We start from the raw sequence: 176,324 nt of genomic DNA on the forward strand, positions 1-176,324 counted from the left end.
TGCGCTTGGCAGCGTATCGATCTAACGGGTGAAAGTCCCTAACACGCCGAAGTGGCGGAAGTGTATAGCTGACAGGTAGTGCATGTCTGTGAAGAAATGTGCGGAGGTCCTGAAGGCAAACCTCGGAACAGACGACTAACCACCATGTTGGCTGACAGGATCGGATGACCTTGCAAAGGATGGGGAAGTCCAGTGCCACAAGAGGATTCTGTAAGTTATGAGGACTGGATTCGAGGGAAAGATAGATGACGTGACCCAAGGAGATCTCATCATTTCCATGAGTAGTGGTAACTCCTAAACAAGTCCGTGATGGGCAAGTTGGGATTATGAGTGGTGAGAAGTCAGAGCAGGGGATATTAGTGAATAAGCTCGTCGGAAAAGTCGTAATGACGAGTGACTTAGCACCGAGTTGTTAAGGCGAACCCTTACCCAAAAGGAAGGGATTTGATGCGAAGCCCGTCTGCCCATGGAAGAAAAGCTATTCAATTTAAGAAGCCGTCATGTGCCAAGTAGAAGCCAGTAAGGTGGAGCCGAAGAACTGGGGTCGAATAGAAAGTAGACCGCTTGGGGCGGAGTACTTTTTGGGGAACTCGGAAAATGCCATGTGCTAGTCGTCCGAGGGAGACAAAGGGAAGGATACGAACATGAACGAGAGATTAAATCAGAAGAATTTTCGTGAGGGAGTGGAGAATTCACAAAAGAGGAAATGGTACAGCCTTATGGATAAAATATGGGCTATATCTAACATGGAGGAAGCTTTCAAAGAGGTGAAACGCAATCTTGGTTCGGCTGGAATAGATGGAGTTTCTATTACTAATTTTGAATTTGGTGTGAAGGACAATGTACAAGTGCTTCAACGTGAAGTAAAAGAAAAGACCTATAAACCGAGACCGGTTAAGCGTGTGTTTATTCCCAAATCGGATGGAACACAAAGACCTTTAGGTATACCTACCGTGAGAGACCGTGTTGTTCAAGCGGCAGTAAGGCGCATCATAGAACCAATCTTCGAAGATAAGTTTCTGGACTGTAGCTTTGGGTTTAGACCTAATAGAAGTGCACATATGGCATTGGAGAAAATTCATAAGGATTTAATGGATGGATACGTATATGTCATTGATGCGGATTTAAAGGCATACTTTGATACAATTCCACAAGATAAACTAATCATGGGGCTACGTGAAGAAGTGGTAGATGGAAGTGTTGTTTGCCTCATTAAGAGTTTCTTACAAGCAGGGGTGATGGATGGAGGTAGCTTCTACCTTAATGAGAAAGGAACTCCACAAGGAGGAGTAATAAGTCCATTATTAGCAAATATCTACCTACATCCCCTTGATGAACTCATGACGAAACGAGGACATCGAATCACAAGGTACGCAGACGATTTCGTTATCTGTTGTAAATCACGAAAAGGGGCGGAGAGAGTTCTTAAATCGGTTACACGCTTTCTAGATGAAGAACTCGGATTAGTTGTACACCCAGAAAAGACAAAGATTGTAAACAACCTACAAGAACCATTCGTATTTCTAGGTTACGAATTCAAAAGGGGCTACTGGGTATCTCCATCCCCTAAAGCACTGAAGAAATTCAAAGCTAAGATTAAGTCTATAACGAAGCGAAATCAGACAGTAAATGTAGAGCAACTAACCAAAGACAAGCTCAACCCTTATATAAGAGGATGGGGAAACTATTTTAGTCATTTTTATGGGAAGACCATCTTTATTTTACTGGATACATGGATACGTAGAAGACTAAGGGCAGTCCAATTGAGAAGTTGGAGGAAAATCAAGAAACTGCATAGGCAATTGAGGAAGAGGGGGTGGAAAGGGGAACTCCCAGGTCTACGTATGTGTAGTTGGAGAAGCTCCCTTTCCACCCCAGTCCATACTGCACTACCTAATGAGTGGTTTGAAGAAATCGGTCTTATTTCTCTAGTGAAACTTACAATGAACATCATCCCCAAGAGGGATAATCATGGAGGAGCCGTATGCGATGACCCGCACGTACGGATCTGTGAGAGGCGCATGAGTAACTCATGCGCCTACTCTATTTTCACCTTTGAAAGTTGTTCTAGATAAAGGTAGGTGCTACTTTTTCTTCATATGGTAGGTGCTACCGTAAAAAAAGTTTGTTAGATTTACTAACTTTATTATGATAGTGAGTTAGAATTTCATAGAAATAATTGTAGAGATTTTTGAGGGTTATACACTATCTTTGCAATTATTTGTATGAATACGTCATTTATGCTCGAACTTTTTAGAAAATTTGAATATATTACATTATTGACAAAAATTAGTTAGTTTATATAAGATAACTTGGTAATCTAGAAATTTTTAGGAGGTGAAGGTTTTATTATAGAAAGGATATAGTAGAAGAGAGGGGAAAGGATTGAGTATGAGTAGAAAATATTTTGCTAGTTTATTAGTATTATTGCTTTTATTGTCGAACTTTTCGTTTGTAACAGCTGGAGCAGCACAAGGAAATTCCAACTTAGAAAAAGTGAGAGCACTAAGTCAACAACAGGAAGTGAGCTCACTTACAGAAGCTGATTCAAGCTTTGATGACACAGACATTGTTCGTGTCATTGTGGAACTAAGTGGTGAAACTCCTTTAGAATATGCAACAAAAAAAGACATGCTTTACAAGGAATTGTCTGAAGTTGAAAAAGTGACGTTAGAAACAAAGGTAGAAAAGGAACAAGATAGTGTAAAACAATTGATATCTACTGAAGATGTTAACTTTGATTACAAGTTTACCTTTACAACAAGCTTCAATGGTTTTAGTGGAGACGTTCCATTTGGTGATATTTCAAAACTTGAAAGTATCCCAGGAGTATCCTATGTGTATCTTGCGAATGAGTATAACCGTCCTGTTACTGAACCGAATATGGATCAAAGTCACACCTTTATTCAGTCAGCAAAGACATGGGCTGACGGTCAATTTCAAGGTGAGGGAATGGTTGTAGCAGTTCTTGACACAGGGGTAGATCCAGACCATCAGGATTTCAATATTACTGAAGGTGTTGAGGTCGCGCTAACAGAAGAAATAGTAAATAATCTACTAGACAAGCATGATTTAAATGGTCAGTATTTTAATGAGAAAGTTCCATTCGGATATAACTATTTTGATTTAAATAATGAGGTGTTAGATTTAGGTCCACATGCATCTCACCATGGAATGCACGTTTCTGGTACAGTAGCGGCAAATGGAGTACTTAAGGGAGTTGCTCCAGAAGCTCAAATACTAGGAATGAAAGTTTTTTCTAATGACCCAGAGTATCCTTCTACAACATCAGATATCTATTTAATGGCAATTGATGATTCTATTAAGTTAGGTGCTGATGTACTAAATATGAGTTTAGGATCAACAGCATCATTTTATGATCCAGAAAGTGCTGAAGATGTTGCTATTACAAGAGCAGTTGATAATGGTATCGTTGTATCCGTTTCTGCTGGTAATTCAGGACATATTGGGCGCAGTTATGCGAATCCACTCTTCCAGAATCCAGATATTGGTGTAGTAGGAGCACCAGGACTTAATTACGATACAATTCAAGTAGCAGCAAGTGGAAATGTTGCAATAAAATATGAACATGAAATCACACTAGACGGGCTTGGCGATTTTTCCGCTGTTGGTTATGGAATGGACAGTTGGAAAGAATTAGATGGCTTTGAACTAGTAGATCTGGGTGAAAAATTAGGAGGTAGTCTTGCAGATTACGAAGGTTTAGATGTGGAAGGGAAAGTTGTAGTTGTACCACGTGGAGGTTTTCCTTTCATTGAGAAGAATGAAGTTGCTAAAGCAGCGGGTGCAGCAGGGATAATTGTTCGGAACCACGATCCTTCAGCTTTTTTCTTTGATGATCAAGGTGGATGGAGATTAATTCCTTTTATGAAAATTCAGCATGCAGATGGTTTAGCTTTACAAGAAGCGATTGCAGATGGATATACAACATTAAATATTGAAGAATTAGTTTCAATTGAAGGACCACAGATGGGACGTATGACGGACTTCACTTCTTGGGGAACGACACCAAGTTTAGAACTGAAGCCTGAAATTACAGCGCCAGGAGGAAGTATTTATTCTACTATGCAGGGAGATACTTATGGAGTTATGAGTGGAACATCTATGTCTGCTCCGCATGTAGCTGGTGGTACGGCATTAGTGCAACAATACTTAAAAACGGACGAGAGATTTGAAGGTTACTCAGCTTCAGAGCGTACTCGTTTAGCCAAAACATTAGCAATGAATACGGCATATGTCATCGAAGACTTAAATGGACAACCGTTTTCCCCAAGACGCCAAGGTGCTGGGATGATGCAAACATACTACGCCGTGACAACGCCAGTATATGTAACTTCTAAAGATACAGGTGAAGCAAAAGTGGAGCTTTACGATTTTACAGATACCTCCATAAGCTTTACGCTAGAGGCTACTAGTTTGATAGACGAAGAGGTAACGTATAATGTTGACACTTCTGTATTAACAGACTCGTTCCGAGAAGTAGTTGTTGGGCCGTTACGTAATGCTCTTATTGCAGGTGACTTAATTGGTGCAATGGTTGTTGCACCTGAAACAATAACAGTACCAGCGAATGGTTCTGTAGAGTTCATAGTGGAAATCGATTTTTCAGAGGCGAAAATCCCTGGCTATACTGCTGATGGAGAAGTAACTTCAATGGAGTTAATGGAAGATATTTTTGTTGAAGGATTTGTTACCCTTTCTTCAGAAACAGCTCCTGAATTATCAGTTCCTTATTTAGGTTTTTACGGGAAATGGGATCGTCCATCTTTCCTTGATGGTTTAAGTATTCTTGATCAAGATCGTTATTACTATGCTCATCGGGATGCTGATGGTGAGAATGATGTAGTTAACGAAAGAGGGCAATTTTTACCAGCTCCATTTACTGCTGAAGATGGAAGCAAATTCTATGGAATAAATCCATATTACGAGGACAGCGTATTAACTGGTATTAATCCAATCCCAGCATTTTTACGAAATACGCGTGAAGTTCAATATAATGTTTTAGATGCAGATCAAAAGTTGCTGCGCCGTATTTTACTTCAACAAAATGTACGTAAAAACTTTGGTGCAAATCAATTTAATTTTGTAGCTGATCGTGCATGGGATGGAAAAGTAAGAGGAGAGCTAGTCGCTGACGGAAAATACTATTATGAAATAAAAGGAAAAGTCGATGCTCCAGGAGCAGAATTCCAATCGATAAAAATTCCAGTAATGGTTGATACAACTGCTCCAGAGGTGAATATTGAAGACTACGATTCTGAATCCAACACAGTAACATTTTCTGCTGTTGATGAAGGAGTAGGAGTGAGACAAATCTTTTTATTTGTAAATGATAACGAACCTATTGCGATAGAACCTGGGGAAACAAGCTATACATTGGAAGAACCATTGGGTGAGCAATCTGTTATCGAAGTATTCGCTGTTGATAAAGTAAACAATATTGGATTCGATGTTATATCGGTAGATGATACAGAAGTGCCATTAATTTTCTTGACGTCTCCTACTGCGTTTGGAGCATATAACACATTTGAAGTGGTTGTTGCAGGATATGTTACAGATGGTACTGTTGTGAAATCTATGTTTGTAAACGGCGAAGAAGTAGCATTAATGTATGATAGGGAAAACAATAATTACCTCTTCGAAACGACATTACTATTTGAAGAAGAAGGAATGCAAGAAATCACGTTGTCTGCATTTGATATCGCAGGAAACGAGTTTTCTATTGCTAGAAGAGTATATATTGACGTGACGAAACCAACTATTAGCGTAGAGTTACCTGAAACGGTGGATAATGATGTGGAAGAAATTGAAGCCTCTATCTTATTAGAGGATAATTTCCATTACTTATCATTTTACATTAATGATAGTCATGAATATCTCCTCTCAGCAACAAACGTAGCTGGTGGTTTATTGGATGGAGTTTCAAAAACCTATGAAACCACATTGTCATTAGAAGAAGGCATGAATACGTTTGAGTTCCGTTTAGTGGACTATGCCGATAATGTAACAGAGAAAACAGTAGAAATTTATCGCATACCTGCTAGTGAGACGGAGGAGCCAACTAACCCTGCACCACCACCGGTATCACCACCACCTGGGCCAACTCCAGAACCACCACCAGTGGATGAAAAAGCACCAGTGGTTGTTCCAATCTCGGAAAGTGATATTAGTGGGCAATTAAACTCAGAAACGAACGAGATAGTAGTGGATATTGGTAAAAATGCCGATGGTAAGAAGGTTGTTCAAGCAGAAGTTGAACCAACTTTATTAAAGAAAATAGCAGAAAGTGATAAATCGCTCATGATTCAGGCGGAACAAACTTCCTTATCAATTCCTGCCAAAGTATTATTGCAAATGGAAGAAAAGGCAGGCTCTAAAAAGGTATACATTTCTGTAGAAACTTTAACAGATGTTCATGTTCCAACTGGGCAAAAACTTCTATCACCAGCATATGATTATTCTATTTTTGTTAAGGAACTTGATGGTGCTAAAACAAAACTATCAAAATTCGTTCATCCTATCACAGTGGAAGTAACAGTTGATCCAAATAAGGCAGCGGACAAACAGAAAGTATCAGCATTTTATCTCAATGATAATGTATGGGATTATGTTGGTGGGAAATTTGAAGATAAAAAGTTCGTGTTCAAAACAAAACACTTTTCTACCTTTGCTATTTTTGAATTAAACAAAACGTTTAGGGATATTTCTTCACATTGGGCCAAGGATGAAGTAGAAGTAATGGCTTCTAGGACGATAATTAAAGGTACTTCAGAAGAGTTATTTGATCCTAATGCGAACATTACTAGAGCTCAATTTGCAGCTTTACTAACACGTGCGCTTGGATTAGAGAAAACTTCTTATAAAGGAACATTCTCCGATGTTGGGGGAAATGCATGGTACGCACTTGAAGTAGAGGCAGCCCAACAAGCAGGAATTGTAGAAGGGTATTCAAATAAGTTTTCTCCTAATGCAAACATTACGAGGGAAGAAATGGCTGTTATGATTTTAAGAGCGTATGAATACTATTATGAAGAAAGTGTTGCTGTTTCAGGACAAGTAGCATTTACAGATAAGAGTGCAATTTCTTCATGGGCTCTTGAAGCAGTAGAAGCAGCTAATGAGTTAGAAATTGTAAAAGGTAGAACACCTACTACTTTTGCACCAAAAGATAATGCAACGAGAGCAGAGGCAGCTGTGATGCTTTACCGTTTATATTTTAGGTAGCAAGAGCAGCTACGATGTGCTAAAGCACAACGAGGAAGCAGCGGGGACGGTTCTCGCTGCTTCTTTCGTTTGGCGAAATGAATAAAGGTAGGTGCTACATTTTTTCTTTTTGGTAGGTGCTACATTTTATCCATTTGGTAGGTGATACCTTTAAATTTTTGGGATGGGGGATGTGTGGAGTTGACTCTTTTTCGGTTATTTTGCTTGTCATTTTGTGTGTCGGTAGTCTTTATCATAGGCTGTTCTAGTGAAGATGAGGTTATGGAAGATTTAAACGCTACTGATGAACTGGTTATAGAGGAGTCGGAGTCAGAGCAAGTGGAAGAAAGCAATGCTGAACCATTGCATCTTTTGGCGTATGCGGAGGAAGTGGACTTTCAACTACATACACCAGATACGAGTGCGTTTGATGTCCATACTATTGTAAAAGTGGAAGGAACAGTAAACAAAATAAAGGAACTAACAAGAAGTGAATTGTGGATCATTGTAAAATTTGAAAATAGAATAGAAGATTTGAAGACAAATGAGTTTCATTATTATGTTCCTGTGGAGAGTAATGGGTCCTTTGTTACTGATCTACAACTACATCATGGCTCTGGAGAATATGATGTTTTCATAAGAGTTCCTAGTATTGATCCTGAGGAAGATAATCTTTATTATGAAGTTGCAAAATTTAAAGTCACCAATCTAGATGAAGATATACAAAGAGAGGTTGAATACACACTCAGAGGGTTAAAAGAGGGTGTCGTTTTATCAGAAATCGTACGTGGTTTTAGTGAAGCAAAGGAAACTATCACAATCGAAGGTACGGTTCCAGACAATTATCAGGCAAAGGTAGTAATGGTAAATGTTCAAAAGGATAGAGAGTCTCAACACATTTCGTTGCCAATAGAAGAAGGGCGGTTTTCTGGTGAGGTACCATTATATTTTGGAGAAGGTATTCATTATATTATGGTACAGACACATGACAGTGAAGAAAACTACTACTATGATGCAGCAAGTTTTTATGTAGATAATACCTCCGCTAGGGATTTTGTTGAGGTGGAGCTATATCGAGAATTTTTAACAAATGAAATGGAGTTCTTTGAGCCAAACTTGTTTGTAGCTAAGCAGCTTAGTGACATTACTTATCGTGTTGAAGGAGAAATTGATCCTCAAATGCCAGGTGCAGAGGAAATGTCTCATGTGATTGTAACTATGAAAAAGACGGATGAAAAGGATGCAGATGTGTTATACATTATTCCTGTTGAAAACTATCGTTTTGCAGGAGATGTTTATTTCCGATTTGGACCTGGGAACTATGATGTTACGATGAATTTATTAGATACCGATAGAGAAGGTCCTTCTGTATTTTATTATAGAGGAATAAAAAAATTTACACATCATGTTCAAGATATAGAGGATAAAAGAAGCTTGTTACCATCGCGTGGTATTGAATCGGATCATCCCCAAATAATAAACAAAGCGAATGAACTAACAAAAGGTATTTCTGGTGAACGTGAAAAAGCCTTAGCCATATATGAATTTGTTTCAAAACACGTCTCCTATGATGTGCAAAAATGGGATGAACTTATCTTTGATATTTCAGACAGTGCTCTACTGACTCTTGAGTCTGGAAAAGGAGTTTGTCAGGACTACGCTTATCTAGCCATTGCTTTATTTAGAGCCATTGGAATGGAAGCCAATTATATTGAAGGCTATGCTGGTGGTCGACATGCATGGGTGGAGGTAAAGGTAGATGGAGAATGGCTAGTGATGGATCCTACATGGGGTGCGGGATATGTAGATAAGGGAGAATTCGTACCAGATTATCGAGAAGATTATTTTGATCCAGAGGCTGCGTTTTTTGAAGAGACACACAGAAGAAATGGCATAGTTTACTAATAAGCGGTAGCATCTACCATTTGGAGGTAGGTGCTACCACTGATACTATTCGAAACGATAAAGGATGACGTTTATGAAAAAGTATTGCTCTATCAAATCTACCACTCTTTTTTTCTAACTAATAATCGTACTGTTTTTAGTAGTTAGTGGATGTAGTAAAAATGAGGAAGAGGTAACGGATATAGGCTCAGAAGAAGATCTTGAGCATGAGGAAAATGACTTAGATAACAACGAAGAAAATGAGAAAGAAGAAGAAGAAACGCTGCCAGAGACAGGTGGCGGGGAAGATGATGCCCAGGCAAAAGTAAATATCTTTGAAAATATCTTGCCAGTACCTGAAACGTTAGAGGAAGTTGTAGCTTATCCAACGGGTGCTATCTCTGGACAACGATTTCGTGATGACCCGGAGCGGTTTCTTCCTCTTTTAGATGAATTACCGGTATTGGGTGAATCTGCAACGGAGGAAGAATTTGAGACATTTTTCAAAAAGTTTCTGTTATTAGTGGCAGGGGACTATCCAGGCCCAGAAAATGTTTTACGTGATTCTAAGATAAGTGCTTTCGGAGATGAAGAGATAGAGGATGAGCGGTTTCATTTTCGTAATCAGTTAAATGTGCAGATTATTTTAGATGTAAGCGGAAGTATGGCGGCCTACATTGACGGAAAGCAGATGATGGATATTGCGAAAGACTCTATTCGAGAAGTGACGTTTTCTCTGCCTGAAGGTACGAATGTAGGATTGCGTGTATATGGTCATAAAGGGGACAGCACAAGGGATAGTAGAGAACTCTCTTGTTCAAGTAGTGAATTAGTTTATGATATCAAACCATTAGTTCAACAAGAGTTTAACAGTGTTTTAGACCAATTTCGTCCAACTGGCTGGACTCCATTAGCTCTTTCCATAGAAGAAGCTGTAAAGGACTTTGAAGGATTGTCCAGTGAAGAGAACACGAATATTATTTATCTGTTAAGTGATGGGATTGAAACATGTGACGGTGATCCAGTTTCGGCTGCCAAAGCAGCTGCTGATTCGGAGATCCGACCGATAATTAATGTGATTGGATTTAATTTGGATCCACAACGTCAGAAGGAATTGAGAGAAATTGCAGAAGCAGCAGACGGTAGCTATAGTGATGCGATGAATGAAGAACAACTTTTAAATGAGCTCCGTACTATTCAAATAATGGCAGAACGATGGGATGAATGGAAACGGGATGCTATCAGTGATGCTACTACTACTTTGCGTCATCATCGGATGGTAGATATTCCACACTATATGAGCATTTGGTATGACAATATTTTTGCTGAACGTGCTAACTTCTTGTCCATACGACGATATCTCCTTGATGAAGGGAAAATCACTCGTGAGGCAGCAAATTATCTTAGTGATAGAGCGGAAGAGCGTATTAGTCTGTTACGAAGTTTGAGAAAGGGATTAAGGGCTGAGTTACGTGACGAAGCGGAACGGATTTACGATGAGGGTATTGGCGAGATTGAAGAGGAGTATAACGAGGGAGATGAATGATGAGGTAATTCCGCAAGCGTATTTTACGTCTTGCGGTACCTCTTGCAGTGAGTAGTATCGTCATTGAAGTTGGAGGTGAGTTATTCATTGAATTATAGGCAAAGGAAGAGTTTTTTTCGAAGAATCTGTGCTTTTTGCTGTTCTAATCATTAGCTTTCATATTTTGCCAGAGATTGCTCTAGAGATGACCCAAGGGAACCCCATTCATTACACCTGGATCCCCAATGACCCCTGGAAATCCGATGACCCCTTGGAATGGAACAAGTGGGCGAATTACCCTTCAACTAGATTGCCATACGACTTTATAATAAGGATTTCACAGTAAGTGGAAGAACATACGGTAATAATACCTGGGAAACGCGCCGATTAAACGTATATCGTGGTGATGTGACTACTAGGGGAGGACGATTTGCGAATATGCCTGACTCTCTCCGTCAACATGTAGACACAAGGTATGCTGATGGGAGCGCGTTAAATCAGCAATTCAATTTCCTAAATAGCAACAATATATCAGCGATGATAGGTGACCGACAATGGAGAAATCCATTAAATATGGATTGGATGAAAAGCAGTGTGCGTGGAGGTGGACTAGTAGGTCTTGTTTTAATTTCTCTAAGTAATATCTATGATTATTCACCATGGGGAAACAACTCGAATATAGGGTATGTTAGTACAGATTTTACTACCGCTATTTTAACTGACCTAACTTTGGGGGCAACGACCACTGCTATTACAGGAGTAACAGTTGTAAAGAATGCAGGAAATGCGATTTCGAATGGCTAGAGTAATATGACAAGCAAAGTCTCAAGCCTTTTTGGTTCCTAGTGGCGTGGTAATATATCCTTAAAACTAACAGCAGGTGATATTTATGATAAAACAACACAATGTATATTGGATTCAAATACTTCCATTATTGCTTGGTGGTAGTGCTTTACTGTTTTCAGAATGGGATACCCTTTTGGCATCCATCTATTTGACTATAAATGGATTATTATTCCTATTGACGATCTACAGTTATATGACATACCGGCATAATGATCCTAGGTGGTATGCGCTTATCTTGGTTGTAAATGGAAATGCTGCAGCATTTTTCACTTTCATGTCATCATGGCGACTCTTAGGAGAAACTCTCTTAGTCGGAGGAATCTACTTTTTCATTTATATTGTCAGTCTCATTATTGTCCACGTTCATAATGAAAAAGTGGCAAATGCCATTTTCGGTTTATCAAAAAAAGGAAAGTGGTTTCTTTGGATCACGTTAGGTGCCTTATGTATTTCTCCTAGTACTTATGCAGGTGCAAGAGCATTAAGTGGTATAGGAGGTAGTATTGTTAGTATTATCTATTCTATTTCATTTTTTGCCATAGCAATATTCTTTATTGCGGTGTTTCACTCTCTGACTGTCAAAATGAGAAAACCAAACTGGAGAGTTCAAGGGGATACCAAAGATATTGATCTGGAAGATTAAGAAGGAAGCAGTGAGAACCGACCCCACTGCTTCCCACTGCTTCCAAATCTGTTTGATTAGCGTGCTTCTAATACACTTATTATGTCGTCATCATCCATATCCCAAGCATGATCAATTGCTCTGTATCCATCAAAATCTTCTATGTCGGGATTCGCTCCAGCATCTAATAGAAACGTAACTAACTCTGCATCACCATTTACTACTGCATTCATTAATGGTGTCCAGCCATAATTGTCTTGAATATTTACATCTGCACCTGCACTGATAAGAACTTGAGCTACCTCTATATTTACTGCGTAATGAAGAGGTGTTTCACCGAAATACTCATCTTGCTCATTAACATCTGCGCCTTCTAAAAGGAGAAGTTCCACTTGTTGAGTATCGCCTTCCAATGCGGCTTCCTGTAAAGGAGTTAATTCAGGCAACAAGCTGTCTTCCCAATTTTCTATTTGATTCGCAACCTCATTACTGACGTATATGATTGTTCCAACAGATACCCCTATAGAAATGAATGTAACAAGGATGACTCCCAATACAGCAGCTTTACTGTGCAGCTTCAACTGTACCGTCGTTTCTTTTTGGGTAAATTCTTCAATGAAATACATTCGTTTTGATAATGGTGGATGAGTGGACAATAATTCCGTTAATATTACCATTATCCCTTTTTTCCTGTTGTATTGCTCTAAGTACTCTTTTTTATTTACTCTTTTGAAAAGGTATTTCCCTGTAGCTAAAACCATCAACGCGTTGATTCCTGCATCTGGTTTTTGTGTATGATGAACGGCCATGCGATCGCACGTTACTTCGCAAGCTCTTGAATAGGCTTCTCCTAAAAATGGAATCCATAATGCTGGAAAAATGAATAAGCTTTTTGCGACATGGTTTCTTTCCACATGAGCTAGCTCGTGTGCAAGGATAAATTCCACTTCATCAAGAGACCCAAACTCTACTAATTCAACGATATCTGAATAGAGAACCACAATGTTTTTCCCGAATAATCCAAATATTCTTGAAGCAAAAGCATTAAGGATACCGCCGGATTGAAGGATATACACCTCTGGTACGTTTGCAATTCCCATGTTCGATGCTATCTTCTTCGTTTTTTCATATAAGTCAGGAAATTGATTCTCGGTTAATTCGACTCCATTTAATCGAACATGTGTCATAGAAATACTATGAGAGATTAGTGTAAGAAACGCGATAAAAGCAAGAAACAAAATACCTACCACCGATACTGCTAAAACAATAACAATAGTAATTGAAAAAAATAGTGCTACGGCAAATAATAGGTTTTCTCTTTGATGGACAAGCTCTTTGTTCATTCTTTCTTTTCCTCTTTCTAAGGCAAATAGTAACATAGAACTAGTTACTATTTCCTAACTATTATAATTGACTAAGAGAATTATAGACCAATTAATGATAAAAGAGAATATATATTTTTCTAGGATTCTCGCCCTTCTGGTAAAAATCAACACTGTCCTTTAACATAGCCTTTTATAAAATTCAGTAGATCCTCTAATTGGACTTACTCAATTTAGACCTATAGATATGTTAGTAATTGTCATTGACAGAAGCACATCCATCTCGTAAGATGAATTTATACATTTGAATAGTTCTCCTAAAGGGGAGTAGCTTTTACAACAAAGTCGTCATTTCGGAGTTTTCATGCTCTCGGTTTTGTTGGCAACGAACGTTGTTAGCAAGACCTTTACCGGATTATGGTAAAGGTCTTTTGTGTTTAAACCTTTACCTTTGTAGGTAAAGGTTTTTTTTGCTAAGCGAAATGATCAAATAAGCGACCTCTGTATAACATTTTTGTGTCATGGAAAGAAGTCCAGCTTGAGCGCCTATTTGCTCCTTGGTAAACTTGTTCGCAAAGCTGTATAGAAGTTTATTCAGGCAGTTCTTCGCTCAAGGATAAAAGTAAAAGAAATTCTATTTGGTTTGGTAAATCACCATAATCGATAAATATATTACTTGTTGTCATTACTTAATAGTGTTAAACGATAAGCTAGTATTTTAGACAAATAGAGGGGAAGGAGTAATACCAGATGAAAACATACAATGAACTGGCTCAAAGTGTAACCTTTATTAAGGTTGGTTCAAGCATTATCTTAAAAGGGAGTAATCCTCTATTGGATTGTGTTGGTAAAGGAAGAAGTGCTTACGCTTTTAGAATTAAGAGTACTAATAAAGTTTTAAAAGTGTTCTTTCCTCCTTTTTCTCATCTTGCAGAAGAAGAAGCGGAAATCTATATCAAATTGCAAGGGATATCTTATTATTCTCGCTTGCATGATTATGGGGATAATTATCTAGTAGTGGATTATATTGAAGGAAAAACATTGTTCCAGTGTTTAGTACAAGGAGTATCAGTAAAGAAGGAGTACTTACTTGAAGCTGATAAAGCTTTGAAGCTAGCTAAACAGAGAGGATTAAATCCCTCTGATATACACTTGCGGAACATATTTATTACGAAAAATGGAACGATTAAAATTATTGATGTGGCTCGATACAGGCAAACGAAACATTGTTCACAATGGGAAGATATCAAATTAGCACTGGAAAAATATTATCTCCAACAAGGTGTACCTGTCAAAGTACCAACCGTATTTCTAAATGTTATAGCCTGTTTATATAAGAAAAACTATTTAAGGCGATACGTTACAAAGTTACCATCGAATGCAAGAAATAAAAAACAAATAGTGTAGTATTTCATTTTTCTACAGAAATGAAAGGTGATTTCAGTGGGCAGGTTTATCAAAAGGTTCTTATTTATATTCAAGTTTTGGAAGTTCATTCCGTTCTTAAAGGATTATTTTGTATCAAGAAACGTTCCACTTCGTCAAAAGATTATTGGGATTGTATTAATTTTGGGTTATATTTTCATTCCTTTTGATATCATTCCGGATTATATTCCTATAGTAGGAATTATGGATGACGCATTGATCGTCTCATTTATATTAGAGCGGATTGTTAAAATGGCACCCAAAAACCTTAAAGAGAAATATGACTTCGTCGACAAAAAGTAAGGTTATTAGGGTTTCTGGTCATGACACGAGTTACGGAAGTATAATATCATTCTTTAAGTAGACATTTGGAGGGGGAACCGTAGAAGTAGGGTTCTCCTCTTTTTTTATGGCTATGTTAAAGGACGATGTTGAAATTTGTGCTATGTTGATTTTTACGGAATATGCGAGACTCCTGGGGGATAACGAGCGAGGCGAGACCAAACAGGGAGGCGGAGCCAGGATGGAGAATTGAGGCCGTTGTCCACAGGACGTGGGCAGGCACTTATAGACCGTAATGGGAGGAGGCTTGCAGTTTTTTGCCCAAGGAAAGCGAGCAACCTGTAGTGAAAATCAACATCAATGTTTAACAGAGTTTTTTTATAAAAAGAAAAACCGTACGAAACGACAATTTTCGACAGAGTCAACATGTAAATTGTGATTTATCTTTTGGATTTTGTAGATAGGCTGAAAAGTAAAAGTAATATTGGTATCGGGGTGTTTCTTCTTCTTAATACACTGCTCGTTATGTGGTTATTTCAGAATGTAGTTATGGGTCTTATTATCTATCTTATTTCGTTAACGATTGCTTTGTCTCCAATTGGTGAATGGATTTTAAGGTTACAAACTGGATGTAAGCCGTTAGTTCGTAAAGACCACCTGGCACGATTAATGCCTTTATTTGAAGAGGTGCATGCGAAGGCCAAAGAACTAGATCCGTCTATACCAGATGATGTGAAATTGTTTATTTCCAATGATAAGGAGCCAAATGCCTTTGCTACTGGTAGGAAAACAATTTGTTTAACGAAGGGATTCCTAGAGTATGATGATGAACAGATTAAAGCTACGTTGGCTCATGAATTTGGACATTTATCAAATAAGGACACAGATTTAATCCTTGTTGTTACTGTTGGAAATTTAATTGTATCAGTTTTGTTCATTCTTTATCGATTCTTCTTTTTAGTAATCGCAGGATTTGTAGGTGGTGCAACTAGAGGACTAGGAGGAATTTTGGTAGCCATATTTGTTGATCTTATTCTCGTTGGTATGATGTGGCTTTGGACGAAGTTAGGTACCGCTTTAGTTATGCATTCTAGTAGACAGAATGAATTTAATGCGGATGCTTTTGCTTATCATTCAGGATATGGTCCTGCACTAATTGGGGTATTAGATAGTTTTCATGAACATGAAGTACATACGAAAGGTTTATGGGCAAATTTAGTTTCTTCCCATCCAGATTCCGATTTACGAATTGCTAAACTACAAGAATTAATGGAAGAATCATCTGATAAGGTAGAAAGTCTATAATTGATTCGAAATGGCATTCCGTTAAGCTCTTCAAAACGGGGTGCCATTAACTATGTTAAGGGCGTTATGGCAAGGATAAAAAACATATAAGTTAGTAAGAATTTGTTGGAAATTTGTCATATTATATGTGAAAATAGTCTTATGTCTTTCGATATATGAAATGAAATTATCATTAGGGGCATGTAATAGGATAATAGTTGTAGAACGACCCTATGAAATTATTAGTGATTAGAAACAATAGGAGGATTTTTTGAATGGGCTATGATATTTTTTTAAGTCATAGGGGACCTGATAAAGACTTTGTGAAACAACTGGCTGCTTTCCTAGAACCAGAGATAAAATGTTGGTATGCTCCCCGAAATATTTTAGAAAGCGATAATTATTCATCGGAAGTGTTATCTGGTATAGAAGGCTCCAACGTATTTCTAGTTTATCTAACGAAGGAGTTTGAAACAGACCCAGATAATTTCGTAACCAACGAGGTTTTTCATGCGCGTAAGTCTAAAAAAAGGATTATACCTATTTTAAAAGGAAGAACGAGTTATCCTAGAGTTTTAGAAATGCACTTAAATGCGACTCAATGGTTTCATTTTGATGATTATGAAACAGAGGAAGAAGCATTACAACAGTTAAGAAGTATTGTCCAGCTACTACTGAATGATAAAGACAATAGTATGGATGCAGATACATTTTTACGTCATACAAATAAAAGAGTGTTACATAAACCCAATGGTTTTTTGCAGGTAGGTGAAAAAGCATTGGACAAATATAAACATGTTTTTACACCGTCTCAAGATGTAAAGGAAATTTCTCCTGCTGATCGCGTTCTTCTTATGTACGGAGAAAACCAAGTTGGGAAAACAACACACGCGGTGAATCTTTTCTTGAAACAGGATAAGTCCACTATTTTTGAAGGATTATCCTTGGAGGCTTTCCAATCCTTATTGAACGAACCATTGCATGAAAATGCCGGATATATAGTAGAGATTTCATCTTCTGAATTGAAAAAGGTTCTAACGGAAAATGTCTCAGAAATCCTGAAGGAACGACTAGGAAAAGCAAGCGCTAGCCTCGTTATTTGTACAGATGCCCCAGTGACCTATTTGAATTGTATGGAGATAGATTTGCCTTCTAATAAAGGGGATTTTATCTTAAATCATGTGAACTGGAATTTAAGAGAGCAAGGAATGCATGCAGTATCATCAGAATTCATGAAGAACATGGAAACGGAAGTCAACGTCGATGAAATGGAGGATATAGAAACGTTAACGGCTATTATTAAGCTAATTATTAGCCATCTAAAGGAACAACAATCATTCGATGAGATGGTAGAATCCATTCGATTTTTGAAAACAAATAAAGCACAATTACCCTTTGATCTGCAGCATAGTAACATAGATGATCTTTTGTATAACTTAGCCCTTTCCTTTCATCACGGGAAAAGGTATGCCACGATTGTTGATACCTATCAACAATTGGTGGATGAGTACAACAACCATTTCCCTACTCAACAAATAAGCTTTCATATGCGATCCTTAACAAAGTTGAAGACCGATTTCCATTTAAAAGTAGTAAAAGAGGAGTCGGGAAATCATCTAGGTTTATATCATGATGATCATATTTATTATAAGCATGACTTTATTGCAGAAAATATATGGCCGATGGTTTGGTTGGAGTACCCATATTTACAGGAGTATTTATCTTCGTTTTTGATAAAACAAATAACGAATAAAAGTGCATACTCCATCCGTAATGTAGAAGAGGTTATTTTATCGTTGATAGATGCTCATTTTGAGATAGGGATCGACAAATTGATCTATCCGATGGCCAAGTCTGTCCATTTTGCAGAAAATCAAATGGCAAAGCAAATCTTAGTTTCCTTGTACGAACAAACGAAATATCAAATAAAAATACACCGCCTGTTAAAAAATTGGATATATACGAGAAATAATAAGCTTGAACGAACAGCTTTATTAACCCTTCAATCGAATATCAGTATCGAAAACTTCAAAGATACGTTAGAATGGTTGCTTGATTTATTTCGGAACCATCCAACTCAAACGTTATATATCACTTTTTCTTATTTGAGCAAATATATCTACTTGAATGAGGAGTTTGAAAAGTTATATTATCGGACGTTAGCTCATCAGTTGAAGGTTTGGGAAGATAACGAGGTATATGCTGAGTATGTAAGGTTGATAGGAAAGCTATTTACCAATCATGCTACGATGTTTTATAGAAGTAAATCTCCTTTTGTTGAGAAGTTTCTAGCTCATATTTTAATAGAATTAGCGAACAGGGAAGATGCTTCTTATGCAGGGCGGCTATTAGGTCGATATTATGATGAAATCTCTGAAGATCAAGAAAAGCGAGAAAAGTACAAAGGGTTATTACGTAATCTAAGAGATAAGTTAGAAAAAAGTGAATTTGAAAATCTAGTAAATATGATGAAGAAGGGGGCTTAACCATGTCATTAGTTTATAGTGAAGTGGAAGTGAAAAAGAAGCCGTGGTTTTCCGCTGGAGATCCAGAGCCACAGCTAAGGGTAGGGGAATTATTTATTTATATGACAAAGGATGGGGAATACATTCCCGTGGAAGCGGAGAAGACTCCCGTTTCTAATGCATTTATTAAGAGTCGTAAAATTTGTCGTAGGATTAAAATGAATGCTGGTCCGTTTCATTATTCACATGGTGATGAATATGTTACAAGAAACCATCGGGAGCAATTGCGTGTGGAAGTCACATTAAAGTTGGAAATTGTTGACCCAGTAAAACTTTATCATGCAAATATCAAGGATATTACCTCTTATCTACATAATCGAATTCCTTCCTTTATCTCTAGTATTATTGTTACTTATGATATGGATGAAATTAGTGTAGTTCAACAAAAATTCAGCGATGTGGAAGTATTTCCGCAGCTGATTAGTGATGTAAGAAATTGTGGTTTACGGGTAGCGGAGTATAATGCTCGTATCTCCAAGGATCAGGTAGCAAAACAGATTGATCAAAAATACCGCACTGCAGCAGGTGACCTTGATATCGAGGCGATGCAAGAAATGACTCGCATTAAAATAAAGCATGATGGTAGTACCATGGATAAGACGTATGCAGCTTCCTCTAAACTAGAACTAATTCGGTACTTTAATGAAATGCTAGAAGAATTGCAGAGCCCAACCATAGTTTTAGAGTTAATCGAAGAGGAAGAAAATAAAGAATTAATGAAGAGAGTATGGAAAGAAAAAGGGATTTATTTAGAAGAGGGACAAGAAAAAGCAACGAAACGAAGTAGTGATATTGAAGACTTGATGGAAGAAATAGACCGTTAATCATGAAGGAGAGACATACATTTGGATGAGTTGCTATTTTTACGCATTATAGACGGAGTAAAGATGTATGGTATACAAGTAATTGGGATTATATTAATCATTATCCTTTCCAAATACTTTATCCAAATATTCTTGTGGGTCGTTAGTATTGTGGTATCTATTTTACTAGCTATTATTAAAATCATCTTTTCTATTATATTATTTATCTTACATTTAATGCCGGCCGTTTTACAGGAGAAATTAAATAAACTCATCTATAAAACAGAAGCAGGCATTCGTGGAATGGAAATCAGGAACGGGAGAATTAAAGAGTGGTTTGCGGGTGCACCGAGAGCATATGAGAAAATTCATCGTAATATCTTGAAAGTAATTCAAGGAGCCTTTAAGATTTTCTTGATCGTTTGTGTGGTCATTTTTATTATCAACGTATTTATTCAAAGATCGTTAAACATCGAACAGATAATTAATCACCTCTAGGTGCCTGGTCACCACCCGGTTTTTGTCTGTTTTTGTCAAATGTAAAAGGGAATGGTGTACCTTATGAATCAAAGAACAGACACATAAAGAATAGCAACCAAGGGATCCGATCCTTTGGTTGCTATTCTTTTTTCAACAAATATCCTTGTGCGTAGTAGTATTGGAATAAGTTTTCAATCGTATTTCTATCATATTTTTTGAAGTCTGTTCCTGTTTTTTCCCTCACTAGGTCTAACTCGTTCCAGCTTACAAGACAGGCATGGAGTTTTCTGTTTGAATCTTTTCGATACGTTTTGGTTACTTCTTTGATAGGGAGTGTATCCCAACCACGTAGGTAATGAAAGGCATTCCAACGATTATGCTCAATTTGTGCCAGTTTATCAACATACTGTTCAATAAAGGTTAGATACTCTTCATTCGTGGCAATGACTTCGTCGGATGCTCCATTTCTTTGAGCAACAGAGAGAGGGATCTTTTTCAAACCTAAGAGCATTAATTTCGTATCGTTATGAAGCATTTGGGATCTGTTGGACTCCTGGGTGAAAACATCAAGCTGTTCCCAAGGTAGATCAGGTTGCAACCCCAATTCCTCTTTGTATTGCTGATAATTATCATGTGCTGCTTTCGCTAGTGTCTGAAGCTTCTCGTCTAAAATATATTCACTATTGAGTATTTCTCGTAAAAAAATGTACCGCTTGATGGACACGTATTCGTTTTTATGTTCGTGAAGCCACTTACTAACTAGATGGTCATCCTTCATTTTTATATAAATGGAGGCGTTGGGCAATAAATCTTTTAATTCAAGACCTTCGATCATATCTAGGAAATCATCCTTTAGGGAGACAAAGGCATGGGTAATCTCTTTCTCTACGTTTTTCAGCTCTCCAGCAACATCTTCCTGCAATAAATCAATCTCTTTAAAGAGAATCTGAGCAACTTTGTTCGAATAGTTTGCTAAATAACGCCACTCCTTCTCCACCTTTTTCTTATCTTTATCAAAGATGGTCATGCGTATAGGTTTTTGAGTCATGAAGTGCCCGCGATGAAGGATTTGGTACGCCAGTTGTTGATTACTTTTTCCAAATCCAATAAAAAGCAGATGTAAGGCTTCTCCCTGTGGATCTTGTAACCTTTTCTCGTGCCCAGTATAAAGGGGATTATCATGCAAAAATTTTTGAGCCATAACGTCGTGTGTGTTAAATGATCGTGAAATAGTCTTTGGATTTTTATCTTGAGCCATACTTTTAAATAGTTGCTGAGATGTAACGTGATTAAGGTGGACCAAAATCTCTTGTGTTATTCTACGGTTAGGAAATGGTTGGAGAACCTTTCCCATAACCTTCTGGAGGTGATTCTTCTTGTTTGTAAGATAGTCTTGAAGGGATATGTAAAAATCTAAATTCTTTGCGTCATCTTCAGTGAAAATGATGATATACTTAGCTTTTTTCCCACCGATTTTTGAAAAAAGTGGTGGATCTACTTTTTTCGCCTCGTGATATACAATCCCTCTTTTGTGTAAAAGGTCCTTCTCTCGTTTTTCCATGGCTGATCCAACGACAGCAACGGATTTACCTTCGTTTTTCAACGTATGCACGAAACGGGTGGCCTGAGTGCCTGTACCAAAAACGATGATATGACCGCCTCGAATTCGAAGCCAAATCCCGAGTAACGATTGGCCTGCATAGCGAAAAATGAAGAGACTTACGGTGGAAATGGTGTATAAAGCTGCTGACCATCGGGCTATCTCTAACGATAGTGGTAGCTGAAAAAATAGACTCTCCGTTTCAGTTAACACGGGATCCATATTTAATAAAAACAAGCGGAATGTGGAGTAAAGTGCATTTAAAAAGGAATAGTCTCCATGTGTGTGAATAAGAAACCCGTATAAACCTGATATAAATGCAAAAGTGAATGTTATGGTTTGTATAAGATATGGTTTTGCATATCGATAGAAAATAAGGGATGCCCACATTAAGCCAATGAGAATTGCGTTATAGATGGGGTCCTTTGTTGTTTGATTGGTAATCGTCCAAAGAAAATATATTGAAAAGAGCATGGCTACTATTATGTGAAATCGATACATCTGTTTTAAAAACATAAATTTCCTCCAAATGCGCTGAATGATGGTATAAGTTGTTAATTAGGAGTGGGACATCCATTCGAGTTGCTATATAAGTATGGAATAGTTCAATATTCCTATTCACCTAGTATTCTTATAATATAATAGATAGAAATACTTGTCACCAATCATTGTGGCAGTAAGGTTTTCGAAATGTAAACGGAGGCAAAAGAACTAGGCCTATTGGCTAGTATGATAGAATCATAACAGTTTTATTAGGATCAGTAGAGAACTAAAAGGAGTGTGTAGGTTGACATATAAACCGAATCCAATAAATACATCGATGGTCGAAATGCCAGAGGAAATTCAAGACGTAATTGAAGTTTTGGCAAAAAACATTCATGAAACGTGGGCAGTGCAGCGGATCAAAGAAGGTTGGTCTTACGGGCCTGAACGTAATGACGAGAGGAAGGAGCATCCGGGCCTAGTGCCTTACGATGAATTGACGGATCAAGAAAAGGAATACGACAGAATAACGGTAACAGAAACAGTGAAAACACTGATGGCTTTGGAGTATAGAATTGTGGCACCGAAAAAATAGTTGTGGTAGTGCTTGTCTCCACCCGAAATATGCGTTATTTTGTTGATTTAGGTAGCAAGGGGTTAAACCAAATTATATATTAGGATAGAAAGGGTAGTTAGTATGCACTCAATGATAGGACAAAGTGATCGTGTTGCAAGGTTTGAAGCAGCTTTTAACAGAATACATAATAAATTGAGAGAACTAACGATAGGTTCGACGGATCATATCTCCTATAGTGAGGCACTTTACAAAAGTCGTAATCGTCATAATGTAGTTAGGCAGCACTACGATATACTTAAACAATTTGGTCATCTGCGGAACGCACTTGTTCATCAACGGTTTAATAAGGATCATTATATAGCGGATCCCCATGAAGATACGGTAAAAGAAATTGAAAGAGTGGAAGGGTTACTTATGAAACCTCCCTTGGCACTTTCGATTGCTTCACAACCAGTCACCTGTTTTAAACCAGATATCCCTGTTACATATATTTTAAAAGAACTTGAGAAAACAGGGTTTTCCCAGTTTCCTATCTATGATGATGAGTCTGCGTTTGTTGGTTTGTTAACGGAAGGCGGTATTGCCAAATGGATATCTATGAACATGCATGGTGATGTGGTATCGTTAGAAGGCATACAAGCGAAAGATATTTTATCTTGTGAAAAGAAACATAATGTACAATTTTTACATAGAGGTAGTACGATATACGATTTAGAAGATGTATTTGAAGGTGCTTTTGATCGCAATGAAAAGCTAGAAGCAATTCTTATTACTCAGACAGGGATCCGTACCCAAAAGCCAATCGGCATTGTGACTTCTTGGGATTTAGTTAGAATAGATCACACAACATTAACCTTGGCTAGTCAGTTTTAGGAAGCGGTGGGGAAGTGGTGGGGACGGTTCTTGCTGCTTCCTTTTTCATGGAGGAAGCGGTGGGAGCTTTGTGCGGCAGTGAAGGGGAAGCATTGAAGCATTGGGGAAGCAGTGGGGACGGTTCTCAGTGCTTCTTTTGGCATGGGTGGTTTTCATAAGCATGCATACCACCAAATGGAAGCATGTTTTGGCAATAGACAACTATCAAGACCTGAATCTAGTACTAACAGTAAAAGGCAAATATGAGGAAAGATACAGCAAAGTCGCGGGAGTAGGGAAAACTTACTTCTTCGACTTTTTTTTGTTTTTGCTTTTGATTAATTGAAGTGGAAAGGCTTTTGAAAGAGTAGGTGATGTGATTTTTGCATCATTTGACAAAATGTAATATTTTGACCCCTATTTGTTAGATTCGTTCGCTTAATTGTAAGGTGTGAATAGAATTTTGAATAAGCAGTTGAGGGCGGGGGGGGGTGTACGGCCGCCATTCGACAAATTGTTAGTAATTTTCTTCTAATTGTTAGTATCCACCGCATAAATGTTAGTATTCACTGAAAAATTGTTAGATACCACCCGTTAATTGTTAGATACCACCCGTTAACCGGAACATTATCCATATATATGGAAATTGGACAGTCGGGCTTAGCAAGAAAACCTGCTTGAAACGGTTCAAAATGCATGATTAACCAGCCAATTAGAAGGGGGCACACCGGAAATAACACGAAAAATAGTTTAAATAAACAAAACTCAGTGAAAAAAGCAAAAATCAAAATCCTCCGCCCTCATTCCTGGCATTAGGAGGCGGGGAATGTGAATAGAATTTTGAATAAGCAGTTGAGGGCGGGAGGGTGGACAGCCGCCATTCGACAAATTGTTAGTAATTCTCTTCTAATTGTTAGTATCCACCGCATAAATGTTAGTATTCACTGAAAAATTGTTAGATACCACCCGTTTACCGCATCATTATCCATATATATGGAAGTTGGACAGTCGGGATTAGCAAGAAAGCCTGCATGAAACGGTTCAAACTGCATGATTAACCAGCCAATTAGAAGGGGGCACACCGTTCCGGTTGCTTCCCAATGCATAGTTTATGTCTTTGTGGTTATTTTAATTAATGTTGAGGAAAAAGTTACCCGAAAATAGGAGGAGTTTACATGTCTGAGCATCAAGGTAGAAAACCAAATTTCGAACCTACAAATCCAGATCGTAAAATACCAAATGAACAACAAAGAGGGAAAGCTAAATCGAACGCGCGTGGTAAAACACGGTAAGTACGAGCTGGGGTGGTGCTAGGCGTCACCCCACCCCCCTAAATTTGTCGAAAAGAAAGTTGTTGGTGATTGCTACTTCGATTATTTTAACCAAGGGAACCGTCCTCTTGGTTGCCCCTACCCCTTACAGATTCTGAAAATACGTGAAAATTTGTTTGTTCTCTTTACATAGACTATACATTCCCTTTACAGAAACTTTACTTAGAACGTCTATAATGAAATTGTCGAATAGTGAGTTATCTTGGGGGGACTAATTTGGAAATAAGGAAGAAAAATGTTTTATTAAAAGAGAAACAAGCGAGTGATAAGAGAAGTTTGTTCAGAGATTTGATGAAAAAAGTTAATTTAAGTACGAGGATGTTTATTATTTTTACCTCTCTTTTAGTTACATCTTTACTAATAGTTGGGTTTAGTTCTTATTTTAAAGCAAGAGATATGACAATCAATACGATGGAAAATCGTTTACTTAGTGAAGCTGAACTAATTGGTCATATTGCGGAAAACTTAAAATTTGTTTACGTTAGTGACAATGATTATTTTATGCAACAGCTTAATTTTAATGTTCAATTTCAGCAAAAAAAACTTGCTACTGAAGGAATTTCCGCAGATTTTTTTTACATAGAAAATAGTGAGTTAAAACCTTTTAATGTTAGTGAACAAGCAAATATTGATGTAAGCGACCAGCTGATTAAAAAAATAGTCGATATACAAAATGGAATATTTCATGAACGACTTAGTAGTGATAATTACACAATTGTTTTTCAACAAATGAGAGAAATTAATGGATTATTTGTCATGTTGATACCGAGTGACACTTATATGGAACCAGTTAACAATATGGCTTTATTTACTTTATCTGCAATAGTAATTAGTATCGTAGTGGTTATTATCGTAATTAGTATGTTTATGAGGACAATCACAAGGCCACTAACAGATTTACGCAGCACTATGCAGAAGGTAAGAGAAGGTAATTTACATCAATCACTATCGATTAATACAACATTGCCAGAGATTATTTCTTTACATAAAAGTTATAACGCGATGATTGGTCATCTGAGAAATGTGTTAGATGAGCTTAAAAGAACCGCTTTAAAATTAGAGGGAAATGGTAATGAATTGAGGATCTCCTCTGAGAATAGTCTTGCATCTAACAATGATTTAATTGATGCGATAGATATTGTTAAGCACGGGGCAGAACAAACTGCTAGTAACTCGGAAAGTTGTGTCATCATTTTAAAAGATATGGAAAATAACATGGGAAATATGACGACGAATATGGGGAAGGTATTTACTAGCTCCGATAAAATGACAGAGTCAGCCAAGTCTGGAGAGGAGAACATTACCGAGTTAATCTCAGTGATTAAAACATTCGAGGTAGGTTTTGACCATTTATCAAGTAACGTTAGGGAAGTGAAAAATTATTCCCTATCAATAAACAAGCTGGTTGGTTTAATTCAAGGCATAGCTGAGCAAACAAAACTGTTAGCTTTAAATGCAACTATTGAGGCTGCAAGAGCTGGCGATGCAGGTAGAGGGTTTGCAGTAGTTGCCCATGAAGTGCGTAAATTAGCAGAGCAATCATCTTCTGCAACGGATGAAATCACACAATCTATTGAAAAACTAGAAACAATCACTACAAACGCTAGTCAGGAATTTGATCAAATGCATGAACAAATACACGCAAATATAAGATTGGCAAACGATTCAAAGGTTTCCTTTGATGAGATGCTGCAAGATATATCGAAGGTAAGTAATCAATTAAAAGGAGTTCAATCTGAGTTGAATAGCGTTGTACAATCCTTGCCAATTTTAGAAAATGCATTAGGTAATCTATCTTCGGTTTCTCAAGAAACATCGGCAAGTACGGAAGAAATTCTTGCCTTAAGCGAAAACCAAGTAACCCAACTGAAAAACACAAATGACATTGGTATAAAGCTAAATGATTTATCTATTAGTCTTGCAAAAATGATGCAACGCTTTAAGTGATGAATGTTGCTACCTGTCACCACCAGAAGTTTGTTCGGTTTTATCGATCGTTTAGAAGGTTCACCTCTATAGTGAAAATTTTTGAGCAAGGAGTCCTGCGGGAAATTCCTTGCTCTTTTTTATCAAACTTCTATAGTTAAGTTCGGCTATTAATCCTTCTTTGACTAGTTCCACAGACCCGTGAAAAATCGATTTTGGCCATTTTAGAAGTTCGTGGTGATTCCCGAATTGTGGTAAATGGGTTAAGATGAGCTTCTCTACTTGGGCTTTCGTTGTTAAACGTTCTGCAAATTCTGGAGTAGAGTGTCCGCTTAGAGGGATCACTTTTGTATAGAGAGGCTTCACAGAGAAGGGTGCTGCTCCTTTCGTGAAAGGGATGAACTCGTCACGCCAATATGTATGGTTGATTGAGCCACAGGAACCGTCCCCCGGGTTGCAACATTTTACCCAAACGCAGTAGGTAAATTTATGAAAGTGCTTTTCTCTCTAGGGATAATGGACTATACTAAAAGAAACATTATAGTTTTGGCAAACTGTGTGAAAGCATAGGACGCAAAGCCACGGGTCTAAACACACAGCATGACAGCCGGGTTGCAATTATTAAACTGCTGTGAAGAAGGCAGTTTTTTTTGTGTGAAAAAGTTTTATATCAATTTTATCAAACTACTTGGTTGCATAACCAACTGATTTACAATATTTTCACTTTGATTTTCGGTGTTTCTCAAAGACAGAGTGGTTTTCTAAACATGGAATAGTGGATTATCCGAGCTACATAGAAGGTAGGTGAATGGAATGGAGTTTTTATTTTTTTGCATATTGTATTTGATTCCAGCAAGTGTATTTTTGTATATGGCGGGTATGATTTATAGTCGTAATCGTCATAGTGCTAGGCATATTACATGTAGCTTGTTGTATGTGTCCACTTCTATGTGGTTTATCGGTGTATTTGCTTCACTTGTAAATTATCCACTGTATTTTCACGAATTCAGTTTATACTGGGTGAATGGACCGATAACCATCGGAGCATTATTAGCGCTACATCTTTGGTTTCTCAATGGAGGCGTTTATAATAGAAAAAACGCAAAATACCTTAAACTTTTATTCCTTCCAGGAAGTATTTTGCTACTGACTTTTCCTATTGATTCATGGATGGTTAATGTAGAGGGGAGTACACTAGATACAACGTTTATTCCAGGACCAGGCATATATCTGTTATGGATAGTTAATTTTTCGTACTTAATCATTATCATATTTTTAACAATTATTGAAATGAATAAAGGGAATAACGCTGCTAAAATGTGGCTTAAAGGAATTTTGGCGTTTTTTTTCTGGACAAGCTTTATGTTAATTGTTTCCTTATTAATGGGAGATTCTAGTGATAATTACTTCCATTTTTTTATTCCACATGGTTCTATTTTCTGGGCAATCGCTGTCTTTTTTAGTATGTCAAAATTTGATTATTTATCGTCATATGAAAAAAGGTATCATATCTTGTTTCAAAAATCTCCTTCTGGAATTCTTATTATGGATGCACATGGCATGGTTCTTGAAGCCAGTCCACAAATCTCAAAATATCTTGGGGTGGAAAGTAAAAATGTTGTTCAATCGCCGATAATATCGTTTTTAACTGGATTAGACAAGGAAAAATTTGCTGCTAGATACAATAATGTTTTCGAAGAACAAATAAAAGTTGCAAACCTAGAACTATCTTTCGTCAACAAATTAAGAGAACGGAAAACGGTATTAATAGATTCCGATTTTATTTTAGTAGAAGGAAAAAAACTTGTATTTGTCATGTTAAAAGATATTACAGAAGCAAAAACAAGAGAAGAGAGAGTACAGTATTTGGCTTACCATGATATTCTGACTGACTTGCCAAATAGGGCTGATTTTGAAAGACAGATAACCGACCTTTTAAAGGGGGAAAATGAATTTAACCTTCTTTTACTAGACTTAAACAAATTAAAGAAGATAAACGATACGTTCGGTCATCAAACGGGAGATTATGCCATTCAACATTTTGCCTCTATTCTACAGAAAGCTATATCAGATAAACACCATGCGGCAAGATTAGGCGGGGATGAATTTGTACTATTGGTGGGTGTGGAGGAAACAGAAACGATTATCGAAGCCATTCAACAGCAGTTAGCAAAACCTCTGGAGCTTTCTTGTGAACATGAAATCTCTCTATCAGCAAGTATGGGTGTAAGTCACTATCCAACCGATGGCCAAACAATGGACCAATTATATAGCGTAGCCGATAAAAGGATGTATGTAGAGAAGCAGTGTAGGTAGGAAGCAGTGGGGACGGTTCTCGCTGCTTCCTTCGTTTTGCGAAACAAAAGAAGTGGCAAGGGAGTATATGGTGCGGTTCTTTGAGTTAGGCATAACCGAGATTTTTCCGATGAAAGGGTGAAAAGTAATGGAGATTTGGGATATATACGATAAGGATAGAAAACTTACAGGTAGAACGATGGTGCGTGGAGAATCCTTTGAAGCGGGAGACTTTCACCTTGTGGTTCATGTTTGTATTTTTAACAATAAGGGTGAAATGTTAATCCAACAACGGCAACCTTTTAAACAAGGATGGTCTAATATGTGGGATTTAACGGTAGGAGGTAGTGCCATTGCAGGAGATACAAGCCAGCAAGCGGCTGAGCGGGAAGTTTTGGAGGAGATAGGTTATATAATTAATCTTCATGGAGTAAGGCCGTCCTTTACTGTTAACTTCGAAGTTGGCTTCGATGATTATTATCTTGTTGTGGAAGATATTGATATTGGGGAACTAACCTTACAGCCGGAAGAAGTACAGCAAGTTAAGTGGGCTTCAAGGGATGAAATCATGAGGATGATAGACGAGGGGATATTCATTCCCTATCATAAGAGTCTGATAAATCTACTGTTCGACATGAGGAAGTATATGGGGCCACGTGTTCCTTAGGGTAGGAAGCAGCGGGGACGGTTCTCGCTGCTTCCTATTTGAAAAGGTAAGCAGAAAGCATAAAAATTAAAATTTTTGGACTTAGAAAATGGTCTAGCTCCAGGCGCCATTACATCGTGTCAAATAACCTGGACGATTAAAAGCAAAAAGCGATTTTAATCGTCCAGAGCATTTGGATTTCGGTGATGAGAGGGCGCTTTTTTTTATTTTCTGGGTTTTTGGGGTACAGGTGCATGTCACTACCAGAATAACAGCGTCGGTTAATGAGAGTGAAATGGCAAATAAAAGTGGTTTAAAAACCGTTTCGAGTGAAAGTTTATAAGTGCCACAACCCGAAATTTGTAGAACAGGAAGCAGTGGGAACCGTCCCCACTGCTTCCCCACTGCTTCCCACTGGTTTTAAAAAAAAGGGGTTGATATTCGTTATTTCTCATCGTATACTAGTAATTGATATTGATAATCAATATCAATTAAAACAAAACCACTAGATTAGTAGGAGGAATTATTTCATGATCAAAACTAGGATGAATTCATACAAGAAAGTTACCACCTTTTCTTTACTAGCGTTCTTTCTTGCATTTACTTTGTTTTTAACGGGGTGTGGGGAAAACGAATTAGATCAAAACGAGAATAATGGTGAGACTGAAAATACGGAAGAGTCAGGTACAGAAGAGCAAGAGCAAGAGCAAGAAACGGAACATGAAACTGCGGCAGATGGCGTGAGAGTAATTGAGCATGCTATGGGTACAACAGAAATTGAAGGCACGCCAGAGAGAATTGTTACCCTTTATCAAGGAGCGACGGATGTTATCGTTGCATTTGGTGTGACTCCTGTGGGTGTCGTAGAATCTTGGGTACAACAACCAGTTTATGATTACTTAAAGGGTGACCTCGAAGGTGTTAACATTGTTGGTCTAGAAACCCAGCCTAACCTAGAGGAGATTGCAGCACTTAACCCAGATCTAATCATTGCATCTAAACTGCGTCACGAGGAAGTGTACGAACAGCTTTCACAAATTGCACCTACAGTTACCCACGAGTCTGTGTTTGCTTTTAAAGAAACAGTAGAACTAATGGGTGAGGCAATGAATAAGCAAGAGGATGCTGCACAACTTCTTGCAGATTGGGATGCTAGAGTGGCGGACTTCCAAACAAAAGCAGCTGCTGAATTAGGAGAACAATGGCCAATTGAAGTTTCTATCTTAAACTTTAGAGCAGATCATGCACGTATTTATTTCACAGGATTTGCTGGTTCTATCTTGGCTGAGCTTGGTTTCGAACGCCCTGAGAATCAAAAAAGCGAAGAGTGGGGAGTAATGTTGTCTGACAAAGAAAGCATTCCTGAAATGAATGCAGACATCTTCTATATTTTTAACGAAGACGACGAAGCAGTCCAAGCTACTTTTGAGGAATGGACTAGTCATCCGTTATGGGGAAATCTTGATGCTGTACAGAACGATCAAGTATTTATAGTAGATGAAGTTACTTGGAACATGGCAGGTGGATACATCGCAGCGAACTTGATGCTAGACGATATTTCCGAACGACTTGGCTTAGAATAAATAACTTTTTTCAGCGAGGGCAGGAGGATATTCCTCTCAGCCCTTGCTTGTTTTGGTGAAAAAAATATTGTATTACAAAGTAACAGGTGAGGATACCTCACTAAAGTGGATTAATATAAACTTTTACAGCGATCTTGTCAGAATAAATACTGCGCTAGAAAGGGGAAAACAATGAAGTCAATTTTTTCCCGTATTCCCAAATTTATTATATTTCTTCTATTCCTATTTCTTTTTATTATAGCTATTTTTTTAAGCGTTGCCTTGGGAAAAACAGCAATCCCTCTGTCTACGGTTGTGGATGCTTTTTTAAACTATGATGAAACGGTCACAGAACATGTCATTATTATGACATCTCGAGTATCAAGAACAGTTATTGCAATAGTTATAGGGGCAAGTTTGGCCATTTCAGGAGCACTGATGCAAGCACTTACAAGAAATCCCCTTGCTTCGCCAGATATATTTGGCATCAATGCAGGAGCTTTATTTTTCATTGTATTTGCGGCAACCTTCCTATCGGTCTCATCGTTAGTGGAATACATGTGGATCGGTTTTTTAGGGGCGGCAGTTTCAGGTGCACTTGTTTATTTTCTAGGATCCCTTGGAAGAGATGGTCTTTCTCCCATCCGAATAGTACTGGCTGGTGCTGCAATTACTGCTTTGTTTGTTTCGTTTACACAAGGCATCTTAGTCCTCAGTGAACAAAATCTGCAAAGTGTTCTGTTCTGGCTTGCGGGTTCCGTTGCTGGGAGGTCTATGGATATGCTGCTGCCGATTTTACCATTTATGCTAACGGCGGGAATTGTTGCACTTCTTATGGGGCAAGCCACGAATATTATGATGTCTGGGGAGGACGTTGCCAAAAGTTTAGGTCAGCGGACAATTCTTATAAAAGTAACGATTGGGGTTATCGTGGTTTTCCTAGCTGGAGGATCTGTTGCTATTGGCGGGGCGATAGGGTTTATCGGTTTGATAGTTCCCCATATTGTGAAAGGAATTATTGGTATCGATTATCGTTGGGTGATTCCCATGTCGGCTATTACAGGGGCAACGATATTACTTTTTGCAGATGTTGCAGCAAGGCTTGTGATCATGCCGCAGGAAATGCCTATCGGAGTTATGACTGCGATGCTGGGCACGCCATTCTTTATTTATATTGCAAGGAAAGGAGTGGGAAGAAGTGAGTAAATTTGTTATAAGAAATAAAAGCGGCTCCATCTCCTTTCAAATCCACAAAAAAACCGTTGCCACGATTTTGGCACTGTTCTCATTTGCTGTTATTTTGTTTCTTCTTTCTTTATCAGTGGGAAGTTCGTGGATATCACCTGTCAAGGTAGTACAACAGATGGTAGGTATCACGAATGAATATGCCTTTGTTATTGAGTCACTAAGATTACCACGGGTAGCCCTTTCTTTTCTTGTGGGCGCTGCCTTAGGGGTAGCTGGGTTGATTTTGCAAGGAATTGTTCGCAATCCCTTGGCATCACCTGATATTTTAGGAATAACTGGTGGTGCTTCTGTAGGGGCAATTATTTTTCTTATGAGCTTTGCTGGAACAGTAAGTATTAAATGGCTTCCACTTGCGGCAATCATGGGAGCAGCCATCGTTTCCGTAATTATTTATTTGCTATCATGGAAAAATGGTGTAACACCGATTCGACTTGTTTTAATTGGTATTGGTGTCGCTGCAGCTATGAGTGCAATGACGACAATGATGATTGTATTAAGTGATGTTACTTCTGCCCAAAGAGCCTACCTTTGGCTTACAGGTAGTATTTATGGGGCCAATTGGGGAGATGTATATGGTTTGCTCCCTTGGGTAGTGGTTCTTATCCCCATTACAATGCTTTTTGCAAGGACGGTGAATGTAAAAGGATTAGGGGATGACGTAGCTACTGGACTTGGGGCAAGGGTACAGCTTTACCGTTTTTTACTTCTGTTTATTAGCGTTGCCTTAGCAGGTTCCGCAGTATCCTTTGCTGGTGGGATCGGTTTTGTTGGGTTAATAGCTCCTCATATCGCTAGGAAACTCATTGGGTTATCCTTTGCAGCGTTAGTACCAACAGCTGCGCTAATTGGCGGTGTCATTGTTGCTGTTGCTGATGTGGTTGGTAGAACCGCCTTCTTACCACTGGATATTCCTGCTGGAGTTTTCACGGCGGGAATTGGTGCACCATTTTTTATTTATTTATTATATAAAAATAGAAATCTATAATCTATACATCGGAGGGGGAATACAAATGGCAGATGAATCGACCTTCTTTGCGTCACTTAGTCAGGAAGAACTGGATTATTTAACGGAGAATTTTAGATTAACCACTAATCAATTTGCAGAAAAACAGTATTCATTTCTCCCTCAAAGTTTAGTAGACGTGGCCACTTGCGCAAACTATTTAGAGGAATTAACTCATCTTCTCCAATCTCCTTCTATGAAAGTTACTGCATCTCAGTTTTCGAAGCGATATGCTTTTTTAGCGATTGCCCCTAGCCTTTACGCAATGTCTATGTATAATAAAGGGTTACATTTGGATGTTGAAAACTGCTATGTAGAATCTAATCAAAAGGACGATCTATGGCTGCCGAGAATGGGGTTGAACAATATGCAGGTATCAGTACCAGAAGATGGGAATAGAAACGCTTGGCGTGATGAGGTCATCCACTCTATTTTTGCAAATAACATAGCGAAAGTGTGGAAGAACATAGCTACGGTGGCCAACGTTTCTCTGTCAGTTTTATGGGAAAACACTGGCGTATATGTTTATTGGCTATACGAAGAGAAAATGGGTACTCTTGGGGAAATGGATGGAAGTCAATGTTCTATAATCCAGGGCGATTTAGAATATCTTGTTCGTGAAGCATCTTCCATGTTGTTTGGAGAACCCTATAATCCTTTGCAGAAGTTTTATTCTCCAAGATGCAAGGAAACTTCTTCAGGTAAGATGGTGCGAGAAAGGAAAACCTGTTGTTATTATTATCAAATGACCTCTACACCAGCTTATTGTCATTCGTGTCCAATTCAGTTTCGGAAAAAGAAGTAATTGCCATTTTTCTAAGATGAACCTAATTTTTATGAGTTGGTAACTGCTTACTTTACAGTTTATCCAAATTCAATTTTATAATTGAAAAACGTTTTCAATTATATTGACAATGGTTCTCAATTAAAATAGACTTAGTTTACTAAGTGATTTTACTACTTATAAACTTAAAAACTATAATAATCAAACAATAGATATGATGTTAATTCAGCTTAGAGTAAACGAAAGGGAGTGTAGGGAAATGTATGGAATAGAAACGAATACCCTTACCCTTGGTTATGGGGAATCTGTTATCATTGATAATTTGGATTTGAAAATACCAAAGGGGGAAATTACCGTTTTTATTGGTGGAAACGGATGCGGGAAGTCAACATTGCTCCGATCCTTAGCTCGATTGTTGAAGCCAAAAAGTGGCTCTATACTCCTTGACGGCTCTCTTGTTCATAAAATGGGTACGAGAGATGTGGCAAAGCAATTGGCTATTCTTCCACAAGGTCCAGAAGCGCCAAAGGGATTAACGGTCCAACAGTTAGTAAAACAAGGAAGATATCCACATCAAAATTGGTTGAAACAATGGTCGAAGGATGATGAGGAAAAGGTAACACGTGCGTTAGCCTCTACTGGAATGGTTGAATTTGCTGATAGGGAAGTGGATTCCTTATCGGGGGGGCAAAGACAGCGGGCATGGATCGCTATGGTTTTAGCACAAGATACGGACACAATTTTGTTGGATGAACCAACGACGTATTTAGATATGACCCACCAAATTGAAATTCTTGATTTATTGTTCGATTTAAATGAAAGAGAAAATCGTACGATTGTAATGGTTCTACACGATCTTAATTTAGCGTGTCGCTATGCTCACAATCTTGTGGCGGTACAGGATAAAAAGATTTATGCGCAAGGGAAACCTGAAGATGTCGTTACATGTGAACTTGTGAAGGCTGTATTTAGAATGGATTGCCAAGTGACAAACGACCCTCTTTTCGGAACACCACTGTGCATCCCATTTGGAAAAGGCCGTTGTATCACAAATCTGAATTACAAATAGGAAGCATCGGGAACGGTTCTCGCTGCTTCCTTTTTTTGTTTACGTAGGTGCCACCTCCTACCGTCCGAAAGCAGTGGGGACGGTTCGAGACCAGTGAAAAAGTAACGAAAAAAGTGAAAGCTAAGTATAAAGCTAATATTCTTCATATTTCTACTCCATTTTTCTCCACCAGACCAGACATTACTTTGCTCCCATGAGTAGGATCTCGTCGTCACCTTATTAGGAAATACCTAGGTGCAAAGGATCCCGTTATTATTCGCATTTACTAAAAAGGAAGAATTATGCGCTGAGTAAATTGAAAATTGACCTTTTAGTTCTGTTAGCTTTAATTTATTTTCGAATCTAGCTGAACCAAGCTCAATAAGGAATTGATTAAAAAGGTTGGTGCCTGTGTCACTACCCGAAGTTTGTTAGTTTGAACCACTTCTCATGTTTGATGTGGAAATACTTCCTCTTTTTTTACAACATATTAGGAGAGTATCCATAACTAAATATGATTTGAATCAATAATCTACGTTATATTGAAAAAATAGAGTATATCGACTCTTGAGCGAGCATAAATAGGTATTCCTTTTTAAGAAACGTTTGTAATGAATTGTATATACATTTTAGTAAATTAGATTAACAAACATAGAAGCTTAATCAATGAGTGAACATACTAAGGAATAATTGACAAACTGTTCAGATTTTTCCCAACGGATGTTATGACAATGACCTTTCCTTATTGAGAGACTCTTTATGTAAAAAATTGTTGTTTATTATTAATAGTAGAAAGTGAGAAATAAGGAAATATAAGTAGGGGGAGTAGTGTGTTGAAGTATGGAAATGAGGACGATGTGATGTCCGCGAAAGATACCGTCTATAACGAAACTAGTTTAAAAAGAAACGATCTAAACAATAAGCCTAACTTGAAAATTAAACATATTGAGGATGTATATTTGGAAGACGAATTATAAGGAAATATATGACCATAAAAACTTTTTATTTTTTCAAATAGAAAAGAGTTATAGGTAGAGACATATTAGAAAAGAGAGATGAAATTTGATTAATCATGTACTAGTTTGCGATCTATTTTCAGGGCTGAGGCATTTGGTGAATTATGTCGTTGGCTAATAATTATACAAACTTCATCCAATATGTATCTTATAGAAATAATATTCTAATAACTTTCCGGGAATTTTTTATTGGTATTTTAACCGGAGATATTATCAACATATAATTAGTTGCCAATACATTCTCTTTAAAAGTACTATCCTCCATTACTGTTCTTCCCATTTACCTCGTTTTCGTTTTTTTAACAAAATCTATGCTTCATAGGGTTTAACGTGAATCGGTTTGAAAGTTAAATTTTGAGAGAGATACTTAAAAAGTAATACAGATTTTAGGTATATCTTTTCTTAAGATTAGTTATTTGATATGTTTACCACCAATTTATTAAACTCTTATTCTTCGGAATGAGAGTTTTTTATTTGGTTATTGTACCTAACAATCATTTTGTTCTATATAAAGAAAAAATAAAGTGTTTTAGTGAGATATTCTTAGTAAATAGAAGAAATATCAAGGGTTTGTGTTCTTAATAAAGGAATTCGGACGAATGAGAGGGTTTTCAATTATATTTTTGTGGATTATACTTAGCTTACAAATTCGTTAAAACGAACAAACGATATAAATTCTGACATTGTGGTTCTTAATTAAGATTCGTTCTATTCAAGGCTGAACTCTTTGCAAAAGGCAAAGATTCACATACATTTACATACCCAAGAAGGGTCGAAAGGGAGGAATTATTTTGAGTATTAAGAAAAAGTTAGGTATGGGGATTCTGTCGGCGGCGCTCGGTATTTCATTAATTGGGGGAGCAACATTTGCATACTTTAGTGACACTGCGGTACAAACTAACACATTTGCGTCAGGAACAATTGATTTAGATGTGGATCCAGAAGTTCAAGTAGCAATGACAAACTTAAAACCAGGAGACTGGATGCCAAGAAGTTTTGAGCTTCAAAATAATGGTTCTTTAGATATTAAATATGTGGATCTAAATACAGAGTACTCTGTAACTGATTCAGACGGTAATGCAGTTGTTCCAGGACTTGCTGATGAATATGCGGAACAATTAATTGTTGAATTCTTATATAACGTGTCTGGAGACGATGATTACGAAGTACTTTTCGAAGTATCGTTGTATGATTTAGCGAATTTAACTCCAGAAGACTTAGCTACAAAAATTGATATTGAAAGAGTTATGACTCAGCCAGGGGTAATCTGGTTACCGTTTATTGGTTGGGTTGGACCACCTCAGTATGCAGATATTCCTGAAGAAGTAACTGGTATCGCAGCTGGTGACACTGCTGACTTTGACGTACAATTCCGTTTCAATGATACAGGTGAGCGTCAAAATAATCTTCAAGATTTACACCTTGAACTTACTTGGACATTCGAAGGATTCCAAACTGACGGTGAAGAAAGATAAGCAATTAATATCAGAAAAGGTGAGTCTATCTCACCTTTTTCCCCTATTTATTTCCTATCATAAATCTACAACTTGTTGTGTATTCATGATAGAAAATAAAGCGAAACGGCTAGACACATGAAGGAGGAATGGAATTTGAGGTCTACACGCACTGCCAAGTATCGGAAGAATTATAAAAAAATCATCGTTTTGGGGCAGATATTATTGATTTGGTACGCATTAGTGTTCTCCATTTCCTTATTAACAACAGAAACGGAAGCTTATTTTAGTAACTACTCCACTGCACATACCAGTATTTCTACAGCGTCCTATTGGTGGGATAAGAGTGATTTGGAAATAGTAGATAGTATTATTATTGACTTTGAAGAAGATGAAGAAGCAGAGGGCTTATGCCTACCGGTGGTCATTGAAACAACATTGAAGAATAAAGGTGTAGGAATGACAGGTAGCACGGATTACGAAGTTTTCTTTAGTGATGATGGTGATGTAGTAAATAGTGGTGAGATTATTTATACAGGAATCATAGAACCAATAGAAGAAAATGCTACTTCCCTAGTATCCTTTGAAGCACATGAAGAGGGCTATTATGTACTAAAAGTATACCAACGTGAAGGCTACAACCATAATTATGAAGAACGTTATTCTGTCTGGAGTAATGTGAGTGAGGTTGAATGTCCAGAAGTGGAAGAATCAGATGAGGAAACTAAAGAAGAATCAGATGATGAAGATACTAAAGAAGATACAGCGAAGGAGCAAGATGGCAACAAAGATGAATCTAGCGATAATACCGAAGATGATAAATCCAAAGAAGATAAGAAAGATGTAGATAAAGATAAAGATAAAGAGCTGGAAAAGGAATTGGATAAAGAGAAAAAAGAAGAAGAGAAAGAGAATGAGAAATCTCCAGAGGTAGAGGAAAAAGAAGAGAAAGATATAGATAACGAAGACGTTGATAAAGAAAAGGAAGAAGAGAAAACGCAGGAGCAGAAGGAAGAAAAGGATCAAAAGGATAATGAAAGTGACTCCTCAAAGAAAGAGACAGATACAGAAAAGTCTAATGAAGATGAAGATTCAAAACAGGATGGTGAATAAACTATGAAAGTTTTAAAAGTTACCAAAAAAATCGCGAGCGGACTAGTTACAGTGACTCTCTTTACAACCCTTGTTTTCATGGTATTCGTTGTCCTTATGACAAAAGCATCTGGTGGAGAACCTGAGATTTTCGGTCATAAAATTATGACCGTGTTATCAGGTTCCATGGAGCCTGAGTTCAAGACAGGTTCTGTAATTGCTGTAAAACCTGGAGGAGATTTAACTAGGTTTCAAAAGGATGATGTCATTACCTTTATGGAAGCAGATAATAAACTAATCACCCATAGAGTTGTAGAGGTTGTTCATAGTGGCAATCATGTTATGTATAAAACAAAAGGGGATAACAATAATGCAGCAGATAGAGAACTAGTTTTATCAGATAATGTTGTTGCAGAATATACAGGATTTACGATTCCATATGTAGGATATATAGGTAGCTTTGCTCAGTCAAGAGAAGGCGGAGCACTCTTATTACTAATACCAGGTTTATTATTAATAATATATGCTGGGACCACAATATGGCAGGCTATTTCTGAGCTGGAGAAAGATAAGAAGAAACCTCTTGCAAAGAACGGTGAAGAAGTAGAAGGCACTATGTAAACAATAATGGCTAGTCGCCACAAAAGAAGGTGATGCTATGCAGAAAAATAGTAAATTTATTATGGTAGCAACAACGGCATGTTTCGTAGCGCTTCTCTTTATCTTAAGCTTGCAGCATAATAATAGAATTTTTGCCGATGAAAATCCTATTCAGATTTCTACATCCTCTGATAAGATGTTCTTCCAGGTTGCAAACATGAAGCCGGGTGATTGGGCTACAAGAGAGCTAACCATACAAAATCGCGGTACTTCTGATTTTACCTACCATATGGAAGTGGAGAAAACAGCTGGATCAGATTTGTTGTATGAAGGGCTCTCCCTAAAGGTTGTGAATGAGTTAGGAGTTCTTTTCGATGGAGGATTAAAGGATTTTGCTGGATTTGACCCACGATTCCTAAAATCTCTTCACGAAGAAGAGGTAGAGTTTACTGTGGAATTTCCATCTCATTTAGGGAATGAATATCAAGGTTTAGAAGTCGAGGTTGAATTCCGATTTGTAGCAGAAGAAAAACCAGGCGACCCAGGAGATCCGGTTGATCCAGGAGGCCCAGGCGACCCAGGAGGCCCAGGCGACCCAGGAGATCCAGGAGGCCCAGGAGATCCGGGTGACCCAGGAGATCCAGGTGACCCGGGAGATCCAGGCGACCCAGGAGATCCAGGTGACCCGGGAGATCCAGGCGACCCAAGTGATCCAACAGATCCAGAAGATCCAGGCGACCCAGGAGATCCAACAGACCCAGAAGAGCCAGGTGAACCAGAAAAACCGGAAGATCCAGGTGGTGCAGGGAAACCAAATGAGCCAAAAGATCAAGACAATTCCACTCAAAGACCAATTGATAAAGATGTTTTAAAGGAAGACCCTAAAGATGGTCACATTCTACCTAACTCAGCTACCAATTCTTATAATTTTATGAGTATAGGAATAATTGCATTGTTTGCAGGTATCTTATTTATTCTCTGGAATCGGAGAAAAAGATATGATCATACCGCTAATAAAAGTTAACAAAGGAAGCAGTTCTCACTGCTCCCTTTGTTTTTTTCGGTATATGATATACAATTTTGATGCTTCCTAATGTAAGTAGTTGTTAGATTTCTATGTTTTACAGCAGTCTTACCTATTGTAAGGCTGCATTTTACTTTCTACTATATAAATAAACCAATACAATAAGATAAGGATGCTGTGGAATCATATATCATTATTTTATACAACTAAAAATGCTGAAAGGATGATAGACTTTTGGAAATTTGGAATATATACGACAAGGATAGAAACGTAACAGGAAGAACCATGAGAAGGGGGGAATCATTTGAAGAGGGAGATTACCATCTTGTGGTTCATGTTTGTATTTTTAACAATGAAGGTCATATGTTGATTCAACAACGGCAGCCTTTCAAAGAAGGGTGGCCTGATATGTGGAATATAACGGTGGGAGGCAGTGCTGTCTCCGGAGATACAAGTCAGAAAGCGGCAGAACGTGAAGTTCTGGAGGAAATAGGGTATAACATAGACCTTCAAGGCATAAGACCATCTTTCACAGTTAACTTCGAAGTTGGGTTTGATGATTATTATCTAGTTGAGGAAGATCTTGATATTAGCGATTTAACTTTGCAGCCAGAGGAAGTAAAGCAAGTGAAGTGGGCGAAAAAAGAAGAAATCCTGAGTATGATCGACCAGGGAGAATTCATCTCCTATCATAAGAGTTTGATAGAGTTACTGTTCAACATGAGGAAATATATGGGGGCTCGTAAAAGAAGTTGATTTTCCTAAACGGAGAAACCTTGTAACGGTTACTTTATACCACTTGTAAAACAATAGAGTTACTAGTTATAGATTAGCTGGTAACTCTAGTTGAGATTTTCAGCGAAATAACTGCTTTATACTACTCAGTTATATCTAGGTAGTAATTACTCATTATCTAGCAAAAGGTAGGTGCTACTCATTTCCATTCACAAAAATGTCAGATTTCTTCTCGAGTATGTGTTGACTCTTTTTATGAAAGCGCTTAATATTAAAAAGACAACGTTGTTATTGGCGTAGAAATAGCAATCTTGTCACTTTTTATGGTGAATAATAACAACGTTGTAATTTTTAATAGGTACCAACATTCCAATCCTTTCAATAGAACTAATTTATTTTCTTTTTTTCCTATATAGTTCATTTTTAAGGATTAGAATTAAGTCCAATCACCCAGTTCCCCTATTAAAATTATTTTACCTTGTTGAGGGAGGTAGAGAAAGTAATAGTTTACTAGCTAAAATTTTACTTTTTTGAAAGCGTAACCATCACATTATTTCTTAGGAGGAAAAGATGAGGAAACGAAGAACGAAAAGAAAACTATCAGCAATATTCTTATCAATGATGATATTTCTCTCAACAATGAATTTAGCTGTTTTGGCTGAAGGAACTGGGGATCTAGAGGTACAGCCAGATCCGTTAGAAGGCATGATTAACATTTCCAGTGATTGGCAAGGTAGTGTGTTTTATACTGTCGGTGGCCAAGACAAAATAACGGCACAAAACTTCGCAATAACAGAAAATCCAGATAATACAGTAACACTAAGAAGTTCCAATAATCGCGGAAAAATAGCTAGTGGTGATGAAGGGATTACTTATTATTTTAAGGATATTCCCGAAGATGCTAACTTTGAATTTTCTGCTACTGTACAAGTAGATTCTTGGACAACAGATATTACAGATAATCAAGTCGCATTTGGTCTCATGCTACGTGGCGATGTTCTACACAATGTCAATAAAGGAGATGGTGGACATCAAGGCTCATATGTGGCAGTAGGTGCCGTGAATCAAGTGATGCATGGTTTTTATAAAAACAAAGGTGGTAGTTACGGTGCAGGTACCAGAGTTAAATTTGACAGGGCCGTAGCTCCAGCTGCAGGTCAAGAATATGACTTGCGTATTCAAAAAATGGGGAATACTTTTGTAGTTAGTGTTGGTGAAGAGACACATATTATTGATGGCTATACTGGTGAAGTTAACTACGCGGGTCTATTCACGTCTAGAAATACAACCGTTACATTTAGTAACGTAAACCTAGCAATTGAAGGCCAACTAGATTTAGGAGATTGGGAGTTTAGTGCGTTTGGAGATAATACAAACATTACTAATGATCCTCCCCGAAACCCTGATCCAATTATTGAAAATGGATCAGTAAGGTTAGAAGCAACTGGTGGGAAAATCTCATCTGGGGTTGACGGCATTTCTTTTTATCATAAGGAAATTCCAGCAAACGCAAACTTTGAAATTACGACGAAGGCACAAGTAAATAGTTTTAAGGGTGGTGACAATCAAGTATCATTTGGGTTGATGTTACGAGATGCCATTGGTGCCCATGGAACTACAGGAGGTCATGAAGCTAACTATGTTGCTGTAGGTGGGCTTGACTTAAACAATACGACAATTGGTGGAATGAAAGGTTTCTATAAAGTAGGTGCTCAACAAACTAAATTAGATCCTGTAGGACCTCCTGTAGTAGGGGAGACCTATGATTTATCTATTAGAAAATCTGGTGACACGTACGTCGTTACAGTAAATGGTGTAGCAAGTGAACCATTAACTCTAAACAATTTATTTACTAACGACATTTTTGCAGGACTTTATGTAGCACGAGGTGCGGATATTACTTTCAGTGACTTTAACATCCATGTTGATACAAGAACTGTAACAGAATTAAATCTAGATTCATCGGAAATGAACACACAATTTTTATTAGGACAAAGCTTAGATCTAACAGAACTGAAGGTTACAGCCGTATTTGATGATGGTACACAGCAAGCTTTATCTCCAAGTGATTACATCGTTACAGGCTTTAACAGTAATGAGGTTGGCAACAATACCATTACTATTAATTATAATGGTGTAACTGCACAGCTTGATTTAACAATCGTAGCTTTATCTGTAACAGAGTTAGAAATTAAGTATTTACCAGCAAAAACGGTTTACTATAAGGGAGATAAATTTGATCCTCAAGGAATTGTAGTTGTAGCAAATTATGAAAACGGATACAAATATGCGGATCTAGCAAGCAATCAATATTCATTCTTCATTAATGATGAGCCAGCAGATGAATATATTTTTCAAGAGGCGGGAGCTGTTGTAGTAACGGTTCGTTCTGAAGAGACTTTAACAACTACAACGACATTTACTGTAAATGTGAAAGATGCAGTGCTTCGTAGTTTAGAAGTTCGTCAATTACCAGCGAAGACAGTCTACTTCCTTGATGATGAACTAGATCTTTCTGGAATTAGTGTGTACGCAAATTATTCTGACAATAGTAGTGTTAGATTACTAGCGAATGAGTATGAAATAACAAATTTTGACTCAACGGTAGCGGGAACTAAAGAACTTACCCTTACTCACAAAGAAAGAACGACGAGTTTTCATATTGAAGTAAAAGTAAAAGAATTAACAAATATCGAAGTAACAACATATCCACAAACTACTTTCTACGTTGAGGATGAGTTTACACACGAAGGATTAACTGTATCTACCGTGTATGACAATGGTGATCGAGTATTATTAGACGGTTATGCTGTAGACTCCTCCGCATTCGATTCAACGACTGCTGGAACGTATGATATTGCGATTGTTCCTACAGATGATAGTATTGAACCAATTACGTATAAAGTAACTGTTAGAGAAGCTGTTGAAGTTGAGTGGAAGAAAATGCGATTTGGACAATCGACTTCTAATCAAAGAAACTACGTCGATGTTAGAGAAGATGGAACGATAAAAGTAGTTGCCGAAGAAGGTGGCGGAAAGATTACTCAAGACCATGACGGTATTGCTTTCTATTACACAGAAGTGGATGCAACAGAAGACAACTTTGTTTTATCAGCGGACATAAAAGTAATTGAATATGCGAAAACACAACATGATGGTCAAGAATCGTTTGGAATCATGGCAAGAGATGCAATAAACTCTGTTCAAGATGCAAGTGTATTCTCCACGAACATTGCTGCTATAGGTGGCTTTAGTGGTGGAACACGAGATGAAAACGGAACGCAGTTTTTCGTTCGAACAGGAGTTTTAGCTCCGGATGGGGAAGGAAGTCGAGGTATACAAAAGCATATGCTTGAAAATGTAAGACCGACTCCTGAAACAACAGAGTCAAACTATCGTTTAACGTTATCGAAAACAAATAGTGGCTATGTTGGGCAATTAAATAATGGGGAAGAAGTAATTTCCTATACACCAGATATTTTAAATGTTCAAGATGGAAATATATATGTTGGTTTTTATGCAGCAAGATTGGCAACAATTGAAGTTAGTAACATTGATTTTTCTGTAACAGCTACAGCTACAGATGCACCAAAAGTGTTGCCACCTGCAGAGCGGGTATCGCCAGAATTAGATATCTTATCTCTTAAGAAAACTCCGCTATTGGACTATGATCTCATTGTTCGTTCCAATGTAGATGGAGTTGTAACAGTTAGACAAGGTCAAACAGTAATCGCTTCTGAAGTAGAAGTAGAGGCTGGAAAACAAATGGATGTTGATGCGACTCTAGTAGAGAACGGTAATACAAACTTTAGTTTAACGTTCTTACCAGATGATACGCAATATTTAACTTCTTATGCACCAATTGTACGTAATTTTACCGTACAAACGAAGTCATTTGAGGGAGATATTTATGTATCACCAGCTGGAAGAAGTGATGGATCTGGTACAAAAGAAAGCCCACTTAACATAGATACAGCAATTGATTTTGTGAAGCCAGGACAAACTATTTATGTTATGGAAGGTACGTATGTAAGAAATTCAAGAATCGAAATTAAAATGTATAATGATGGTACGGAAGAGGCAATGAAAAATTTATTTGCTGATCCAGAAGCTACAACTAGACCAGTATTTGATCTTGATAATAGATACGAAGGCTTCATTCATAGTGGAAATTACTGGCACGTTAAAGGAATTGATATTACGAAATCTGGTGGTAACTTAAAACCATATCATCTTGGTGGAAGCCATAACATTATTGAAAACATTAGTGTTTATGCTAATGGAGATACAGGTTTCCAAATTAGTAGAACAGACTCTTCTCAAGAAGATAAATCACAATGGCCAGCTCATAACTTAGTACTTAACAGTATTGCATTTGACAACAGAGATCCTTCTGAAAATAATGCGGATGGTTTTGCAGCTAAATTAACTGTTGGTGAAGGTAATGTCTTTGATGGATGTGTATCTCACAACAATATTGATGATGGATGGGATCTTTATACGAAGGTTGGTACAGGAGCAATTGGAGCTGTAACAATCAAAAATAGTATTGCCTTTAATAATGGCACATTAACAAATGGTCATGTTGGGAATGCTGGAAAGAATGGATTTAAGCTTGGGGGAGAAGGAGTTCACGTTCCTCACGTTATCAAAAATAGTGTTGCTTTTGGAAATGGTTACTTTGGATTTACAAGTAATAGTAATCCAGGATTAATCTTAGAAAACAACATTGGTTTTAACAACATAGGGGCAAATCTTAGTATGACAACATATGCTCATATTCCAGAAGACTTTACCATTAATGGTTTTGCATCCTACAGAACGAATTTAGTTGAAAATAGAAATGACAACTATCCTACTAACCTAGCTACGGTGAAAGATTACTCGGATGTGAATTTCATGTTTAGATCTGGTAAGTCTGTAAATGGATCGGGAATCGAACTTTCAAATAACATCTCAGATAGTTTACAACAATTATTTATCTTAGATGATAGTGGTAATATCGTTGCGGTGAAACGTGATGCCAATGGTGTAATTCAGTGGGGCGACCTATGGGAAACGTATAACGGATATATGGAAGAACCTACAGATGCAAACCCTGAAACACCAACACAACCAGAGCAACCGTCTGAACCGTCGACACCAACACAACCAGTTACACCAATTGATGGTAATCTGAATGTTGGTAAAGATGTAAAGGTTGTGAAGAAAGAAACATCAGCGGATGGAAAAGTGAAGCAGGTAGTTACAGTTGATACGGATAAGCTAGTAGAGACTGTACGAAATGCCACATCACTTGAAAGAGTAAGTTTCGCAGTTGACACGGCACCTGGTGATGTAGCACAAGTAAATCTTCCTATTCAAGCGATTGAAGCAATTAGCACAAAGAACGCTAGTGCACAAGTTGTTGTTTCAACGAAAGAAGGAGCATATCATTTCCCAGTTGCTGAGGTGAATACAGAAAAACTTGCTCAACAACTTGGTGTTGTATCAAGCGATGTAACGATTTCAATCACAATTAGTGAAACAGAAGATACTTCTGGTGCAGTTGTAAAAGGTAACTTAAATCTAGTATCTAAAATTGTTGAATTTAAAGTGTTTGCAGTTTCTGGAGAGAAGTCACTTGAAGTAAATCGCTTCAACTCTTACGTTGAGCGTGAAATTGTTTCGGAAAATATCTTTAATCCAAAAAATTCGATCGCTGTTGAGTTAATGGAAGATGGTACGTTTAGAACTGTTCCAACTGTTTTTGATGGAAACAGAGCTATTTTTAGAAGTATGACGAATAGTAAATATACAATAGTCCAAAATGATGTAGTATTTCCTGATGTAGCAGCTGATTATTGGGCGAAATCAAGTATTGACACACTTGCGTCTAAGTATATTTTTAGAGGCTTTGAGGATGGAGAATTTAAAGCTACGAATGGAACGACAAGAGCTCAGTTAGCAGTATTAATTACTCGTAGTCTTGGATTAACTTCTAATAACTCATACAATGATGAATTCAAAGATGTTAGAGGTAATGAGTGGTTTGTAACTGATCTAATCCCAGCTATTGAATCTGGTATTATCCTTGGCTTTGAAGATGGAACATTCAGAGGAAATGAGTTCGTAACTAGAGAACAAGCCGCTGCAATGTTTGCAAGGGCGCTTCAATTAACTGGTTTTGTTGAAACAAAATTAGATACAACTAAGAAACTAACAGATTATAAAGATCAAGCATCAATTCCACAATGGGTAAGAGCGGATGCTGAATTATTGCTTCAAGCAGGAATTATGAACGGAAGAACTACTGGTTTTGTTGGTAAAGAAGCAACAAACAGAGCTGAAACAGCAAAACTACTAGAATTCTCATTACGATTTATTAATTTCATGAATTAATAAGAAAGACTGACTCGAACGATGAAGAGTCAGTCTTTTTTCCAAAGGCTATGAAAAAAATTAACACCAACGTTCAACAGAGCGTTTCCAAAAGATAAAAAGTTGGACGAGGGAAAAAGTAGGTGCTACCTTTGTCGAAAAAACTACTATTTCTTCTAGATATGGAAAACAAGAGGAATGTACCTCCCGCATATTGAATTGTATTAATTGTAATTATATTCGAACGGGGGTCCCTGAATGACGATAGAAGTTGATAATTTACCGGTAGAGGAACAAGTTATATTTCGAGTCATAACAAATTTGAACAAACCAGAGAAGGAAGTTCTATGCAATTTACTTCAAGATTCAAACAAGGATTAAATTAGTATATACCCTAAAGTGAATAGATCAATAAGAAAACTAAAATCACTTGGATTGATTATAATTAATTCTAATTATGCAGGTACTGACTAAAGCTTTTTTCTATTAGAGAAAGCTCAGAACTTATTTGGAAAACTGAAGAAGATGAGTTATCGATAATCGGGATTATTGAACAAATTATGGGGCTACCGAGGAGTAAAGTTTTCTATAAGGTAACGCACATGGAGAAAATATAAGGCACTGAAAAAGTGGGAACAAACTTTTTCAGTGCCTTTCTTTTGGTTGGATGCAGTTGGGATGCAGTGGGGACGGTTCTTGTTGCTTCCTTTTTAATTAAGTAGGTGCTACCAAACTCGAAAAAAGTAGGTGCTACTTTTGTAGTATAGGAAATAGGTAGGTGCTACCTATTTCCTATAAATTCTAAAAAAATGTGTAAAAAAGCTATCTTTTTACCTAGAAATTATGTAATTTAATTTATAGGTTTATTTTTTTACCATTAATACATTACAAATCATGAAAAGGGAGGAACAAATAGTGGCAAATGACTTACAATCGAAAATTGGAGAAGGCTTATCAAAGTTTCAAGGTGGAATTGAGCAAGGGAAACAAAAATTAGCGATTGCTCAAGAGGTAAGTAAATTAAAGAAGACAATCAATGAGTCTTCACAGAAAAAATCGAAGGCGTTAATGGAGCTTGGGATACTTACATACAAAAAAATGAGAACAGGCGAAATAACGGATCCAGAATTTCAAGAAATAGCAAAAAATATTACGGGTCTAGATAAAAACATTTACGCTTCATCAGCGAAAGTTAATGAATTAAATGCAAAAGAGAATGAAAATGGTGGTGTTATCTGTACTTCCTGTGAAGCGGTGAATGGACCAGATGATAAATTTTGTGGTGGTTGTGGAGCAAAATTAGAAAAAGTGGAAGAATTAGTGGAAGTAGCTAAGAAAGATTGTAGAGAATGTGAAGAAACAATTCCGAGCTCTGCCAATTTCTGTCCTTGCTGTGGTTCGAAAGCATCATAAAAACATACATATTAGGAGGTGGAGTTCTTGTATTGTAAGCATTGTGGAACAAAGAATCCAGAAAACGCAACATATTGTATCAAAGATGGAGTTTCATTAACAAAGAACGAGAACCTTAGTGTTCAAGTAACAAAAGGTTCAACAAAGTTTTGTCGAAAATGCAGTCACCAAAATGGAAATGATGCTGCATACTGCATGTCCTGTGGAAATTCTTTAGAAAACATAGAGGAAATTACAAATTCTACGTCTATTGGTTCACTAGGAGGATCTCTCAAGCTAAAGCAACCAAAAGTTAGTGTAGGTGTTGGTGGAGGAAATTTTAGTGGATTAAAAAGCATCATCGATAAAAATAACTTGAAATCTTCAGCAATTTATAGCAGTATTTCCATTGCTATTATTTTGATAATTTCATTGATTGCCAGTACCCTTATTAACAAACGAATAGCAAACGCTCTGTTTGCGGATTTTGGTGATATTGGAAACTCATTTAACTTAAAGCTTGTTTCTACAACAGACCTGCTAATGTTGAGTCATTTAGCGGGAGTTAATTATGAAGCAATGGTTCCTGGCTTCGTGAATCTTCAATTAAACTCTGCAGGAGGACTTTTTCTTTTTCTCCTTATTCCTGCCATTGTTTTAACTATTACTGGATTTATTATTCATTATAATTCTGAGAAAAGCATTGGGGATAGACTGTATCAAGCATTGTCTGTTGCAGTCGTATATGCAGTAATCATGGGTATCATCAGCTTATTTGCAGGTGTATCTACTAATTTTTCCATTCCTGGCGAGAGTGTAAGTGCGGACATAGCTGCAAATTATTCATTCTTCCAAGTGCTATTTAGCAGCTTTATCATCAGTTCTCTTTTCGTTTTCATAGGATCTATTATAAGGCTTCCAAAAGTACAGAAAGAACAAGTAAATTCAAACTATAGCAACTCGATTTATCGTGCGGTGCTCACAACCGTTTTAGGTGTTTTCATTATGTTCGTTATTGGATATGTAAGTATTTCAACCGAAGAAGAATTGGAAATGGATCCTTTATCAAAACAGGTGGTTGCCTCTCAGTTTGGGGGATATTATTGGAACTTAGCACATCTAGGATCCCTTCGAGCAGACCTAGGGGGATTCCCTTTTAACGGAATAGATATTGAATTTACTGCCAAATACTCGATCATTGGTGGAACATCTGCATCTTATAAAGATGGAGAATGGCTTCAACTCATATATGAAACAGAAGGTTACGGCTATTCAGAGCAAGAGTTCCACGAAATGTTTGCAGAGGCTTTCGAGTATGAAGTGGAACAAGGACTTCAAGAAGCTGTAGGTGAGATTTTCGGAGGGTTCATGTGGCTACTTGTGATTGTTCCTGTTGTTTTGCATGCTTGGGCTGGAAAACAATTAACGAAGGTTTCGAATGGAAATATCTTATTCGAACTAGGCGCTTATGCTGTTGCTTTTGGTGTTATTAACGCCGTAATTGTTTCCATCACTAGATTCTCTGTGGATCTAGACTTAGGAATGAGTTTCGGAATGTTCGGAGGATGGGATCTCTTCCAAACTGTATTTACGTTTGGATTCTCCACGATCCTTACATTCCTATTGTCTACGATCCTTGCATTCGCTATCTCCTATTTAGGAGTTATGCTACTAGGGAGCGCGTCTTCCAACCAACTGAATCGGGAACGCGAGGCAGCATAATGTTACACAAATATGGAAATCTTACCCTGTCACTTTTGGTGGGGTAATGATTTTATTTAGGGGGAACAACTAGATGGAATTTTGTACAAATTGTGGTACAAAACTAGATAAGGGGTCTCCATTCTGTACGGAATGTGGGGCTAAAATGTCAACGAATCAAAAAAGTTCAAGGACAAACACAGGAAGCAAACCTGCTACAGTGACTTTACCTTCTTTTTCGCGAAAAACAAAGATTATCGTGAGCTCGGTGATTGCACTCATGCTCGTTGTTTTTGGCGCGTATAAGCTTGGAGAGTCAGTAACGGATAAAAATAAAGTTTTCGGCGCGTTTATCGATGCTATTGAATCAGGAGATACAGACTTTTTAGCTGCGAATTTATTTTCCGCAGACGATTCAATGGAAGTAACAGAAGAAACGGTTCAAGGTTTGTTGACGTATTTTCAGGAGTACCCTTATGCGAAAGAGGAATTGGTTTATGAACTAGAGAGAGTTTCTCGCTCCAGTGGTGGGCATGTAAGTTATGCAGGGGAAAGCTATGATGTGTTTGATAAGCCTTTTATTACATTTGAGCAGAGAGGGAAAAAGTTTTTCCTTTATGACAACTACCAATTTATGCTGAATCCACAGCCACTTTATATCTATACAAATTATCCGAACCTAACTTTCTTCATGAACGGTGAGGAGGTTTCAGCGAAGCTAATGGATGATGGTGTAGTGGATCTTGGTGTACATTTACCAGGCAGTTATAACGTGAGTAGTGTTTTGGAAACGGATTTTATGGAATTGGAAAAAGGAATTGACGTAAATCTTTTTTATCAAGATTACTATGAACTGTATTTAGACATTGATTATGTATGGATTGAAAGTGCTATAGAAGGGGCTTCTATATTTATTAATGGAAAAGACACAGGAGCTACTACTTCGGCTTATGGCAGTGATTTCGGACCTGTGTTACTGGATGGTTCAATGGAAATTCATTTTGAGAAGGAATCTCCTTTTGGCAAGTTGGTGACACCAGTCAGTACGTTGGATGAATATTATATTTATCCAAGCTTCACTTTTACGGAAGAGACATTGGAGGAAGTGTTTGCTTCCGTTTCTAACTATCTTCTTACTAGAACAGAAGCTTTTAGTAACTTTGATGATTCCTTAGTGGAAAATGCAACGATATCAGAACATAATGAGATTAGTGATATCATACAAAGTCTTATCGATTATGAAGAAATCTACTATGGTTTTTTCCCTGAGATACGTTATGATTTAGATTCTGTCTCAGTGTTTGAAAATGAGGGTGTATGGAACGCATATGTAGATAGTTCGGTAGACTGGGTGTTCACTAGATACTATGCATACAGCACACCATACCTTATCGAAAGGACCGAACATCATCAATTTGCGATACAATTTGATGAGCGCACTGGAAAATGGCTAGTGGATGATTTATATGATAGCTATAGTTATGACGGTGCGAATGTGGTGGTAGCAACGTTTGAGGTAGAAGAGAAGTATGCAGAAATCAATGAGCTTTTGGAAACTGCCTCTGAGCCAACTGTAGCAGATTTTGATGAACTTTTCTATACGATGGTCTCGTCCTATGTTGATGCGGTGAATGCGGTTGATTTTTCCATCGTTTCTCCAGTTATCGACCCTGGTAACCATTCTTATCGAGAGGAAGTTTCTAATTATATTGATTATCTAGAAACAAGAGGGATTACTCAGGAATTTATTGGGGTAGAGGTAACAAACATAGAGAAACAGGATGATGAATTTTACATTGTTTCCACCTTTGAGGAATATATCATCAACAACACTGATGGTAGCACCTACCGAGGTTTTGATTCAGAATACACTGTTCGTAAGACGGACGATGGTCTGAAAGTCCATGAATTACTAGAAACAAACGCAAGGAACTAAAAGTAGCACCTACCTTTATAAAAAAAGGTAGGTGCTACTTTTTCGTTCAAAGGTAGGTGCTACTTTTTAATTCGGTTTTCTACTCCTGGGATTGGCTTACCTGCAGCGATATAATTGATAGCTACTGTACTTAAGAGTTCGCCAGTATCGATCAATAGCTTTCCTTCTTGAAGCCACTCGTAACCGTCGCCACCTGCTGCTAGAAAATCATTTGTCGCAACTACAAACTTTTCATTAACATCCAGTTCTTTCCCGTCTACGAGTACTTCTGTAATGCGTTGTCCTACTGGTTTGGAAGGATCGAACGTAAAGGTTAAACCTGATACGTGTAAGAATCCTCCATTTTGATCTGGGTAATTTCGAACAGAGTGCTCTAAACTTTTCATAATATGCTTACCTGTAAGTTCTAATGCGATAACAGTATTCACAAATGGGAAGGCACTAATGACATGATCCATCTTCACTTCACCAGCTTCAATGTCTGCACGAATTCCTCCACCGTTTGTAAAGGCAATTTGTGCATCAGTTGCGTCGCGCATTGCATCTGTAATTAAATTTCCAAGATTGGACTCTTGTTTTCTAATAACCTCTCTATCAAATCCAATAAGTGTTGTATCTACAGTTCCGATCACCTCTCCTAAAGCAGTATCTACTTCTTTTTTATACTGATTTAAGGTAGCTTCCACATCTGAGTTTGCAATTAAATGAGAGTGATCTCTTACTAGGTGTCCACTAACACTAAGTAATTCCTCTTTGAAAAAAACAAGTTGAGAGATACCAACTGCTTTACTATGTTCATAAGCTTGTGCAATATATGTGTTATTGTGAAGAACAGGTTTCTCTAAAGTAGAGTGACTGTGTCCACCGAAAATAACATCAATTCCTTCCACCTTCTCTGCAACACGCTTATCAACACTATATCCGATATGAGAAGTCAAAATGATATGGTCAACGTCATCTTGCAATTCATTAATAAAGTGTTGTGCAACTTCTACTTCATTATTAAATTGTAATCCTTCTACGTTATTAGGATGTGTCTTAATAACGGTATCAGTTGCTACGAGGCCGATAAATCCTAATTTTTTTCCACCGATTTCTACAACATGGGTTCCAGCTAATAAAGTTTCACCCGTTTCTATAACTAGTACGTTCCCACCTAAAATCGGGAAATCTGTGATAGTATCTAACTCTAGTAATCGTTCATAACCGAAATTAAAGTCATGGTTACCTGCAACCATTAAATCATAGCCCATTTGATTCATTGCTTTTGCAGCAGCTTCTCCTTCGTTAAAGTTCACATAGGTTGTTCCATGGAATGTGTCGCCAAGGTCGATTAAAAGTGTATTTGGATTGTTTTCTCTTACTTCATTTGCGATATTTGCTATTTTAGCTAGACCCATTTCCCCATTTGCTTCATTATACATAACACGACCATGAATATCATTGGTATGTACAAAGGTGATTCGGTCAAAATTTGAATGGTATCTGTCAAAAAGAATATTCATATGCTCTTTTGTTAGTAAGTCATTTGGGCGAAGAGAATGATCGCTGTATCCTTGTATTAACTCTAAATTAATGGAAGTGATCAATTCTTGTTTTGCCCAGGACTGCTCTAAATCTGTAAAACTAAGATCAGTATCCAGCTCCTGATTGTTTACATCCAAATTAAGAGATCTAATCATGAAAGTTAGAGCTTGTTCTCTCGTGATTTTTTCATTTGATCCAAAAAAATTGTTTCTCATTCCGTTTGTGATGCCTAGGCGAATGGATGCTTCTACATAGGGAGCAAACTCATCACTTACGTCTTCGAAAGGAACTTCAGCACCTTCATACTGCTCCACATTAATGCCAATTTCATCGATAAATGCTGTCAAAAATTCTTGTCGAGATACACTATTATCATTGTGTGCAAGTACGACTTGTCCAACTAAAGACAGCAATAAGGACAAGCTCAAAAGTGAAACTAGAATTTTTTTCATCATCTTCCTATAACCTCCTAAATTTTTCTTACACTATAAACATACCATCAAAAAAAGTAAGCGAATGGAAATTTACAGTTTCTTTACAAAAAAATAAAAAGGTAGCACCTACTAAAAAAGGAAATGGTAGGTGCTACTTTTTCGTTCAAAAGTAGGTGATACCATCAGTTCATACTCTTCATTTTCTCTTTACAAAAATTTTACCTAGCTTCACGCTTTGTCCATTTGGGATTAATAATTGACTGGTAATGTGTATTTGTAACAGGTTTTGAAGTTTTTTGTAAAGGGGTTTTGAAATGAGTCATATAGAACTTCATCATCTTTGTAAGAGCTATGACCAAAATACGTTTGCTGTGGAGGATGCAACGGTTGCAATCGAAAAGGGAGAGTTCTTTATCCTTGTTGGTCCGTCTGGATGTGGCAAAAGTACTATGCTGCGAATGATCGCTGGTCTTGAAAGCATTAGTGCTGGTGAACTTGTGATAGACAAACAGCTTGCGAACCATCTTCCCCCAAGTAAACGCAATTTGTCCATGGTTTTTCAAAACTATGCATTGTATCCTCACTTAACAGTAGAAGAAAATATCTTGTTTGGCTTAAAGGTACGTAAGGTAAAAAAAGCAGTTCAAAAACAGCGATGCGAGGATGCTGCAAAGTTGCTTGGGTTATCTGATTATCTAAAAAGAAAACCGAGAGAGCTATCTGGTGGTCAGCGACAGCGTGTGGCGTTAGCTCGCGCAGTGGTGAGCGATGCTCCAATATGTTTGATGGATGAGCCTTTATCCAATTTAGACGCAAAGCTTAGAGGGCAAATGAGAACAGAAATCCGCCAACTACAGCGCAAGCTTGGAATCACGATGATTTACGTTACCCATGACCAAGTGGAGGCAATGACGATGGGCGACAGAATCATGGTTTTGCGAGACGGAAAGATTCAGCAAATAGGAACACCGTTAGAGATATATAATCATCCGCAAAATCTGTTCGTTGCTACGTTTATTGGAGCACCACCAATGAATATATCCAAAGCAATGGTGGATCATGAAAATAAGCAGCTCATCTTAAAGGATATGCTTTGTATTCCATTAACGGAAGAACAAATGAAAAATGTGACATCCGATGTTGTCTATATTGGAATTAGGCCAGAGCAAATTGCTCACGGAAAAGGGTCGAGCCGAGATATGACTTTCCCAGTTTCGTTGACGAATGTGGAGGTACTTGGAAATGAAACAGTCCTATCCTTTCCAGTAGGGGAAAATAACTGGAAGGCCAAATGGCTAGGGCAGTGGCCGCTAGACATACATAAGAAAACAGAAATCTCCTTCTCTATGGATCAAATCTATGTTTTTGACGAAAACACGGAAGAAGTTGTTATCTCACCTGTTTGGAAGGAGCACGTGCTAAAGGAGGTTCTTACCGTTGAATCTCGCTGAAGTTGAACGTGTGAATGTAAGGAATGAAGTGGAAGAAGGCGAACGTGTAAAGCAGAAGATCGAGGAATTTCAGGTAGTGAATAAAGAAAGTTTTTGGAAAAGGACGAAGAATGTCCGTATTGCGATGCTGTATTTACTTCCTTCCATCCTTCTTTTTTCTGTGTTTTTGTTTTATCCCATGATAAAAACAGTTTACTTAAGCTTCTTTCTAACGGATTCGAAGGGAAATGCTGCAATTTTTGTTGGACTAGAAAACTATCAATATTTATTAGAGTCTGCGAGATTTCAAAAAAGCATGGTGTCAACGGGTCTTTTCGTGTTATATACCGTACCCACGAGCGTCATTATTGCGTTATTTTTAGCATTACTCGCAAATGAAAAACTACGCGGAATTGGATTTTTTCGTACGATTTTTTCGTCGACAATGGGGATGTCTGTGGCAGCATCAGCGGTAATTTGGCTGTTCCTCTTTCATCCGACGGTAGGTACAATCAACCATTTTCTTGGCCTATTCGGTATCCCGGCCGTGCGTTGGCTGTTGGATCCCACATGGGCGCTCATCTCTATCGCGATTACGACCGTATGGATGAATATCGGATTTTCTTTTTTGATTATTTTAGGTGGTCTGCAGAATATTGATACTACTTTATATGAGAGTGCAGATATCGATGGAGCGGGATATTTCTATCAATTGCGGAGAATTACGATGCCGATGCTATCTCCCACTTTATTTTTCATCATAACAATTACGTTTATCAATTCGTTCCAGTCATTCGGACAGGTGGACATTCTAACAAGAGGTGGTCCTGCGGAATCAACGAACTTAATCGTCTACTCCATTTACCAGGACGCTTTTATCAATTATCAATTTGGAACAGCGAGTGCTCAAGCAATTATCTTATTCATCATTGTTTTTGTGCTAACATTGCTGCAGTTTAAGTTTGGGGAAAGGAAGGTGCATTATCAATGAGAATCATACGGCCAATCATCTTCTACTTTTTGCTTGTCGTATCGGCACTCCTTCTCTTTTTTCCAATCATCTATTCGGTGCTAGTTAGCTTTATGAATGGGGCGGAGGTATTAAGTCGTTCTCTACTCCCATCTTCTCTTTCTTTTGAAAACTATGAAAAAGTTTTTGGAACAGTACCACTGCTTCATTATTTGAAAAATAGTTTCATCGTTTCAAGCACCGTAATGCTTGGTCAGCTAGTCGTCTGTTCTTTATCCGCGTTTGTGTTTGCGTTCATCCCATTTAAAGGGAGAAATGTTATCTTCGTTTTGTTTTTATCAACGTTGATGATCCCTTGGGAAGCGGCGATGATTCCAAACTTTTTAACGATTCAAAGTTTAGGCTGGATGAATTCTTACTTAAGCATGACGGTTCCTTTTTTTGCTCTAGCATTCGGAACATTCTTATTACGTCAGCATTTTAAAACAATTCCTCATGAGCTGTATGAGGCTTCACAGATAGAGGGTTTATCAACGTTTCAGTTTTTTTACAAGGTAGTACTTCCTTATGCAAAAACTAGTTTAGTAACTCTAGGCATCTATGGCTTTTTAACAACATGGAATATGTATCTGTGGCCACTACTAGTCACAACAAATGATGTAAAGCGAACCGTACAAATTGGGTTAAAGCAGCTCCAAACAGTAGAAGTTTCCACCGAGTGGGGTGTTGTGATGGCGGGAGTCGTTATTGTCATCCTACCAACCCTTCTCCTACTATTTATTGGACAAAGACAACTTCAAAAAGGGTTGACGCAAGGAGCGATAAAGTAGATTTTTCCTTGGGGTGCCAGACCCCCGTTGCGGTAAAGTGTTGAATTACAGCTTTGGGGCTTGTATTCAGTATATGATTTTTAAATGAAAAAGGAGAGATTATTGGATGAAAAAGTTTATTTGGTTTTTGATGGCGGTATTTTTAGTAGGAATTATTGCGGCATGTTCTACGGATGAAGCTGGTTCAGCGGAAAAGGAGAATAATAATACTCCAGCTGTAAATGATTCAAATAAAAATGATAAAGAGAATAATAAAGACAATAATAAAGAGCCAGAAGTAAATACAGATGAGGAAAAAGTAACAGTTGAGTTTTGGCATGGAATGGGTGGAGGTCTTGGTGAAGCGTTAGATGCATTAGTGGATAAATATAATGCTTCTCAAGGTGAAGTGGAAATCGTTTCTGAATATCAAGGGTCTTATGAGGAGTTATTAACAAAGTTTCGTAGTGTTGGAGGAACGACTGATTCTCCAGGGTTAGTGCAGGTGTTTGAAGTAGGAACAAAATATATGATTGATTCTGGTTATATCACTCCAGTTCAAGACTGGATCAATAAGGATAATTATGATGTTTCTCAGTTAGAGGGCAATATCTTATCGTACTATACAGTGAACGATGAGTTATACTCTATGCCGTTTAACTCTTCAACGCCAGTTCTTTTATACAATAAGGATGCTTTTGCAGAAGTAGGACTTGATATAGAAAACCCACCACAAACGTTTTCCGAGATCAAAGAAGCTGCAGAAAAGCTAACAACTGATGAGCGTTTCGGTTTCTCCATTTTAGGTCATGGATGGTTCTTTGAGCAGTTGCTATCTACTCAAGGAGCAGATTATGTAAATAACGATAATGGTAGATCGGATGTTGCAACAGAGGCGTTATTTAATGGTGAAGAAGGATTGCGTGCGTTTGAGTGGATCAATGAAATGAACGAGGCGGAGACGTTTGGTTACTTCGGAACGAGCTGGGATGATGTTCGTGCTGCATTCCAAGCAGGACAGGTTGCTATGTACTTAGATTCTTCTGCGGGTACTCGTGGAATTGTTGATAATGCATCGTTTGAAGTTGGCGCTAGTTTTGTACCATACGCAGATGAAGTAGAACGAAATGGTGTAATCATCGGTGGTGGATCAATTTGGATGGCAAACGGAATTTCAGAAGAAGAGCAAGCGGCTGCTTTTGATTTCATGAAATTTTTACAAACACCAGAAGTGCAAGCGGAATGGCATTTAGCCACAGGTTACTTTGCCATCAATCCATCTGCTTACGATGAAGCGATCGTAGCGGAGGTGCACGCAGAGTACCCGCAATTACTAGCGCCAATTGAGCAGCTACAAGCGACGAAAAAAGGAACAGCAACACAAGGAGCACTAATTTCTGTGTTCCCAGAATCTCGCCAATTAGTAGTTACAGCGCTTGAGAATATGCTTCAAGGAATGGATCCGCAAGAAGCACTTGATGCAGCAGCAGAAGGAACTAACAGAGCGATCGATATAGCGAATAGAACGAATTAAAAAAGTAGCACCTACCTTTTTTCAAAAAGGTAGGTGCTACTTTTTTTGTGGTAAGATAAAAGAAATACATTCTCTTTGGAGGACGATAAATGGTGAGGCTGAAGCAGTCGATTGACAAGATGTGGTATCTTTCCAAGGTTGGGTTCTTTGATTTTCTGGAAGAGGAAGAGCTTGAGAAAATCATCCCACTTATTCAGCATCAGGATATAAGAAGAAATATGGTAATACAGACGCCTGATAAAGTGGAGAAAAAATTATATTTTATAAAAGAGGGAGCGCTAAAGATCTATGATATCAATGAGGACGGAAAGGTTTTTACGAAAAGCTTACTAGGTCCTTTTAGTACATACGGTCATTTGAGTACGTTCTCTTTAGGTGTTGAAAATGTATTCGTAGAAACGATCTCTGACGTACATTTGTGTTCTATTTCTGAAGAAGAATTTCAAAGTTTAATAGAAAAATATCCAAAACTAACATGGAAAGCAATGCAGATATTGACGGAAAGATTAAACGAGCGGGAAAAAATGCTTCAGGTCATCGCAACAGGAACAGTAAAGCAGCAGATAAAACATTTGTTAGTCTCTTTGGCTGACACGTATGGGAAGGAAAATTTCTCGTATGTAGAAATTCCCTTTCCATTGTCACACCAGGAGATTGCTAATATGCTGGGAGTTACAAGAGAATCTGTTTCAACAAATATGAACAGGCTTAAATCGGAAGGCTACATTCGTAATACGGCAAAAAGGACAATCGAAGTAAATCAGCTACAAATATCCATGTAAGGAAGCAGTGGGGACGGTTCTCGCTGCTTCCTTTTTGGCATTTCAGTTAGGTGCTCGGCGGAGGCTTCTCTGGTTTTTCGGTAAAAGGAGCCATCCAGATGAACAACCAAAGTTTTCTTATAATTGTTGGAAAAATAATGAGTTTAGTGAACTAGTTAACAGAAAATTATAAAAACATGTTGTAAAATAACTTTCATATGATGGTCAGGTAATTTTAGGAGGGGTTTCATGTTAAAAAAAGGGCATTACAGTCTATTGCAGCATAATAAGTCTAAAAGTGAACTTGATCTAGAGTGGGCTTCTTTAATGGAAGAAGCAAAAGAAATGGGACTCAGTCCGAAAGAGGTAAGAAGTTTTCTAAGAGGTGGATCACAAGATGATTCGCAACGGTTTCCAAAAATACATACGGCTATGAGAAAAACTGCTGGAGCCTAGGTTATAAGAGGAATCTAGGTGTTTTCTTTTTGTAGCAGGTCGTACAGTACTATTTTGTAAGCGAACGATTCAGATAATAACTGATTCCTTTAAGGGGGAAAGGGCTGTAGCGGAAATGTGCAGCTAAAATATTTAAGGAGGAAAAAGAATGCTGGATATTAAACAAAAAGACAATCGATCAATCACTCATACATTTACAGGAGAGAAGATTACTTTTTTGGAAACAAGTAAGGAAACGAACGGAGCTTTTGAGTACATTGAAGTTTTTCTTCCTCCTGGTGGGGAAGGACCAGGCTTACATTATCATATGAACTTTAAAGAAAGTTTTGAAGTAATCGACGGTGAATTAAAGATACTTTATGGAAAAGAAGAAAAGGTCTTGCAAATCGGTGAAACACTACATGTGGCAAAAGGAGAGCATCATACTTTTTTAAATGCCTCAAATGAAAAGGCAGTTACATTTCGAGTGAAAATTACACCAGCAAATCAGTTCGAAGAATCCATGAGGATTTTATACGGACTAATGGAAGATGGAAAAACAGATAACAAAGGTTTACCAAAAGATAAAATCCACGGAGCACTTATTTTAGACATGCAAGATACCCGCCTAGTCAAAATGCCATTCCTCATTAAAATTCTACTGAACCACCTAGTGAAAAAAGGAAAGAAGAAAGGGATCGATAAAGAGCTTTTGCGGAGGTATACCTAGGAAGCAGTGGGGACGGTTCTCGCTGCTTCCTTCTATTGAAGTACCTATTCACCACCGAGAAGTCGTCCAATGGAAAGCAAAGGTATCAAATCGATAAGGGATAATTGGAGATCTTGGAGGCACAGATGTGTTTGCATCTTTGGCTCTTTTTTTGCAAGGTAATGTATACCTTTTTTGGACTTTGAAAGCTGTCTAGCTCCAGGCGCCATCTGCTCCTCATAACTCGTTCGCAAAAGTGCGAAGAAGCTTATTCAGTCAGTAGTTGGCTCGTGTAAAATAACCTCCCAGTTAGAAAAATTAAAAAGCACCTTTTAACTGAAAAAACATTTTTCTTCGCAGATGTGCAAGCGGATTACGCTTTTCGTTCATCCAGAACATTTGCATTTCGGTGGGAGACAGGATGTGGACTTGACGCCGTGCCCACAGGACGTGGGCTACTTTTAGGCGGATTTGGGGCGCCTTGCGCTTTTCATATTTTTATTGAAATTGCTCAAAAAGGGGAAAATTTGTTTTTTGCGCTGTTTGGTTACGGTTTTCGACAAATTGTTAGTATTACCCTCCTAATTGTTAGATTTACCTGCTAAATTGCACTAGTCTTGCAAACAACTTCCAAAATAAGGAATACTAGATATATAACGCTGTACAGGCAAAAAAATCTCCTATTGTATAGATATAGGCATGTTACCCAAATCAATACAAAAGGAGAAAACCATGGGTAATATTATATCAGATAATAGTGTAATAAAGAAGTGTTTAGATGTCTTAAATGTTGTGCAATATCGTTGTCCTTTCCGTGATCATGGATTTAAAAAATTGCTAACAGGACAAGCTGTTACGCTTTTGATAAAAGCACAGCTAGAAAAGAAAGAGTCATTAGAGAGTGTTGCGGAGGAGCTTCAAGCTGATGAAGATCTTCAACAATTTATTGAACTGGACTCCATTCACGCATCCACGATCTATCGCAAATTAGAAAATTTTCCAACAGATTACCTAAAGAAATTGTACCAAGAACTAATCGAGAAAATCGGAGCGAAATACGCGAATAAGCAAGGGGTACCTAATATAGGGATTTTGAATATCATAGATTCATCCGAAATCAGTTTACCTGCACGATCAAAGTTGGCGTATTGTTCCAAAGATAAGAATGGAGTGAAGGTTCACACTCGCTTAGCCATCCTAGATGAAACCATTAGGTTGGCTGATAAGATCGTAACCTCGACTGCTGCTGTTTCTGATCAGGAGGCTACTGAATTTTTGGTACTTAAAAATTTAGCCACGTATGTCTTTGACCGCGGATACATTAATTATAATCTCTATTACGATTGGGATTTGAATGACATCCCATTTGTTGCTCGAGTAAAAGCCAATTCTAAATTAACGATCATTCATGAGCAACCGGTCGAAGAGAATACTCTTATAGTAAGAGATGCTAAAGTTGAAGTCCGAGTACCAAAAACGGACAAAGTTTTTCACCTGCGATTGGTTGAATATCAAGATGACCAAAAGCGAAAGTACCGTGTAGTATCCAATCGGTGGGATTTAAAAGCAAGTGATATAGCTGAGATTTATCGCCTCCGTTGGGAAATTGAATCTTTTTTCAAATGGATCAAACAACACTTAAAGGTGGTAAAGTGGTTTAATACTAAGCCAGATGCAGTATGGAATCAAATCTATATCATTATGATTGCCTATGCGTTATGCGCATGGGTCAAGATTCTGACAGGCACCTCCAAAACATTATGGCAAGTGTTAAAGAAGTTACGTCTTCACTGGTTCAAATCATGGCAAACATTCTTAGATGCATTAGATCCTAAGCCAAAACGAACTTCGAAAGGGCGAAGGAAAAAAGGGAAACCAGGGCGACCCCGGAAGTACCCTAAAAAATATCAAGCTCAGAAGATCATAAATCCATAAAATTTCTAAAAAAATGGTAACTTGTCTATTCTCTTATAAGACATTGTTACTTTTTTCAATTTTAGAACAAAAGTAAACTGGAAAAATTTTCAATGTGTTTATTCCATAAAAAGAAAGTTACAAATAAAGGGAAATTAATTTGTAAACCATGATATTAGGGAACTATACATCTACCAGTTGTAAAATAATGGAACACTTTTGCAAGGCTAGTGATATAACTAGGGGTTTTATCTCCGCAAATTAGCACGAAAACTAGGTCAGAACCCCCTACAAAGTTTACACACATATACAAAAAGCAAATCAACACCAACATTTTAGAGCAATCTACCTTTATTGAATTTTCCTACGTCCTACCACGCGAATAATGTTGAGTGGTGTTACCCACTTCACTTAGTCATGTAGGTGCTGTCACCACTCAAGTACTACAACATTTCCATTAATGACGGGAGGGCTCTTTTTGCTGTCTGCCATCATCCATGCGGACCTCCGACTTACCACTTGTACAACCGTAGGGAACTCGCCCGGATCGACCTACCACCAATCGTGCGGTCTACTCCAGAAACCACCCCGAATTTTGTCGAAAAAGAAGCAGTGAGAACCGTCCCCTCTGCTTCCCTCTGCTTCGTAACTAGGTCTTTCATTTAGAAGTTACAGGTATACCACTTTTGAACTATGTTAGGGTATCGAAATATAGTAAGATAGTATGACTAGTTGGTTATAGTCACTAGATTGATAGCTCAAAAATGGAATGAAATAAGTGACATCAGAGGTGAGAGATGAAAGTGGATATTGGTCTTATGTGTACATCTCATTTTCTAGAGAAACATCCTGTTTTGCAGGAGTCTACAGAATATAAGATAAAGTATGTAAACGTGTTGGAGTATTTTGCGAATAAGTATGGTGAGGATAGTGGGGTCGCTCAGCAGATTGTTAACAATTATAAATCCAAGTTTTTGGCGGATGATCTTTCCTTATACAACTATGATAATAAGGCATTGAAGCAGGCGGCGAAGGGCGTTATTGGCGCGAGGTTTAAAGGATATAAATTATTTACATATAGATATGCGCTCGTTTGTGATTGCTTGTTCATCAATGCAAGTGATAGGGCTAAGGCGCAAATAGCACAGGAAATAGTGGCAGAAATTAAATCCATCTACCGAGAACGATACCATAAAAAACTAGATAAGCTTTTTGGCGTTCTATATGACAACGAACAGTTGCCAAAAGGACAGCAGCTCCTTCAGTACCAAGTGGAAGGTTGGCACAAGAATGCTGATTTTAAGAAACGACCAATACAACGAATTCTCATTACCGCAAATATGAGTGCAGGAAAGTCCACACTTATCAATGCACTCGTGGGGAAAACAGTGAGTCGTACGATGAACGATGCATGTACCTCGAAATTACATTATATATACAACAAGCCTTTCGAGGATAACCTCATATACAAGTTTGACAATGAGTTGACGTTGGATGCGGACGAACGCACCATCATACAGAATGATCATAACAACAAATCAAATGCCATTCATCTCTCCACCTACTTTCGGTTGGAAAACAAAGATCATGGTCGATTCTGTATTATCGATACGCCAGGAGTAAACTCATCCCTTCATTCGGATCATATGAAAGTGACGCATAAGAAAATTGGAACCGGTCACTATGATTATATAATCTATGTGGTTAATGGAGAAAACGTTGGAACGGAAGATGATAATAAATACTTACGCTATATTGGTAAAAATCTTGCTTCAGAAAACATCATCTTTGTTTTCAACAAGCTAGATCGATATAAGACAAAGGATGATTCCATTGAAGATAGTATAAATAAGCTTAGAAATGACATTCAAGAAAAACTCGGGATAGCGAATCCTATCATTTGTCCGGTATCCTCTTATGCTGGATTTTTAGCAAAAAAACAGCAATATGGGTTGGAATTAAATGAAGATGAGGTTGATGAATTTTCCCTCATGCAAAGGAAATTCAAGAAAGAAGAGTATGATTTATCCAAGTTTTATCCGAAGCATATTGTTGAGAAAGTAAAAAGCGAAGAGGATTCTCACGTTCATGAGATACTCAAGAAATGCGGAATCTCTTGCTTGGAATATTTATTACAGGAGTTGGACCATTCATGAGAGAAGTATTTATCAAATATAACCCGTACAAAGTAGAAACAGATATTACGATTAGTGGGAATGCTATCAAGGCCAACAGCGCATTGCAAGTAGATGATAGAAGATTGCAAGAGTGGGTTGAAGATTTGCCGAAAATTTTAGTAGACGAGTGTAATACGAAGCGCTTTAAAATCACGTTTCATGGAACTGTATTAGATTTCGAGGACTTACATGCGGTAGCAAAGGGCGCGGAAGAAGAAGGAATCTTTATTACGTGCGAGCACATCCAAGCGAAGGAAGTAAAAGACAAGGAGAAATCCATCGAAAAGATTTTTCGTGACATCCAAAAAGGACCGTTTGAAGAATTGAAGCAAAAGGACTTGGAAAATGCATTCAAATTAGCATCAACTAGCGACTTTGAAGTAAATGTGATTGCTACGATGAGTGCGGGGAAATCAACGTTAATTAACGCCTTATTACGTCAAAAGCTCATGCCTGCAATGCAAGAGGCTTGTACGGCTACCATTACGAAGATAAGAGATAAAGAGAGTGATAACTTTACGGCAAAGGTGTACAACCTGGATGGAGAGTTAGTAGATGTAAAACCGAATGTTACGTACGAAATGATGCAACAAATCAATAGTACCCCAACCGTTTCGAATATTGATGTGGAAGGAAATATTCCGTTTGTATCTTCCGATGATGTTTCCTTAGTTTTAGTAGATACGCCTGGACCGAATAATTCGAGAGATTTGCAGCATAAAACAGCAACATACCGAATGCTATCGGAGTCGTCCAAAAATGTAGTGCTCTATTTATTAAATGCGACGCAACTAGCTGTAAACGATGATAATGATTTGTTAAATCATGTAGCAGATAGCATGCGTGTTGGTGGAAAACAATCAAAAGATCGCTTTATTTTTGTCGTAAATAAATTAGATGATTATAAGAGAGGCGAGGACAGCGTAGAGGGTTCCATTAACAAGGTAAGGAAATACTTAGAAGATAAGGGGATTATGGATCCTAATATTTTTCCAGCAGCGGCACTTCCTGCGTTAAATATTCGAACACTGTTAAAAGATGTCGATCCAAGTAAGCTTCAAATAGATGAAATTGAAGATGATGATGTTTATGATGCAATTGGTAAGATGAAAAAGTTGAATCGTAATAACGAATTGCACTTTGAGAAATATGCTCCACTGCCAAACAGCGCTCGTGTGAAAGTAGAAAATCAATTGACAGAAGCACAAGAAGCAAAAGATTCCAAAACCGAAGCACTCATTCATTCTGGAGTGATTTCCATCGAAGCTGCGATTTCCATGTATGTAGAAAAGTATGCAAAAACAACGAAGATTAAGAACATCGTCGATACGTTTTCCAAGAAGCTAGAAAGTGCGAAGTCTTTTGAGAAAACAAAGCAAGAACTCGTAACAAATAAAGACAAGCAGCAAGGAATTCTTCGTCAAATTGAAAGCATTCAAGAGAATGTAAACAATGTGGAGGAAGCAAAGAAGTTTCAAAATGAGATTGATAATATCAACTTTAACGATCAAGTAGAGCTCATTAATTTCGAGGTAATAGAAGCGGCACAAGGGAAAATTAAGACAAAAATTGATGCTGTTCGTGGATTAGAGCTTCCAATTGAAGAGGTTCGTGAAACTTCGGAATCGTTTGATCGTTTTACAAGACAGTTAGAGGCTGAAGTACAGTTCAAATTAGAGCAGATGATTTCCAACCATGTTCAACAAACAGCGGAAGCATTAGTAGATACGTATCGTAAAAAGACATTACAATTGTCGAAGGAATTAAGCTCCGATAGCTTGCAGATCAACCCATTGGAGCTCCTAGATGGAGACATCGCCAGTTCCACATCCTCAGCCAAGTTAATCGAGTCATTAAGTAAGACGAAGCAAGTAGATACGGGAGAAACGACAAAAGAGAAGAATCCCGAGCGAGAAGGGTTTTTAGGCTTCTTTAAAGTTTGGAAATCTTGGAACGTCGAGAAACCAGTTTATAAGCAAGTGAACTATGTCAGAGGAGATGAATTTGCAAGTCAATACTTCTCTTCCTTACAGGTTCACCTGTTAAATTTACGAGATGATACTGTCGCATATGCAATGTCCACGTCAGAGGATATTAAAGATTTCTTTATGGAAAAGTTCAACGAATTAGACGTTGTGTTAAATGGAAAGCTTGCAGAGCTAGAAGCGTGTGCAACAGACAATTCTCAATTAGAAGATATTATCAAAGAAAACGAAGCTCGCATCCAATGGCTCGAAGAAATTCAGAATAGAGTGACAAAAATACTAGAAATTTAAGGGGATACTCGAATGACTATGAACGCTACATTTATCGCTGCAGTGGATGAACAAAACAAACGAAAAGTCCAGGTAATGCTAAAGGATAGCATGATGATCGACCCGACGCTTACTTCCTTCAAGCGGATGCTTGCACATGCGGAGAAGAACATTGTTAATTTATATGATGCCCACAATGGAGAACAATTCACTGAAAGTACATGGACCGAAGAGTATTTTAATAGCCAGATGGCAAAACTGCTACTCAATTTTTCCAAAGAAAGAATTGAATTATTGAAGAAGATTAGTAAGCAGATTTATCAACGTGAAATCGTTGCTATCGAGGAAAAGCGAACACAATCAGAGGATACTATCTATATTTCTAAGCAAAAAATTGGCGTTGGCTTAGTTGTTGCTGGAGGGGCGACGATCGTTGCTTCGACCGTTGGGATTGTTGCCGCAAAACCTATCCTTGTTGCCGCAGGTGTTGCTGCTGTAGTTGCTGGCGGAGCATGCATCGTCGCAGACAAGAGGGGGTAACTTCATGAACGAAATCCAACTTCAGAAGGAGCAGCCCGTTGTTTCACCACCAAAGTATGAAAGCCTCCAAGTGGGGTTTCAAGATGCATTACAAGTGGTAGACGACATCGTGCTGAAAAACTACATTTCAAAGCTTACTGATTTAGAGATACTTCCCTTTGAAGACGATAATCTTCAAGCAAACATTGCAGACAACGTAAGATTCTTTAAAATCACGGAAATGGTGTACGAAAAGGACGAATATTCTACTTATAAGTTCGCCAGTGTGTTTAACTCCCTTTCCACAACGGAAAGTGCTGTATTTATTATTATTGATAGCAATGGTCAGAAGACAGACTTTTATATGGGAATCCGTTCTCTCGATTCAGAGAGAACGACCAATTCCTTGAAAGATACCCTGAAAAATGCGATGGCGGGTCAGTTTCCTGGTATTAAAACGCAGGAATACTTGGAAGAAGAGATGTTCGAGGTTTTACAAAAAATAAAAGGCAATAGTGTTTCAGCGGTTTCTTGTGTAGCAAATAGTAAAGACGGAGAAAACAGAGAAAATACGTCCTTTGTACAAGGCTTAGAAAAACTAGCTTTGTCTATGCAAGGAGAGCAGTATACTGGGATTATTGTTGCGAATAGGTCGACACAGGGGCAATTAGTTGATACGAGGAAAAGCTATGAACAAATTTATACGCAGCTATCTCCATTCGCCAATTCCCAAATCAATTTTTCCAATAACAGCTCGGTGAATCTTTCCCATTCCTTTACGCAAGGACAAACGAAAGGAACGTCGTATACTAAAAATGATTCGTCCACAAGTAGCTCAAGTTATTCGTCGAGTGAGTCGAAAACCGAGTCCACATCGAAGGAAGCGATGGGGAGCAAGGCAACAAAGGGCCTTGCTTCCGCTGTTGGGATTGTCGGGGCTGGTCTGGCACCTTTCACTGGTGGCGCGAGTTTAGCTGTCGGTGGAGTTATTGGAGGAAGTTTAGGGATTTTAGGAACGGCGTTGCAAAAAACGGAAACTGAGGGTACAACATCGAGTACGTCAACGAGCGAAAGCAGTTCCCAAACGACGGGAGAAAGCTTTGGTGAAAATGAAAGCACGAATGAAGGTACAACAGATACGAGGGGCACTACGACGGGAACATCGGAGAGTATTACGCTAACGATGCAGGATAAGACGATTTTGAACACGCTCGATCGCATCGACACGCAATTAGATAGATTGAAAGATTTTGAGAGCTTAGGTATGTGGGAGTGTGCTGCATACTTCCTGTCCGACAATTCTTATGGAGCGGAAATTGCAGCTTCCACTTACAAAGCCCTTATGCGTGGGGAAAACTCAGGAGTGGAAGTTTCCGCTATCAATTCCTGGGGAAAAGGGAATGGCGCCACAACTAGTATGGTGAAAAAATATGTTACCAACTTTGTTCATCCTGTTTTCTCTTATCAAAGTCCTGCGGGAAGTATTCCTGTGACACCGTGTACGTTAGTAAGTGGCAATGAGCTAGCTATTCATATGGGATTGCCGAGAAGGTCCGTGAGCGGTTTCCCAGTGGTGGAGCATGCGGATTTCGGAAAAGAAGTGGTAAGCTATAACGGCTCAAAGGCAACGCACACGATTAATCTAGGCAATGTATTTAACATGGGAAGTGATAGTCCGAATCGTGTGGAGTTGAACCGAAACAGTTTATCGATGCATACATTCATCACAGGATCTACTGGTTCGGGAAAAAGTAATACGGTCTATGAAATTCTTGATCAGTTGGATACAGTTGGAATCAAGTTTTTAATTATTGAGCCTGCAAAAGGTGAATACAAAAATATGTTTGGCAAAAGAAAAAATGTGACTGTTCTTGGAACGAATCCAATGTACACGCAGCTACTGAAAATCAATCCGTTTACGTTTCCGCCTGGGGTACATATTTTAGAGCATATTGATCGACTCATCGAGATTTTTAACGTATGTTGGCCGATGTATGCGGCGATGCCAGCTGTATTGAAGGATGCTGTTTTACAAGCGTACGAAGGCAGCGGCTGGGATTTAGTAGCATCAAAGAATACGTATTCCGATGATATTTTTCCAACGTTTAGCGACTTACAAACACAGCTTATTGATGTTATTAATAATTCGGCCTATTCTCAGGAGCTCAAGAGTAATTATATCGGATCCTTGGCTACTCGAATTAAGTCGTTAACGAATGGATTGAACGGTCAAATTTTTTCAGCGGACGAAACAGATAACAATCTCTTATTCGATGAAAATGTCATTGTTGACTTAAGTCGTGTTGGATCGTTAGAAACGAAGTCTCTCATTATGGGGATTCTCGTGATGAGGTTAAATGAGCACCGAATGGCTTACACAGAAGGGATGAATCAGCCTCTTCGCCATGTTACCGTTTTAGAGGAAGCCCATAATATTTTGAAGCGAACGTCACCTGATAGTGGTGGGGCGGAGGGCGGAAATGTTACTGGAAAATCAGTAGAAATGTTGTCTAATGCGATCGCGGAAATGAGAACGTATGGAGAAGGCTTTCTTATTGCGGATCAGTCTCCTAGCGCGGTTGATATTTCAGCTATCCGAAATACGAATACAAAAATTATTATGAGATTACCTGATGAAGGTGATCGACGTCTTGCTGGTAAGTCAGCGGCATTGAAGGACGAGCAATTAGATGAAATTGCGAAGTTGCCTAGAGGGGTAGCGGTAGTTTACCAAAATGATTGGCTGGAGCCTGTTTTGTGCAAGATTAGTAAATTTGACGGAACAGAAGCTCCCTATGAATATAATGCTGCGAATGTGTTGAAACAGGTAGATAATAAGGTTTTCGTAAGTGAATTGATGAAGCTTCTATTGAAGGGGCGAGTGGTGGAGACGGAAGTAAACCTTGAGTTACTTGAGCAGTTACTAGGGCGAGCAGAAGTCTCTTCGAAAAACAAAATAGGGATCCATTTTTTATTGAAGGAATATGAGGTTGCGAAAAAACTAGCTGTGTGGGAATTTGAACATTTCGATAAGCTTTCTGAGTTAGTGACAGAATTACTAGATTGTAAAATTGCGGTGGATAATCTTGCACAGCGTGTACAAAACTATCAACGTTTTACAGAGGAACTGAAGATGTTGGTTCAGGAGCGAACTCATGATTTGTCGGGTGAGATGATCTTAAACATTTGTCATTGTTTATTGAAGGAGTACTCAAAGGATAGTACGGATCGCCTCGAAATATATTCTCAATGGAAATACGAGTTGGAGACGGGGAGGGCATTGACATGAATGCTTTTATGAAATTCGCAGAAATACAGTGGCAAGATTCTCCCTTAACGCAGCTAGCTAAGGAGAATCCGTTTAAGTCGATGGATCAAAAGGAATTGGATAAACCGCTATCGATGAAGGATACGACAGAGAAAAAGGAAACACGTCCTCTCACTCCAGAGGAAGAAAAGGATATTCAGGCCAAAACAGGCTGGACCGATGAGCAGATGAAAAAGTGTACCATCGATGAAGATGGTGTGATTCACTTTAAAACCAACAATGAGCACATGGAAGGGCAACAGCATGAGCCGTCTGGTGTGATGTATGTTAGGAAGACGATTGAGCTGAACGGAGTGAAGGTGGAGGTCGTTGTTCCTGACTTTGATAGTGCTTTCGATGCGCAGCTTCCTGATGATATATTAAAGGATTCAAATGTAAGGCAATTTAAAGAGTGCAATGAGCAATTGAAGGACGCAGTGGAAAAGGATCCGGAACTCGCGAGTAAATTCACGAAGGATCAGTTAGAGGATATTATGGATGGCCGAACACCAGAAGGTTACACTTGGCACCATGATGCAGAGTCCGGAAAAATGCAGTTAGTAGAAACGAAGCAGCATAATGCTCCTGAAGGCGGCGCACCACACACGGGTGGTAGAGCGCTTTGGGGGGGAGGGTATTAGGGGGAAGGTGCCTCCGCTCGAATTATGTAGAAGTTTGTGGACCAAGTTAGCGCATTTGATAGTTTGACTAGAATGCACTAGCGTATTATTAGGGTAGACTCATGCAAGTGAAAAATTGCACCAAGGCGGATGAAAATACTTTGTGAGTTGGGATTAGAACTATGCACTTCCTATGGAATGAGTGAATGCCAGCGAGACTCCGGTGGGAGGCAGAGCAGGGGCGAGATACCGAAGAGTGCTCGCTTTCCTAGGGTAGCTCAGCAGCTCCCCTAGGAGAGCGAACAGGCTGAAGTGAATGAAATACAAACCAACAAAGTGGTTAAAACTAGATAGTTATCACTGTTAATAACGAGTATTTTCAGGATATACCTGATAAAAGGAGGAAAGACGAAATGGACAAACTACAATGGAAACGAGAAAAAACGTTAACAGAGCCGAATAGCATTAAATTGTTTGAACAAGAAAAAGGATTTTCCGTTCCAACCGAACTGAAAGAATTGGTTAAGAAGCACAATGGCGGACGGCCAAGCCCAAACGAAATTAATACAGTAGACGGAACGGAATTAGAAGTGAAAGGTTTGTTATCCTTCAACAAGGAAGACGTTGAAAACATATATGATGTTGTTGACTATTTCAAAGGGAATTTCAATAACACACTTCTGCCATTCGCAACAGAATCAGGTGGAAACTTTTACTGCATTAACCTAACTAACAACTCTATCATTTTTTGGGAACACGAAACAAACGAACAAATTCCAGTGGCTAGAAACTTGAAAGACTTTTTAAGTAGGTTGGCGAAGTGAGGTTAGCGCGTCACGAAATATGTCGAAAAGGAAGCAGTGAGAACCGTCCTCACCGCTTCCCAATTTTCTGTAAGTTGGTCTCGATACAATCGTAGTTTAAGAGTATAATAAAGAAAAAGTCTTTTTACTTGTTGAATGAATTCATGAATCCAAGGCTTTGAAGGAGATTTTTTCATGAAGATGATAAATATCACTAACTATGATAAGATTTCAGTTCAATATGAAGAAGCGGGCCAGGGAAGGAATGCGTTAGCCTTCCGTCTATTAGAAGCGAATCGATGTTATCAAGAAGGCTTATTTTTTGATGCAAAAAAAAGCCTGGAAAAGATGTTCACACTTTATAAACAGTATGTGGATAGAGAGCCACCGCTGAGTGTGAAGCTCTTATTTGGTAATGTTTTAGAAAAGAACGGAGATCTTAAACAAGCGTTAGACTTTTTTCATGAGCAATTTATAAAGCATGACTCTTTTAAAGCAATGATTAGGATGGGATATGTAAGTATCACCATTCGTGATATGTCACTCATCAAACAATATGAGAAAGATTTCTTAGAACGATGCGATTCTCCCACCACATCTATGAATAAGAAACTACATCTTCTGATTATTTTAGGATATTTTTATACCTATACAGGCCGAGATACATCTATTGTGCAGGAAATGATTCACTATCACAAAGAGAATAGTATGATGATCAGAGAAAAGCTGAAGGGAGTCGAATATGTAAGATGGTTATACAATTTGCATATTCTTCAGTTTTTAAATAATCGCCCTTGGAATGAAAGAGCGCAGTTCATCTATGAAGCAGAAGGATTGGCAGAGCAATACGGGGAAACTGCGATGTTAATGAATATTTATAATTTAATGGGGATTGGATTAATAGAAGAGAATGTCATCAAAGCAAAGGATTACATGATTAAATCTAAGAATTTGGCAATAGCTTTAGGGAATAAACAGCATGAGATGAACGCAAATACAAACCTCATTATGTTCTATCTGTATTTAGGAGATACAAGCTATTCCATTGAGCTGGGAGAAAAAGCAAAAGCAATTGCAAATGCATTCAAATTGAACTTTAATGAAATCACTTTAGTGAAGCTATATTATTTGATTGAGGATTATTCAACAGCGTTGAAGCTTATCAACGAAGAAAAGTCTAAGTTGAGAAAGAATAAGTTAAACCTTTATCGTGTAGATGCCTTGATTTTCCAATATAAAATTATTCTAAGGCAAAACAATGTGAAAAAAGCGAAGAGGCTATGGCCATTTATTGAAAAAATAGGTAGAAAATATAAAGGGAAAATGGATCTATTGTTACTACAATCCCAGTATTGTGCCGTACTCAAGCAATATGAAAAAACGATTTCTATCGCTACTACATGTCTAAAAGAGGAGAATATAGGAGAAGAAAATAGGCTTGAATTTTCCATCATTCTATTAGAGTCATTCCTCCGAACAGACCAAGATGAAGCCTTCACAAAATATGTGCAATCCTTTGAAGAGGTTGTATTTAACAAGGGTTATTTTGGATATCTAGGCTATGTCTATTTCTATAAGGGTTTATTTTATGTGAAAAATAAGTCGTATATTCAAGCAAGGGTATTTTTCATTCGGGCGAAAAGTTATTTTACAAAAGTAAATAATGTTCTAAAACAAAAGGAAATAGGTTGTAATATTGAAAAGATTGACAATCAATCTTTAAAGATGACAGCAAATAAGCAGCTAGAAATGATGAATTTGCTAACTAATAATGAAATTATGTTTAATAGTATTCGGTTAGTTCATTCCGCGCAACACCTTGAAGCTGTTTGTAAAAATATAACGAAGGTACTTCACGAAAATATGCTATTTGATTCTGTTTATTTCCATTTTAGAATTGATAGAAGTAGAAATAAGACGTTGCACGTGAATGATAAGCTGCAAAGTGAAGAGATAATGAATGATAACGTAGATGCGGTCTTGAAAAAAGTAGTTGAAGAAAAGAGTGTGAGTCAGTGTGGAAGTGGCAACTCGCATTATCATGGATTTCCTATTCTGTCCAGTGAAAATGAGGTTATCTCCGTTGTACTAATGGAGAATCAACATGTTCTAAGTGGTGAAAGTATCTATTATCTAGATCAATTTTTGCAGTTTATCTCCCCTAAAATTCTAAACGTAATTTACAATGAGTTAGTACATGTGGATGGTTTAACAAAGCTATTTAACCGAAACTATTTTATTACAAGGTTAAATGAAGAGTTTCAAAAAACGCTCGATTTTCAAGCAAATCTCTCATTTTTCATGATTGATATTGATAATTTTAGATACGTAAATAATCAGTTTGGTCATACGGAAGGGGATCGCATTTTAGAGGAAGTGGCCGCGACCATTCAGCAATCTGTACGTAGTAGCGACATTGTTGGGCGGTATGGTGGAGAAGAATTAATTGTTATCCTGCCAAATACTAATTCAGAGATTGCCAAGGGAGTAGCCCACCACATCCTAAGTGAAATACGGAAAATACATGTCAATGAATCGTACCATATAACAGCAAGTATAGGAGTATCCAGTGTGGACAAAGACAACCCAGCGACTATGCAGGAGTTAATAGACAAAGCCGACTTTGCCGAAAGATATGCAAAGGAGCACGGAAAGAATCGGGTGTGTTGTTTTTGGGAGGTTGTTTCGGGTGGTGCCTAGTTACCACCCTCCGAAATTTGCTGAAACAGTGGGGACGGTTCTTACTGCTTCTATTTAGAATAATTATAAATAGAAGCAACGAGAACCGTCCCCACTGCTCCCCCTATTGAAAAAGATGATGTAGTAATCTTTCTTTATCGGTAAAGAACTGCTTCATAATAGAGTAATGGTTGGTTTCTTCCAGTTTTACCTCATGCATTCCTTCTTCGGTGAGTTCGAGTATTTTTGCATGAGGGTAGGCCATCAGAATGGGAGAATGGGTAGAGATAATAAACTGAGATCCTTCAAGTACAAGTTCGTTGATTCTTGCTAACATCGATAATTGCCGTAACGGTGATAAAGCAGCTTCAGGCTCATCTAAAATGTATAAGCCATTTCCTCTAAAACGTTCATTGAACGCCGCAAAAAACGATTCTCCATGAGATTGTTTGTGAAGTGATTTTCCGCCAAAGGAGTCAATAATCCTCCCGCCACCACCTGGTTCACTGTCCAAGTTCTCTATATTAGTCGCAACATTATAAAAGGTTTCTGATCGAAAGAAGAAACTATCTTTTGCTCTATTTACCCCTTTAGCTATTCTAAGATACTGTTCTAAGTTTGAATGGGAATCAAAGCTAGAAAAATTAAAGTTAATCGTACCACCTTCAGGATTAAATCCTAATGCAATAGCAATACCCTCGAGCAATGTAGACTTCCCCATGCCATTCTCCCCAATAATATATGTTACATTTGGATGCAATGTTATCTCCCTGAACTTTCGAATAACAGGAAGTGAAAGAGGGAAAGCATCATAGGACATAATTTGCTCTCTTTTTAGGTCGATTTTTCTTATGTATTGACTCGACTGATTTAATATCATTTTCTTCCCTCCGAGTTTTCATTTTATGTGAATGATGAACAAAGTAATATGTCTAGTTTCCATACTCGAGAAATGTTTAACTGCACTAAAGGATTTATAGTATAGAAAAACTAAGGTTTTCGCCATATAGAAATGGCGATATGTCACGTTTTTCAATTGGTTTTAATTTGACTTGCATGTGCCTTGTCCTTCTGTTAAAAATTCTGAAAAGTACCCGGCTGTTAACTCTCTACGTTCTCACTATTAATCTACTACAACCATACTGTGTTTTCAATGAGATGGTGCCCGGTCACACCTGAATTATATAAACTTTGTTTATGAAATATCACTGGTGTTATGGTTTGGTTGCCTGTCATCACCTAGGTTTTGTCGAAAGGAAGCACCGAGAACCGTCCCCACTGCTTCCCCAATACTTCCCACTCAAAAATGAACACATTTCCTCTATTTGTGCTATATTAAGATTAAAAAGTTAAAAAATCAAAAAATTTAAAAAGAGGTAACGAACATTGGATTCAGAATTGTTAGCTTATATCACGCTCATTAGTACTTCTTGTGTACTAAATTTGTATTTGTGCTCCTATGTATATTTGAAACGCCATCAATACTCGAACATTGCAACTATTTTTGTTTGTTACACATTCTCTGTTGCAATTTACTGTTTTGCATCAGCTGTCTACTTTTTGTCTACGACAATCGAGGAAATGAAACTCTGGACTACAATCATGTATATTGGTATGCCATTCTCTTCTCCTTTAGGTTTATTGTTCATTATAGAGTACTTAGGTGTAAAGATTAAAAGGCTGACGTTTTTTAGCCTTCTCGTGATTCCTTTCATTAGTTTGGTTTTGGTTGCAACCAACGATCTTCACCAGCTTTTTTACCAAGTGTATGAAATTGATCCTCTCTTAGGAGCTCCATTCGTACATCTGGAGATTGGATTGTGGTATGTTGTCCATGGAATCTTCACCTTTGGATGTATGTTTGTGGCATTTTTATTAGTCCTATCTAGATGGCGAGAAACAGCGAAAGAATATCGACCGCAATTAATTGCCTTAATGTTCGGGCAATTCCTCCCGATTGTCACAGCTTTCGTTTATTTGATCGGGCTTACACCACAGGGAATTGATCCAGTTCCAATGATTTTATGGATATCCTCTCTACTATATGTATGGTCTATTAGTTCATCACGTCTTTTTAGGCTAATGCCAATTGCTAAGGATATGATATTTCATAGCATCAATGATGGTGTTATTGTACTTGATGATTCCCACCGTTTAATTGAGTTCAATCATGCCAGTAAACGCATGTTTCCGTTGTTAACAAAGTCCATGTATGGAGTTAACTTTGTTACGATTTGGTTCGAACTAACAGGAGAGATATTTCCATCTGAAAAAAAAAGCGCTAAGTTTTCCAACGAAATAGAAGTTATAATAAAAGGTTCGAAACGAACATACCAAATTAGAAGGTCTATACTGGGACATACACAAAATAGGAAGGGTCATTTACTTATTTTTACAGATATTACGGAAATTAAATTACTTCAGGTCAAACTAGAGTATCAAGCCTATTATGATGAATTAACAAAAATCAATAACCGTAGAGCCTTTTTTGAAAAAAGTGAGTTGCTCCTTGCAGAAGCGAAGAAGGAAAGGACCCCATTCACGGTCATTTTAATAGATATTGATTATTTTAAACAGGTAAATGACACGTATGGACATCATGTTGGGGATGATGTGCTTAAGCATGTTGTTAAGGTTTTACAGACTCAATTAAAGGAAGATGACTTATTTGCAAGGTATGGCGGTGAAGAATTTGTTGTTGCTCTGAAAAAAGATGCTGTCACAGAGGGGCAGGATTTTGCAAATCAACTAAGAAAAAGCATTGAGTCAGAGCCACTTCAATCAGATGAAGGATTCATTTCCATTAGCATTAGTAGCGGCATTGCAGAAGCTACATACGAAATGGAGGAAACCCTCTACCAATTATTGAACAAAGCAGATAAAGCACTATACTCTGCAAAGAACGCAGGACGAAATCAAGTAAGTATGTGGGAAGGTTAGGAAGCAGTGCGGACGGTTCTCGCTGCTTCCTTCGTTTTGCGAAACGAAGGGTTGAGTTTGCCACTGCCTGATGATTACTATGTGCCGTGTACCTTTTCAGAATTCGCCTACGTTATGGTATGTCGTCTCTTTTTTTGTGAGATTTAACCAGTTAATCTCGGTAAACTTGATCACATTTAACGGTTAGCTTCTTCCACTTTCTGTAACTCACTTGATTTTTTGCATCAATTACATCCGAATCACAATATTTATCATTTACCTGGAAAGTCCACCATCGAGATTAGTATAAAAACAACTTATGAACGGTCCAAATCACAAGAAATAACCATATAATTGGAAAATACTTTACCGAGAATACCACCAAACTTGTTCAGAACTTCCTCAAAGATACAAAACCCTTTAAAATATTTAGTCAATTTCTTTATTGGAATTATCCTACATCCTCAAGGCAGGCAAATGTCCACCGTACCGTGTGGATAATTCTGTTAAAATTAGAGTGCACATTTTCAACGAATGGCATTATAATAAAACGGTGATGTTGAGCACAGTGGATACATCCAAGATGGCATATAGCTTACTTACTTTTTACAAGAAAGGGGGCAAAATTCATCCTAAAACATACTTAGATCGCGTATTTTTATACTACTAGACATTTGGTCCAATCTGAACGACCACGCAAAATCTATTTTTCACCCTAAATTATTCACCCACACATCCACCACTTACTTTCCATTACATTTACATTCGTACAAACGACACGTAATTTAATTGATCATAAAAACTAAGCATTGTGAACCAAATATCATTCTATGTTTTTCTAAGAGCGGTGATTCAAAACATCAGGAGGCTAGATAAATGACTAGAAAGATAAGCGCAATATTTGTAAGTTTACTATTCTTCATTTTTGTGGCATGTGAGAATAACAATTCAGATGATAGTATAATAGATATGGAGAATGAACAGAGGGAAGAGGGGAACGAAGTAAATAAGGAAGAAGAGAGTTCGCCTAACAACGACCAAACAGACGAAGTAGAAGAGAACGATACAAGTGCTGAGATAGAACAAGAGGGAGAAATATTAGAGGAAGAAAAAATAATTGAGGAAGTCTATAAAAATTTGGAAGCTGCGCAACAGGCTGATCTTGATGGATACATGGCAACGCTCCATACTGATTCCCCGTACTATGAATCTACTCGTATAAGCATGGAGGAAATCTTCTCCATATATGAATTGGATTATGTTATCGAAGAAATAGAGGTTATGGAAATTTCAGAACAGGTAGCAAAAGTTTGGCTCATACAGACCACAACGAAAATCTCAGGTCCAGATTTCAATGATAATCAAATAGAGATCGTCAACATAATGAGAAAGCAAGGCGATGAATGGAAAATTTACGAAACGGAAGTATGGGATGTTATTTATTTAGGGGATATAAATACTGATACTTCTGGTGAATGGTTTTCTAATGAGTTTGTTGATTTCGAGCCAGCAGATATTTACTCTTTACTTGTACCAATGATTGATGAAATTAACGGCAACTATCCAGGGGATTCCCTTTCACTTGATACGTATGAATTCATGTTAGAGCATCCTGATTTATTTCCAGCCTCTACAGGGGAATCCATCGAGAAGGCTGCACAGTTAATAAATATTGATATCGAATATCGTCATTTAACAAAAAGTCTTAATCGATATACATCTACCATGTATTGGGATACAGCCATTGTTATCGATATCTTTGAAGAATATCTTCCTGAAATAGATGACTTTATTACCTATCTCTATGTTGATAGCGGTACTGGTGAAGGATACGAGTTGCTTTATATAGGAACATTAGACATTTTTGCAAATGACCATATAGAATTTATGGGTGTACCAACTATTTATTCGGGTTTTCCTAATGTTTCAGGAGGGTATACGAATGTGATTGTGATTGCTGCTAGTCATATTGAGAAGAGGTAAAAAGTACAGCTTTCAGGCACTGCTAAAGTACACTTTACTTTATCAGTGCCTTTGTAACTTGTAAAAAAAGGAGCATTTTTTCATGAAGAATTTTCACTGTTGTGCAACTTGTATACATTATGAAACGAAAAAAGAGCAAGGAAGAAGAATATATAAATGTAGTAGGTTGGGATTCGACACAAAGCCAACGTATCAATTTACTTGTTGGAAACCAACAGAGACTGTAAAAACATTAATTACTAAGTGTTCAAAATAGTATTTTATTTTTAAAGAAGGAAGAGTACCAAGTTCTTGCCGTTATAAGTGTGAAAGTTCATGCGCTATAAAATCCCATAATAAATATAGTGAAAAATGAAAAAGCAGCTAACACTGAAAGCACAGTAGTGTTTAGCTGCTTTTTTATCAGGTTTTGACTTCGAAAATTGTCTAGCTCTAGGTGCTATCACCTCGTGTCACATATCCTGACTGATTAAATGCAAAAAGCGCTTTTTTTCTAGCTCCATCCGCTATCTACTGTGAAAAATGTTCTTCCTGTTGAAAAATGTAAAAAGTACTTTTTCAATTGACAGAAACATTTTTCTTCGCAGATGGCAAGCGGATTACGATTTTCTTATAAGTAATTGTGACCGTAAAAATAGAATGATTAATGAAACACAAATTTTTTGGTTTCTTCTTGGTTTCTAATCGTAGGCGATGGGGCACGGAACAATGGAATTGGAGCTTTCTTACTGAAATTTTTTATATCACTCTGGAAATTCTCTTTACTTCGTTTCACGTATTCAATGGCATGACGAACAATGAGGAATCGAATGTCTTGATAGGGAAGCTTCATAAGCTCGGATTGATTTTCGAGAAGCATCGTTCTTGCAAGTTCCCATGAATGAACTGTTAAGCAATAAATATGTTCAGAAGGATACGTTACAAACTCGTACATGATGTTTTTCAATCTTGGGTTTAGCTCAGAGCGACTAATGGAGTTAGCGAGTCTCCCCATATCACATTCAGCAGCCTTCGCTCTGATTTTTATGGGGATTCCTTCGTCCAGCATGAAGTTATCTACCTTTCGGAGAGGAATACCTAGTTTGTATGATAACGTGTTTTTGCTTTGCTTATAGGTAGTGTGTAGTATTTTTATTTGTTGTATTTTGGTGACCCAAGCTGATCGTTGATATGATAATAATTCCCTCACAGCTGCATATCTTGCCTCTAATTCAGAAGGATAATCCCCAATGACAAACGTTACCAGCATATCTGGTTTCTGTTTTATCATTGAAAAATATAAATCGTATCCCTCAATGAGTAAAAAATCGTTATGTTTCGTTTTAAAAACAGTGAGTTCTTTCCTAATTGAATTCTCAAACTTTCTCTCTTTTTCTACAGACAAGTTAAGCCAGTACATAAGTGAAATACTATTCAACGGTAGGGTTATGCTTTTTTTTCTATCTTTCATAGTACCCCCTTAAATAATTGTCCTTTTGCAATATATTATGAAACACTCAGTTTGTCCTATTCGAATTTTTAGTGGTTCCTAGTCTCTACCCTGAACATACGTGTTATCTAGTGGAGTTAAACTATCAGGTATTAACAACTTTGTTGGTTTGTATTCGATTCGCTCCAGCCTGCTCGCTTTCCTAGGGGAGTTGCCGAGCCACCCACCTTCACGACTCCGTCGCTACGGTGTCTCGCCCCTAATCTACTTCCCACTGGAGTCTCGCTGGTTTACTCTCATTCCATAGAAAGTTAATTGTACTAATATGCTTCATAACGTATTTTCACCCACCATGGTGAAAACTTCACTTACATGGGTGTCTACCCGGAATATTACGAATTTTGTCGATTAGGAAGCACGAGAACCGTCCCCGTGCTTCCGAAATAAAAGAAGGAAGGGATCATTGTCCTTCCTCGTTTCGTTCCTTCATAATCTCGTAAACTTGAGTTTGCGATTCTTTTACGATTTGGGAAATACTACTAATATCTAGTGCATAACAAATTTTTAACAGCGTTGTGACAGATGGATCCTTCTTTCCTCGTTCAAGATCACTCAAATAGGTATTAGACAATTCAGCTTTCTCTGCTAATTGTTCGATCGTTAATCCTTTTAGTAACCGCAATGCACGAATATGTTTACCATTTTTCTCCCTTACTATCTCTGATAGCTCCTCGTCAATCAATGGATAATCTCCTTTTTTACCTATTATCAGACGAGGAATTTCGGTTCACCATAATCGATAGTTGATAAAAAGGGCAAAATTGGTAAATGCTAAGAGCGTTTTCACTTCCACATTTGAAGGCTTTCTAGACATGGCTATGGTCGTAGATATGTTGATTCCTAAAAAAGGTATGCGACTCCTTGAACTCCTACCGTGCGTGGATTTTCTTTCGGGGAAGCTTAATCGATGTCCTAGAGGAGGAGTAAGCAACCAAGAGTAAAAATCAACATGAATCTAAACGTTTTAACATAGCCATACACAAATATTTAGTAGATCAGAATTCATGACTTAAATTTGCTCAGGAAAGAGCCAACAACATAGTATATTTGTTGCTGATAGGGTAGGGAAAGCTAAGAGTAAGTTTGATATAGGATATATCGGAATTAGCATCTTTCTATTCCTTCTTCTTCGTTGTGCAACTGCTGATGGACGGCTAACTATAGACGGTGCATCCTCCTCGCAAGATGGTAACATCAAATCAATTGTCGTTTTTTTCTCAAAGTATGTGTTATCACGCTCATAGACTACATTGTAATAAGCAGCATTTGTCACAGGAACCAACGCCAAAGTAAATGGGTAAATATAATAATTTGATATAATGTTCTTTCTCATTATTGGGTTTTCTCTCCCATTCAAATAGTAGTAAAAATAGTTTCTGAGAATTAGTTGGATGCATGCTTCCTGTATTGCCATTACTAATAATAAAATTGTTACTTACATTTGACATAGACAATGTGAGCGTTAAAATGACCAAACACAATCAAATGATTCACCTCTGCTTTGTATTGATGAGGATACTAAATAAAAATAGAAAAATAAATGCAATAAAAATTTCATCAACAGCGCAGCTAACCAAAACAAGATGTGCGGATTATTTCTCTTGAACTGTTATAAGAAAAATATCGCCTATTTCTTGTTCTACTTCTTTACTAATGGATGAAGGAATCGTACCAAGTGCAATCGCTATGCTGTATAGCTTGTCGTAAGATGGATTAACTAATCCTCTTTCAACTTTACTTAAATAGCCAATTGTAATGCCAGCATCTGTGGCAAGTCTATCCTGTCCAATTCCTTTTAAAGTCCTCCTACTCTTAATCACTTTTCCTAAAGTAAAATTTAAAAACCCTTTCCTCTTCATTAGCTCCCTCCTTTATGTAAATATTATAAAATTTAACAAATATAAAATAAAAACCCTATAATGTGGTTTATGGAGAAAAATGTAAAAAATTGTGTCGAATTGGTGAAACTTTTGTCGGGTTGAAAGCAAGAAAAAGGTTTCATATGCTACTTTTGGTAAGGTAAAGTAAAGTTCTCTTTAATCAAGACCTCGGTGCAATAGTTAGAGTTGTTTCCATGTTTCAGTTGGTTTTCTCATGTAGCTCACATCACAAAACGGGTGATCTAGCCTAACATGGTTCCAGTTATCTCTGCGTAATAAAACCTATGTCCTGCGCTCTATCCACTTGGCTGTATTTTTTCTAGTTTATCTCTCCCTATTGGCAGCTATTGTTCTTAAATAAATTCATCAGGCTTTTGTTGATAGATTTTCCTAAGCTTTTGTGTAGCACGGTGTTTCCATGCTTTCACTGTATTTACCCTATATCCATATAAATCAGCAATGTCCTGTGGTTTATGACCTTGTATTAAGCCTTCTCGAGCCCAAAGTTTTTCCTGGGGACTCAATCCAGCTTTCTCAATCCTATGGAAGCGCGCATCCGCTATTCCGCGGTAAGGAGACTGTAAATCCGACGAGAAAAAATTCGAATGAGGAAAATGTCCGTTTCACTAGCTGAAACGGACATTTTCACTATGTGTAACTGCCCGCTCCATAAAAGCTAACGAGCAGGTACTGTGCAATTTGGAAGGGAGTTCCGGGTATTTTTCCCCACTTCCTTTTTCCTATATAAGAAGGAAGCTAGAGAACATACTACAGGGTTCCGTTATTCTCTATAAAGAATAAATGAGTGAAACGTAAGGGATTCTCACTAAAACTCTATAAAGAACACAAAAACATAAAAAAGTAAGATATCAGGAGTAAATAGGACATATTACTCACTTTTGTTCTATATAAAGAATATAACGGGTGAATATGCTGTTTTTACATTTGGGACTTTTCTATTAGTATATATAATATATTCTTTTTAACGAACGGTTCTGAGTGATGTTTTCACAGCATAAAATTCACTAAATAGAACTTCCCAAACAACTAAAATTAGGTGTGAGGAAAATGAGAAGAAGAAAACAGTTAAAACCAAAAAGAAGAAAACAGTTAAAGCTACATTCAGTTTGTCTTTCTGTAATTATTCCACTTTCAGTTTTGATCTTGCTAATTAGTGAGGGTTATTTTGAAAAAGACTACGTTGACAAGCTTTGGTTTTCAAAGCAATCGCTCAGTGAAAGTCTTCATGAAGCTAATTATCATTTAGGTGTTGGAAAAAGAGAGAGGGAAAAGAAAGAGTTTTCCGAGGATTCAAATGGAGAAGATAAAACAGATTATTTTCATGAAGCGAAAAAAGAAGGCTGGAATTTAATTTGGCAAGATGAGTTCGAACGTAATGAACTTGATGAAAACAAATGGAATACAGAGTATTGGGCTGCAGAGAAAAACAACGAGTTACAGTTTTATACACCAAATAATGTACGTGTTTCGGAAGGAAACTTACACCTTGTTAGTAGGAGAGAAGATTATAAAGGACGTCATTACACATCAGGGGCCATTCATACGAAGGATAAGTTCAGCTTTCGATATGGTAAGGCAGAAATGAAGGCAAAGTTACCAAGTGGTCAAGGGATATTTCCAGCTTTTTGGATGATGCCGAATATTGATCAAACTTGGTTACCCGAAATAGATATTATGGAGATGCTTGGTCACAAACCAGATGAAATTTGGATGGTATTACATTGGTTAGATGAAAAGAATAAGCTTACTTCTGTATCAACGATGCATAAAGGAGTAGATTATTCTCAAAATTTCCATACGTACAGCGTGGAATGGTCACCTACAGAAGTTGTTTGGTACATAGATGACATAGAGCGATTTCGAACGAGTGCTTTTGTACCGAATGTGGACATGTATCTATATGTAAATACTGCTATAGGAGGAGATTGGCCAGGAAGACCGGATAACACTACCATTTTTCCACAACTATTTGAGGTAGAGTACGTAAGAGTTTATGAAAGAGGGGATAATTGATGTTTTTAAAGATAACGTTAATCTTGTTTTTAATTTATATATTCTTTCAGCTTCTCTATATCTTTGTCCCACTTTTTTCTATCAAAGACAAGAAGAAACGGGAAGAAGTAGAGAAAGAGAAAGGAATATCTATTCTTGTTCCAGCATACAACGAGGAGAAGGTGATCCTAAACTGCCTACAAGGTATCGTAAACATTAATTATAAAAACTATGAAGCTATCTTTATTAATGATGGTTCTTCTGATGAGACTTTGGATCTATTAAAACATCATCTGCAACTAGAGCCAACGTTTCGTAAACTAGCTGCAGTGAAAATTCCTCATGAAGCTATCATTGATATTTATGAATCTAAATTATTCCCTAAAATATTTGTAATTGATAAGAAAAATGGCGGAAAAGCGGATGCACTAAATGCAGGAATAGAATATGCCCGAAAAGAGCTTGTTATTACATTGGATGCAGATAGCATTTTAGAACCACATTCGTTACAAGTTATGAATACGGAGTTTGAAGATAAACAAGTTCTTGCTGCTGGAGGAATGGTGCAAATTGGACAAGGGTTTAAAGGTAACTTCTTATTACCGGAACCGACATTCATCACATCAGGAATTATTCGATTTCAAATTGTTCAATATTTGACAGCTTTCTATTTGCATAAGTTTACACAAATGAAGGCTAAATCAATTACGGTTATCGCAGGCGCATTTGGAGCATTTCGAAAAGACATTTTATTCGAAATAGATGGTTTTAGGAAAACGGTTGGAGAAGATATGGATATAACGTTAAGAATACAGCGTTTAATAAAAATGAAATATAGAGATTGCAAACTAATTTTTGTACCAGAAGCGATATGTTATACGGAATGCCCCGCCACTTACAGAGACTTGTTTAATCAACGGATTAGATGGCAAAAGGCGTTTATGGATTGTGTTGTCACCTATAAGTCATCATTTTTTACAAAACTAGGATTTAGACTTTCTATCTTTTTTCTCATAGAAGCATTTTTACTAGGAACGTTATGTGCATTTCCAATAGTATTCATACCTATAATGCTCTTAATGAATAGTGATCATTATATGATAGTTCTAGGATTTTTAACAGCAACCTTTGTGTTGGGAATCTATCAAAGCTATACAACCATGATAGTCAGTAATAGGTTAGGGTTGAACTATAATAAGCCTGATTATCTGAAAATTGCGATATTTATACCTATTGAAGTCTTAACCTATCGTTTACTAGGACTTGCATTTGTCATATCAGGAACAACCATGTACTTCATAAACAAAGACAAATGGAATGTTGCAACTAGGGTGGGTACTAATAACCAGACATACAATGAAGGTACTTTCGTTTTAACTGAAAAAGCAGGTTAATGGAGGAGAATTAAATGAAAAGATATATTTTTAATATCACGTTCCTTATATCTTTCTTAGTCATTTTTTCTATCATTGTGCGAATATACTATGGAGACTTTGAAGAAGCATTGGCAACTGAGCTAGATTTTTTTCCACCAGATGAAAGCCTTCCTTTAAGTGAGTGTAAGGATTGGGGCGGTGGTGTGCGAGATTTTCACATTGAACCAGGTCATGGGGCAAAAGAAGTGTCTGTATTGATGTACCACAGGGTTATTGATGAAGATGATCTTGGGGAAAATCACTTTAATGATAATGATGAATTACATTCGACCATTATTTTAAAAAATACGTTTGAGGAACAAATGGCGTTACTTCATGAGCACAATTATACAACCTTAACAGCGAAAGAGCTCCTATTATTTTTGAAAAAGGAAATAGAGGTTCCTAAAAATAGTGTCGTGTTAACCTTTGATGATGGGTTTAAGGATAATTATGTGGAAGTTTATCCAATCCTTAAAAACCACGATTTCCATGCTTTGAACTTTATCATAACAGCTGCAATTACAAAAAGAGACCCTAAGTATGTGGCAAATGCTTACCAATACTTAAGTACTTCGGACATTCAAAATAGTTGTGATGTATTTGACTTTCAAAGCCATACTTACAATTTTCATAAAAGAGCATTCAGTTATTCACCATATTTAATAGTAAAACCAGAAGAAGAGATTCTGGAGGACATTCGCAATAGTATTACAAATTTGGGAGGCAGAAATAGAGCTTTTGCATATCCGTATGGAGCCTATGATGAAAAGGCAGTAAGTATATTGAAGGAACTTGATTTCGAGATGGCCTTTACAGTAATACCTGAACTGGCAAAACCAGGTATCCATGTTTATGAAATTCCCAGAATCGAAGTTTTTGAAACAGACACGTTGAAAGATTTCAAAAGAAAAATTAATCTAATTGAATGATGATGCTACGAGAAGAATACGTTCGATTCTAATTGGACCTTTGTTTTCAGTATGAAAAGGTCTATTATCAAAAGACTAGTTATTCTCATAAAGGCACATGAAAAGGGTACAAGCTTTTCAGTGCCTTTCTATTTTAAGGAAGAATGTATTCTTCCTCCTCCCGTATCTCAACTACATTTTCCCTACGCATACCTCTTAATTGAGTTCGTTTAGAATGATGAAATTAGGCCACATAATGAAAAGAATACTGCCCAATTGTTATATGTAAGTAGCGAGTTTACCGTGTCATGAAAAATCGAATAATGTATTATGGTGTTTGAGTTTGTAAGAATGTGTTAAAATATGTATAATCCAACAACTTAGGCGGTGCATTATGTGAAAATTCCTATGAAACTATGGTTTCTATTTATTTTATGCTTAATTATACCTTTGACTGTAGATATTGTATTTAATCACGGTATATTAGAGTCAATTTGGTTTATTTCAGTCATACCAATTATTCCGTTCTCGTTTTATTTACATAAGTATAAATTCATGCTGTTTAGTTTTAGCATTGTCCTTTTTCATTTTAAATCCATGTTGATCATGTATTGGATAGATGATGGTACATATATCATGAAAGATGTGGAGGTTTTTATTTTCACGACGATTATTATTACTTTTACTCATTTCTTTTCTCTTTCTTGGTCGAATACATTTAAGGAAACAAATGAAAGATTAAATAAATTGGCTTTTTATGACAGCTTAACAGACCTACCTAACCAAGCGTTGCTTCAAGAAGAAGTGAAGCGGATTTCCAATAAACCACAAACGAATATAGGGATTATGTTCATAAATATTGGGAACTTAAAGCATATTAGGGCAACTGTGGGTAATAGTTATGGTGATGTAGTTTTAATGGATATAGTAAAAAGAATTACATTTCTTCTTTCTGACGATGCCTTTATAGCTCGTTACGATGGGAGTGAGTTTGTTGTCGTTTTTAAGAACGTAACGAAATCAGCATTAGAGGAACAAGCTCGGAAGCTCTTGGATTCAAAATTTGACCCCTTTATAATTAACAATCTTGAATTATTTGTTGATTATTCTATTGGTATTAGTATTTGTAACAATAGTTCGTGTAATGAATTGGAAATATTGAAAGAAGCAAATATAGCAATGTATGAGGTGGAGAATTCATTTAAGAGTGGATACTTATTTTTCACAAAAGCAATGAAAGATAATTATTTTGAAAGAATAGAATTAGAGAGTTACTTACGATACGCTATTGAAAAAAAAGAGTTATGTATTTACTACCAACCTAAATTTGATTTGAAAACGAAGAAAATTATCGGTTTAGAGGCTTTGTTAAGATGGAATCATCCGAAATGGGGCATCATATCACCAACAATATTTATTCCATTAGCTGAAAAAACGGGTCTTATCATTTCTATAGGTAAGTGGGTAATAAGAGAGACGTTTAAGACTTTAGAAGATTGGAATAACGAGGGATTTCATGATCTTAAAGTTTCTATTAACGTGTCGGCCGTCCAAATTCGAGATAGGAGTTTACTAGATTTTATCGAAATGAGATTAAAAGAAACGAACCTTGACCCTAGTCATATTGAGTTTGAGTTAACAGAATCAACGATACATAATATAAATGAAAGTAAGAGCTTCATCATTGGATTAAGAAGTCTAGGGTTTGCAGTTTCTATCGACGACTTCGGTGTAGGTTATTCTAATTTAAATGCCTTATCACATTTGCCAATAAGTTCATTAAAAATTGATAAATCTTTTATAAATAAATTACCTGAAATGGCAGGTATGAAAAAAATAGTATCCGCTATTATGAATTTAGGACGTGAACTTGACTTAGAAATAGTGGCGGAAGGGATAGAAACTGAAGACCAATTACTCTTCCTCGAAGCATTGGGATGTGAAAAAGGACAAGGCTTTTTGTTTAGTAAACCCATTCCAATTGATGAAGTTTACACTTTGCTAAGAAGCGGTGAAGACGGTTCTCCTGATAATGGCTATGTTGAAGAACAATGTTTAACAGAACCTAAATAATAGACAAATAGTAAGATAAAAAAGTGTTCCGCTGGAGGATAACAGGTTCTGTTACCTATCTCAAAACGATAATCTACGAACCTAAATGTAAGTGAAAATGTATATTAATTAGCGCTGTGTTATGCAGCGCTTTTTATTTATTAAAAGGCTATGTTAAAGGACAATGTTGATATTTGTACCATGTTGATTTTTACGGAAGGTGCGGGACTCCTAGGGGATAGCGAGCTAGGCGAGACCCCGCAGGGAGGTAACGACCGAGGAGGCTTACAGTTCGCCCAAGGAAAGCGAGCAACCTGGAGAAAATTAACATCAACGTTTAACAGAGCCTCTAAAAAATAACCCAGTTCAATATAAACCAAGTTATAACTTATATTTGTATTTATTTCCTTCTCCAACTAACGCATGGTTATGTTCAATAAACCACTCCTTATTCATGATTGGACCCACTCAGACTAATAATAAGGGAATCAGTAACATGGGTACACTTTCGTTATGACCCAGCCTCATGGAAATTCCACAGTAAAACAAGAATTTTCTCTAATATTAGAAGATTGTGTAGATTAGTGGAATCTTAAGTCTATATTTTTCTGAATAATTCTATTATGATAAAACTAGCAATAGTTTCATTGATACTAAGATTAAAAGAAGAGTCAATGGAACTGTTTATTATAAGGCTATGTTAAAGGACCATGTTGATATTTGTGCCATGTTGATTTTTACGGAAGGTGCGAGAGAGACTCCTGGGGATAGCGAGCTAGGCGTGACCCCACAGGGTGGTAACGATCGAGGAGGCTTGCAGTTCGCCCAAGGAAAGCGAGCAACCTGGAGTAAAAATCAACATCAACGTATAACAGAGCCTAATATATAAAAATAGAAGGAGGAATTTTATGCTTTTTAAGAACAAAGTACTACATAGTTTCCTAATATTGTTATTATTTCTTTCCTTATTTAACCCTATTTTTGCAATAGCCGAAACAAGAGCTTCTATTGGGGATATATCCCAGGGTGATGATAACATCAGAGCCATGAAAGAAATAGTGAACCAGCACCAAAATCTAATTCAACAAGATCCTTACTTGCATCCTTCTTTGCAGAAACTAGAGGGTGAAGAAGAGATTTCTGTTATAGTTCAACTCTCTGAAGCGCCAGTTGCTTTAGAGGAGGGGAAGAAAAAGCTTCCTGGCAAGGGGAACGGTAATGGGAAAGGCCGTGGCAAAGGGAAAGGATTATCTGCTGTTGAGAAGGCAAATGTGTTAAACAAGGTTCGTTCTCAGCAAGCTGCTTTTGTGAGAGAACTAAGCAATAAAAAGGTTAGTTTCTCTGAATACCATACATACCAATATGCTTTAAATGGGATGTCCATGATCGTGAAAGGGAAGGACATAGAAAAATTACTTGAGCTTGATGGAGTTGTATCCATAGAACCAGATGAACAGGTATATGCATTAGAAGATACTTTCCAATCAGGTGCAGAATCCCAGCGCATGGATGAAAGTAATGATTTTCTTGAGATAACGAAGCTCTGGGAAATGGGATATAAAGGGGAAGGGGTGAAAGTGGCAGTTCTAGATACTGGTATTGATTATGATCATCCTGATTTTAAGGACGTTTATAAAGGTGGATTCAACTTTGTTCCACATGATGACCGTATCTATAGTCGTTCAAGAGCTGATAATGATCCTTATGAGACAAGTCCGCTAGATCTTGCAGTTGGTGCCCCTGACACTAATGGTGGTAGTACCTTCCATACTACTCATGGTACTCATGTAGCTGGTATTATTGCTGGAAATGGTGACAACGAATATGGTATTGCCGGTATTGCACCGGAAGTGGAACTTTACGCTTACCGCGTAATGGGAGCGTATGGAAGTGGAAATTTATCATGGATTATCGCAGGAATTGATAAGGCTGTAGAAGAAGGTATGGATATTATCAACCTTTCTCTTAGTGGAGGAAGTAATAGTTCCATCACTGCAGATGCGGTTGCAATAAATAATGCAGTATTAGCAGGTGTAACAGCTATTCTAGCAACTGGTAATGCTGGTCCTAGCCGTGCTTCGATAGGAAATCCAGGTTCAGCTGCGCTAGGAATTTCTGTTGGAAATACCACTCTACCCAAAACCACTCTTCGTGCTACTTTAACAGTGAGCGCCAACGATTTTGAAGCTACGTATGGAGCTCGGATGATGGCTTGGGATTTTGCTACCAATCCAGAGGTAGCTTTGAACGGTACTTTTGATTTAGTGGCAGTTCCCAATTTTGGGGTATCTGCAGATTATAATAATATCGATGTGAAAAATAGAGTAGTTCTCGTTTCACGTGGAGGACAGGTTGCTTTAGAAGAAAAAATAGCAGCTGCGAAACAAGCTGGAGCGGCGGGGATATTGCTGCATAATAATGTAGAAGGTCAAGGACCAATAGGAGCTTCTTTAGGAGATTCTTTTGATTTTCTTCCAACCTTTGATCTTTCTACTGCAGAAGGAACTGCTCTTAGAGCTGCGATAGAATCAGAAAATGCTGGTAATGTCACCATCACAAGTTATGAACGTAGCTTAGTTGAAGGGGATGATGTAAATAGCTCAAGCTCTCGTGGACCTAGCACTCCTTTTTTTGATATTAAGCCTGATGTTGTTGCACCTGGTACAAATATCATGGCCGCAGTACCTGCATTTGCTAAGGATTTCGCTGGTGCTGATTATTCCAAATCCTATGCCCGAAAAACAGGAACTAGTATGGCTGCGCCACAAGTAGCGGGGGTTGCTGCATTATTATTGTCTGCAAATCCTGATTGGACACCATTTGATCTAAAAGTAGCAATCTCGAATACTGCAAAACTATTAGATACAAATAAGTATGATGTTTTTACCCAAGGCCCAGGGAGAATCCAGCCTTACGAAGCAGTTACAGCAAAAGCTTTGGCGTATTCATTAGATTCAATAGAACACGAAGGTGAACAGAAACAATATGAAAAGGGAACGGTGACTTTCGGAAGAGTTATACCGAACCCAGAGCAAGAAATCGTAATAACAAGACAGATAGAGCTAAGAAGTCTTGTTGACTTTAACAGGGAGTTTACAGTAAGTGTTCAAACTACTAAAGCAGCTACTGGTGATTTAGCAGGTGCTAGTGTAACTGTTGATAAAGATTCCTTTGATCTTCACGGCAGCGAGACACTAACTGTTACTTTGACAGTACCAAGTGGAGAAGAGGATCCAGGGAATGAGATGTTAGGATATATACAACTTTCAAATGGGAATACTGATTTGGTGTTACCTTTTGCTGCTGAGTTTTCAACGTATATTCCTAAAGGTCTTGAATATTTCGAATTAGAGAGTTCGATTATATCACCAAATGGTAATGGGAAATATGAGTATACTTACTTGGATTTTGGACTGTTACATGATGATGACTTAATGTCTATTGAATTTTGGGATGCGGGCAATCCTAATGCTGGATTCTATGGAGATGGCTATATTGGATACTTAGCTTTCCAACCATTACCTTCTGGTTACTATGATGTACAAATTGGTAGTGGTTACTATGATTGGGCAGATGATGTCTTCAAAGAAATTCCTGAAGGTGTGTATACGGTAAATTATCATTCGTGGAATCCCGATACTTTTGCATTTGCACAACTAGGCTGGGATGGGCCTTTGTATGTGAAAACATCGGATCCTAAGTTACGCGTTGATAAAATAGATAGTAAAATAAATACTTCCCACTATGAAGTGACGGGAACTGTGGATGACAAGTTTATTGAATATAAATCTACTGTAGAGACAGTTTTTGGTGAAGGTTATGATGTTAACGATAAGCTTCATCTTGGATATGCATTGTTATCTAACAACGGCAAAAAAGAATTAGCTACGGGGAATGTACTATTAGAACAAGATGGTTCCTTTGCATTTGATCTATCTGATTTATCCCCTGGTAAATATACCTTAAAGCTATCTGTGGAAGATATTGTAGAACTTTCTACTTATCAAGAACTACAGTTGCACGTAGTGGGGAATTCACAAGGGAACGGTAAGGGTAATGGTAATGGTAAACCCGGTAGACAAAGGTAGGGAAGCATTGGAAGGAAGCATTGGGGACGGTTCTCGTGCTTCTGTTTATAGTAATTATAAATTGAAAAGAGTGGGAAGTTATTCAAGAAGCATTAGGGACGGTTCTTGTGCTTCTGTTTATAGTAATTATAAATTGAAAAGAGTGGGAAGCTATTCTTGATGCTAATTAAGAATAGCTTCCTTTTTATAAAGATAAGTATAAAATTTTTAGACTTTGAAAGTTGTCTAGCTCCAGGCACCATCATCTCGTGTCAAATATCCTGCCAGATATAAAAGTGCAAGATCGCAGTTTTAATCTGGTAGAACATTTGCTGGTCGCTCGTGATCTTAGGCGCTTAGCGCTTTTCTTCTTAGTGAAACTTTTCCACTAACTTTGTCGTTAAAATAGAGAAGAACGATTTTAGGAGGAACTCAAATGAGGTATTTTCAGATTTTCGTAGCGTGTGCTCTTATTGTATGTTTAATTATGAATGCAGTGTTGTTTTCCAAACTGAACACAATAGAAAATCAGCTTAACAACAGTAGCAGTTATCAGCATCAAATATTAAATAGTGTTAACGGGCAAACAAGCAATATCCAAAGTGTCATGGAAGATATACATAGGGAACAGAGTTGGATTAGTTACGTAAGGATGGATGTGGAAACAGTTGAAGGAGAAGAAGGACGAGGAAATGCGATATTTGAATGGCAGATTAAGGAGCTTCCGACTAATGCTGATGTTGTGTTTAATTATTCACTAGGTGAAAGTGAAACATATTCTTCCGTTTCAGCAGAAGAGTTACAAAATGGTTTATTTCGAGTAACGGTACCGTTTGAGATGGTTATCGAACCAAATTGGGAAGTTTATGTCTATTCACGTGAAGGAATGGATGGGCATCAAACTGCAGTAGAAGAAGTTAAAGAGGAACAGTATCGTCAAACCGAATTAAAGTATTATGTTTCCATGTCTACTGAGGGAATGGTGAAGAGTGGAATAGAGGAAATTACGAACTTAGGATACTTTGGATCAAGGTTTTATGGTGGGATCATGATAGATATATCAGGTCATGATGATAGATATTTCATTAGTGTTAACAGCGATAATTTTGATTCAGCAAATTATCCCGAGGAAGTGTACGTATTATCGTACAAGGATGGGGTACTATCAGAAGAAAGGCAGTTGAACACTGCTACATATGACGATGATGGAAATAGTGAACACCATTACCACTTCCATTTAGAGAACCCACTAGAAAAGGACTCGTTTACAGAGCTTACTCTAAAGGTAGTTTACAGTAACGGAGAGGTTTTCGAGAAGGATATTTGGTGAGGGTGAAGCAGTGGGGAAGCAGTGGGGACGGTTCCCACTGCTTCTATTTATAATAATTCTAAATTCCAAGTAGTTGGGTAAGGCCTAATGCACATGACTGTCCAGAAGAACCTAGATAAAACAAAAGCGTCCTTTCTCCCCACAGAAAGGACGCTTTCTCTGTAATTAACTATTTGTACAAAATATCATCGCGTAAGGATGCAACCTTAGTAATTACTTGATCGATATCTTCGTTACTAACTCCAAAGTGTGCTAACGCATCCGTTAAATGTTTGGCAATGGCGTGGAAATGCTCTGGTTGAATATTCATCCCTTGATGTGCTTTTTCCATAGATGTACCAGTATATTGGTTTGGCCCCCCAAGAGCAAAACTAATAAATTTGGTTTGATGCTTCCTTTGTTTATCCATATCAGTGTTTTCAAAAAAATGATTCACTGTCGGATCCTTTAACACTAGTTCAGAGTAAAAATAGTCTACTACCTTCGCTACTGCTTCTTCTCCACCAATTTTTTCATACAACGTTTGATTTCCCATTAGAAGAACCACCCCTGTTATGTAGTTTGTGTGTAAAAACGCCAGTTAACAACGTTTACACTGTGAATACTACAATAACCTTAACATCATTCAAAATTCTTTACTGTGATATACATCACATTTGGAAGCAGTGGGGACGGTTCTCACTGCTTCTTTTTAGAATAATTCTAATTATTGAGATGCAGTAGGTGATTGTATGTTGGGGAGCACGAAGCTCAAAGCACTGTTACAACCTATTTTATCCGCCCACCCAGGTAGATCCAATTTATTATGGGAAACAGGAGATACAAGTGAATTTCATGAAATACCCTAAAGAGAAAACAAGGCACACCAGCTATCGATCAGCTAGTTGCGCCTTGTTTTTTGCATCTAGTCCCCCACAAACGTACCCTACACCAAATAATCCTTGCTTGGATAGGAGTACTCTCCCCTGTAGTTAGACGCATTGTAATGCGGATATTTCACTGGCGCATAAGCATTTTCCATAAAACCGTCGTCTTGAGTGTAAATATATAATGAGTGGTAATCCCAAACGACGATTTCATCTCGGTTGTCTCCCGTTAAATCAATTGCTTCCACACACATAACAGGGTGCCCATCATCTGGAAACTGAACAACCGTCTCTCCTTTGCCATTAATCATCCCGCCACGTTTCGGATCAGGGTTCAGCAGAATCAAATCACTACCATCACCCTTCCAGTTGACAGGCGTGATAACATTCCCATTGAGCTCATTTTCAAGCTCCCAAAGAGGTTTTCCATGTGCATCATAAAAGTAGACGATCCCTTGATGGCCCCAGTAATTTGTAACACAAAGCTCAAAGCCTTCTTTATCAGGGCAATAGTTTCCAGTGCTCACTCGCTGAGCATGACCGATGTCATCCTTCATCACGATATTTCCCTCATAGTCGGAAATGAAGAAGCCTTCGCTACCAGAAACACAGGCGATATGCCCTTTATCTGTTCCCGCCATGAATTTTCCTGCAATAATTTCATCCGTATGATCTCTCTCGATGGGAAGCTTCCACATTATTTTTCCAGTATGATCAAGCATGTTATACCCACAAAGTACCTCGTCATGTCCGTCCTGATTTATATCGAAAGCATACGGGAAATGTCCTGTGTTTGTCTCACTTTGGAACTTCCACATCACCTCTAGATCACTATTTAAAGCGTAAATTCTGCAATACCTATCTTTAATGAGAATATCGGAAGGTCTTTCCTTTCCGGAAAAATTAGCGATACGAATGCCATCAGCGTTCACTCTGTCAAAGGCATAAACATTATGTGGAACGCCAATCAGTGTTTCATCAGGTTCAGTGGAAAGAGGCATTTTTGCCTTCTTCTTCACTTCGCCCGTTCTCCCGTCAAGAATCATAATTTCAAAGTTTCGAGACGTGATAACTTCATCTATACCATCCCCGTCAATATCATACACTTGGAGTGGCATATCAGCCGATACCTGACCATGTTCATACCTAGTGGAAGGCTCCCCAATTTGCCATAGAATGCTGCCATCCTCCAAATCAAAAGCAGTAAGGCAACTAATATGTCCGTATGCATCTCGATGAACACGCTTCTGACTTTGAGCAATGACGCCGTACCATTTCTCTCCCCCACAAAGATGTCCAAATCGAAGCTGTCTTCCTGATCCAAAATTTTTCAGGTCGATTTTCTTATAAAGCTTCATTTTTGGCATAGTTTCACAAAGTTCCGCAGTCTGCTTCTCTTTTGCTTTTTGTCTTTCTTCAATAGCGACGATTGTTTCTAGCGACGCAGTTACCGTAACGTACTCAAACTGTGTAGGGTCTGTTGCCGTGATGCAGATTTTCCCACCTTCAGCCACTCTTTCATTTTTTACTTGGAAAACAAAAGTGTTATTAACATAGCAACGAACGACGTCGTCTTTGCATGCAACACTTATCTCATAGAAATCGTCACAATTATAGTCGAACGCTTTACTTGCGAGTATCTCTTTGCTCATTTTATGACGGTGTTCTAACCTAATAGAGTTGTCGGCAAAAACAAGAGCTAATAAATTCATGCTGTTTTTCACACAAAAGCCAATCCCAGCGATACCAGAAGTCTTGAGCATTCTCAGTTTCGTCGTTGCAGTATAATCGAACCAGGTCGTGTCTCCGCTCATGAGCATAGGATGTATGACGTGGGGCTTGTCGGTCTTAATTCTCATCTGCTCCATGAAGTGCTTTCCATTTTCCTCCGTGACAATCCAGGATGCGCCAGAGCCGTTATAGGTATGATTAACAACGGGATCGACCCATTTCCCAGCGTATCCCTCATTGATAACAAAATGGTACTCACCCATAGCAGAGTGGTTTCGATCATAAGGAAATTCACTAATATCAAAGTCCATAAAATCTTCGTTCAGAAGGTGCTTATTCATATGGTATCCTCTCCTTTAGGAAGCATCGGGGACGGTTCTCCCTGCTTCCATGGCATCGTTTTTTTAGAAGGAAGCATCGGGGACGGTTCTCCCTGCTTCCGTTTCATCGTTTTTTTAGAAGGAAGCATCGGGGACGGTTCTCCTTGCTTCCGTTTCATCGTTTTTTTAGAAGGGAAGCATCGGGGACGGTTCTCCCTGCTTCCGTTTCATCGTTTTTTTAGAAGGAAGCATCGGGGACGGTTCTCCTTGCTTCCGTTTCATCGTTTTTTTAGAAGAGAAGCATCGGGGACGGTTCTCCTTGCTTCCATGGCATCGTTTTTTTAGAAGGAAGCATCGGGGACGGTTCTCCCTGCTTCCGTTTCATCGTTTTTTTAGAAGGAAGCATCGGGAACGGTTCTCCTTGCTTCCGTTTCATCGTTTTTTAATAGATTAATAGATAAAGGTTATGATTTCGTAAATGAATAAAAAGGGGGTTCATCACCTCTCGAGTTAGATTTGACATGCAGTTTCAGCAAATAAAGGATAAACGGTGTGAGACTTGTAAAAGTGATGTGCTTAGTAAGCTGTAGCATCATGGAGTAACTTTGTTCCTCTTTGATGTGTTTGTAAGCGTTTTCCTTTTTCGGTAGAGAAAAGTAAACTCGTTATCTAAAGAAAGTCAAGATACGAGATCTTACATAATACTTTTGTTAGCTTTGTATATAACAACGTTGTTAAATCTATTTTATGTTAAACATAAAATAGTGTCAATGAGAGGGTGCTTTGCGACTTAGTAGGATCAGTTGCAACTAATTTATAATCATTCTAATTAGAAGCACGAGAACCGTCCCCACTGCTTCCACTGCTTCCCGTGATATACTGATGTGGGGGTGCACAATTTATGAAAAAGACCATTGGGATGCTGGCTCATGTGGATGCGGGTAAGACGACGTTTTCGGAGCAGCTTCTTTATCATACGAAGTCCATTCGTAAGCGGGGGCGGGTGGATCATCGGGATACATTCCTCGATAGTCATGAGATTGAGAAGGAGAGAGGGATCACCGTGTTTTCTGGACAGGCGGTGACTACCTTTAACGATAGTACATATTATTTGATTGATACTCCGGGGCACGTGGATTTTTCGCCGGAGATGGAGCGGGCAATTCAGATCATGGATTATGCCGTCGTGATCATTAGTGCGGTGGAGGGTGTGGAAGGACACACGGAAACGGTTTGGCGGCTACTTAGAAAGCATGGAGTTCCTACTTTTCTCTTTATCAATAAGGTGGATCGTGAAGGTGCGGACGTGGATAGGGTGTTGGACGAAATCCGCGGTAATCTCACCGAGGATGTTTGTGATATTACGGAGTCTCTCGACGTTAAAGGGTCTATGGAAGAGACCCTGATTGAGTTTTTGGCAGAACGGGATGAAGATTTGCTGGAGCAGTACATGGAAAGCGGTTATGATGAGGAACGCTGGCTTGAATGTTTTCGCACGGCAATAGGGCAAGGCATTGTTTTTCCATGTGCAACTGGGTCTGCACTACAAGACTTGGGAGTCAAAAGCTTTTTTGAAAAATTAGATGTGCTTACTGTCACGGATTATTCAGCTTCGAAACGGGAGGAATTTGGGGCGCGGGTTTATAAAGTTCGTCATGATGAAAGTGGAACTAGGCTTACATTTATGAAAGCATTGAGCGGGGAGCTGAAGGTGCGAGATGAGGTAAGCTACGGGGAAACCGATGAACGAGTGACGGAAAAGGTGACGCAGATTCGTGTGTACAATGGTACGAAATTTCATGCCGTGGATCGTGTTGTCGCTGGAGAATTATTTGCTGTTACTGGGGTGAGTGGTGCTTTTGATGGAGAGGGAGTTGGCGCGGTGAGGGAGCGGTCCATCTATGATATGGTTCCTACGTTGAAATCGAAGGTCGTTGTCGAGGATGGAGTAAATATAAAAGAGGTCCTCCGTTGTTTTCAATTATTAGACGCCGAGGATTCTTCGTTACGTGTCACTTGGGATGAAACGTTTCAGCAGGTGCATATTTCTGTGATGGGGATGATCCAACTGGAAGTGCTGACGGAAGTAGTGAAGGAGCGGTTTGGGTTTGCCGTTCGCTTTGGAGATCCAGAGATTTTATATAAGGAAACGATTGAAACAGAAGTCCGTGGCTACGGCCATTTTGAGCCGTTAGGACACTATGCAGAAGTGCATGTATTGCTCTCGCCTGGGGAAAAAAATAGTGGAATTGTTTTCGAAAACGCCTGTCATGCCAACGATTTATCTGTAGGCAATCAGAATTTGGTGCGGGATCATCTTTTCGAAAGAGAACATCATGGTCTATTGACAGGCTCACCAGTAACGGATCTAAAGGTCACTTTGTTGACAGGACGAGCTCATAATAAACACACGTCTGGTGGAGATTTTCGAGAAGCAACGTACAGAGCTCTGAGACAAGGATTAGAAAAAGCGAGCAATGTGTTATTGGAGCCATATTATTTTTTCAAAATAAAGGTAGATTTAGAGAAGTTGGGGCGTGTGTTATCAGATGTTCAACAGGCGCATGGCACGTTTGATCCTCCAGAAACAATGGGGGAGAAAGCTGTAGTAACAGGGAGAGTACCAGTTGCCACCTTTATGAACTATAGCGTGGAGTTTGCGGCAATCACCCATGGAAAAGGAACATTAAATATGATCTTCGGGGGCTATGATCGCTGTCATAATGCCGAAGAGGTTATTGAAAGAATCGGCTATAATAAAGACGCCGATCCAAAGTATACGTCGTCCTCCATTTTTTGCGCAAAAGGGAAAGGGTATACGGTTCGATGGGACGAAGCCGAGCAGGAGATGCATGCATAGGGGACGGTTCTCGCTGCTTCCTTTTAGAATAATTCTAATAAAGGGAGCTCTAAAGAAACTCCAGTTTGACTCTGGGTATTCACATTGTAAGAAAAAGGGAAGCTCAAAAAGGTCATTATGCCCTTTTCAAGCTTCCTTTTTTGGTGGTATCGTTCTTTTTTTCCTTTTGCTTTGTTGACATTGTTTCTACCTTTTGAATATAAAGAAAATAAACGAGACTGAACAGTGTTGCAGCAGCTATCATCCAAAATAAGCTTCGAAAGCCAAGGAGTACCTGATTTATGGTCGCATCAAATGGATTACCACTCATCCAATCAGTAATAGACCCTGGAATCCACACGTTTATCATGGTTAAACCAAGCGTTGTTCCAACTAGCATCCCTAAATTTCGGCATAAGGCAATAAAGCTACCTATCATTCCTGAATAGGTTGGAGGGATATAACTCATGATTAAACTATAGTTAGGAGATGTAACCATTCCCATGGCGATACCAAGTAAACAAAGATGTAACATAACATAACTCAGGGGAGAGGTGGGACTCAAGCTACTCATTCCTACGAGAGAGAGAAGCATAATACCAAGACCTATACTTGTTATTTTGTTTGGTCCGAATCGATCAGAGAGTGTACCACTTATGGGTCCAGTAATTGCCATGGACACTGGATAACACATAATAATCAATCCTGCAACGGCTGTTGATATTGCGAGCACTCCTCGAAAGAAGAATGGCAGTGCCACGAGAACGGAAAAAGTCGCAATAAAACTAACAATATTAATGATAATACCTGCCCTCACTAAGGGGAGTGCTAAAAAGGTAAACTCTATTATTGGGTTCTTTCTTTTTTGGCTGTGTCTCGTAAAAATGTAAAAACTAGCTATGCTACATCCTACTAATATCATAATAGGGAGAAATAGCTGTTCCATGTTTTCTATGAAACTAAAGGCAAGAACAAAGCTCGTCATGGAAAAGGAGAAAAGAAGCATCCCCGTTGTATCAAAAGGTTTTCTATCTTTTTTTTCGTCATGAGGTATATAGTTGTGAGCTAAATACATAGCAGCAACGAGAAAAGGAAGTTGAATCCAAAATAGTATAGGCCAAGAAAACCATTCCATTACAAGACCACCTACGGAAGGCCCCAATAATCCTCCTATAGACACGGACATCCCGAGAAATCCTAATGCCTTTCCTCTTTTTCCTGGTTCAAACATTGCACTAAGAATTCCCATGTTCGAAGCTTGAAGCATAGCAGCACCTATTGCTTGAAGGATTCGAAACACTAACAATGTGAAGATGGATGAACTAATTGCTGCAAGAATAGTGGCAATGGTGAAAACAAGATAGCCTGTGTTATGGATTCTTCTTTTTCCGTACATATCACTTAGTTTTCCAAAAAGAGGTAAGGTAATCATAATTATAAGAAGGTACCCAGTAACAAGCCATTGTGTTTGTTTCAAAGGCTGAGTGAACTGAAGGGCTATATCAGGTAATGCAACATTGATAAGCCCTGCAGAAAAATGTGAAATAAATGCTCCCATACATACTGCCACTAACATAAGACTGGATCGAGAAGAACTAGGAGGGATGTTTTCGTTATCCTTCGTTCTTAGCGTTATATTAATTTTTTTAGGCGCCCACACTTTGCTTTGTCTTCTTCCATTTTTCAATCACTTCATGGGAAGTGGAGACGACACCGAAAAAATTATTAATATTCTCAAGCGCCATATTATGCTCCTCCGCTGTGAAAGCAGCCGTACAATCAGCTAAAAAGATAATATTGTAATCTAACATAAATCCATCTCTTGCTGTGGATTCTACACAAACGTTCGTACTAACTCCCGTCATAATTAAGTTCTTAATATCCTTAGAGCGTAAAATTGTATCCAGTCTCGTATGGATGAATGCACTATATCGGTGCTTGTTTACGATAGGCTCCGTGGAAAGAGGCTGAACCTCGTAAAAATCAGATCCCCAGCTATTTTTTCTGCACACCTGAACCGAGGTATTGTTCAATCTACTTTTCCAAGTTGGGGAATTGGTACAATCTTCATGAATGGTTTGAATAAAAATGACTTCTACATCGTTTTTCCTTGCATGATCTATCAATCGTGACAGGTTCGGTGTCATTGTATCCACCATGGAAACATTTTGCCCACTAGCAGCCATTGCTCCATCTGGATGACAATAATCGTTTTGCATATCTACCACAATAAGAGCTGTACGTTCAGGTTGAATTAACTTTGAATCCATAAGAAACACTCCTTTTGGAAGCAGGGGAACGGTTCTTGTGCTTCCTGATTTTGATTGTAATTTGGAAGCAGGGGGACGGTTCTTCTGCTTCCTCAATGTTGGATCATTATTTTGGAAGCAAGAGAACCGTCCCCAATGCTTCCCTTTTAATACGATTCTACAAATTGCATATCAATTAACTCATCGTAGCTGTACGGGTCTGTATGAATTCCTGTTTTACTCACCACTTCCATAGTTAATGCTAATGATTCTTCTGAAATATATCCATCTAAGCTCCAGTGTTCGTCCTCGTACGCTCGTTCAAGGGAGGCAACAACTGCTTCATCTGAGAGGGTAGGGAATTCTTTTCTCAATACACTTTCTGCTAATTCCTTATCTTTGTACACAACTTCCAAGCCGCGGATAACAGCATGCACAAATGCTTCTACTACTTCCGGCTCTTCTTCAATAGAAGATTTACGAACGCTCAAAACGGAATATGGATAGTCACCTATGGATGGGAAAGCGAAGAATGGTTCTTCCCACACATCTGAATTTACTCCCTCAATGATTTGTGGCTCAGCTCCATTTGCTATATTGGCAACGCCATTGTCAACTAAAGCTAATGTTGCTGCCGCATCTGCGGGTTCCTCTAAGGACACATCTTCGTCAGGATCAAGCCCTAGCTCAAGGAGCATCCATCTAGTTAATAGATTAGGACTTCCTCCATATCGTCCAGCGGCAAGCGTCTTTCCTTTTAAAAATTCCGCTAACGCTTCGTCAGAATCATCAGCTGGAGAGGTTCCTTTTTCAGCCATTAAGTAAACATTTGCTTTATTAACAACATTTACAACAGAAACGATCGGATCTGGACTACCGCCATTCGCCATTTCATTTGATTCTGGACCACCAATGTTTGCCCAAACTTCTCCGCTTACTAGAGAGGTAACATGACCTCCACCAGTCGCAGTGATAATCTCAACGTCTAAGCCAGCTTCCTCAAAGTAGCCTTCCTGAACCGCGATATATAATGGTAGATATCCAATTAGATGGACAGGTTCTGCAATGGTGATTTTCTTTAGATTTGCAGATTTTTTTCCATCAGCATCATTACTTGTTGTACCTGGTTCTTGACCTTGAGTTTCCTGTTCACCATCTCCACATGCTACAAGAAATATGGATATAAAAAGTAGTGATAAGAAGAAAAATAAAGAGTGATTTCTTTTCATATTCGTTTCTCCCTTCTCTTATAAAGATATAAACTTATATATGTTGATTCACGTTCGTACCTAGACTTGACTGCTTTTTATCCCTTTCATTAACGTTTTTTCAATGATCCCAACAGCCCAGTACATGAGAAGGGCAAGAATAGATAGGACTACAACTCCAACCCAAACTAAATCAGTATCCATGATTTGACCAGCGTATAAAATCATTCTTCCAACACCTTGACGGGAGGAGATAAATTCACCTACAATCGTGCCTGCTAAAGCTAGGGCAATATTGATTCGTAAGCTACTAAGAATCCATGGCATTGCAGATGGGATTACTACCTTACTAAATACTTGCCAGCGTTTTGCTCCAAGCGAAAACAATAGTTTTTCCATATCTTTATCAATATGCTTCACCCCACTGTAGGCAGCTAGGGCGGTAACAATAACGGTCATACTGAAAGCAAGTACAACCTTGGAGAAAAATCCAATTCCCAATAAAATAATAATGACAGGTGCAAGGGCAAGCTTAGGAATGGCATTAAATGCGACAATATAAGGTTCACTGATGCTTGCGTAAACGTTGGACCACCAAAAAGAAAGACCTAGAACTGCTCCTAGTAGAGTTCCAGCCAGAAAACCAAGGATCGTGGCACTAGAGGTAAAAACAATATCGTCTAATAATGAACCTTGACTCCAGGCAATCCACCCTTTCTCTAAAATGATTGTTGGACTGCTCCAATAATAAGCATTCATCCAACCAAATTGTGTAGACAGTTCCCACCCTAAAATGAGGAATAAAAAGATGAGAATTCTTCCGGTTAAAATCCTCCATTGTGTTTTTTTCTTTATAGCTTCTTCATCTTCAATGATAGGTTCCGTTTCTGCACTTTCTGTTGTTTTAGAAAGTAAACCGTCCTCTTGCATGGTGGGCATATGAATACTAAACGCTTCTCGACTTCGACTCATTTTCTCACACCCCTATAGCAATCTTTGTTTTCTTTTGATCCTTTTCGGTTGTTTGATCTTCTTCATTTTTTAATAAAGCTAATAATTCACGTTTTAAATGGAGGAAATCCTCGTTTAACATGGTGCTTTCTGATCGTGGTCTTTCAAGATTCACAATCACTTTTGCCTTTAATCGACCAGGTCTCGGTGATAAAACATATATTTCATCAGATAGATAAATAGCTTCATCGATATCATGAGTGACAAACAGAACCGTTTTTCTAAAATCACTCCAAATTTTTAATAGCCATTCCTGCATGAGCATTCGTGTTTGAGCATCTAAGGCACCAAATGGTTCGTCGAGTAACATGATGTTTGAATCATAAAGTAACGTTCTAAGTAGTGCGGCTCGTTGTCTCATGCCACCCGATAATTCATTAGGATAATGATGTTCAAACCCTTTTAAACCGTAGCGCTCAATAAGTGGCATAGCTTTGTTAATAGATTCTTTTTTCGATATTCCGCGAATTTCCATTCCTAAAATTATATTTTGCAAGATAGTCCTCCAAGGAAGGAGGAGGTCCTTTTGAAGCATATATCCCACATGTCCGCTTTTACCAATAACATTTTCACCGTCGCAAAGTACCTTACCAGTAGAGGGCTTTAATAATCCTGCAATGATATTAAACAATGTGGACTTTCCGCATCCACTTGGTCCGATGATACTTACGAATTTGCCCTCAGGAATTTCTAAGTTTGTCGGTTCTAGTGCACAAATATCTTCACCGTTTTTTCTAAAAATCTTCCCAACACCTGCAATTTCTAATTTACTCATGTCAATACCCCTTTCATTTTTGGAAGCAGTGGGGACGGTTCTGCTGCTTCCTTCCAACTATTTTTGGTATGGAAGCATAAGAATCGCTCCCACTGCTTCCTTGCTATAAAAAAAGTCAGCACAATGCAACAGAAAGCTCTGTTGTCTTGTGCTGACGATAAATAATCTCTCCTAGTAATGGAGCTATTGTTAATCTGTCAACTTGTAAACTGAATGTCTTGACTAAAGAGTATCATCGTACCGGCAAGCTCGGTCTCTGGATCATAATCTTTTAGTACCGACAAAACGTTAATCTGAAACTCTTCCTCAAAAACTCGTTTTAAATCTGATTTGTATTTTTGTAATAGGTAAAGGTCTAACGTCCGACTCGCCTGCGGGTCTAATTCGTCTAACGATTGCAACAAGTGTGCACGACTGTGCTTAGATAAAATAAGAACTTTGTCTTTTAAAACTTCCACTCGTTGCTCTTTCAATCCTGTTTTGAAGATGCTCTGGTTTATTTGATTATTTAAGCGTTGAACATGTTGCTTAAAGTCACCCAGCGATAAATGAAGCTGGTGCGTGTTTTTTCCCCTTAGTGGATAAGGAGAAGGAGACGAGTCAACGACCATCTTCATACTTTGCACCCCCGATTCATTTCATGAATACGATAATTATATTGGCTTTGTAACAATACTGTACAACACAACGTCCAAAAATAGGGGAGTTTTGTTAGATTATATCACGGGTTTTTTCGTGGAAGCAGTGGGGACGGTTCTCGCTGCTTCCTTTTAGAATAAATCTAAAGAAGAGCACCAAAGAGTAGGTGTTTTGAAACTAGTGAAATTGATAATCCTAGGATGTCTTTCCTACTTTCAAATTCAAATTCCAAAGAAAAAAGCAAGCCCGATAAAGGATTTTATGTCACCTTTATAGGGCTTCTAAACTATTATTCTCAACCATTGATTTGCGAGGGAAACAGATAACTCGAATGTAGGCAATACCTAATTTTCTATCTCATCCTCATCCTCGTAATAGTCTTCTATAGAAAGATATAAACTTTCGATGGCTATAGCGTAACTATAGTTGTCATCTTGCGACATTGTTAGTACGTTATACATGCGTTGATTCAAGGAATGATAATGTTTTTCATCTTTGATGCACTCGTCCACCACTTTTTCGTACATCGAAACCATACTACTATAAAATGAATCGTCAATATAGCCATATGTATGGGAAAACTCTGTTCCTAGCTCTACATAATAAAGCATTAAATCTACCGTTCTTTGAGAATCATTTGTTAGCTTCTTAAAATCAGAAATAGCTTTTTTCGCAACAGACAATCGAAGCTTCCCTTCACCACGATTGGGGAAAAATTCGTCTTGAATTTTCCTCTTTGCGCTTGTAAAAGATGCTTCCACTGCTGTTTCTCCTAGAAATTTAGCGGATAAAAACTGCTGGGCATCTTTGTTCACTTTGTATAGGTCTGCAATCAGTTGAATTAATTCCTTTTGGTTTAAGTCCTTTAGAGCTTTATTTAACTCACCGACTTTTAATGTGGTCAAGAGATTGTCCTCCTTTTTGGAAGCAGTGGGGACGGTTCTCGCTGCTTCCTTTTTTGGAAGCAAGGAGAATCGTCCCCACTGCTTCTTGACTTTCTATTAATTTTGTATATGATAGAATTACCACTTACTTACTTCAAGGTATTCCCTCTTATTTCCATTTTCGCATCCTGAGAGATCTTTCCATCATTTGAAAAAATTCTACTTTTATTTAAGCACACCTTTCCCTATTTTCACAACGCTAATTCCTACTGAAAAATCCACAAAACTTCGTTAGTATTCCACAACATTCAAAACTATCAAACTCTGTTTTTCCAAAAAAATATCATTTAAATGGAGGTGTGGCGATGCCGCGTCAAGCTAGAATCAAGAGTAGTACTGGGGTGTATCATGTGATATTTCGAGGGGCCAATCGGCAGGAGATTTTTCATGATGATGCTGATTGCAGTAAGTTTTTGAGAACGGTTGATAAGTATAGGTTACTTGTTGGGATGCAGGTTTTTGGTTGGTGTCTTATGAGTAATCATGTGCATTTGTTGGTGAAGGAGGGGGAGGAGGATATTTCGGTTACGATGAAGCGGATTGGGGTGAGTTTTGTTGCCTATTATAATCTGAAATATGATACGTCGGGGCATTTGTTTCAGGATAGGTTTCGAAGTGAGTGTGTGGAGTCGGGGCGGGGCGGTATTTGATGAGGGTCATTCGGTATATCCACCAAAATCCTGTGAAGGCGGGGATGGTATCGCGCCCGTTTGATTATGAGTGGAGCAGCTGTCTTGGTTATTATGAGCAAGACTACTTTCCAGAGGGGCTTTTAGAGAGTGAATTTGTGTTGAAGTATTTCTCGGATAATAGGGTAGCCGCACTAAGGAGATTTAAAGAGTTTAATGAGCGGAAAAATGAGGATAAGTGTCTGGAGGATATGGTTAGGGAATCGGCAAAGGTTCGAGATGAAGCAGCAAGAGAAGAAATTAAGGGTGTGATAGGGGATCTGACGATTGCACAGATAAAGAGTTTGCCGCGGGATGAAAGGAAAGAAGTGCTTCGGAAGGTGAAAAAATTAGGTGGGGTCTCTATGCGCCAGGCTGCTAGAATATTGGGTGTTTCGCCTAATTTGTTGTTTAAGGCGTAGGTGGGGGGGGAGGAGACCTTGTGTTTCCCTGATTCTTTTCCTGTGTGAAATGAAGAAAAGGAAGCAGAGAGAACCGTCCCCACTGCTTCCCACTGCATCAAAGAAAAAGAAGCAGAGAGAACCGTCCCCACTGCTTCCACTCTCTATATTTTAAACTTCTGAATCTGTGTTTGTAGATCGTCTGCTAAAGCAGATAAATCTTGCGCAGAAGCAGAAATCTCTTCCATGGTAGCTAACTGTTCTTCCGTGGAAGCTGAGCTTTCTTTACTTGAAGCAGCACTTATTTCAGCTATCTCTTTTACACTTTTGGAGCTCGTTACTATTTGATCACTAACAGCATCCATCTCTTGAACCGAGGCAGCGACTTCCTGTACCTTTGATGTAACCGCATGAATTAACTCCTTTATTTCATTAAAAGCAGTTTTTACTTCATCTGAAAGTGTAATTCCTGTTTTCACTTTAGCAGTTCCGTTATTCATAAACTCTACAGCACTTTTCGACTCTTGTTGGATTTCACTTAACATCCCAGTAATTTGAGTCGCAGAGTTTCTAGATTCTTCTGCCAATTTTCTAACTTCATCAGCAACAACCGCAAAACCTCTACCGTGTTCACCTGCTCTTGCAGCTTCAATGGATGCATTTAAAGCTAACAGGTTTGTCTGTTCAGAGATACCAGTGATAATATTTACTATACTGCCTATTTCCTCCGACTTATTGTTTAATTTGTTTATTACAAGAGATAAATCTTGGACAATCTCTGCGATCACGTTCATTTGTTGGACAATGCTATATACTTTTTCTGACCCATTTATCGTAGAATCATTTGCTTTTTCCGTAACAGAAAGCATATCATTACTATTATTGGAAATTTGTTGTAGTCCTGCTGATAATTGTTGAATAGAGTTTGTAACTACATTAATGCTATCTAATTGGTTTATTGCTCCTTCAGCAGAGTTTTGTGCTAAGGTATTTACCTGTTCTGTTGCAGATGTGCTTTGTTCTGCACTTGCACTTAGTTCTTCTGCGGATGCGGACACGTTCTCACTCGTTAACGTTGTACTCGATATAAGTGCTTTTAAATTCTCTTGCATTTCATTAATTCCATCCGTCAATAGAAGAAACTCATCTTTGGATTTTACAGTAACTTTTTCGCCAGTCAAGTCGCCTTTCGCTATATCTGATATACGTTGTAAGACTGTTCTAACTAGTTTTTCTATGGTATTTCCCATCACTGTAGCGATTGCTAATGCAATAACCAATGCTATGATAAAACTAATGACCAATATATTCGTAATAGTGCTGTAAGTTTGATTACTCACATCTACAAGCTGCTCTGCATGGCTTTCTGTAATTCTAATAAAACTATTTAAGTTATAAATGGCGGTGCTATACTCTTGGTCGCTGAGAAGAATTCCTTCTTCAGCACTTTCAAAATCTCCGCTTTGCATTATTTGGATATTATTTCTGACTCTCGTATTAAAGATTCCCCAGGATTCCTTGAAGTTCTCGAAGGCTGTTCCCATTTCCTCCGTCATATTACTATCTTCTATTCGAATAACTAAATCATTTATGAGGTTAAGACGATGAATCGCTTGTTCTGCGATCGAGCTATCCTCATTTAGAGATGCCGTTAGCATGATTGTTTTAACATCACCTGAATATTGTGCTACGTAAACGAGGTTTGTTACAGGGATAACTCCTTCATTATAAATGTCATTACTTCCTTTGTTAACTGCCCCAAAACCTATGTAAGAATAACCTCCTAATAGAAATATCATAAGAACGAAAACCAAGTATGTTAGTAATAATTTGGTTTTTATCCTCTTGTGTTTCCCCTTATTAGGTCTAGACTTTGTAACATTAATTCTCTTAAAACGAAATCGCTTTAACATTATCTTGCTCCTCTCATAAATATATGGAATAAAAATACATATTTTTAAAAAAATGGTATACGGTATAAGTCACAATAATGACTTTACATGAGTAAAACATGTAGGGCAATAGGACTATTTGTTGTATATAAGGGGAAATACAATAGAGGAGGTTTTTCCATATTCATGTATCAACGTTATTGAAACGCCAGCATTTTGTATAAAAAGCTCTCTATAATCTAAAACGGAAGCAGCATATCAACCGCCCCCGCTGCTTCCTGTTGGCACATAAAAAGAAGCAGCAAGAACCGTCCCCACTGCTTCCTTGGTTTCGTTATAAAAATTTGTCTATTGCTTCCTTTATTCGAGTTGCATTGAATGGTTTAACGATGAAGTCTTTTGCTCCGTTTTGGATTGCTTCTAATACCATGCCTTGCTGGCCCATAGCGGAACACATGATGATGTTTGCATCTGGGTGTGATTTTTTTATTTCTTTTAGTGCACTAATTCCATCACGCTCTGGCATTGTGATGTCCATTGTGACTATATCTGGTTTTAATTCGTTGTATTTATGGATGGCATCTTCGCCGTTTTCTGCTTCTCCAACAACTTCGTGTCCAATCTTCGTTAAGATGTCTTTTAGTTGCATTCTCATGAATTTTGCATCATCTGTAACTAGAATTTTCATATTACATCTCCTTTGCTGTCATAAATAAAATGTTAAATCTGTTGTTATCTACCTCAACCGAGAGCTTTATCGCATTTTTGAACGCTGTATATTTAGATTTTCCAACGATAACGGTAGGTGGAGAGATGTTTAAGCTAAAACTATTTTGAGATAAAGTTGTTACCATGTGTCCAGAAATTTGATTCCCTAATTCTCCTACAAAGGACTCAAGCATTTCTCCTTCAAGTTCCATTCCATACATCACTTGTGCGATAGAATTAAATGCTGTTTCTTCACCCTCGATTAAAATTTGTCCACTAAAATCCCCAGTGATACCAATAATTACACCTAAATCGGATTGATGATAATCTTTTTGAATTAAAACGGGAGGATTAAATGAAAGGTTGGCTGGAATGACACTTTTTATGCTACTGATCATTCCGTTAATACTTTCCTTGATTATGACATTCTGTTTCTCTGCAATTATTGTTTCTGACATAAGATCACGTCCTTTTTTTAATGTGTTTTTCAAGTAGAAGCCAAAAGAAATAGTATGCCTAAAACAGGCATACTTAAGGAGTGAACCAGTTTTTTGGCAACTCGACCACCATAGTTTTTAACCTTAGGCTCGTAGCTTTGCGTCCTTACCTTTCGATAAGTTTGCCTTTATCATTTTCGATTAATTATTATATTTATCGTATAATAACATGGGACATAAGTCCATCTTTTTTTTACAATATGAGATAAAAAGTAGATAAAAAGTCTCGGTGTAATAGAGCGTATTGTCGTTTTCTATGTAGGGTTATATATTGGAAGGTGTCAGAATGGGTATATAGTTCTAAACGGATGATTTGTACATTAGACTAAGAGATGTTTATGATAGACTCAATGATGAACCAGAATTCCAAAATCGAGGTGTTTCTACATGATTATTCAATGTAGGAAAAAGTTACTAGACGAGCTACGCCAGAGGTAGACAATAATCGGGAGGAACAACCTCTTACGACGTGGAATGCTAACTTACTTACAATAAATCGTAAGAAAACAGTTGTCCTTGTGAATGAGGAAGGAAGCAGTGAGAACCGTCCCCACTGCTTCCTAGTTTTTGCTTTCGATAAACTCTTTTCGCCCTGACTCTTCCACTTCTTTCTTATAATGAAGGGGATTTTTTTTGTAAAAATCCTGGTGATACTCTTCCGCAGGGTAGAAGGTACTAGCTGGGAAAATATCAGTGACTATTGGTTTCAAAAATTTACCGCTTTTTTCCACTTCTTGCTTCGATTTCTCGGCTAGCTGCTTCTGCTCTTCTGTGTGATAATAAATAGCTGTCTTATACTGCTCGCCTCGGTCGATGAATTGTCCACCTTCATCTGTTGGATCAATATTTCTCCAAAAGATGTCTAACAAATCTTCATATGGAAATAAGCTTGTATCGAACGTGATTTGGACAACCTCACGATGACCACTCGTGCCTGTTTTCACTTGTTCATACGTTGGATTTTCTATATGTCCACCTGTATATCCAGAGATGACGTTATGAATTCCGGGGAACTGGTCGAATGGCTTCACCATACACCAAAAGCATCCCCCGGCAAAGGTTGCTAGTTCTATCTTTGTTTCGTTACTCATTTTATGTTCACCTCTATTTCTTTGTAGTTAGTTTAATATTATCTCAGTGGTATTACAAGTGGGAGGATTATAGCTAGGGAAGTCAGTGCACACATAGTTCTTTTGCTGTTAAAACTAGTATGTAAGTATGCAAGGTAGATTCAATCATATACTTTTCTTCGACATATTCTACATCCGTCAATATCTAACATTTTCGATCTCTTTAACCTGGAAAAAGCTAGACGAAACACTATCTACACAATTTTCAAAATTTTTTAGAATGTAAACGCTTAACTCGAAAAAATGTTTTTCTTTAACTAATTATCTGTGCTAATATTCTATATATAGCACAGATTAGACAAAAAAACCTACTTAAAGAACGTGTTGCTTCTTAATAGGGTTACATACATGTAATGTAGTGAAACGTTTTTGTTTTTGAAAAATTAGCTGGGGGAATATGGATGGAAAACGATGGTTACTTTGAAAAAGAAAATATACTCACAGTCGGTGATTTTTCTTTTATTCGCTCTATTCACTCAGCTAGTAGTAGACAGGTCATCATCAGAAAAGGCTCGAAAGGAATAGAATTAGAAAGAGAATGTCAGGAATGGCTAGAGTCGCAGTTACCTAATATTCTTAATCCAATGACAATTCATAATGAAGAGCTTGTGTTTGAACATGTAGACGGGAAATCTCTTCGATCGCTGTTAAATTTAAAAGAATTAACGTTGGAAAATATGTTGAGTATATCTCTTCAACTTGTGGAAACACTACAATATTTTCATATGCAGAATAAGCCAAACGTTACAATCGTAGTAGAACAAATCATCGTTGACTCCAATAAACAAATAAAGATTTTACCGATTCCATATCTTGATAAAGAAAATAATGAAAAGTTTCAAACACCTGAAACCATTCTAAACACAGCTATGACCAACTCTGAGTATAGTTCTGATTTATATAGATTCGGCTTGTTGCTATATGAACTATTTACAAATGGAAAGCATCCATTTACCCGAATTAAGAACCCAGATTGGAAACACTGCCATATTGCTGTAATGCCTACTCCTGTATCGAAAATGAATCCTGAAATACCGAAAATGATTAATAATATCGTGATGACTTTACTTGAAAAAGAACCAAAGAACCGGTATCAAGACACTAACCATTTGGCCAAAGATCTATTAACTTGCTATCAAGAATTAATTGCGAAAGGAACCATACAACCATTCCGACTTTGTTCAAGAGTAAGCAAAGGTAACTATGAAATTCCAAATAATTTTTATGGAAGAGAGAAGGAAGTAAAGGTATTGTATGATCACTTTCAATCTGCTGCATTTGGAGCAACGGAAGTAGTATATGTTACTGGAGCAGAAGGTATTGGAAAAACAACGTTAGTTAATAAACAATTTAAACGAATTATTCAGAATCGATCCTTTTATATTTATGGAAAATGTACTCCAAATAATAATGGAACACCGTTCGATTCGTTGGTGGATGCATTTCGAGATTTAGTTAGACAGATCTTAATGCAAAAAAATGACCAGGTAGCCATGTGGAAAGAGAAACTTCTAAAAGCATTAGGGAAAAATGGTCAAATTATTACGAATGTGATACCAGAATTAGAATCCCTCCTTGGGAAACAGCCTCCAGTGGAAGTTCTTACTGGTCAAGCTTCAACGAATCGTTTTTTTATCGTGTTCCGTCAGTTCGTTCAAGTGTTTACAAGTGAGAATCAGCCGTTAGTTTTATTTTTGGACGACATACATTTTGCCGATTTTGCCTCTCTTCGCCTTATGTATTCCTTGTTAATAGATCCGAATACTACAAGATTTATTGTTATTGCTGCTTTTACAACTGAGGCGGTGCAACCTTTTGAAAGATTAATGAAACGCTATGACAATCTGAAAAAATATGGAGTGTCTACAACACAAATTGAAGTAGAGTTTTTATCTATCAACGAAGTAGAACAATTCGTAGCAGACACATTAGCGTGTGATAGATCTGAATGTAGAGGGCTTTCTCAACTTATTTATCAGAAAACAGGCGGATCTCCATTATATATGAAAGAAATGCTTCGTTTACTTCATAAAAACCAATGGATCGAATTTAATTTCTATTCAAATAAATGGACGTGGATGGAAACCGAGATTCAGTCGATTAAAGACCAAGAACATATACTCGAATATATGGAAAAAAAAATTCGATCTCTCCCTATGGAGGATTTGGAAATTATGAAAATTGCCGCCTGTCTTGGAAATCAGTTCTATTACAGTGACCTTCTCCATTTTACCAGTTCCAAGCAACAGGAGGTTACAAAATCGCTAGAGAATTCAGAAAAGGAAGGGATTATCCTTTCTCTCGATACATCAAATGGTCAGCAATGTTATCATTTTTTTCACGAGAAAATTCATGAAATAGCATATTCATTGGTTGAAGAGATGGAGAAGCAAGTACTTCATCTGACAATAGCTAGATACTTAATGGATAATCAATATGGTTCTGATAAAGATCTGTTTCATTTAGTAAATCATTATAATCATGGGGCAACGATAATAGAAGATCCTATAGAGAAGGAAATGCTTTTCCAGTTAAACTGTAAAGCGGCAAAACTTGCCGAGACTTCAACTGCATACGAAACGGCAGCATATTATTATCGTCATGCAGTTACTTTTATTGATGAAAATAAATGGAACGAGAATTTTGAGGGGTGTTTTTCGTTATATCTTGCTTTGTCCAATATGGAGTATTTATCTGGGAATCATGAACTGGCTTTATGTATTAATACAGAATTACTGCGAACAGCAAGGAATTGGGAAGAAAAGGCCCAAGTATATAAACATAAAATAATGAAATCTATAACTAGAGGCGATTATTCTCTAGCATTAGAGCAAGGAATTATATGTTTAAGGGAAATAGGAATTGATATCCCTTGTAAACCTAGTGAAATAGATGTTAAACGAGAGAATATTCATGCGAGAGTAAGGTTTCCAAACGGATTTAAGTTCCTATACGATATTCCTGAGGCTACCGATGAAAAAATGAAACTAGCGATGGATATTATGTTTTTGATGTTAATCCCTACGTTTTATATTCAGCGAAATTCATTCAAGATACTTGTAAATAAGTTTATGGAGCTAATATTACAATATGGAAAAACGGATATATCTCCAGCTGTTTTTGCCTATTATGGCCTTTATCTAAGTACAGAGTTGAATGACATGCAAAGAAGTTATGAGATTGGAAATATTGCAGCTGAGTTAGCTGAGAAATATGCGACACCTTCCGTTATGTGTAAAACATATGTATTAGTTGGTGGAAATATATGCAAATGGTTTGATGATAAGCTTAAAGGGGAATCTTACCTTTCTAAAGCGATTGACTTAGGAATAGTAAGTGGAGACTATATTCATACTAATTTAGCTATTACAACGAGTATTGCTAACATGTATACTCATGATTCATTATTTAAAGTAGAAGAAAGTAGTGACAAATATTATACGTTATTTCATAAAACAAAAGATGATTTTTCCAAAAATGTAATGAGATGCTATAAACAATTTGTTCAATGTTTACAAGGGAAAACAGATCAACCGATCACTTTAAATAATGAACAATTCCATGAGGATGTGTTTTTGGAAAATGTAAAACATGATGAAAGATCTGCTGTTACCATTACTCAATACTATACATTTAAAGTTCAAATCTATTACCTAAATGGACAATATAAAGAAGCACTTCAGTATGCTGCACTAGCTGAAAAATATATGAAAAATGTTCCTTTTCTTCCTCATTATGGAGAGTTCTTGTTTTATAAAGCATTAACTATATTGCGATTTTGGAAACATATGGATGGGGAAGATCGGAGGCAGTATCTCACAGAAATAAATATCATTTTACACAAATTCAGTGGATGGAGAGAATATAATAAACGGTACTATGAGCATAAGGAATGGATTTTACGAGCGGAATATGCAAAAATGCAAGAATATTACGACAAGGCGGAAATCCTTTATGAACAAGCTATAAAATCAGCAACAGAAAGTGGAACTGGGTGTAATGTAGCTATTTGCTTAGAATTAGCAGGATCTTTCTATGAAGAGATTGATAAGGATCGTTTAGCAAAGCAATGGATAAAGGAGGCTGTATCTGAATATAGAAAATGGGGGGCAACTCTGAAAGCAGAGAATCTAGAGAAAAGATATTCTCATTATTTCACACTTATGAAAGATGAAAACTTAATCACTTCACAAATGGTAAACCAACTATCGTATCAAAAAGAATCTGCATCAATGGTAAACATAAGTACAATATGGAAGGCAACAGAAACATTATCTCAAGAAGGGGATCATTTTCACACTTTAAGGGAATTAATGATTTCTATTAATCGCGAATCTTTAGCGGAAAAGGCAGTGCTTTTAAAAAAAGAGGGAGATTTGATTGTCGTAGTAGCAGTAAATAAAGGATCAAACGAGTTTTCTATCCAATCAGAGGAGTTGGAGAAAACTAGGGATGTACCACAAGAGATTGTTCGTTATATTGCACGTACACATCGAGATTTCGTTATTGAGGATGTATCTAATGAGGATCAGTATTACCATTATCCTTATTTTAGAAGGCAACTTCCAAGGTCTGTCCTTTGCTTACCAATCATGTTGCACGGGGAAGTAAAGGGAATTCTTTATTTAGAAAATCGTTGGATTGCAAATCTTTTTTCTAAGGAAAAAATAGAAATTGCTAGATACTTATGTACTCAAGCTATGTTTATTTCTACTTGTATAGATGCTTTGCAACCAGAGAAACAAGAAGTAGAAAAAGAAAGACAGCATTCAGATTTGATTCTATATGATTCTTTGACTGAGAGAGAATTAGAGATTCTTCAACTGATGGCTGCCGGTATGTCTAATGAGGAGATAGCAAGAAAACTAAAATTAAAGATTGGCACAGTGAAAGTGCATAATCATAATATTTTCTCCAAGTTAGATGTGAATCGTCGAACAAAAGCAGTATATAAAGCAAAAGAGTTAAAGTTGATCGATATTAGTTAGGAGCTGGCAGTTTGATCTAGTTTGAACATTTCATGAAAGCCTGTTATGAGCAAAAGCTCATAGCAGGCTTTTATGCTGTGTGGTGAGTTGCCGAGATTCTCCCATTTTTTTATTGTTTTGTAGGAATATTGATGAAGTTTGGTCTAACTATAACTTTAGATATATGTGTGTACTCGTCTAGATATTGTATAAAAGTATACAAGAGTGGAGAACTGATACGAGTTTTCAAAAAACATAAAGGAAGTTGAGGGACGTTATGAAAGAGATGAATTCATTTAAAGAAATCTTGTTAGCGATGAAAAAACGTTTGTGGCTTATTATTATTATGGCGATTGGAGCAGGGGCCGTTAGTGGTTTCTATACAAACTATTATGTTACACCAGTATATCAGACAAGTTCGCAATTTCTTGTTAGTAATTCTGGTGAAGGGCAGACTGCTTATGATCCTGGTCAATTAAACACGAATATTCAGCTCATAAGTACATATAACGAAATTATCCGAAGCCCAAGAATATTAGATATTGTATCAGAAGAACTGGGCACTTACGTTTCTGCTGGACAAATCACTGTAAGTAATAATAGAAATTCCCAAGTAGTACATGTAACTGCATTTGATTCTGATCCAGGTCGTGCAATAACTATAGCAAACACTACGGTTGAAGTATTTCAACAAGAAGTTCCTAAGCTGTTACAAGTGGATAATGTAAATATCCTTTCTGTCGCAACAAATGCATTTAAAGTATCACCTAGTCTGATTACGAATGTTAGCATCGCAGTTGCACTTGGACTAATTCTAGGTGTTGGGATAACATTACTTTTCGAATTCTTTGATAACACTATCAAATCAGAAGAAAGTATTGAGGAATTATTAGACTTACCTTTACTAGGAGTAGTATCTCATTGTGATCATAAAGCAAAACCGGTTCAGGAAAAACCAAGAAGTGCATAACAAGAAAGAGGTGTGTAGGAATGGCAAAGAAAAAGAATTTGAGACAAATGACGTCTCTTGTTGCAATGACTAATCCCAGATCTCCTATTTCCGAGCAATACAGGACCATTCGGGCAAATATTGAAAATGCGATGATGAAAATGGATGTAAAAACGATCCTTGTAACATCACCGGGTGCTGGGGAAGGAAAAACAATGACATTAGCTAATTTAGCTGTTGTATTTGCAGAGCAGGGAAAAAGGGTATTGGTGATAGATTCCGATATGCGTAAACCGAGTCTGCATCTTAGATTTAGCAGTGGAAATTCCCCAGGTTTAAGTAATGTTCTTACTGGTGAAAATAAGCTGGAAGAGGTAATTAGGGAAACGGGAGTTCATAATCTGAACTTAGTACCAAGTGGCGGGTTACCCTCTAACCCGTCAGAGCTATTAAGCTCCAATAGGATGAAAGAACTTTTAGATAAGGCCAGTGATATGTATGACCTCATTCTGTTTGATTCCCCACCTAGTCTCTATGTAGCGGATGGTCAGGTCCTTGCAAGGTATTGTGATGGAGCAATCATTGTTTTGAGAAACAAGCAGACGGATTATAAGGCAGCTATCAAGACAAAAAATCTCCTTGATAATACAAGTACTAGCATACTAGGAGCAGTATTAAATGACCAAGAAAAATACAAAATGGATCACTATTATTCAGCAATCCCCATGAAATAAAAGGTAGTAGAAATATGATGGAAAGTTCTGATGTTATTCCCTTACTTCTTGCGAGCTTACAAACATATTGCTAATAGAATCAAAGCTTTTAGGGCGATCCAAAAGGTGAAAAAACCTTATGGATCGTCTTTTTATTATGCAATATTATGTCGTGCAAACATTCTGTTCTTTCGTAGAAATCTATGAAATTTCGATAAAAACAAAGGGTAATCTGCCAACAGAGAGACTACTCTTTTATTCTTTTCTTAGCAAAAATGAGAATAATATAGGAAAAATTGTTAATGTAACCGCTTACTATAACTTTGGATATATGGTTTATCACTTTTGCTTTGATATAAATAACACATCACTATGAATCATCGAATTCAAAACATAGTATTGGCATGTTAGAACACATAAGCAAGTGATTTAGGATTTTTCTACATATCTAATTAATTTTAAAAAAAGTTCGAAGTGAAGGTGATGTCTCCTAACCTATATCAATGGAGGTACTCGGTCATGCTGTGGGTTGGATTCTAGTTCAACCTTAGCACAAGTTTGCGTTAGTGTGATGTGAGGGAGGGTTCAATGCCCATTTACATAATTTAATTCACATATAAGTATTTTATCTATTTAAAGGAGGAACTTGATTATGAGAAAAGTGAAAAAGGCAATTATTCCTGCAGCGGGACTTGGTACACGATTTTTACCAGCAACAAAAGCAATGCCTAAGGAAATGTTACCTATCGTTGATAAACCGACCATTCAATATATTGTAGAAGAAGCGGTAGCCTCCGGAATAGAAGATATTATTATCGTAACGGGTAAAGGAAAGCGCGCTATTGAAGATCATTTTGATAACTCCCCAGATTTAGAAAGAAGTCTTGCTGAAAAAGGAAAGTTAGATCTACTTGCGAAGGTGGAGTACTCTTCTAACCTTGCAGACATTCATTATATTAGACAGAAGCAACCGAAGGGATTAGGGCATGCAGTTTGGAGTGCTAGAAACTTTATTGGCGATGAACCATTTGCAGTATTATTGGGTGATGATATTGTCCAAAGTGATATTCCGTGTCTAAGACAAATGATTGATCAGTATGAAGAAACAGGCGCATCTATTATCGGTGTTCAAAAAGTGGGAGATGATGAAACACACCGATACGGAATCATCGATCCAAATACTATCGAAGGTCGCCGTTATCAAGTGAATAGATTTGTAGAGAAACCTGCACCGGGAACAGCACCTTCTAATCTAGCTATCATGGGGCGCTATGTTTTTACACCGGAAATTTTCCGTTTCCTAGATAAACAAGAAATTGGTGCTGGTGGGGAAATTCAACTGACGGATGCTATTGAAAAGCTGAATCAAATTCAACGAGTATTTGCATATGATTTTGAAGGCAAGCGCTATGACGTTGGGGAAAAATTAGGATTTATTAAAACAACCATTGAATTTGCATTACAGGATAGAGAAATTGGTGCAGATGTAGAGCGAATACTAAAAGATCTTTTAACAGAGCCAGTATTGAAACTGTAGTTAGTAGGAGGCTAGTTAATGAATATTGCCGTGGTTGGAACAGGTTATGTGGGCCTTGTTACTGGTGTAAGTCTCTCAGAAATAGGTCATAACGTCATTTGTATAGACATTGATGAACGAAAAATAGAACAACTAAAGTTAGGAATTTCTCCCATCTATGAACCTGGATTGGAAAAATTAATGACGAAGAACATGAGCAAGAATTCACTAACATTTACAACGAATCATCATGAAGGGTTTACACATGCGGATGTGATTTATATTGCAGTTGGTACTCCCGAGAAAGAAGACGGATCAGCCAATTTAACCTATGTTGAACAAGTTGCGTTAGATATAGCAAGAAGCATAGAGAAAGATACCGTAGTAGTAATAAAAAGTACGGTACCTGTTGGAACAAGTGATCATGTGAAAAAATTGATCGAAGACAATCTATCATCTGGCATAAACATATCGATGGTATCCAACCCAGAGTTTTTGCGTGAAGGTTCGGCTATCCACGATGCATTTCATGGAGATCGAATCATTATTGGAGCAGATTGTGTGAAAGCAGCTTCTATAGTAGAAGAAATGAACAAGCCATTTGGAGTACCCGTGTATAAAACAGATATTCGAAGTGCCGAAATGATTAAGTATGCTTCCAACGCATTTCTTGCTACGAAGATTAGCTTCATTAATGAAATATCGAATATATGTGAACGAGTGGATGCGAATATAGAGGAAGTTGCATATGGAATGGGCCTTGATCAGCGAATCGGATCTCAATTTCTGAAAGCTGGTATTGGTTATGGAGGATCTTGTTTTCCAAAAGATACGAAAGCATTAATTCAAATTGCGGGGAATGTTCATTACGATTTTGAGTTGCTAAAAGGTGTTGTTACCGTAAACAAGAAGCAACAAATGCTTTTATTGGAAAAATTAAGTGGAATTTATCCTTCTTTCGTTGGAAAACGAATTGGTGTTTTGGGATTAGCATTTAAGCCTAATACAGATGATATGCGGGAAGCACCTTCCATCACCATTATTGAAGAATTAGTAAAGCAAGGGGCAGAAGTTATTGCCTATGATCCTATTGCGTCAAACAATGCTAAGAAGCTGTTAGAGGTAGAAATTGCCTATGCAGATACAGAAATGGATGCAATAAGAGATATGGATGCAGTCCTCATTTTAACGGAATGGGATGAAGTGAAGCGATTAGAGCTTTCGTGTTTTCGAGAGATGAAGTCACCTATCGTACTTGATGGACGAAATTGTTTTTCTCTAGAGGAAATGAAAGAACATAATATTGATTATTATTCAATCGGTAGAAAAGCTGTGATTTGTTCAAAGAAAACGGAATTATCCCAATTATATTAAGTTGTATAGACAAACTAACTTCTAAAGAAAGTTGGTGAATTCGATTGCCTTCTGTGAAAGAAAATGTGGCTGTTCAAACATATAAAGATGTTGGACACAAAGAGATTAACATTCAAAAAAGTATTTTTTATGTTGCTTCAAAAAGAATTCTAGATGTAGCTTGCTCCTTAGTTGGGCTTTTTTTATTACTACCACTCATCCTTGTTATAAGTCTACTAATAAAGGTGGAAGACAGAAGAGGAACGATTCTTTTCAGCCAGACAAGGATAGGGAAAGATGGTAACACATTCTCTATGTATAAATTCCGTTCCATGGTTTCGAATGCGGAGGAATTAAAAAACTCCCTTCTAAAGAACAATGAGGTAGATGGACCTGTCTTCAAAATAAAAAATGATCCAAGAGTAACAAAAATCGGTAAGTTTATTCGAAAAACAAGTCTTGATGAGCTACCGCAGTTGATCAATGTGTTAAAAGGAGAGATGAGTTTAGTTGGACCCAGACCCCCGCTACCCGAGGAAGTCGCACAATATAATAGTTACGAAATGCAACGCTTGAGTGTTCTTCCAGGATTAACATGTTACTGGCAGGTAAGTGGAAGAAGCAACCTTAGTTTTGGAGAATGGGTAGAGTTAGACCTTAAGTATATAAAGGAAAGAAGCATGCTTGTAGATTTGAAATTAATATTCAAAACATTCTTTGTATTGTTTGGATCTAAGGGAGCTTATTAGTATTTCCGATTGGATGGCGGTGTGAAAATGAAAACTTCTGTCATTATACCTACGTATAAGCGGACAAATGATTTGAAAAGATGTCTAGATTCGTTAAATAATCAAACAATGTTACCGGATGAAGTCGTTGTAGTCATGAGAGATGTAGATGTGGAAACATTGAATTTTATGAAAGATTATGTTCCTAAGAAATACTATATTACCGAAGCATATGTTTCGATACCTGGCCAGGTAGCTGCTTTAAATCAAGGATTAGAAATTAGTAAAGGAAATATTGTTTGTATCCTAGATGATGATACAGCTCCTCGACCATACTGGTTAGAAAGAATTGTTGCTAGATTTAGTGAATCAGAAGACATAGGTGGTGTTGGTGGTCGTGATTGGGTACACCACGGAGATAAAGTAGAAGCAGGAATGAAAAGGATAGTTGGGAAAGTTCAATGGTTTGGCAGAGTCATTGGGAATCATCATCTTGGGTATGGTGAGGTTAGAGATGTGGATGTTCTAAAAGGGGCAAACATGAGCTATCGAAGAACTGCGATAGAAGGACTATGGTTCGATGAAAGACTGCTTGGGAAAGGTGCACAAGTGCATAACGATATGGCCTTTAGCCTTAGTGTACGTAAAAAGGGCTGGAGATTAGTGTATGATCCTGAAGCAGCGGTAGATCACTATCCAGCACAGAGATTTGATAGTGATCAGCGGGGGAGTTTTAATGAGGAGGCATATTATTTTGGCGTATATAATGAAACATTGATAATGTCCGAATATTATTCTTCATTTGGAAGAAGGTTTATGTTTGTTATGTGGTCCATATTAATTGGAACTTCTGATAGACCAGGTATCGTTCAATTATTTAGGTTATTACTAAAAAAACAACACTATATATATAAGAAGTTTCTTATAAATTTTAAAACGAAATTTTTCACTCAAAGAAAAAGAAAAAAAGCTCTATTGTCGTAAAAAGGAGTTTTTATATGAAGAAAAAATTGGCGATCGTTGCACACAATATAAATAATCGTGGCGGTATGGAGATTCATTTATCCGAAATGATTAAAAGAAAGAGAAAAGACTTTGACATAACTGTTATTGCAACGGAATTTACAGGTAATTATCCAGATGTACATTTTATTAAAATTCCCATACCGCAAAGACCGGTGTTCTTAAAGAGTCTTTTATTCACCTTCATTACTAGTTTCATACTTCTCATGAGGAAATTTGACTGTGTACATACAACTGGTGCGATTGTTTTAAATCGTGTTGATATTTCTACCGTTCATTTTTGTCACAGAGCATATAACAGTCTTGGATATAATGATCGCGTTCATGGTGCCAAATCCTTTGCTCATAAAATAAACACATGGTTTCAAGGGAAATTTGCATTACTAATGGAATCCATATGTTATCGACCGAATCATATACCACACTTGATTGTTGTTTCCGAGCATGTGAAGGAAGAAATACTAACTCATTTTCAATATACGGAAGACCAAGTCTCCATAGTTTATAATGGCGTAGATACTACTACGTTCAAGCCAGCGACCGAGGAAGAAAAAAGAGAATATAAGAAAATGAATGGAATACCAGAGGATGCTTTGGTATTTGTTTTTGTTGGCGGAGATTGGTCACGAAAAGGTCTAAGGATAATTCTTGAAGCATTTGAAGGACTAAAAAACAAGTATCCTCAACTTCAAGCGAAGATATTAGTAGTGGGAAAAGGTGATGCCAAGAAGGTGCTTGAGGGATTTGGTAACAATGTTTCTGACCATGTTATCTTTCAAGGATTTCATGAGAATCCATCATTGTTTTACAAGATGTCAGATATCTATGTACTACCTAGTCTTTATGAAACTTTCAGTATTGCTTCTCTAGAAGCGGGTGCATGTGGATTACCAGTTGTTATGACCAAGGTTGGAATTTCTAACATTGTAGCTGAAGATGGAGTGACTGGTTTCACTGTGGAAAGGGAGAAAGAATCGTTGCAACATGCATTTGAAAAATTAGCATTAGATGTTTCATTAAGAGAAAAAATGTCCAAAGAAGTACGACTACGTTCCGAAGCAATAACGTGGGATAAAACATATGAATTATTTATGCACCACTATAAACGGTTAGTGACATAACAATGGTAGAACAGAAGGTGAGAGTTAATGTCGTATGTATTAATTAATAAAAGGTCTATTATACTATATTTTTTAATGGTATCTAGTATTTTACTGATTGGAAGACTTACTATAAATCCAGGTATGATAAGAAATCTCCTTTTTCTATCTTTGTTTTTAGTTATGTTAGGTTTGGCATTATATTACCGAGAAAGAATCATTGGCCTAATGATTGTGTACTTAGCTTTTATGGGTTTCTTTCGAAGAGCATTGATACCAATAGCAGGATGGAGTGGATTTGATCCTTTATTAATCATAGGACCTGGATTAACGGTTATTCTTGCACTTCTTTTACTATGGGAGAGAAAAAATAATCCATCAATAATGAAAGAATCTCCAGACAAATTAATGAACATTTTGTTTGTATTTGGATGTTTTCAAGTTCTAAATCCTTTATCTGGTGGTCCTGTAGCAGGTCTCATTGCTTCGATGTATATACTTGTTCCGTGGTTATGGTTTTATCTTGCTTTTTATAAATTCAATAGAAGTTCTATTAAGTCAATGATGAATATCATACAAGTAATAGGTACAGTTATTGCAGTATATGGAATCTACCAAACCTTTTTTGGAATATTGCCTTTTGAAATGGCGTGGGTAAATATCTCAGGTTATGCAGCTCTATACTTAGCGGAAGATACGGTAAGAGCATTTGGAACCTTTGCTAGTGCTCAAGAGTTCGTTTACTTTATCATGTTAACATGTATGATCGCTTTTGCTAGAATCTTTACAGATGAAAATAAGTTTATGCACATATCAATCTCAGTGCTTACTTTTAGCGCCGTTTTCTTTGGTGGATCTAGAACGATTATCTTTTTTATGTTCGCTGCAATGCTCGTGATATTAATGTTAGTAAGTAGGAACATTATCGGAAGAATAATTATAACATCTTTTTCTATATTAGCAATGAGCTTGTTATGGTTTATACTTCCTAGAATTAATCCTGCTTGGTTCGGTGTAGCAGAGCCAATAATTGAGCACGTAGTTGCAGGCTTAACTGATCCATTATCAGAGGAACTAACAGGTATTGGTCATTTGGAACGATTTGCAGATGGAATGATGTCAATATTTAGTAATCCAATAGGATATGGGATTGCTTCAATAACAAAAGCGGCAGATAAATTATCGGGATCAACAGCGATGTCAACTGAAGTAGATATTTCTAATATGATTGTAGCTTTAGGTGTAGGGGGAATCATCTATAGTTTAGTAATCTTTTTTACAATTTATAAGACAATCACTTTAGTGAATATAACAAAACGTATGGAATATCTAGCAGTTTTGGCTGTTTTTGTTGGAAGTTTAGGTCAGTGGATTAATGGTGGATTTTACTTAGTTCCCATCATTATTTGGGCCTTTGCGGGATGGATACACAAAGAATATAAAGAAGTGAGAGGCGATAAACGTGCATTTAGTAGTAGTTAGTCATGCCTGTGTTACAGATGTAAATCAGCAAGTCTACTGTGAAATAGAACAATTAGGGCATCGAGTAGACATCATTGTTCCTAAGAATTTTATCGCTCCTGGCTTAACAACAGAACCAATAAAAGTTAGAAGATGGCCAGACTTTAAAGGTAGAATTATTGAAGTTCCTATCGTGTTAAATAATAGTATTCCACTACATTTTTATAAAAAAAGCTTAAAGAAAATAATAAGTGAACTTAACCCTGACGCTATTTATGTAGCGGAAGAACCATATTCGCTTAGTTGTTTCCAAGTAATAAGGAACTCAGTTCCACTTAAAAAAGCGATAGGTTTTTATTCTGCACAAAATATTAACAAAAATTATCCTTTTCCAATAAAAAAAATGGAGAATTACGTTTATGATCGATCAGCACTAGCCATTAGCATTAGTGCGGATGTTACGAATGTTTTGAGAACAAAGGGATATAAACATTCTATTTGTGAGATCCCTTTAGGAGTAGATGAACAACATTTTCAAATTAGTTGTGAGCAAAAAATGGAGGCAAGAAAGGAATTATCCATACCAAACGAAGCTTTTGTTGTAGGATTCGCAGGAAGAATTGTAGAGGAAAAGGGAGTAGATGTCCTGTGCCACGCGATGAAAACATGTAATGAAAATAACGTTGAGATGTATTTATTAATCGTTGGTAGAGGTCCTTTACTTAAAGATATAAAGATATTAGTTACAGAACTTGAATTAACGGATAGCGTACGTTTTGTTGATAATGCCTCACATACGGATATGCCAAAGTGGTTTAATTGCATGGATGTTCATGTGTTACCTTCCAAGACGAAATCAAATTGGAGAGAGCAGTTTGGTAGAGTCTTGATAGAAGCAGCCTCATGTGGAGTACCCTCTATTGGAAGTACTTGTGGAGAAATACCAAAGGTGCTTAAAACGTTGAGCATGGATTTGGTGTTTGAAGAAGGGAACGTAGAAGAATTAACGAGATGTTTACAAGAAGCATATCAGACTAGTTTTAGCGAAGAAGATATTAGAAGTGATGTTATTGCTAGTTATGGGAATAAAGGGATTGCGAATAAGTTAGTTGAGGCGTTTGAAAGAGTGATATAAATCTCTATGAAGGGAGGGGAATACACTGAAAGTATTAATTAATTCTGCAGTTGGAAATTTAGGTGGTGGTGCGGAATCCATGTTATTTGAGCTTGTAAAAGTAATGAGAGATAAAAAGGGTCTAGTTGTCCTGTTTATGAAGAACGGTGATTTAAAGGAAGCAATAGATAATCTAGGAGTGGAAACAATATTACTAGAAAGCCCTAAAATGAGAAATGCTCCAGCAGTAATAAAGTGGATGATTTCATATTCTAAATTATTGACACAAGTTAATCCTAACATTGTATTAAATTGGATGCCAAAGGCACATAAATTCACTGCCATACCTAATTATGTTAGTAAAAAACCTACTTGTTGGTGGCAACATGGAGTACCAGAACCAGCTCATTTCTTTGATAAGCTAACAACAATTCTACCAGCTGAAACTATAGGAGCCTCATCAACGGTGGCAAAAATTGCTCAGCTAAAGTTAACAAATAAGCACGTATTTTGTGTGTATCCTGGATCAGATATAAGGAAGCATTCACCTAGTGTAGAGAAGAGAGTAAAAATAAGGAAAGAGCTTGGTATTTCAGATGATACTATTCTAATAGGGAATGTAGGAAGGATTCAAAGTTGGAAAAAACAAGATAAGTTAATTGAAGCACTTGAGATTCTCGTGAAACAACAGATTAAGGTAAAGCTCCTACTAGTAGGAGGAAATTTATATAATCTGGATGATGAGTATGAAAATAAAATACATAGATTAATCGCAGATAAAAAACTAGAGGATTATGTGATTTCTACAGGCAATCAGAAAGATGTAACAGCATATTATGATGCAATGGATTTATATGTTCATACTGCAAGTGGAGAACCTTTTGGTATTGTCATGGTAGAAGCTATGTTACATGAAAAACCTGTGATTGCTGTTAAATCACCAGGTTCAGTTGAGATTGTAGAACATGGTAAAACAGGTTTATTATTAGACTCAGATAATCCACTATTAATTGTATCGGCAGTAAAAAGATTTCTGACGGGGAATATTAAGGTGAATGGAAAACTTGGAAGAGAAAGAGCGATCACATTGTTTTCTAATACTAATATGGGTCTATCTATAATCGGAGAATTGGAAAAGATAGGAGATACAAAACAAACGAAAGAGGTTGTGGTCTAGTGACAAAACGTTTATTTATCTCACTGGATTTTCCACCAGAAAACGGTGGTATTCAAAATTATGTTTATGGGCTAGTTTCAAATCTAAATTCTTTAGATACTTTTGTTTTAACTTCTAATCGTATTGGCGAGGAAAAATTTAGAGATTTCGATGCGAAACAAACTTTTAAAACGTACCGAATAGGAATGACTAATAAAGTGTCGTTTATAAAACAAATACTACAAGCAGTAGTATTATTTTTTTACGTTGTTTCTCTTATAAGAAAGCATAAGATAGAAGAAATTCATTTTGGAAATGTGATGCCCATTGGAATTATTGGACCTATTATTAAAAGACTATTAAGAATACGCTATTATCCATATATTCATGGCTTCGATTTTCTAGAATCCAAAAACAACGCTCTTAAATATAAACTAGTTCAGTTTTGCTTGAGGCATGCAAATAAAATTATATGTAACAGTAATTATACGAAAAATAAGCTAATGGAATCAGATCTAGAAGAGAGAAACATTACGGTTATACATCCAGGTATTCATAAAAAGAAAGCTGCTACTATAAATGCACAATCACTTATATCGAAATTTATGTTAGAGGATAGGAAGGTCATTATTACGGTTGGAAGACTCGTAAAGAGGAAAGGACATGACTTAGTGATTAAGTCGTTAAGAGAAATTATAAAAATAACACCAAATGTAAAGTATGTTATTTGTGGAGATGGTCCTGAAGAAGAAAATCTAAAACTCTTAGTAAAGGATTTAGATCTAGAAGACTATGTTGTTTTTACTGGAAGTATTTCACGAGAGGATTTAGAAACTATTTATTCTATCGCGGATTTATTTATCATGCTAAATAGAGAATTAACAGAAACAGGAGATGTTGAAGGATATGGAATTGTCTTCTTAGAGGCTGGAATGTATAAACTACCAGTCATAGGTGGAAACAATGGTGGAGTGCCAGACGCAGTCCTCCATGGAAAAACTGGATATTTAATAGATCCTTCAAGCCAAGAAGAAATTGTGCAAACAGTCTCTTCTTTTTTTATGGACCAAGACTTAGCAAAGCAATTTGGTAACAATGGGTACCGATGGGTGACTGAAAATTGTCTATGGAACCATCGGGTTACATTAGTAGAATCATTGGAGGGATAGTATGAAAAAAAAGCATAAAATTGATGTTCTTTTTTTGAATCACACTGCAACGATTGGTGGAGCAGAGAAAAGCTTTTTAGACATACTCACTTATATAAATAAAGAGAAATTCCGCCCTTTATTTGTTTGTTTTGAGGAAGGCCCTCTAGTAGAGAAAGCGAAGAAAATAAGCGGTGTTCAAGTGAAGGTAATTCCATTTCCTGAAAAGGTATTGAAATACAATAGAGATAAAAAAGGGTTATCTCAATTAGTATCTCCTTTGTACCTTTTATGGCCAATGTTGAAACTACTACTCTTTACTATGAGAAGCAATGCAGACGTTGTCTATACAAATTCAATGAAAGCTCATTTTGTAGGATTACTCGTCGGTAAATTGTCTTTCAAAAAAGTCATATGGCATGTAAGGGATATATTAGATGATGGCTTGAATAAAAAATTGTTTGTAGCACTATCACATAGAGTAGATCAGATTATTTGTATATCTAAAGCTGTTTCTAAACAATTCACTTCTGAAAAAGTAGAGGTTGTTTATAATGGAATGTTGCCAATTGAGGAGATACAAGCATATGAAGGAGCATAAAATAGCCATTATCGGACAAATTGCAAAGTGGAAAGGGCAGGATGTTTTCATTAAGGCTGCGAAATTACTTCACCCTAAACATCCAGAACTCAAGTTTCTCATTGTTGGCGACGTGCTTTTTGACAAAAAAGAAGAGCTTGAATATAAAAAACATCTTATTCAAATGGCTGAAGGGTGTCACTATATTGAGTTTCTAGGTTACCAAGATAATATTCCAAGCTTTATACAAACAATAGATATTCTTGTTCATGCATCAATAAGAGAAGAGCCTTTTGGGCGCGTGATTATTGAAGGGATGGCGGCGAAGAAGCCCGTTATCGCCTCTGCTCTTGGAGGGCCGCTGGAGATTATTGAGGATGGAGTTTCGGGATTACTATATGGAGCAGGAAGCGATGTTGAACTAGCGATTCAAATAGAAAAGATCATAAGTAATGAAGAATTGTATAATAATATTTCTAAACAAGGCTATTATAGTTTCCAAGTTAACTTTAATCTTAGAAAAACGATCTCTCTAGTAGAAAGTTGCCTTGATAGATTATTAGTAAAATAGCTACATATTGAATTAGGAGGGAAGTTAGTGAGAATAGCATTAATATCGAGTGCAGAACACAATCCTAACACTGGTGTGTCAGGAACAAGGCTTGCATTTCAAAAGGCACTTCAAGATTTAGGAGTTGAAGTTGACACATATTTCATGGATGATTTGAAAAGTTTTTCTGGTGGTTTATTAGACAGAATTATTTTTCCTTTCAAAGTTGCGTTGAGAATAAAAAAATGGAGAGAGTATGATCTGATAGATGTTGCTTCGGGTGACGGTTGGGCTCTTACATATATGAGGAACCGTCCGACTATTGTATTTAGTAGTCATGGATTAGAACATCTTGCGCATGAGGAAATATTAAAAGAATCTAAAGAAGGAAATATTAACTTAAGCTGGAAATATCCAATTTATTGGGGAGGATATAGATTATGGGAAGTATCAAAAGCAATAAAAAAATCAGAGTTTTCTATCGTCCTAAATAAAAACGATAAGGATTATGTGGTTAGCCAGTTTGGAGTTGCAGAAGAAAAAGTAAATATTGTTCAAAATGGAGTGCCGGAATATTTCTTAAATCAAGAGTTCAACAAAGAAAAGCTAGATAGAAAGATTATAAGGATAGCACAAGTTGGAAGTTATATACAAAGAAAAGGGATTGATTATAGTTCTGAAGTATTAAATAAGATATTAACAAAATATTCAAATGTTGAAGTAACATTTTTCGGAACGGGGTGCAGTAAAGAAAGAGTATTAAAAGATTACGATCCACAATTAACCGATAGAATCAGTATCGTAGAAAAATATGATCATAGAGAATTACCAAAGTATCTAGAGAATTTTCATATTAATTTATTCCCTTCATTATCCGAAGGTTTTGGTAAGACTTTAATAGAATGTATGGCATGTGGGTTAGCGCCAATAACCTTTGAGACACCAGGTCCACTTGATATAGTTACAGATGGATATGATGGAATAATAGTACCAAAAAGAAATACAAAATTATTACAGGAGAGTTTAGAAGAATTAATTACAAATCATGAACTGTTAAATAAGATTCAATATAATGCGTATTTAACAGCAAATAGATATAGTTGGGAAACGGCAGCTAAAACTAGGTTAGATGTGTACAAAAAAGCATTATATACAAATAGTCAAACACATAAGACTTATACAATTAAAAATTAGTAAATAGATGGAATACGACCTACACATAAATATAATCGTGTAAAGAGGGGATTAGGTGAGTGGTGAAAATAAGCATTGGAATTATAACTTACAATCGACCTGATAACTTAGAGAAATGCATTTTAAGTATAGAAAAAAGCATTAATTTTGCAATGAAAAAGGGTCATGAAGTCATGATCTCAGACTTGATAGTGTCAGATGATGGAAATAGAAAAGGTAGTATTATACAAACTTTTTATAAATTCAATTGGAAGAAGATTAAAGGTCCGCAAAAAGGAATAGGTGCTAATAGAAATAATGTAATAAGGAATGTTAGTGGTGACTGGTGCTTAATGGTTGATGATGATATAGAGTTATCAGAAGAGTATATATACCATTCTCTTACTTCCTTAAATAAAGCTGAAAAAAAAACAATTTTAACAGGAGTAAAATATGAGGATAGTAGAGAGAAGATACCTACGCAATCCAACTTTTGGGGGTATAGGAAAGATAAGATTAATAGCGTGAAGACAGTAAAAGGTTTTTTGGATCAAGCAAGTTGGATACCAATAACTGCAGCAAGTACTTGTAGTTTTGATGAATCAGTTAATTACGGTCCCTCTGAAATGGATTTTGCCTATCAATTACTTTTTAATGGTTATAAGATAGAATTTGATCCTTCACTAATTATTTTTGATAATGGTGCCGGTAATACAAGTGTTCCTAAAAAACAACTAGATATTGAAGCATCTAGGATATATTACATGTTAAGGAGATACAGGTATTGGGAAAAATCAACAATAATGTTTTGTGTATTTATTGTTTTAGAGCCACTAAGGTTAACGATTGCGTTAGTTAGAAGGAAGAAGATTGAGGGATTATTTTTATCAATAAAAAGTTATGCTAAAGGCATGTCTTTTTTTTTAACTACTAGAAACTCTAAAACTAATACATAGGGAGGAGATCAAAATAGAGGGTAAGATAAGTGTCATAGTTCCTATCTATTGTGTAGAAAAATACTTGAGAAAGTGTGTCGATAGTGTTATTAATCAAACATACTCAAATTTAGAAATTATCTTAGTTGATGATGGTTCTCCAGATAACTGTGGAAGTATTTGTGACGAATATGCGATGATTGATAAAAGAATTAAAGTTATACATAAAGAAAACGGAGGATTATCAGATGCTAGAAACGCAGGATTAGATGTTGCTACAGGAGAGTATATTAGTTTTATAGATTCTGATGATTATATTCACCCTGAGTTCTATGAAGTATTATTAAATTTAATTGTTAATAATAATGCAGACATTGCACAATGTGGATATACCGAAGTGTATGAGAAAAGCGATTCTACATTATCTATAGAAAAAAAAGCAATAGTCTATCCTAAAATAGTAGTACACAATGATAAAAATGATATTCTAACAAATCTTTATGAGCCTGAGCTTGAAGTTGCAATATGGAATGTATGGAACAAATTGTTTAAGGTAGAGATATTAAAAAATATTCGTTTTCCAATGAACAGGTTACATGAAGATGTGTTTACAACGTATAAAATATTTTTCAATGCAAACAAAGTAGTGACAACTGAGAAAAAAATGTATTTTTACTTACAAAGGCCCAATAGTATCATGAGGAAAGAATTTAGTTTTCGTCGATTAGATCTTTTAGATGCTTACTATGATCAAGTACTTTTCTATGAGAGTCAGAGTTTACTAAAATTAAAAGAGAAGGCAATTAATATACTGGAAACAAGTATAGTCACTTCTATTATTAGAGTTATTCATTCGAATGCTCGAGACAAAAATGACTTGTTAGACTATTTAGTAAGTTATTATAAAAACCATATGGCTTTGTTTAGTAGTTTAAGAAGTAGTAAAAAGAGAAATATAACTAGGTTATTCTTCGAATATAGTCCTAAATTTGGAATTAAATTTACTTATAAATTAAAAGAGATGGTAAAAAGATAATCTGAGTGTATTTATGAAGATAGGAGTTTATTATGAATTTACAAAAAGTAAAAAACAATATCCAATATCAGAAGAGAAGATTTAATAGAATAATGTTAAAAGTTATTAGCCCAATTGAATTCATTAAGTTATATTTTAAAATTAGAAAAAAAGATCAATCTCGAATATTTATTATTGGTACACCTCTCCATGGCAATTTAGGTGATCATGCTATTGCATACGCCGAAAAGACTATTTTAGAAGGTCACTTGGGGAACTTTGAAGTAATTGATATACAATTCAACGAGGTTAATCAATCTATTAACCTACTTAAAAGATTTATTACTGAAAAAGACATAATAGTATTAAACGGTGGGGGAAATTTTGGTATTGAGTATTTTGAAGAAGAAGAACTTCGTCGTAAGTTCATCTTGAGTTTTCCAGAACAAAAAATCGTAGTCTTCCCTCAAACTATATACTTTGGTAATTCAGAAAGAGCTCAAAAAGAATTAATAAAAACTAAAACTATTTACAATGCACATCAGAATCTGGTATTAATTGCAAGAGAAGAGAAATCATTCCTATTTATGGAAAGAGAATTCAACTATAATAGAGTCTTATTAACTCCAGATATTGTATTATACTTAAATGAGAGTGAATCTAAACAAAATAGAAATGGAATTATTTTTTGTTTTCGAAAAGATGTAGAAGGTATTTTAGATTCTAATTATAAGGAGCAACTTATTAAAGATATCTCATTATTAAATAATAAGATAATTATAACTGATACTGTTGTAAATAAACTAATTGCAAAATCGAAAAGGGAAATAGAGGTTAAAAAAATTTGGAGCCAATTTAGAAATTCTCAATTAGTTATAACTGATAGATTACATGGAATGGTATTTGCAGCAATAACAGGTACACCCTGCATTGTATTTAATAACTATAACCATAAAGTAAAGGGAACTTATGAATGGATTAAGCATTTACCATATATAAGATTTGTGGAAAATAAGGATAACATTATGGGGCATGTTAATGAATTGTTGAAATTAGATCAAAGTATTTTGGAATATGATAATACATTTGCAATGAAATATTATAAAGAGATTATCGAGATTATTGATTCAGCTAAAATAAATGAAGAGGATTCCATGGGCGGAGATAAAATAGTAGAAAGAGTGAACTAGAAATGAGGTAGCGACTTGGGTAAGCAAATCAAAATCGGTGTGATGTTAACTTATCTAAGTACTTTTATTAATTTAATAACGGGGATAATAATTACACCAATTACGTTAAGGTTGTTTGGGCAGGCTGAGTATGGGTTATATTCATTAGCAATGTCCATAATGGGAATGTTATTTCTCTTTGATTTTGGTTTTTCTAATGCAATTGTAAAATATGTAACACAATTTAAAGAGCAGAACAAAGAAAAAGAACAACATAATATAAACGCTATGTTTTTGATTCTATACTCCATTATAGGAATAATTGCATTTCTTTGTGGACTTATGGTATCAATTGGTGCTGATTTCATTTTTTCTAACGGTCTTACTCCTGATGAATTATCGAGGTTTAAGATTATGCTTCTAATTGTGTCTATTAATATTGGAATATCATTTCCACTGAAATTATTCAGTGGTATAATTATTGCTCATGAAAAATTTATATTTTCTAAGTTTTTAACAGTTATTAGAACTATACTGAACCCACTAACAACTGTATTGGTACTAACTCTTGGCTATTCATCAATAGACTTACTAATAATTATTTCGATCTTAAACTTTCTATTATCACTTGTTGATATCTTCTTTTGTTTTATGAAATTGAAAATGAAAATTAAATTGTATAAATTTGATTTTACTTTATTAAAGGAAATTTCCTCATATTCCATCTGGATATTTGTGGCAAGCCTTGTAGACATGATTTATAGTAGAACTGATTTATTTATTTTGGGAGCTTTGGTGAATTCTGGTGCAGTAGCGGTTTATAATGTTGCTGAGGTCATTAATAGTATTTTTACAAAACTAACTATGGTATTAAGTGGCTTCTTTCTACCTAAGCTTGTAAGAATGGTGTCAAGCAATGTATCTAATTATGAAATTACGAATATTTTTATTAAAGTATCTCGAATTCAATTTATGCTAGCTGCATTAGTTGTTACTGGATTTGCATTAGTGGGCTATGAATTTATGTTAATCTGGGCTGGGAATGATTACGGTATGGCTTATTGGGTAGCTTTATTAGTAATTTTATCTAGGTTTATTCCCGTTATCCAGGTGTTAGCAACATCAATTTTACAAGCTAAGAATCTACATGCATTTCAGTCAAAACTATATTTAATTGTCGCTATTCTTAACCTTATAATTAGTATCCCCCTTGCAATTATGTATGGGGTTATTGGTGTAGCTATTGGTACTGTAATAGGAAAAACAATAAATACAATAATCATGAATATATATTTCACTAGAGTAGGGTTAGATATGAGAAGATATTATATAGAATTATCTAAACTATTCATTCCTATGACTTTTATAATTATTCTAGGTATAATTTTGAAAACAATTTACGAGATTACTTCTATAGTAGATATTGTTTTGTTTGCTTTCGTCCTTACTACAGCATATGGTATGTTTTTATTCAGATTTTTCATGAATGATTTTGAAAGAAATATTGTTTTAAAACCTATGAAAAAAGTTTTGAAACAAGCTAGTTAAAATAATCACCAGTGAAGTAGAATAAAGAAATAGGGAGGTATCCAAATGAAAACCGCCATCATCCACGACTGGCTAGTCGTTTACAACGGCGCTGAAAAGGTATTAGAGGAAATACTGAAGATATTCCCGGATGCGGATTTGTTTAGTACGGTAGAGTACTTAGACAAAGGGCAGCGGGATTTTATTATGAATAAAGAAGTGAAAACGACTTTCATTCAGAAGCTTCCTTTTTCTAAATCAAAGTATCGAAACTATTTGCCATTAATGCCAATTGCAATAGAGCAACTCGATTTATCCAAGTACGATTTAATTATTTCCAGTTCCTATGCAGTGGCAAAGGGCGTGATTACTGGACCAGATCAGCTCCATATTTCTTACGTTCATTCCCCAATACGATATGCATGGGATCTGCAGCATCAGTATTTGAAGGAAAGCAAGATGGATAAGGGAATAAAAGGAATTATAACGAGATATATTCTACACAAGGTTCGTAATTGGGATTACCGAACGGCCAATGGTGTAGATTTTTTTATTTCTAATTCAAACTTTATTGCACGCAGAATCTGGAAGGTGTATCACAGAGAAGCAACAACGATTTATCCTCCAGTGGATGTATCTGCTTTTTCCTTCCAAGAAGAAAAAGAGGACTTTTATATGACAGCTTCTAGGATGGTACCTTACAAGAAAATCGATACCATTGTAGAAGCTTTTTCTATGATGCCATCCAAAAAGCTTGTTGTGATTGGTGATGGACCAGACTTTAGGAAGATAAAAGCAAAGGCAGGACCAAATGTAACAATGTTAGGTTATCAGTCCTTTGATGTATTAAAGAGTCATATGCAGCGAGCCAAAGGATTCATTTTTGCAGCAGAGGAGGATTTTGGAATTACTCCACTAGAAGCACAAGCCTGTGGAACACCAGTGATAGCCTATGGTAAGGGTGGTTCATTAGAAACGGTGAAAGGATACAAAGAAACGACGAATCCCACTGGATTATTTTTTAACGAGCAAACACCGGAAGCTATTAAGGAAGCCGTTGAGAAGTTTGAAGACATGTATATTAACCCATTAAACTGTAGGGAACATGCAGAGAAATTCTCCCCAGAACGATTTAAGAAGGAGATAAAACAGTTTGTTGAAAGTAAAATCTCCATGAGAAGTAATGAATTAAGAGATGACAAACTCGTTACATCAGTCAATACGTTTTCTATAACAAATGTGCATTGGGAGAAGCGACATGTTATTTAGAAAGGATGATATAAATTGATCTTGAATTCAACGATATACCAATCTCACTTTAGTCAATCTCAAGAAGTCATTATGAAACTTGTCGAGGGTAAAAAAGTACTAGTTAACCTAAGAACTGGAAAGTACTATGATTTCGGAGAATTAGGTATGGTGATTTGGGATATGTTAGCTCAATCCGTTACGATGGATCATATTGTATATTCTTTATCTAGTGAATATGAAGTAAGCATTCATGAATGTAAAAAAAATGTAGAGTTATTTTTACAAGAATTGTTATCGGAAGGATTGGTCTTAGAAACAAATGATTATTAGTTCCTGTTAAAGGAGATTATGCATATGGATGTGAAATCTGATCTTACTAACACTTCAAAAGAATTTCGCTTGATGTTAGACCTTTTAAACTTGGAAAAAGGATCACCGGAATTATTCAATAATGAATCGTTTCTATCTTCCATTGACTGGGAAGCTTTTCTAAAATTATCACATGATCATCGGGTCTTTCCGTTACTTCATGTGGCGATACAAAAACAAAAGAACATCTCCCTTCCCACAGATGTTGTAAAAGCTCTACGTGATTCTTACGTAAAAAATACGATGAGGATGATGGAACTGACGGCTGAAGTAGAGCGGGTTTGCAAGGTTTTTCAGCAGATGAATATACAGGCACTTTTATTAAAAGGCCCAGCTCTCGCTTACCAACTATATAGAAATTTATCATCTAGAACCTCTATGGATCTAGATTTTTTAATTTCTATCGAAAACCTCGACAAGGTAACAATGATTCTTCAGGATTTAGGATATGAGATTGCCTACGAATCTCCGAGGGTACTTAAGGATTGGCGAGTGAATAATCATCATACTGAGTTCTATCATAAAGAAAAGAAGATAGAAATAGAGCTACACTGGAAACTACACTCTGGACCAAGTCACGAACCAACATTTGAAGAGATGTGGCGAGAAAAAGTTCTGATACCTATTACCTCCACTCCGATGTATACACTTGGAAATGAGCATATGTTATACCACTTAGTTACGCATGGAGCTAAGCATGGGTGGTTTCGACTTCGCTGGTTGACGGACATAGAGCAGCTTCTTTGCACACAGAACTTTGATTTAACTAAAACTATTGCAAAATATCACTATCAACACGTATTTGGTCAAACAATTCTTTTGCTTCAACTCTTATTACATATACCAATAGATTCAACTCAAAAAATTAGTCGCAAATCTCAATTACTAGCAGAAAATGCATTTCAATATATACGATATCAGATAGATATAGACCATCCACCTCAAAAATGGAAGAAAGATTGTAAGAGATACAGATACAATATAAAAACAAGCTCAGAAAAAAGAAACTATCTAATACGAAAGTTTTACGCAAATTCATGGGATGCTAAAATTCTACCTTTACCAAAGTTATTACACTTTCTCTATGTTCCTTTAAGACCATTTATTTGGCTATGGAGAATGACAAGAAAACCTAGTTAAAACTGAAAAGATATTTGCTAGTTTTTCAAAAAAATAGGTCATTAGACTACTGTAATGGTAATAGTGAAAAGATATAATAGTCCTTATAAACCATTATTATACATTAATGGTAAAAATAGAAAGTGAAAAGAGGGGGATTATGGGTAAAAAGTTACGGAACTTTCTATCCTTACCATTTTGGATCAAGAGATTGTATTTTGAAGCATACTGGAGTCTTGCTCATGCTCGTGTGATCAAATCTTTCCCATTTACTAGGGTGGTCCACAAGTTAAAGCTACAAAACTATGAGACCTCCTTTGATAAAAAGGAGGATCCTGCTATAAAAGCCATTGCAAAGGCGATCGATGTCATGCAGAAATATACCTTTTGGGAAAGTGCCTGTTTGGTTCAGGCTATTGCTGCTATGAAGATGCTCGAGCGTAGAAACATAGACAGTACTTTATATCTAGGAACATCAAAAGACAAAGAGGGGTTAATGATTGCTCATGCATGGTTAAGGAGCGGGAGTATGTACGTTACTGGGGGAGCTAACTGTGCTAACTTTACGGTTGTTAGCACGTTTGGGAAATTTGTAGAAATACATAGATATGAAGAAGGAGCTAACGTGAAAAGTTAAGAGAAAGGGGGGATATTAGTGAGTGCCATTGCTGGTATTTATAAAACACAGAACGAACCAATAACAGATCAACAGGTGGAAAGCATGATGCAAGAGTTAAGTAAGTTTCCAGCTGATGATAGGTCCGTTTTCAAAAAAAACCATGTATTCTTAGGCTGTCTTGCGCAATGGATTACCCCTGAATCGGTTGGGGAGGTACTTCCTTTTTATGATCAGGAAAGAAAGCTAAGTATCACTGCGGATGCCATTATTGACAACCGTGATGAATTACTAAATATATTACATATTTGTAAAGCTAGTAGGAGCTCTATTCCAGACAGTCAATTGATCTTATTAGCTTATTGTAAATGGGGGGAAGAAACTCCTAAATTTTTACTAGGTGATTTCTCTTTTATAATTTGGGATGAAAATGAGGAGAAACTATTTGGAGCACGAGACTTTTCTGGAAGCAGATCTCTTTATTTTTTCAACAAAAATAATGAATTTGCCTTCTGCTCCACCATTGCTCCGTTATTATCACTTCCTGGTGTTAAGAAAAAAATGAATGAAGATTGGTTAGCAGAATACTTAGCAATTACTTCTGTTGTGAATACAGTGAGTTCAACCATTACACCGTATGAAAATATACATGAAATTCCGCCATCACATAGTATAACGGTTCATCAAGGGAGCATTCGATTACATCGCTATTGCAAATTATCTTACGGCTCACCTATCCATTATAAGAATGAAGATGATTATATAGAAGCCTTTCAAGAGGTTTTTCAAAAATCAGTAGATGCCCGGTTAAGGACGCATCGAAAGCTGGGGGCTCAATTAAGTGGTGGATTAGATTCGGGAGCTGTCGTTAGCTTTGCGATGAATACGTTACGAACACGAAATAAATCATTACATACATTTAGCTATATTCCACCGAAAGATTTCAAGGATACCATATCTACAAGACAAATTGCCGATGAACGTCCTTATATTTTAGAGACAGTAAAGCATGTTGGTGGATTGAAGGATGAATACCTAGAGTTCGAAGGCAAAGATCCATATTCTATCATGGATGAGTTCATGGGAGTAATGGAAATGCCTTATAAATTCTTTGAAAATTCCTTTTGGATTAAGGGGATGTTTGAAGAAGCAAGTACAAGAGGAATTGGTGTGTTGTTAAATGGAGATCGCGGAAATATGGCGGTTTCCTGGGGAGATAGTTTGCAATATTACAAGAAGCTATTTAAACGAATGCAGTGGATTAAGTTGCTGAGTGAATTAAAGAACTACTCGCATCATGTTGGGGGCTCACACTACAAACGATTCTCCTTTGTAGCAAAAAAAGCGATGCCGATTACTAAAGAAAAAATACGTCCAAATGAATTTGCTATCCCTTCCCTTATACATCCAGCATTCGCAGCTCGCTCCCATGTATACGAGACATTGGAGAGTTTCGGAATAGATGAATCAGGCTGGTATCAAGAGTATCAAGGACTAGATATGAGAGTAAAGCATTTTGAAGATCTGTTTCACTGGAATACGACCAACACAGTAACAACGAAGTTCTCTCTAAAACATAACGTTTGCAAGCGTGATCCTACAAATGACTTGAGAGTGATTCAGTTTTGTCTCTCCTTACCTGAAGAGCAGTTTGTTCAAGGCGGCTATGATCGAGCACTAATTCGAAGAGCGACAAAGAATTATTTGCCAGATAAGGTGCGTTTAAATCAACATGTTCGAGGAGTACAGGGAACAGATTGGTTTCACAGAATAACACCTTTCTGGAAAAAAGCTTTAAAAGAGGTGCAGGGTCTTCTAAAGGACGATGGGATCATGGAATATATTGATAGTGCTGCTGTTTTGCGTGCATTCGATAACGCGAAAGAACAGAAAAGCTCCAATAAAAGTTTAGATCCCAATTATCGTTTCTTAATGAGATTTTTAATAGTAGGAAGATTTATGAAAACATTGGAGAGGGGGTGAGACAATGAAGAATGAATGGGTAAAGCCAGAATTAGAGGTACTTAGTGTGCAAGAGACAATGGCAAATTCGTTTAACAACACTACGTTGGATAATACGTATCCAGCAGGAACTCCGTTTCCAGAATTAGGTTGGAGCTAAGAAATTTTTATTTTATTTTCAAAGAGAGAGGATGCTGTCTATCATTCTCTCTTTTCTTTTTGTTGAGAATATAGTTCAACTTTGAAAAGGATTGTAGTTAGGGGGGAGTTACTTGCAAAATAATAACATATATTATGCTTTTCGTTTAACGATACATAGCGATTTTATTCTACCAGAGCTAGAAGCGAAGGAAGTAGGTGCTACACAAGTAGACCTCGAGATTCGAAGGAGGAAACTAAGAGAGATACCTTCTACTATTTTACCTACGCAAAGTTATTTTTATATAAAAGAAAATTACTGTTTATTTCAGATTCCCAACATAGCTGCGTTTCTTGTAGAAAATGGTACTAGTATTACTGTATCTCCGATGGTGGAAAACAAAGAAGATGTAATAAGACTGTATTTGCTAGGTACCTGCATGGGAATTTTACTGATTCAACGGGGGATTTTACCTTTGCATGGAAGTGCGGTTGTACTTGATGGGAAGGCTTATGCAATAGTAGGTGATTCCGGTGCAGGGAAATCGACACTTGCGTCCTCGTTTATTGAAAAAGGCTATACATTAATGACGGATGATATCATTCCTGTTGTATTTAATGAAGAAAATGAACCAATAGTAATCCCTACCTATCCACATCAAAAGCTTTGGTTACAAACGCTGGAACAATATGAGAAAGATCACAATGATTTTCAACCCATCGCATATCGAGAAACAAAGTACTCGGTACCTGTATCAGACCAGTTTTGTAAGGAACCAGTTCCACTAGCAGGACTGTTCGAGTTAGAAGCTACTGACACTAGAGAAGTAATCTTCCACTCAATCGAAAAATTAGACATATTTCAGACTTTATTTAAGCATACGTTTCGAAATTTCGTCGTGACAGAATCTGGACTTATGGATTGGCATTTTCAGACATCCATTAAGTTGGCAAGCAAGGTTACACTAACGAAAATAGAACGACCGAAAGACAGATTTACTGCCAATGAAATAAGTAATGAAATCATTCATCAGTTTTCCAAAAGAGAAAGCAATCAAGTAAATGAGAAAATGTTAGTAAATGGGAGGGGTTCGTAATGAATCAACTAATGGATATCACATTAGACAATGTTATTTGTCAGGTGGAAGGAAATATTGTAAGTGATATGAATGGCGAAAAGGTCATGTTTAGTGTGAAGAAAGGCAAGTATTATAACTTAGGAACTACTGGAGGAGAAATCTGGGATTATACAAAAGAAGAGATTTCCATTCAAGAGCTAGTTCATAAACTAGTGGAATTATATGAAGTAGGTCAACAAGAATGTGAAGAACAAACTATATCCTTTATTCAGCATCTAGTAAAAGAAGGATTACTTCAAGTGAAAAAGTAAGTAACAAAAGTGTTGATGAAGGAGGTGAAGAGCATGAAGCATCTATTCTTTTTCCTAAAGGAGATTCATGGTCATACAGGGAGTAAATTATACTATAACATTATGGCGATGATGGGCATTGGCCTTTTAGATGGTATTGGAATCCTATTACTTATTCCAATGATAAGTATGAGTGGCATTGTTTCCATGGATGTACAGGCACTACCATTTACCTCTATTTTTCAAGTGTTTGACGATATCCCAGTATCTTTTGGGTTGTTAATCATTTTATTTATCTACTTGGTCATTGCCGTTGGTCAAAATGTCTTGCAGCGACATATTACTATTCGCAATGCAGAGATCCAACAAGGTTTTTTACGATACTTACAAATATCAACCTATCATTCTTTGTTAAAAGCGAATTGGCCATTCTTCGTGAAAAAAAGAAAGTCCGATTTAATTCATTTATTAACAACCGAAATAGGAAAGACCAATGCAGGTACTCAATCATTTTTGCATTTGTTAGCTTCCTTTGTTTTTACTGTCCTTCAAATAACTCTGGCTATGATATTATCACCAACAATTACTTCTTTTGTTCTTCTATGTGGTCTTATTCTTATCTTTCTTAATCGCAAGTTCCTAAAAATGTCGATGAAATTAGGAACTTGGAATTTACAGTTAGGTCAAAGTTATCTCGCAGGTATAACGGATCAGATGAATGGAATCAAAGATATTAAGAGCAACTCTCTGGAGAATCCGAGGCTTCATTGGTATGAATCCATTACGAAGGAAATGCAGGATCAACATGTTGATTATGCAAAGTTAAAAGCAACTTCTCAGGCTTACTATAAAATGGCCTCGGCACTGTTCATTGCTGCTTTTATCTTTGTAGCAGTTCAGATGTTTGCTGCTCAAGCGGCACAGTTGATGTTAGTAATTGTAATTTTTTCTCGACTGTGGCCGAGAGTTGCGGGTATTCAAAGTTCTTTGGAGCAAGTTGCGAACACGATACCATCTTTACGAGCAGTCCAATCATTACAAAGGGAGACCGAGTTAGCGCGGGAGTTTGATCATGAAATGAAAGCAGATCCTTTCGTTGTTCACGAAGGAATTCAATGTAAAGATGCTTGGTTTCGATATGATAAGGAACAAGAAAAATATGCTTTGCGGAATATAAATGTTTTCATTCCTGCTAATAAAGTAACAGCGATTGTTGGAAAGTCAGGAGCGGGAAAAAGCACCTTCGTTGATTTACTTATGGGGTTAATTGAACCTGAGAAAGGTAGCATTATGGTAGATGGAAAGCACTTAAATGGAGACTGTATACAAGCTTTAAGAAAGACATTGAGCTATGTACCACAGGATCCTTTTCTATTTAATACAACGATTAGGGAGAATTTAGTAATTGTTGCTCCTGAAGCTACCGAAGAAGAGTTATGGGAAGCACTAGACTTTGCTTCTGCTTTATTTGTGAAAGACTTGCATGACGGCTTAGATACCATGATTGGTGATCGAGGAATTAAATTATCTGGTGGCGAGCGTCAGCGTCTCGTTTTAGCAAGGGCAATTCTTCGGAAACCTTCTATTCTCGTTTTGGATGAGGCTACTAGTTCACTTGATACGGAGAATGAGCAAAAAATCCAGCATGCCATTGAACGTTTAAAGGGATGGATGACAATCATCGTTATTGCACATCGATTATCCACTATTCGAGAAGCGGATCAGGTTCTTGTATTAGAGGACGGATTGGTGATTCAACAAGGATCGTACCAACAGCTTTCAACAGATAAAGGTGCATTTAGGCGAATGCTCTCCACACAAGAACTAGTGGGTGGGTGAAGGAAGGTTAGTAAGGACTATTCAAAATCATAAGGAAATGAGGAGGATGTTATATGAAGCTAGTACTTCTATCTGGAGGTTCTGGAAAACGTTTATGGCCACTTTCCAACGACGCAAGGTCAAAGCAATTTTTAAAGATACTTACAAAGGAGAATGGAATAAAAGAATCCATGATCCAACGTGTTTGGAGACAATTAGCAAAGAATAATTTAGACAATGATTCTGTTATTGCAACTAGCAAAAATCAAGTAGATATGATCCATAATCAAATTGGATTGGGAAATCCCATTGTAGTAGAGCCTGAAAGACGAGACACTTTTCCCGCCATTGCTTTGTCTGCTGTATATTTATATTCCGTTGAAGGATATAGCCCTGATGAATTTGTAGGTATACTTCCAGTCGATCCTTACGTAGAGGATCGATTTTTTTCTGTAGTAAAAGAGTTAGAGAACGTGTTGAGTGAGTCGAACGCAGATATAGCACTGATTGGGGTAGCACCTACCTATCCATCTTCTAAATATGGATACATTGTTCCAACATCCTCTGAAAAAGATGATTCTTACTATAAAGTGAATTCCTTTAAGGAAAAACCAGAGGAAGAAGAAGCGGCTGCATTAATAGATAATGGAGCTTTATGGAATTGTGGTGTATTTTCATTTAAATTAAGCTGCATTCTTAATATTCTTGTAGAACAAGGTTTTCCAATACAGTATGACGAGCTAGTAAAGCAATATAATAAGCTTCCACAGAATAGCTTTGATTATGAAGTGGTGGAAAAAGCGAATCATATTGTGGTCTTACCGTATGATGGCTATTGGAAGGATCTCGGTACATGGAATACGTTGACAGAAGAAATGGGAGCTCAGCTAAATGGCAAAGGAATTATTTGTAAGGAATCATCCAATTCCCACATAGTAAATGAACTAGATATTCCCGTAACGTTAATCGGGTTAGATAATGTGATCGTTGCTGCAAGCTCCGATGGAATATTAGTTTCTGATAAGCAGTCAAGTCCTAAAGTGAAAGAATATGTCAACAGCTTTGATGGAAGGCCAATGTATGAAGAGCGAAGATGGGGTTGGTATCGCGTATTAGAGCACACAAAATATAAGGAAGGAAATGAAGTGTTAACAAAGCGAATCGGTGTACATGCGGGGAAAAATCTAAGTTATCAAGTTCATTATAAGCGTAGTGAAGTATGGACGGTGATTAAAGGGGAAGGGATTTTTGTTCTAAATGACACGATTCACCACGTACGAGCAGGGGATGTTCTTCAAGTGCCACTAGCAGCAAAGCATGCATTAAAGGCTACGACAGAATTGGAAATTATTGAAGTGCAAACTGGTAGTGAGTTGATAGAGGAAGATATTTATCGTTTCGCGGTGGATTGGAGCGAAATAGAGATGATTATTATGAGCACAATGATATCTAGTAAAGCTTCTGTAATATAGCTACAAGTGTTGCTACTGATAGAAACAACACAAAATATATTTCTATTACTTATCTAAAAACAGTACAAGACAATCTTCAGTATAAAAAACTTGTTTTTGCAAACGTACGTAACAGAGGTAATAGCCTCTGAACTAGTAACCATTGGTGATGGATAGCACCGTTCATAGGGGAAGTAAAAAGAGAGAGGAAATAGAAAAAATGGGCTGGTTGGAGAATGTAAACAGATGGAATGCCTATGGTCAATTAGATTCTGATATGAAGAAGCAAATGAGCATTCTTGATAAACACGAATTAAAGAATTGCTTTTGTGAAAATATTGAATTTGGGGTCGGAGGTATGAGAGGGAAAATCGGTCCCGGTCCAAATCGAATCAATACATATAGTGTTCGAAAGGTAGCGGAAGGTTTAGCGCGTTACATTAAAACAAAAAATATATATGCATGTGTACGAGGTGTAGTAATTGCCTATGATACCCGATATAAGTCAGAGGATTTCGCGAAGGAAGTAGCTAGAACCTTAGGGGTACATGGAATACCTACCTTTATGTTTTCCAAAAATCGATCAACACCAGAGTTGTCATTTGCGGTTCGTTATTTACAAGCGTATGCAGGTGTTATGATATCTGCATCGTCTCACAGTTCTCCTGAGTATAATGGGCTAAAAGTATATGGTCCTGATGGTGGACAACTTACCTCTCCGGAAGTAGACATTCTTATGGATCAAGTAAATGAAGTAGAAGACGAATTAAAAGTAAAGGTAGTTGACATAGAAGAGCTATTGCATATTAAACTATTAACCATCCTAGATTCTGATGTAGATTTAGCTTACTTATCGGAGTTACGTAAATTAGTTCAAAATCCTCCAATGATCAAGAAAATGGCTGATGATATTTGCATCGTTTATACATCCCCAATACATGCGACTACAAATATTCTTGTGAAAAAGGCACTAGAGGAAATTGGATTTACGAATGTACACGTATTATCGGAGCATAAACACTTATTTCCAGCTTTTTTTATAGAGGGAAATCCAGATGCGTTCTCTAGTATTATGAATTATGGAAAAAAAATAAAGGCCGATGTCTTATTAGCGACAGATCCTGGGCTAGGTCGATTACGTGCGGCAATTGGAAAGAACATTCAGGGTGAGTATCATCTGTTAACAGGGAATGAATTAGGGGCATTGCTTCTGCAATACCTACTAACACAAAAATATAAACATGGAGATTTACCGAAGAATAGTGTCTTATTAAAATCAATAGTAGCGTCTGATATAGGTAGAGAAATTGCAAAGAAGTATAGCCTCCGTACAATAGATACACTTAAAGGGTTTAAATATATAGGGAAAAAAATAAAAGAACTGGAAGAATCAAAAGATACAAGTTTCCTGTTTGGTTATGAAGAAAGTTATGGTTATTTGATTAGTGACTTTGTACGTGATAAAGATGCAGTCCAAGCCAGTTTATTGCTAGCTGAGGCGGCTGCCTATTATAAATCAAAAGGGATCACCGTATACGATATGTTACTTCAGATATTTAATGAATTTGGCTATTACAAAGAATCGGTAAAAACGATAGCGATAGAGGAAAGACAAGGATTCCACCATATTCACGAGATAATATCTATTTTTCGAAAAAGAATACCATTAGAATGGGCAAATAATAAGGTAGTTATAATAGAGGATTATCATAGGAGTGAACGTGTTTTTCTGAAAGAAAACTTCTTAGAGTACATAGATCTTCCGAAAGCTACCGTGTTGAAATATATTTTTGAAGATGATTCTTGGTTCTGCCTTCGACCATCAAGTAAAGATGCAAAAATAACCATAAACTTTGGGGTTAGAGGCACCTCCTTCAAGGATAGTGGAGATCGTTTATATGCTCTACAGAAATTTTTACTGTCCATAATGGATAGTTACTATAAGGAATTGGTATAGAGTTTGTATTTGTATTTCCTTCATTAACATGAAAAGCATAGTGAATACATAAAACTGATAATTATCATGATGCAGATATAAGGGGAAATCCTTCGAGGGCGGTGGGAAAAAGTTGTGAAAGCTAATTTTCTCAGTGCCTTCGAATCTTTATACCAGGGTAGTTTTGAATGAAAGGAGTGATGAGATGCTTCTGCTTGGAGATCGTATTAGGAAGTATCGAAAAAAGGCAGGACTAACATTGACTGATCTAGCGGGTAATGCAGGAATTGCAAAATCTTATCTTAGTAATCTAGAGAGAAACCAAAGGAAAAGACCATCCGTTGACATCATCCTCAAGATTGCGAAAGAATTACAGATTCCTGTGGAATTACTTGTTCCAGATATAGTGGAAACAGAAAGTAATAAAAAAGAAGTGTCTATTTCTAATTTTAATGTGGAATACAGTAATTTAATTATTCAATTAACCAAAGTAGGAATTCCTGAAGAAGAAATTATTGAATTCATTAAATGGAAAATAGAACACGAGCAAGATATACGATAAAAGAGGGAATGGAAGGTTATGTAAGAACGGAATATTTTTCTTGTATTTCACATTTCCTGTGTATTAGCTGCCATACTGCAAGAAAGAAGAAAAAAAGCAGAAACAGTACCTTTGCATTTTCATCTTCGTTTGCAGGGTTTCTTATGTTATTATTATCACAAACTGCTTTGTTAGGAGTAGAAGATAATAATGTCATTATTTAATAGTATGCGTACTCGGTTATCAATTATTTTCATGCTTGTAGTGATTATTTTAATTACTATTGTAAGTGTGGGGATTGGTCAGCGTTCTATAAAGGAACTTGAAACAGAAGTTGGGAATTCTCTTGGTGAAGTTGCTTATATCACTGGAGAAATCTTAGATCAATATATGTGGTCAAGGTATGGAGAGGTAAATACGTTAAGCCAACTGGAAGCACTTAAAGGTCCACATAACTTTAAGGAGATTGCTAGTCTTCTTAACAATTTACAAAGCAATATTCCCTCCTTTTCCTGGATTGGCTTTACTGATAAGGACGGAGTGGTACGCGCCGCTACTGGCGATATTTTGAAAGGGATGGATATATCTGCTCGCCCAGTATATTTAGAAGCTCTTGATTCCACGTTTATAGGGGATGTTCATGAAGCGGTACTTCTTGCTGAACTATTACCGAATCCTACTGGCGAAACAATGAAGTTTGTAGATATTAGTACTCCCATTTATGACAACAATCATCATTTTATTGGGGTGCTAGCTGCTCATTTGAGTTGGGAATGGGTGAAAGAAGTAGAAGAAGCAATGATAAATACGTTAAAAAACCGAAGTGATATCGAGTTTTTTATCGTAAGTAAAGAAGATAATATTGTTTTATTAGGACCGGAGAAAATGGTGGGTCAATCTCTACAAGTAAAAAGTATATCTTCAGCAAAGGAAAATATGAATGGTTGGAATATGGAAGAGTGGGATGACGGCAATTACTATTTAACAGGCTACGTTTTAACAAATGGATATAAGAATTATCCAGGGTTGGAGTGGACAATTCTAGTTAGACAACCAACGAAAGTTGCGTATGCTCCAGCAAAACAATTACAGAAGGAAATCATTATCTATGGCTTATTATTAGCTGTATTGTTTGCAATGGTAGGATGGTTTGTTGCAGGTCAAGTTTCGAAGCCTCTGAATAAGATTACTAGAATAGCAGATAATATAAAAAATGGTGATACTGTCGATATTCCGAAATACAAGGGTATTAAGGAAATAGAAATCTTATCTGATTCTTTAAGAAATCTTGTGACTTCTTTAACAAAAACAGAAACTGATTTAGTGAAAATGGAAGATCTTGCACATCAAGATAACTTAACAAAACTTCCGAATAGAACTGCTCTTACTACATATCTAGAGCAAGCGACAACAAAGGTAACCTCTTTGACATTATTATATATAGATTTAGATGGCTTTAAACTTGTGAACGATACTTTAGGTCATGACGCGGGCGATAAGCTTCTTATCGAAGTGAGTTCCCGATTAAAACAAAGTGTTCGAAGTGATGAGATGATTGCAAGAGTTGGTGGAGATGAATTTATTATTGTATTAACGTTCTGCAACGATGCAAAAATAGTTGGTGAACGAATTATCTCAATGATAAATAAGCCAATTTCTATTGACGGTGAGATAGTCTCTGTTGGTTGTAGTATTGGCAGAGCAATATGGACACAGGATCGTAATATCGAGGATGTTATTAAACGAGCCGATCAAGCATTATATAATGCAAAACGTAATGGTAAGAATCAAATTTATTTTTCTGAGGAGTAATAGAGAGTCAGATTCAGCCCCTTGCCGAAATAGAACGATCTCCATTTCGGCGAGGGAAGAAATGACCGGATTCTGACTGATTTGCCCCTACTACAAACGATATATCTCGGTGATAAATTGTTGTAGGATTGGGGTGATTGGTCGATCTTTACGATAGATGAGAGAAAGATATCGATCCTGTTTAAAGTTTGGTATCTCTTTAGCTACTAACGTTCCACTTAGAATGTCTTGTTCTACCGCCCGCTTTGAAAGAATCGAACCACCAGATCCGAGTGTCACCATCCTACGAATTGCCTCTATGTTTGTTAACTCCATTTTTACGTTCATTTGTAATCCTCTTTTTTTTATCCAATTATTAATCATATCTCTCGTGGATCCGTGTTTATGGAGAATGAGAGGAATCTTTTCTATATCTCTTTCGGTGAGTTCTTTCTCCACATAAGGGTGTTCTCTTGGAAGAATAAAGACTACATCATCCTTAATTAGCCTCTTAATTGTTAAAACCGGATCTAGTAATTCTTGTTCCGAAACAATTCCTAAATCGAGTTCTTTCTCTTTTATCATTCTTTGTATGTAAGGAGCGGAGTGAACTTGCATAGATAAGTGAATACTAGGATGCTTCGACGTAAATTCGCTTAATACAGGTGGTAAGAAGTAATTTGCCGGTATATTACTAGCCCCTATTAACAACTCCCCTCTGGAAAACGATTGATAGTCGTTCATCACTCGTTTCGTTTCCATCACTAACCCCAATATATCTGAAGCGTAGAGCTTTAATGTCACACCTGCGGAAGTTAACTTTACTTGATCTCCCATTCTCTCATATAAAGAGACCCCCATTGATTCTTCTAGTTTTTTCAAATGAAAGGATACAGTAGGTTGCTTTAAGTTTAGTTCTTTAGCTACTTTCGTAATAGATTTTTCCTTTGCAAAACGAGAAAAAATATCTAACTGCTGTAAGTTCATGCTTCCACTCCCACCTTCATAATAGAAATAATCTATGACTATATAGATAATACATCGATAATATTGATAGAATATTAAATCCACGTTAATGTTACCTTTACAATTCCCCTATATAGTAAAAAGAGTAGAACGTAGGAAGGAAAGGGGAGTGTTCCTTGAAGATTCATCTAAAAGGGATTGAAAAGAGGTTTGGGAAATTACAGGCGTTAAAACCGATAGAATTAGAGGTATCCAGTGGGGAATTTCTTAGCTTGTTAGGACCTTCTGGATGTGGAAAAACAACGCTGCTTCGCATTATCGCGGGTCTTGAGGAAGCGGATGATGGGGAAATGGAGATAGGAAATCAACTCGTTTTTTCTAAAAAACAGAAACGAAATATCCCTCCACAAAAACGGAATATAGGAATGGTGTTTCAAGATTTTGCCCTTTGGCCACATATGACCGTGTTTGAAAATGTTGCCTATGGTCTACGTGCAAAAGGACAAAAGAAAGGTATAAAGGAAAACGTTATGGAGGCACTACAAAATGTCCAGCTTCATGAATTTGCTGACCGATTTCCACACCAAATTTCCGGAGGTCAACAGCAGCGAGTAGCGATAGCTCGAGCGATTGTTAATGACCCAGAAATTATCTTATTGGATGAACCATTAAGTGCCTTAGATGCAACACTGCGGGATGAGATGAGAATTTTGCTTCAATCATTAGTGAAGAAGTTAAATATGACGGCTATTTATGTTACTCACGATCAAAGTGAAGCAATGGCAATGTCCGACAGAATCGTGGTTATGAGCCAAGGGGAAATTTTACAGATTGGTACACCCGAAGTTATTTACCAGCAACCTATTAATTCAACCGTAGCATCTTTTGTTGGGAAAGGTAGTTTATTAGAAGGAACTTATAAAAAGCAACAAGAGCAATATTATCTAGAACTAACAGGTCAAGTGACGGTACCATTACCGATCATGGGAGTAGGAGATGCGATAGAGCTTCATAACTGGATATCCGTCATCATTCGCCCAGAAGCAGTCTCTCTTTCTACTTTATCTGGAAAAAATAGAGTGAAAGGAATCGTAGAAACTGTGAGCTTCTTAGGGGAAAGATATGAGATATCGTTTGTCATTGCGGGAACAAAAGAAACGCTTTTTGCCTATTCATCAGAAAGATTGACAATTGGACAGACAGTTTTTTTTGAAATAGTAGGAAGTAGCTTACACATCATTCAATCAATAGGAGGAGTTAAACATGAAACAGCTTAAAGGATGGATCGTTGCAATAACTTTGCTAGTGTTACTTTCAGCATGTGGTCAAAATGAACAGGAGTCGGAAGCAAGTGGAGGTACGAACGCATCCAATGATCAACAAGAAGAACAAAACGAGGATAACAATGTAAATGACGAAAATAATCAAGAAAACGAGGTTGGATTAGAAGAAACAGGGAAGTTAACGATTTATACATCAGGTCCTGGTGGTATGGCACAGGCACTAGTTGATGCTTTTGAAGAGAAGACAGGTATTCAAGTGGATGTATTCCAAGGAACAACAGGAGATGTGTTAGGGAGATTGGAAGCGGAGGAAGGGAATCCAATTGCTGATGTAGTTGTACTAGCGTCACTGCCCCCTGCAATGGATTATAAGGACCGCGGTTTAACGCTTTCTTACGAGTCGCCATTTGCAAACCAATTACATGATGGCTGGTACGATGAGGAATTTCATTTTTACGGATTTAGTGCATCAGCCTTAGGCCTTAGCTATAACACAAATTTAGTAGAAGAGCCTCCTACTGATTGGTCAGACTTAACAGATGAAAAGTATAATGGAAAGCTTGCTATTCCAGATCCGACACAATCAGGAACTGCTCGTGACTTTCTTGCTGCCTTCATTCATCAAGAAGGAGATGCGGGCTGGGAGTTTCTTGAACAATTAAAAGAAAATGGACTTCAACTAGAAGGCGCTAATAACCCTGCATTGCAAACGGTCATTACTGGTGCAAACTCTGTCGTTATGGCTGGTGTTGATTATATGGTATACAACAATATTGCCAACGGCGAGCCAGTTGACATTGTTTTCCCAAGCAGTGGAACAATGATAACTCCACGTCCTGCTTTTATTTTAGAAACGGCGAAAAATGTTTCTTCTGCACAGCAGTATATTGACTTTATATTATCCGATGAAGGTCAGAAAATTGTTGCTGATGCCTATTTAATTCCTGCTCGAGTGGATGTTGCTGCAGCGGAAGATCGTTTAGGTATGGAGCATATTGAAACACTCCAGTATGATTGGAGCTTTTTGGAGGAGAATACGCAAGACATTTTAGACCGATTCATGGAGATTATTAGGTAAGGATGGGACAGCAAACAGGGTTGTTAAGATTAAATAAATATGTTGGCATGATTGCCTTGTGTGTGTTAGTCTTCATGCCACTTTTTCTTGTTATCATGAGAAGTGTAACAACGGATGGAGCATTTGATGGGTTTGGAGCATTTGCGATTATTTTTCAGGAAAAATATCGAACGATCTTCTTGAACTCTTTGTTACTAGGTGGTGGGGTTGTAATAGGGGCATCCTTATTGGCGGCCCCCCTTGCCTTTTTTATGGCAAGGACAGAGCTGAGAAAGCACCGCTGGATTGATGTTGTCCTTATTATTCCTTTTATGACTCCACCGTATATTGGTGCGATGGGCTGGATTTTATCTATGCAACCAAATGGGTATGCGGAACAGATTGTTCCCTTTTTATCCTATGTTACTCCATCTTTTTTCTCATACTTTGGTATGGTTCTTGTTATGAGTTTACATTTATTCCCTTTTATTTATTTGATAATGCGAAATACATTACAGAACATAGGTGGGCGGTTGGAGGAAGCGGGTATCATTCATGGAGGCACGTTCCTTTATCGTCTACGTCGAATCATTATCCCATTGTTTTTCTCAGGATATTCCATGGGAGCACTTCTTGTGTTTGTGAAAACAATTGGGGAGTTTGGAACGCCTGTGACTCTTGGAAATCGAATTGGATTTTATGTATTAACATCGGAAATTCATCGGTATACAACCATATGGCCACTTGATTTTGGTACTGCAGCAGTGTTATCTACGATGCTTTTATCTGTAAGTATGTTCATTTGGTATGTACAGCAGTGGCTAGTGAATCGTCGTTATGACAAGGTTGTATCAGGGAAAGGACAAACCCAAGCATTCACTAAGTTGGGGAGGTACCAAGTTTTTGCATGGCTCTACCTCCTTCTTGTTCTCGTGTTAGCGATTGGAGTACCATATTTTTCGGTTGTTTCTACCGCGTTTTTAAATATTCAAGGAAACGGGTTGGCTTTTGATAACCTTACATTTCGGCATATGGTGGAACTTTTTACAGGGAGCGGAAGGGATGCACTTTGGAACAGTATTTGGTTAGCTGCTATTGCTGCAACCTGTAGCGCTATGATAGGAATATGGATTTCTTTCATTATCATGCGTCGGAATGGACTTGTAGAGAAGAGTATGGATTTTCTTTCTTTAGCACCGAATACAGTTCCAGGCATCGTGGTTGTGGTTGGTTTGATCTTCTTCTGGAATGCAGCTTGGAATCCTACACCAATATATAATACTTGGATGATGTTAGTAACGACCTATGTCATTCTTTATTTACCATTTACGATTCAGAATATAAAGGCAATGTATGGACAGCTGGGAGAATCACTTGTTCAAGCGGCAAAAATGAGTGGAGCAAGCTCTTTCTATATTACTCGTACGATTATGTTGCCACTTTTGTTACCAGGGATTCTAGCAGGCTGGATTATGACGTTTACGATTTCCATGAGAGAACTTGTAGGTTCTTTAATATTACGTCCTCCAAACATGCACACTTCTGCAACGTTTATCTATTCTCAGTTTGAACAGGGAACTGCTGCATTAGGGATGGCTATGGCACTCGTTTCTGTAGGCTTTACAACCATCGTTTTACTTATTGTAGAGAGAATGAAAGACCGGTCACAGCTGTATAAACAATACTAACAAAAGAGGAAAGATGTTCATGAAGGTTACATTTCTAGGTGGGGCAGGGGAATACGGTCGATCCTGCTTCCTTCTTCAGGGGGAAGACATCTCACTGCTTATCGATTGTGGTGTGATGAAAAATGCAAAGACAGTAGAAACGAAGTATCCCCTTCTGAATGAACAGATCGCAAAGAATGTAGATGCAGTTTTTATCACACATTCACACGAAGATCATTCGGCCGCAATTCCGTATTTATATGAATTAGGTTATCGTGGAAAGATTTTCACAACAGAGCCCACAAGAAAACAAATAAAGAAAGTGTTTACGTTGTGGAGGGAAACAGAAGATCAAACTGGGCAGGAACTACCATATTCAAAGCAATCAGAAAAGCTCGTTCAATTTGAAAAGCTAGACTTATGTTGTAAAAACCAATGGATTCCTTTGATGGGAAAGGAAACTATTCATTTTATGTATGGGTGTAGTGGACATACGCTTGGTTCCGTTTGGTTCTTCTTTCGATTCAATGGGAAGTACGTGTTTTTTTCGGGGGATTATTCCATGGAATCTAGTCTTCTTTCCTTTGAAAAGCCGAATATAGAAGAGAGAGTAGATCTAGCTATCCTTGATGGTGCATACGGTTCGGAGCTAAATGATCAGGACAGCTACATCATTCGTTTGCGAGAGATGGTTATGGAAGCTAATGAAAAGGGAGAAAAGGTGTTATTTCACGGACCGGTAGTAGGGAAGATGCAAGAGCTCCTGTTTTCATTATTTATGTCTTTGCAAGAGTCAGTGGTAATGACATTTACTGTAAGTGAAGACATCCTTCTTGCATTGGAAGATTATGAGAGAAATCAAGCTTGTTTAAAAAAAGAAAATTATCAATGGTTCAAAGAAAAGGTGGTTCCTAAGCTGTGGGTATCAAACGTGGAAGAGTGGCTTCAAGACGGGGAGCTTGGCATTGGATTCTTTTTGGAAAATGAAATCGTAGGTTATTCTCACTGGAAACACTCATCCCCACTAAAAATCATAACAACTGGACCTTTGAATGATAATATAAGGAAATTAGTTTGTGAAAACGATCATTTGCAATATGAAAAGTATCGATTTAAGGTTCATCCTGGGGTAGAGGAAACAAAGCATATGCTTCGCTTTCTGACTCCAAAGCAAACCGTGTTCACCCACGGTCCAACCAATCTCGCTCTGGAACTAAAAGAGGCACTGACACTAGATGAGGAGAGTACCAAAATAGTGGAAGTAAGTGAAACGGTGGGATAGAAAGGGGCGAGTTCTGATTATGCTTAATAATGGCAAGGTGAGAACCGCCCCCTGGTCCTTAGTATACAGGCGAACTTACTAGACTCCCTTAATTAGGGGAGTCTTAGTAGTTATCGTCGCATCCCCTTTCACAAATTTCACTTTCTTTTCGTCAGCATGAATTAGAAATCCCACGTTCTCGCCTTCTTTCGTAGAACTTGTAAACTCTCCATATCGATCAATCTTCGTAATGACTGTTTGGTGGGATGTACCACTCGGGGATCGTAAATTGATAGAATCGCCTACATGAAAGGATCCCCGTTCCACATCGGCTAGAATAATGATTCCCATGTTTGGAATCGTGATGTAGTCCGTACATATTGCATAGTTTTCAGGCAGATCAGGTGTTTCTTTTGTGATTAAAGAATGTACGAACTCCATTTCCTCGTCAATGAGACTTACCATGTATTTTTTGAAAGGGAGGTTGTGCGCATGTTGTTCCACAACAACGTCCTTCCGGATATTCAACAGCTGGAGCATCTGCGTTTTATACATTGCCAGGATGTCTTCGAAGTGGATGTCTAGCTGATTTTCCTTTGCTAGTGTTATGTAAAAATTGAAGTTGGAGTAATCATCTTTTGTTATCAGGGTATGATCCAGTTGTGTGAAATAGTTGTTCCAATGTTTTTTACCGGTTTCTAAATTCTTCACTTTTGTATCTCGCCACAGAAGGCAGCCTATTTTTGCGTGACAGAGGTTGCTCCCTCTTTTTGCCCCCATTTTGTAAAACTCGAGTGCCTTTTCAGCATCTTGCTGGACTCCATCTCCGTATTCGAACATTCGACCTAAATACACGAAGGCGGGGAGTACTCCTTGCTGACTTGCTTCATGGAAAAACTCTTTCGCCTTCTCATAATCTTGTGGAATTTGGCCACGTCCATAATAATAGTTGCATGCGTTGTCGAAAAGGTCGTAAGCGGCGACTGGGATTTCCTTGGTTGGATTTGCTAACTGGGGTAAGGGCTCCATCTTTACTCTTTGAATGCACTCGATGGCTTCATACGGAGCGACTTGGAAAACATTACTGTATTCTGTTTGTCGCGATTTGTGGAGCAAATCATGAATACGTTGTTCTGCACCTTCAATAGAATCCTCAAAATACTCTCTATATAGTAGGGAGTTTTTTTCATTTTCAGGAAAAAGCTCCGTAGGGTCTTGATTTGTTTTTTTTATTGTAATGCGGCCGTCTGTTGCACTATCCATCACAGCATATATGTATCCTGCACTCATTGAAATTTCCTCCCCATATCTAATTGCTAATGTAATGGTAACAAAGTAAGGTGGGCTGTGGAAAGGGAGAAGGCTTCCCCCTCCTTACATGCTACCATTTTCTGTGATTGTTAGATAAGTAGTGTATTTTGTAAGTTTATGGGCTGTAATTGTTAGATAATGAGTTCCAATTGTTAGAGAAAGGTCTTCAATTGTTAGTATTGTAAATTGACTGGAAAAACGGAGCCTGGTTTTTATGAAAAAGGGTAATTAATTCTCGTGTTTTGATAAAAGACTAGGGTGTTTACGTCCAAAATCGATCTAATATACCTAAGTTTTTGAGCTGTTTTTGTAGAAATAAAGGGAAATATGGGGAATATAGACGATACCACCAACTGTTGTATTAGCGTATAGTTGTACTATATGGTGAACGAAGTGTTCCCATTTGAAAAAGGCAAATCTATCGAAAGGTAGAGACGCAAAGTTACAGACCTAAAGGTGGCAATCGACACTGAGTTTTCAGTGTAACTGTTGTACCTATTGGTGGCTGTGCTGCTGAAGAATGGAGAAAATCTTGGGAATTTGATTGGATTTTTGCTGTTCTTCCTGATCATTATTTGAATTGGGAGGTTTTTTTATGTGGAGAGGCGTGTTATTTGAAAGTCGTTTGCGTCAAGTTTTTATGACAAGTGCATTAGCGTTGTTGCTGCTGGTGATGTTTGGTTTTGGACAAGTGTATGCAGATGAGGGTGAGCAGCCTGCGGATGATTTACTTGTAGAAGAGGTACTTGGTGTAGAACCATTAGGTGAGGTGGCAACAGAGAAACTTGATGAGGAGGTTTTGGAAGAGACGGTGGATGAAGTGGAGGGGCCATCCCTTCTACCAGGAGACTTTTTCTATTTTTTCAAAAAAGTAATAGAGCAAGTTCAGTTGGCATTTACGTTTGATAGCGTAGATGAAGCGGAATTGCTACTGGCATTTGCTTATGAACGAATTGTTGAGGCGGAGGTTTTATTTGCTCAAGGGAAAGAGGATTTAGCTAGCGAAACGCTTCAAAGGGCGATTGACCAGCAAGAGTTGGCGCTGGAAAAATATGAAGAAGTAGATGAAATAGATGTTGTTATTGAGGACGAGGTTGCAGGTACGGAGAATGAGGAGACGGATAGCGTCGAGGGTGAAAAGGTTGATCTGGTAACGGACGGTTCAGAAAATGCGGAAGTTGTGGAGGAAGATGTTTCTGATGGAGAGGAATTGGTTGATGTAACGGAGGATGAAGAGTTAGAGGAAGAGTTGACTTTGGATTCTGTTCGCGAAGTTCTTGAAGCTAAGTTTTCTGCGAATCTTCTAGCACTGCAAGCTGCATTGGAGAAGGTGCAGAACCCTCAAGCGAAGGAGTCGCTACAAAAAAATGTTGTTAAGGCACAAGCGCGATTAGAAAAGAAGATTCTTAAAAAGTTGGCAAAACTGGAAGAAGAAGCTATTGAAGTTGTAGCTGAGGATAGCGATGAAGTGGAATTAGGGGAAGATGGTAGTGAAGAGGGAGACTCTGACATCCAGTTAGTTGACGCTACAGAAGAGGATGATCCTTTAGAGGATGCCGACTCGGAACAAGGTGAGCTTGAAGTAGCGTTTGTTACTAATAGCTTACTAGATGTGGGTACGGAGGAAGAGGTTGTACAATCCACTATAACTGTTGATGAAGAAGTGGTTGTGACAGAGGATGTAAAGCAAGAAGAAGTAAGTCGTGAAGATGAAGTAGCTCGTCAACAAGAGGAAGTAGAAAAGCGTCAACTACAGGAAGCGGATAAACGTCAAGAGGAAGCAAAGATGAGACAAGAAGAGGCGAAAAAGCAACAAGAGGAAGCTAAGAAAAGACAGGAAGCAGAGAAGCTGAAGCGTGAGGAAGAAAGAGCGCAGCGGGAATTAGAACGAGAGCAAGCAAAAGCCGAGCGTGAAGAAGCGAAACAACAAAAAACAGAAGAAAAAGGGAAGAAGCCCCAAAGCAACAATGGTAAAGCGGAGAACCAGAAGCGCGGCGGTAGAGAGTAGTTATATCTGCTTTTTAAGTTGTGGGTGGTAGGACAACAGGGAATTTTCAATAAAGGGCCCTTAAACTACAAAAGAGCGCTTATATCTATGGATATAAGTGCTCTTTCATTGTGAATCTCTTCTTTCTTTACATGACATTTTTATTTACTAAGCTAAGCTGCATTGTATAGGATACATATTTATTGTGGTGCAGGGAACATTTTTCCATAAGTTTCATGGTTTCTTCCTGACAATTTGTTTGCTCTGCGTTTCTTAAATAAAGGTTTGCTTTATGGTTATGCCAAATTCGTAAAACAGAGTAATAGAATTTTTTTATCATAAGCTTTAAGCCCCCTTATTTTATGGCTGTTTTTACCATTGTAAGCGGTCACTCTCGTTTTTAGAAGTGTACAAAGTAATAGTACTTTTATATATACCCGATTTATGAAATAGGAAACACTGGGGACGGTTCTCGTGCTTCTATTTATAATAATTTTAATTAACTTAGAAATAAGGGGTACTTAGTTATTTAATATTTACTTGGAATAAAGTGAGTTTTTTCTGGGGGATTGTTGCTATAAAAGGAATGTTAATTCGAATAGATGGTGACGAGACTGTTGGCAAAAAAGCAAGCCATGCATACGCAGAGTAGGAAGAGAAATCCTGTTCGATGAAGATATTGAAATATAACTTCATCGAGGCTTCCCAATCAACAAGAAAAGAGCACTAAAGTTCCAGTGCTCTTTTCCTTTTAGCAATTTTGTTGTGTCTAGGTTGTTATAATACGTTTTCTCTAAGTTGTCTGATGTTAATTCTTTGTTGTGTTGTGTACTCTAAGTTGTCTGATGTGTGATTCTAAGCTGATCTATATTGTCTTTCTATGCTGCCTCGGTAGCTTTAGCAAATTTCCCTTTGAAAACTACTGTGTTGATATAAGGTAATACGTAGCGGTCTCCACCAAATTTACCAGCGTTGTAGCCAGCTGCTAGGATAAAGATTGTTAATAACACCATCCATGGGTTTGTAGAAACTGTTCCTGCAAACATGAAAGCAAAGTTCATCATAATTCCGAAGAATGCTGCCGCTGTTGTTAATACTCCAAGAATCAAGCCAATTCCAACTAGTAACTCTCCCCAAGCAACCATAAAGCTAAATAATCCTGCATTTGGAAGTGCGAAAGTTTCGATAAACGCGTGATATGTTGGGTAGGTGTTCATTACTGTTTCGTTAGCAACTACTCCGTTTAAATATCCAGCAGCACTAAAATCACCAGTTACTTTACCCCAACCTGCAGTCATCCAAGACCATCCAAGATAAATACGTAATAACGTTAAAGCTCCAGCAGCGTATACATTGTTTCTTAAGAAATTCATAAACATAATAAGTTCCTCCTCTATAGGGTTCGTTTTATTGGAAGACTGTCTGTGATCAATCCATATATATTAGAAATAGATAATGGCTTCTTTTGTTAAAACTCTTCTGAGTTGGTTGTGAGTGATCACTAACTATCTTCACTCATAGTATATAACGGATAGGGGTGTGATGAACGTCACACTTATGAACGATGTGTTGCAAAGCTGTGAAGGATTTGTGACTATCAGAGGAAGCAGTGGGGAAGCAGTGGGGAAGCAGTGGGGACGGTTCTCGTGCTTCTATTTATAATCACTCTAAATAGAAGCAGAGAGAACCGTCCCCACTGCTTCCCATAAATATTTCCTTTTGTTCATTTACTTTAAAAGAATTTTACATGCATCACATACTGACTTAATGTTGATGCTTTAAGTTTAGATAGTGTCGAGTTACTAGACTTGTAAGAGAGGGAGGGAAACTGTCCTGTTTATAAGGTAGTATAAAAGCTTGAATTTAGAAGGAGGAACAGAATGAGAAGCAAAACGATGAAACGAATGTTGAGCATGCTCTTAATTTTTACTTTACTTGTATCTAATTTTTCATCCGTTCTTGCAATGCAGGTAAGTGCGACTGATGGGGATGTTATCTCAGTTAGTGAAGCAATTGCAAATAACAGTGGAACAGCAACGGTGGAGGGTTATATCGTTGGAACTGTGTCGTCATCGAGTAATTTCACATTGGATCCACCATTTTCAAGTAAAACAAATCTAGCATTAGCTGATTCTCCGGAAGAAACAGATTTATCAAAAATGATTCCGGTGCAATTAACAACATCTGGAATTAATGTAAGGGCAGCATTAAACTTAGTAGATAATCCAGAAAATTATCAAGCGAAAGTTCAAATTACAGGATCATTAGAAGCATATTTTTCCATTCCAGGTCTAAAAAGCCCTTCTGCCTACCAGATCATCGAAGGTGGACAAGCTCCTGAACCAACTCCAGAGCCGGAGTTAACGACAATTGCTGAAGCTCGCGGAATGGACCTTAATAGAGATGTAATTGTCCGTGGTGTAGTAACAGCTGATAATTCGGCTATTGGGGGAACTCAATTATCAACCTACATTCAGGATGAAACAGCAGGTATTAACCTGTTTGCTTTTAGTCCTGCAGGTTTTCCCGACTTAAAAGAAGGTCAATTGGTTGAAGTCCGTGGATCATTGGCGGAGTTCAGAGGACTTCTTGAAGTACTACCAGAATCTATTGAGATACTAGAAGAAAATGTAGCATTACCAGAACCAACCACTTTAACTTTAGTAGATTTACAGAATCCAGCAATAGCAGAACCGTTAGAAGGATCCCTTGTAAAAGTATCAGGTTACGTTCAGAACGTACCTAGCTCTCCTGCTGGTGGAGGATATAATGTTTCTTTCGTAGATTCCGATTTTAATAGTACGACGCTACGAGTAATGACAGGAACCAATGCCATTGGAGAACTAGAAGTTGGGAAATGGTACGACGTTACTGCGATCCTTAGTCAATACGATTCCTATCAAATATTACCGAGAAAAGTTTCCGATATTGTTTTAGCAGAAGAGCAACCAGAACCACCAACTGCTGCTGGAGAATATACCGCAACGGTAATGTCTGTAACTGATGGTGATACCATACGTTTAACCTCTCCAGTCCTAGGAGCAGATCGTGTTCGTTTCTTAAATATTGATACACCTGAAACGGGGATGGGTTCAGCAAATGGTGCGGATGGAGACAATCAAAATGAACACGGAGATTATGCAACAGAATTTTTACAAACATTACTTCAAGCTGGAGACGAAGTTACGCTAAAAATTGGAGAAGAACCAACAGATGCGTATGGTCGTTTGTTAGCAGAGGTTATTAATGAAGACGGGATTAACACAAATCTTGAATTGGTGAAAAATGGCTATGCTGTAACGTACTTCATCTGGCCAATTGGAGATGAAGCTAATTACCAGGTTTATCAAGATGCTGTATTAGAGGCGAAAAATAATGAACTAGGTATTTGGAATCCAGCAAATCCATTAACACAATTACCATTTGAGTATCGAGCAATTCTGAACGGGGGAGATTTCCATCGATATGTAGGAAATTCTGATACGATGGAATATGTTATTCCTACAGAATGGTCTACTGTTCCTGTAGAAAAACGAATTTTCTTTGCGAACGAAGCAGAGGCGGAAGCGAATGGATATACTCCAGCGGAAGACAGTGGGGAAGAACCAACTGATCCAAGCGAAGATCTTGTTTCCATTCAATTATTAAACTTAAATGATTTACACGGAAAAATTGATCAAACTTATAATTTAACAAATGATTTTGGAATTGCAGCTGCAGGGCGCATGGATTATGTGGCAGCATATTTAAAAGAGTATGAAGCGATGAATCCAAATACTTTCATTATGCATTCAGGAGATATGATTGGTGGTAGTTCGCCAGTTGCAGCCTTATTTCAAGATGAGCCAATTGTTGAAATGATGAATGAAATTGGCTTTGATATTGGAACAGTTGGAAACCATGAATTCGACGAAGGAACAGCCGAACTTCTTCGAATGGTACATGGTGGAGACCATCCAGAAGGAAAAGGGTCAGAGGGCTATGGGGGTATGGACTTCCCGCTAGTTTGTGCTAACTGTGTATATAAAGACAGTGGTGAAACCATTTTACCTCCATATGAAATTATGGAGATTGCAGGAGAGCAAATTGGTTTTATCGGAGTAAATACAACAGCAACATTAAATATGGTTATTCCAGATGGTATTGCAGACATCACTTTTACAGATGAAACTGTGGCTGTAAACGCGGCTGCAGAAGAAATCACTTCTCAAGGTGTGGAAGCAATCGTGGTGTTAGCTCACATGGCAGCATCACAATCGGGAACAACAGCAACAGGACCGGCTGCAACGTTAGCGCAAAATGCTCATGAAGCAGTAGACATTATTTTTGCCGCACACAATCACCAAATCGTTGATGCGATGGTGAATGATATATTAATCGTACAAGCTCTTGATTACGGAAAAGCATTTGCTGCGGTAGACATAATGATTGACCCTGTAACAGGGGATATTGTGGAGAAACAAGCGGAGATTGTTTTTGTTGATCAAAGTCAAATTGATCCTGATCCAGCTGTCGGAGCAATTCTCTCTAAATACGAAGAGCTCGTAGCACCAATTTTAAATGAAGTGATCGGTCATGCTGCAATTGACATGATCGGTGATTACTCCAACGATGGAGATACACCACTTGGAAATCTATTGGCAGACGGTATGAAGTGGGCAATGGATAGTGACTTCGCTCTCATGAATGGTGGAGGAATCCGTGATAATCTAAGTGCTGGTCCTATCACGTACAATAATCTGTTTAATATTCAACCGTTTAATAATGTTCTTGTAAAACTAGAGATCACGGGAGCGGATTTAGAAACGATTCTCAATGCGCAAATCTCTCCAGGATATGGACCAGATTATAGCGTTGCAGGATTCTCTTATACTTGGGATCGTTCCACAATGAAAGTGGTTGATATCTTCCTTGAAGATGGAACACCAATTGATAAGAATGCAACGTATACCGTTACAACTAATAACTTTATGGCATCGTCCACTGGTGCCAAATATTTACCGATCAGTCAACTTGGGAAAAATATGATTATTGGTCCCGAAGATTTGGAAGCGACTGTTGCGTTCGTACGTTCTTTCGATGGGCCAATTGCATATGAATCAGAAGGACGTATTGAAGAGGTTGAAGCTGCACCACCTGTGGATCATGGAGCGGTTTCAATAGCAGAGGCACGTTCCTTGGAAAATGGGTCTGAGGTAACAGTAGAAGGTGTTGTTACATCCACTCCAGGAGTATGGGGAAGCAGAGGCTTTTATATTCAAGATGAGACTGCTGGAATTTACGTTTTCCAAAATGCACACGATGTGGAAATGGGAGATGTTGTGAGAATTACAGCAATAAGAGGTCAATTTAATAACGAAATACAATTGAGTAGTCCAACGAACATTGAAGTTTTAAGCCAAGGAGCTACATTACCTTCAGCTAATCTTTTATCACCGGCAGAATTGACGAAGAATTATGAAGGACAACTTGTGAAGCTAGAGGGAGTAACAATCTCTGAGCTAGAACAAGTAAATAATTTTGGAACCTTTGAATTCATAGCAACACTTGAGAATGAATCTGCTCTCGTTCGAGTGGATAACCGTTCAGGTTTAGCATTCTCTGGCTTTGAGTTTGAAAACGGTGATGTGGTTGATGTAGTTGGGGTTGTTGCAGAATTTAATGGAACAATGCAATTAAAGCCACGTATGGCATCTGATATTGTAGAGCATGTTACAATTTCTTATACAACGCTCGAAGCTGTTCGTGAAGGTGGAACTGGCCAGGATGTAACAGTCCGTGCAGTCGTTACAACAACTAGCGGCGGATGGGGAAGCAAAGGCTTCTATATGCAAGATGAAACTGCTGGAATTTATGTTTTCCAAGGAAGTACTGATGTGAAACCAGGGGACGTAGTTGTAGTTACTGGTAGAACTAGTTCTTACCAAGGGGAGTTCCAGCTATCTAATATAGAAACTGTTGAGGTGGTCGGTAAAGTAGTTGTGCCTGATGCAAAAGAAATTTCTATTGTGAGTGACATAGCTGATGCTCAAGGTGAATTATTGTTTGTGGATGAAGCTGAAATCATCGAAATAAAATCACCTGATAACTTTGACAATATTGAATTTATTTTGGAGAAAAATGGAGTTGAATTTACGGTTCGAATTGATAGCCAAACATCGTATAAAGGCTCTGAATTTACACACATGTACAAAGTAGGAGATATTGTTACTGTGACTGGGGTAGGTTCGTACCATTCAAACCGAAATATCTTAAAATTACGTCATTCACATGATATTGTACTAATCGAACGACCAGAAACACCTACACTACCAGAAATACCAGCAGATACTAAAGTGATCGAGGCAGATTTCAGTGATGTAGTGGAAGGTACAGATGTAGAAGTAGACTTTGTTGATGGAGAAGTAGAACGTAATGCAGTTTTCTTCACTGCATCTCAAATTGCTCAACTTATTAGTAAAAATGCTATTTTAGTTTTACAAAAAGAAGATGTGAAGATTTCTCTTCCAGTATCTCTATTCACAGGAGAAGAGGGCGTTATCTTTACAATAGAAGAGCAAACTGAGGAAGTTGTAGATGGAGCCCTAAGTAAAGTATATCGCTTTGAAATAAAACAAGGAGACACTGTATTGTCTCATTTTGAAGAACCGATTACTTTGACTTTTACATTAGCTACACCAATAACAGAAGATGCTAGTGTGGAAATTCGTTATTTTAATGGGCAAGAGTGGATTTCTGAAGACGCAAATGGACATGTGTATGGAGGAGACATTTCTGAAGATGGTCTCTTCGTAACTGGTACAACGAGGCATTTTAGCACTTTTGCAGTGTTTGAAGTGGCTGCGCCAGAACCAAGTCCAGAGCCAAATCCAGGACCAAGTCCAGAACCGAATCCAGAGCCAACAAAACCTGGAGATGATGAAGATGATCAAGATCCACCAACAGTGGTCACTCCAGAAAAACCTGAACAACCGGGTGAAGGAGGAGAAGGTAAGGACAATCCAGAGCCTCCAGTTTCCAAGGAAGACAAGGAGAAAGATGGTAAGGGTGGTAAAGGTACTGAAAAAGGGAAAAAAGATACAAACAAACATTCTGACGATAAATTACCAGAAACAGCAACCAATAGTTTTACAATGATTTTCATTGGATTTGTTGTTCTGCTACTTGGTGTATTTGTAACAATAGTTAATGTAAGAACAAGAATCATAAAGTAAATAATCGGAAGCACGGGGACGGTTCTCGTGCTTCTTTTTATAATTACTCTAGAAGGAAGCAGTGGGGACGGTTCGCGTGCTTCTAATTATAATCATTCTAAAAAGAAGCAGAGAGAACCGTCCCCACTGCTTCTAAGTTTTGCTTTGTTTTATAAATGGTTCTAATTCCTCCACTGGTATTGGTTTACTATATAGAAACCCCTGGAGTAGGTGGCAGCTATGTTTTTGTAGAAATTGAGCTTGTTCTTCGGTTTCTATTCCTTCAGCAATAACTTGTAACTTTAAACTATGTGCAAGGTTAATAATTGTTTTAACGATTGCTTGGCTTTTAGTATCTTTAAATATGTTATGAATAAAAGAGCGGTCTATTTTAATTGTATCGATTGGAAAGTCTTTTATATAGCTTAAAGAAGAAAAGCCTGTTCCGAAATCATCAAGCGATAATTTTACTCCTAATTGATTAAGCTGTAATAGTGTACTCAATGCTTTATTTTTGTCTTTCATCATCGTACTTTCTGTGATTTCCAATTCCAAACATGAAGGAGGAAGAGAATTGCTTGTTAATACCTTAGAGACAAGACTAACTAAGTCTCTTTGGTAAAATTGCTTTGCAGACAAATTCACCTTGACAGTGATTAGGAAACCGAATATTTCGTTCCACTTTTTAATTTGTTTACATGCTTCTCGTAAGACCCATTCATCGATAAAAACAATGAAACCGCTTTCTTCTGCGATGGGAATAAACTCATTAGGTGATACAAGCCCATTTCTAGGATGCTGCCAACGTATAAGTGCCTCCACACCAAATAAGGTGTTCGTCTTTGTATTAATTTGTGGCTGAAAATATAATGTAAATTCATTTTGCTTTAGTGCTTTTTGTAAATCCAATTCCATTTCTCTTTTTATGGTCAATTGATCCTGTAATTCTTGATGAAAAAAAGTATAGGAATTCTTCCCGTTGATTTTGGTTGAAAACATTGCGATAGCCGCATTTTTTACTAAAGTATCGGCAGTAACTCCTTGGTTAGGATACATACTAATGCCTATACTTGAAGTTACATGACATTCAATCCCTTCAATAATAAACGGTTTAGAAATGGCAGTTAGTATCTTCATTGCTAGCTTTTTCAAGTAAGATTCATCCGTTTCAACTGGTGGCATGATCATAAATTCATCGCCAGAAACACGTGCGACAACCGTTTCCTTATCTACACATAATTTTAGCCGCATCGAGACTTCACGAATAATTTTATCTCCATTCGAATGATTTAACCAGTCGTTGATGTGCTTAAAGTTGTCTAAGTCTAAGCAGTATATACCGAATGTAGTATTTCGCTGTACTTGTATTATTCGTTGTGTAAGCAGCTGGGTGAAATATCTTCTATTTGGTAAGTCTGTTAGAGGATCGTGAAAAGCCATATGAATAATTTTCTCGTCGGATATTTTTTTATCTGTTATATCCATATTCATTCCTAAAATAGCTTCTTTTCCTTTATACATAATCTTTGTTGAGTTTGCTTGTACATCTACTGTTTTCCCATCTAAGCGAAGTAATTTTGTTTCGTATGGTTGCAATGAAACACGATTATCCAAGATAGTTTTGGTTCTAGTATCCACAAGATGACGAAGTTCTGGTGGGATAAAGTCAGAAGATGGTCGACCTATAATTTCTTTCGGATCGTTAGCCCCTATCATTTCTGCACCAAATTGGTTAATATACGCTAATGTATCGTCCATTTTTACAAAAATGGAAATAGGAGCTAAATCCACTAAAGTACGATAACGTTGCTCACTTTCCTGTAATGCTTTTTTAATCTGTTCTTCTTTTGTAATATTTTTTGCAACGAGAAGTGCACCGAGTGTTTCATCACTTTTTCCACGAATTTGCTTGCCATTCGTTTTGATTAATGTAATGTCATTTGCTGAGTTCTTAATAGGATATGTTTCCTTGTCTACATGTTGTCCTTGCAATGTTTTATTCAAAAGACCGATTGATAGATCATTGTCATTCTCTCCGATTATGTCACGATATGCTTGATTCATGAACGTGACTTTCCCATTGCGATCACAAGCGATAACGCCATCTTCCATGCTATCGAGAATAGAGGTTAACGTTGATTCTCTCAATGCCAGATCGTGGAGCGTTTGTTTCAGTCTTTTATTTATTGATAATATGATATATAGAAACGGGGAGAATAACAGTGCGAAATGTTTCTACCCCAAATTGAGAATGGTCACATTACTCAGGTAAAAGGTAGACAATTCCCCTTCGGGGAGTTGAAGGGTTATATTGAAGAGTCAAATGAAGGAGTAACGTCCCGAAGGGCTCTCTCTTAGTCGAATAGCACTTAATTTAGTAAGAATGCTAGTGTTATAAGCTCGGTGAAAAGGCGTGAGAATTTACCGTAACAGTTCGGCTGACGAAAACCTACCTGCGAAGGTGGTGTAAATCATGATGCTTGTGTTGAATAAATATGGTGAGAATGCATTAAATCCCACAAAAATAAGGGTTTTGCTGACAAACTTCTGAAGGTACGGGTCTATACCTCCAATACATAGAAATGTGTATATCACCAAATGTGAGGTTAGCTGTGGATGAGTAAGACTTGCTAATATGAAAATCCATGATATGTTACAGGCGTATGAATGCTAACAGGCTTATAGGAAGCACCTAAGTTTATTTCATAATAGATATAACTCAACGTTGTAAGCTGATGACGTGGAGGGCTTACTCCCTGAGAAACGGTAACAAGGAAAAACATAGTGATATTAGCTATGAAATAACTTGTTTTTATATTAGTGAAAGTGGTGGCACAGTACCTATGAAATGTCTAATCCACACGGAGGGATAGCCACTAGACTAATGAAGTTTCATTTAATCATGTAAGACGACTCTTTATCGAATAATAAGGTTCTTGTAAGACTAATAGAGGTTTACCACCCAAGGGTGGCACCGACTTATTAAAACGGAAGACGCTGAGATACAGTTGTTTCAAATGTATCTATGACTAAATTAAATGGATTAGTTGGAACGCCGTATGAGGTGAAAGTCTCATGTACGGTGTGAACAGGGGGAAAAGGGGGAGATAACTTCAAACCTTTACCTATCTATATAAAGAATAAAGCCTATTTGTAAAAGACTTGAGAGTAGGCCATTGTATTGAAGTAACTCGTGTGCAATAGAATGTAAATAAAGAATAAGGGAAACGATAAGAACGAAATAGATAGATAATACTAATACTTTATTTATAGAAATAGCTCTAAGTTTGCTATACATGTAAGTCGCCACCACTTTGCAAAAAAATATCGGAATTTGTGTTAATATGTCTTAATTCTAACACAAATCTTGTATATAGGAACAGGTACTATTAAGTATTGTGTTATTGTTTTGTTATTATTCTTTGTCATTCGTTAGGAGAAATACGATATGCTTAATAAACTTTTTGAAAAAAACAAAGAAGATTTTGTAACATTTATTGATTGTTTTAGAGATGCAATTTTTGTAATGCGAGTAATGAATAATTCATTTTACTATGTAATGATGAATCAAGCGGGAATGCAGTTGGCAGGATTGTCCAAAAGTGATCTGAATAAAGAAATAAGTAGTGCAATACCTGGAGAAATTGCCAGTTTTTTAAAAGAGAGATATATGGAGGTAACCCAGAGGAAAACGCAGATTCAATATGAAGACGACAGCATGAATGGCTTCGTTGGAGAAACAATGCTTACTCCGATTTTTGCTGAAAGCGGAGAGGTTGATTATATTATCGCTGTTACAAGAGATATAACCGAGCGTAAAAAAGAATTAGTGAAACTAAAAGTAAACGAACAAAGGTATGAATCTCTAGTACAGCTGAATTCGGATGCGATATTTTCCTTGGATTTAGAGGGGAATTTTCTTACCCTTAATAAGGCTGGAGAAGTAATTTCAGGATACAAAGTAGAGGAGCTATTGTTTAAGACATTTCTTGATATTATCGCCGAAAAAGATAAAGACAAGTCAATAGCACGCTTCAAAGGGGCGATCAGAGGGGAACAGCAAAAGTATGAACTGACTATTATCCATAAAGAGGGCCCCCATGTACAATGCTTAGTAAAAAACATTCCGATTTTTGTTGATAATGATGTTGTTGGGATTTATGGTATTGCCCGAGATATTACCGTTGAAAAAAGAATGTATGAAGCGATTAAAGAGAGTGAAGAGCGCTATAGTGATTTAGTAAATCAATCACCTGATCCTATTTTTATTCATCAGGATGGTTTTATTCAATATTGTAATACAGCAGCTGTTCGATTATTAGAGGCTAGTGGATTAGAACAACTATTTGGAAAATCCATATATGATTTTTCTACAATTTCTTATAAGAAAAAAGTACGTGAGAGGAACGAACAGTTGTTAAAGGAAAAGAAGGTTGTGAAGGACGAGGAGCAAATTATTACGATTAATGGAAAATCAATCGATGTGGAAGTAACTACGATATTGATACACTACAAAGGAAAGCAAGCGATTCATTCCATTGTAAGAGATATAACGGAGCGAAAGCAGTTAGAAAAGGATTTAAAAAGAAGTGAAGAGCTCTATCGACTTATTGCAGAAAACTCTACAGATATTATCCAACTACTAACAACTGAAGGGAAAGTTGTTTACGCATCCCCATCTCACAAGAGGGTTTTGCGTATTAATCCAAGTGATTTTTTGGATAAGCATTTAAAGCAGTTCGTTTATCATGAGGATGAACAGAAATTGATAGATTCCTTTAACAGAATTAAAAATGTGCAAACCATTCGTTCGGAAGAGGCACGTTTTTACCATGCTTACCGGAACACTGTGTGGCTAAGATATGATATGATTCCTATTTTTGATACAGATAATAAGATCGAGAGTATTCTATTTGTTGGAGAAGATATTACAGCTAGGAAAAAATATGAGGAAAAGATACATTATATGGCCTATCATGATGCTCTAACGGAACTTCCCAATAGAAGTATGTTCTCCAATCGGTTAAAAAAAGCAATGGTACATGCAAGAAAAAATGGAACACAGGTAGCAATTATGTATTTAGATTGTGATAATTTTAAACCAATTAATGATGAATTAGGTCACGATGCAGGGGATGTTTTTCTGAAATCCTTTGCTTTCCGGTTGAAAAACTGTTTGAGGGAAACAGATTTAATTGCAAGAATAGGTGGAGATGAATTTAATGTTTTATTAGAACATATCGAGTCAGAGGCAGAGGTAACATCAGTAGCACAACGCATATTAGAAGAAGCTGAAAAGCCCTGGGAATATAGCGGTGTAACTTACTATGTCACTTGTAGTATAGGAATAGCGATGTATCCAAAGGACGGAGAAGAAATAGATACTTTAATTAAAGTAGCAGATGAAGCGTTGTACGATGCTAAGAAAAGAGGAAAAAACATGTTCAGCAAGCGATGAGTTAGCATGGGGGAAGCATTGGGGACGGTTCTCTTTGCTTCTTTTTATAGTCATTCTAAACAGAAGCAGGAAGAACCGTCCCCACTGCTTCCTGCGAAAAAGCACCTTCTCAAGGGGGAGAAAAGGTGCTCTTTCTTTTTGTTGTTTATTACCTATGATGCTTACGCTGTAGCTTTAACAAATTTTCCTTTGAAAACTACTGTGTTGATATAAGGTAATACGTAGCGGTCTCCACCAAATTTACCAGCGTTGTAGCCAGCAGCTAGGATGAAAATTGTTAAAAGAATCATCCAAGGGTTAGTAGATACAGTTCCTGCAAACATGAAAGCAAAGTTCATCATAATTCCGAAGAATGCTGCCGCTGTTGTTAATACTCCAAGAATCAAACCAATTCCAACTAGTAACTCGCCCCAAGCAACCATGAAGCTAAATACTCCTGCGTTTGGGAGTGCGAAAGTTTCGATAAACGCGTGATATGTTGGGTAAGTGTTCATTACTGTTTCGTTAGCAACTACTCCGTTTAAATATCCAGCAGCACTAAAATCACCAGTTACTTTGCCCCAACCTGCAGTCATCCAAGACCATCCAAGATAGATACGTAATAACGTTAAAGCTCCAGCAGCGTATACATTGTTTCTTAAGAAATTCATAAACATAATAAGTTCCTCCTCGTAGGGTTTGATTTATTGGAAGATTGTCTGTAATCAATCATCAGTAAATTAATAAGTTATATAATAGCTTCTGTGATGCGGAACAAACTCTTTTGGGTTTGTTATGTGTGTGAGTGATCACTAACTATCTTCACTCATAGTATATAATGAAAAAGTATGTGAAACTCATCACATATGTGAACGTTCTGTTGCAAAGATGTGAAGGAATTGTGACTTCAGATCCCATTTGACTGAAATTACATGATTTATGTATGAGTTCACATGATTTCTTGTTCAAATTAAATGATTTTATTATCCAAATACATGATTTTCCCCCTCAATTTGAAGATTAGCTAACCTATCGGAAAATACTCATTCGATTTTCTTAGAGAAGTTACTTAGCTAGACTTAGCTAGCTATTCTCGGACCTAATAAATGGAATTACTACAAATTTCTAGATACAAGGTTCGGATAATCGAATAATTTCACTTGAATTAGCCACCAATATACTGACTATTGTTTATCTTCGAACAAAATATTGGTACACTATTAGATGAAACACAAACACAATATAGGAGGAATATGGACATGACATTTACTTTACAGTTAGGTGAGCAAGCTCCGAGTTTTTCTCTTCCAGCAACGGATGGGAAGACGTACTCCTTGGAGAATTTTTCTGATGCAGAAACGTTAGTTGTGTTTTTCACATGCAATCATTGTCCGTTTGTAACAGGTTCCGATGAAGTTACGCGGCAAACAGTAGAGAAATTCGCGGACAAAGGGGTTCAGTTTGTTGGCATTAATTCAAACAGCAAAAATACATACGAACATGATTCGTTTGAGCATATGGTAGAACGAATGGCGGAGCAAAAGTTTCCGTGGACGTATGTAAGAGATGAGTCTCAAGAAGTTGCGAAGGCGTATGGTGCGTTACGTACTCCACATTTTTATGTATTTGATAAGGATCGTAAGCTTGTGTACACAGGGCGTGGAGTGGATAACCCTCGAGATGCAAGTAAGATTACAGTGAACGATTTAGAAAGCGCTTTATCGGAGCATGTTGCTGGTAAAAAGATCAGTGTTCCACTAACGAATCCTATTGGATGCAATGTGAAGTGGGATGGCCAGGATGAGCATTGGATGCCTGCAGCAGCGTGTGATTTAGTTTAAAAATAGTGCTAGTTTAATAGAAGTAGTACTGCCAAGTTGTGATAACTTGGCAGTTTTTGGTGCGCCCAGCATGGGG

At 37.4% G+C, this 176,324-nt stretch carries 129 protein-coding genes, 1 pseudogene and 3 riboswitches; of the genes and pseudogenes, 101 read left to right on the plus strand and 29 right to left on the minus strand.

Annotated elements, in window-relative coordinates:
- Nucleotides 1-644 precede the first annotated feature (644 nt).
- The 6 genes from ltrA (at nt 645) to ACERII_RS12415 (ending at nt 12,122) form a co-directional block, all read left to right on the plus strand.
- Nucleotides 645-2,075: a group II intron reverse transcriptase/maturase gene (gene ltrA, locus ACERII_RS12390; protein ID WP_373642674.1), complete on the plus strand. Its 1,431-nt coding sequence runs from the start codon at nt 645-647 to the stop codon at nt 2,073-2,075.
- Nucleotides 2,076-2,391: 316 nt separating this feature from the next.
- On the plus strand, nt 2,392-7,245 hold the full coding sequence (locus ACERII_RS12395) for a S8 family serine peptidase (protein ID WP_373642675.1): 4,854 nt from the start codon (nt 2,392-2,394) through the stop codon (nt 7,243-7,245).
- A 261-nt stretch (nt 7,246-7,506) separates the two neighbouring features.
- A complete protein-coding gene (locus tag ACERII_RS12400; RefSeq protein WP_373642676.1) occupies nt 7,507-9,129 on the plus strand; it encodes a transglutaminase domain-containing protein in 1,623 nt (540 codons plus the stop codon).
- Nucleotides 9,130-9,454: 325 nt separating this feature from the next.
- Entirely contained in the window at nt 9,455-10,654 is a 1,200-nt protein-coding gene (locus ACERII_RS12405) for a VWA domain-containing protein (RefSeq protein ID WP_373642677.1), read from the plus strand.
- 417 nt (nt 10,655-11,071) lie between these two features.
- Entirely contained in the window at nt 11,072-11,437 is a 366-nt protein-coding gene (locus ACERII_RS12410; protein ID WP_373642678.1) for a hypothetical protein, read from the plus strand.
- 85 nt (nt 11,438-11,522) lie between these two features.
- Entirely contained in the window at nt 11,523-12,122 is a 600-nt protein-coding gene (locus ACERII_RS12415) for a hypothetical protein (RefSeq protein WP_373642679.1), read from the plus strand.
- Nucleotides 12,123-12,178: 56 nt separating this feature from the next.
- Here ACERII_RS12415 and ACERII_RS12420 read toward each other — a convergent pair whose 3' ends face one another.
- The gene (locus ACERII_RS12420; protein ID WP_373642680.1) at nt 12,179-13,444 is read right to left on the minus strand and encodes a M48 family metallopeptidase; all 1,266 of its coding nucleotides are present in this window, start codon (nt 13,442-13,444) and stop codon (nt 12,179-12,181) included.
- Nucleotides 13,445-14,173: 729 nt separating this feature from the next.
- On the opposite strand from ACERII_RS12420, the gene ACERII_RS12425 reads away from it, so the two are divergent.
- The 6 genes from ACERII_RS12425 (at nt 14,174) to ACERII_RS12450 (ending at nt 20,240) form a co-directional block, all read left to right on the plus strand.
- Complete coding sequence (locus tag ACERII_RS12425) at nt 14,174-14,830, plus strand: protein kinase family protein (RefSeq protein WP_373642681.1); 657 nt, start codon at nt 14,174-14,176, stop codon at nt 14,828-14,830.
- 36 nt (nt 14,831-14,866) lie between these two features.
- Nucleotides 14,867-15,151, plus strand: coding sequence for a YkvA family protein (locus ACERII_RS12430; RefSeq protein ID WP_373642682.1), 285 nt, complete (start codon nt 14,867-14,869; stop codon nt 15,149-15,151).
- Between the two features lie 426 nt (nt 15,152-15,577).
- A complete protein-coding gene (locus ACERII_RS12435) occupies nt 15,578-16,435 on the plus strand; it encodes a zinc metalloprotease HtpX (protein ID WP_373642683.1) in 858 nt (285 codons plus the stop codon).
- Nucleotides 16,436-16,689: 254 nt separating this feature from the next.
- Nucleotides 16,690-18,900 (plus strand): toll/interleukin-1 receptor domain-containing protein, encoded by a 2,211-nt coding sequence (locus ACERII_RS12440; RefSeq protein WP_373642684.1) that lies wholly within the window; start codon nt 16,690-16,692, stop codon nt 18,898-18,900.
- Between the two features lie 2 nt (nt 18,901-18,902).
- Nucleotides 18,903-19,763, plus strand: coding sequence for a hypothetical protein (locus ACERII_RS12445; RefSeq protein ID WP_373642685.1), 861 nt, complete (start codon nt 18,903-18,905; stop codon nt 19,761-19,763).
- Nucleotides 19,764-19,784: 21 nt separating this feature from the next.
- Nucleotides 19,785-20,240 (plus strand): hypothetical protein, encoded by a 456-nt coding sequence (locus tag ACERII_RS12450; RefSeq protein ID WP_373642686.1) that lies wholly within the window; start codon nt 19,785-19,787, stop codon nt 20,238-20,240.
- A gap of 121 nt (nt 20,241-20,361) precedes the next feature.
- On the opposite strand, the gene ACERII_RS12455 is transcribed toward ACERII_RS12450, so the two are convergent.
- The gene (locus ACERII_RS12455) at nt 20,362-22,338 is read right to left on the minus strand and encodes a potassium channel family protein (RefSeq protein ID WP_373642687.1); all 1,977 of its coding nucleotides are present in this window, start codon (nt 22,336-22,338) and stop codon (nt 20,362-20,364) included.
- Nucleotides 22,339-22,609: 271 nt separating this feature from the next.
- On the opposite strand from ACERII_RS12455, the gene ACERII_RS12460 reads away from it, so the two are divergent.
- The 22 genes from ACERII_RS12460 (at nt 22,610) to ACERII_RS12565 (ending at nt 52,887) form a co-directional block, all read left to right on the plus strand.
- Nucleotides 22,610-22,900 (plus strand): RyR domain-containing protein, encoded by a 291-nt coding sequence (locus ACERII_RS12460; protein WP_373642688.1) that lies wholly within the window; start codon nt 22,610-22,612, stop codon nt 22,898-22,900.
- A 102-nt stretch (nt 22,901-23,002) separates the two neighbouring features.
- Nucleotides 23,003-23,755: a CBS domain-containing protein gene (locus ACERII_RS12465; protein ID WP_373642689.1), complete on the plus strand. Its 753-nt coding sequence runs from the start codon at nt 23,003-23,005 to the stop codon at nt 23,753-23,755.
- 17 nt (nt 23,756-23,772) lie between these two features.
- Entirely contained in the window at nt 23,773-23,913 is a 141-nt protein-coding gene (locus ACERII_RS12470) for a hypothetical protein (RefSeq protein ID WP_373642690.1), read from the plus strand.
- 1,368 nt (nt 23,914-25,281) lie between these two features.
- Nucleotides 25,282-27,012 (plus strand): methyl-accepting chemotaxis protein, encoded by a 1,731-nt coding sequence (locus ACERII_RS12475; protein WP_373642691.1) that lies wholly within the window; start codon nt 25,282-25,284, stop codon nt 27,010-27,012.
- A 517-nt stretch (nt 27,013-27,529) separates the two neighbouring features.
- A riboswitch (cyclic di-GMP riboswitch) is annotated at nt 27,530-27,611 on the plus strand.
- Between the two features lie 193 nt (nt 27,612-27,804).
- Nucleotides 27,805-29,307, plus strand: a complete 1,503-nt coding sequence (locus ACERII_RS12480) for a diguanylate cyclase domain-containing protein (RefSeq protein ID WP_373642692.1) — start codon at nt 27,805-27,807, stop codon at nt 29,305-29,307.
- Nucleotides 29,308-29,434: 127 nt separating this feature from the next.
- Complete coding sequence (locus ACERII_RS12485) at nt 29,435-29,953, plus strand: NUDIX hydrolase (RefSeq protein ID WP_373642693.1); 519 nt, start codon at nt 29,435-29,437, stop codon at nt 29,951-29,953.
- 509 nt (nt 29,954-30,462) lie between these two features.
- On the plus strand, nt 30,463-31,515 hold the full coding sequence (locus ACERII_RS12490) for an ABC transporter substrate-binding protein (protein WP_373642694.1): 1,053 nt from the start codon (nt 30,463-30,465) through the stop codon (nt 31,513-31,515).
- A 171-nt stretch (nt 31,516-31,686) separates the two neighbouring features.
- The gene (locus ACERII_RS12495) at nt 31,687-32,700 is read left to right on the plus strand and encodes a FecCD family ABC transporter permease (RefSeq protein WP_373642695.1); all 1,014 of its coding nucleotides are present in this window, start codon (nt 31,687-31,689) and stop codon (nt 32,698-32,700) included.
- Nucleotides 32,693-33,727, plus strand: a complete 1,035-nt coding sequence (locus ACERII_RS12500) for a FecCD family ABC transporter permease (protein WP_373642696.1) — start codon at nt 32,693-32,695, stop codon at nt 33,725-33,727. The genes ACERII_RS12495 and ACERII_RS12500 overlap by 8 nt, the downstream gene beginning before the upstream one ends.
- A gap of 25 nt (nt 33,728-33,752) precedes the next feature.
- On the plus strand, nt 33,753-34,550 hold the full coding sequence (locus ACERII_RS12505; RefSeq protein WP_373642697.1) for an IucA/IucC family C-terminal-domain containing protein: 798 nt from the start codon (nt 33,753-33,755) through the stop codon (nt 34,548-34,550).
- A gap of 238 nt (nt 34,551-34,788) precedes the next feature.
- On the plus strand, nt 34,789-35,598 hold the full coding sequence (locus ACERII_RS12510) for an ABC transporter ATP-binding protein (RefSeq protein ID WP_373642698.1): 810 nt from the start codon (nt 34,789-34,791) through the stop codon (nt 35,596-35,598).
- Nucleotides 35,599-36,410: 812 nt separating this feature from the next.
- On the plus strand, nt 36,411-36,554 hold the full coding sequence (locus tag ACERII_RS12515; protein WP_373642699.1) for a hypothetical protein: 144 nt from the start codon (nt 36,411-36,413) through the stop codon (nt 36,552-36,554).
- Between the two features lie 830 nt (nt 36,555-37,384).
- Nucleotides 37,385-38,068, plus strand: coding sequence for a TasA family protein (locus ACERII_RS12520; RefSeq protein WP_373642700.1), 684 nt, complete (start codon nt 37,385-37,387; stop codon nt 38,066-38,068).
- Between the two features lie 135 nt (nt 38,069-38,203).
- A complete protein-coding gene (gene tapA / locus ACERII_RS12525) occupies nt 38,204-39,160 on the plus strand; it encodes an amyloid fiber anchoring/assembly protein TapA (protein WP_373642701.1) in 957 nt (318 codons plus the stop codon).
- A gap of 3 nt (nt 39,161-39,163) precedes the next feature.
- Nucleotides 39,164-39,760 carry a signal peptidase I SipW gene (sipW, locus tag ACERII_RS12530; RefSeq protein WP_373642702.1) on the plus strand — a complete coding sequence of 199 codons (597 nt, stop codon included), beginning with the start codon at nt 39,164-39,166 and terminating at the stop codon, nt 39,758-39,760.
- 37 nt (nt 39,761-39,797) lie between these two features.
- Nucleotides 39,798-40,763, plus strand: a complete 966-nt coding sequence (locus ACERII_RS12535) for an LPXTG cell wall anchor domain-containing protein (protein WP_373642703.1) — start codon at nt 39,798-39,800, stop codon at nt 40,761-40,763.
- A 234-nt stretch (nt 40,764-40,997) separates the two neighbouring features.
- Nucleotides 40,998-41,519, plus strand: coding sequence for an NUDIX hydrolase (locus ACERII_RS12540; RefSeq protein ID WP_373642704.1), 522 nt, complete (start codon nt 40,998-41,000; stop codon nt 41,517-41,519).
- A 549-nt stretch (nt 41,520-42,068) separates the two neighbouring features.
- On the plus strand, nt 42,069-47,879 hold the full coding sequence (locus tag ACERII_RS12545) for a bacterial Ig-like domain-containing protein (protein ID WP_373642705.1): 5,811 nt from the start codon (nt 42,069-42,071) through the stop codon (nt 47,877-47,879).
- A 237-nt stretch (nt 47,880-48,116) separates the two neighbouring features.
- Nucleotides 48,117-48,239: a hypothetical protein gene (locus tag ACERII_RS12550; protein ID WP_373642706.1), complete on the plus strand. Its 123-nt coding sequence runs from the start codon at nt 48,117-48,119 to the stop codon at nt 48,237-48,239.
- Between the two features lie 534 nt (nt 48,240-48,773).
- Complete coding sequence (locus tag ACERII_RS12555; protein ID WP_373642707.1) at nt 48,774-49,271, plus strand: zinc ribbon domain-containing protein; 498 nt, start codon at nt 48,774-48,776, stop codon at nt 49,269-49,271.
- Between the two features lie 27 nt (nt 49,272-49,298).
- Nucleotides 49,299-50,972, plus strand: coding sequence for a zinc ribbon domain-containing protein (locus tag ACERII_RS12560; protein WP_373642708.1), 1,674 nt, complete (start codon nt 49,299-49,301; stop codon nt 50,970-50,972).
- A gap of 73 nt (nt 50,973-51,045) precedes the next feature.
- Nucleotides 51,046-52,887 (plus strand): zinc ribbon domain-containing protein, encoded by a 1,842-nt coding sequence (locus ACERII_RS12565; protein WP_373642709.1) that lies wholly within the window; start codon nt 51,046-51,048, stop codon nt 52,885-52,887.
- 59 nt (nt 52,888-52,946) lie between these two features.
- Here ACERII_RS12565 and ACERII_RS12570 read toward each other — a convergent pair whose 3' ends face one another.
- Nucleotides 52,947-54,869, minus strand: a complete 1,923-nt coding sequence (locus ACERII_RS12570) for a 5'-nucleotidase C-terminal domain-containing protein (RefSeq protein WP_373642710.1) — start codon at nt 54,867-54,869, stop codon at nt 52,947-52,949.
- Nucleotides 54,870-55,162: 293 nt separating this feature from the next.
- Between ACERII_RS12570 and ACERII_RS12575 the strand changes: the two genes are divergently transcribed.
- The 15 genes from ACERII_RS12575 (at nt 55,163) to ACERII_RS12645 (ending at nt 75,791) form a co-directional block, all read left to right on the plus strand.
- Nucleotides 55,163-56,299 carry an ABC transporter ATP-binding protein gene (locus tag ACERII_RS12575; protein WP_373642711.1) on the plus strand — a complete coding sequence of 379 codons (1,137 nt, stop codon included), beginning with the start codon at nt 55,163-55,165 and terminating at the stop codon, nt 56,297-56,299.
- 58 nt (nt 56,300-56,357) lie between these two features.
- Entirely contained in the window at nt 56,358-57,269 is a 912-nt protein-coding gene (locus tag ACERII_RS12580) for a carbohydrate ABC transporter permease (RefSeq protein ID WP_373642805.1), read from the plus strand.
- The gene (locus ACERII_RS12585) at nt 57,266-58,078 is read left to right on the plus strand and encodes a carbohydrate ABC transporter permease (RefSeq protein WP_373642712.1); all 813 of its coding nucleotides are present in this window, start codon (nt 57,266-57,268) and stop codon (nt 58,076-58,078) included. Before ACERII_RS12580 ends, ACERII_RS12585 begins: the two co-directional genes overlap by 4 nt.
- Nucleotides 58,079-58,184: 106 nt before the next feature.
- Nucleotides 58,185-59,591, plus strand: coding sequence for an ABC transporter substrate-binding protein (locus tag ACERII_RS12590; RefSeq protein WP_373642713.1), 1,407 nt, complete (start codon nt 58,185-58,187; stop codon nt 59,589-59,591).
- Nucleotides 59,592-59,680: 89 nt separating this feature from the next.
- Nucleotides 59,681-60,373 carry a Crp/Fnr family transcriptional regulator gene (locus ACERII_RS12595; protein WP_373642714.1) on the plus strand — a complete coding sequence of 231 codons (693 nt, stop codon included), beginning with the start codon at nt 59,681-59,683 and terminating at the stop codon, nt 60,371-60,373.
- 228 nt (nt 60,374-60,601) lie between these two features.
- The gene (locus tag ACERII_RS12600) at nt 60,602-60,808 is read left to right on the plus strand and encodes an anti-repressor SinI family protein (protein WP_373642715.1); all 207 of its coding nucleotides are present in this window, start codon (nt 60,602-60,604) and stop codon (nt 60,806-60,808) included.
- A gap of 148 nt (nt 60,809-60,956) precedes the next feature.
- Nucleotides 60,957-61,517 (plus strand): cupin domain-containing protein, encoded by a 561-nt coding sequence (locus ACERII_RS12605; RefSeq protein ID WP_373642716.1) that lies wholly within the window; start codon nt 60,957-60,959, stop codon nt 61,515-61,517.
- 711 nt (nt 61,518-62,228) lie between these two features.
- Complete coding sequence (locus tag ACERII_RS12610; RefSeq protein WP_373642717.1) at nt 62,229-63,431, plus strand: IS4 family transposase; 1,203 nt, start codon at nt 62,229-62,231, stop codon at nt 63,429-63,431.
- Between the two features lie 776 nt (nt 63,432-64,207).
- The gene (locus ACERII_RS12615) at nt 64,208-65,566 is read left to right on the plus strand and encodes a dynamin family protein (RefSeq protein ID WP_373642718.1); all 1,359 of its coding nucleotides are present in this window, start codon (nt 64,208-64,210) and stop codon (nt 65,564-65,566) included.
- On the plus strand, nt 65,563-67,863 hold the full coding sequence (locus tag ACERII_RS12620) for a dynamin family protein (protein WP_373642719.1): 2,301 nt from the start codon (nt 65,563-65,565) through the stop codon (nt 67,861-67,863). Before ACERII_RS12615 ends, ACERII_RS12620 begins: the two co-directional genes overlap by 4 nt.
- A 12-nt stretch (nt 67,864-67,875) precedes the next feature.
- Entirely contained in the window at nt 67,876-68,382 is a 507-nt protein-coding gene (locus tag ACERII_RS12625) for a hypothetical protein (RefSeq protein ID WP_373642720.1), read from the plus strand.
- A gap of 4 nt (nt 68,383-68,386) precedes the next feature.
- Nucleotides 68,387-71,650, plus strand: coding sequence for an ATP-binding protein (locus tag ACERII_RS12630; RefSeq protein WP_373642721.1), 3,264 nt, complete (start codon nt 68,387-68,389; stop codon nt 71,648-71,650).
- Nucleotides 71,647-72,309, plus strand: a complete 663-nt coding sequence (locus tag ACERII_RS12635; protein WP_373642722.1) for an HNH endonuclease — start codon at nt 71,647-71,649, stop codon at nt 72,307-72,309. Before ACERII_RS12630 ends, ACERII_RS12635 begins: the two co-directional genes overlap by 4 nt.
- 392 nt (nt 72,310-72,701) lie before the next feature.
- The gene (locus ACERII_RS12640) at nt 72,702-73,112 is read left to right on the plus strand and encodes an SMI1/KNR4 family protein (RefSeq protein WP_373642723.1); all 411 of its coding nucleotides are present in this window, start codon (nt 72,702-72,704) and stop codon (nt 73,110-73,112) included.
- 174 nt (nt 73,113-73,286) lie between these two features.
- A complete protein-coding gene (locus ACERII_RS12645; protein WP_373642724.1) occupies nt 73,287-75,791 on the plus strand; it encodes a GGDEF domain-containing protein in 2,505 nt (834 codons plus the stop codon).
- Between the two features lie 103 nt (nt 75,792-75,894).
- Here ACERII_RS12645 and ACERII_RS12650 read toward each other — a convergent pair whose 3' ends face one another.
- Nucleotides 75,895-76,650, minus strand: coding sequence for an AAA family ATPase (locus ACERII_RS12650; RefSeq protein ID WP_373642725.1), 756 nt, complete (start codon nt 76,648-76,650; stop codon nt 75,895-75,897).
- A gap of 506 nt (nt 76,651-77,156) precedes the next feature.
- Between ACERII_RS12650 and ACERII_RS12655 the strand changes: the two genes are divergently transcribed.
- Nucleotides 77,157-78,710: a histidine kinase N-terminal 7TM domain-containing diguanylate cyclase gene (locus ACERII_RS12655; protein WP_373642726.1), complete on the plus strand. Its 1,554-nt coding sequence runs from the start codon at nt 77,157-77,159 to the stop codon at nt 78,708-78,710.
- Nucleotides 78,711-79,565: 855 nt separating this feature from the next.
- Nucleotides 79,566-80,672, plus strand: coding sequence for a hypothetical protein (locus tag ACERII_RS12660; RefSeq protein WP_373642727.1), 1,107 nt, complete (start codon nt 79,566-79,568; stop codon nt 80,670-80,672).
- 643 nt (nt 80,673-81,315) lie between these two features.
- On the opposite strand, the gene ACERII_RS12665 is transcribed toward ACERII_RS12660, so the two are convergent.
- From ACERII_RS12665 to ACERII_RS12685, 5 genes are all read right to left on the minus strand, one after another.
- A complete protein-coding gene (locus ACERII_RS12665) occupies nt 81,316-82,122 on the minus strand; it encodes a hypothetical protein (protein ID WP_373642728.1) in 807 nt (268 codons plus the stop codon).
- A gap of 439 nt (nt 82,123-82,561) precedes the next feature.
- Nucleotides 82,562-82,843 (minus strand): helix-turn-helix domain-containing protein, encoded by a 282-nt coding sequence (locus tag ACERII_RS12670; protein WP_373642729.1) that lies wholly within the window; start codon nt 82,841-82,843, stop codon nt 82,562-82,564.
- A gap of 327 nt (nt 82,844-83,170) precedes the next feature.
- A complete protein-coding gene (locus tag ACERII_RS12675) occupies nt 83,171-83,494 on the minus strand; it encodes a competence protein ComK (protein WP_373642730.1) in 324 nt (107 codons plus the stop codon).
- 259 nt (nt 83,495-83,753) lie between these two features.
- Nucleotides 83,754-84,020, minus strand: coding sequence for a helix-turn-helix domain-containing protein (locus ACERII_RS12680; protein ID WP_373642731.1), 267 nt, complete (start codon nt 84,018-84,020; stop codon nt 83,754-83,756).
- A gap of 374 nt (nt 84,021-84,394) precedes the next feature.
- A complete protein-coding gene (locus ACERII_RS12685; protein WP_373642732.1) occupies nt 84,395-84,565 on the minus strand; it encodes an RNA polymerase sigma factor in 171 nt (56 codons plus the stop codon).
- A 544-nt stretch (nt 84,566-85,109) separates the two neighbouring features.
- Here ACERII_RS12685 and ACERII_RS12690 point away from each other — a divergent pair.
- From ACERII_RS12690 to ACERII_RS12715, 6 genes are all read left to right on the plus strand, one after another.
- Nucleotides 85,110-86,075 carry a glycoside hydrolase family 16 protein gene (locus ACERII_RS12690; protein WP_373642733.1) on the plus strand — a complete coding sequence of 322 codons (966 nt, stop codon included), beginning with the start codon at nt 85,110-85,112 and terminating at the stop codon, nt 86,073-86,075.
- The gene (locus ACERII_RS12695; protein ID WP_373642734.1) at nt 86,075-87,448 is read left to right on the plus strand and encodes a glycosyltransferase family 2 protein; all 1,374 of its coding nucleotides are present in this window, start codon (nt 86,075-86,077) and stop codon (nt 87,446-87,448) included. The genes ACERII_RS12690 and ACERII_RS12695 overlap by 1 nt, the downstream gene beginning before the upstream one ends.
- 14 nt (nt 87,449-87,462) lie before the next feature.
- Entirely contained in the window at nt 87,463-88,401 is a 939-nt protein-coding gene (locus ACERII_RS12700; protein WP_373642735.1) for a polysaccharide deacetylase family protein, read from the plus strand.
- 375 nt (nt 88,402-88,776) lie between these two features.
- Nucleotides 88,777-90,453, plus strand: a complete 1,677-nt coding sequence (locus ACERII_RS12705; RefSeq protein ID WP_373642736.1) for a putative bifunctional diguanylate cyclase/phosphodiesterase — start codon at nt 88,777-88,779, stop codon at nt 90,451-90,453.
- Between the two features lie 887 nt (nt 90,454-91,340).
- On the plus strand, nt 91,341-94,520 hold the full coding sequence (locus tag ACERII_RS12710; RefSeq protein ID WP_373642737.1) for a S8 family serine peptidase: 3,180 nt from the start codon (nt 91,341-91,343) through the stop codon (nt 94,518-94,520).
- A gap of 415 nt (nt 94,521-94,935) precedes the next feature.
- Nucleotides 94,936-95,829 (plus strand): hypothetical protein, encoded by an 894-nt coding sequence (locus ACERII_RS12715; protein ID WP_373642738.1) that lies wholly within the window; start codon nt 94,936-94,938, stop codon nt 95,827-95,829.
- Between the two features lie 169 nt (nt 95,830-95,998).
- On the opposite strand, the gene ACERII_RS12720 is transcribed toward ACERII_RS12715, so the two are convergent.
- Both ACERII_RS12720 and ACERII_RS12725 read right to left on the minus strand, forming a co-directional pair.
- Nucleotides 95,999-96,364 (minus strand): group I truncated hemoglobin, encoded by a 366-nt coding sequence (locus ACERII_RS12720; RefSeq protein WP_373642739.1) that lies wholly within the window; start codon nt 96,362-96,364, stop codon nt 95,999-96,001.
- 390 nt (nt 96,365-96,754) lie between these two features.
- Nucleotides 96,755-98,767 (minus strand): hypothetical protein, encoded by a 2,013-nt coding sequence (locus tag ACERII_RS12725; protein ID WP_373642740.1) that lies wholly within the window; start codon nt 98,765-98,767, stop codon nt 96,755-96,757.
- 880 nt (nt 98,768-99,647) lie between these two features.
- On the opposite strand from ACERII_RS12725, the gene ACERII_RS12730 reads away from it, so the two are divergent.
- Complete coding sequence (locus ACERII_RS12730; RefSeq protein ID WP_373642741.1) at nt 99,648-101,606, plus strand: GTP-binding protein; 1,959 nt, start codon at nt 99,648-99,650, stop codon at nt 101,604-101,606.
- Between the two features lie 115 nt (nt 101,607-101,721).
- On the opposite strand, the gene ACERII_RS12735 is transcribed toward ACERII_RS12730, so the two are convergent.
- The 7 genes from ACERII_RS12735 to ACERII_RS12765 all read right to left on the minus strand — a co-directional run bounded on the left by ACERII_RS12735 (nt 101,722) and on the right by ACERII_RS12765 (nt 108,372).
- A complete protein-coding gene (locus tag ACERII_RS12735; RefSeq protein ID WP_373642742.1) occupies nt 101,722-103,143 on the minus strand; it encodes an MFS transporter in 1,422 nt (473 codons plus the stop codon).
- A gap of 88 nt (nt 103,144-103,231) precedes the next feature.
- Entirely contained in the window at nt 103,232-103,855 is a 624-nt protein-coding gene (locus tag ACERII_RS12740; RefSeq protein WP_373642743.1) for a cysteine hydrolase family protein, read from the minus strand.
- 146 nt (nt 103,856-104,001) lie between these two features.
- Nucleotides 104,002-105,063, minus strand: coding sequence for an ABC transporter substrate-binding protein (locus ACERII_RS12745; protein ID WP_373642744.1), 1,062 nt, complete (start codon nt 105,061-105,063; stop codon nt 104,002-104,004).
- 60 nt (nt 105,064-105,123) lie between these two features.
- The gene (locus ACERII_RS12750; RefSeq protein ID WP_373642745.1) at nt 105,124-106,014 is read right to left on the minus strand and encodes an ABC transporter permease; all 891 of its coding nucleotides are present in this window, start codon (nt 106,012-106,014) and stop codon (nt 105,124-105,126) included.
- A 4-nt stretch (nt 106,015-106,018) separates the two neighbouring features.
- Nucleotides 106,019-106,828 (minus strand): ABC transporter ATP-binding protein, encoded by an 810-nt coding sequence (locus tag ACERII_RS12755; protein WP_373642746.1) that lies wholly within the window; start codon nt 106,826-106,828, stop codon nt 106,019-106,021.
- Nucleotides 106,829-107,025: 197 nt separating this feature from the next.
- A complete protein-coding gene (locus ACERII_RS12760) occupies nt 107,026-107,445 on the minus strand; it encodes a DUF2294 domain-containing protein (RefSeq protein WP_373642747.1) in 420 nt (139 codons plus the stop codon).
- Nucleotides 107,446-107,811: 366 nt separating this feature from the next.
- Nucleotides 107,812-108,372, minus strand: coding sequence for a DUF6155 family protein (locus tag ACERII_RS12765; protein WP_373642748.1), 561 nt, complete (start codon nt 108,370-108,372; stop codon nt 107,812-107,814).
- A 344-nt stretch (nt 108,373-108,716) separates the two neighbouring features.
- On the opposite strand from ACERII_RS12765, the gene ACERII_RS12770 reads away from it, so the two are divergent.
- Together ACERII_RS12770 and ACERII_RS12775 are read left to right on the plus strand one after the other, a co-directional pair.
- The gene (locus ACERII_RS12770; RefSeq protein WP_373642749.1) at nt 108,717-109,061 is read left to right on the plus strand and encodes a transposase; all 345 of its coding nucleotides are present in this window, start codon (nt 108,717-108,719) and stop codon (nt 109,059-109,061) included.
- A complete protein-coding gene (locus ACERII_RS12775; RefSeq protein WP_373642750.1) occupies nt 109,058-109,501 on the plus strand; it encodes a hypothetical protein in 444 nt (147 codons plus the stop codon). The genes ACERII_RS12770 and ACERII_RS12775 overlap by 4 nt, the downstream gene beginning before the upstream one ends.
- Nucleotides 109,502-109,644: 143 nt before the next feature.
- Here the strand turns inward: ACERII_RS12775 and ACERII_RS12780 are convergent, their stop codons facing one another.
- From ACERII_RS12780 to ACERII_RS12790, 3 genes are all read right to left on the minus strand, one after another.
- Nucleotides 109,645-111,393, minus strand: a complete 1,749-nt coding sequence (locus tag ACERII_RS12780; protein ID WP_373642751.1) for a methyl-accepting chemotaxis protein — start codon at nt 111,391-111,393, stop codon at nt 109,645-109,647.
- A 313-nt stretch (nt 111,394-111,706) separates the two neighbouring features.
- Complete coding sequence (locus ACERII_RS12785) at nt 111,707-112,060, minus strand: response regulator (RefSeq protein ID WP_373642752.1); 354 nt, start codon at nt 112,058-112,060, stop codon at nt 111,707-111,709.
- Between the two features lies 1 nt (nt 112,061).
- Nucleotides 112,062-112,538 carry a chemotaxis protein CheX gene (locus ACERII_RS12790; protein ID WP_373642753.1) on the minus strand — a complete coding sequence of 159 codons (477 nt, stop codon included), beginning with the start codon at nt 112,536-112,538 and terminating at the stop codon, nt 112,062-112,064.
- A 92-nt stretch (nt 112,539-112,630) separates the two neighbouring features.
- Nucleotides 112,631-112,714, minus strand: a riboswitch (cyclic di-GMP riboswitch).
- 339 nt (nt 112,715-113,053) lie between these two features.
- Between ACERII_RS12790 and ACERII_RS12795 the strand changes: the two are divergent.
- Nucleotides 113,054-113,173, plus strand: a pseudogene (locus tag ACERII_RS12795) (hypothetical protein); the annotation flags it as partial.
- On the opposite strand, the gene msrA reads toward ACERII_RS12795, so the two are convergent.
- Nucleotides 113,138-113,668, minus strand: coding sequence for a peptide-methionine (S)-S-oxide reductase MsrA (msrA, locus tag ACERII_RS12800; protein ID WP_373642754.1), 531 nt, complete (start codon nt 113,666-113,668; stop codon nt 113,138-113,140). The pseudogene ACERII_RS12795 and the gene msrA sit on opposite strands and share 36 nt — an antisense overlap.
- Before the next feature lie 440 nt (nt 113,669-114,108).
- On the opposite strand from msrA, the gene ACERII_RS12805 reads away from it, so the two are divergent.
- The 32 genes from ACERII_RS12805 (at nt 114,109) to ACERII_RS12960 (ending at nt 152,266) form a co-directional block, all read left to right on the plus strand.
- Nucleotides 114,109-118,695, plus strand: a complete 4,587-nt coding sequence (locus tag ACERII_RS12805) for an AAA family ATPase (protein ID WP_373642755.1) — start codon at nt 114,109-114,111, stop codon at nt 118,693-118,695.
- Nucleotides 118,696-118,951: 256 nt separating this feature from the next.
- On the plus strand, nt 118,952-119,644 hold the full coding sequence (locus ACERII_RS12810) for a YveK family protein (protein WP_373642756.1): 693 nt from the start codon (nt 118,952-118,954) through the stop codon (nt 119,642-119,644).
- A gap of 20 nt (nt 119,645-119,664) precedes the next feature.
- Nucleotides 119,665-120,357, plus strand: coding sequence for a CpsD/CapB family tyrosine-protein kinase (locus ACERII_RS12815; protein WP_373642757.1), 693 nt, complete (start codon nt 119,665-119,667; stop codon nt 120,355-120,357).
- 631 nt (nt 120,358-120,988) lie between these two features.
- The gene (gene galU, locus ACERII_RS12820) at nt 120,989-121,873 is read left to right on the plus strand and encodes a UTP--glucose-1-phosphate uridylyltransferase GalU (protein ID WP_373642758.1); all 885 of its coding nucleotides are present in this window, start codon (nt 120,989-120,991) and stop codon (nt 121,871-121,873) included.
- Between the two features lie 18 nt (nt 121,874-121,891).
- Nucleotides 121,892-123,226 (plus strand): UDP-glucose dehydrogenase family protein, encoded by a 1,335-nt coding sequence (locus ACERII_RS12825; protein ID WP_373642759.1) that lies wholly within the window; start codon nt 121,892-121,894, stop codon nt 123,224-123,226.
- A gap of 44 nt (nt 123,227-123,270) precedes the next feature.
- Nucleotides 123,271-123,954 (plus strand): sugar transferase, encoded by a 684-nt coding sequence (locus ACERII_RS12830; protein WP_373642760.1) that lies wholly within the window; start codon nt 123,271-123,273, stop codon nt 123,952-123,954.
- Nucleotides 123,955-123,981: 27 nt separating this feature from the next.
- Nucleotides 123,982-124,917, plus strand: coding sequence for a glycosyltransferase family 2 protein (locus tag ACERII_RS12835; RefSeq protein WP_373642761.1), 936 nt, complete (start codon nt 123,982-123,984; stop codon nt 124,915-124,917).
- Nucleotides 124,918-124,931: 14 nt separating this feature from the next.
- Nucleotides 124,932-126,077 (plus strand): glycosyltransferase family 4 protein, encoded by a 1,146-nt coding sequence (locus ACERII_RS12840; protein WP_373642762.1) that lies wholly within the window; start codon nt 124,932-124,934, stop codon nt 126,075-126,077.
- 27 nt (nt 126,078-126,104) lie between these two features.
- Nucleotides 126,105-127,538, plus strand: a complete 1,434-nt coding sequence (locus ACERII_RS12845) for a hypothetical protein (protein WP_373642763.1) — start codon at nt 126,105-126,107, stop codon at nt 127,536-127,538.
- Nucleotides 127,519-128,652: a glycosyltransferase gene (locus ACERII_RS12850; RefSeq protein WP_373642764.1), complete on the plus strand. Its 1,134-nt coding sequence runs from the start codon at nt 127,519-127,521 to the stop codon at nt 128,650-128,652. The genes ACERII_RS12845 and ACERII_RS12850 overlap by 20 nt, the downstream gene beginning before the upstream one ends.
- A gap of 79 nt (nt 128,653-128,731) precedes the next feature.
- Nucleotides 128,732-129,808 carry a glycosyltransferase gene (locus ACERII_RS12855; protein ID WP_373642765.1) on the plus strand — a complete coding sequence of 359 codons (1,077 nt, stop codon included), beginning with the start codon at nt 128,732-128,734 and terminating at the stop codon, nt 129,806-129,808.
- The gene (locus ACERII_RS12860; protein ID WP_373642766.1) at nt 129,808-130,956 is read left to right on the plus strand and encodes a glycosyltransferase family 4 protein; all 1,149 of its coding nucleotides are present in this window, start codon (nt 129,808-129,810) and stop codon (nt 130,954-130,956) included. Before ACERII_RS12855 ends, ACERII_RS12860 begins: the two co-directional genes overlap by 1 nt.
- Before the next feature lies 1 nt (nt 130,957).
- Entirely contained in the window at nt 130,958-131,536 is a 579-nt protein-coding gene (locus ACERII_RS12865; RefSeq protein ID WP_373642767.1) for a glycosyltransferase, read from the plus strand.
- Nucleotides 131,523-132,086: a glycosyltransferase gene (locus tag ACERII_RS12870; protein WP_373642768.1), complete on the plus strand. Its 564-nt coding sequence runs from the start codon at nt 131,523-131,525 to the stop codon at nt 132,084-132,086. Before ACERII_RS12865 ends, ACERII_RS12870 begins: the two co-directional genes overlap by 14 nt.
- Before the next feature lie 27 nt (nt 132,087-132,113).
- Nucleotides 132,114-133,259 (plus strand): glycosyltransferase family 4 protein, encoded by a 1,146-nt coding sequence (locus ACERII_RS12875; RefSeq protein ID WP_373642769.1) that lies wholly within the window; start codon nt 132,114-132,116, stop codon nt 133,257-133,259.
- A gap of 59 nt (nt 133,260-133,318) precedes the next feature.
- On the plus strand, nt 133,319-134,194 hold the full coding sequence (locus ACERII_RS12880; protein WP_373642770.1) for a glycosyltransferase family 2 protein: 876 nt from the start codon (nt 133,319-133,321) through the stop codon (nt 134,192-134,194).
- Nucleotides 134,195-134,228: 34 nt separating this feature from the next.
- Nucleotides 134,229-135,209 carry a glycosyltransferase gene (locus tag ACERII_RS12885; RefSeq protein WP_373642807.1) on the plus strand — a complete coding sequence of 327 codons (981 nt, stop codon included), beginning with the start codon at nt 134,229-134,231 and terminating at the stop codon, nt 135,207-135,209.
- Between the two features lie 32 nt (nt 135,210-135,241).
- Nucleotides 135,242-136,378 carry a polysaccharide pyruvyl transferase family protein gene (locus ACERII_RS12890; RefSeq protein ID WP_373642771.1) on the plus strand — a complete coding sequence of 379 codons (1,137 nt, stop codon included), beginning with the start codon at nt 135,242-135,244 and terminating at the stop codon, nt 136,376-136,378.
- A gap of 42 nt (nt 136,379-136,420) precedes the next feature.
- Nucleotides 136,421-137,905: an oligosaccharide flippase family protein gene (locus tag ACERII_RS12895; RefSeq protein ID WP_373642772.1), complete on the plus strand. Its 1,485-nt coding sequence runs from the start codon at nt 136,421-136,423 to the stop codon at nt 137,903-137,905.
- A gap of 45 nt (nt 137,906-137,950) precedes the next feature.
- The gene (locus ACERII_RS12900) at nt 137,951-139,153 is read left to right on the plus strand and encodes a glycosyltransferase family 4 protein (protein ID WP_373642773.1); all 1,203 of its coding nucleotides are present in this window, start codon (nt 137,951-137,953) and stop codon (nt 139,151-139,153) included.
- Between the two features lie 15 nt (nt 139,154-139,168).
- Nucleotides 139,169-139,465 carry a PqqD family peptide modification chaperone gene (locus ACERII_RS12905; RefSeq protein ID WP_373642774.1) on the plus strand — a complete coding sequence of 99 codons (297 nt, stop codon included), beginning with the start codon at nt 139,169-139,171 and terminating at the stop codon, nt 139,463-139,465.
- A 24-nt stretch (nt 139,466-139,489) separates the two neighbouring features.
- Nucleotides 139,490-140,644, plus strand: a complete 1,155-nt coding sequence (locus ACERII_RS12910; RefSeq protein WP_373642775.1) for a nucleotidyltransferase domain-containing protein — start codon at nt 139,490-139,492, stop codon at nt 140,642-140,644.
- Between the two features lie 139 nt (nt 140,645-140,783).
- Nucleotides 140,784-141,260: a lasso peptide biosynthesis B2 protein gene (locus ACERII_RS12915; protein WP_373642776.1), complete on the plus strand. Its 477-nt coding sequence runs from the start codon at nt 140,784-140,786 to the stop codon at nt 141,258-141,260.
- Nucleotides 141,261-141,278: 18 nt separating this feature from the next.
- The gene (locus ACERII_RS12920) at nt 141,279-143,222 is read left to right on the plus strand and encodes an asparagine synthase-related protein (RefSeq protein ID WP_373642777.1); all 1,944 of its coding nucleotides are present in this window, start codon (nt 141,279-141,281) and stop codon (nt 143,220-143,222) included.
- Between the two features lie 4 nt (nt 143,223-143,226).
- Nucleotides 143,227-143,361: a paeninodin family lasso peptide gene (locus tag ACERII_RS12925; protein ID WP_373642778.1), complete on the plus strand. Its 135-nt coding sequence runs from the start codon at nt 143,227-143,229 to the stop codon at nt 143,359-143,361.
- Between the two features lie 112 nt (nt 143,362-143,473).
- Nucleotides 143,474-144,436, plus strand: a complete 963-nt coding sequence (locus tag ACERII_RS12930; protein WP_373642779.1) for an aldolase — start codon at nt 143,474-143,476, stop codon at nt 144,434-144,436.
- Nucleotides 144,436-144,729 carry a lasso peptide biosynthesis PqqD family chaperone gene (locus tag ACERII_RS12935; protein WP_373642780.1) on the plus strand — a complete coding sequence of 98 codons (294 nt, stop codon included), beginning with the start codon at nt 144,436-144,438 and terminating at the stop codon, nt 144,727-144,729. The genes ACERII_RS12930 and ACERII_RS12935 overlap by 1 nt, the downstream gene beginning before the upstream one ends.
- Before the next feature lie 33 nt (nt 144,730-144,762).
- Nucleotides 144,763-146,547, plus strand: coding sequence for an ABC transporter ATP-binding protein (locus tag ACERII_RS12940; protein ID WP_373642781.1), 1,785 nt, complete (start codon nt 144,763-144,765; stop codon nt 146,545-146,547).
- A gap of 53 nt (nt 146,548-146,600) precedes the next feature.
- Nucleotides 146,601-147,998, plus strand: coding sequence for a sugar phosphate nucleotidyltransferase (locus tag ACERII_RS12945; protein ID WP_373642782.1), 1,398 nt, complete (start codon nt 146,601-146,603; stop codon nt 147,996-147,998).
- Between the two features lie 199 nt (nt 147,999-148,197).
- Nucleotides 148,198-149,934, plus strand: coding sequence for a phospho-sugar mutase (locus tag ACERII_RS12950; protein WP_373642783.1), 1,737 nt, complete (start codon nt 148,198-148,200; stop codon nt 149,932-149,934).
- Between the two features lie 184 nt (nt 149,935-150,118).
- Nucleotides 150,119-150,475: a helix-turn-helix domain-containing protein gene (locus tag ACERII_RS12955; RefSeq protein WP_373642784.1), complete on the plus strand. Its 357-nt coding sequence runs from the start codon at nt 150,119-150,121 to the stop codon at nt 150,473-150,475.
- Nucleotides 150,476-150,664: 189 nt separating this feature from the next.
- Entirely contained in the window at nt 150,665-152,266 is a 1,602-nt protein-coding gene (locus ACERII_RS12960) for a diguanylate cyclase domain-containing protein (RefSeq protein WP_373642785.1), read from the plus strand.
- A 90-nt stretch (nt 152,267-152,356) separates the two neighbouring features.
- Here ACERII_RS12960 and ACERII_RS12965 read toward each other — a convergent pair whose 3' ends face one another.
- Nucleotides 152,357-153,232, minus strand: coding sequence for a LysR substrate-binding domain-containing protein (locus tag ACERII_RS12965; protein ID WP_373642786.1), 876 nt, complete (start codon nt 153,230-153,232; stop codon nt 152,357-152,359).
- 155 nt (nt 153,233-153,387) lie between these two features.
- Between ACERII_RS12965 and ACERII_RS12970 the strand changes: the two genes are divergently transcribed.
- From ACERII_RS12970 to ACERII_RS12985, 4 genes are read left to right on the plus strand one after another with little or no spacing between them, the layout of a single operon-like run.
- Nucleotides 153,388-154,488: an ABC transporter ATP-binding protein gene (locus tag ACERII_RS12970; RefSeq protein ID WP_373642787.1), complete on the plus strand. Its 1,101-nt coding sequence runs from the start codon at nt 153,388-153,390 to the stop codon at nt 154,486-154,488.
- Nucleotides 154,475-155,572, plus strand: coding sequence for an extracellular solute-binding protein (locus ACERII_RS12975; protein ID WP_373642789.1), 1,098 nt, complete (start codon nt 154,475-154,477; stop codon nt 155,570-155,572). The genes ACERII_RS12970 and ACERII_RS12975 overlap by 14 nt, the downstream gene beginning before the upstream one ends.
- Nucleotides 155,573-155,574: 2 nt before the next feature.
- Nucleotides 155,575-157,239, plus strand: a complete 1,665-nt coding sequence (locus ACERII_RS12980; RefSeq protein WP_373642790.1) for an ABC transporter permease — start codon at nt 155,575-155,577, stop codon at nt 157,237-157,239.
- Nucleotides 157,240-157,258: 19 nt separating this feature from the next.
- The gene (locus ACERII_RS12985) at nt 157,259-158,500 is read left to right on the plus strand and encodes an MBL fold metallo-hydrolase (protein WP_373642791.1); all 1,242 of its coding nucleotides are present in this window, start codon (nt 157,259-157,261) and stop codon (nt 158,498-158,500) included.
- Between the two features lie 78 nt (nt 158,501-158,578).
- On the opposite strand, the gene ACERII_RS12990 is transcribed toward ACERII_RS12985, so the two are convergent.
- Nucleotides 158,579-159,769: a hypothetical protein gene (locus ACERII_RS12990; protein WP_373642792.1), complete on the minus strand. Its 1,191-nt coding sequence runs from the start codon at nt 159,767-159,769 to the stop codon at nt 158,579-158,581.
- A 422-nt stretch (nt 159,770-160,191) separates the two neighbouring features.
- Nucleotides 160,192-160,305, plus strand: a riboswitch (cyclic di-GMP riboswitch).
- Between the two features lie 80 nt (nt 160,306-160,385).
- Between ACERII_RS12990 and ACERII_RS12995 the strand changes: the two genes are divergently transcribed.
- Nucleotides 160,386-161,798 (plus strand): DUF5667 domain-containing protein, encoded by a 1,413-nt coding sequence (locus ACERII_RS12995; protein ID WP_373642794.1) that lies wholly within the window; start codon nt 160,386-160,388, stop codon nt 161,796-161,798.
- 127 nt (nt 161,799-161,925) lie between these two features.
- Here the strand turns inward: ACERII_RS12995 and ACERII_RS13000 are convergent, their stop codons facing one another.
- Together ACERII_RS13000 and ACERII_RS13005 are read right to left on the minus strand one after the other, a co-directional pair.
- Nucleotides 161,926-162,117 (minus strand): hypothetical protein, encoded by a 192-nt coding sequence (locus tag ACERII_RS13000; protein WP_373642795.1) that lies wholly within the window; start codon nt 162,115-162,117, stop codon nt 161,926-161,928.
- A 538-nt stretch (nt 162,118-162,655) separates the two neighbouring features.
- The gene (locus ACERII_RS13005; protein ID WP_373642797.1) at nt 162,656-163,156 is read right to left on the minus strand and encodes a DoxX family protein; all 501 of its coding nucleotides are present in this window, start codon (nt 163,154-163,156) and stop codon (nt 162,656-162,658) included.
- Between the two features lie 501 nt (nt 163,157-163,657).
- On the opposite strand from ACERII_RS13005, the gene ACERII_RS13010 reads away from it, so the two are divergent.
- A complete protein-coding gene (locus tag ACERII_RS13010; RefSeq protein WP_373642798.1) occupies nt 163,658-168,991 on the plus strand; it encodes a DUF6359 domain-containing protein in 5,334 nt (1,777 codons plus the stop codon).
- A 132-nt stretch (nt 168,992-169,123) separates the two neighbouring features.
- On the opposite strand, the gene ACERII_RS13015 is transcribed toward ACERII_RS13010, so the two are convergent.
- Nucleotides 169,124-171,118 (minus strand): EAL domain-containing protein, encoded by a 1,995-nt coding sequence (locus ACERII_RS13015; RefSeq protein WP_373642799.1) that lies wholly within the window; start codon nt 171,116-171,118, stop codon nt 169,124-169,126.
- Between the two features lie 973 nt (nt 171,119-172,091).
- Entirely contained in the window at nt 172,092-172,268 is a 177-nt protein-coding gene (locus tag ACERII_RS13020) for a hypothetical protein (RefSeq protein ID WP_373642800.1), read from the minus strand.
- 150 nt (nt 172,269-172,418) lie between these two features.
- Between ACERII_RS13020 and ACERII_RS13025 the strand changes: the two genes are divergently transcribed.
- Complete coding sequence (locus ACERII_RS13025) at nt 172,419-174,428, plus strand: PAS domain S-box protein (protein ID WP_373642801.1); 2,010 nt, start codon at nt 172,419-172,421, stop codon at nt 174,426-174,428.
- 161 nt (nt 174,429-174,589) lie between these two features.
- Here ACERII_RS13025 and ACERII_RS13030 read toward each other — a convergent pair whose 3' ends face one another.
- On the minus strand, nt 174,590-175,084 hold the full coding sequence (locus ACERII_RS13030) for a DoxX family protein (RefSeq protein WP_373642802.1): 495 nt from the start codon (nt 175,082-175,084) through the stop codon (nt 174,590-174,592).
- A gap of 582 nt (nt 175,085-175,666) precedes the next feature.
- Between ACERII_RS13030 and ACERII_RS13035 the strand changes: the two genes are divergently transcribed.
- Complete coding sequence (locus tag ACERII_RS13035; protein WP_373642804.1) at nt 175,667-176,248, plus strand: thioredoxin family protein; 582 nt, start codon at nt 175,667-175,669, stop codon at nt 176,246-176,248.
- Nucleotides 176,249-176,324 lie beyond the last annotated feature (76 nt).

This window comes from Evansella sp. AB-rgal1 (genome assembly GCF_041820985.1).
In the GTDB taxonomy this organism is placed as follows: Bacteria; Bacillota; Bacilli; order Bacillales; family Salisediminibacteriaceae; genus Evansella.

What these genes read in the sequence shown, in the direction of transcription:
- ltrA (WP_373642674.1), top strand. Translation starts at nt 645, where the DNA reads ATGAACGAGAGATTAAATCAGAAGAATTTTCGTGAGGGAGTGGAGAAT.
- ACERII_RS12395 (WP_373642675.1), top strand. Translation starts at nt 2,392, where the DNA reads ATGAGTAGAAAATATTTTGCTAGTTTATTAGTATTATTGCTTTTATTG.
- ACERII_RS12400 (WP_373642676.1), top strand. Translation starts at nt 7,507, where the DNA reads ATGGAAGATTTAAACGCTACTGATGAACTGGTTATAGAGGAGTCGGAG.
- ACERII_RS12410 (WP_373642678.1), top strand. Translation starts at nt 11,072, where the DNA reads ATGCCTGACTCTCTCCGTCAACATGTAGACACAAGGTATGCTGATGGG.
- ACERII_RS12415 (WP_373642679.1), top strand. Translation starts at nt 11,523, where the DNA reads ATGATAAAACAACACAATGTATATTGGATTCAAATACTTCCATTATTG.
- ACERII_RS12420 (WP_373642680.1), bottom strand. Translation starts at nt 13,444, where the DNA reads ATGAACAAAGAGCTTGTCCATCAAAGAGAAAACCTATTATTTGCCGTA.
- ACERII_RS12425 (WP_373642681.1), top strand. Translation starts at nt 14,174, where the DNA reads ATGAAAACATACAATGAACTGGCTCAAAGTGTAACCTTTATTAAGGTT.
- ACERII_RS12440 (WP_373642684.1), top strand. Translation starts at nt 16,690, where the DNA reads ATGGGCTATGATATTTTTTTAAGTCATAGGGGACCTGATAAAGACTTT.
- ACERII_RS12445 (WP_373642685.1), top strand. Translation starts at nt 18,903, where the DNA reads ATGTCATTAGTTTATAGTGAAGTGGAAGTGAAAAAGAAGCCGTGGTTT.
- ACERII_RS12455 (WP_373642687.1), bottom strand. Translation starts at nt 22,338, where the DNA reads ATGTTTTTAAAACAGATGTATCGATTTCACATAATAGTAGCCATGCTC.
- ACERII_RS12465 (WP_373642689.1), top strand. Translation starts at nt 23,003, where the DNA reads ATGCACTCAATGATAGGACAAAGTGATCGTGTTGCAAGGTTTGAAGCA.
- ACERII_RS12480 (WP_373642692.1), top strand. Translation starts at nt 27,805, where the DNA reads ATGGAGTTTTTATTTTTTTGCATATTGTATTTGATTCCAGCAAGTGTA.
- ACERII_RS12485 (WP_373642693.1), top strand. Translation starts at nt 29,435, where the DNA reads ATGGAGATTTGGGATATATACGATAAGGATAGAAAACTTACAGGTAGA.
- ACERII_RS12490 (WP_373642694.1), top strand. Translation starts at nt 30,463, where the DNA reads ATGATCAAAACTAGGATGAATTCATACAAGAAAGTTACCACCTTTTCT.
- ACERII_RS12495 (WP_373642695.1), top strand. Translation starts at nt 31,687, where the DNA reads ATGAAGTCAATTTTTTCCCGTATTCCCAAATTTATTATATTTCTTCTA.
- ACERII_RS12505 (WP_373642697.1), top strand. Translation starts at nt 33,753, where the DNA reads ATGGCAGATGAATCGACCTTCTTTGCGTCACTTAGTCAGGAAGAACTG.
- ACERII_RS12510 (WP_373642698.1), top strand. Translation starts at nt 34,789, where the DNA reads ATGTATGGAATAGAAACGAATACCCTTACCCTTGGTTATGGGGAATCT.
- sipW (WP_373642702.1), top strand. Translation starts at nt 39,164, where the DNA reads ATGAAAGTTTTAAAAGTTACCAAAAAAATCGCGAGCGGACTAGTTACA.
- ACERII_RS12535 (WP_373642703.1), top strand. Translation starts at nt 39,798, where the DNA reads ATGCAGAAAAATAGTAAATTTATTATGGTAGCAACAACGGCATGTTTC.
- ACERII_RS12545 (WP_373642705.1), top strand. Translation starts at nt 42,069, where the DNA reads ATGAGGAAACGAAGAACGAAAAGAAAACTATCAGCAATATTCTTATCA.
- ACERII_RS12550 (WP_373642706.1), top strand. Translation starts at nt 48,117, where the DNA reads ATGACGATAGAAGTTGATAATTTACCGGTAGAGGAACAAGTTATATTT.
- ACERII_RS12565 (WP_373642709.1), top strand. Translation starts at nt 51,046, where the DNA reads ATGGAATTTTGTACAAATTGTGGTACAAAACTAGATAAGGGGTCTCCA.
- ACERII_RS12570 (WP_373642710.1), bottom strand. Translation starts at nt 54,869, where the DNA reads ATGATGAAAAAAATTCTAGTTTCACTTTTGAGCTTGTCCTTATTGCTG.
- ACERII_RS12575 (WP_373642711.1), top strand. Translation starts at nt 55,163, where the DNA reads ATGAGTCATATAGAACTTCATCATCTTTGTAAGAGCTATGACCAAAAT.
- ACERII_RS12585 (WP_373642712.1), top strand. Translation starts at nt 57,266, where the DNA reads ATGAGAATCATACGGCCAATCATCTTCTACTTTTTGCTTGTCGTATCG.
- ACERII_RS12590 (WP_373642713.1), top strand. Translation starts at nt 58,185, where the DNA reads ATGAAAAAGTTTATTTGGTTTTTGATGGCGGTATTTTTAGTAGGAATT.
- ACERII_RS12595 (WP_373642714.1), top strand. Translation starts at nt 59,681, where the DNA reads ATGGTGAGGCTGAAGCAGTCGATTGACAAGATGTGGTATCTTTCCAAG.
- ACERII_RS12600 (WP_373642715.1), top strand. Translation starts at nt 60,602, where the DNA reads ATGTTAAAAAAAGGGCATTACAGTCTATTGCAGCATAATAAGTCTAAA.
- ACERII_RS12605 (WP_373642716.1), top strand. Translation starts at nt 60,957, where the DNA reads ATGCTGGATATTAAACAAAAAGACAATCGATCAATCACTCATACATTT.
- ACERII_RS12610 (WP_373642717.1), top strand. Translation starts at nt 62,229, where the DNA reads ATGGGTAATATTATATCAGATAATAGTGTAATAAAGAAGTGTTTAGAT.
- ACERII_RS12615 (WP_373642718.1), top strand. Translation starts at nt 64,208, where the DNA reads ATGAAAGTGGATATTGGTCTTATGTGTACATCTCATTTTCTAGAGAAA.
- ACERII_RS12620 (WP_373642719.1), top strand. Translation starts at nt 65,563, where the DNA reads ATGAGAGAAGTATTTATCAAATATAACCCGTACAAAGTAGAAACAGAT.
- ACERII_RS12625 (WP_373642720.1), top strand. Translation starts at nt 67,876, where the DNA reads ATGACTATGAACGCTACATTTATCGCTGCAGTGGATGAACAAAACAAA.
- ACERII_RS12630 (WP_373642721.1), top strand. Translation starts at nt 68,387, where the DNA reads ATGAACGAAATCCAACTTCAGAAGGAGCAGCCCGTTGTTTCACCACCA.
- ACERII_RS12635 (WP_373642722.1), top strand. Translation starts at nt 71,647, where the DNA reads ATGAATGCTTTTATGAAATTCGCAGAAATACAGTGGCAAGATTCTCCC.
- ACERII_RS12640 (WP_373642723.1), top strand. Translation starts at nt 72,702, where the DNA reads ATGGACAAACTACAATGGAAACGAGAAAAAACGTTAACAGAGCCGAAT.
- ACERII_RS12645 (WP_373642724.1), top strand. Translation starts at nt 73,287, where the DNA reads ATGAAGATGATAAATATCACTAACTATGATAAGATTTCAGTTCAATAT.
- ACERII_RS12650 (WP_373642725.1), bottom strand. Translation starts at nt 76,650, where the DNA reads ATGATATTAAATCAGTCGAGTCAATACATAAGAAAAATCGACCTAAAA.
- ACERII_RS12660 (WP_373642727.1), top strand. Translation starts at nt 79,566, where the DNA reads ATGACTAGAAAGATAAGCGCAATATTTGTAAGTTTACTATTCTTCATT.
- ACERII_RS12665 (WP_373642728.1), bottom strand. Translation starts at nt 82,122, where the DNA reads ATGAAAGATAGAAAAAAAAGCATAACCCTACCGTTGAATAGTATTTCA.
- ACERII_RS12675 (WP_373642730.1), bottom strand. Translation starts at nt 83,494, where the DNA reads ATGAGAAAGAACATTATATCAAATTATTATATTTACCCATTTACTTTG.
- ACERII_RS12680 (WP_373642731.1), bottom strand. Translation starts at nt 84,020, where the DNA reads ATGAAGAGGAAAGGGTTTTTAAATTTTACTTTAGGAAAAGTGATTAAG.
- ACERII_RS12690 (WP_373642733.1), top strand. Translation starts at nt 85,110, where the DNA reads ATGAGAAGAAGAAAACAGTTAAAACCAAAAAGAAGAAAACAGTTAAAG.
- ACERII_RS12695 (WP_373642734.1), top strand. Translation starts at nt 86,075, where the DNA reads ATGTTTTTAAAGATAACGTTAATCTTGTTTTTAATTTATATATTCTTT.
- ACERII_RS12700 (WP_373642735.1), top strand. Translation starts at nt 87,463, where the DNA reads ATGAAAAGATATATTTTTAATATCACGTTCCTTATATCTTTCTTAGTC.
- ACERII_RS12710 (WP_373642737.1), top strand. Translation starts at nt 91,341, where the DNA reads ATGCTTTTTAAGAACAAAGTACTACATAGTTTCCTAATATTGTTATTA.
- ACERII_RS12715 (WP_373642738.1), top strand. Translation starts at nt 94,936, where the DNA reads ATGAGGTATTTTCAGATTTTCGTAGCGTGTGCTCTTATTGTATGTTTA.
- ACERII_RS12720 (WP_373642739.1), bottom strand. Translation starts at nt 96,364, where the DNA reads ATGGGAAATCAAACGTTGTATGAAAAAATTGGTGGAGAAGAAGCAGTA.
- ACERII_RS12725 (WP_373642740.1), bottom strand. Translation starts at nt 98,767, where the DNA reads ATGAATAAGCACCTTCTGAACGAAGATTTTATGGACTTTGATATTAGT.
- ACERII_RS12730 (WP_373642741.1), top strand. Translation starts at nt 99,648, where the DNA reads ATGAAAAAGACCATTGGGATGCTGGCTCATGTGGATGCGGGTAAGACG.
- ACERII_RS12735 (WP_373642742.1), bottom strand. Translation starts at nt 103,143, where the DNA reads ATGGGAGCATTTATTTCACATTTTTCTGCAGGGCTTATCAATGTTGCA.
- ACERII_RS12740 (WP_373642743.1), bottom strand. Translation starts at nt 103,855, where the DNA reads ATGGATTCAAAGTTAATTCAACCTGAACGTACAGCTCTTATTGTGGTA.
- ACERII_RS12745 (WP_373642744.1), bottom strand. Translation starts at nt 105,063, where the DNA reads ATGAAAAGAAATCACTCTTTATTTTTCTTCTTATCACTACTTTTTATA.
- ACERII_RS12750 (WP_373642745.1), bottom strand. Translation starts at nt 106,014, where the DNA reads ATGAGTCGAAGTCGAGAAGCGTTTAGTATTCATATGCCCACCATGCAA.
- ACERII_RS12755 (WP_373642746.1), bottom strand. Translation starts at nt 106,828, where the DNA reads ATGAGTAAATTAGAAATTGCAGGTGTTGGGAAGATTTTTAGAAAAAAC.
- ACERII_RS12760 (WP_373642747.1), bottom strand. Translation starts at nt 107,445, where the DNA reads ATGAAGATGGTCGTTGACTCGTCTCCTTCTCCTTATCCACTAAGGGGA.
- ACERII_RS12770 (WP_373642749.1), top strand. Translation starts at nt 108,717, where the DNA reads ATGCCGCGTCAAGCTAGAATCAAGAGTAGTACTGGGGTGTATCATGTG.
- ACERII_RS12780 (WP_373642751.1), bottom strand. Translation starts at nt 111,393, where the DNA reads ATGTTAAAGCGATTTCGTTTTAAGAGAATTAATGTTACAAAGTCTAGA.
- ACERII_RS12785 (WP_373642752.1), bottom strand. Translation starts at nt 112,060, where the DNA reads ATGAAAATTCTAGTTACAGATGATGCAAAATTCATGAGAATGCAACTA.
- ACERII_RS12790 (WP_373642753.1), bottom strand. Translation starts at nt 112,538, where the DNA reads ATGTCAGAAACAATAATTGCAGAGAAACAGAATGTCATAATCAAGGAA.
- msrA (WP_373642754.1), bottom strand. Translation starts at nt 113,668, where the DNA reads ATGAGTAACGAAACAAAGATAGAACTAGCAACCTTTGCCGGGGGATGC.
- ACERII_RS12805 (WP_373642755.1), top strand. Translation starts at nt 114,109, where the DNA reads ATGGAAAACGATGGTTACTTTGAAAAAGAAAATATACTCACAGTCGGT.
- ACERII_RS12810 (WP_373642756.1), top strand. Translation starts at nt 118,952, where the DNA reads ATGAAAGAGATGAATTCATTTAAAGAAATCTTGTTAGCGATGAAAAAA.
- ACERII_RS12815 (WP_373642757.1), top strand. Translation starts at nt 119,665, where the DNA reads ATGGCAAAGAAAAAGAATTTGAGACAAATGACGTCTCTTGTTGCAATG.
- galU (WP_373642758.1), top strand. Translation starts at nt 120,989, where the DNA reads ATGAGAAAAGTGAAAAAGGCAATTATTCCTGCAGCGGGACTTGGTACA.
- ACERII_RS12825 (WP_373642759.1), top strand. Translation starts at nt 121,892, where the DNA reads ATGAATATTGCCGTGGTTGGAACAGGTTATGTGGGCCTTGTTACTGGT.
- ACERII_RS12835 (WP_373642761.1), top strand. Translation starts at nt 123,982, where the DNA reads ATGAAAACTTCTGTCATTATACCTACGTATAAGCGGACAAATGATTTG.
- ACERII_RS12840 (WP_373642762.1), top strand. Translation starts at nt 124,932, where the DNA reads ATGAAGAAAAAATTGGCGATCGTTGCACACAATATAAATAATCGTGGC.
- ACERII_RS12845 (WP_373642763.1), top strand. Translation starts at nt 126,105, where the DNA reads ATGTCGTATGTATTAATTAATAAAAGGTCTATTATACTATATTTTTTA.
- ACERII_RS12855 (WP_373642765.1), top strand. Translation starts at nt 128,732, where the DNA reads ATGTTATTTGAGCTTGTAAAAGTAATGAGAGATAAAAAGGGTCTAGTT.
- ACERII_RS12865 (WP_373642767.1), top strand. Translation starts at nt 130,958, where the DNA reads ATGAAAAAAAAGCATAAAATTGATGTTCTTTTTTTGAATCACACTGCA.
- ACERII_RS12870 (WP_373642768.1), top strand. Translation starts at nt 131,523, where the DNA reads ATGAAGGAGCATAAAATAGCCATTATCGGACAAATTGCAAAGTGGAAA.
- ACERII_RS12890 (WP_373642771.1), top strand. Translation starts at nt 135,242, where the DNA reads ATGAATTTACAAAAAGTAAAAAACAATATCCAATATCAGAAGAGAAGA.
- ACERII_RS12895 (WP_373642772.1), top strand. Translation starts at nt 136,421, where the DNA reads ATGTTAACTTATCTAAGTACTTTTATTAATTTAATAACGGGGATAATA.
- ACERII_RS12900 (WP_373642773.1), top strand. Translation starts at nt 137,951, where the DNA reads ATGAAAACCGCCATCATCCACGACTGGCTAGTCGTTTACAACGGCGCT.
- ACERII_RS12910 (WP_373642775.1), top strand. Translation starts at nt 139,490, where the DNA reads ATGGATGTGAAATCTGATCTTACTAACACTTCAAAAGAATTTCGCTTG.
- ACERII_RS12915 (WP_373642776.1), top strand. Translation starts at nt 140,784, where the DNA reads ATGGGTAAAAAGTTACGGAACTTTCTATCCTTACCATTTTGGATCAAG.
- ACERII_RS12925 (WP_373642778.1), top strand. Translation starts at nt 143,227, where the DNA reads ATGAAGAATGAATGGGTAAAGCCAGAATTAGAGGTACTTAGTGTGCAA.
- ACERII_RS12935 (WP_373642780.1), top strand. Translation starts at nt 144,436, where the DNA reads ATGAATCAACTAATGGATATCACATTAGACAATGTTATTTGTCAGGTG.
- ACERII_RS12940 (WP_373642781.1), top strand. Translation starts at nt 144,763, where the DNA reads ATGAAGCATCTATTCTTTTTCCTAAAGGAGATTCATGGTCATACAGGG.
- ACERII_RS12945 (WP_373642782.1), top strand. Translation starts at nt 146,601, where the DNA reads ATGAAGCTAGTACTTCTATCTGGAGGTTCTGGAAAACGTTTATGGCCA.
- ACERII_RS12950 (WP_373642783.1), top strand. Translation starts at nt 148,198, where the DNA reads ATGGGCTGGTTGGAGAATGTAAACAGATGGAATGCCTATGGTCAATTA.
- ACERII_RS12955 (WP_373642784.1), top strand. Translation starts at nt 150,119, where the DNA reads ATGCTTCTGCTTGGAGATCGTATTAGGAAGTATCGAAAAAAGGCAGGA.
- ACERII_RS12960 (WP_373642785.1), top strand. Translation starts at nt 150,665, where the DNA reads ATGTCATTATTTAATAGTATGCGTACTCGGTTATCAATTATTTTCATG.
- ACERII_RS12965 (WP_373642786.1), bottom strand. Translation starts at nt 153,232, where the DNA reads ATGAACTTACAGCAGTTAGATATTTTTTCTCGTTTTGCAAAGGAAAAA.
- ACERII_RS12975 (WP_373642789.1), top strand. Translation starts at nt 154,475, where the DNA reads ATGAAACAGCTTAAAGGATGGATCGTTGCAATAACTTTGCTAGTGTTA.
- ACERII_RS12980 (WP_373642790.1), top strand. Translation starts at nt 155,575, where the DNA reads ATGGGACAGCAAACAGGGTTGTTAAGATTAAATAAATATGTTGGCATG.
- ACERII_RS12985 (WP_373642791.1), top strand. Translation starts at nt 157,259, where the DNA reads ATGAAGGTTACATTTCTAGGTGGGGCAGGGGAATACGGTCGATCCTGC.
- ACERII_RS12990 (WP_373642792.1), bottom strand. Translation starts at nt 159,769, where the DNA reads ATGAGTGCAGGATACATATATGCTGTGATGGATAGTGCAACAGACGGC.
- ACERII_RS12995 (WP_373642794.1), top strand. Translation starts at nt 160,386, where the DNA reads ATGTGGAGAGGCGTGTTATTTGAAAGTCGTTTGCGTCAAGTTTTTATG.
- ACERII_RS13000 (WP_373642795.1), bottom strand. Translation starts at nt 162,117, where the DNA reads ATGATAAAAAAATTCTATTACTCTGTTTTACGAATTTGGCATAACCAT.
- ACERII_RS13005 (WP_373642797.1), bottom strand. Translation starts at nt 163,156, where the DNA reads ATGTTTATGAATTTCTTAAGAAACAATGTATACGCTGCTGGAGCTTTA.
- ACERII_RS13010 (WP_373642798.1), top strand. Translation starts at nt 163,658, where the DNA reads ATGAGAAGCAAAACGATGAAACGAATGTTGAGCATGCTCTTAATTTTT.
- ACERII_RS13020 (WP_373642800.1), bottom strand. Translation starts at nt 172,268, where the DNA reads ATGTATAGCAAACTTAGAGCTATTTCTATAAATAAAGTATTAGTATTA.
- ACERII_RS13025 (WP_373642801.1), top strand. Translation starts at nt 172,419, where the DNA reads ATGCTTAATAAACTTTTTGAAAAAAACAAAGAAGATTTTGTAACATTT.
- ACERII_RS13030 (WP_373642802.1), bottom strand. Translation starts at nt 175,084, where the DNA reads ATGTTTATGAATTTCTTAAGAAACAATGTATACGCTGCTGGAGCTTTA.
- ACERII_RS13035 (WP_373642804.1), top strand. Translation starts at nt 175,667, where the DNA reads ATGACATTTACTTTACAGTTAGGTGAGCAAGCTCCGAGTTTTTCTCTT.